202 protein-coding genes, 4 tRNA genes and 3 riboswitches (2 of these 209 cut by a window edge) are annotated in these 230,686 nt (G+C 57.8%); of the genes, 131 read left to right on the forward strand and 75 right to left on the reverse strand.

Annotated elements, in window-relative coordinates:
- Positions 1 to 43, reverse strand: the beginning of a protein-coding gene (locus tag IEV00_RS06470) for an aldo/keto reductase (RefSeq protein WP_188359543.1). The gene continues 788 nt to the left of window position 1, outside the view; 43 of the gene's 831 nt are visible here — the first part of the coding sequence; the start codon lies at positions 41 to 43; the stop codon falls past the left edge of the window.
- Between the two features lie 224 nt (positions 44 to 267).
- Between IEV00_RS06470 and IEV00_RS06475 the strand changes: the two genes are divergently transcribed.
- From IEV00_RS06475 to IEV00_RS06495, 5 genes are all read left to right on the forward strand, one after another.
- The gene (locus IEV00_RS06475; RefSeq protein ID WP_188359544.1) at positions 268 to 1,218 is read left to right on the forward strand and encodes a DUF808 domain-containing protein; all 951 of its coding nucleotides are present in this window, start codon (positions 268 to 270) and stop codon (positions 1,216 to 1,218) included.
- A 166-nt stretch (positions 1,219 to 1,384) separates the two neighbouring features.
- A complete protein-coding gene (locus tag IEV00_RS06480; protein ID WP_188359545.1) occupies positions 1,385 to 2,749 on the forward strand; it encodes an FAD-dependent oxidoreductase in 1,365 nt (454 codons plus the stop codon).
- A 171-nt stretch (positions 2,750 to 2,920) separates the two neighbouring features.
- Positions 2,921 to 3,022: riboswitch (TPP riboswitch) on the forward strand.
- Entirely contained in the window at positions 3,011 to 3,814 is an 804-nt protein-coding gene (gene thiM, locus IEV00_RS06485; protein WP_188359546.1) for a hydroxyethylthiazole kinase, read from the forward strand. Its footprint overlaps the riboswitch before it by 12 nt.
- Positions 3,815 to 3,861: 47 nt before the next feature.
- The gene (gene thiE, locus IEV00_RS06490) at positions 3,862 to 4,557 is read left to right on the forward strand and encodes a thiamine phosphate synthase (protein WP_188359547.1); all 696 of its coding nucleotides are present in this window, start codon (positions 3,862 to 3,864) and stop codon (positions 4,555 to 4,557) included.
- Positions 4,554 to 6,134, forward strand: coding sequence for a bifunctional hydroxymethylpyrimidine kinase/phosphomethylpyrimidine kinase (locus tag IEV00_RS06495; RefSeq protein ID WP_188359548.1), 1,581 nt, complete (start codon positions 4,554 to 4,556; stop codon positions 6,132 to 6,134). The genes thiE and IEV00_RS06495 overlap by 4 nt, the downstream gene beginning before the upstream one ends.
- A gap of 214 nt (positions 6,135 to 6,348) precedes the next feature.
- Here IEV00_RS06495 and IEV00_RS06500 read toward each other — a convergent pair whose 3' ends face one another.
- Positions 6,349 to 10,071 (reverse strand): DEAD/DEAH box helicase, encoded by a 3,723-nt coding sequence (locus IEV00_RS06500; protein WP_188359549.1) that lies wholly within the window; start codon positions 10,069 to 10,071, stop codon positions 6,349 to 6,351.
- Between the two features lie 53 nt (positions 10,072 to 10,124).
- Positions 10,125 to 10,943 (reverse strand): hypothetical protein, encoded by an 819-nt coding sequence (locus IEV00_RS06505; protein ID WP_188359550.1) that lies wholly within the window; start codon positions 10,941 to 10,943, stop codon positions 10,125 to 10,127.
- Between the two features lie 193 nt (positions 10,944 to 11,136).
- Positions 11,137 to 11,279, forward strand: a riboswitch (SAM riboswitch).
- A 31-nt stretch (positions 11,280 to 11,310) separates the two neighbouring features.
- On the opposite strand from IEV00_RS06505, the gene IEV00_RS06510 reads away from it, so the two are divergent.
- Complete coding sequence (locus tag IEV00_RS06510) at positions 11,311 to 11,514, forward strand: nuclease PIN (protein WP_188359551.1); 204 nt, start codon at positions 11,311 to 11,313, stop codon at positions 11,512 to 11,514.
- A complete protein-coding gene (locus tag IEV00_RS06515) occupies positions 11,511 to 11,948 on the forward strand; it encodes a PIN domain-containing protein (protein ID WP_188359552.1) in 438 nt (145 codons plus the stop codon). Before IEV00_RS06510 ends, IEV00_RS06515 begins: the two co-directional genes overlap by 4 nt.
- An 88-nt stretch (positions 11,949 to 12,036) precedes the next feature.
- On the opposite strand, the gene IEV00_RS06520 is transcribed toward IEV00_RS06515, so the two are convergent.
- Together IEV00_RS06520 and IEV00_RS06525 are read right to left on the reverse strand one after the other, a co-directional pair.
- On the reverse strand, positions 12,037 to 12,936 hold the full coding sequence (locus tag IEV00_RS06520) for a capsular polysaccharide synthesis protein (RefSeq protein WP_188359553.1): 900 nt from the start codon (positions 12,934 to 12,936) through the stop codon (positions 12,037 to 12,039).
- Between the two features lie 72 nt (positions 12,937 to 13,008).
- Positions 13,009 to 13,797, reverse strand: coding sequence for an SDR family NAD(P)-dependent oxidoreductase (locus tag IEV00_RS06525; RefSeq protein ID WP_188359554.1), 789 nt, complete (start codon positions 13,795 to 13,797; stop codon positions 13,009 to 13,011).
- A gap of 115 nt (positions 13,798 to 13,912) precedes the next feature.
- Between IEV00_RS06525 and IEV00_RS06530 the strand changes: the two genes are divergently transcribed.
- Positions 13,913 to 15,658 (forward strand): cell division protein PerM, encoded by a 1,746-nt coding sequence (locus IEV00_RS06530; RefSeq protein ID WP_188359555.1) that lies wholly within the window; start codon positions 13,913 to 13,915, stop codon positions 15,656 to 15,658.
- Positions 15,659 to 15,720: 62 nt separating this feature from the next.
- Here the strand turns inward: IEV00_RS06530 and IEV00_RS06535 are convergent, their stop codons facing one another.
- Positions 15,721 to 16,143, reverse strand: coding sequence for a hypothetical protein (locus tag IEV00_RS06535; RefSeq protein WP_188359556.1), 423 nt, complete (start codon positions 16,141 to 16,143; stop codon positions 15,721 to 15,723).
- Positions 16,144 to 16,242: 99 nt separating this feature from the next.
- Here IEV00_RS06535 and purN point away from each other — a divergent pair, with 99 nt between their 5' ends.
- Together purN and purH are read left to right on the forward strand one after the other, a co-directional pair.
- The gene (gene purN / locus IEV00_RS06540; protein WP_188359557.1) at positions 16,243 to 16,809 is read left to right on the forward strand and encodes a phosphoribosylglycinamide formyltransferase; all 567 of its coding nucleotides are present in this window, start codon (positions 16,243 to 16,245) and stop codon (positions 16,807 to 16,809) included.
- Positions 16,810 to 16,921: 112 nt separating this feature from the next.
- Positions 16,922 to 18,526: a bifunctional phosphoribosylaminoimidazolecarboxamide formyltransferase/IMP cyclohydrolase gene (gene purH / locus IEV00_RS06545; protein ID WP_188359558.1), complete on the forward strand. Its 1,605-nt coding sequence runs from the start codon at positions 16,922 to 16,924 to the stop codon at positions 18,524 to 18,526.
- 313 nt (positions 18,527 to 18,839) lie between these two features.
- On the opposite strand, the gene IEV00_RS06550 is transcribed toward purH, so the two are convergent.
- Together IEV00_RS06550 and glyA are read right to left on the reverse strand one after the other, a co-directional pair.
- Positions 18,840 to 19,718 carry a bifunctional methylenetetrahydrofolate dehydrogenase/methenyltetrahydrofolate cyclohydrolase gene (locus IEV00_RS06550; protein ID WP_188359559.1) on the reverse strand — a complete coding sequence of 293 codons (879 nt, stop codon included), beginning with the start codon at positions 19,716 to 19,718 and terminating at the stop codon, positions 18,840 to 18,842.
- Positions 19,719 to 19,720: 2 nt separating this feature from the next.
- Positions 19,721 to 21,001, reverse strand: coding sequence for a serine hydroxymethyltransferase (gene glyA, locus IEV00_RS06555; protein WP_188359560.1), 1,281 nt, complete (start codon positions 20,999 to 21,001; stop codon positions 19,721 to 19,723).
- A gap of 270 nt (positions 21,002 to 21,271) precedes the next feature.
- Here glyA and IEV00_RS06560 point away from each other — a divergent pair, with 270 nt between their 5' ends.
- Complete coding sequence (locus IEV00_RS06560) at positions 21,272 to 22,954, forward strand: VWA domain-containing protein (protein ID WP_188359561.1); 1,683 nt, start codon at positions 21,272 to 21,274, stop codon at positions 22,952 to 22,954.
- Between the two features lie 16 nt (positions 22,955 to 22,970).
- Here IEV00_RS06560 and IEV00_RS06565 read toward each other — a convergent pair whose 3' ends face one another.
- A complete protein-coding gene (locus IEV00_RS06565; protein WP_188359562.1) occupies positions 22,971 to 23,693 on the reverse strand; it encodes a GntR family transcriptional regulator in 723 nt (240 codons plus the stop codon).
- 110 nt (positions 23,694 to 23,803) lie between these two features.
- On the opposite strand from IEV00_RS06565, the gene IEV00_RS06570 reads away from it, so the two are divergent.
- Genes IEV00_RS06570 through IEV00_RS06580 form a run of 3 tightly spaced genes read left to right on the forward strand, consistent with a single transcriptional unit; the run spans position 23,804 to position 25,874 of the window.
- Complete coding sequence (locus IEV00_RS06570) at positions 23,804 to 24,256, forward strand: hypothetical protein (RefSeq protein ID WP_188359563.1); 453 nt, start codon at positions 23,804 to 23,806, stop codon at positions 24,254 to 24,256.
- Between the two features lie 10 nt (positions 24,257 to 24,266).
- Entirely contained in the window at positions 24,267 to 25,325 is a 1,059-nt protein-coding gene (gene trpS / locus IEV00_RS06575; RefSeq protein WP_373868233.1) for a tryptophan--tRNA ligase, read from the forward strand.
- A 9-nt stretch (positions 25,326 to 25,334) separates the two neighbouring features.
- Complete coding sequence (locus tag IEV00_RS06580) at positions 25,335 to 25,874, forward strand: 2'-5' RNA ligase family protein (RefSeq protein WP_188359565.1); 540 nt, start codon at positions 25,335 to 25,337, stop codon at positions 25,872 to 25,874.
- Here IEV00_RS06580 and IEV00_RS06585 read toward each other — a convergent pair.
- A complete protein-coding gene (locus IEV00_RS06585; RefSeq protein WP_188359566.1) occupies positions 25,871 to 27,205 on the reverse strand; it encodes a hypothetical protein in 1,335 nt (444 codons plus the stop codon). The two genes, IEV00_RS06580 and IEV00_RS06585, sit on opposite strands and share 4 nt — an antisense overlap.
- 441 nt (positions 27,206 to 27,646) lie before the next feature.
- Complete coding sequence (locus tag IEV00_RS06590) at positions 27,647 to 28,756, reverse strand: mannose-1-phosphate guanylyltransferase (protein ID WP_188359567.1); 1,110 nt, start codon at positions 28,754 to 28,756, stop codon at positions 27,647 to 27,649.
- A gap of 315 nt (positions 28,757 to 29,071) precedes the next feature.
- Here IEV00_RS06590 and sdhC point away from each other — a divergent pair, with 315 nt between their 5' ends.
- From sdhC to IEV00_RS06705, 23 genes are all read left to right on the forward strand, one after another.
- Positions 29,072 to 29,449: a succinate dehydrogenase, cytochrome b556 subunit gene (gene sdhC, locus IEV00_RS06595; RefSeq protein ID WP_188359568.1), complete on the forward strand. Its 378-nt coding sequence runs from the start codon at positions 29,072 to 29,074 to the stop codon at positions 29,447 to 29,449.
- Positions 29,450 to 29,455: 6 nt separating this feature from the next.
- Entirely contained in the window at positions 29,456 to 29,941 is a 486-nt protein-coding gene (locus IEV00_RS06600; protein WP_188359569.1) for a succinate dehydrogenase hydrophobic membrane anchor subunit, read from the forward strand.
- 38 nt (positions 29,942 to 29,979) lie between these two features.
- Entirely contained in the window at positions 29,980 to 31,743 is a 1,764-nt protein-coding gene (gene sdhA, locus IEV00_RS06605; protein ID WP_188359570.1) for a succinate dehydrogenase flavoprotein subunit, read from the forward strand.
- Position 31,744: 1 nt separating this feature from the next.
- Positions 31,745 to 32,530, forward strand: coding sequence for a succinate dehydrogenase iron-sulfur subunit (locus IEV00_RS06610; protein WP_188359571.1), 786 nt, complete (start codon positions 31,745 to 31,747; stop codon positions 32,528 to 32,530).
- Positions 32,531 to 32,721: 191 nt separating this feature from the next.
- Positions 32,722 to 33,930: an amidohydrolase gene (locus tag IEV00_RS06615; protein ID WP_373868236.1), complete on the forward strand. Its 1,209-nt coding sequence runs from the start codon at positions 32,722 to 32,724 to the stop codon at positions 33,928 to 33,930.
- Between the two features lie 151 nt (positions 33,931 to 34,081).
- A complete protein-coding gene (locus IEV00_RS06620; protein WP_188359573.1) occupies positions 34,082 to 35,176 on the forward strand; it encodes a BMP family lipoprotein in 1,095 nt (364 codons plus the stop codon).
- 116 nt (positions 35,177 to 35,292) lie between these two features.
- Entirely contained in the window at positions 35,293 to 36,894 is a 1,602-nt protein-coding gene (locus IEV00_RS06625) for an ABC transporter ATP-binding protein (protein ID WP_188359574.1), read from the forward strand.
- A complete protein-coding gene (locus IEV00_RS06630; protein WP_373868234.1) occupies positions 36,891 to 38,210 on the forward strand; it encodes an ABC transporter permease in 1,320 nt (439 codons plus the stop codon). The genes IEV00_RS06625 and IEV00_RS06630 overlap by 4 nt, the downstream gene beginning before the upstream one ends.
- A gap of 2 nt (positions 38,211 to 38,212) precedes the next feature.
- On the forward strand, positions 38,213 to 39,496 hold the full coding sequence (locus tag IEV00_RS06635) for an ABC transporter permease (protein WP_188359575.1): 1,284 nt from the start codon (positions 38,213 to 38,215) through the stop codon (positions 39,494 to 39,496).
- A 3-nt stretch (positions 39,497 to 39,499) separates the two neighbouring features.
- Positions 39,500 to 39,910: a cytidine deaminase gene (locus IEV00_RS06640; RefSeq protein ID WP_229723119.1), complete on the forward strand. Its 411-nt coding sequence runs from the start codon at positions 39,500 to 39,502 to the stop codon at positions 39,908 to 39,910.
- Between the two features lie 63 nt (positions 39,911 to 39,973).
- Positions 39,974 to 41,275, forward strand: coding sequence for a thymidine phosphorylase (locus IEV00_RS06645; protein WP_188359576.1), 1,302 nt, complete (start codon positions 39,974 to 39,976; stop codon positions 41,273 to 41,275).
- A 59-nt stretch (positions 41,276 to 41,334) separates the two neighbouring features.
- Entirely contained in the window at positions 41,335 to 42,879 is a 1,545-nt protein-coding gene (locus IEV00_RS06650) for a hypothetical protein (protein ID WP_188359577.1), read from the forward strand.
- 71 nt (positions 42,880 to 42,950) lie between these two features.
- Positions 42,951 to 44,162 (forward strand): adenosine deaminase, encoded by a 1,212-nt coding sequence (locus tag IEV00_RS06655; protein ID WP_188359578.1) that lies wholly within the window; start codon positions 42,951 to 42,953, stop codon positions 44,160 to 44,162.
- A complete protein-coding gene (mazG, locus tag IEV00_RS06660; protein ID WP_188359579.1) occupies positions 44,159 to 44,821 on the forward strand; it encodes a nucleoside triphosphate pyrophosphohydrolase in 663 nt (220 codons plus the stop codon). The genes IEV00_RS06655 and mazG overlap by 4 nt, the downstream gene beginning before the upstream one ends.
- Before the next feature lie 154 nt (positions 44,822 to 44,975).
- Positions 44,976 to 46,256: a phosphopyruvate hydratase gene (gene eno, locus IEV00_RS06665; protein WP_188359580.1), complete on the forward strand. Its 1,281-nt coding sequence runs from the start codon at positions 44,976 to 44,978 to the stop codon at positions 46,254 to 46,256.
- A gap of 495 nt (positions 46,257 to 46,751) precedes the next feature.
- On the forward strand, positions 46,752 to 47,267 hold the full coding sequence (locus IEV00_RS06670) for an FtsB family cell division protein (protein WP_188359581.1): 516 nt from the start codon (positions 46,752 to 46,754) through the stop codon (positions 47,265 to 47,267).
- A gap of 6 nt (positions 47,268 to 47,273) precedes the next feature.
- Positions 47,274 to 47,864 (forward strand): DUF501 domain-containing protein, encoded by a 591-nt coding sequence (locus IEV00_RS06675; RefSeq protein WP_188359582.1) that lies wholly within the window; start codon positions 47,274 to 47,276, stop codon positions 47,862 to 47,864.
- Between the two features lie 9 nt (positions 47,865 to 47,873).
- Positions 47,874 to 48,818, forward strand: a complete 945-nt coding sequence (locus IEV00_RS06680; RefSeq protein WP_188359583.1) for a Ppx/GppA phosphatase family protein — start codon at positions 47,874 to 47,876, stop codon at positions 48,816 to 48,818.
- A gap of 19 nt (positions 48,819 to 48,837) precedes the next feature.
- Positions 48,838 to 50,181, forward strand: a complete 1,344-nt coding sequence (locus IEV00_RS06685) for a S8 family peptidase (RefSeq protein WP_188359584.1) — start codon at positions 48,838 to 48,840, stop codon at positions 50,179 to 50,181.
- Between the two features lie 238 nt (positions 50,182 to 50,419).
- Positions 50,420 to 51,805: an NAD(P)/FAD-dependent oxidoreductase gene (locus IEV00_RS06690; RefSeq protein WP_188359585.1), complete on the forward strand. Its 1,386-nt coding sequence runs from the start codon at positions 50,420 to 50,422 to the stop codon at positions 51,803 to 51,805.
- Positions 51,806 to 51,913: 108 nt separating this feature from the next.
- Positions 51,914 to 51,987, forward strand: a tRNA-Leu gene (locus tag IEV00_RS06695).
- A 305-nt stretch (positions 51,988 to 52,292) separates the two neighbouring features.
- Positions 52,293 to 53,717: an acetamidase/formamidase family protein gene (locus tag IEV00_RS06700; protein ID WP_188359586.1), complete on the forward strand. Its 1,425-nt coding sequence runs from the start codon at positions 52,293 to 52,295 to the stop codon at positions 53,715 to 53,717.
- 64 nt (positions 53,718 to 53,781) lie between these two features.
- The gene (locus tag IEV00_RS06705; protein ID WP_188359587.1) at positions 53,782 to 54,048 is read left to right on the forward strand and encodes a hypothetical protein; all 267 of its coding nucleotides are present in this window, start codon (positions 53,782 to 53,784) and stop codon (positions 54,046 to 54,048) included.
- A gap of 286 nt (positions 54,049 to 54,334) precedes the next feature.
- On the opposite strand, the gene IEV00_RS06710 is transcribed toward IEV00_RS06705, so the two are convergent.
- Complete coding sequence (locus tag IEV00_RS06710; protein ID WP_188359588.1) at positions 54,335 to 55,471, reverse strand: ROK family transcriptional regulator; 1,137 nt, start codon at positions 55,469 to 55,471, stop codon at positions 54,335 to 54,337.
- A gap of 146 nt (positions 55,472 to 55,617) precedes the next feature.
- On the opposite strand from IEV00_RS06710, the gene IEV00_RS06715 reads away from it, so the two are divergent.
- The 4 genes from IEV00_RS06715 to ilvA all read left to right on the forward strand — a co-directional run bounded on the left by IEV00_RS06715 (position 55,618) and on the right by ilvA (position 60,176).
- The gene (locus IEV00_RS06715; RefSeq protein WP_188359589.1) at positions 55,618 to 56,496 is read left to right on the forward strand and encodes a Cof-type HAD-IIB family hydrolase; all 879 of its coding nucleotides are present in this window, start codon (positions 55,618 to 55,620) and stop codon (positions 56,494 to 56,496) included.
- A gap of 74 nt (positions 56,497 to 56,570) precedes the next feature.
- Positions 56,571 to 57,482 carry a Bax inhibitor-1/YccA family protein gene (locus IEV00_RS06720; RefSeq protein WP_188359590.1) on the forward strand — a complete coding sequence of 304 codons (912 nt, stop codon included), beginning with the start codon at positions 56,571 to 56,573 and terminating at the stop codon, positions 57,480 to 57,482.
- Positions 57,483 to 57,624: 142 nt separating this feature from the next.
- Positions 57,625 to 58,899, forward strand: a complete 1,275-nt coding sequence (locus IEV00_RS06725) for an AI-2E family transporter (protein WP_188359591.1) — start codon at positions 57,625 to 57,627, stop codon at positions 58,897 to 58,899.
- Positions 58,900 to 58,922: 23 nt separating this feature from the next.
- Positions 58,923 to 60,176 (forward strand): threonine ammonia-lyase, encoded by a 1,254-nt coding sequence (ilvA, locus tag IEV00_RS06730; protein WP_188359592.1) that lies wholly within the window; start codon positions 58,923 to 58,925, stop codon positions 60,174 to 60,176.
- 62 nt (positions 60,177 to 60,238) lie between these two features.
- Here the strand turns inward: ilvA and greA are convergent, their stop codons facing one another.
- Both greA and IEV00_RS06740 read right to left on the reverse strand, forming a co-directional pair.
- Positions 60,239 to 60,739 carry a transcription elongation factor GreA gene (gene greA, locus IEV00_RS06735; RefSeq protein ID WP_188359593.1) on the reverse strand — a complete coding sequence of 167 codons (501 nt, stop codon included), beginning with the start codon at positions 60,737 to 60,739 and terminating at the stop codon, positions 60,239 to 60,241.
- 142 nt (positions 60,740 to 60,881) lie between these two features.
- Positions 60,882 to 61,289: a DUF4307 domain-containing protein gene (locus IEV00_RS06740; RefSeq protein ID WP_188359594.1), complete on the reverse strand. Its 408-nt coding sequence runs from the start codon at positions 61,287 to 61,289 to the stop codon at positions 60,882 to 60,884.
- Positions 61,290 to 61,477: 188 nt separating this feature from the next.
- On the opposite strand from IEV00_RS06740, the gene mca reads away from it, so the two are divergent.
- From mca to IEV00_RS06765, 5 genes are all read left to right on the forward strand, one after another.
- Positions 61,478 to 62,392, forward strand: a complete 915-nt coding sequence (gene mca / locus IEV00_RS06745) for a mycothiol conjugate amidase Mca (RefSeq protein WP_188359817.1) — start codon at positions 61,478 to 61,480, stop codon at positions 62,390 to 62,392.
- Positions 62,393 to 62,565: 173 nt separating this feature from the next.
- The gene (locus IEV00_RS06750; protein WP_188359595.1) at positions 62,566 to 62,898 is read left to right on the forward strand and encodes a hypothetical protein; all 333 of its coding nucleotides are present in this window, start codon (positions 62,566 to 62,568) and stop codon (positions 62,896 to 62,898) included.
- 37 nt (positions 62,899 to 62,935) lie between these two features.
- Entirely contained in the window at positions 62,936 to 63,697 is a 762-nt protein-coding gene (locus IEV00_RS06755; protein WP_308936400.1) for an isoprenyl transferase, read from the forward strand.
- A 24-nt stretch (positions 63,698 to 63,721) separates the two neighbouring features.
- On the forward strand, positions 63,722 to 64,249 hold the full coding sequence (locus IEV00_RS06760) for a prepilin peptidase (RefSeq protein ID WP_188359597.1): 528 nt from the start codon (positions 63,722 to 63,724) through the stop codon (positions 64,247 to 64,249).
- Between the two features lie 9 nt (positions 64,250 to 64,258).
- The gene (locus tag IEV00_RS06765; RefSeq protein ID WP_188359598.1) at positions 64,259 to 64,747 is read left to right on the forward strand and encodes an NUDIX hydrolase; all 489 of its coding nucleotides are present in this window, start codon (positions 64,259 to 64,261) and stop codon (positions 64,745 to 64,747) included.
- Here IEV00_RS06765 and IEV00_RS06770 read toward each other — a convergent pair.
- The 4 genes from IEV00_RS06770 to IEV00_RS06785 form a co-directional block, all read right to left on the reverse strand.
- A complete protein-coding gene (locus IEV00_RS06770; protein WP_188359599.1) occupies positions 64,744 to 66,495 on the reverse strand; it encodes a pyruvate dehydrogenase in 1,752 nt (583 codons plus the stop codon). The two genes, IEV00_RS06765 and IEV00_RS06770, sit on opposite strands and share 4 nt — an antisense overlap.
- A 227-nt stretch (positions 66,496 to 66,722) precedes the next feature.
- The gene (locus IEV00_RS06775; RefSeq protein WP_188359600.1) at positions 66,723 to 68,132 is read right to left on the reverse strand and encodes a class II fumarate hydratase; all 1,410 of its coding nucleotides are present in this window, start codon (positions 68,130 to 68,132) and stop codon (positions 66,723 to 66,725) included.
- 67 nt (positions 68,133 to 68,199) lie between these two features.
- A complete protein-coding gene (locus IEV00_RS06780; protein WP_229723120.1) occupies positions 68,200 to 68,856 on the reverse strand; it encodes a carbonic anhydrase in 657 nt (218 codons plus the stop codon).
- A gap of 20 nt (positions 68,857 to 68,876) precedes the next feature.
- Positions 68,877 to 69,530, reverse strand: a complete 654-nt coding sequence (locus tag IEV00_RS06785; protein WP_188359601.1) for a DUF4245 domain-containing protein — start codon at positions 69,528 to 69,530, stop codon at positions 68,877 to 68,879.
- A gap of 225 nt (positions 69,531 to 69,755) precedes the next feature.
- On the opposite strand from IEV00_RS06785, the gene glpX reads away from it, so the two are divergent.
- The gene (gene glpX, locus IEV00_RS06790; RefSeq protein WP_188359602.1) at positions 69,756 to 70,781 is read left to right on the forward strand and encodes a class II fructose-bisphosphatase; all 1,026 of its coding nucleotides are present in this window, start codon (positions 69,756 to 69,758) and stop codon (positions 70,779 to 70,781) included.
- A 160-nt stretch (positions 70,782 to 70,941) separates the two neighbouring features.
- The gene (locus tag IEV00_RS06795) at positions 70,942 to 72,351 is read left to right on the forward strand and encodes a hypothetical protein (protein ID WP_188359603.1); all 1,410 of its coding nucleotides are present in this window, start codon (positions 70,942 to 70,944) and stop codon (positions 72,349 to 72,351) included.
- A gap of 218 nt (positions 72,352 to 72,569) precedes the next feature.
- Here IEV00_RS06795 and IEV00_RS06800 read toward each other — a convergent pair whose 3' ends face one another.
- The 4 genes from IEV00_RS06800 to IEV00_RS06815 all read right to left on the reverse strand — a co-directional run bounded on the left by IEV00_RS06800 (position 72,570) and on the right by IEV00_RS06815 (position 77,208).
- Complete coding sequence (locus IEV00_RS06800; protein ID WP_188359604.1) at positions 72,570 to 73,595, reverse strand: lipid II:glycine glycyltransferase FemX; 1,026 nt, start codon at positions 73,593 to 73,595, stop codon at positions 72,570 to 72,572.
- 40 nt (positions 73,596 to 73,635) lie between these two features.
- Entirely contained in the window at positions 73,636 to 75,186 is a 1,551-nt protein-coding gene (locus IEV00_RS06805) for an LCP family protein (protein ID WP_188359605.1), read from the reverse strand.
- Between the two features lie 117 nt (positions 75,187 to 75,303).
- Complete coding sequence (purE, locus tag IEV00_RS06810; RefSeq protein WP_188359819.1) at positions 75,304 to 75,909, reverse strand: 5-(carboxyamino)imidazole ribonucleotide mutase; 606 nt, start codon at positions 75,907 to 75,909, stop codon at positions 75,304 to 75,306.
- 108 nt (positions 75,910 to 76,017) lie between these two features.
- Positions 76,018 to 77,208, reverse strand: coding sequence for a 5-(carboxyamino)imidazole ribonucleotide synthase (locus IEV00_RS06815; RefSeq protein WP_188359606.1), 1,191 nt, complete (start codon positions 77,206 to 77,208; stop codon positions 76,018 to 76,020).
- A 124-nt stretch (positions 77,209 to 77,332) separates the two neighbouring features.
- On the opposite strand from IEV00_RS06815, the gene IEV00_RS06820 reads away from it, so the two are divergent.
- The 14 genes from IEV00_RS06820 (at position 77,333) to IEV00_RS06885 (ending at position 89,860) form a co-directional block, all read left to right on the forward strand.
- Positions 77,333 to 77,908: a GtrA family protein gene (locus tag IEV00_RS06820; RefSeq protein ID WP_188359607.1), complete on the forward strand. Its 576-nt coding sequence runs from the start codon at positions 77,333 to 77,335 to the stop codon at positions 77,906 to 77,908.
- A gap of 18 nt (positions 77,909 to 77,926) precedes the next feature.
- Positions 77,927 to 78,691 (forward strand): TIGR03089 family protein, encoded by a 765-nt coding sequence (locus IEV00_RS06825; protein ID WP_188359608.1) that lies wholly within the window; start codon positions 77,927 to 77,929, stop codon positions 78,689 to 78,691.
- 190 nt (positions 78,692 to 78,881) lie between these two features.
- Positions 78,882 to 79,343, forward strand: a complete 462-nt coding sequence (locus tag IEV00_RS11225; protein WP_308936401.1) for a WhiB family transcriptional regulator — start codon at positions 78,882 to 78,884, stop codon at positions 79,341 to 79,343.
- Positions 79,344 to 79,361: 18 nt separating this feature from the next.
- Positions 79,362 to 79,640, forward strand: coding sequence for a DUF3499 family protein (locus tag IEV00_RS06835; RefSeq protein ID WP_188359609.1), 279 nt, complete (start codon positions 79,362 to 79,364; stop codon positions 79,638 to 79,640).
- A 77-nt stretch (positions 79,641 to 79,717) separates the two neighbouring features.
- Positions 79,718 to 80,995: a L,D-transpeptidase gene (locus IEV00_RS06840; RefSeq protein WP_188359610.1), complete on the forward strand. Its 1,278-nt coding sequence runs from the start codon at positions 79,718 to 79,720 to the stop codon at positions 80,993 to 80,995.
- Positions 80,996 to 82,030, forward strand: a complete 1,035-nt coding sequence (locus IEV00_RS06845; RefSeq protein ID WP_188359611.1) for a TIGR01906 family membrane protein — start codon at positions 80,996 to 80,998, stop codon at positions 82,028 to 82,030.
- 7 nt (positions 82,031 to 82,037) lie between these two features.
- A complete protein-coding gene (locus IEV00_RS06850; RefSeq protein WP_188359612.1) occupies positions 82,038 to 83,651 on the forward strand; it encodes a dolichyl-phosphate-mannose--protein mannosyltransferase in 1,614 nt (537 codons plus the stop codon).
- A gap of 84 nt (positions 83,652 to 83,735) precedes the next feature.
- Positions 83,736 to 84,683: a DUF368 domain-containing protein gene (locus tag IEV00_RS06855; protein WP_188359613.1), complete on the forward strand. Its 948-nt coding sequence runs from the start codon at positions 83,736 to 83,738 to the stop codon at positions 84,681 to 84,683.
- 84 nt (positions 84,684 to 84,767) lie between these two features.
- On the forward strand, positions 84,768 to 85,673 hold the full coding sequence (gene rsmI, locus IEV00_RS06860) for a 16S rRNA (cytidine(1402)-2'-O)-methyltransferase (RefSeq protein WP_188359614.1): 906 nt from the start codon (positions 84,768 to 84,770) through the stop codon (positions 85,671 to 85,673).
- Positions 85,674 to 85,712: 39 nt separating this feature from the next.
- On the forward strand, positions 85,713 to 86,759 hold the full coding sequence (locus IEV00_RS06865; RefSeq protein ID WP_229723121.1) for a TatD family hydrolase: 1,047 nt from the start codon (positions 85,713 to 85,715) through the stop codon (positions 86,757 to 86,759).
- Between the two features lie 44 nt (positions 86,760 to 86,803).
- A complete protein-coding gene (rsmA, locus tag IEV00_RS06870) occupies positions 86,804 to 87,676 on the forward strand; it encodes a 16S rRNA (adenine(1518)-N(6)/adenine(1519)-N(6))-dimethyltransferase RsmA (protein ID WP_188359616.1) in 873 nt (290 codons plus the stop codon).
- On the forward strand, positions 87,669 to 88,580 hold the full coding sequence (locus IEV00_RS06875; RefSeq protein ID WP_188359617.1) for a GHMP family kinase ATP-binding protein: 912 nt from the start codon (positions 87,669 to 87,671) through the stop codon (positions 88,578 to 88,580). Before rsmA ends, IEV00_RS06875 begins: the two co-directional genes overlap by 8 nt.
- An 8-nt stretch (positions 88,581 to 88,588) precedes the next feature.
- Positions 88,589 to 88,981 carry a glycosyltransferase family 25 protein gene (locus IEV00_RS06880; protein WP_188359618.1) on the forward strand — a complete coding sequence of 131 codons (393 nt, stop codon included), beginning with the start codon at positions 88,589 to 88,591 and terminating at the stop codon, positions 88,979 to 88,981.
- 102 nt (positions 88,982 to 89,083) lie between these two features.
- Entirely contained in the window at positions 89,084 to 89,860 is a 777-nt protein-coding gene (locus IEV00_RS06885) for a transposase family protein (RefSeq protein WP_188359619.1), read from the forward strand.
- Between the two features lie 538 nt (positions 89,861 to 90,398).
- Here IEV00_RS06885 and IEV00_RS06890 read toward each other — a convergent pair.
- Positions 90,399 to 90,893 (reverse strand): acyltransferase, encoded by a 495-nt coding sequence (locus tag IEV00_RS06890; protein ID WP_188359620.1) that lies wholly within the window; start codon positions 90,891 to 90,893, stop codon positions 90,399 to 90,401.
- A gap of 115 nt (positions 90,894 to 91,008) precedes the next feature.
- On the opposite strand from IEV00_RS06890, the gene IEV00_RS06895 reads away from it, so the two are divergent.
- Together IEV00_RS06895 and IEV00_RS06900 are read left to right on the forward strand one after the other, a co-directional pair.
- The gene (locus tag IEV00_RS06895) at positions 91,009 to 91,890 is read left to right on the forward strand and encodes a polysaccharide pyruvyl transferase family protein (protein WP_188359621.1); all 882 of its coding nucleotides are present in this window, start codon (positions 91,009 to 91,011) and stop codon (positions 91,888 to 91,890) included.
- Entirely contained in the window at positions 91,880 to 92,845 is a 966-nt protein-coding gene (locus IEV00_RS06900) for a glycosyltransferase family protein (RefSeq protein ID WP_188359622.1), read from the forward strand. Before IEV00_RS06895 ends, IEV00_RS06900 begins: the two co-directional genes overlap by 11 nt.
- A 79-nt stretch (positions 92,846 to 92,924) precedes the next feature.
- Here IEV00_RS06900 and IEV00_RS06905 read toward each other — a convergent pair whose 3' ends face one another.
- Both IEV00_RS06905 and IEV00_RS06910 read right to left on the reverse strand, forming a co-directional pair.
- Positions 92,925 to 94,772: an ABC-F family ATP-binding cassette domain-containing protein gene (locus tag IEV00_RS06905; protein ID WP_188359623.1), complete on the reverse strand. Its 1,848-nt coding sequence runs from the start codon at positions 94,770 to 94,772 to the stop codon at positions 92,925 to 92,927.
- 10 nt (positions 94,773 to 94,782) lie between these two features.
- A complete protein-coding gene (locus IEV00_RS06910) occupies positions 94,783 to 95,829 on the reverse strand; it encodes a glycosyltransferase family 1 protein (protein ID WP_188359624.1) in 1,047 nt (348 codons plus the stop codon).
- A 240-nt stretch (positions 95,830 to 96,069) separates the two neighbouring features.
- Between IEV00_RS06910 and IEV00_RS06915 the strand changes: the two genes are divergently transcribed.
- From IEV00_RS06915 to IEV00_RS06990, 16 genes are all read left to right on the forward strand, one after another.
- Positions 96,070 to 96,660, forward strand: a complete 591-nt coding sequence (locus IEV00_RS06915) for an arsenate reductase/protein-tyrosine-phosphatase family protein (protein ID WP_188359625.1) — start codon at positions 96,070 to 96,072, stop codon at positions 96,658 to 96,660.
- Between the two features lie 112 nt (positions 96,661 to 96,772).
- Positions 96,773 to 96,843 (forward strand) — tRNA-Gln (locus IEV00_RS06920).
- Between the two features lie 62 nt (positions 96,844 to 96,905).
- Complete coding sequence (glmU, locus tag IEV00_RS06925) at positions 96,906 to 98,381, forward strand: bifunctional UDP-N-acetylglucosamine diphosphorylase/glucosamine-1-phosphate N-acetyltransferase GlmU (RefSeq protein WP_188359626.1); 1,476 nt, start codon at positions 96,906 to 96,908, stop codon at positions 98,379 to 98,381.
- A gap of 3 nt (positions 98,382 to 98,384) precedes the next feature.
- Positions 98,385 to 99,371 carry a ribose-phosphate diphosphokinase gene (locus IEV00_RS06930; protein WP_188359627.1) on the forward strand — a complete coding sequence of 329 codons (987 nt, stop codon included), beginning with the start codon at positions 98,385 to 98,387 and terminating at the stop codon, positions 99,369 to 99,371.
- A 122-nt stretch (positions 99,372 to 99,493) separates the two neighbouring features.
- Positions 99,494 to 101,299: an ABC transporter ATP-binding protein gene (locus IEV00_RS06935; protein WP_188359628.1), complete on the forward strand. Its 1,806-nt coding sequence runs from the start codon at positions 99,494 to 99,496 to the stop codon at positions 101,297 to 101,299.
- A 46-nt stretch (positions 101,300 to 101,345) separates the two neighbouring features.
- The gene (locus IEV00_RS06940) at positions 101,346 to 102,176 is read left to right on the forward strand and encodes a glycosyltransferase family 25 protein (RefSeq protein ID WP_188359629.1); all 831 of its coding nucleotides are present in this window, start codon (positions 101,346 to 101,348) and stop codon (positions 102,174 to 102,176) included.
- 13 nt (positions 102,177 to 102,189) lie between these two features.
- Positions 102,190 to 103,122, forward strand: a complete 933-nt coding sequence (locus tag IEV00_RS06945) for a glycosyltransferase family 2 protein (protein WP_188359630.1) — start codon at positions 102,190 to 102,192, stop codon at positions 103,120 to 103,122.
- Entirely contained in the window at positions 103,123 to 104,130 is a 1,008-nt protein-coding gene (locus IEV00_RS06950; protein WP_188359631.1) for a CgeB family protein, read from the forward strand. It abuts the gene before it with no gap.
- Complete coding sequence (locus IEV00_RS06955) at positions 104,121 to 105,206, forward strand: RNA-binding protein (protein WP_188359632.1); 1,086 nt, start codon at positions 104,121 to 104,123, stop codon at positions 105,204 to 105,206. The genes IEV00_RS06950 and IEV00_RS06955 overlap by 10 nt, the downstream gene beginning before the upstream one ends.
- Positions 105,207 to 105,210: 4 nt before the next feature.
- Positions 105,211 to 105,933: an acylneuraminate cytidylyltransferase family protein gene (locus tag IEV00_RS06960; protein ID WP_188359633.1), complete on the forward strand. Its 723-nt coding sequence runs from the start codon at positions 105,211 to 105,213 to the stop codon at positions 105,931 to 105,933.
- A gap of 4 nt (positions 105,934 to 105,937) precedes the next feature.
- Entirely contained in the window at positions 105,938 to 108,181 is a 2,244-nt protein-coding gene (locus IEV00_RS06965; protein WP_188359634.1) for an N-acetylneuraminate synthase family protein, read from the forward strand.
- Complete coding sequence (locus tag IEV00_RS06970) at positions 108,172 to 109,296, forward strand: glycosyltransferase (RefSeq protein ID WP_188359635.1); 1,125 nt, start codon at positions 108,172 to 108,174, stop codon at positions 109,294 to 109,296. Before IEV00_RS06965 ends, IEV00_RS06970 begins: the two co-directional genes overlap by 10 nt.
- Position 109,297: 1 nt before the next feature.
- Positions 109,298 to 110,545: an O-antigen ligase family protein gene (locus tag IEV00_RS06975; RefSeq protein ID WP_188359636.1), complete on the forward strand. Its 1,248-nt coding sequence runs from the start codon at positions 109,298 to 109,300 to the stop codon at positions 110,543 to 110,545.
- A 2-nt stretch (positions 110,546 to 110,547) separates the two neighbouring features.
- The gene (locus tag IEV00_RS06980) at positions 110,548 to 111,597 is read left to right on the forward strand and encodes a glycosyltransferase family 4 protein (protein WP_188359637.1); all 1,050 of its coding nucleotides are present in this window, start codon (positions 110,548 to 110,550) and stop codon (positions 111,595 to 111,597) included.
- Positions 111,587 to 112,546: a glycosyltransferase family 2 protein gene (locus tag IEV00_RS06985; RefSeq protein WP_188359638.1), complete on the forward strand. Its 960-nt coding sequence runs from the start codon at positions 111,587 to 111,589 to the stop codon at positions 112,544 to 112,546. The genes IEV00_RS06980 and IEV00_RS06985 overlap by 11 nt, the downstream gene beginning before the upstream one ends.
- A 6-nt stretch (positions 112,547 to 112,552) precedes the next feature.
- Positions 112,553 to 113,698: a glycosyltransferase gene (locus IEV00_RS06990; RefSeq protein WP_188359639.1), complete on the forward strand. Its 1,146-nt coding sequence runs from the start codon at positions 112,553 to 112,555 to the stop codon at positions 113,696 to 113,698.
- 3 nt (positions 113,699 to 113,701) lie between these two features.
- Here the strand turns inward: IEV00_RS06990 and IEV00_RS06995 are convergent, their stop codons facing one another.
- The 4 genes from IEV00_RS06995 to rfbA form a co-directional block, all read right to left on the reverse strand.
- Positions 113,702 to 114,031, reverse strand: a complete 330-nt coding sequence (locus tag IEV00_RS06995; protein WP_188359640.1) for a PqqD family protein — start codon at positions 114,029 to 114,031, stop codon at positions 113,702 to 113,704.
- 4 nt (positions 114,032 to 114,035) lie between these two features.
- Entirely contained in the window at positions 114,036 to 114,899 is an 864-nt protein-coding gene (locus IEV00_RS07000) for a nucleotidyltransferase family protein (protein WP_188359641.1), read from the reverse strand.
- An 87-nt stretch (positions 114,900 to 114,986) separates the two neighbouring features.
- Entirely contained in the window at positions 114,987 to 116,408 is a 1,422-nt protein-coding gene (locus IEV00_RS07005; RefSeq protein WP_188359642.1) for a tyrosine-protein kinase domain-containing protein, read from the reverse strand.
- A gap of 156 nt (positions 116,409 to 116,564) precedes the next feature.
- Positions 116,565 to 117,425, reverse strand: coding sequence for a glucose-1-phosphate thymidylyltransferase RfbA (rfbA, locus tag IEV00_RS07010; protein ID WP_188359643.1), 861 nt, complete (start codon positions 117,423 to 117,425; stop codon positions 116,565 to 116,567).
- An 83-nt stretch (positions 117,426 to 117,508) separates the two neighbouring features.
- Here rfbA and rfbB point away from each other — a divergent pair, with 83 nt between their 5' ends.
- The 4 genes from rfbB to pth all read left to right on the forward strand — a co-directional run bounded on the left by rfbB (position 117,509) and on the right by pth (position 121,574).
- Entirely contained in the window at positions 117,509 to 118,507 is a 999-nt protein-coding gene (gene rfbB, locus IEV00_RS07015; protein WP_188359644.1) for a dTDP-glucose 4,6-dehydratase, read from the forward strand.
- Complete coding sequence (rfbD, locus tag IEV00_RS07020) at positions 118,508 to 119,926, forward strand: dTDP-4-dehydrorhamnose reductase (protein ID WP_188359645.1); 1,419 nt, start codon at positions 118,508 to 118,510, stop codon at positions 119,924 to 119,926.
- A 217-nt stretch (positions 119,927 to 120,143) separates the two neighbouring features.
- Positions 120,144 to 120,854 (forward strand): 50S ribosomal protein L25/general stress protein Ctc, encoded by a 711-nt coding sequence (locus IEV00_RS07025; protein WP_188359646.1) that lies wholly within the window; start codon positions 120,144 to 120,146, stop codon positions 120,852 to 120,854.
- 141 nt (positions 120,855 to 120,995) lie between these two features.
- Complete coding sequence (gene pth / locus IEV00_RS07030; RefSeq protein ID WP_188359647.1) at positions 120,996 to 121,574, forward strand: aminoacyl-tRNA hydrolase; 579 nt, start codon at positions 120,996 to 120,998, stop codon at positions 121,572 to 121,574.
- 72 nt (positions 121,575 to 121,646) lie between these two features.
- Here pth and IEV00_RS07035 read toward each other — a convergent pair whose 3' ends face one another.
- The 14 genes from IEV00_RS07035 to IEV00_RS07100 all read right to left on the reverse strand — a co-directional run bounded on the left by IEV00_RS07035 (position 121,647) and on the right by IEV00_RS07100 (position 137,282).
- Positions 121,647 to 122,072 carry an FAD synthase family protein gene (locus IEV00_RS07035; protein ID WP_188359648.1) on the reverse strand — a complete coding sequence of 142 codons (426 nt, stop codon included), beginning with the start codon at positions 122,070 to 122,072 and terminating at the stop codon, positions 121,647 to 121,649.
- Between the two features lie 154 nt (positions 122,073 to 122,226).
- On the reverse strand, positions 122,227 to 122,682 hold the full coding sequence (gene sufU, locus IEV00_RS07040) for a Fe-S cluster assembly sulfur transfer protein SufU (protein ID WP_188359821.1): 456 nt from the start codon (positions 122,680 to 122,682) through the stop codon (positions 122,227 to 122,229).
- Positions 122,683 to 122,712: 30 nt separating this feature from the next.
- Positions 122,713 to 124,017 carry a cysteine desulfurase gene (locus IEV00_RS07045; protein ID WP_229723122.1) on the reverse strand — a complete coding sequence of 435 codons (1,305 nt, stop codon included), beginning with the start codon at positions 124,015 to 124,017 and terminating at the stop codon, positions 122,713 to 122,715.
- 290 nt (positions 124,018 to 124,307) lie between these two features.
- The gene (locus IEV00_RS07050) at positions 124,308 to 125,219 is read right to left on the reverse strand and encodes a hypothetical protein (RefSeq protein ID WP_188359649.1); all 912 of its coding nucleotides are present in this window, start codon (positions 125,217 to 125,219) and stop codon (positions 124,308 to 124,310) included.
- A gap of 528 nt (positions 125,220 to 125,747) precedes the next feature.
- The gene (locus tag IEV00_RS07055; RefSeq protein ID WP_188359650.1) at positions 125,748 to 126,245 is read right to left on the reverse strand and encodes a DUF2505 domain-containing protein; all 498 of its coding nucleotides are present in this window, start codon (positions 126,243 to 126,245) and stop codon (positions 125,748 to 125,750) included.
- Positions 126,246 to 126,388: 143 nt separating this feature from the next.
- Positions 126,389 to 127,021: a glycosyl transferase gene (locus IEV00_RS07060; RefSeq protein WP_188359651.1), complete on the reverse strand. Its 633-nt coding sequence runs from the start codon at positions 127,019 to 127,021 to the stop codon at positions 126,389 to 126,391.
- Positions 127,022 to 127,078: 57 nt separating this feature from the next.
- On the reverse strand, positions 127,079 to 127,528 hold the full coding sequence (pssD, locus tag IEV00_RS07065; RefSeq protein WP_188359652.1) for a PssD/Cps14F family polysaccharide biosynthesis glycosyltransferase: 450 nt from the start codon (positions 127,526 to 127,528) through the stop codon (positions 127,079 to 127,081).
- 31 nt (positions 127,529 to 127,559) lie between these two features.
- Positions 127,560 to 128,711, reverse strand: a complete 1,152-nt coding sequence (locus tag IEV00_RS07070) for a Wzz/FepE/Etk N-terminal domain-containing protein (RefSeq protein WP_188359653.1) — start codon at positions 128,709 to 128,711, stop codon at positions 127,560 to 127,562.
- A gap of 41 nt (positions 128,712 to 128,752) precedes the next feature.
- Positions 128,753 to 130,231 carry a lipopolysaccharide biosynthesis protein gene (locus tag IEV00_RS07075; protein ID WP_188359654.1) on the reverse strand — a complete coding sequence of 493 codons (1,479 nt, stop codon included), beginning with the start codon at positions 130,229 to 130,231 and terminating at the stop codon, positions 128,753 to 128,755.
- A complete protein-coding gene (locus IEV00_RS07080; protein WP_229723123.1) occupies positions 130,232 to 131,530 on the reverse strand; it encodes an O-antigen ligase family protein in 1,299 nt (432 codons plus the stop codon).
- Positions 131,531 to 131,543: 13 nt separating this feature from the next.
- Positions 131,544 to 132,467 (reverse strand): glycosyltransferase family 2 protein, encoded by a 924-nt coding sequence (locus IEV00_RS07085; RefSeq protein WP_188359655.1) that lies wholly within the window; start codon positions 132,465 to 132,467, stop codon positions 131,544 to 131,546.
- On the reverse strand, positions 132,468 to 133,160 hold the full coding sequence (locus tag IEV00_RS07090) for a CDP-alcohol phosphatidyltransferase family protein (protein WP_229723124.1): 693 nt from the start codon (positions 133,158 to 133,160) through the stop codon (positions 132,468 to 132,470).
- Between the two features lie 348 nt (positions 133,161 to 133,508).
- Positions 133,509 to 136,505, reverse strand: a complete 2,997-nt coding sequence (locus tag IEV00_RS07095; RefSeq protein WP_188359657.1) for a fibrinogen-like YCDxxxxGGGW domain-containing protein — start codon at positions 136,503 to 136,505, stop codon at positions 133,509 to 133,511.
- A gap of 6 nt (positions 136,506 to 136,511) precedes the next feature.
- Positions 136,512 to 137,282 (reverse strand): hypothetical protein, encoded by a 771-nt coding sequence (locus tag IEV00_RS07100; protein WP_188359658.1) that lies wholly within the window; start codon positions 137,280 to 137,282, stop codon positions 136,512 to 136,514.
- A 404-nt stretch (positions 137,283 to 137,686) separates the two neighbouring features.
- Here IEV00_RS07100 and mfd point away from each other — a divergent pair, with 404 nt between their 5' ends.
- The gene (gene mfd / locus IEV00_RS07105) at positions 137,687 to 141,298 is read left to right on the forward strand and encodes a transcription-repair coupling factor (protein ID WP_188359659.1); all 3,612 of its coding nucleotides are present in this window, start codon (positions 137,687 to 137,689) and stop codon (positions 141,296 to 141,298) included.
- A 66-nt stretch (positions 141,299 to 141,364) separates the two neighbouring features.
- Here the strand turns inward: mfd and IEV00_RS07110 are convergent, their stop codons facing one another.
- The 4 genes from IEV00_RS07110 to IEV00_RS07125 form a co-directional block, all read right to left on the reverse strand.
- Positions 141,365 to 141,790 (reverse strand): hypothetical protein, encoded by a 426-nt coding sequence (locus IEV00_RS07110; RefSeq protein ID WP_188359660.1) that lies wholly within the window; start codon positions 141,788 to 141,790, stop codon positions 141,365 to 141,367.
- A 137-nt stretch (positions 141,791 to 141,927) separates the two neighbouring features.
- On the reverse strand, positions 141,928 to 142,617 hold the full coding sequence (gene deoC, locus IEV00_RS07115) for a deoxyribose-phosphate aldolase (protein WP_188359661.1): 690 nt from the start codon (positions 142,615 to 142,617) through the stop codon (positions 141,928 to 141,930).
- A gap of 186 nt (positions 142,618 to 142,803) precedes the next feature.
- Positions 142,804 to 144,534, reverse strand: coding sequence for a phospho-sugar mutase (locus tag IEV00_RS07120; protein ID WP_188359662.1), 1,731 nt, complete (start codon positions 144,532 to 144,534; stop codon positions 142,804 to 142,806).
- Positions 144,535 to 144,543: 9 nt separating this feature from the next.
- A complete protein-coding gene (locus IEV00_RS07125) occupies positions 144,544 to 145,389 on the reverse strand; it encodes a purine-nucleoside phosphorylase (RefSeq protein ID WP_188359663.1) in 846 nt (281 codons plus the stop codon).
- 125 nt (positions 145,390 to 145,514) lie between these two features.
- Here IEV00_RS07125 and IEV00_RS07130 point away from each other — a divergent pair, with 125 nt between their 5' ends.
- Positions 145,515 to 146,933: an NAD(P)H-quinone dehydrogenase gene (locus tag IEV00_RS07130; RefSeq protein ID WP_188359664.1), complete on the forward strand. Its 1,419-nt coding sequence runs from the start codon at positions 145,515 to 145,517 to the stop codon at positions 146,931 to 146,933.
- Between the two features lie 78 nt (positions 146,934 to 147,011).
- Here the strand turns inward: IEV00_RS07130 and IEV00_RS07135 are convergent, their stop codons facing one another.
- From IEV00_RS07135 to IEV00_RS07150, 4 genes are all read right to left on the reverse strand, one after another.
- Positions 147,012 to 148,403, reverse strand: a complete 1,392-nt coding sequence (locus IEV00_RS07135; RefSeq protein ID WP_188359665.1) for an MFS transporter — start codon at positions 148,401 to 148,403, stop codon at positions 147,012 to 147,014.
- A 132-nt stretch (positions 148,404 to 148,535) separates the two neighbouring features.
- Entirely contained in the window at positions 148,536 to 149,936 is a 1,401-nt protein-coding gene (locus IEV00_RS07140; protein ID WP_188359666.1) for an MFS transporter, read from the reverse strand.
- 112 nt (positions 149,937 to 150,048) lie between these two features.
- Positions 150,049 to 151,836: an acetyl/propionyl/methylcrotonyl-CoA carboxylase subunit alpha gene (locus IEV00_RS07145; protein ID WP_373868237.1), complete on the reverse strand. Its 1,788-nt coding sequence runs from the start codon at positions 151,834 to 151,836 to the stop codon at positions 150,049 to 150,051.
- A 110-nt stretch (positions 151,837 to 151,946) separates the two neighbouring features.
- A complete protein-coding gene (locus tag IEV00_RS07150; RefSeq protein WP_229723125.1) occupies positions 151,947 to 152,573 on the reverse strand; it encodes a Maf family protein in 627 nt (208 codons plus the stop codon).
- Positions 152,574 to 152,697: 124 nt separating this feature from the next.
- Between IEV00_RS07150 and IEV00_RS07155 the strand changes: the two genes are divergently transcribed.
- Entirely contained in the window at positions 152,698 to 155,049 is a 2,352-nt protein-coding gene (locus IEV00_RS07155) for an NAD-glutamate dehydrogenase domain-containing protein (protein WP_188359669.1), read from the forward strand.
- Between the two features lie 195 nt (positions 155,050 to 155,244).
- Positions 155,245 to 156,633 (forward strand): dicarboxylate/amino acid:cation symporter, encoded by a 1,389-nt coding sequence (locus IEV00_RS07160; RefSeq protein ID WP_188359670.1) that lies wholly within the window; start codon positions 155,245 to 155,247, stop codon positions 156,631 to 156,633.
- 168 nt (positions 156,634 to 156,801) lie between these two features.
- Here the strand turns inward: IEV00_RS07160 and exaC are convergent, their stop codons facing one another.
- The 5 genes from exaC to IEV00_RS07185 form a co-directional block, all read right to left on the reverse strand.
- On the reverse strand, positions 156,802 to 158,328 hold the full coding sequence (gene exaC / locus IEV00_RS07165) for an acetaldehyde dehydrogenase ExaC (RefSeq protein WP_229723126.1): 1,527 nt from the start codon (positions 158,326 to 158,328) through the stop codon (positions 156,802 to 156,804).
- Between the two features lie 110 nt (positions 158,329 to 158,438).
- Complete coding sequence (locus tag IEV00_RS07170) at positions 158,439 to 159,470, reverse strand: Gfo/Idh/MocA family protein (protein WP_188359672.1); 1,032 nt, start codon at positions 159,468 to 159,470, stop codon at positions 158,439 to 158,441.
- A 74-nt stretch (positions 159,471 to 159,544) separates the two neighbouring features.
- Entirely contained in the window at positions 159,545 to 159,835 is a 291-nt protein-coding gene (locus IEV00_RS07175; RefSeq protein WP_188359673.1) for an acyl-CoA carboxylase subunit epsilon, read from the reverse strand.
- A 14-nt stretch (positions 159,836 to 159,849) separates the two neighbouring features.
- Complete coding sequence (locus IEV00_RS07180) at positions 159,850 to 161,460, reverse strand: acyl-CoA carboxylase subunit beta (protein WP_188359674.1); 1,611 nt, start codon at positions 161,458 to 161,460, stop codon at positions 159,850 to 159,852.
- Between the two features lie 143 nt (positions 161,461 to 161,603).
- Positions 161,604 to 161,888: a YciI family protein gene (locus tag IEV00_RS07185; RefSeq protein ID WP_188359675.1), complete on the reverse strand. Its 285-nt coding sequence runs from the start codon at positions 161,886 to 161,888 to the stop codon at positions 161,604 to 161,606.
- A gap of 145 nt (positions 161,889 to 162,033) precedes the next feature.
- Between IEV00_RS07185 and IEV00_RS07190 the strand changes: the two genes are divergently transcribed.
- The 9 genes from IEV00_RS07190 to gatB all read left to right on the forward strand — a co-directional run bounded on the left by IEV00_RS07190 (position 162,034) and on the right by gatB (position 172,906).
- Entirely contained in the window at positions 162,034 to 162,870 is an 837-nt protein-coding gene (locus IEV00_RS07190) for a biotin--[acetyl-CoA-carboxylase] ligase (RefSeq protein WP_188359676.1), read from the forward strand.
- A 53-nt stretch (positions 162,871 to 162,923) separates the two neighbouring features.
- A complete protein-coding gene (locus IEV00_RS07195; RefSeq protein WP_188359677.1) occupies positions 162,924 to 163,433 on the forward strand; it encodes a PH domain-containing protein in 510 nt (169 codons plus the stop codon).
- A 108-nt stretch (positions 163,434 to 163,541) separates the two neighbouring features.
- A complete protein-coding gene (locus IEV00_RS07200; RefSeq protein ID WP_188359678.1) occupies positions 163,542 to 164,693 on the forward strand; it encodes an adenylate/guanylate cyclase domain-containing protein in 1,152 nt (383 codons plus the stop codon).
- Positions 164,690 to 165,778, forward strand: coding sequence for a PP2C family protein-serine/threonine phosphatase (locus IEV00_RS07205; RefSeq protein WP_188359679.1), 1,089 nt, complete (start codon positions 164,690 to 164,692; stop codon positions 165,776 to 165,778). Before IEV00_RS07200 ends, IEV00_RS07205 begins: the two co-directional genes overlap by 4 nt.
- Before the next feature lie 77 nt (positions 165,779 to 165,855).
- Complete coding sequence (gene ligA, locus IEV00_RS07210; protein ID WP_229723127.1) at positions 165,856 to 168,030, forward strand: NAD-dependent DNA ligase LigA; 2,175 nt, start codon at positions 165,856 to 165,858, stop codon at positions 168,028 to 168,030.
- Between the two features lie 589 nt (positions 168,031 to 168,619).
- The gene (locus IEV00_RS07215; protein WP_188359680.1) at positions 168,620 to 169,360 is read left to right on the forward strand and encodes a LysM peptidoglycan-binding domain-containing protein; all 741 of its coding nucleotides are present in this window, start codon (positions 168,620 to 168,622) and stop codon (positions 169,358 to 169,360) included.
- Between the two features lie 147 nt (positions 169,361 to 169,507).
- Entirely contained in the window at positions 169,508 to 169,804 is a 297-nt protein-coding gene (gatC, locus tag IEV00_RS07220) for an Asp-tRNA(Asn)/Glu-tRNA(Gln) amidotransferase subunit GatC (protein ID WP_188359681.1), read from the forward strand.
- Positions 169,805 to 169,808: 4 nt separating this feature from the next.
- Entirely contained in the window at positions 169,809 to 171,401 is a 1,593-nt protein-coding gene (gene gatA, locus IEV00_RS07225) for an Asp-tRNA(Asn)/Glu-tRNA(Gln) amidotransferase subunit GatA (RefSeq protein ID WP_188359682.1), read from the forward strand.
- A complete protein-coding gene (gatB, locus tag IEV00_RS07230) occupies positions 171,401 to 172,906 on the forward strand; it encodes an Asp-tRNA(Asn)/Glu-tRNA(Gln) amidotransferase subunit GatB (RefSeq protein ID WP_188359683.1) in 1,506 nt (501 codons plus the stop codon). The genes gatA and gatB overlap by 1 nt, the downstream gene beginning before the upstream one ends.
- Positions 172,907 to 173,238: 332 nt before the next feature.
- Here gatB and IEV00_RS07235 read toward each other — a convergent pair whose 3' ends face one another.
- The 3 genes from IEV00_RS07235 to IEV00_RS07245 are packed head-to-tail and all read right to left on the reverse strand — an operon-like array spanning position 173,239 to position 177,349.
- Positions 173,239 to 174,129 (reverse strand): hypothetical protein, encoded by an 891-nt coding sequence (locus IEV00_RS07235; protein WP_188359684.1) that lies wholly within the window; start codon positions 174,127 to 174,129, stop codon positions 173,239 to 173,241.
- Positions 174,130 to 174,166: 37 nt separating this feature from the next.
- Positions 174,167 to 175,168, reverse strand: coding sequence for a hypothetical protein (locus IEV00_RS07240; RefSeq protein ID WP_188359685.1), 1,002 nt, complete (start codon positions 175,166 to 175,168; stop codon positions 174,167 to 174,169).
- Positions 175,169 to 175,177: 9 nt separating this feature from the next.
- Complete coding sequence (locus IEV00_RS07245; protein WP_229723128.1) at positions 175,178 to 177,349, reverse strand: S9 family peptidase; 2,172 nt, start codon at positions 177,347 to 177,349, stop codon at positions 175,178 to 175,180.
- Between the two features lie 143 nt (positions 177,350 to 177,492).
- Positions 177,493 to 177,606: riboswitch (SAM riboswitch) on the forward strand.
- A 110-nt stretch (positions 177,607 to 177,716) separates the two neighbouring features.
- On the opposite strand from IEV00_RS07245, the gene IEV00_RS07250 reads away from it, so the two are divergent.
- The 3 genes from IEV00_RS07250 (at position 177,717) to IEV00_RS07260 (ending at position 181,092) form a co-directional block, all read left to right on the forward strand.
- Positions 177,717 to 179,063, forward strand: coding sequence for an O-acetylhomoserine aminocarboxypropyltransferase/cysteine synthase family protein (locus IEV00_RS07250; protein ID WP_188359687.1), 1,347 nt, complete (start codon positions 177,717 to 177,719; stop codon positions 179,061 to 179,063).
- A 100-nt stretch (positions 179,064 to 179,163) separates the two neighbouring features.
- Positions 179,164 to 180,369 (forward strand): homoserine O-acetyltransferase MetX, encoded by a 1,206-nt coding sequence (gene metX, locus IEV00_RS07255; protein WP_188359688.1) that lies wholly within the window; start codon positions 179,164 to 179,166, stop codon positions 180,367 to 180,369.
- A gap of 21 nt (positions 180,370 to 180,390) precedes the next feature.
- Entirely contained in the window at positions 180,391 to 181,092 is a 702-nt protein-coding gene (locus IEV00_RS07260; RefSeq protein ID WP_188359689.1) for an alpha/beta hydrolase, read from the forward strand.
- Here IEV00_RS07260 and IEV00_RS07265 read toward each other — a convergent pair.
- On the reverse strand, positions 181,089 to 181,316 hold the full coding sequence (locus tag IEV00_RS07265) for an RNA-binding S4 domain-containing protein (protein ID WP_188359690.1): 228 nt from the start codon (positions 181,314 to 181,316) through the stop codon (positions 181,089 to 181,091). The two genes, IEV00_RS07260 and IEV00_RS07265, sit on opposite strands and share 4 nt — an antisense overlap.
- 131 nt (positions 181,317 to 181,447) lie before the next feature.
- On the opposite strand from IEV00_RS07265, the gene IEV00_RS07270 reads away from it, so the two are divergent.
- Positions 181,448 to 182,830, forward strand: a complete 1,383-nt coding sequence (locus tag IEV00_RS07270; RefSeq protein WP_188359691.1) for a glycine--tRNA ligase — start codon at positions 181,448 to 181,450, stop codon at positions 182,828 to 182,830.
- Positions 182,831 to 182,914: 84 nt separating this feature from the next.
- On the opposite strand, the gene IEV00_RS07275 is transcribed toward IEV00_RS07270, so the two are convergent.
- Positions 182,915 to 183,538 carry a GNAT family N-acetyltransferase gene (locus IEV00_RS07275; protein ID WP_188359692.1) on the reverse strand — a complete coding sequence of 208 codons (624 nt, stop codon included), beginning with the start codon at positions 183,536 to 183,538 and terminating at the stop codon, positions 182,915 to 182,917.
- Positions 183,539 to 183,798: 260 nt separating this feature from the next.
- Here IEV00_RS07275 and IEV00_RS07280 point away from each other — a divergent pair, with 260 nt between their 5' ends.
- From IEV00_RS07280 to IEV00_RS07290, 3 genes are all read left to right on the forward strand, one after another.
- Complete coding sequence (locus IEV00_RS07280) at positions 183,799 to 184,764, forward strand: GNAT family N-acetyltransferase (protein ID WP_229723129.1); 966 nt, start codon at positions 183,799 to 183,801, stop codon at positions 184,762 to 184,764.
- 236 nt (positions 184,765 to 185,000) lie between these two features.
- Entirely contained in the window at positions 185,001 to 185,876 is an 876-nt protein-coding gene (locus tag IEV00_RS07285; RefSeq protein ID WP_188359693.1) for a PRC and DUF2382 domain-containing protein, read from the forward strand.
- Between the two features lie 138 nt (positions 185,877 to 186,014).
- Complete coding sequence (locus tag IEV00_RS07290) at positions 186,015 to 186,899, forward strand: SDR family oxidoreductase (RefSeq protein ID WP_188359694.1); 885 nt, start codon at positions 186,015 to 186,017, stop codon at positions 186,897 to 186,899.
- 155 nt (positions 186,900 to 187,054) lie between these two features.
- Here the strand turns inward: IEV00_RS07290 and IEV00_RS07295 are convergent, their stop codons facing one another.
- Genes IEV00_RS07295 through IEV00_RS07305 form a run of 3 tightly spaced genes read right to left on the reverse strand, consistent with a single transcriptional unit; the run spans position 187,055 to position 188,278 of the window.
- Positions 187,055 to 187,387 carry an MGMT family protein gene (locus IEV00_RS07295; protein ID WP_188359695.1) on the reverse strand — a complete coding sequence of 111 codons (333 nt, stop codon included), beginning with the start codon at positions 187,385 to 187,387 and terminating at the stop codon, positions 187,055 to 187,057.
- Positions 187,387 to 187,761, reverse strand: coding sequence for a hypothetical protein (locus IEV00_RS07300; protein WP_188359696.1), 375 nt, complete (start codon positions 187,759 to 187,761; stop codon positions 187,387 to 187,389). Before IEV00_RS07300 ends, IEV00_RS07295 begins: the two co-directional genes overlap by 1 nt.
- Positions 187,736 to 188,278 carry a hypothetical protein gene (locus IEV00_RS07305; protein ID WP_188359697.1) on the reverse strand — a complete coding sequence of 181 codons (543 nt, stop codon included), beginning with the start codon at positions 188,276 to 188,278 and terminating at the stop codon, positions 187,736 to 187,738. Before IEV00_RS07305 ends, IEV00_RS07300 begins: the two co-directional genes overlap by 26 nt.
- A 156-nt stretch (positions 188,279 to 188,434) precedes the next feature.
- Between IEV00_RS07305 and dusB the strand changes: the two genes are divergently transcribed.
- The gene (gene dusB, locus IEV00_RS07310; protein WP_188359698.1) at positions 188,435 to 189,613 is read left to right on the forward strand and encodes a tRNA dihydrouridine synthase DusB; all 1,179 of its coding nucleotides are present in this window, start codon (positions 188,435 to 188,437) and stop codon (positions 189,611 to 189,613) included.
- An 11-nt stretch (positions 189,614 to 189,624) separates the two neighbouring features.
- On the opposite strand, the gene IEV00_RS07315 is transcribed toward dusB, so the two are convergent.
- Positions 189,625 to 190,983, reverse strand: coding sequence for a YjiH family protein (locus IEV00_RS07315; RefSeq protein ID WP_188359699.1), 1,359 nt, complete (start codon positions 190,981 to 190,983; stop codon positions 189,625 to 189,627).
- 130 nt (positions 190,984 to 191,113) lie between these two features.
- Between IEV00_RS07315 and IEV00_RS07320 the strand changes: the two genes are divergently transcribed.
- Positions 191,114 to 192,439 (forward strand): deoxyguanosinetriphosphate triphosphohydrolase, encoded by a 1,326-nt coding sequence (locus IEV00_RS07320; RefSeq protein WP_188359826.1) that lies wholly within the window; start codon positions 191,114 to 191,116, stop codon positions 192,437 to 192,439.
- Positions 192,440 to 192,514: 75 nt separating this feature from the next.
- On the opposite strand, the gene IEV00_RS07325 is transcribed toward IEV00_RS07320, so the two are convergent.
- The 4 genes from IEV00_RS07325 to IEV00_RS07340 all read right to left on the reverse strand — a co-directional run bounded on the left by IEV00_RS07325 (position 192,515) and on the right by IEV00_RS07340 (position 196,022).
- Positions 192,515 to 193,171 (reverse strand): maleylpyruvate isomerase family mycothiol-dependent enzyme, encoded by a 657-nt coding sequence (locus tag IEV00_RS07325; RefSeq protein ID WP_308936402.1) that lies wholly within the window; start codon positions 193,169 to 193,171, stop codon positions 192,515 to 192,517.
- 65 nt (positions 193,172 to 193,236) lie between these two features.
- Complete coding sequence (locus IEV00_RS07330) at positions 193,237 to 194,064, reverse strand: fumarylacetoacetate hydrolase family protein (RefSeq protein WP_188359701.1); 828 nt, start codon at positions 194,062 to 194,064, stop codon at positions 193,237 to 193,239.
- A 2-nt stretch (positions 194,065 to 194,066) separates the two neighbouring features.
- Complete coding sequence (locus tag IEV00_RS07335; protein ID WP_229723130.1) at positions 194,067 to 195,164, reverse strand: cupin domain-containing protein; 1,098 nt, start codon at positions 195,162 to 195,164, stop codon at positions 194,067 to 194,069.
- Between the two features lie 108 nt (positions 195,165 to 195,272).
- Positions 195,273 to 196,022 carry an IclR family transcriptional regulator gene (locus IEV00_RS07340; RefSeq protein WP_188359703.1) on the reverse strand — a complete coding sequence of 250 codons (750 nt, stop codon included), beginning with the start codon at positions 196,020 to 196,022 and terminating at the stop codon, positions 195,273 to 195,275.
- 84 nt (positions 196,023 to 196,106) lie between these two features.
- Between IEV00_RS07340 and IEV00_RS07345 the strand changes: the two genes are divergently transcribed.
- From IEV00_RS07345 to IEV00_RS07380, 8 genes are all read left to right on the forward strand, one after another.
- Positions 196,107 to 197,453, forward strand: coding sequence for an MFS transporter (locus IEV00_RS07345; protein ID WP_188359704.1), 1,347 nt, complete (start codon positions 196,107 to 196,109; stop codon positions 197,451 to 197,453).
- 32 nt (positions 197,454 to 197,485) lie between these two features.
- On the forward strand, positions 197,486 to 198,790 hold the full coding sequence (locus IEV00_RS07350) for an FAD-dependent monooxygenase (RefSeq protein WP_188359705.1): 1,305 nt from the start codon (positions 197,486 to 197,488) through the stop codon (positions 198,788 to 198,790).
- 108 nt (positions 198,791 to 198,898) lie between these two features.
- The gene (dnaG, locus tag IEV00_RS07355; RefSeq protein ID WP_188359706.1) at positions 198,899 to 200,806 is read left to right on the forward strand and encodes a DNA primase; all 1,908 of its coding nucleotides are present in this window, start codon (positions 198,899 to 198,901) and stop codon (positions 200,804 to 200,806) included.
- A gap of 114 nt (positions 200,807 to 200,920) precedes the next feature.
- Positions 200,921 to 200,993 (forward strand) — tRNA-Asn (locus IEV00_RS07360).
- An 831-nt stretch (positions 200,994 to 201,824) separates the two neighbouring features.
- Entirely contained in the window at positions 201,825 to 203,006 is a 1,182-nt protein-coding gene (locus IEV00_RS07365; RefSeq protein WP_188359707.1) for a phage holin family protein, read from the forward strand.
- Between the two features lie 137 nt (positions 203,007 to 203,143).
- Positions 203,144 to 204,352, forward strand: a complete 1,209-nt coding sequence (locus IEV00_RS07370) for a glycosyltransferase (RefSeq protein WP_188359708.1) — start codon at positions 203,144 to 203,146, stop codon at positions 204,350 to 204,352.
- A gap of 100 nt (positions 204,353 to 204,452) precedes the next feature.
- Positions 204,453 to 204,526: transfer RNA gene (locus tag IEV00_RS07375), tRNA-Ile, on the forward strand.
- Between the two features lie 205 nt (positions 204,527 to 204,731).
- Positions 204,732 to 206,534: a glycoside hydrolase family protein gene (locus IEV00_RS07380; RefSeq protein WP_229723131.1), complete on the forward strand. Its 1,803-nt coding sequence runs from the start codon at positions 204,732 to 204,734 to the stop codon at positions 206,532 to 206,534.
- On the opposite strand, the gene IEV00_RS07385 is transcribed toward IEV00_RS07380, so the two are convergent.
- A complete protein-coding gene (locus IEV00_RS07385; protein WP_188359709.1) occupies positions 206,526 to 207,110 on the reverse strand; it encodes a M23 family metallopeptidase in 585 nt (194 codons plus the stop codon). The genes IEV00_RS07380 and IEV00_RS07385 overlap by 9 nt on opposite strands.
- A gap of 572 nt (positions 207,111 to 207,682) precedes the next feature.
- On the opposite strand from IEV00_RS07385, the gene rpsB reads away from it, so the two are divergent.
- The 12 genes from rpsB to dxr all read left to right on the forward strand — a co-directional run bounded on the left by rpsB (position 207,683) and on the right by dxr (position 219,772).
- On the forward strand, positions 207,683 to 208,483 hold the full coding sequence (gene rpsB, locus IEV00_RS07390; RefSeq protein ID WP_188359710.1) for a 30S ribosomal protein S2: 801 nt from the start codon (positions 207,683 to 207,685) through the stop codon (positions 208,481 to 208,483).
- A 123-nt stretch (positions 208,484 to 208,606) separates the two neighbouring features.
- Entirely contained in the window at positions 208,607 to 209,437 is an 831-nt protein-coding gene (tsf, locus tag IEV00_RS07395; protein ID WP_188359711.1) for a translation elongation factor Ts, read from the forward strand.
- 162 nt (positions 209,438 to 209,599) lie between these two features.
- Positions 209,600 to 210,343, forward strand: a complete 744-nt coding sequence (pyrH, locus tag IEV00_RS07400; protein ID WP_188359712.1) for a UMP kinase — start codon at positions 209,600 to 209,602, stop codon at positions 210,341 to 210,343.
- 220 nt (positions 210,344 to 210,563) lie between these two features.
- Complete coding sequence (gene frr, locus IEV00_RS07405) at positions 210,564 to 211,121, forward strand: ribosome recycling factor (RefSeq protein WP_188359713.1); 558 nt, start codon at positions 210,564 to 210,566, stop codon at positions 211,119 to 211,121.
- 4 nt (positions 211,122 to 211,125) lie between these two features.
- Positions 211,126 to 211,980 carry a phosphatidate cytidylyltransferase gene (locus IEV00_RS07410; RefSeq protein WP_188359714.1) on the forward strand — a complete coding sequence of 285 codons (855 nt, stop codon included), beginning with the start codon at positions 211,126 to 211,128 and terminating at the stop codon, positions 211,978 to 211,980.
- Positions 211,981 to 212,068: 88 nt separating this feature from the next.
- Positions 212,069 to 212,662 carry a DivIVA domain-containing protein gene (locus IEV00_RS07415; protein ID WP_188359715.1) on the forward strand — a complete coding sequence of 198 codons (594 nt, stop codon included), beginning with the start codon at positions 212,069 to 212,071 and terminating at the stop codon, positions 212,660 to 212,662.
- Positions 212,663 to 212,798: 136 nt separating this feature from the next.
- Positions 212,799 to 213,173 (forward strand): DUF485 domain-containing protein, encoded by a 375-nt coding sequence (locus tag IEV00_RS07420; RefSeq protein ID WP_188359716.1) that lies wholly within the window; start codon positions 212,799 to 212,801, stop codon positions 213,171 to 213,173.
- 3 nt (positions 213,174 to 213,176) lie between these two features.
- Positions 213,177 to 214,808, forward strand: a complete 1,632-nt coding sequence (locus tag IEV00_RS07425; RefSeq protein WP_188359717.1) for a monocarboxylic acid transporter — start codon at positions 213,177 to 213,179, stop codon at positions 214,806 to 214,808.
- Between the two features lie 229 nt (positions 214,809 to 215,037).
- A complete protein-coding gene (locus tag IEV00_RS07430; protein WP_188359718.1) occupies positions 215,038 to 215,301 on the forward strand; it encodes a GlsB/YeaQ/YmgE family stress response membrane protein in 264 nt (87 codons plus the stop codon).
- Positions 215,302 to 215,464: 163 nt separating this feature from the next.
- Positions 215,465 to 217,279 carry an ABC transporter ATP-binding protein gene (locus tag IEV00_RS07435; RefSeq protein ID WP_188359719.1) on the forward strand — a complete coding sequence of 605 codons (1,815 nt, stop codon included), beginning with the start codon at positions 215,465 to 215,467 and terminating at the stop codon, positions 217,277 to 217,279.
- A gap of 126 nt (positions 217,280 to 217,405) precedes the next feature.
- A complete protein-coding gene (locus IEV00_RS07440) occupies positions 217,406 to 218,422 on the forward strand; it encodes an alpha/beta hydrolase (protein ID WP_188359720.1) in 1,017 nt (338 codons plus the stop codon).
- A gap of 36 nt (positions 218,423 to 218,458) precedes the next feature.
- Entirely contained in the window at positions 218,459 to 219,772 is a 1,314-nt protein-coding gene (gene dxr, locus IEV00_RS07445) for a 1-deoxy-D-xylulose-5-phosphate reductoisomerase (RefSeq protein WP_188359721.1), read from the forward strand.
- 299 nt (positions 219,773 to 220,071) lie between these two features.
- Here dxr and pflA read toward each other — a convergent pair whose 3' ends face one another.
- From pflA to pflB, 3 genes are read right to left on the reverse strand one after another with little or no spacing between them, the layout of a single operon-like run.
- On the reverse strand, positions 220,072 to 220,941 hold the full coding sequence (gene pflA / locus IEV00_RS07450) for a pyruvate formate-lyase-activating protein (protein WP_188359722.1): 870 nt from the start codon (positions 220,939 to 220,941) through the stop codon (positions 220,072 to 220,074).
- 26 nt (positions 220,942 to 220,967) lie between these two features.
- On the reverse strand, positions 220,968 to 221,225 hold the full coding sequence (grcA2, locus tag IEV00_RS11210) for an autonomous glycyl radical cofactor GrcA2 (protein WP_188359723.1): 258 nt from the start codon (positions 221,223 to 221,225) through the stop codon (positions 220,968 to 220,970).
- 31 nt (positions 221,226 to 221,256) lie between these two features.
- Positions 221,257 to 223,377 carry a formate C-acetyltransferase gene (gene pflB, locus IEV00_RS07460; protein ID WP_188359724.1) on the reverse strand — a complete coding sequence of 707 codons (2,121 nt, stop codon included), beginning with the start codon at positions 223,375 to 223,377 and terminating at the stop codon, positions 221,257 to 221,259.
- Positions 223,378 to 223,789: 412 nt separating this feature from the next.
- On the opposite strand from pflB, the gene IEV00_RS07465 reads away from it, so the two are divergent.
- A complete protein-coding gene (locus IEV00_RS07465; protein WP_188359828.1) occupies positions 223,790 to 225,121 on the forward strand; it encodes a M50 family metallopeptidase in 1,332 nt (443 codons plus the stop codon).
- A gap of 134 nt (positions 225,122 to 225,255) precedes the next feature.
- On the opposite strand, the gene IEV00_RS07470 is transcribed toward IEV00_RS07465, so the two are convergent.
- Positions 225,256 to 225,915: an MOSC domain-containing protein gene (locus tag IEV00_RS07470; RefSeq protein WP_188359725.1), complete on the reverse strand. Its 660-nt coding sequence runs from the start codon at positions 225,913 to 225,915 to the stop codon at positions 225,256 to 225,258.
- 245 nt (positions 225,916 to 226,160) lie between these two features.
- Between IEV00_RS07470 and ispG the strand changes: the two genes are divergently transcribed.
- The 3 genes from ispG (at position 226,161) to IEV00_RS07485 (ending at position 230,410) form a co-directional block, all read left to right on the forward strand.
- Positions 226,161 to 227,312, forward strand: coding sequence for a flavodoxin-dependent (E)-4-hydroxy-3-methylbut-2-enyl-diphosphate synthase (gene ispG, locus IEV00_RS07475; protein WP_188359829.1), 1,152 nt, complete (start codon positions 226,161 to 226,163; stop codon positions 227,310 to 227,312).
- A 31-nt stretch (positions 227,313 to 227,343) separates the two neighbouring features.
- Positions 227,344 to 228,498, forward strand: coding sequence for a GNAT family N-acetyltransferase (locus IEV00_RS07480; protein WP_188359726.1), 1,155 nt, complete (start codon positions 227,344 to 227,346; stop codon positions 228,496 to 228,498).
- Between the two features lie 103 nt (positions 228,499 to 228,601).
- Positions 228,602 to 230,410 carry a proline--tRNA ligase gene (locus IEV00_RS07485; protein WP_188359727.1) on the forward strand — a complete coding sequence of 603 codons (1,809 nt, stop codon included), beginning with the start codon at positions 228,602 to 228,604 and terminating at the stop codon, positions 230,408 to 230,410.
- A 37-nt stretch (positions 230,411 to 230,447) separates the two neighbouring features.
- Here IEV00_RS07485 and IEV00_RS11215 read toward each other — a convergent pair whose 3' ends face one another.
- A complete protein-coding gene (locus tag IEV00_RS11215; RefSeq protein ID WP_268234170.1) occupies positions 230,448 to 230,579 on the reverse strand; it encodes a hypothetical protein in 132 nt (43 codons plus the stop codon).
- Between the two features lie 24 nt (positions 230,580 to 230,603).
- On the opposite strand from IEV00_RS11215, the gene IEV00_RS07490 reads away from it, so the two are divergent.
- A protein-coding gene (locus IEV00_RS07490; RefSeq protein WP_188359728.1) for a TSUP family transporter crosses the window boundary here: on the forward strand, positions 230,604 to 230,686 show its 5' portion. 697 nt of this gene lie beyond the right edge of the window; 83 of the gene's 780 nt are visible here — the first part of the coding sequence; it begins with the start codon at positions 230,604 to 230,606; its stop codon lies off the right edge, out of view.

Raw genomic sequence — 230,686 nt, forward strand, 5'->3', positions numbered from 1 at the left:
GAATCGCGCGGCCGTCATTGAGTTTTACTGAGGGGTAAGTCATGAGTTTCCTTTCTTTGACGTTCGGTAGCTAGAGCGTTTGAATCTAACTAAATATTCCATGTGTAGTCTACCTCACCTGCATTAACACCTCTGGAATAAGCCTGTGCATCACCGCCATCACGTTTCCGAGCAGGCTGGCGGAGCCAGATATCGCGTATGCTTAGTACTTAAAAGAAAGTGTTTCTGCGGCGACTCTGGGCCGCGATCTAGACCAAGGAGAATCCCATGGCAGGTGGCCTCGCCGCCCTACTCGATGACGTAGCTGCGCTCGTCAAACTCACCGCAGCCAGCACCGACGACGTCGCTGCAGCCGCCGGCCGCGCGTCCGCAAAAGCAGCGGGTGTGGTGGTGGACGACGCCGCAGTGGTACCCCAGTATGTGCGCGGTATTGAACCCAAGCGTGAGTTTCCCATCGTTTGGAAAATCGCCAAGGGCTCGCTGCTCAACAAGCTCATTATCCTGGTGATCATTCTGATTCTGGACTGGCTTCTGCCAGCATCGCTGACCCCGCTGCTCATGCTCGGTGGCCTCTACCTTTCCTTTGAGGGAGCCGAGAAAGTGCTGGAGATGTTCGGCCTGGGCCACCACGCCGAAGAAGACGATAAGCCGGCTGTTGTGCAGGGCGAGGAGGCTGAGAAGAAGGTTGTTTCCGGTGCCGTGCGTACCGACTTTATTCTCTCTGCCGAGATCATGGTGATCTCCATGAATTCCATTGCAGCCGATGCTGGCTTTGGTTTGAAGGCAATTACCCTGGTGGTGGTTGCGGTACTGATTACCTTGCTGGTTTACGGAGCCGTGGCGCTGCTGGTCAAGGCAGACGATTTTGGCCTGCGTCTGATGGAAAAAGACTCCGCAGGTGCCCAGAAGTTCGGCCGGGGTCTGGTGGATGCCATGCCCAAGGTCATGAAGGTCATCTCCGTGGTGGGTACCTTTGCCATGCTCTGGGTGGGCGGGCACATTCTGCTGGCTGGCTTTGACACCCTGGGCTGGCACTGGCCCTACGGTCTGGTGCACAGCATTGAGCACTGGTTCGAGCATTTTGTTTCCGGCTGGTTTGGCTCGGTGGTGCTCTGGCTGGTTGAGACTATCTGCTCTATGATTTTTGGCTTCATCTTCGGTACGGTCATCGCCCTGGTGGTCATGAACCTGCCCAAGAAAAAGAAGGCGGCCCACTAGTCTTTAGGGATCCTGCCTAGTCACCGGTGCAGAAAAGCGGTTTTCGGTTTGAAATGTGCAACCGAAAACCGCTTTTCTGCACCGGTCAGATTTAGGCTGGGAATAGCCTAGCCTGTTCCCGCTGTTAAGAAGAAGAAATCCTTTCCTCAAGAGAAAGCAAGGTAGCGTGGAGACCCTCCATTTTGATTTGGTTGTGATTGGATTCGGCAAGGCAGGAAAGACCCTGGCTTGGACCTTGGCTGCTCAGGGAAAGAATGTTGCCCTGATTGAGCAGTCCAACCAGATGTACGGTGGCACCTGCATCAATATCGGCTGTGTTCCCACCAAGGCGCTGGTTCACCGGGCCGAGCAGGTAGCTGATTCTAACGGTGCCGAGCTTTTTGAAGAGGCGGTTGCTTTCCGCGGTAAGCTCACCGAGGCTATGCGCGCTAAGAATAAGCAGCTCTTGGTCACCCACGAAACCGCTAAGCTCATTGACGGGCACGCCCGTTTTGTCTCTGACCGCGAGGTGGAGGTAACTGCCGGTGACGACCGGCTTCGAGTAACCGCTGACTATTTTGTGATTAACACCGGTGCGTCTCCGGTGATCCCCGAGGCTGAAGGAATCAATGAATCGCGGCGGGTCTTTACCTCTACAGAATTACAGACCCACACGCCTCGTCCTCAGCGCTTAGCAGTGGTGGGAGGTGGCCCCATCGGCATTGAGTTTGCCTCGATGTTCGCTCATTTCGGTTCGGAGGTCACCGTTTTCAACCGCGGCGAGCGCCTGTTTGGTAGTAGTGACCCCGATGTTGCCGAGGTCGCCAGCCAGATTCTTTCCGACGCCGGGGTGAAGATTCTCAACGGAGTTTCGGTGACCTCGGTGGAAGATGGTGAAGACGCTACCTCGGTGGGCTACCGTGATTCCGCAGGCGAGGTGCAGCGGTTAGAGGTTGATGCGGTTTTGGTTGCTGCAGGACGGCGCCCCGCCACCGAGGACCTGGGCCTTGAGAATACCTCGGTGAAAGTCGATGATCGCGGTGCCATTGAGGTTGATCAAACCCTGCATACGTCGGTACCCCATATTTTTGCGGTGGGCGATGTTAACGGGGGCCCGCAGTTTACCTACATTTCTCTCGATGATTTCCGCATTGTGTTGGACCAGCTGGTGGGGGAGGGAAAGCGCTCTGCCCAAGACCGCTTTGCGGTGGCAACCACCACCTTTATGACCCCGCCGCTGTCTCAGGTGGGCATGACCGAGCAGGAAGCTCAGCAGGCAGGTAAGAACTTTAGGGTTGCTTCGAAGCCGGTAGACCAGATTGCCGCTATGCCCAAGGCAAAGATTCTCGAGACCCCTCAGGGCGTTATGAAGTTCGTGATTGATACCGATACCGATCAGATTCTGGGCGCCCAGCTGCTGGTGGTGGAATCTGTTGAGGTCATCAACCTGGTGGCGATGGCAATGCGGGCGGGCATCACTGCCACCCAGTTGCGCAACTCAATCTATACCCACCCCTCGGTGACCGAGGGATTGAACGAGGTTCTTGCCTAATCTGCTTGGCTGACCTGCTCGGTCACTGGTGCAGAAAAGCGGTTTCCGGTTGTTAGTTTGCAGCCGGAAACCGCTTTTCTGCACCGGTCGCCGCCGTGAAACAAACCCTTAATATGGACGGCAGACAGGGGCGCCCCTGGAAAGTCCCGGGGGAGGAACCTAAGATGGTGAGCGTTACCCACGGGGTGCTGGTTTGGTATAAACCGGCTGAGAACACACCCGTATATACCTGATCTCGATAATGCGAGCGGAGGAATGGATATGACGCTCTCTCTGTCTACCCAAGTCATTGAACCCTGGCACAACCTGCAAGAAAATACACCTCTGGTGCAGTGCATCACCAACACCGTGGTGCAGTCTTTTACAGCCAACATTTTGTTAGCGGCGGGGGCCTCGCCCGCCATGGTAGATATTCCGGGGGAGTCCGCTGATTTTGCCCGGGTTGCATCGGGGCTACTCATCAACTTGGGCACCATCAACGTGAGCCACCAGCTCTCTATTCCCGAGGCAGCCCACGCAGCTTTCGAGGCCGGTACCCCCTGGGTTCTTGACCCGGTGGCTATCGGTGCCCTGAAAACCCGCACCCGTATCGCCCACGAGCTGCTACAGTACCGACCCACCGCCATTCGCGGTAATGCCTCAGAGATTATTGCCCTGGCAGGTGGCGAAGGAGGCAGGGGCACAGATGCCACGGCCTCCGTCGAAGCAGCTGCGGAAAGTGCTACGCAGCTTGCCCGCGAATACGGTTCGGTAGTGGCTGTCTCGGGCCCCGTCGATTTGATTACCGACGGTGAGACCAGCATCGAGTGCGCCAACGGCCACGAGATTTTGACCAGGGTCACGGGCGCGGGTTGCTCCCTGGGTGCCTGCGTAGCCGCCTACCTTTCAACCCATGAGAACCCGCTGATTGCCACCGCCGCAGCCCACGCTACTTTTGAAGTCGCGGCAGAGAAGGCCCAGGCTAAATCTCAGGGCCCGGGTACCTTCGCGGTGAACCTGCTCGATGAGCTCTCCCTGCTCACCGCCGATTCCCTGCAAGAATCGGTCAAGATCAGCCAGCGCTAGGGGTAAGCATGTATTCGAGAAGAGTCCCCCTCAGAGGCATCTATTTTGTGACCGACCCCGCCATGACCCTTGCCTCGCGGGAGAAAAAGGCCCAGTCTATCTCAACCGACCGTCTGTGGCACACCCAGGCCATCGATACCACGGTTGAGACCATCGAGCAGGCGCTTAGGGCCGGAGTCACCACGGTTCAGTTGCGCTGGAAGCAGGTTGATTCGGGTTACTTTCTTGATCTGGCCAAAGCTGCCAGCGAGGTCACCCAGGGAAGAGCCCAGCTGATTATCAATGACCGGGTTGATGTTTTTCTTGCCGCCCGGGAAAGCGGTTGCGCGGTGGACGGCGTGCATATCGGCCAGACCGATATTCACCCCACCCTGGTGCGCGCTCTTATTGGGGACGACGCGCAGCTGGGCTGGTCTGTCTCCCTGCCCAGGGACGTCGATGAAGCCCTTGAACTAACCGAGGTCATCGACTCGGCCGGGGTGGGCGCCCTGCGCGAGACGAGCACGAAAACCGACGCGCCGCCGTCCTTAGGTCTTGAAGGTATCGCGCGCATAGCGCAGCGGCTGCCCCTGCCGGTCACCGCGATTGGCGGAATCGGGGTGGACGACGTCGCCCCGCTCGCCTCCCGCGTGCACAACGTGGCGGTGGTGTCGGCAATTGCTGCTGCCCAAGACCCTTTCCGAGCGGCAGCTCAGCTGGTCGAGGCCTTTAAAACCGGGCAGAAAACGGAGGAGCAGGCATGATTCCCCGGGTACTTTCTATCGCTGGAACCGATCCCACGGGTGGAGCCGGTATCCACGCAGATCTCAAATCAATTTCAGCCGCCGGCGGTTACGCCATGGGTGCGGTGACCGCGGTGGTAGCGCAGAACACGCACGGGGTCACCGATATCCACTATCCGCCGGTTGAGGCCCTGACCGCGCAGCTGGAGGCTGTCTCGTCGGATGTTCAGATTGACGCAGTGAAAATCGGCATGCTGGGCCGGGTTGATTACATTGACGCGGTGAGAGCCTGGCTAGAGAAAACCGCGCCCAAGGTGCTGGTGCTTGACCCGGTGATGGTGGCGACCTCGGGCGACCGGCTCATTGACGAGCAGGCGGAGGAACACCTGCGCCAGCTCTTCGACTTTGCCACGGTGATTACTCCCAACACCCCCGAGCTAGAGATTTTGGTGGGGGCTCAGCGGGGAGAGATTCGTGGTGTGGATGATGCCGTGGACGCCGCCCGGCGGCTGGCCGCCGAGACCGGCAGCTGGGTAGCGGTGAAGGGAGGCCACCTAGAAGGCAGCGAAATTTCTAATTACCTGGTTTCTGCGGAGGGAAGCCTGGCAGAGACCCGCTCTGCCCGTATCGAAACCAGCTCAACCCACGGTACCGGTTGCTCGCAGTCCTCAGCTCTGGCTACCCGTTTGGCGGCGGGGGATTCTGGCCAGGAGGCCCTCGATTGGGTGAGCAGCTGGCTCACCGAGTCAATTGCCCGTGCTGACCAGCTACAGGTGGGTTCGGGCAATGGGCCGATTGACCACTTCTTTAGGATGCGGAAGTTCTCTCATCCTGAGGAATTGGTGGGGCCGAGCTTGGCACACACTGCGGTGCTGGGTGAGCTGGCGGAACCTGTCGCCGTGCCTGAATCTCAGACTGAGAAACCCCTGCAAACGATTGAACCCGCCGGCCCCTGGACAGCCATGCTTGCGGGACTCTCTGAAAATATCCTCCAGCAAACAATCGGCGATGGTTTTCTGACGGCGCTTCAGCGCGGCAATCTTTCAACCCGGGAATTTGTTGCCTATCAGGTTCAAGATGCGCTGTATCTTGACCGCTACGCTAGGGCTCTGAGCCTTCTGGCTGCAAAGTCTCCTCTTCAGGAAGAAACAGCCTTTTGGGCGGGCTCTGCCAGTAACACCTATGAGGTGGAGCAGGAACTTCATAGGAGCTGGCTCGCCAGAAGAGAGGTTGCTGATTTCCTCAAGACAGTTCCCTCTGCCCCGAGTAAGGTAACCTCGGGCTACACCGACTTCTTGCTGGCCCGCGCTGCAACCGCTGACTACGTGGTGGGTGCTGCTGCGGTTTTACCCTGTTTCTGGATGTACGCGGATATCAGCCTGTATATGGCAGAGGCCAACCGGCCTGACCACCCCTACCGGAGCTGGCTAGAGACCTACCAGGATCAGGACTTTGTTCTCGCCACGCAAAAAGCAATAGCTATTGTTGAGCGTCTCTTTGAAGAAGCAAGGCCCGACCAGCGGGTGCGGGCCACTCGGGCCTACCTTGAAGCCTGCCTGTGGGAGCGAGAATTCTTCCAGCAGGCAAGCTACCTGTAGGTTGCAATATGACTGGTGTAGAAAAGCGGTTTTCGGTTTGAAATACGCCGCCGAAAACCGCTTTTCTGCACCACTGGCTATGAGATATTCTCCCAAGGTGATAAAACGACAGTCTGAGGGGACCCGGCCAACTGGCATCGGGGCTGGCGTTTAAGGGAGGTTGGCCGGGTCCCCTCAGACTGGAAGCCTCATCCCTTGAGAACAAGCACCCGGTTTACTCCTCCGAAGAAGTCAGCAGATCCCTCACCTGCTCGGCAGTCAGCGACGAGCTGAAGAACTGCCCTTCATCAACCACCGCGTCGAAGAGGGCGGCCTTGGATTCTTTGAGTTCCATGACCTTCTCTTCAATGGTGCCCGCAGACACCAGGCGGTAGACCATCACGTGCCGGGTCTGGCCAATGCGGTGTACCCGGTCTACCGCCTGTTGTTCGGCGGCGGGGTTCCACCAGGGGTCCATGATGAAGCAGTAGTCTGCCGAGGTCAGATTTAGACCAAAACCGCCCGCCTTGAGCGAGATGAGGAAGAGAGGGGCCTCACCCGCCTCGAAGCGCTCCAAAACGCGCGCGCGGTCACCGGTGGCGCCGTCCAAATACAGGTAGGGAATTCCCAGCGCGTCGAGGCGCTCGGCCACCTTCTTCAGGTAGGAGGTGAACTGCGAGAAAATCAGCGCCCGGTGGCCGTCTTCCACAATCTCGGGCAGGTTTTCTTCCAGGTAGTCCAGCTTCGACGAGGGCACCGAACCGTAAGAATCGGCATCAATCAGCGAAGCGTCCAGGGCCATGCGGCGCAGCATGGTTAGCGACTGGAAGACGGTAAACCGGTTCCTATCCATGTCTTCGAGCAGGCCCAGTACCTTTTTGCGCTCGCGTTGGAGCACCGTGTCATAGGCGCGGCGGTGGGCGGGTTCTAGCGGAACGTCCACCCGCAAATCTGACTTTTCGGGCAGGTCTGCCGCAACCAGGTCTTTGGTGCGGCGTTTCATCAGGGGTCGCACGCGCTGGCGTAGTCGGGGGAGGGCCTGCTTGTCTTCGCCGCCCTCAATGGGGGTGGCATAGAAGTCTTTGAAGGCGCGCGCCGAGGGAAAGAGCCCCGGTGCCACGATGGAGAACATGGCCCACAGCTCCATGAGGTTGTTCTCCATAGGGGTGCCTGTGACCGCCAGTTTGAAGCGGGCGGGCAGATCGCGGGCAAGCCTGTGCGCCTTGGTCTTGGCGTTTTTCACGAACTGGGCTTCATCGAGAATGAGCCCGTTCCACTCCTCGGCCACGCCCAGGTCAAAGTAGGCGGCCTCATCGATGCGGAAGAGCGCATAGGAGGTGATCACCACGTCTGCGCCCTCGACCGCGTCTTTGATGAGGGTCTTGGATTTCTTCTGTGACTCGAAGAGGGTTACTACTTTCAAATGCGGTGCAAAGCGGGCGAATTCGCGCTGCCAGTTGGGCACTACCGAGGTGGGTGCAACCACCAGAAAGGGGGCTTGGGTTAAGGACGGCGCCGGGTCGGTTTCGCTGTCTGCCTCAGGCGGGCGCGGGGCGGGTGGGCTTGCTGATAGCTCGCGGGCACGGGCTATCGTGGCGATGGTTTGCACGGTTTTGCCCAGGCCCATATCATCGGCGAGAATGCCGCCCAAGGAGTGCTCCCAGAGGAAGCTCAGCCACTGGAAGCCTTCTAACTGGTAGGGGCGGAGCTGGGCCCGAAGGGAAGCCGGGGGCTCAGGTAGGGGCCCGTTCTCAATATCAATGAGGGCAGAGACCTGGTTTTTCCAGGCTTCCACAGCGTCAACCGAGGCTGCTAGTTCCTCAAGTTCCTCCCACAGACCGGCCTGGTGCCGCGAGATCAGCAGCTCGCCGTCGTCCCTATCTTTGAGCTGGGCGGCCTCGCGCAGGAGCTCCTGCAGCTTCATAAACTCGGGGCGGTCGAGGGCAAAGTAGGAGCCGTCGCCGAGCAGCAGGTGGGTTTGGCCGGCGTTGAGAGCCTCAAAAATCTTGGCGAAGGGAACGTACCATTCGCCGGCTTTAATGGCGATGCCCAGCCCGAACCAGTCCCGAGAGCGGGTGGAATCCACAGTGACGGTGATTTCGGGCTTTTCTTCAATCTCCCTAAACTCCGGCACCGGCCCCTCAAAATCTACCCGCACACCGGCAATCTCGCGGTAACGGGGGAGGGTTTCTTCGAGCAGGGTGCGGGTCTGCCAGCCCTGATACTTGTGCTTGGCAAAGGGAACCGCCGGGCGAATTGCCTTGACCTCTTTGAGCACCCGGTACTCGTATTTAGTATCACGAATGTCCTCACGGTCTTCACCGGGATAGCCCAGGGCAGGCAGCACGGTGATGGGGCTGTCTTCTGCCAGGGGATCTTGCGGGTACTCCCATACCCAAGCAGTGCGGGCGGTGTGCGGCTGGTCAGTCTCAAAGGTGACGGTCAGTACCAGCTCGGGCTCCCGGACTTGCGGTAGCTCAAGCTCGGCACTGGCGGCCTTCAGTGGCAGGGCACGGGCAAGCTGAGGGTAGAAATCGCGGTAGAAACTCTCCACATCTGAGGAGGGAATATCTATGCTCTCAGACACCGCCAGAGACTCCGCCATGGGGGTGAGGGGCTCGGCAAGAGGTATCAGCACCAGGTCGGTTTCCGGGGTGAGCCAGTCGGGCTTGACCACCCGCCCGGCCTCGGTTTGCCCCGCCGCGGCGTCGTCCTGCTCCTGCGGCAGCTCAACACCGGCGGTTTCTAGGGCGGACGCGCGGGTGGCGGCCCAACGGTTAGCTTCGGCCTGGTGCTCGTAGTGGTCTTGGGCGCTGGCGCCCAGGGCAAAGAAGCCGGTGCGGGGGTTGCCTATCTTGTGGCAGTTGACGGTGGGAAGGTAAGTATTTCCCCAGGTGAGAACCGGGGTGAGGGAGAGCCCGTGGCAGTCGGTGCGCCCAGCCTCAGCCAGGTCTTCGACCCGCAGCTGTACCGAGGAGGGGTCTGCGATAAAGACCCGGGCATCGCTGCCGTTAATCAGCAGGGGCAGGTCAATTTCTTGGGCTTTCTTGAGCACCTGCCAGAAGAGGGAAGAACTGACGTCGGAGATCGAAACCCAGTCGCGGTGGGAGCCGTAGGCCGACTGCCAGGGGCGCACGATGGAGTAGAACTCGGCAAACCACTTCTCGTGTTCGGGATAGATCTGAAAGCCGAAGTTGCCGCCCCGGGAGAGATCCCGCTGGAAGGTCTCCCAGCTGAGACCGCCCTTAATCCACTTGCCGCGGGCACCGAGCATCATGGGGCGTGCCTGCAGGGTGGCCTGGGGGAGCCTGCCGGAGCTGTGGCCAATGGCGTACTGCGAGGGCACATAGATTTTGAGGTCCAGGGCCCCGGAGACCCTCTGCGAGGTCAGCGGAGCATTGAGCGGGCGGGCATTGATACTGCGCGAGAGCTCCCGCCGCCAGGCAGGCATTTTGCTCTCGGTCTTCTCCAACGCTGAAGCGGGGGTAACTCCCAACTGCTCGAGTTTTTTCTTGAAGTCCTCGCTCATGCCCTCGGCAGAGCTCAGCTTAGAGGCCATGGCCTCGCCCATGCGGGGTTCTGAGAAGTCGGTGGACGAGCGCCAGGTATCAGACTGGGCGGTGAGAGCTTTACGTGCCTTGTCAGAGCGGTCTATGGCAGTGAGCATCAGCGCCACAGCGTGCTTGCAGTCCACGTAGACCGGGCAGGTGCAGCGGGCAGAAAAAGCCAGCGACCCCGACGTTTTTTCAGCAGGAAAAGTAACCCGGGTGCGGTAGGGACTAGCGGCAGAGCCGGTGACTTCGCCGGAGAGCGTGCGGGTGGATTGGTCAAAGCTGTAACGCACCACCTGGCCAGCTCGCATGTATTTTTGCCCGCGGGAGTAGGCGCCGTGGCCCACCTGGCGGATTATTTCAGCGGCGGTGACCGGAATTGCTGGAAAAGCCGAAGATTCTGCCATGACACTCTCACAGGTTGCGGACTGAGCTCAATCTCTTAAGCCTACCCGAAGAGTTAGCTGAATTTTTGGGCGTTCTCCACAGCGAGGTCTTGAATCACGTCGGTGGTCGGTTCGAGCAGCTCAATTCCTTCGGTATCGATGGCGCGGAACCAGGTGGAAAGCACAAACTGCTTCTGCTGGGTCACCGAGATAATCACGTGATCGCCGTTGTAGAGACCGTGCATGGTTGCGGTGCCGGTATCCCGGTCGATATAGGCGGCGCGGAAATCAAACTGGCCCTGCTTGTCGGGGTAGAGCTGAGCCAGGGCTGTAGCGCAGTTTGACGTGTTATCAATGAAATCCTGCACCAGGTCTTCAGCGGCAGCAGCAGACTCGGTGGTGAGCACACTGTTGTAGCCGGTGATCTGGTTGATTCCGTTCTGCCCCAGGGTAATGCGGCGCTGCTTGCCCTCGATAATAGAGAGGTCAGCATCGGGGGTAGACACCAGCCCCTTGGCAGCCTCCTCATAGGGGGCACAGGCAGAATTGACCTGCCGGCGAACATCAGGGTCATCTACGGCGGTCTCAGCTAGGGTGGCGGGGATTCGCCCAGAAGAGTCGGTAATGTCGCTGACAGTAAATTCTTCAACTGTGGGCATAGCCATGAGGTAGGTGAAGGAGTCTTTCGAGCTAATCTGCCGCTGGGTGGGCAGAACCCGATCAATCTCTTGGTCAACGGCGTAGTCCAGGCTCATGGACTCTGCCTGAGCCTGGGTACGGTCAACGGTAGATGAGCAGGTGGTTAAAAGGGCCAGTCCTGCTATGCCAATGATAGACGAAAAGACAGTGGTTCTTTTGGTATGAAATTTTGGGCGCGGTTCAGCGTGTTTCATGGTTCCGTCAGTTTCCCTAAACTACCGACAAGTGTTGTGCGAGAACTCTATTCTATACACAATTTTAGCCTTTTGTAGCCTAATTGTCCCGCAAAACGAGACGAGCGGGTGCTGACGAGGGGAGGCTTTTTCCTCTAAATTTTTTGAGAAAGGTGTTTGCAAACTTCGGATCATGGGTTATCGTTTTAACCAGCTTCAAGAGTTTCAACTGATAAGCTCCGACTTTGGTTGAACGCCAACCCCATGTTCACGGGTGGCTCGGATGACGAAGCGGTCTGTATTCGCGTTGATAGCGCGTTTGCTACCAACGCAGGCTGGTACAGACAAGAGCACTTCGAAAGGAATGCGCGTACGCGCAGTGTGGATTATGACTACCACCGCTCGCCCCCACGAAAACATCCAGAAGAACTTCAAGGCGGCATCTGTTCCCGCTCGTGGCGGTTTCTCAGCAATTTCTATTCAGGACTACACCCGTATCTCCAATGAGCGCTCAGAGTTCCTGAACTTCCTGCTGGCTCCTAACCCTCACGGTATTCCCGCAACTGAACAGGGTGTTTTCAAGGTCGCATGAGTTCCTCGCAAGGCCTTCTTCTAGATTCTGATGTGCTGGCTGAGATTCGTAAATCTAGCCCTGACCCCCGCGTTGTTTCCTTTTTGCGCCGCCGCTCTTTCCGGGTTCTCTACGTTTCTGTTTTGAGCCTGGGGGAGCTGAAGGGACTCTACCCCTACCCCGAGACCGACCGCTGGCTGTCTGAGCTGATCGAGCGCTTCAAAGAGCACGTTCTTGAGATTGATACCAAGGTCTCTTTGGAGTGGGCGGGTAGGCACGCTGAGCGTGGCTTGCACGCTGTGGGCTCAGAGCGCACAGCGCCCCTGCCCACCGCTGCGGTGGAGGGGCTGATGAGCGCCACCGCCACCGTGCACGACTTAGAGATCGTCTCTTCTAAAGCAGAGGTCTACCGGTCTTGGGGTGTGAAAGCAAGCAACCCCTTTATTGAGGATTAGGCAGAGGGGTATAAGCACCTCGGTGCTGCGGGGCTCCTTGCTCGGCACATGCCCTTTTAACTAGTGCGCTGGCACTTCTGAATAAGTCTTAACGATGGGCACCGAAATTATTTACCATACCAGGAATTGCTTTAATATTTTTATGATATTTAAGGTTGAGGGGAGAGAAAATCTGTCCGTGCAGGGCATTCCAGGCAATCGGGTAATTACTGTTTAGACCCCAAGGCTGCTCGGCGGGATTCTTCTCAAGGAGCTTTTCAAAATAGCTGAGGCGCCGTTCAATTTCGTCCAGATGGGCCTGGGTAAAGGGTGAATTTGGTTTGCAAGCATAGCAGGCTGGGTAAAGAGTTTGCTGAAAATAACGTTCTTGGTCACTTCCCAATTTTCCATTACCTGGCGACTTAGATACATTTTGAAAGGTGGTCTCTGCTGGACCCACTGCGTATAAATTTGAATCTGAATTCAGCTCGCTGATCAGGGGTTCCCAATGTACGGTAAGAGCTTTTATGTCAGTATAAACCCCTCCGTAATGATGCATAAGATAGGTGCGGAGGTAGTCTGATTTGTGTACTGCGCTGAGGTTCTTAAAAGCGGGGTGTAGCGGGTGAGCACTGGTGGTCCAGTCCGCTAAGTTTTCTTCGGTAACAAGAATGAAATCTAGGTTGGGATTTGCTTTCTTAATGGTTTCGAGTCCCTTTTTCCTATTTTCATTCATTTCATTCCCAAACCAAATCGCAAAAATTCTCTGGGGAGCTTTCTCGGCAGGGGGAATTTCTGGTGTTTCGAACAGGAGATTATTAACCAGAAAGGTTGATGAGGATGGTATTGTTACCTCACCAATTTGCATTTGGTACCTGCTTTTATCGTAGTAATAAGGTTTGATTTTCGGCCATTTTGAGTAGAGTTCATTCTTGATATAGGGAACTCCATGTTCCCTCAAAATAAAAGCCTGATGTTTTAGATTTTTTAGAGTTTTAAGTGGTTCCATTGTTCCCTTTTTAATTAAATTAATTTACTGATTGTGCCTGTGCTGCCATATACACTGCTCTTCACAATGAGACTAATAATCCCTGGTGCGCGCTATCGCGGCGCCGATGAGCTTCGGCGGGGCAACCCTTGCCGCAAAGCTGAGGAGCTTGTAGGGCAGGGAGGGAATGACGACGGCGGCACCGGCATTGTTCGCCGCAATAGCATCGCGCACTACCCGCTCGGGGCTCAACCAAAACAATTCGGGTAGCTTCGGCTCGGTCTGGTTCATGTTGCTGTGAAAATCAGAGCGGGTAAGGCCGGGGCAGACGGCGGTTACCAGCAGCCCCTGCCCACCGTACTGGATATTGGCTGACTTACTTATGGAGACCACAAAGCGCTTCACCGCCGAATAGGTGCCGCCGGGGGTAAAGGCGGCCACCGAGGCCACATTGATAATTTTGCCGCGGCCGCGGGGCAGCATAGAAGTAATAGCCGTGTGCATCAGGGCAAGGGGCACCCGGGCCAGAACGTCCACCTGAGCCAGGTGCTTCTCTAGCGGAGCCTCATGGAAAGACTTACCCAGACCAAAACCGGCGTTGTTTACCAGAACCTCCACCGGCCGCTCGGTCTCTTGCAGGCGGGCAATTAGCCGCGCGACGTCGTCCTGATTCAAAAGGTCGGCGGGTAAAACCTCCACGTCGGCACCAAAGTCGCTGCGCAGAGTCTCAGCGAGAGACTCTAGTTGCTGCCGCCTGCGGGCAGAAAGCACCAGCGAGTAGCCCGCCGCCGCATACTGGCGGGCAAACTCCAGGCCGATACCCGACGAAGCACCGGTAATCAGCACATAGGAGGCGCGCAGGGAAGTCTCAGAAGTAGCCATAGAACCCAGTCTAAGCAGGAATTTAGGCAAAATCACCCTGAAAATTCTGGGGATTTTCTACAGGTAGCAGACAAGCGGTTCTGAATAGGGCCCAGTTCGTGACAAGATAAAGACGATGAGTACCAGCACCAAAGCCCCCGCACCCCGCCGGCCCCAGCGTTCTATTCCCATGCCCCTGTGGCTACAGGGAGTTGTTGAGCTAGCCCAGACCGCGCTCTACTCTCTGCTGGCCGTTTTTATTCTGCTATTTGCCGTGTGGGTGGCGGGCGGTTTCGATAACCGCGATGTGCTCAGCGTGGCGGGTCTTTCTGCCCAAATCTGGCAGCTGATTCACGGGGTTCCGCTGAACCTGGATATTCCGGTACACGGTGCTTTTGACGCTATTTCGGGCACGATCAGCCTGATTCCGCTGGGGCTGACCCTCATTCCGCTGGCGCTGTGTTTTAGGTCGGGACGGCGCCTGGCGCAGGCCTCCTATGAGGGCCAGTTTTGGGTGCCCACGGTTGCAGGTGCCCTCGCCTACATGCTGATTTCGGTTCTTTTGAGCCTCTTTGTCTCGGGTGAGTATTCCTCCACCAACCCCCTGCTGGCAGCGCTGGTTCCCTGCTGGGTGGTGCTGTTGGGGGTTATCGGTGGAGGCTGGTACGAGTCACGTTCACTGGCTCGGATGATTGGCGTTAACGCCGCCGAATGGGTCTCGAAATTCAGTCAGTACTCGCGCTGGGCGGGCTCCTACGTGTGGACCGTTGTTAAGTCCTCTTTCGTGGCCCTGCTCGGTTTCATTGCCGCCGGTGCCCTGCTCTTTACCCTGGCTGTTTTTTATAACTGGAACGACATTCTGGCGCTGTATCAGAACCTCCACGCAGGGGCGATCGGCGATACGGCGATTACCCTCTTACAGCTGGGCTTTATACCCAATTTCGTGGTGTGGGCTATGGCCTGGTCTACCGGGGCGGGCTTCTCGTTTGGTACCGATACCGCCGCTAACCTGCAGGTGACTGACCTGGGAGCCCTGCCTGCCCTGCCCATTCTCGGAGCCATGCCGGTGCCGGTTCCGCCCTTTTCTTTCCTGGCGCTTCTGGCGCCGATTCTTGCCGGAGCACTGGCGGGCTGGTGGTTCTTCCGCGCCGGTGAAAACCACTTCGATGAGTGGCTCTCGCTGAAGATCCGCTTCCGCTGGATTACCTGGCCCCTCTCCACCCTGCTGCTGGCGGTTGCCGTGGGGCTCTTGACCGGCGTGTGGACGGCGCTGATCGGCTGGCTCGCCCACGGTTCGCTGGGACTGGGGCGGTTTACCGATATTGGCCCCCATCCGCTGTGGATGGGGCTCATGACCGCCGCCTGGATAGCTCTCGGTGTGGTGCTGGGCTTCGCGCTAGCGCCGCTCCTTGAGAAAGACGCCACCGCTGAGCTGGAGCGGTTTGCAGATACCGACGCCCGGGCAGAGAAAGCCCGCCGCAAGAAGCAGAAGGCTGAAGATCGGGCCGCTCGCAAGAAAGCCCGGGCGGAGGCGAAGAAGCAGAAGAAATCAGAGGGTGCTGTTGAAACATCTCAAGAAACCGAGACTGCTCTAGAAACAGGGGCCTCTGAGGAAAACGAAGCTACCGAGGAATCAGCTTCTGTGCTCGCCATGCGCCGGATTTTCTCTGATGAGGTGTCAGAGACCGTCACCTCGGAGCCGGCCTCTGTGATTGCCCTGCCCTGGAATGACACTGATGGTCAGCCTGAGCAGGTTGCCGATGAGCAGGAAAGTGTTGAGGAGCCGGCTCCTGAATCGGAACCCGAACCGCGTCAGCAGAAGCTCAAGCGGGGCAGGGTGATTAGCCGACCCAAGGCCCGAAAGAACCAGCGGGGTAGCTAGGAAGGTTGGCCCGCACTCTCGGGCTGGCTACCTTCACCTTGTAAATCATCTTCTAGGAGTCACTAGTTGGTGCGCAGCACCCCGCCCAGCATGGAATCTTTGAGCTGAACATTGCACTGCTCCTGGCGGGAGAGCGTGGCGGCGTTGTTGAGGCAGTCGGCGTAGGCGTTAGTCTGGTCTAAGAAGATGAGCTGCACGCTGCCGCTGAAGACCATAAAGAGGCAGCCCAGCATGAGAAAGCCCATCAGCGCATAGTCGAGGGGGTTCGCTTTCAGCCGGTACATGGTCACCAGCGCTAGCAGACCACAGACCAGGGCAACCAGCAGAAATATCAGCGCCGAAACAATGAACCAGCCCGAGTACATCATCTGAACGTAGCCGATAACTGAGGCACCCAGGGCAAGCCTGGTAAAAATTTTCAGGCGGGCACGCAGCTGGCGTTCGTGGGCGGGAAGGTCTTCGAAGGGAGTGGGCTGTGCAGGCATAGACACAAGGTTACCCGGTATTGCGGGTATGCCCCAGTTCAGCCAACACCCGGAATGTTGGCTGACTAGAGCCATGATGCTTGCTGTAAACTGCTTTCTATGCGCATTGTTGTGATGGTTTCTGGCTCCGGTACGAATTTGCAGTCCATTATGGACGCCGTTGCCGAGGGCTCCCTGCCCCAGGTTGAGATTGCCGCGGTGGGTGCTGATAAGCCCTGTACCGGCATTGACCGCGCCGAAAAGGCGGGTATCGAGACCTTCCTGGTGCAGCCGTCGTCCTTTGAAAACCGGCAGGTCTGGAACCGCGCCCTCGAAGAGCAGATCGCCAGCTACCAGCCCGATTTCGTGATTTTTGCCGGCTTTATGCGGATTGTGGACGCCGATCTGGTCAAGCGGTTTGAAAACCGGATCGTTAATACCCACCCCGCCCTGCTGCCCTCCTTCCCCGGAGCCCACGGGGTGCGCGATGCCCTGGCCCACGGCGTCAAAATTACCGGCCTGACCGTGCACTTTGTTGACTCGGGCGTAGACACCGGCCCCATTCTGGCGCAGGCGGCGGTGCCGGTTGAAGACGGCGACACCGAAGAAAGCCTGCACGAACGTATCAAGGTTCAAGAGCGCAAGCTGCTGGTCAAAACCATCGCGGAGCTAGCCAGCGCGGCCTGAGGCCCCATAAATTTAGGATCACACGATCCTAGCCCGGGGCCGGGGCTCAAACCGGCTCACACTCTACAAAACAATCCACCGGCCCCTCGAGGGCGAAAGAATTGGAGTATCTGTGAGTCTCATTGAGCTCGACCGCCTACCGTTCAAGCGCGCGCTTATCTCTGTTTTCGATAAGACCGGCCTAGGAGACCTCGCCAAGGGGCTGCACGAGGCAGGCGTAGACATTGTATCTACCGGCTCTACCGCCTCGACTATTTCTGCTGCTGGCGTGCCCGTGACCGAGGTTTCAGACATCACCGGCTTTCCCGAGTGCTTGGAGGGCCGCGTGAAGACCCTCCACCCGCGCGTCCACGCCGGTATTCTGGCTGACCGCCGCAAGCAGGAGCACATTGATACCCTCAAGGAGCTTGAGATTGAGCCCTTTGACCTGGTGATTGTTAACCTCTACCCCTTTGTAGAGACCGTGGCATCGGGTGCTGACCAGGATGCCATTATCGAGAAGATTGACATCGGCGGCCCCTCCATGGTGCGCGCGGCAGCAAAGAACCACGACGCCGTGGCCGTGGTGGTTGACCCCGCCCGCTATGATGACGTCGTGGCGGCGGCACAGTCCGGTGGCTTTGACCTCAAGCAGCGTCGCGCCCTGGCGGCAGCGGCCTTTGCCCACACCGCAGCCTACGACACCGCGGTGGCCACCTGGACTTCAGCTCAGTTTGAGACAGACGAGGAAAAGGCGTGGGCCCCTTTCGCCGGCCACTCCTACCAGCTGGCAGAGTCTCTGCGCTACGGCGAGAACCCCCACCAGGCAGGTGCCCTCTACACCGATTCCGCGGCTGCCCCCGGCATTGCTCAGGCGAAGCTGCTTGGCGGTAAGGCCATGAGCTACAACAACTACGTGGACGGCGACGCCGCCCTGCGCGCCGCCTACGATTTCGATGAGCCTGCGGTAGCGATTATCAAGCACAACAACCCCTGCGGTATCGCTGTCGCCAGCCCCGGTGCAGAAGACGCCATTGCAGACGCCCACGCCAAGGCCCACGCCTGCGACCCCCTCTCAGCCTACGGCGGCGTGATCGCGGCAAACCGCGAGGTCACCGCGGCAATGGCTCAGACTGTCAAGGGCATCTTCACCGAGGTTATCATCGCCCCCTCCTTTAGCGCAGAAGCACTGGAAATCCTCCAGACCAAGAAGAACCTGCGAATTCTGCAGCTGCCCGAAAACTTTGGCCGCGACGCCCTCGAATACCGCGCTATCTCCGGCGGTGCGCTGATTCAAGAGGCAGACCGCATGCAGGCCTCCGGCGACGACCCCGTCAACTGGCAGCTGGTAGCCGGCGAAGCTGCCGACGAGAAAACCCTGGCAGACCTCGCCTTCGCCTGGCGGGCACTGCGCGCCGCCAAGTCCAACGCGATTCTGCTGGCCAATGACGGCGCCGCCGTGGGCATCGGCATGGGGCAGGTCAACCGCGTAGACTCCTGCAAGCTCTCCGTAGAACGCGCCAACACCCTAGCAGGCGATGAAGAACGCGCCCGCGGCGCCGTGGCGGCATCTGATGCCTTCTTCCCCTTCGCCGACGGTCTGCAGGTGCTGCTGGACGCCGGCGTGCGCGCCGTGGTGCAGCCCGGCGGCTCCATCCGCGATGAAGAGGTTATCGAGGCTGCCAAGGCCGCTGGCGTGACCATGTACACCACGGGAGCGCGCCACTTCTTCCACTAGAACTCAGGGGCGCGGGTACTGGGATAATGCTCGGAGCCTGGGGTCAACCACGGGAAGCCTCTAGCGCCTGATTCCCTCAACGCCGCCGCAAGCCCGAGGGGCTTGGGGCGGTGCTTCAGTCCATACGGCGCGTTGAGGCTCCCCGTGCCTGCTAACCGGTGCCAGCTACCACCGCGCCGTCCCCATATCTCGAGCTCAACACTTCGGTACACAGGGAGAGCCCCAGTACACATCTATATGTGTACTGGGGCTCTCCCTGTGTACCGAACTTTTCCCTCAGGAATAAAGGTGTACTGAACTAACTCCGCATTACCTAGGCAGCGGCACGCTCGGCAGCCTGCACCACGTTGACCAGCAGCATAGCGCGGGTCATCGGGCCCACTCCGCCGGGATTGGGCGAGACCCAGGACGCCTTCTCGGCAGCCTCGGGGCTAATGTCGCCGGTGAGCTTCTTCTTACCGGTCTCGGGGTCTTCGATACGGGAGACTCCCACGTCCAGCAGAATAGCGCCGTCCTTGACCATATCTGCGGTCACAATGTGGGGCTGGCCCACGGCGGCAACAATCACGTCGGCTGCGCGCAGAGCCCCGGCAACATCGGCAGTACCGGTGTGCACCAGGGTGGGGGTGGCGTTGACGTTCTTGCGGGTCAAGAGCAACCCCAGGGGGCGGCCCACGGTTACGCCGCGACCGAAGACAGCCACGGTTTTGCCGTTGAGGTCCAGCCCGTGGCGGGTGATGAGCTCAATGACGCCGTTGGGGGTGCAGGGCAGGGGAGAGTCAATGTCTCCGCCGGCGTTAAGCACCAGGCGACCCAGGTTGGTGGGGTGAAGGCCGTCGGCGTCCTTGTCGGGGTCGATCAGCTCGAGAATACGGTTGGTATCAATGTGCTTGGGCAGGGGAAGCTGCACAATGTAGCCGGTGCAGGCAGGGTCATTGTTAAGCTTCTCAATTTCAGCCTCGAGCTCCTCCTGGGTGGTGGACTCGGGCAGCTCCACCTTGATGGAGGCAATGCCTACCTCGGCACAGTCGCGGTGCTTGCCAGCCACGTAGGAGTGGGAGGCGGGGTCATCGCCCACCAGCACGGTACCCAGACCGGGGGTGATTCCCTTTTCCTTCAGCGCCGCGATACGCTCGGCCAGCTCGCTTTTAATCTGGGCTGCGGTCGCCTTGCCGTCGAGAATCTGCGGCATGCTTACCACTCCTCAATACCGGAGTAGAGGGGGAACTTCTCGCACAGGGCGGTTACGCGCTTGCGCTGGGAGGCGACGTCCACACCGGGCTTGAGGGTCTCGGCAATAATGTCTGCAACCTCGGTGAAAGCCTCGGCGTCAAAACCGCGGGTGGCCAGGGCCGGGGTGCCGATGCGCAGGCCGGAGGTCACCATGGGCGGGCGAGGGTCGTTGGGCACGGCGTTGCGGTTGACGGTAATGCCTGCCTCATGCAGCAGGTCTTCGGCTTCCTTACCGTTGAGCTCAGAATTGACCAAATCAACCAGCACCAGATGTACCTCGGTACCGCCGGAGATAAGCTTCACGCCCGCCTCAGCGACGTCCTTCTGGGTTAGGCGCTCGGCGATAATCTGGGCGCCCTCGAGGGTGCGCTTCTGGCGATCCTTGAACTCTTCGGAGCCGGCAATCTTGAAAGCGGTTGCCTTAGCTGCGATCACGTGCATGAGGGGGCCGCCCTGCTGGCCGGGGAAGACTGCCGAATCAATCTTCTTCTTGAGCTCTTCCTTGCAGAGAATGAAGCCGGAGCGGGGGCCACCGATGGTCTTGTGCACGGTGGATGAAACAACATCAGCGTGGGGCACCGGGTTGGGGTGCAGACCTGCCGCTACCAGACCGGCAAAGTGGGCCATATCAACCCAGAGGTAGGCACCGACCTCGTCGGCTACCTCGCGGAAGGCGGCAAAGTCGAGCTGGCGAGTGTAGGCCGACCAACCGGCGATAATCACCTTGGGCTTGTGCTCCTGCGCCAGCTTGCGCACTTCTTCCATATCTACGCGGCCGGTTTCTTCGTCTACACCGTAGGCAACGATGTTGTAGAGCTTGCCGGAGACATTGAGCTTCATGCCGTGGGTGAGGTGGCCGCCGTGGGCCAGGGAGAGGCCCATGAGGGTGTCGCCGGGCTGGAGAAGGGCCTGCATAACGGCGGTGTTTGCCTGGGCGCCGGAATGCGGCTGAACGTTGGCGTGCTCAGCGCCGAAGACCTGCTTGGCGCGTTCGATAGCGAGGGTCTCAACAATGTCAACGTACTCGCAACCGCCGTAGTAGCGTCGTCCCGGGTAGCCTTCAGCGTATTTGTTGGTCAAAACTGACCCCTGGGACTCAAGAACCGCCCGCGGAACGAAGTTCTCGGAGGCAATCATTTCCAGGGTGTTCTGCTGGCGATGCTGTTCTTTGTTAATCGCTTCAGCAACCTCGGGATCAACCTCGGCAAGAGGCAGGTTGAAAACTGACTGTACGTTGGTCATGCAACGTCCTTTCGGTTGTCAATGTATAGCGCGTGAGAATTTTTCGCGCGAAGATTCTGCTCGGTGGAGACCAGTCCTCTTCTCGATTTTAGGTGAGCTCTACCCATACACCACAGAATTACTCGCAGAGTCCCTGATGTTTTAAAGAAGCTCCTGCTAAGTCTTGCTAGACTGAAGCCGTAAACGTGCGAGGGGAAACGCGGGTTTGCAACTAACACCAGAAAATACTGCGCCTCGGCGCATTCACACTTCAGCGTGAAAGGGCAACTTATGGGGAATGCTCAATCGCGCCGCGAAGCACGCGAAGCCCAGCGAAAGAAGAACAACCGCACCTGGGCAGCTCTTGGCGGTGCCGGAATAGTTTTGCTCAGCGGCGGAATTCTAGCCTACAGTCTTAGCTCGCCTGACTCTCATACCGCGAATCCTCAGGCTATACCGAGTTCTTGTACCACCACCCAACGGGTGACCGTGGCAACCACCGATGCTATGGCGAAGGTGCTGGAGCAGATTCCGGTGGATCCCGATGACTGCATTACCCTAGCGGTCTCGCACAATTCTTCTGCCAATGATGTTGCGACCCAGATTATCAAGGGCAAGTCTGCCCCTAACCTGTGGATTCCCGATTCCACGACTCGGGCGGAGCTGGCGCTGGCTGGTAAGGCCGATATGGTGACTAAGTCTGACTCTTTGGCCAAGTCGCCAGCTGTGATTGTTTCTTCAGAAGAGACTAACTACCCCACCTGGAACAAGGTTTTGGCCGATAACGCCAATGTGGCGATGGGCGACCCTCGGGCAGATTCGGGGGCTTTCGCATCCCTCATGAACGCTTCGGTTGAGGTCAGCGACGGTGAGACTAAACCCAATGAGCTGACCTCTGCCACAGGCCTGCGGGCTCAGACCATCGGGGTAGATTCGCCTGCTCAGACGGCGCAAGAGGGGATGAGGAGCGTTGAAGAGGGAAAGATTGCCTCTACCATCGCCACCGAGGCTGATTTTGTGCGTTATAAGCAGGATAATCCTGACTCTCAGCTCACCGCCCAGGTTCCTGATTCTGGTACTACCGAGCTGAACTATCCCATGTATCAGCCCACCGTGGGCAGCGGTACCAACCACACCATCGGTCAGGCCGCCGATAAGATTTCGTCTTTTGTTGCTAGTCAGGAAGGCAAAGAAGCCCTGGAACAGGTAGGCCTACGCACTTCCGAGGGTAATGAGCTGGCCGACTCGCCCGCGGTGAAGGTCAAGACCCTGAACGAGACCGACCCGTCGGTGGTCTCTAGCACCTGGAGGTCTTACCTGATTCAGTCGGCGCCGCTGAACGCCCTGGTGGCTATCGATTCCTCAAGTTCTATGGGCTGGGAGCTGGGCAATGAGGGGAAGACTCGCATGGATGTCACCCTAGAGTCTGTGCTGGCGGGCGCCCAGCTTTTCCCTGCCCGAGACTCGCTTGGCGTGTGGAGCTTCGCCTACGATATTGGGGAGGAAGACGGCCAGAAGACCGACTATCGAGAGATTGTTCCTATTCGGAATCTTGAAACCGATGTCAACGGAACCACCCAGCGGGATTTGATTCTTGAAAAGGCCCAGGCCATTAAGCCCTACCCTGATTCGCTGACCGGTCTCAATGACACCCTGCTCGCTGCCTTCCGAGAAGTTAAAGAGAACTATGAGGCAGACTCTACCAACACCGTGGTGGTGCTGACTGACGGTGAGAATACCGACCAGTCCGACTATCCCACTGACGAACTCATCGAGGCGATTCAGCGGGAGCAGGATCCTGAGAATCCGGTCTATTTTGTGTTGATTGGAATTTCTCAAGATGCCAATATGCAGGCCCTTGAGGCGTTAGCTCCGCAGATTGGCGGGGAGGCCTACTCGGCCTCGTCGGCGGAGGATATTCAAAAGATTTTCCAGCAGGCGCTGTCAGTTTCGCCTGATGAGGCGAAGTCTTAGGACGCCGCCGCCGCGTCTAGGGGCGGGCGAGGTCAAGTTCGAAGTCGTAGCGGTCAGCGCGATAGAGGGCCCTGGTGGTTTCAATGGCCTGTCCAGCCCGGGTGAAGCCGACCCTCTCCACCACCAGTGCCGCTGCGCCCTGGGGCAGAGCAAGCTGCTCTGCCTCTGCGGCGGTGAGGTTGGTGGCGCTGATACGCTGGGTGGCCCGTTCAATCCGATAGCCGCTACTGGCAAGCTGAGAGTCCAGGGAGGTGGAGAACTCGGGCTCGACCCGGGAGAAGGCTTCGGGAATAAAGTGGGCGGTCTCTAAAGCGATGGGGGCACCGTTGGCCCAGCGGAGCCTGACAATTTTAATAACCTTGGAGTCGGCTTCTAAACCGAGGTCGCGCTGGGCAGCCGTGGGGGCAGGCACCATATGGCAGGAGAGCGTGGTGGTGGCCGGCGTCATTCCGCGGGCTTCAATATCTTCGGTGAAGGAGACCAGTGAGGGGCTTTTGACTGTAGAGTTTTGCGCAGCGATGTAGGTGCCCGACCCCTGAACGTTATAGACCAGCTGTTTCTGGCTCAAGAGGGCTATTGCTCGCCGCACGGTATCGCGGCTCACCCCGTGGGCCTGCTGTAAATCCCGCTCGGTGGGTAGAAGCTCGTGGGGCTGGCCGACCGATATCATCGTGTCGTAGAGGTGCTGGGCTAGCTGCACATACTTGGGGGTTCGTGTGGTTGCGGTCTCATCGGTCATAAAAGAATCATACGCCAGCGGGTTTTTCGGCTCGCCGAGAGGGTCTGTGTGAAGTAACAAGCACAGGCCCAGTGGGGGAGCAGCCGACTACCTTTGGCATAATGGTGCCTATGCAATCTACCGGTTCACAGAAGTCAAAGTCCCAGACCACCACTATGGCCATCACCGGTGCTGCTTTGGGCGGCATCATTCTTTTGGCCCTCTTTATCGTTGCGATTATTTCTGCTCGCTCCGAAGAGTCCGTTTTGGGCTGGATCGTTGCCGGTATCATCCTCGCCTGGCTGGGCGTGGCCGTCTACCTGGCGAGCCTGGTCAACCGCCAGGCTAAGTCGTCTCAACAGCGTTTTGAAGAGCTGGCTCGTAGCCGCCGCGCTGAAGAAGATTCTATGCTGGACGACAAGCTGGCACACAGCTTTCAGATTATTCAGGTACAGACCAAGGTGATTGAAGAGCAGCGCGCTACTCCCGGTGATGACGCCGAGGGCATGATTGACCGCGCTATCGACACCATTAAGACCACCGCCGCCAATGGCATGGGCATGGTCAAAGAAGCAAAGAACTAAAGGATTTATTGTGGCAGAAGAAAAGATTGACCGTAGCCTGATTCCTAACGCCTCCGCCGGTGTGCCCCGGGTTTTCTCTGGGGCCCAGCCCTCGGCTGATTCGTTGCATCTGGGTAACTACATCGGTGCGGTGCGCAACTGGGTGAATATGCAGAACGAAGACTCCGAGTCGATGTTCTTTATTCCCGATATGCATGCGATTACTGTTCCTCAGGATCCCGCTGAGATGCAGAAGCGAACCCGGGTAGCTGCTGCCCAGTACATTGCTGCTGGCATTGACCCCGAGGTTTCGCCCCTCTTCGCCCAGTCCCAGGTTCCCGAGCACGCGCAGCTGGCCTGGGTTCTCAACTGCATTACCGGTTTTGGTGAAGCATCTCGTATGACCCAGTTCAAAGATAAGTCTGCCAAGAACGGCGTGGATTCCGCCTCGGTGGGCCTCTTTACCTACCCCATTCTCATGGCAGCCGACATCCTGATTTATCAGGCAGACCAGGTTCCGGTGGGCGAAGACCAGCGCCAGCACCTGGAGCTGACCCGTAACCTCGCCCAGCGCTTCAACTCGCGCTTTGGCACCACCTTCATTGTGCCCGAGGGCAAGATTATGAAGGACTCCGCCAAGATCTACGACCTGCAGAACCCCACCTCAAAGATGAGTAAGTCGGCCGAGACTGACAAGGGCATTATCTGGTTGCTGGACGAGCCCAAGAAGACCGCCAAGAAGATTAAGTCTGCGGTGACCGACGACGGTTCTGTGATTGCTTTTGACCGCGAGGCCAAGCCCGGCGTCTCTAACCTGCTGACTATCTACTCGGCGCTGAGCGGGGAGAGCATTGACGAGATTGTGGCCCGTTACGAGGGCAAGATGTACGGCCACCTCAAGGTTGATTTGGCTGAGCTAGCCACCGAGCAGCTTGCGCCCATTCGCCAGCGCGCCCTCGAGCTTCTTGAAGACCCCGCCGAACTTGACCGTCTTCTGGCAACCGGTGCCGCCAAAGCCCGCGAGATCGCTTCGGTGACCCTCAAGAACGTCTACGAGGCAGTGGGCTTTCAGCAGCCGGTTGAGCTCTAGAATAGTTCCATGATTGGCAATTCGCCCACTCTTGTGCAGGGGCAGCGCTACGTCAGTGTAGTCGCTGATCTTCCGCCTGCGCTGGGTGGGCGAATTCGTAGCTGGCAGCTGAACCAGGGGGCATACCCCACTGCTACTCACGGCCATGTAACGGTTTTCGTGGGGGCTGAGGCGGGCTGTGATGCTTCGGTGTGGCCGCGCCTTCAGCAGGACGCCGCCGCCCTGGGGCCGGTGCAGATTAGCCTGGGAGCGCCGTCCACCTTCTTACCCGTCAGCCCCGTCTCTTTCCTGACGATTAGACAGGGGGCGAGCCACCTGACACGGCTACACCAGCTGTGCCAGAACTACCTCGGGCCTTCTGCCACCCCCTTTGACTATGTGCCCCACGTGACCCTGGGACATAACCTTTCCTCGGCGGCCCTTGAACAATCTCTGGAAGATTTTAAAGAGCTACCCGCCGAGCTGGCCTCTTTCACCGTGGAACGGTTGAGAGTATCCTGCTTCGACGGGCAGCGGTGGAATTTTCTCAGAATGCTTGAACTGGTTTAGTGGTCGGTGTGGGACTCTTCGGCACCTTCGGGTGCCTTACCCGTAACGCCGTTGATTTCGTTGGGGGTCTCGGGTAGGTCGAGCTCGCCAAAGACTTCTGCTTCATCGGAGGCAATGTTTTTCAGCGATACGCCGATGAGCTTCTTCTGGCTGGGATCGGTCACGTAGGCGACGTCGTCATCAACCCAGATTGCCGGGCGGGGCTCCTGCCAGACCTCTGACTCCTCCCACTGATCCATGAGGTCGATATTGCCCAGTTCTTCGCCGGTGTTCTGGTCGTAGAAGCGCAGCTTACCGTCGGTGGTCAGTAGCAGGGCCTCACCCTCGGGGCCGCGGGCCAGGGAGCGGAAGGTGTAGGAGACACCCTCGGGAAGCTGAACCTTCTGAATGGACTTCTGGGCGGTGTCAATGAGGGAGAACTGCTCGGGGCGCTCTAGCTCGGCATCCTTGTCTGTCTTGTAGTCGGCCAGCACCACCGGAGAATCGGGGTCGCCTGCCTGGTTGCCCAAGCGTGCGTAGTCCTCTTCAGAATCTACCTTGGTGAACTCACCGTTCTGATAGATGAGAGTTCCGTTTTCACAGCCGATGGTAATTGCGCCGTCGGCTGCAATCGCCTCACCGTGAATCCCGGGGCACTGGTCGTTCTCGGTCACGGTTTTACCCTCGGCATCCACCACAGCTGCACCGGAGCGCTCGTCCTCATTGCCCACCGCAACAAGGTACTCGTCATTCTCCAGCGGAATGGCAAAACCGTGGTGGGGCTCGGGCAGGTTGACGGAGCTGGTCTCCAGCTCGGTGGCGGTATGGGAATCCTCGCCGGTCAGCTTGAGAGGGTCAAAGATTTCAAAGCTACCGGTGCCGTCAGCAAACATGGCGGTACGGCCAAAATCGTTGATGACGTGGCCGGTGTGGTCGGCATCGAAAGTCAGCTGAGAGAGGGTGGGTTCGGTGGTGTAAATGTGGTTGTGGTCGCCGTGGGGCTGCTCCCAAACACCCATGTCCATCACGCTGTAGCTGGAACCGTCGGCAATGGTCATGTGTCGGTTATCCCCGGCGGGGTTGAGGCGCAAGAAGCCCTCTTTTTCAACGGTGTTGATGAGTTCCATTTTGCGGGCGTCTACGGTCATGACGCCGCCGTCATAGGTCAGCGCGATGCGGGAGGAGAGGGTGCTTCCCTCTTTGATGGGGGCGGCTTCAGCTGAAGCTGAGGTCGAAGCTGCCGGGGAGCTTTCGTTGCTTGAGCTGTTGTTTGCCGCACTGCACCCGACCAGGGCGAGGGAGGCGGCAGAGAGCAGGGCTGCTGAGGAGAGAAAACGGTGTCTTATATCCATTTTTCCACCATAACCTAAATGAGAATCATTTGCATAATTAAGATAGGTAGGGAATTGGGGTACAAAAACGGGCTATAGGACAAATCTGTGTCCTCCGCAGCCCCACTCTTCAGCAAAGACAAGGCAACTGGCCCCACAAGCTAGCCTCAACGCTTTACCACCCAAAAATCCAGCACCTGCGATATGGGCCATGCCTGGATTTTGAGCTGAAACAAGCTCTCGGTACACCTAGATTCCTGCGGGTAGACCAAAGGCACACGCAAAGCCCGGTTGAGAGACCAAAAGTACACCTGTGTTCCCTGGGTACACATCTAGATGTGTACCCAGGGAACACAGGTGTACTGACACCCGGGTGGGGCGCAGATTTGCCTCATATCCGGATTTTGGGCACACAAAAACCCGCCCCTCCGTAGCTTCGGGGGAGCGGGTTGAAAGCGGGACCTAGAGGAGCTCGGTGAGATCCAGTTCCTTGAGGCTGCTCACGGTATTTTTGACCAGCTGGGCATTCTCGCGGGTGGTCACCAGCAGGGCGTCCTCGGTGTCAACCACCACCACCCCGTCCATGCCAATCACAGAAATCTGCCGGTTGCTGTTCGCCACCACGATTCCCGAGGAATCTTCGAGCATCACGTTGGCCTTTTCACCCAGAATGGTCACTGTCTTGCCCGACTTTTCCTGGTCGAGCCGCGCAACGGCGTCAAAATCTCCCACGTCGTCCCAGGTAAATGAACCGGGCACCATCGCCACATCGCCGGCGGCTGCCGCTGGCTCAGCCACTGCGTAGTCAATGGCGGTTTTAGGCAGGGTGGGCCAGATGGAATGCATGACGTCGTCGCGGTTGGGGGTGTCCCAGGAGTCGGCGATTTTCATAATGCCCTCGTAGAGCTTGGGTTCTTTGGCCTGGAGGTGCTGGAGCATGAGCTCGGCGGGGGCAACGAACATGCCGGCGTTCCAGGTAAAGTCACCACTGGCAACGTAGTCGGCAGCGGTGCGGGCATCGGGCTTTTCCACGAAAGACTCAACCGCCAGGGCGGAGGGAGCCGCCTCAATACCGAGGCTTTCCCCAGCCTTGATGTAGCCAAAGGCGGTGGAGGGCTCGGTGGGGGTGATTCCGATGGTAACGATTTTGCCGGTGGCGGCGGTCTCCACCGCTTCGCGCACCACTTTCTGAAATTCATCTACCGGGTCAATCACATGATCCGCTGCGAAGGAACCGATAATCGCCTCGGGGTCGCGGCGGTGCAAAATAGCGCAGGCTAACCCAATCGCTGCGGCGGAATCCCGCGGAGAGGGCTCAAGTACCAGGTCGGAGCCGCGCAGCTCACTGATCTGCTGGGTTACCGCGTTGGCGTGAGCTTCACCGGTCACAACCATCACGGAACCGCTGGCTAAATCAATCAGGCGGTCATAGGTCTGGCGCAGTAGTGAGGAGCCGTTGTCGGTGAGGTCGAGCAAAAACTTGGGTGCGTTCGCCCGTGAGAGTGGCCAGAGGCGGGAGCCGACTCCGCCCGCCGGAATCAACGGGTAAAACCGTTCTAGTGCTGTTTTCATCTGTAATAGAATACCGATTTTTGCGTCATAAATTGGAAAAGTTTTCTTAAATAATCTCAGACGCTCGTCACGTTCTGAAGCAGGGGTCTTTTAAAGCTCCGCATAATATCGGCAAAGAAGCCGATTTGGGTACAAAAATTTTCCCTAATTAAGCCGGTTTTAGGGGCTTGCGCTTAACTACGCTCTGTCAGTAAAGGTCAGTGTAACCTGGTACTCTTTTTCTTTAGTTGGAAACTTTTTCAAGGCTGAGTTCGGTGCTGTGATGCCCCTGAAAATAAGGTGCTCACCGGGTCAGCTATTCAGGGAGGTCATTCAGTGCCTAGTAACTCAAAGGGCACCCTCTATCGCGGCCGTCACGGCATGTGGTCTTGGGTTGCTCATCGTATTACCGGTATCGCAATTTTCTTCTTCCTGCTGGTGCATGTGCTTGACACCGCAATGGTGCGCGTGTCGCCCGAGGCATACAACGCAGTCATGGAAGTCTACAAGAACCCCATCATGGGCTTGGGCGAGGCCGTGCTGGTAGCGGCAATCGTCTACCACGCTTTCAACGGCATTCGCATTATTCTGGTGGACTTCTGGAAAGACGGCGCAAAGAACCAGATTAAGATGCTCTGGGCTGTTCTGATTCTTTGGGTTGTTGTGATGGTACCGTTCGTTATCCGCCACTTCATGAATGTCTTCGGAGGCTAATAGATCATGGCTACTCCTCTTAAAGCAAAGGTCTCTGTTCCCCGTAGCAAAGACACCACTGTCAACGGTGTGAAGTACAACCGTTCCTCCTCCAAGCGCAACAACTCCGAGATGTACGCCTGGCTCTTCATGCGCTTCTCCGGCGTTCTGCTGGTGGTGCTGATTTTCGGTCACCTTTTTGTGAACCTGATGCAGCCCGGTGGTGTACACGCTATCGACTTCGGCTTCGTGGGTGGAAAGCTGGCCAACCCCTTCTGGCAGGTCTGGGACCTGCTGCTGCTGTGGCTGGCTATGCTGCACGGTACCAACGGTATTCGCACCATCATCATGGACTACGCAGAGAAAGATCGCACCCGCGTTACTCTGAAGACCATTCTTTACCTGGCATCAGCTTTCATCCTGCTGGTGGGCACCCTGGTGATCTTCACCTTCGATCCCTGCCCGCCCAACGCTGATCCCAGCCTGCTGGCATCCTTCTGCCCCGCTCCGTAATTAGCCACTGAACAAAATTTAGAAAAGAGCATTATTCAATGCAGGTACATAAGTACGATGTAGTGATTATCGGCGCTGGTGGCGCCGGCATGCGCGCAGCTATCGAGGCTGGCCAGCGTGCGCGAACCGCTGTTATCTCCAAGCTCTACCCCACCCGTTCCCACACCGGTGCGGCTCAGGGTGGTATGTGCGCGGCACTGGCTAACGTTGAGGAAGATAACTGGGAGTGGCACACCTTTGACACCATTAAGGGTGGCGACTACCTGGTAGACCAGGACGCCGCTGAGGTTATGGCCAAGGAAGCCATTGACGCGGTGCTCGATTTGGAGCGCATGGGTCTGCCCTTCAACCGTACCCCCGAGGGTCGTATCGACCAGCGCCGTTTCGGTGGCCACACCCGTGATCACGGTAAGGCTCCCGTGCGCCGCGCCTGCTATGCAGCAGACCGCACCGGCCACATGATTCTGCAGACCCTCTACCAGAACTGCGTCAAGCACAACGTTGAGTTCTTCAACGAGTACTACGTGCTCGATCTGGTGATGGTCGAAGACGAAAACGGCGTGCGTCGTCCCGCCGGCGTCGTCACCTACGACCTGGCCACCGGCGATGTGCACGTCTTCCAGGCCAAGTCGGTTATCTTCGCCTCCGGCGGTTGTGGCAAGATTTTCAAGACCACCTCCAACGCACATACCCTGACCGGCGACGGCATGGCAATCGCCCTGCGCAACGGTATTCCGCTGGAAGACATGGAGTTCGTTCAGTTCCACCCGACCGGTCTGGCTGGCCTGGGTATTCTGGTTTCCGAGGCTGCCCGCGGTGAGGGCGGTATTCTCCGTAACTCCGAGGGTGAGCGCTTCATGGAGCGTTACGCACCCACCATTAAAGACCTGGCACCGCGCGATATCGTGGCTCGTTCTATGGCCAATGAGGTGCGCGAGGGTCGCGGCTGTGGCCCCAACAAGGACTACGTTCTGCTTGATCTGACCCACCTGGAACCGGCACATATCGACGCCAAGCTGCCCGATATTACCGAGTTCGCCCGCACCTACCTGGGTGTTGAGCCCTACACCGAGCCCGTGCCGGTGTTCCCCACCGCCCACTACGCGATGGGTGGTATTCCCACCAACATCAAGGCTGAGGTCTACGCCAACTCTGAAGAGACCATCCCCGGCCTCTACGCAGCGGGCGAGGTAGCCTGCGTTTCCGTTCACGGTTCAAACCGCCTGGGCACCAACTCTCTGCTGGACATCAACGTCTTCGGTAAGCGCGCGGGCATCTTTGCCTCCGAGTACGCCGCCACTGCGGACTTCCTGCCCATTCCCGACGACGCCGCTGACGCCACCGTTGCCGCTCTGAACAAGCTGCTCGACGGCCAGGGCACCGAGAAGGTGGGCGAGATCCGCAAGGAACTGCAGGAGGTCATGGACGCCGACATGCAGGTCTTCCGCACCGAAGAGACCATCCGCAACGCCATTGCAACCATCGAGAAGCTCGAGGCTCGCTACGAGAACATCTCTGTTCAGGACAAGGGCAAGCGCTTCAATCTCGACTTGCTTGAGGCAATGGAGCTGGGCTTCCTGCTGCAGCTGGCCAAGGTGATGTCTGTTGCCGCCCTGCACCGCCAGGAATCTCGCGGTGGTCACTTCCGCGAGGATTTCCCCAACCGCGATGACGAAAACTTCATGAAGCACTCCATGGTTTACATGGACGCAGAATCAGAATTCGAGGGTATCTCGGGTATGCGTTTTGACACCAAGCCCGTGGTCTTTACCCGCTACGAACCGATGGAGCGTAAGTACTAAAATGGCTGATTTTGAAGCACGCGAACCAGAATCAAAGGTTGAGATTGCCTCTGAGAAGGGCGGCGCTGAAGGTATTAAGACCTTCGATGTGACCGTTCAGATCCGCCGCTACAACCCTGAGCTCTCTGAAGAGGCTCACTGGGATGAGTTCAAGGTGCAGATGTACGGTACCGACCGAGTGCTGGATATTCTGCACAAGGTCAAGTGGGAGATTGACGGCTCGCTGTCTTTCCGCCGTTCCTGCGCCCACGGTGTCTGTGGCTCAGACGCTATGCGCATTAACGGCCGTAACCGCCTGGCCTGCAAGACCCTGCTGAAGGATCTTGACCTCTCCAAGCCCATTACCATTGAGCCCATTAAGGGTCTGCCCTGTGAGAAGGACTTGATTGTGGATATGGAGCCTTTCTTCCAGGCTTACCGCGAAATCATGCCCTTCTTGGTCAACGATGGTCACGAGCCTGAGCGCGAGCGCTACCAGTCGGTTGAAGACCGCGAGCGTTTTGACGACACCACCAAGTGCATTCTCTGCGCAGCATGCACCTCTTCCTGCCCGGTCTTCTGGACCGACGGCCAGTACTTCGGTCCGGCAGCAATCGTCAACGCGCACCGCTTCATCTTCGACTCCCGCGATGACGCCGGCGATATGCGACTGGAGATTCTCAACGACAAGGAAGGTGTTTGGCGCTGCCGCACCACCTTCAACTGCACCGAGGCTTGCCCCCGTGGTATTCAGATCACCAAGGCAATCGCTGAGGTCAAGCAGGCAATTGTTGCTCGCGCTTTCTAAGTAAGAGCACACGGTTACACCGGGCCCGGCTCTCTCGATAGGGGAGCCGGGCCCGTCTATGTCATAAACGGTAACAATGTAGCCGATGCGTAATAGCCACTGATTTTTTACCCGGCCTCTATAATCGCGCTACATTAGAAAGCATGGCTCATCCATCTCTTGCAACCCTGCTCGATTCTAAAGGCCCGGTTATGGGCCCCCGGATCCAAAAGATCCTCCCCGAGCTTATTGATTTCCGCCGGGAAGTTCACCAGAACCCGGAGCTGAGCTTTGTAGAACACCAAACTACTCAGCGTATCTATCACCGTCTGCGCGAGGCGGGTATGAACCCGGTACTCCTTGAAGGCACCGGCTGTTATGTGGATCTGGGTAGGGGGCCCTTTGCGGTTGCTCTGCGGGCCGATATTGATGCCCTGCCGATTCTTGAGCAGACCGGTCTGCCCTACGCCTCCCAGAACCCCGGCGTTATGCACGCCTGCGGCCACGATATTCACCAGACCGTGATGCTCGGAGTTGCCCTGGCCCTGCACGAGATTGATGCCGAGATGCCGCTTTCCCGCACCGTGCGGATTATCTTCCAGCCGGCGGAAGAGCAGCTGCCCGGCGGCGCCGTCCAGGTGATTTCCCAGGGCGTGCTCCATGGGATTCCGCGCGCCTTTGCCCTGCACTGCGAGCCCAAGGTTGAGGTGGGCAAGATCGGTACCCGTATCGGGGCGATTACCTCTGCCTCTGACACCATCAAGATTAAACTGCGCGGCCACGGCGGGCACACCTCCCGCCCGCACCTGACCGAAGACCTCATCTATGCCATGAGCCAGATTGCCATTAACGTTCCCGCGGTGCTGTCTCGTCTGGTGGATGTGCGCTCGGGTATTTTGGTGGCCTGGGGCCAGATTGAGGCGGGGGTTGCCCCCAACGCTATTCCCTCTGAGGGCTTTATGGCGGGAACCATGCGCTGCCTGGACGCCGATGCCTGGTATCGGGCCGGTGAAATTCTTGACCAGGTGATTGAGCAGGTCGCCGCCCCCTACGGTGTGGAGGTAGAGGTGGAGCATATTCGCGGTGTTCCGCCGGTGGTCAATACCGAAGATGAGACAGCTATGGTTGAAAACGCTGCCCGCCAGGAGCTGGGGGAGGATTCAATTGTGCTGGTGGAGCAGTCTATGGGCGGAGAGGACTTTGCCTGGATGCTCCAGGAGGTACCCGGCACCATGATACGGCTGGGCACCCACACCCCGGGAGGGCCCGTCTACGATATCCACCAGGGGGATTATGCCCCGGACGAGCGCGCTATCGGCTTTGGTGTGGCGGTGATGGCCACTGCCGCCCTGCGGGCTGTGCGCTGGGAAACCGCGCGCCTGTCGGCAGAACAGTTTCGCTCTTCCAGCAATTATGGGTAGGGGATATCCGGTTTTTTCGCGTGGGACACAGTAGAATGAGTCGCGTATCTCAAAACACGGTTTCGAAGACAGGTTACCGCTCGGTAACAGCATCAGTCTGCTTATTTAAGGTCGCTCGAAACTTCTGTACACACACGAAGGGATAGCTCCAATGGCTACTCGCTCACGCTTTGCAGCAACCGGTTCACTTCTGGGTATCTCAGCCCTGCTTCTGGCAGGCTGCGGTGCTGCTCCCGAGGAATCAGCATCTGATAACGCTGAGAACTCCGACTACATGTCCTGCATCGTTTCTGACGAGGGCGGCTTCGACGATAAGTCCTTTAACGAGAACTCCTACAACGGCCTGAAGGCCGCTGAAGAGGACTACGGCATTACCATCAAGGATGCTGAATCGAACGGCGCAGACCAGTACAACTCCAACGTCACCTCCATGGTGCAGCAGGGCTGCAATTCCATCATCACCGTTGGCTTCGCCCTGGCTGATACCACCAAGCAAGTAGCGGCTGAGAACCCCGACGTTCACTTTGCCATTGTGGACGACGGCTCAATCGAGGCAGATAACGTTCGCCCCATTGTCTACGACACCGCCCAGGCAGCTTTCCAGGCAGGTTACGTAGCAGCAGCCCAGACCAAGACCGGCAAGGTGGCAACCTACGGTGGCGCACAGATGCCCACCGTGACCATCTTTATGGACGGCTTTGCCCAGGGCGTTGAGTACTACAACGAGCAGAAGAACGCCAACGTTGAGGTTCTGGGCTGGGACACCGAAAAGCAGACCGGTACCTTCACCGGTGACTTCTCCGACCAGACCAAGGGCAAGACCAACACCCAGAACTTCCTGGATCAGGGCGCTGACATCATCATGCCCGTGGCAGGCCCCGTGGGCGCTGGCACCCTGGAGGCTGTCAAGGAGCACAACACTAAGAACTCCGACCAGCCCGCTTCTGTAGTTTGGGTTGACGCTGACGGTTATGAGACCAACCCCGACTACCAGGACATTATTCTGACCTCGGTGCAGAAGAAGATGAAGGAGGCCGTGGAGTCCACTATCAAGGACGATATGGACGGCAACTTCACCTCCGAGAAGTACATCGGCACCCTGGAAAATGACGGCGTGGGCCTGGCCCCCTTCCACAACTTCGAAGACCAGGTTTCAGACGAAACCAAGTCTGAGCTGAACACCATTAAGGAAGACATCATCTCCGGTAAGATTACCGTTGAAACTGAAGGTCAGCCTACTAACTAACGTCTAAGTGTGAGCACCATATCAAGGCGGCTCGAACCTACGGTGAATCACCGGTTCGGGCCGCTTTGGTACGCTCTGATACGAGAATTTTTATTTCGGCAGAAGAAAGCACACCGATGAAACTCGAACTGCGAGGCGTGACCAAGAAATTTGGTGACTTCACCGCGAACGATTCTATTGATCTAGTGGTTGAGCCGGGCACGGTTCACACCCTGCTGGGTGAGAACGGCGCGGGTAAGTCTACGCTGATGAACGTCGTCTACGGTCTCTACGAACCCACCGAGGGTGAGATTCTCATTGACGATCAGCCTGTTACCTTCAACGGCCCCTCCGATGCGATGAATGCCGGTATTGGCATGGTGCACCAGCACTTTATGCTGGTTCCCGTCTTTACCGTGGCGGAAAACGTTGCGCTCGGCTCAGAGGCTACCAAGGGCGTGAGCCTGGATCTGGCAACCACCCGCAAGAAGATTCGCGAAATTTCAGACCAGTACGGGTTTGAGGTAGACCCCGATGCTGTGGTCGAGGATCTTCCGGTGGGCGTGCAGCAGCGCGTAGAGATTATTAAAGCCCTGGTGAGAGACGCTGAGGTCTTGATCCTGGATGAGCCCACCGCCGTGCTGACCCCCAGCGAGACTGACCAGCTTTTGGGAATCATGGATCAGCTGCGCCAGGATGGCAAGTCCCTGCTCTTCATCTCCCACAAGCTGCGTGAGGTGCGGGCAATTTCTAATGATATTACCGTGATTCGCCGCGGTAAGGTGGTGGGCAAGGCAGACCCCACCGTCTCCACCAACGAGCTGGCCACCATGATGGTGGGCAAGAACGTGCAGCTGGTGGTTGACAAGGAAGAAGCCCACACCAACAGCGATACCTTTGAGGTCAAGGACCTCTCCCTGGTAGCGCCCAACGGTGTGCCCCTGCTGAAGAACGTGAACTTTACTGTGCACGGCGGAGAAATTCTTGCGGTGGCGGGCGTGCAGGGCAACGGCCAGACCGAGCTGACCGAGGCGATTATCGGCCTGCAACCCAAGGCAACCGGCTCGCTGAAGCTGGGAGAGACCGAGCTGATGGGCAAGTCCACCAAACAGATTCTGCGCGCCGGTGTGGGCTTTGTGCCCGAAGACCGCTCCACCGACGGCCTGGTGGGCTCCTTCTCTATCTCAGAGAACCTGATTCTTGACCTTTTTGACCGCAAGGAGTTCTCCCGAGCCGCAACCCTGAACCGCTCGGCAATCAGCAAGAACGCCGACCGCGCGATTGAGGAGTTTGACATTCGCGTGGGGCATAAGAATGACGCCGCCGCTACGCTCTCCGGCGGTAACCAGCAGAAGATTGTGGTGGCGCGCGAGCTGACCCGCGACTTGAAACTTTTTGTTGCCTCCCAGCCCACCCGCGGTGTGGACGTCGGTTCGATTGAGTTCATCCACAAGCGGATTGTTGCCGAGCGCGATAAGGGCGTTCCGGTCATCATCGTTTCGACCGAGCTGGACGAGGTCTATGCCCTGGCCGACCGCATTGCTGTCTTCTTCCACGGCGAGCTCATGGGTATTGCCCCGGCAGATACTCCCCGCGGTGTGCTGGGCCAGATGATGGCGGGAGCAACCTATGAGGAAGCGCTGGCCTCAGCCGATTTCGGTTCTGATGTTGGCACCGGTGCGGCAACCGTAGAACAGTCCGAGAACAACCTGCCCTGGGCAGAAGGAGAAAACCGGTGAGTGTAGAAGAGACTCTGCAGGCTCAAGAAGGTCTAGCCGCCTCAGCTACCGCCCTGGGCACTGCTGAGCAGAAGACCAAAGATAACCCCAATCCGCAGATGGGGGAGCAGTACCGGCCTTCACTGGCTACCCGTATTCTCGGCGGTGGTGTGGGCCTTTCCATCGGCGCAATGATCGCCGCCTTTATCGTGGGCGGCCTGCTCATCGCCGTCACCGATTCCAAGACCCAGCAGGCCTCTCAGTATTTCTTTGCCCGTCCCAGCGACACCCTGATTTACGGATGGCGCGCGGCGTCTGAGGCTTACGTTGCCCTCTTCCAGGGTTCCATCTTCAACTTTGAAGCCAATACCTTTGTTCGCCAGATTAACCCGCTCTTTGAAACCCTGACCGTTTCAATTCCGCTGATTCTGGCTGGCCTGGCGGTGGCGATTGCCTTCCGCACCGGCCTCTTTAACATCGGTGCACAGGGCCAGATTATTCTGGGCGCTATCTTTGCCACCTTCGTAGCTATTAACTTCAACTTTCCGCTGGTGGTGACCCTGCTACTGATTATTATCGGTGGCCTGCTCGGTGGCGCAATCTGGGGTGGCCTGGTGGGCCTGCTTAAGGCCAAGACCGGCGCCCACGAGGTGATCCTGTCGATCATGCTCAACTACATCGCCGTCTACCTGTTGCAGTACCTGCTGAAGAACTCGCTCCAGCGCCCCGGTAACACCAACCCGATTTCTCCGATTTTTGAGGACAACGCGATTTTCCCGCGGATCTTCGGCGATGGCACCCCCTTCCGTCTGCACTGGGGCTTCGTGCTGGCGCTGGCCGCCGTCTTCTTTGTCTCCTGGCTACTCAACCGCTCCACTATCGGTTTCCGCCTGCGGGCCGTGGGCGCTAATCCGGGTGCGGCAAAGAACGCCGGTATCTCGGTTTCAGCCGGTTATATTCTGGTGATGTCGATTGCCGGCGCCCTGGCGGGTCTGGCCGGTGCCCTGCAGGTTTCCGGTACCGAGAAGGTTCTCAACACCGGCGTTGCGGCTAGCTTCGGCTTCGACGCAATTACCGTGGCTCTGCTGGGCCGCTCTACACCCTGGGGTACCTTCTTCGCGGCCCTGCTCTACGGTGCCTTCCGCGCGGGCGGTACCAACATGCAGGTATCAACCGGAACCCCCATCGACCTGGTGCTGGTGGTTCAGGCCCTGATCGTTCTCTTCATCGCTGCACCCCCGCTGGTTCGTGCAATCTTCCGGCTGCCTGATCCGGCCAAGCCGCGGAAGAAGTCGGCGAAGAAAAAAGCATCTCAGAAAGCAGTGGAGGCAAAGTAAACGTGAGTACCGCAGTTCTTGATACTCCCCGCGAAGAAAAAACCGAGATCGTAAAGAACTGGAAGAATCCCACGATTCTTTCGGTGATTGCGGTGATCTCCCTCATTCTTCTGGGCTTCCGCGCTCCCGCGAAACAGGTGACTTTCCGCCTGGGCGACGGTATTCGCTGGGCCGATATTCCCAACCTGCAAATACCCGCCGTAGCCTACGGCTGGGTGGCCGCCGTCGTCATGATTGCCCTTGCCCTCTTCTCCCTGGTGTTGATGAACCGGGGTAAGAAGATGCCGCTGATACTCAACGTCGTTTTCTGGTTCTTCTTTATCTCCGGAATTCTGGTGTGGGCCATTGGCTCGGCAAGCTCCTCCAACGTTTCTCTGGTCTCGATTCTCTCCGGCGCCCTTGCACTGTCGATTCCCATGATCTTTGGTTCCATGGGTGGTCTGCTCTGTGAGCGCTCCGGTGTGGTCAACATTGCCATTGAGGGCCAGTTGCTCTTCGGGGCCTTCTCCGCCGTGCTGGTGGGCTCGATGACCGATAGCCCCTGGGCAGGCCTGCTGGCAGCCATGATTGGCGGCGTGCTGGTTTCGCTGATTCTGGCAACCTTCTCCATCAAGTACCTGGTCGATCAGACCATTGTGGGCGTTGTGGTCAACGTGCTGGTTTCCGGTCTGACTGGCTTCTTCTTTACCCGTATCTTGCAGGCCAACCCCGCAGAGCTGAACTCAGCTCCCAAGCTGCCCGGCTTTGAGATTCCGGTTCTCTCGCAGATTCCCGTGGTGGGCCCGGTTCTCTTCAACCAGTCGGTGCTGATCTACCTCATGTACATTGTGGTGGGCCTGATTTGGTTTGCTCTCAACAAGTCCAAGTGGGGCCTGCGTACCCGCGCTGTGGGTGAGCACCCCAAGGCAGCCGATACCCTGGGTGTGAACGTCAACCGCCTGCGTTTCTCCAACGTGCTCATGGCGGGTGCTGTTGCGGGTATGGGTGGTGCTTTCTTCACCCTGGTTTCGGTTTCCACCTTCAACGCCGACATGACCTCGGGCCAGGGCTACATCGCCCTGGCGGCGCTCATCTTCGGCCGCTGGAAGCCCCTGGGTGCGCTCATGGCCTCGCTGCTCTTCGGCTTCTCGCTCCAGATGCAGTTCGTGCTCTCGGGCCTGGGTACCACCATTCCCACCGAGCTACTGGCGATGCTGCCCTACGTCGTCACTATCCTGGCAGTGGCCGGCCTGGTGGGCCGTTCCCGCGGCCCCGCGGCGTCCGGCAAGCCCTACATCAAGGGCTAGCCCATGCAGCAGATGCACCCCAACCGCGCTGATATTGACTGGCAGCAGCTCACCGAGGTAGCGGGGGAGGCGATGGAGAAATCCTATTCGCCCTACTCCCGCTACCCGGTGGGCGCCGCCGCCCTGACCACCGACGGAAGAATCGTGCGCGGAGCCAACATCGAAAATGCCTCGCTGGGCATTACCCTCTGCGCCGAGTGTTCCCTGGTTTCAGATCTGATTATGGGTGGCGGCGGCAAGCTGGTGGCCTTTGCCTGCGTGGATAAAAACAAGAAGGCGCTCATGCCCTGCGGCAGGTGCCGGCAGCTCCTCTTTGAGCACAGCGTGCCCGGTATGCTCCTGCAGTCCACCAGCGGAATTCGAACCATTGAAGAGATGCTGCCCGATGCCTTTGGGCCCGAGCGGCTTGCGTAAGGTCGGTGGAGCGCGACCTTTCATACCTCCAGTTCATGTACCCATCACAAGGAAGTGAAGAATATGGCAACTGAGCCTTTTGCAGCGGTTGATGTTATTCGTACCAAGCGCGACGGCGGCCAGCTGAGCCCCGAGCAAATCGACTGGGTGATTGACGCCTACACCCGCGGCGTGGTGGCAGATGAGCAGATGAGCGCGCTGGCCATGGCGATTTTTCTCAACGGCATGGACCGCGAGGAGATTTCCCGCTGGACCACCGCCATGATTAACTCCGGTGAGCGCCTGGACTTCTCATCCATTGTGGGCCCGGGCAAGAAGCTGGCCACCGCTGATAAGCACTCCACCGGCGGCGTGGGCGATAAGATTACCCTGCCCCTGGCACCCCTGGTTGCCGCCTATAACGTGGCGGTTCCCCAGCTTTCGGGCCGGGGCCTGGGCCATACCGGTGGAACCCTGGATAAGCTCGAGTCCATTCCCGGCTGGCAGGCCAACCTCTCCAACGAGCGCACCCTAGAGCTGCTGGGCTCCACCGGCGCCGTCATCTGCGCGGCCGGTAGCGGGCTGGCACCCGCCGATAAGAAGCTCTACGCCCTGCGCGATGTCACCAGCACGGTGGAGGCGATTCCGCTGATCGCCAGCTCCATCATGTCCAAGAAAATTGCCGAGGGCACCGGCTCGCTGGTGCTGGACGTGAAGGTGGGTTCCGGTGCTTTTATGAAGGACGCCGCCGCCGCGCGCGAGCTTGCCGAGACCATGGTTGCGCTGGGGGAGGACGCCGGCGTAGATACCCGGGCGTTGCTCACCAACATGGAGACTCCTCTGGGGCTGACCGTGGGAAATGCCTGCGAGGTGGAGGAATCGGTGGAGGTTCTGGCGGGTGGCGGCCCCGCCGACGTCGTGGAACTGACCGTGGAACTTGCTCGCGAGATGCTCTTGGCCTCGGGCGTGGACGAAGATCCCTCCGAGGCTCTGAAAGACGGCCGGGCGATGGACGTGTGGAAGCGGATGATTCGCGACCAGGGCGGCGACCCCGACGCCAAGCTACCCCAGCCCAAGGAAACTCACACGGTTCTGGCTGAGAAGACCGGCGTGCTCACCCGCCTCGATGCCTTGGGCGTGGGCGTTGCCTCCTGGCGCTTGGGTGCGGGCCGGGCCCGTAAAGAAGATCAGGTTCAGGCTGCCGCCGGTATTCGCTTACACGCCAAGCCCGGTGATACCGTTACCTCTGGTCAGCCCCTGATGACTCTGATGACCGACACCCCCGAGCGCTTTGATTTTGCTCTGGAATCTCTAGAAAATGCTTACGCGGTAGGCGAGACTTTCCAGCAGCAACCGCTCATTCTAGGTAGGGTTGGTACTAAGTAGTTTTACCATCCGCGCAGGGAAGCCGGATTGAGAGACACCTCGGATAAAGGGAGAGAGCTATGGGAATTTTTAACCGTCATAAGAAAGAAGCCGGTCAGCCTGCACAGCAGCAGAGCTTTGAGGGCAACCAGCAGCAGCCTGCTTCATTCGCTGCTACCGAGCCTGCCGCACCTGCTGTTGAGCCCCTCAACAGCGAGGGCGGCCTGGGCCAGTTGGTAGCGCTGATGCGCGCTAAGGGCCAGGGCGAACTTGCCCTGGAACTGAAGCAGACCGGCAACGACATGAACCTGGGTTTCTTCGAGAACGACGCCGAGAAGGAAACCACCGTGGTGGTGCCCGGTAGCGAGTGGTTTGACGCCGTAGCGGCCTTCTACACCGATGAAGAAAAGTCCCAGCGCGGTGCTTTTAACCGGGCCCTGGTCAAGACCGGTTCCGCCGAGAACTCACCGGTTGAACTCTCCCTGCTGCCCAGCGCCGGCGGTGAATCCCACAACCTGGTCTTCGCCTCTGCCGATGCGGAGAAGAAGGACCCCGTCGAGACTACTCAGGGCGAAAAAGCAGAAACCGCAGAAAACTCTGCTGCCGATTCCTTCAGCCGGATTGATAGCCGACTGAACTCGGAGGAACAGAAGAAAACCGAGACCGAGGAGAGCTTCTCTGAGATCGCCTTTGGCAAGAAGGAAGACAAGGAAGAAGAGAAGCCTCAGTACGTTACCGAGTCTGACCTGCCCACCGCGGAGGAGGCCATTGCTGCCCGCCAGGCCCGCGAAGCTGAGCAGGCGCCGTCCTTGGCCTCACCCCTGACCCAGCCTCACGCCATCCACACCGTACCGGTTGACGACGAGCATATAGAGTTGGCAGATAACATCGAGTCAGCTGACTTTGATGAAGAGTCTGCAGAGGATTCTCACCAGCTGCCCGACCACATCGATGATGACTTCTCCGAAGAGCCGCTGACCCCCTCCGCCGCCTCTGCCGGCGCGGGCCTCGCGGCGCCGTCTTCACCCGCTGAGAAAACCGAGACCCCGCTTTCAGTAGCGGGTTCAGCAGACGTGCCGCAGAACGCTGAAGACTACGACGTCGCTCCCTCCTACAACAAGCCCGCCCAGCCGGTGGCTAAGCCCTCGACCACCGCCAAAGCAGAGGGCAACCTGGTGCTCACCGAGGCCGAGGTTGTCTCCCGCCTGGCAGGTGCTCAGGAAGCGCTCTTTGGCCCCAACGGTACCGCGCGTGACGTTTCCACCGTGCTGATTCGTATTCGCTCGCTGGGCTCCTACTACGATGCCCTGACCCACGTGCGGTCCGGCGGCTTCTGGGACCAGAAGAAGACCTTCGAGTTGGTTCCCGAAGACGTGCTCAACGTGCTACAGCTCAAGGCTGACTCCTACCAGGAGGGCTCCGGCTCACCTTTGGCAATCAGCCTGCGCTTTACCCCCGGCATTCCTCCGGTGGCCCGCTTCGACTACTCCAACGAAGAGGCTTTTGTACAGTACAGCGACCACCTGCCTGCCCAGCAGTATGTTGAGGAACTGCGCATGTTTCCCCGCACCGGTTCAAACATTCCTGACCACATGAACCAGGCACTGACCAGCTGGTCGTTCTAGAAAAATTTGGGAGCCGGGTTGCTGATTCAGTAGCCCGGCTCTTGCGTATCGAGTTTCTACCCAAGGAAAGAATGTCTACTACCCAAGATTTCAGCTGGATTCAGCGACTGCCCAAGGTCAGCCTGCACGATCATCTGGACGGCGGTTTGCAGCCTGCAACCGTGGTGGAGATTGCCGGGGAAATCGGGCATAAACTCCCCGCTGATTCGGCAGAGGAACTCGCGGCCTGGTTTGCTGAGGCAGCGGATTCGCGGTCGCTGGAAAAGTACCTGGAAACTTTTGAGCACACCCTGGCGGTGATGCAACGCGCTGAAGACCTGCGCCGGGTGGCGCGCGAGCACGTGCTGACCCTGGCGGGGGACGGCGTCGTCTACGGTGAGGTGCGCTGGGCGCCGGAGCAGCACACCGCCGCCGGGCTCACTATGGAACAGGCTATTGAGGCGGTAGCAGACGGCCTGCACGACGGTATGGAGTTCATCGCGCACAACGGTGGCCGCGTGCTGGTCAACCAGATTATTTGTGCCATGCGCCAGAACGACCGCTCGCTTGAGGTGGCGCAACTGGCCGTGAAGTACCGCCGCATTGGCGTGGTGGGCTTTGATTTGGCGGGCCCCGAAGACGGTTTCCCCGCTTCCAAGCACCGGGCGGCGCTGGACTATGTGGCAGAGCACTTTCTGCCGGTGACCCTCCATGCTGGCGAAGCGGCCGGGCTAGAGTCTATTCGCTCTGCCCTGCTCGACGGCCGTGCCCTGCGCCTGGGCCACGGTGTGCGCATCACCGAAGACTTCCGCTACACGACCGTGGGCGAGATTGACCCCGAAGGTAAGCTCATGCCCGGAGCAGACCCCGCCCAGCCCATCCTGCAGCTGGGGGAGGCGGCGAGCTGGGTTAAAGATCGCCGTATCACCTTGGAAGTCTGCCCCCACTCCAATCTGCAAACCGATGCCGCCTACGCGGTCTCCGAGGGCAAGCCCTCAACCGAGGAGTGGGCACGAACCTACGAACAGCATCCCGTTGCCGCCCTGCGCGAGGCGGGATTCTCGGTGGCAATCAGCCCCGATAACCGCCTGATGAGTTCCACCTCTATCACCCGGGAGTTCGCAGATCTTGCCAAGAACTTTGGCTACGGCGCGGCAGATTTCTTTGAACTGACCGTCAACGCCGTTGAGGGAGCCTTCGTTTCTATGGAAGAGAAGCAGATGCTGCTGCGCTCTATTCAGGGTCCCTACACCCAGGCCATTGAAGCAGAGGCTCAGGCGGCCCAGGGCGGAGTTTCGGCATGAGCACCCCAGAAGTCACCGAGGTAGGTAAAGAGTTCGAGCGCCTGGTGGCGATTATGGATACCCTGCGTTCGCCGGGCGGTTGCCCCTGGGACGGCCAGCAGACCCACCAATCCCTGGTGCGCTACCTCATCGAGGAATCCTACGAGGTGGTGGAGGCTATCGAAGCACCGGACGGCGTAGACCGGGCTCTGCTGCGCGAAGAGCTGGGGGACGTGCTGCTGCAGGTGGTATTCCACTCGCGGGTTGCCGCCGAAACAGCTGTAGAAGAGGGGGGCTTCACCATCCTCGAGGTTCTGCGCGGCCTCAACGAGAAGCTAGAACGCCGCCACCCGCATGTTTTTGGTGACGAACCTGTCGATATTGAGGACGTCAACGCCCGCTGGGAGGAACTCAAAAAACAGGAAAAGCCCGAACGCACCTCTGCCTTTGACGGAATTCCGCCCCATCTGCCGGCCCTGGCACTGGCAGAAAAGGTGGTCTCCAAGGCCCAGAAGAACGGGGTAGAGCTGCCCGCAGCGCCGTCCTTAGAAAAGCCCCCGCAGACCGAAGCCGAGCTGGGGCAGGCACTTTTCGAGATGGTGCAGCGGGCAAAAGCGGCGGGCTTAGACCCCGAACGCGCCCTGCGCACCCACGCCCGGAACATCATCGAAGCCCATTAACTGTGGGTATCCGTGGGAATAAACGCTGACATCCCGAGTAAATCACAAAAGTTATCAGTGGGAATTATTGAAACCCTGTGTGCTTATGTGGGAATTTTGCTAAACTAAACAAGGAAAACTAAGCCAATCTATCAAGCTTCAAGGAGCGTTTTTCATGGCTGTTATTACCGCTGTTCACTCACGTCAGATTCTTGACTCCCGCGGCAACCCCACCGTTGAGGTAGAGGTTCTTCTCGAAGACGGCGCTTTTGGCCGTGCCGCAGTTCCCTCAGGTGCATCCACCGGTGAATGGGAAGCAGTTGAGCGCCGCGATGGCGACAAGTCCGTTTACCTGGGCAAGGGCGTTCAGGGTGCAGTAGATGCAGTTATCGAGGAAATCTCCGAAGAAATCATCGGCATCGACGCAACCGACCAGCGCGCAGTTGACTCAGCAATGATTAAGCTGGACGGCACCGACAACAAGGGCAAGCTGGGCGCAAACGCAATCCTGGGCGTTTCCATGGCAGTTGCAAAGGCAGCGGCAGAGTCTGCTGACCTGCCCCTCTACAAGTACCTGGGCGGCCCCAACGCTCACGTTCTGCCCGTTCCCATGATGAACATCCTCAACGGTGGTTCCCACGCTGACTCCAACGTTGACATTCAGGAATTCATGATTGCCCCCATCGGCTTCGATTCCTTCTCCCGCGCTCTGCAGGCAGGCGTTGAGGTCTACCACGCCCTGAAGTCCGTGCTGCACGGCCGTGGCCTGGCAACCGGCCTGGGCGATGAGGGTGGCTTTGCCCCTAACCTGGAATCCAACGCTGCTGCACTGGATCTGATTATCGAGGCAATCGAGAAGGCTGGCTACAAGCCCGGTGAAGAAATCGCCCTGGCTCTGGACGTCGCTTCCTCCGAGTTCTTTAACGACGGCGCTTACGACTTCGAGGGTCAGAAGAAGTCCGCAGAAGAAATGTCCAAGTACTACGCAGAGCTCGTTGCTAAGTACCCCCTCGTTTCCATCGAGGATCCCCTGGATGAGAACGACTGGGAGGGCTACAAGACCCTCACCGCTGAAATCGGCGACAAGGTTCAGATCGTGGGCGACGACCTCTTCGTGACCAACCCCGAGCGCCTTGCAAAGGGTATCGAGGGCGATGCAGCTAACGCCCTGCTGGTTAAGGTCAACCAGATTGGCTCCCTGACCGAGACCTTCGATGCAATGAGCCTGGCTCAGCGCAACGAGTACCGCTGCATGGTTTCCCACCGCTCCGGTGAGACCGAGGACGTCACCATCGCTGACCTGGCTGTTGCAACCAACGCTGGCCAGATTAAGACCGGTGCTCCCGCACGTTCCGAGCGTGTAGCTAAGTACAACCAGCTACTGCGCATCGAGGAAGAGCTGGGCGAAGCAGCACAGTACGCTGGCAAGTCAGCTTTCCCCCGCTTCACCAAGTAAGCGTTCGAACTCGGTTCGAGTTTAGGAGGCAGGGCTAACGCTTGACGCCTGCTTCCCTCAAAACCCCTGCAAGCCCCTGAGGGCTTGTAGGGGTTTTTCAGTCCAGACGGCGTTGCCGCGTTAGCCCTGCCTCCGCCCGCACGCGGCGTTGTCGCGTTAGCCCATGTCTCTGCCCTGGTAGGGGCTCTTTGCCGAGCGGCCATTTTTATACCGAAAATCGCGGAAAAACGGTCAAAAAATGGCCGCTCGAGGCAAATCTGGGGAGTTACTGCGGGTCAGGGAGTCTCGACGCGCCGTATGGACTGAAGCTCAGTCTTCGATCGCTCAGCGATCGCGGCTGAGCGAGGGAATCAGGCGCTAGAGACTTCCCGACCCCGACAGGAGGGGGAAAAGTATCCCCGAGCCCGTCGAGAAGGGAAGTAACTCCGAGCCCCCCGCCAGCAGCTAAGAAGCGGTAGAATGGGAATTCAGCCCAGCCCACGCGAAAGGCCCCCTATGTCTCAGAAGCCCCGCACCAGAAACCGTCGTCAGCAGCTGGCGAGTTTCTTCGGCAGCCGGCATCGTACGCCGAAGGAAGGCGCAGCGCAGGGCAGACGGTCTGAAAGTAGCGGCCCCACACCGGTGGCGGCCCATGCCTTTTCGGGCCGGTTTTTGATAGTGGTAGCGGTGCTGGTTTTTATTGCGATTGCTGCCTACGCGCCGCTGTCGAGTTTTTTCAAGCAGCAGGCTGAGATTAACCAGGTGCGGGAGCATATCGCCCAGCTTGAGGGCGAGAACCAGGATTTGAAGACCCAGCTTTCCTGGTGGCAGGATGACAACTTTGTCAAACAGCAGGCTAAATCCCGCCTTTACTATGTGACGGAGGGGGAGACTCCCTATCTGGTCACGGGTACAGATTTCACCTCGGGCCTGGCAGACGATACGTCGGCGGCGGCCCAGACCGCGCCCGAGCAGTCATGGACTAATAATTTGTGGGATTCTTTTCAGGAATCTTCATTGGAGGATAAGTAGGTTTTGATGTCTGAGAATCGAATTCCGGCGGGGTTTGGCGTTACCGCTGAAACTACCGCCCCCACCGCGCTTGATGTGCACGTGCTCTCGCAGCAGCTGGGTCGGAAGGTGCGCGACGTCGCTGAGATTCCGGCGCGGTGCGTGTGCGGTAATCCGCTGGTTGCCGCTACCGCTCCGCGTCTCTCGAACGGTTCGCCCTTTCCCACAGTCTTCTACCTGGCGCACCCGGTGATTACCGCTGCGGTGAGCCGGTTTGAGGCTGAGGGCGTGATGTACGAGATGACCGACCGTCTTGAGGACGACGCCGAGCTTGCGGCTGCCTATCAGGCGGCGCACGAGAATTACCTGGCTGAGCGCGACCGCATTCGTCGGGAGGCCGGTATCGACGAGGTTCCCGAGATTGAGGGGGTTTCCGCCGGTGGTATGCCCACCCGGGTCAAGTGTCTGCACGCGGTGCTGGGCCATACGCTCTCGGTGGGCCGCGGGGTGAATCCTTTTGGTGATGAGACCCTGGATCTCATCCGGGACTACTGGACACCCGAGCAGTGCGCCTGCGACCCCGCCTGGCGAGAGTCTTTTGAAGCCGAGGAAGCCTAGGAGGATAGTATGCGCGTTGGCGCCATCGACTGCGGCACAAACTCGATTCGTCTGCTGATTGCCGAGGTTCAGGAATCAAACGGCAAGCCGGCACTGAAAGATCTTGAGCGGCAGATGCGCATTGTTCGGCTGGGCGAGGGGGTAGATGCCACCGGCCATTTTGCCGAGGCTGCCCTGGAACGCACCTTTGCGGCTGCGCGGGAGTATGCTGAGCTTCTGGCCTCCTACGGCGTTGACCGGCTGCGCTTTGGTGCCACCAGCGCCACCCGCGATGCCGAGAACCGCGACGTCTTTATTACCGGCATTGAGGAAATTCTGGGTGTGAAACCCGAGGTGATCTCGGGAGAAGAAGAGGCTGCCCTCTCCTTCGCCGGCGCTGTTTCGGCGGTAGGTAACGGCCCCGAGAACACTCTGGTGGTGGATTTGGGCGGCGGCTCCACTGAATTTGTGCTGGGTAATGAGGACGGCGTGGCAGCGGCTGTTTCGATGAATATCGGCTGTGTGCGCCTGACCGAGCGGTACGGGGTTTCCGCGCCAGTCACCGAAGAGCAGGAGGCTTCGATTCTTCACGATGTTGATCGTGCCCTGAATGAAGCCGCCCAGACCGTAGATTTCTCTCGGGCAAGCCGCCTGGTGGGGGTGGCGGGTACCGTCACTACCGTAACGGCCCAGGCGCTGGGGTTGGAAACCTATGATGCAGAGCGGATTAACGGTACCGAGCTTTCGGTTCAGCGGGTAGCTCAGGCGGCCCGGGAACTGGCGGGAATGAACCGAGCTGAGAGAGCCAACCTGGGCTTTATGCACGAGGGGCGCATAGACGTTATCGGTACCGGCGCTCTGATTTGGTCTTCCATTGTGCGCAGGGTGAGCGAGGCCAGCGGGGCTGCCGTGGCTTCTGCCGTTGCCAGCGAATTTGATATTCTCGATGGTCTAGCGCTGTCTATTGCCCGCTAACCGTTTCGAGGAAGAATCTATGCGCCGCCCGCTTATCTCACGCTTTGCCACTCTGACTCTTGCGCTGGGGCTTGCTCTGCTACCGGCGGCTGCCGGAGCGGTTGAGCCGGGAGATGAGCCCACCGGCGTGCCCTCGGTACCCGTTTTCTCGGCACCGGAGGGGGATTCTATCCGGGCCCGCGAGTACTGGCTGACAGACTATGGTTTTACCGACCTCTGGCAGAAAACAACCGGTGAGGGCGTGACCGTTGCTGTAATTGATACGGGTGTGGACGCCCAGCACCAGGACCTTAAAAATAATGTGGTTGAGGGCTATGACGCCTCTGACGCAGGCGATTCCCGGGGCTGGGAAGGGCTGGGCCTGGAACCCGAACACGGAACCCTAGCAGCCTCGCTGATTGCCGGCCACGGCCACCGAGACCCTGATGTGAAAGATACCGATGAACCGGGGGACCCTGCCGGAATTATTGGGGTGGCCCCTAACGCCGAAATCATGCCTATTTCCCTGGAAATAGGCACGGTTTCACAGAACCGTAAATCTATCGATGAGCAGCTACCCGATGCGGTGCGGTACGCGGTAGACCACGGCGCCGACGTCATTAATCTTTCGGTGGGCTCCGATAAAACCAGCTGGCCGCAGTCCTGGGACGAGGCCTTTGCCTACGCCGAAGAGCAGGGCGTGATTATTGTGGCGTCGGCGGGTAACCGCGGCTCGGGCCTGACCCAGGTGGGGGCTCCCGCTACCATGCCCGGGGTGCTGACGGTCGGAGGTGTTGACCAGCAGCGCAAGGATTCGTGGTCGTCGTCGTCCCAGGGAATTTCCATTGCGGTGGCTGCCCCCAGCGAGAGCATGATTGGGGCAATCCCCAACAACAAATATGCCACCTGGGCAGGCACCTCTGCCTCGGCCCCGCTGGTGGCGGGTCTGGCGGCCCTGATCAAGGAAGAGTACCCGGAGCTGACCGGCAATCAGATTATCCAGCGCATTATTGAATCTGCGGACGACGCCGGGGAGCCGGGTCGCGATGCCCTCTATGGCTTCGGAATTATCAACCCGGAAAAGGCCCTGGCTGAGGATACTCCCGACGATACCGAGAGCAATCCGCTGGGCTCGATGCGCGAGTGGATGAGCGTGCACCGCAAGGCAGAAGAAACCCCCACCGCAGAGCCCACCGAAGAGATGGAACCGGTGCACGAGGAGGGGGAGCAGCTACAGGATGAAGCGGCTCCCGTGGCCCATCGACCGGTCGAAGATTCGGGAATCCTGCCCTTCATTATTCTCGGCGGCTTTGGTCTCTGGGTACTTATTATTACCGCCGGATCTATTTTCCGACTCAACAAACTGGGGCAGCGGCGTCGATAATCTACCCGGCCAGGGCGAAAAATTACTCTCAGAGAATATTCCCAGCTGAACAGTCCGTAAAATCTCCGGTTTGAAATGGGCAAAACGTTCTAAAAAGTGGCAAGATAGCTTATGAGTACTTGTGCTCGTTCGCTGAGCTGTGCCCGGCCGGAGTTTCCGGCGGCACATGCGCTCAAGAGCGGGCGCGTAAGATCTGCACTGGGTCATACGCGAATAACACAGAGGAAGAAGCAAATTTATGGCATTCACTAAACTGGCACAGGATCGCCCCCGTATTCTCGTTGTGGGCGGTGGCTATGTTGGCTTTACCGTAGCCAACAAGATTCAGAAGGCTATTAAGGAAACCGGCGGCGTTGTTACCGTGGTTGATCCCAACCCCTACATGACCTACCAGCCCTTCCTGCCTGAGGTTGCAGCTGGCTCAATGGAGGGTCGTAACGCTACCGTTTCCCTGCGCCAGCACCTGCGTGACTCAGAAATCGTGGGCGGCCGGGTCACCAAGATTGACCACGCAAACCGCACCGCAACCGTAGAGCCCATCGACAACGGCCAGCCCTTCGAGCTGACCTACGACGAAATCGTCATTGGCGCCGGTGCAGTAACCCGTGCTTTCCCGATTCCTGGCCTCTCCGAGGTTGCTATCGGCATGAAGACCGTTGAAGAAGCTGTTTCCGTGCGCAACTGGGTTCTCGAGCGTATTGAGGTTGCCTCCCTGCTCGAGGACGAAGACGCTCGTCGCCGCGCCCTGACCTTCGTCGTCGTCGGCGGTGGCTTCGCGGGTATCGAGACCATCTCCGAGCTGGAAGACATGGCCCGTGCAGCTGTTAACCGCAACAGCCGCCTGCGCACCTCTGACATCCGCTTCATCATGATTGAAGCAGCACCCCGCATTATGCCCGAGGTTCCCGCAGACCGCGCTGAGAAGGTTGTCGCTGAACTGCGTGCCCGCGGTATCGAGGTACTGCTCAACACCTCTCTGGCAGATGCAACCGACGGTCACCTGCAGCTGATCAACATGGGCGATAAGTCACCCGCCGGTGAAGTCGATACCGACACCCTGATCTGGACTGCCGGCGTTGCAGCATCCCCCATGCTCAAGAACACCGACCTGCCCCTGGACGAGCGTGGCCGCCTGCGCGTTGGCGCTGACCTGCGCGTTACCGGCGACGACGGCGTGATCGAGGGCGCATGGGGTGCAGGCGACAACGCTGCTGTTCCCGACCTCTCCGGTGGCGGAGTGGGTGGCTTCTGCGTACCCAACGCCCAGCACGCATCCCGCCAGGCAGTACAGCTGGCAAAGAACCTGCTGGCTAACCGCCGCGGCGAGGCACTGGGCGACTACTACCACGAGACCATCGGTGTGGTAGCAGGCCTGGGCCTCTGGAAGGGCGTTGCAAACTTCAAGGGCAAGACCATTGGCGGCCCCCTGGCCTGGCTGATGCACCGCGGCTACCACGGTACCGCAATCCCCACCACCGAGCGCACCGTTCGCGTGATGGCTACCTGGGCTCTGAACCAGATCTTCGGTCGTGACACCTCCTCCATCCGCCACCAGCGCTCACCGCGCCTGGCCTTCCAGGAGGCAACCGGCACCGCTCCCGAGAAGACCAAGGCTCACCTCTAAGCCTTCTCGGTTGCGACCGATCGGTCATAATTTTTGCTCCGGAATACTTCTGATATAGAGTACTAGAGCAAGGCTAAAACCCGCCTCGACTGGGGCGGGTTTTAGCAGGCCTCCATAGCCCAATTGGCAGAGGCAGGGGACTTAAAATCCCTGTGTTCTGGGTTCGAGTCCCAGTGGAGGCACCTTAGCTTATTCGAGTAAAAGCGGGGGCCGGTACACGATAAATCGTGTACCGGCCCCCGCTTTTCTATAGCCTCTTTGGTGGGCGACAAAAAACTATAGAAACACCCCCGGTGGGGCAGTGTTCTAGTTGGTGGCGGGTGTGGATCTCCTTATAAATAAGCCTCTTTACACTCCAGAAATATTAGACATGACCAAGAAACATGGTTTTACTACCGAGAAATTCGTTTCATCCATACTCGAAATGAACCGGTGCTTCAATATGGAATGCCAGTAGAGATTCCCTAAAGATACAGAGGAGCCTGCAATGCACACACACCCCCACGATCGACTCCATACTCAGAAGTATCAGGGGAAACTTTTGACAGATGAAGAACTTTTTTCTGCTCGTGCTGCCTACCGACTTCAAGCAGGACTAGGGCGTAGACGATTTCTGCAAGCTGCAGCTGGAGTAGCAGCTCTAAGCGGACTTACTGCCTGTAGCTCATCTGCTAGCAATTCTTCGGCAACTACATCGGCCACGCCGGACGCACTAACTCCAGGGTTCGGCGGAATAATCCTTAATGAAGGGGTAGGTGATATACCGGGAGATCATTATCTCGCCTCCCATACAGAAGAAATTCTCTGGGGGTATGTGCCAACTGTTCATGCAGAACCAGTGCAGCGAATGAAGTCAGGGCAGACTATCACTATAGATGCTCTTTCACATGAGGGAATTCTAGAGGATCAGGGAAAAGATCCCGTAGCCTTCTTTGGACAGCACGGAGTTGAAGAATCCGAGGTTCTGGAGGACGCACAACACGTAGCCCAGAATTACAGCCGTCATGAACGCGATTTCGTTAAAGACGGACCACACGTCGTTACAGGTCCGGTCTTTGTTGAAGGTGCTGAGCCCGGGGACGTACTCAAAATTGAGACTCTCAGTGCACAGCCACGTGTCCCTTATGGGGTGGTATCAGCCCGGCACGGTAAGGGTGCCCTGGCCCTCACACCCGATGGAAAAGCTCCTGCAGGTATCGATCTCACAGAAGTTATGCCACCAATTGAAACAGATGGGCGGTTGAACGAGAATCCCGAGGACTTTGGCAATATTTCAGTTTTTACTGCTATCGAGCAAGACAGCGGCGTCATGAAATCCGGTGATATTCAGGTGAAATTTCCTCTTAATCCCTTTTTCGGGATGATGGGCGTAGCTTATTCTGAGGCTTCTGATCCCATCGACGCCAGCGCAAATTCCATACCGCCCACACTTGGCGGTGGCAACATAGATATCTCTCATTTAGGTGTTGGTTCAACCCTTTACCTACCTGTTTCAGCTGAAGGGGCACTGTTCTATGTAGGCGATCCGCATATGGCCATGGGTGATGGCGAAGTATCGCTCACAGCTATGGAAGGCTCGCTACGAGGTACGTTCCGGTTGACGGTGTGCAAACCTGGCTCGGGGGATGCTCCGACTGTTGCTTTTACATATCCTTTTGCCGAAACTGAGGACTATTGGATTCCGACGGGTCTTTCAGACCCTAATGGTTCCGTAGCAGAACAAAATAATGATTTAAACGTAGCGATGCGCCGGGCAGTGGTCAACGCGTTGGATTTTCTAGAACATGATCAGGGCATGGACCGATCTATTGCTTATGCCTACCTGTCTGCAGCAGCAAATTTTGCCATGAGCCAAGTTGTCGATCGAACGACTGGCGCACACGCTTTGATTAGGAAGGCAGATTTCTCGTAAGTTCCTAGTCAAGAGGTAACTATGAGTGTCACCCGAGGGGTGAGCAAAAAGCGCGTCCACTAACATGTTGAGCGTTGATCGAGAATGGGGCCAATGTACTGAGTCGCCGCTTCGGTTGCATATCGCTGCTTCGACGACATTTCGCCGGTTCGTGACCGGCGAAATGTCGTCGAAGCGGCGACTCAATGAAACAGAGTCAACCGCACGGGCTACCATGATCGCCGAGCGGCCATTTTTAAACCGTTTTTGGCTGATTTTTGGTATAAAAATGGCCTTTCGAGGAAGCTCGGTGGTGTTAAAGTACAAGTTTCTTCTTGTCGGGCTGGCGTAGGTACACCTGTGTTCCCTGGGTACACATCTAGATGTGTACCCAGGGAACACAGGTGTACTTTTGGTCTCTCAACCGGGCTTTGCGTGTGCCTTTGGTCTACCCGCAGGAATCTAGGTGTACCGAGAGCTTGTTTCCGCGAAAAATCCAGGCATGGCCCATATCGCAGGTGCTGGATTTTTGGGTGGTAAAGCATTGAGGCTAGCTTGTGGGGCTGGTTGCTTTGCGTTTGTTAGGGAGTGGGGTGCTGGGGAGGCACTTCCTGTCATATACCCCTGAGCCTGACAACCTACTGTTCTAGGTAGAGGCCCAGCGTTGTTAGGGCCAGCTGGGTGGCACCCAGGGCCGCACCGCGGCGAACCGCCCCGGCGCCGTCCTCACTCAAAAGCACCTCAACGGTATGCCAGGGCAGCAGTTGCTCAATCTTTTCTTTGATCAGCTGCGCAAACTCGGGGTAGGCGGCCATGGGGCCGGTGAGTACGAGGCAGGCGGGGTCAACAATCATGAGGGCATTGGCCACGTGGCGGCTAAAAATCTCAAGGTATTCTTTGGCTTCACCGCGGTCGGGGGCAGCCATAATTTTCTCCACGGTGGCGGGAATATCCAGCAGGCGCAAGCTGCGGGTTGCCAGCGAAGAGCTATCAACCACGCCCAGCTTCTGAATGGTATCGCGCAAGAAGACCCCGTTATCGGTCACGTAGCTCAGCGCACCGGCGAAACCGGATGCGCCCCGGTAGATAACCTTCTCCAGGGCGAAGGTGGCGCCGATAGCTGCTCCAAGGTGCACCGAGAGAACACTCTCGTGCTTTTGAGCCACCCCCTGGTGAATCTCATACTTCAGGCTCCAGGCCATATGGTTATCCACGTGGACAGGGCAACCTAGGGCTTGCTGCGCGGTCGCGAGCAAATCAGCTGATTCTCCCAGGTTCTGGGGGCTGAAGAAACGAATCTGCTGGGTATTCGGGTCAACCGGGGCAAGCACAGAGACCGTTGCCGCTAGAATTTTAGTGTCAACCTGCTGAACCAGATGAAGAAGAAACTCTTTGACCAGTCGCTCCACCTCTGCCGGTTCGCCCCAGGCAATGGCGCGTTCTTCAAGAACAATCTCTTGCCCTCGCAGGTCGTAGATGATTCCCACCATGTGGTTGTCTTCGCAGAGGAGGGTGAGGGTAGCGCCTACGTCGTGGCTAATTTCGTAGAGTTCGGGTACGCGGCCGCGCTTACCGGAGGCGCCGGCCTCCTTGGCGAGGGCGTGGATGAGGCCCCGCTGTACCAGGCGCCCTGCTGCCTCGGACGCCGTGGGGCGGGAGAGGTTGTGGGCGGCGGCAATAGCGGCGCGGGAGCTGGGCCCGTGGGCCAGAAGATGGGCGAAGAAAAGCTTGTCAGACTGCGGAGCCTGTAGCGTCTCAGCCAGGTGCGGTGACACGGTAGAGTCCCTTCATCAAGGTGAACAGTCGTGGGGGAAGATATTAAGTTAAGTTTAGTCCTGCTAACCGAACCCGGCATAATCACTTATTAATAAATCTAAATTAGAGTAAAAAATAGATAAATGAGAGAGAAAAGGGAATAGCCTTGGCGCTTAAACTTATTGCGACTGATATGGACGGCACTCTGCTGACCGATGCTGACAAGAGCTTTGATCGGGAGCTCTTTGATTCTCTTTTAAAGCAGATGGACGAGCAGGGAATTACTTTTGTGGTGGCCAGCGGCAACCAGTATGCCAAATTACGGCAGTACATGGAGGGTTTTCATGGGCGAGGCATCGCTTATATTGCTGAAAATGGTGCCTATATAGCCGATGACAGCGGCGATATTCTGATTTCCGGCTTTAAAAAAGCCACGGTTGAAAAGATTATTAGGGTCTTAGATGAGTTCCCGCAGATTGGCTACATTATCTCAGCCCATTCTGGTGCCTACCTGCCGCAGGAGCGGGCCGAGCCCATTACCAAGCTGATTCGAGAGCACCTTGAGTTTATGGGGGCTGACTTTCCCCACGAGGTCGATTACTTTACCTTTATGAACCGTTTTTACCCCGGCACCAAGGTGATTGAGAGTCTGGATGAAGTGGGGGAGGACGTCGTGGTGAAGTTTGCTCTGCAAACGCGGCGCCGCGATTTGGAAGTGGTTTTGAAGCAGCTGGTGGAAAAGCTGCCTCCCGAGGTGGTTCCGGTGGCATCGGGCTTTGGGGCAATTGACCTGATCTCCCGAGGCGTTAATAAGGGCTCGGCCCTGAAATGGTTTGGCGAGCGCCAGGGCATTGACCCCTCAGAGATGATTGCTTTTGGCGATAATTCTAATGATCTTGAGATGCTGAAGCTGGTGGGTGAGGGTATCGCCATGGAAAATGCCACCGACCTGGTGAAGTCTGCCGCCGATACGGTGATTGGAAGTAATGAGGACGGCGCGGTGCTCACCTATATCCAGCAGAAACTCAGCCACGCTGTGAGCTAAAAGTGCTTTCTTATCAGTGGGCTTTCCGATAGGCTAGTGCGAACATCTATAGACCGACCGAGGAGTTCGTAGCCGTGGCAGGCAACCCACTCATTGAGAACATGACCAAGCAGAACGGTGACAACCGTTTCGGCCAGTTCGGTGCTGGCGGAGCATACTCTGGCCAGCATAACGGTCAGAACGCTCAGCAGTACATTGACTATTCCAACCCCCGTGCCCAGCAGTCCTACTCCCAGGGTGGTTTTGGGCAGAACCCCTACGCTAGCCCCAGCGCCCAGGATCTGAACCAGATGTACCAGGCGCCCAGTGCAGGGCCCGCCCAGACCGGTCAGCTGACCATCAACGACGTCATTGTTAAAACCGGTCTGAACCTGGCGGTTCTGCTGGTGGGTGCAGCTATCAGCTGGTTCATTACCCCGCTGGTTTTTGTCGGCTTTGTTGCAGCCCTGGTGCTGGGCCTGGTGAACTCCTTTAAGAAGAAGGTGTCGCCGGCTCTGGTTGTTGCCTACTCCTTCTCTGAGGGTCTGTTGCTGGGCGGTATCTCCTCGATGTTTGAGGCAATGTACCCGGGTATTGTGGTACAGGCAGTACTGGGTACCCTGATTGTTTTCGCTACTATTCTGGTGCTTTACCGCTCCGGCAAGGTGCGGGCATCGGCTAAGGCAACCAAGATTTTCATGGTGGCAGCTATCTCCTACATGATTTTCTGCCTGATTAACCTGGGCGCCATGCTCTTCATGGATACCAACATGCGTAGCATCGAAATCATGGGTATTCCGCTGGGCCTGATTATCGGCCTGCTGGCTATCGTCATGGCATCCTACTCGCTGGTTCTGGACTTCACCCACATCGGTGAAGCGGTTCGTTTCGGCGCTCCCGAACGCGAGTCCTGGCGTTTGGCCTTCGGCCTGATTGTTACCCTGGTCTGGCTCTACATCGAGATTCTGCGAGTGCTTTCCTACATTCGTAGCATGGCAGATAACTAAATACTTCAGCGGCTACCTTCGAGGGGCTGATTGAGTTTGACGGACGCGCGGTACTTCGGTGCCGCGCGTCCGTTATATAAAGTCAGCAGTATTACTAATTTTTACCTGCCCTTGGCCGGCTAACTATGAAAAGATAAAAGGTATGACTCAGACTTCACATCAAGAATTCGAGCCGGTGTCATCCAGCGGCTCCCGCAGGGCTAAAGACCCGGCGATACCCTTTGCCCTCGATACCGCGGCGAACTGGGCCTGGCGCCTGCTGGTGATTCTTGCTGCGGCCGCCTGCCTGTGGTGGGCCTTCTCAAAGGTCTCGCTGCTGGTGATTTCTATTGCCGTGGCAGCTTTGATTGCCGGTTTGATTTCTCCGGTGGTCTATTTCTTCCGCAAGCGTAAGGTACCGGCAGGTATTGCTGTGGCAATCGCAGAGCTGGGCCTCATCGCCCTGGTCTTGGGCCTGCTTGCTCTGGTGGGCCAGCAGATGGCAGAGGGCTTCTCAGACCTCTCAAACCAGGTGGCGGAGGGCTACCAGCGCGTGCTGGTCAGCCTCAACAACCTGCCTTTCAATATCGGTACTGACCAGGTTGATTCCTATATTTCCAACGCTACCGAGTGGGTCAAGAACAATTCGGGCCAGATTCTCTCTAGCCTTGCCTCGGTGGGCTCCACCGCAGGAAACCTGGGTACCGGCGCCGTCATTACCCTCTTCACTCTGATCTTCTTCCTGCTGGAAGGCGAGAAGATCTGGCTCTTTATCGTGCGCCTCTTCCCCCGCAACGCCCGCACCGCCGTCAACGGCGCTGGCCGCCGCGGCTGGAAGTCGCTGGTGAGCTATGTGCAGGTTCAGGTGCTGGTTGCTTTTATCGACGCTCTGGGTATTGGCCTGGCAGCCTTCTTCTTGGGCGTGCCGCTGGCCTTCCCCCTGGGCGTGCTGGTCTTCCTCGGTTCCTTTATTCCCGTGGTGGGTGCGCTCTTTACCGGTGCTATCGCCGTGCTGCTGGCGCTGGTTGCCAACGGTCCCATCAACGCGCTGCTGATGCTGCTGATGGTACTGCTGGTACAGCAGATTGAATCCAACATTCTTCAGCCGCTGATTATGGGTAAGGCAGTTTCCCTGCACCCGCTGGCAGTGGTTCTGGTGGTTGCCATGGGCTCGATTCTCTTCGGTATTGTGGGTGCCCTGCTGGCCGTTCCGGTCATGGCCGTGATTAACACTGTGGTTCGTTATCTCGCCCATCGAGAATGGGAGTCTGATCCAGAGATTCGAACAGAAACCTTCCTGTATCCTCATGAGATAGAGAAAAAGAACAAGAAGGCTATTGCTGAAAAGGTTAAGGAACGTCTGGAGAATTTGAAAGACAAGAACCAGGCCGAATCAGCCAAGAAGGTTGCTGAAGAAGACTCAGCACCTCGCCAGTAGTCCAGAGGTAAGTGAGGAAAATCGTGTCTGAGGTTTCAGCGGAACTACCCGTTCATCTGAGCGATATCGAAGAAGCAGCTACTCTTCTGAAGCCGGTGATTGAACGAACCCAGGTGGAGCACTCCCGCGCTCTTTCCTCCCAGCTGAACTCAGAGGTTTTCTTCAAGTGTGAAAACCTACAGCGATCGGGCTCCTTCAAGGTGCGCGGCGCCTACGTGCGTATGGCGAAGCTAACCGATGATGAGAAGGCCCGGGGCGTGGTTGCAGCTTCTGCGGGCAACCACGCCCAGGGCGTTGCCCTGGCGGCTGCGGCTTTGGGCATTAGTGCCCGCATCTACATGCCCCTGGGCGCTGCCCTGCCCAAGGTCACCGCCACCCGCTCCCGCGGTGCTGAGGTGGTGCTGCACGGAGCTACCGTAGACGAAGCGCTCGCCGAGGCTAAGCGCTATGCCGAAGAGACCGGGGCCGTTTTTGTACACCCCTTTGACAATCCTGATATCATTGCGGGCCAGGGCACCATCGGGTTGGAAATCCTTGAGCAGGTGCCCGATGTAGACACCATCATTGTGGGCGTTGGCGGCGGAGGCCTGCTGGCGGGTATCGCTGTGGCCGTGCGCGAGATGGAAGCAAAGCTTGGCCGTAAAATCCGGATTATCGGCGTACAGGCCGAGCACGCAGCCGCCTACCCGCCGTCCCTGGCAGCTGACGCCCTGGTGCCCCTCAAGAAGGTTTCGACCATCGCAGACGGCATTGCGGTGGGGCGGCCCGGCCAGCTTCCCTTCGACATCATTAAGGAGCTGGTGGACGACGTCCACACGGTTTCTGAGGACGACATCGCCCGCGCGCTGATCTTCCTCATGGAGCGGAACAAGCTGGTGGTGGAGCCTGCCGGTTCGGTACCGTTGGCAGCGGTGATGAACCAGGCGCTGAAAGAAAAGTACGGGGATTTGGGAACGACCGTCTGTGTGCTCTCCGGCGGCAATATCGACCCCATGCTAATGCTGAAGGTGATTCAGCGCGGTCTCTCTGCTGCCGGTCGCTACATGACCATTCGTCTGATGCTGACCGACCGCCCCGGCGAGTTGACCACCATCTCAAAGATTATCTCCGATAATGATGCCAATGTGACCGGGGTGAACTACACCGGTGCCTCGGGTGCCCTGTCGATGGGCGAGGTCTTTATTACCATCGACATGGAAACCAAGGGCCACGAGCACTGCAAGCAGGTGCAGGCGGCCCTCTCTGAGGCGGGTTACGAACCGGTGGTTGTTTACTAAAACTTTTGAGGCAAAAAGAAAGGGCGCTGCAAAATCTTTGCAGCGCCCCTTCTTGTGAGTATTTAGCCCGCGAAAGGCTCAGCAGCTTTAATCTTGACGGTAATGGACTTGCCGTTGGGAGCCTCGTAGGAGACTTCGTCGCCTACCTTGTGGCCCTCGATAGCAGCACCCATGGGGGAGTGGGCCGAGAAAACCTGAAGGTCGGAGTCGCCCACCAGAGACTCGGCAACCTCGCGGGAGCCCAGCAGGAACTTCATGGGCTTGCCGGCGATTTCAGCCTCAACCACCATACCGGGGCCCACCACGCCGTCGTCCTTGACGTCTTCGCCGACCTCGGCGTTCTCCAGCAGAGCCTTCAGCTGGGCGATACGGCCCTCGTTCTTGCCCTGCTCCTCGCGGGCAGCGTGGTAGCCGCCGTTCTCCTTGAGGTCGCCCTCGTCGCGGGCGGCAGAGATACGGTCAACAATCTCCTGGCGGTAGGGGCCAGAGAGGTATTCGAGCTCTTCGGTGAGACGGTCGTAGGCTTCCTGAGTCAGCCAAGCGCCGGTGTTTTCTGTAGTCATGATTTCTCCTTGTACACAGACGACGCCCCCGTGAGGACATCGAAAAAGTCGGCAAAAATAAGGGCGCGAGGAGAAGCTCCTCGCGTGATTAGCACCAATTCTACGTGTGCTGAGGATATTTGCCTAATAGGGGTAAGAATCGTTACTCGGTGCTCCAGCAGGAATCCACTGTAACCGCCGTTGCGGGGCCGAGCACCTTAATGTTCTCGGTCAGCTGAGTCACCCGTGAGTCTGAAGAATCGCTACTTTCGAGGGTAACTTCTTTCCAACCTACCGGGGCGCGGTTACTGTCCAAGGCTTTGACCGCGCAGACCGCCGTCACCTCGGGGTCTTTGACTACCTGGAAGGTCAGCGAAACTTCATCGTCGCTGATAATCTCGTGGCCAATATCCTTAAACTCGGGAGTTGCCGCGCTCTCGCTAGAGGTTGCCCACCAGACAAAGGCGATAGCCAGCACAGCGGCAAGGGCAGCGACTGCAACCCAGAAACGCGTGCTCAGCGGCTTACGCTGTTTCTGCCTGCCATAGCGCGAATCCAGGGCTGTGCTCACGTTTACTCACTTCATACTGGTTAACCGGGTGGAATAAAGTTGGCGGGAACTTCGCTAAAATAGCAGGAGCACACTGATGCGCCAACTCTTATTTAACTGTATCGAAAAAAGCACGGAGTACCCACGTGAGTGAAGAAACAAATACCGCTGATAGTCAGGCCCGCGAGCCTCAGCCTCACGAGGTTGAGCTGACTCCGCTGGCTGATGACTATTCGGGGTTGAGGATTCTGGCCGTGCACGCCCACCCCGATGATGAGTCGTCGAAGGGCGCAGCCACCATGGTTGCCTACGCGCAGCGCGGTGCCCGCGTGATGGTCGCTTCGATGACCGGCGGCCAGCGCGGCGATATTCTCAACCAGGCCGTGGCGGCTGACCCTGCGGCTCAGCGAGATTTACCCGGCGTGCGCCGTAAAGAAATGGCGCGAGCCCAGGAAGCGATGGGCATTGAGCACCGCTGGATTGGCTTTGTCGATTCGGGTCTGCCCGAGGGCGACCCGCTGCCCCCTCTGCCCTGGGGTTGCTTTGCGACCGTTCCCCTGCAGCAGGCGGCAGCGCCCCTGGTGCGCCTGGTACGGGACTTCAAGCCCCACGTGATTCTTGCCTACGATGAAATGGGCGGCTACCCCCACCCCGACCACATCATGAGCCACAAGGTGGCTATCGAGGCCTACGAAAAGGCGGGCGATCCCGAGGCCTACCCCAACGAGGGTGAGTCCTGGACCGTCTCAAAAATCTACTACGACCGTGCTTTTAACCCCGACCGCATGAAGGTCTTTCACGACTATCTGGTGTCGGTGGGGATCGAGAGCCCCTTTGCTCGCTGGGTAGCTATAGCCCAGGAGTCGGAGGAGGGCAAACAGCCCCCGGTTTCCCGCCACAAGACCACCACCCGAATTCCCAGCGCCGATTACTTTCCCATTCGTGACCGAGCCCTGCTGGCCCACGCTTCGCAGGTTGACCCCAACGGCCACTTCTTCGCTCTCTCGCCCGAGCAGCAGAAGAAGGTCTGGCCCTGGGAAGACTACGTGCTGGCTTACTCCCGTGTTGAAACCCAGCTGCCCGAATGCGACTTCGCTCAGGGAATTAACTTCAAAGACGAGTAGGCTAAAGACACTGAGGCTTATTCATAGGTGGGGTATCTAGCCCGAGAGCGCTGGTCAACCTCCCTTAAACGCCAGCCCCGATGCCAGTTGACCAGGCGCTCTCGAGCTGTCTTTTGTACCCTTTGAATAGGCCCTCCCCGGCGAAGTATTACCCACCGACCCCTAAACGAGGCATGATGATTTCAACCGTGCTGGCAGAGACCATGATTGTCGCTGCAGACGCAACGCCCACAGAATTTGCTGAAGATGGAACCCCTATCGGCTCACCCGGCTTTCTGGGCTTTGTGGTGACCTTTATTTTGGGTATTTTTATTATTCTGCTCATGCTAGATATGAGCCGCCGCGCCCGCCGTATGCGCTACCGTAATGAGTATGCGATGGCGCGGGAGGCACAGGAGCGTGCTGAGGCACAGCGAGTTGCTGAGGCGTCTCCGACAGGGGACGACGTTCCCCGCCCGGATACCGCCGAGCAGGGGGTTGCCGAGCACATTCGCCGGGCCCACTAAGACCGCCGAGAAGAAGTGATGAGGAGCCGTGGAAACAGTGAAGCTTTCACAGCCGCTGTATAGCGTGTACGAAAAGACGTTAGTGGGCTCCATTCCTGCCGATAAGCTGCCCCGGCATGTGGGCGTGCTGATGGACGGCAACCGGCGCTGGGCCGCCGCCGCCGGGCAGAGCACCAAGCACGGCCACCAGGCCGGTGCTGAGCGGGTGATTGAGTTCCTGTCCTGGTGCAAGGAGCTGGAGATTCCCCTGGTGACCCTCTACATGCTCTCCACCGAGAACCTCAAGCGTAAGCCGGAGGAGCTGGCTGATCTTCTCGAGGTGATTGAGGGGCTGATCTGTTCTCTGGCGGAGAGCCAGGTGGCCAAGGTACACCCGGTGGGCCAGCTCTCTCAGCTACCCGAATCCCTGGCTGCTTCTTTTGACCGGGCAGTTACGGCCACCGAGGGTATTAGCGACCTTCAGGTGAATATTGCGGTGGGCTATGGCGGTCGCCAGGAGATTGTGGACGCCGTGCGGGAGATGATTCTCGAAGCGGTTGAGACCGGCGCTGATATGCGCTCTCTGGCGGAGAACCTACAGATTACCGATATAGACCGCTACCTCTACACCCGCGGCATGCCGGATCCCGACCTGCTCATCCGTACCTCAGGCGAACAGCGCCTCTCGGGTTTTATGACCTGGCAGTCTGCCTACTCTGAGTTCTACTTCTGCGAGGCCCTCTGGCCGGATTTCCGCAGGGTGGACTTTTTGCGGGCCTTACGTGATTATGCCCACCGTCAGCGCCGGTTCGGCTCCTAGTGCTGTGCGGGGCGGGGTGCCACCGTGCTGAGCGAGATTTTATTCTATCTGGACGCCGCTGGGGCGGGTTCTGCCCGTGCGGGCTGGCAGGCGGCGCTGCTGACTTTTAGCCTCATCTACTTTGTACTCACCGCGATAGTTCTCTGGCGGATTGACCTCAGGGAGCATCGGCTACCCGATAAGATTGTGCTTCCCGCCTACCTCGGCGTGGGGATTCCCCTCTGGTTGGTCTGCTGGCTCAACCAGGATATTGTGACCATGCGGCATATGGCCTACGGAGCTGTTTTTGCCGGGGGAGTCTACTTCCTGCTCCGCAAGCTCTCCCGCAACGCCCTGGGTCTGGGCGACGTCAAGCTGGCGGGTGTTATTGGTCTGATGACCGGCTATTTTTCCCCGCTCAACCTGCTCTGGGCCAACCTGCTGGCCTTCTTGCTCGGCGGATTAGCCGCCCTAGCGCTAGTAGTTACCCGCCGCGCGTCCGCAAAAACCCACATCGCCTTTGGCCCCTTTATGCTTCTGGGCGCGCTGGTTGCGGTCTTTTTTCCCGTGTAGGCTGAAAGCATGCCCACACCAGAATTCATCACCAATCTCCGCGAAAAAATTGGCCACGACATGCTCTGGCTCTCTGGCGCTACCGCCGTCATTCAGCGAGAAAGCGACAGAAAAATCCTGCTGGTGCGCCGCTCAGATAACGGCCGCTGGACCCCTGTTACCGGAATTGTTGACCCGGGGGAGAACCCCGCGCTCACGGTGCTGCGCGAGGCAGAGGAAGAAGCCGGGGTCAAAATCGAGGTGGTGGCCTTTGCCCAGCTGAAGGTAGACCCGCCGCAGACTTTTGCCAACGGAGACCGCTGCCAGTTTCTTGACCACACTTTCTATTGCCGCTGGGTTTCGGGTGAGGCGCGGGTCAACGACGAGGAGTCGACCGAGGTGTGCTGGGCGAGCCGGGCAGAAATCGAAGAGCTCTGCATCGACAGAATGAAGGACCGGATCGATGCCGCTTTGGACTATCGATCCGGCCCTCGTTTTGGTTTCGAAGAGGTGCGCTAGAACTGGCGCCAGGCGCTCGCGTTACGCCAGTTGGACTTCGCCATTGCCACGGCCTCGCCCGCGCCGCGGTTGAGCGCAATCTTTGACAGGGAGGTTGCGAAGCCAACAATCTGGGATGACTCTACCTCGGGAGGCATAGACAGCGCGTTGGGGTCGGTGATGACCTCAACCAGGGAGGGGCCCTGGTGGCTCAGTGCCTTCTTGTAGGCCTTCTCCAGGTCCTTAGCCTTGGTGACTCGCTCTGCCTGGAAGCCCATGGCGGTGGCAATGTCGGCGTAGTTGACTGCCGGTACGTCCACGCCGTAGTCCTCGAAGCCCTGTACCAGCTGCTCGAGCTTAACCATGCCCAGGGTGGAGTTGTTGAAGACCACCACGGTCAGGGGCAGGTCGTACATCTTGGCGGTGAGCAGATCGCCCAGCAGCATGGAGAGGCCGCCGTCGCCGGAGACGGAGATAACCTGGCGGCCGGGCTGGGAGACAGAGGCGCCCAGTGCCTGGGGCAGGGCGTTGGCCATGGAGCCGTGCAGGAAGGAGCCCAGCAGGCGGCGCTTGCCGTTGGGGGTGATGTAGCGGGCGGTCCACACGTTGCACATGCCGGTGTCGGCGGTGAAGATGGCGTCTTCAGCGGCGACGTCGTCGAGAATCGAGGCGGCGTATTCGGGGTGGATGGGGCCGAGCTTGGAGGGCTTCTTGGTGTAGGCGCCCACCACCTTGGTCATGATGGTTTCGTTCTTCTTCAGCAGAGACTTCAGCCACTTGCGGTTTTTCTTCTTCTCCACCAGGGGCAGCAGGGCGCGCAGGGTCGGTGCCATGTCGCCCTCCACCAGCAGACCAACGTTGGTGCGGCGGCCCATGACCTGGGCGGCACGGTCAATCTGGATGGTTTCGGTGTCGGGCAGGAACTGGTCGTAGGGGAAGTCGGTGCCGAGCAGCAGCATCAAATCGGCGTCCTTCATTCCCTCTGCCGCCTGGCCGTAGCCCAGCAGACCGGTCATGCCCACATCGAAGGGGTTGTCGTACTGGATGAACTCCTTACCACGCATGGAGTGACCCACGGGGGCGGCAGCGGCGTCGGCGAGGGCAATAACCTCATCGTGGGCACCGGCAACACCGGCACCTGCGAAGATTGCTACCTTATCTGCCTTGTTAATGCGGTCTGCGATTTCCTGGATGGTTGCCTGGTCAGGAACCAGCTCGGCGCGGCGCATGGTGCCCCACTCGGGTACCGAATCCACGGCGTCCTCAGAAGCGATATCACCGGGCAGGGTCACAACGGCGACGCCGCGCAGGGACTCAGCGTGGCGCATAGCAGAATTGAAGATGCGCAGGGTCTGCTTGGGGGAAACCGCCATTTCGTTGTAGACCGAGCAGTCTTCGAAGATGCGCTCGGGGTGGGTTTCCTGGAAGTAGCTGGTGCCGATCTGCTCGGAGGGAATGTGGGAGGCAATGGCGAGGACGGGCGCGTGGGAGCGGTTGGCGTCGTAGAGGCCGTTGATGAGGTGGGTGTTGCCGGGGCCACAGGAGCCCGCACAGACAGCCAGCTCACCGGTAATCTGGGCTTCAGCGCCGGCGGCGAAGGCGGCTACTTCCTCGTGGCGTACGTGAACCCAGTCGATACCGCCGTTGGCGGAACCGCCCGAGGCGCGCACGGCGTCCACAATGGGGTTCAGAGAGTCGCCGACCACGCCGTAGATGCGCTTGACGCCGGCGTCAATAAGCTGCTGGATGATTTGTTCTGCAAGTTTCACGAAGAGTCCTTACTTTGAGAATCAAGTTTTAGTGGTTCTTAAAGTTGAACATACTTTTTCTTGAAAATCGTCCGATAATCAGCATGCTGTGAGTAAGGCTTCACCCCTGTATTTTCCGAATCACAGCCTCAGCGGCCTTAAACAGAGCGAAACGCCGCCCGGCTCACATCCACCAGCAGCTGCTGAGGGGAGAGCCGGACGGCGCTGTGCGTGAAGCAGGATTGTGCTTAGGAGTAGTTACCCAGCATCTTGGTGACGTCCAGAGCTTCGTCGAGCTGCTCTTCGGTGACTTCACCGCGTTCTACGTAACCCAGGGCTACTACCGCTTCGCGAACGGTGGTCTTGTTCGCTACGGAGTACTTGGCAATCTTGGCGGCTGCCTCGTAGCCGATCAGCTTGTTCATGGGGGTTACGGTGGAGGGCGAAGCCTCTGCCAGGAATCGGGCGCGCTCTTCGTTGGCTTCGAGACCGTCGATCATCTTGTCTGCCATTACGCGGGTTGCGTTGGTGAGCAGGCGGATGGACTGGAGCAGGTTGGCTGCCATGACCGGAATACCCACGTTGAGCTCGAAGGCACCGTTGGTGGAGGAGAGCGCAATGGTGGTGTCATTGCCGATAACCTGGGCTGCCACCTGAATGACTGCCTCGCAGATCACGGGGTTGACCTTGCCGGGCATAATCGAGGAGCCGGGCTGAAGGTCGGGAATGTGCAACTCGCCCAGGCCGGTGTTGGGGCCGGAACCCATCCAGCGGATGTCGTTGTTGATCTTCATCAGCGAGTAGGCAATGTTGCGCAGCTGGCCCGATGCCTCAATCAGACCGTCGCGGTTTGCCTGGGCCTCGAAGTGGTTGCGGGCCTCGGTCAGGGGCAAGCCGGTTTCTGCTGCCAGCAACTCAATCACGCGGGCGGAGAAGCCCTCGGGGGTGTTGATGCCGGTACCCACGGCGGTGCCGCCCAGGGGAACCTCTGCAACGCGGGGCAGGGTGGCGTCAATGCGCTCGATGCCGTAGCGAACCTGCGCTGCGTAGCCGCCGAACTCCTGGCCCAGGGTCACCGGGGTGGCGTCCATGAGGTGGGTGCGGCCCGACTTGACCACGTTCTTGAATTCCTTGGCCTTCTTCTCCAGGGAGGTGGCCAGGTGGTCCAGGGCAGGCTTAAGGTCGTTAATCAGTGCCTCGGTAGCAGCAACGTGCACGGAGGTGGGGAAGACGTCGTTGGAGGACTGGGAGGCGTTCACGTGGTCATTGGGGTGAACGTCCACGCCCTTGCTCTCCAGGGCCCGGCTTGCCAGGGTTGCCAGAACCTCGTTGGTGTTCATGTTGGATGAGGTACCGGAACCGGTCTGGAAAACGTCAATGGGGAAGTCATTGTTGTGGTTGCCAGCTGCTACGGAATCTGCGGCGTCGCGGATGGCCTGGGCACGCTCAGCGTCGAGCACACCCAGTTCTTCGTTAGCGGTAGCGGCAGCCTTCTTCACCAGGGCCAGCGCACGAATGTGGGCGGGCTCCAAAGTCTGACCAGAGATGGGGAAGTTCTCTACGGCGCGCTGGGTCTGCGCACGGTAGAGGGCGTTGACCGGAACGCGGACTTCACCCATGGTGTCATGTTCAATGCGGTATTCAGTGTTTTCAGCCATAGTCCCCAGCTTAGTCCCTGAGCGTGAGCACAGTCGCATTGAGGGGAAAGTTTACCCTTCGTTACCCCTAGCGGGTGGCGGAGAAACCGGTTGCGATGTTGTCGGTGGCGTGCACCAGTTCCACGGTTCCCTCTGCCAGGTGGTAGAAGAGCCCGACGACGGCGGTGCGGTTCTGCGACACCGCGCTGGAAATAATGGGGGACTGCTCGAGAATACGCTCCACGGTCATGCGGGTGTGTTCCCGCACCATGTCATTGACGGTGGCTTCCGCCCCAAGAGAGGGGGAGAGGGTAGCGGGCAGGATGTGCTCGACAAAGTTGCGCTGGAAGCCGCTGGGCATAGCCCCGGTATCGTTGAAAGCCTTGGTGGCCTTGACGGCGCCGCAGGAGTCGTGACCCAGTACCACCACCAGCGGGGTGTGCAGACCGTCCACACCGAATTCCAGCGAACCCAAGACCGCGGCGTCCAGGGCATGGCCGGCGGTGCGCACCACAAACATATCGCCCAAACCCTGGTCGAAAATTACTTCAGCGGCCAGGCGGGAGTCACCGCAACCAAACATGGTGGCAAAAGGTGCCTGACCCTGGGCGAGGGTGGCCCTGCGCTCGGCGTCCTGATTGGGGTGCTCCGGGGCCCCCGAGGTGAAGCGCTGGTTGCCCTCCATCAGAGAACTATAGGCCTCTTCGGGGGTCATGACTACCGGAATCCGTGAAGTTTCAAACATAGCAACGATTCTGCCCCGACTTATTGAATTCCGCTAGTATTGCTGGGCGTGGGTTCCGCTGTGTGAGACGGACTCTTGCTGTAGTCCACTACCTGCTGGGCCCACTGCTCAATGGGTTCTGCCCCCGATTCGCTGGAGAGAATCACCGTGGTGGAGCCAACCTCACCCACGTAGTAGGTCACGGTTTTCTCGCGTTTGGTGTTTTCGTCTTTCTCGGTGCCCTCGCGGGTCTCCCAGGTGATACCGGCTACCTCGGCCTCGCCGGTGATCGCCGAGTTGTTGGTCTTTTGCGCAACCCAACTGGGGTTGGTGTCGCCTGCCTGAGTGAGCTCTACATACTGCTGGTCGGGGGAGACAACACCGCTGTTCCAAAAGTCGATTTTATCGGGCTGGTTAGAGTTCCAGCGGGCAAAATTGTAGGTCCAGTTATCGGGGGTGGGAGCGGCAACGGGGTAGCCAGCCTCCTGGGTGGACTGGTAGGCAATCGCGGGAACATCCACCTGCGGGTTATACATGTTCTGGTTGCTGGTGAGCCGAGGAACGAGCAGAAGAATAGGAATCAGAATAGCAATCATCACCAGCATAGAAATCACCATATTGCGGGCGGGAGCGTTAATGCGCCGGGCCTGTTTTTCGGTGATGACGGGCTTGGGTGTCTCTGAAGAATTCTGCACATTACTCACCCGCTATATCTTTCCAGAGACTGCCGCAAAAAACTAAACGAAAACCGTTGACCGGCCAAAATTCGGCGGTAATTTACAGAAATAAGCCCCGCCAGTCGGGCAGGAGTTTCACCAGCCTGCCCGCGCCAACTAAGGTAGAGAAGTGAGCGCGCAAAGAAGCGGGCTCAAAATAGATTGGCAACTGCGCTGAACGCGCATGCTCGAAGGTGAGAACGGATGTCAGAGAAGACTGAGAAGAAGAACGTTCACGGCGACCGCAACCTGGCGCTGGAACTGGTGCGTGCCACCGAGGCGGCTGCTATTGCCTCTGGCCCCTGGGTAGGCGCCGGAGACAAGAATTCGGCAGACGGTGCCGCCGTCGATGCCATGCGCTACCGCCTCTCCACCGTGCGTTTCAACGGCACCGTGGTGATTGGCGAAGGCGAAAAAGACGAAGCCCCCATGCTTTTCAACGGAGAAAAGGTGGGCGATGGCTCCGGCCCCGCACTCGACGTTGCGGTTGACCCTATCGACGGCACCCGCCTGACCGCCCTGGGTATGGATAACGCCCTGTCAGTGCTGGCCGTTGCCGAGGGCGGCTCGATGTTTGACCCCTCCGCCGTCTTTTACATGGAGAAGCTGGTGGTGGGCCCCGAGGCTGCTGACCTGGTAGACCTGCGCCTGCCCGTCAAGCAGAACCTGCACCTGACCGCCAAGGCCCTGGGCAAGCCCATCAACCAGCTCACCGTCTGCGTGCTGGACCGCCCCCGCCACGCCCAGCTGATTGAGGAGATTCGCGCCACCGGCGCTCGCACCCGCATGATTTTGGACGGCGACGTGGCAGGTGCTATCGCGGCTGTTCGCCAGGGTACCGGCGTAGACATCATGATGGGAACCGGCGGTACTCCCGAGGGCATTGTGGCCGCCTGCGCTATTAAGGCAACCGGCGGTCTGATTCAGGGCCGACTTGCCCCCATTGACGACGCCGAGCGGCAGAAGGCGCTGGACGCCGGCCACGATCTTGAGAAGGTTCTGACCACCGACGATCTAGTGACCTCCGACGACTGCTTCTTTGCAGCCACCGGTATTACCGACGGCAAGCTGCTGCGCGGTGTGCGCTACGGCCGCAACAACAACACCGTGAGCACCCAGTCGCTGGTCATGCGCTCCAAGTCTGGCACCGTGCGCACCATCGAGGCAGAACACAAGCTCGATCGCTGGGAATCCATCCTCTCCCGCAAGTCCGCCGCACGCATGAGCTAGCCCAGCGCCGTCCCCACATATGTCTCAGCCGCCACTCAATACTCCCTGAGTGGCGGCTTTCACATTAGTGTGGAAAAGGGCAGGGTATTTTCTTGCTCACATCAACCACACTCACTTGGCCGAACCCGCTTCGGCACTCGTACACACTGGGGAGAAACCTTTGGCTAACCACACACGAAAAATTGGCGCTACCCTACTCACCGCAACAATGCTTTTGGCAAGCGTACCGACCCTCGCCCAGGCGGATTCACTCAACGCTACGCCGGATTCGCTGGGAAACCCGAAGCCCACCGAAATTGGCCTTTACCACCAGCAGCATGCCCAGATGCTCGGAGATGCACTGGGCCCCGAGCAAATTTACTCTAACGGTATTCACGCCCAGGAATTTACCGGCGGCCTGGTGACCTGGAGCCCGCGCACCGGAGTGCAGGCGCTCACCGGTGGCCCGGAAGTTGAGGCTTTCAAAACAGCTGGCGGGGCCGAGAAACTCGGTGCCCTGGAAAGCGGAGCCTGGTTTAGCGACTACTGTGGCTGGTCAGTAACCAGCTTTAACTACTCCACCCGCTGGATGGTGGTGGTAGACCCGCAGACCCAGGCGGCGTCGTCCCTCGACCTTAACAGCGCTGAGGCCCAGCAGTGGATGCGCGACCGCACCAGCACCGCCTCCTGCTTCCCCGATAACGCCCCGGGCGATGAAGCCGAGACACCCACAGGTCCCAAGACCGAATTTACCGTGGACGAGGCACTCCAGCTTGAGCGCGATGCCATGTGGGGCAGCTCAGACGGCTACCAGGCATGGCCCACCGGCCACCTGAGCCCGCTGGGAGACCGCTTTTTGGTAGAGACCGGTATCGGCCAGCAGTCCTTTGTCTATGACCTGCAAACCGGCAAGTCAGCCTGGATGGACAACCGGGTCTACAACGAGTTCGTCAAGGATACCGACCGCTTCGGCGAGATTGCCTACTCCCTCGGCATTGGCGGTGGTCGAGGTGGGCTGATGCATAACTACGTGGGCACCTTCTTCACCGACCAGTACGGCGGGGAGGCTGAGGCTTACGGACTGCTGAGCGCCTCGGTGCGGTACTACCCCTCCAACGGCGGGGAAATCGTCATCGACAACGAGCCGGTAACCGAACCCACCGACCCGGCAACCGTTGACTGGTCGCAGGCGGAATACCTGAAATACCCCGGCGCCCTCTACTACCAGGACGGCGAATCAGCCCTGATTATCGCGGCTAACCCCGACGGCACTCCGGTGGAGGGCGCTACCGCCTACCGCTCTGACTGGATTGGCTATCAGATGACCAGGGTGGCCTTCTACTCGTCCAACAGCGCCTACAGCTGGGCCTACGGCTCAATTATGGGCGGCGGCCCCACCGAAGAAACCGCGCTGGGCCTGCCCGTTGCTGACTCCCAGCTGGTGGAAGAAGACGGCGTTGAATACTACGTTCAGGACTTCCAGGGCGGCACCATCAAGATTGAAAAGCAGAATCGCCTTGCTGAACGAGACGAAACCTTCGGCGAAATCACCTACAACGACTGGGGCAGGGCATGGCTGGGAAACCAGTAGGCCTGCTCTAGGTCGCTGACATGGTGAGGGCGCCGTTACCTGATGGGTAGCGGCGCCCTCATGGTGAGACTAGCTCGAGTGCTGCGCAGGCAGCCCGGGAGCGTCTGGTCAACTGGCATCGGGATGGAGCGATACGAGTGCGAGCTTGCGAGCACTCAGGAGTGAGCGGAATCGCGAAGCGTGCGTTTAAGGGAGGTTGGCCAGCGCTCCCGGGCTGACTAGCCTACTTTCGAGCGAAGATTCGAAGCGATGTTCTTAACCGCGGGCACAGCCTTGGCCCGAACCTCGGTGAGCTTCCGCTTGAGCACCGGCAGCTTGGACTTAGCCGCGTAGATGCCGGTGTAGGCGGTGTAGAGGCGCGAATCCACGGGCAGGTCCCAGGTGCCGGGGTAGGCTACCGAGCGTCCACCAAAGGACTTCTTAAACTTGGTGAAGCCCGCCCACTCGTGGTTGGGGTCGTCATTGGGAGCGATACCAAAAAGGTCCACGTACTTGAGGCCCTTGGCCTTAGCATCGAGAATCAGGTTGGTCACCAGCGGAATACCCGCGGAGAGCTTGCGGTGCTCGAAAGACGCCGCCGCGTGGGCGTAGGTGCGGGTGTCATCGGAATCGTAGATAAAGGCCGCGCCAATCGACTCGTCCTCAACCTTGGCGATGTAGAGGCTGGCGGCATCTGCGGGCATGAGCACCGAGGCCACCTTTTTCAGGTAGGAGTCACCCTGGCGGTTGAAGCCGGTTCGGCCCGCGGTCTCATCGAGGAACTTCAGCAGAATATCCAGGTCGGCTGGGTTCTGCGAGACGGTGAAGGTCACGCCCTTCTTGTGGATATTGCGGTGCAGGTTGCGGTTGGTGGACTTCATGTCCTTGAGGATTTCTTCCTCTGACTTTTCCAAATCAATGATCTGGGTGTGACCGGGCTGCACCTGGCGGGGAGAGGGCTTAAAGCCGCGGGCACGTAAGAACGCCTCGCCGGAAAGCTCGCCCCAGATGCCGGGGTTGGTGGGCTCAACGCGCAGGAACCAGCACTTGTTCTCTGCGGCAACCCGCTTCATGTCTGCAATCGCCGCCTCAAAAGCCTCCGCGGACTCAGCGACGGGTCCGTAGGGGGAGTAGAGGTAGCGGCCGGTCTTGCCGCCCTCGAGGGTGGCAAGATAGCTCCAGCCCTCACCCGAACCCCGAAAGACCTTGTGCCCGTTGGACTCTTGAAACTGTGCCCAGATTTCTGATTGCAGAATGTTAGTCATGCACCCTAGCTTACCGAAAGTTGGTGAATCGGTGCAGGGTTTAGGGAACCGAGCAGGTTCCGTTGGGCGATAGCTCCGCTACGGTTTGAATCTGAAGGGTTGATTCGAAAGGAGCCCCGGTTGCCCGGGTCGAGCCGCCGACGAAACCGGCTGCCTGAGCCTCAGCTGAGGGAGCAATACCCGACTTAGAATCTTCCAGTACCTTGGCAACATCGGCGTGGAGCTGGTCAAAATCGGGATAGGTAGGAAAGAGGTCGTCGTAGTAGGGCGGGCCGGCCGCGTAGCCGATGAGCTCGTAGTTCTTTGCCTTGAGACCAATATCTGCCAGGGAGCTTAGAGCGTCCTGAGGAATGTTGGTCTCGACCACCTGCTCACCGGCGGCGGTAATGTCGCCGAACTTGGTGAGCACGTTGTATGGGTCAAGCTGCTTGAGCATGGCGGCCTGCACACAGCGCTGGCGGGCCTGGCGGTCGTAGTCAGAGGCGCCCTCGCGGGAGCGGGCATACCAGAGGGCATGGAAGCCATCGAGTTTCTGAACCCCGGGCTCAATGTAGCCGTCAATGGGGTTTTTCTCGCCGGTAATCAGGTCTGTACCGCCACCGATGGGAACCTCGCCGCCCACGTCAATGGTGATACCGCCCAGGGCATCCACCAGCTGCTCAAAGCCAGACATGTCAATGAGCACGTAGTTGTTGACCTCAAGGCCGAGCACCCCAGAAACGGCATCCATGGTTGCCTCAGCACCGGGGTCTTCGGAATCGGGGTAGAGGTCCTGGTGGTTTTCGGTGACGTCGGTGTAGATGGAGTTGATAATGCACTCATCGCCGCAGTTATACCCTTCGGGGTAAATCTGCCACATGGGAGAATCTTCCGAGAAGATAGCGTTCTGCGTGTTGCGGGGAACCGAGATGGTCACGGTCTGGCCGGTCTCGGCGTCAATGGAAATCACGGTCATGGAGTCAGGACGACGCCCCACGCGGTCGGCGCCGGCGTCCCCGCCCATGAGCAAAATGTTGTAGCGGCCGTTTTCTTCTTTCAGCTGGGTGCCTCCGGCAAAAACGTTGCCGAGAGCCCCGCGGCCGGTGTTGGCGATATAGGCGCTATAGCCCAGACCGCCCCCGGCAAGAAGCATGAGGACCGCCGCGCCCAACACCAGGGGAGTGCGCGCCTGCGGAGGCATATGTTTGAGCCGAATTACCCGCAGGGTGTCGGCAAAGAGGTAGAGCCAGCCAATAGCCAGGGCAACCAGCAGAATCACCAGCAGCACCAGCACAAAGTTGCTGGTGAAGAGCGAGAGCACAAGGGTGCGGCGGATGTTCCAGAGAATCACCAGCAGAAGAATGAGGCCCCAGAGAGTCAGCGTGACGGTGACCGCCCGTTTGCCCAGGGTTTTGCGGTCAGAAATCAGCTGAACCGAGCCCGGCAGAAAAAAGGTCAGCAGAAGGAAAATCCAGGCACGCTTGATTTGGTTGCGGTCATTGACGTACTCCGGGTGGTTGATGGGATCAGTGATCCGTGAAGATCCCAGCTTCTCACCGGCGGTGCGGGTAGCGCTGATGCTGGTTGGGGAATCAAAATCTTCGTGATGCACTGGTTCCTCCTGGAACGGGTGAGCATTAACGGTAAGTGGCCGAACAGCCGGAACTATTCGACCACTTTACTTATATTGTCTGAGAAAAAGCTCAGCGGATCACCGCTACTAGCTAGGCTAGGGGGCGTAGGGGCGCACCTCGTCGGCACCACCCAGCAGGTCTTCTGAGGTTACGGCAGAGCGGGAATCCTGGGATCGCACCGAGTCGGTGCCGGTTTCCTCGGCGAAATCTTCGCGGTGCTCGCTGACCTTGGTGCGTAGCGAGGCGCCCTTGTCCATGGCGGTCTGGCGCAGATCGGCGGCAAATTCTGCCAGGTCAGAGCGAACCTGCTCGGCAAAGGAATCGTTACCTGCACCCAGCATGCGCAGGGCCAGCAGACCGGCATTGCGCGCGCCGTTAATGGCAACGGTTGCCACTGGAATACCGGCGGGCATCTGCACGATAGAGAGCAGCGAATCCATGCCCTCGAGGTTCTTCAGGCGCACCGGAACGCCAATCACCGGCAGGGTGGTGACCGATGCCAGCATACCGGGCAGGTGGGCGGCACCGCCGGCACCGGCAATAATCACCCGAATACCCCGGTCGGCGGCATTCTTGCCGTAGGCAATCATGTCCTCGGGCATGCGGTGGGCAGAGACCACATCAGCCTCGTAGGGAATGCCAAACTCGTCGAGCACGGTGGCAGCGGCCTCCATGGTCGGCCAGTCTGAGTCTGACCCCATCACAATGCCAACCAGGGGAGTGTTTGATTCATAGGGTGAGCTCACGATGCTCTCCTTCTCTTGATGGTCAGTGGCTAGTGAGGCACCTCAGCAGCCACGCACGAAAACCTACTCAGTGCCGTCCGCAATCAGTGAGGCGGCTCGGGTTGCTGAAGCCCGTAGCTCCTCAAGCCGGTCTGCCTCTCCGGTGATATTGATATGGCCAATTTTACGGCCGGCGCGCACGCCCTTGCCGTAGAAATGCACCTTAGCTGCCGGTTCTTTCTCCATTGCCTGCGGAATCATGCCAAAGATGTCTTGGTTGCTACCGCCCAGGAAGTTCTTCATGATGGCAACCCCGCCCTTGACCTCGGTGGCACCCAGCGGCCAGTTCAGTACCGCCCGCAGGTGCTGCTCGAACTGGCTGGTCACCGAACCGTCCTGGGTCCAGTGGCCGGAGTTATGAGGGCGCATGGCAAGCTCATTGACCAAGAACCCGCTGTCGGTGCCGGGCACCTCAAAGAGTTCTGCCGCCATTACACCGGTTACGCCCAGCTTAGAGGCGATAGTGACGGCGGCCGCGGCGGCTGCTTCTGCAACCTCGGCTGAGATACCGGGGGCGGGGGCAATCACCTCGTCACAGACCGAGTTCACCTGAATAGACTCGGCGACCGGCCAGGCCTTTACCTCGCCCGAATCCCGGCGGGCCACCAGGGCTGAAAGCTCGCGGGTGAAGGGCACCTTCTCCTCCGCCAGCAGGGAGGAGAAATCCTCGCGGTCTGCCAGCCCTGCGAACCACTCCTTAACGGTCTGCGACTGCGCCTCAGCGGCGTCGTCCAGAACCAGCACCCCTTTGCCGTCATAGCCGCCGCGCGGAGTCTTCAACACCACAGGCCAACCAATTTCTTCACCGAAGTCTAAAAGCTCATCGAGGTTAGCCACCTCTGCCCAGCGGGGGTTGGGCAGGCCCAACCGCTCCACAGCCTTGCGCATTTCGAGCTTGTCTTGGGCGTAGACCAGGGCATCGGGCCTGGGCTGAACGTTAACTCCCTCGGCAATGAGCCGCTGCAAAAAATCGGTGGGGACATGCTCGTGGTCGAAGGTCAGTACATCGACCTCAGCGGCAAAGGCCCGCAGCGCCTCAAAATCTTTATAGTCGCCCACGGGAGCCTGGGGCACCACCTGCACGGCACAGACCTCGGGGGATTCGGCAAGAACGCGCAAATCCACCCCCAGCTCGTGGGCCGCGGGAGCCATCATGCGGGCAAGCTGCCCGCCACCAACAACGCCAATTTTTGGTCCGGTTATAGGATAAGTCACTCTCTTAGGCTACCGCTTTATGAGCTGATAAGGAAAAAGTTTCACCGCCGCATCAGGGCCTAAAGCTCCCATGAATATAGACTTGACCTGAAAAAGTGTGTGTAAAGGATTGAGGAACATCCCTGTGGCTTCGATAAAAGAGCGGTTTAACTACGTCTGGCATCTCTTCGTCAAGGAGATTTTGCAGTTTGCCACCGTGGGCGGGCTCGCCTTTATCGTCAACGCCTCGGTGACCTGGTTTCTCATGCACTCGATCTTTGCCGACTCCCACGGCAAGGCAAAGATCGTGGCCGGTGTGGTGGCAACCCTCTTCTCCTGGATCATGAACCGTCTCTGGACCTTCCGCTCCAAGCGCACCGACAACAAATGGCGTGAAGCGGTGGAATTCGCCCTGGTCAACGCCATTGGCATTGCCGTGGAGTTCGGCTGCGTGGTCTTTAGCTACTATGTGCTGGGCCTGACCTCACCCACCGCCTCCTTCATCTCGGGCACCATCGTGGGCACGGTGCTGGGCACCATTCTGCGCTACTTCATGTACCGCTTCTGGGTCTTCGGCAAGAACAAGGGCGCCCAAGACCTCACCCGCGAAGAAGAAATCGCGGGCTTCCTCGAACAGGCCACCGACGTGATGACAGGCCGCCTCCCCGTCATCCGCAAAGACCAGATGAAGTCCACCACCGAAATCCGCGACGAGGACTAGCCCTGCTAGCCTGGTCTTATGGCTCTTAACTCTCTCGAACAGTTTTTCTCCGCCCTGCGATCCCGCCAAACGCCCGCCCTGCTCTGGTATTCGCAGCCGGGGGAGCGCATTGAACTTTCGGGCCGCGTGCTTGAGAACTGGGTGGCTAAAACCGCCAATTTTCTGGTGGACGAGTGCGAGGTGGAATCCGGCGACACCGTCACACTGGCCATGCCCACCCACTGGCGCTCGCTGGTGATTGCCCTGGCTGCCCTGCGCACCGGCGCGCAACTACAGTTGCTAGAGCAGGGGCAGGACGCCGCTGGGGCGGCTCAGTCGGGAGAGGTCTGCTTTGCCTTTGACCCCGAGGTACTTGACGGTCTTGAGATTGACTATCCGGTCTTGGTTGACCGGGGCCCGCTCTCACCGCGGTATATGGGGGAGCTTCCTGCCGGGGCGGTGGACTACTGCGCCGAGGTTCGAGCCCACGGCGACGTCTATTCCCAGTTTGAAACCCCGCAAGCAAACCAGCCCGCTTTCGCCGGGCTCTCGCTGACCTATGAGAACCTGCTGGCCGAGCTCGCCAGCTCAGCACAGCAGCTGGCGGAGCAGAGCGAAGCGCCCTCCGTGCAAATGAGCGAACCCGACTTTGTGACAGCCGACTACCTGAAGAATTTTCTCGAGCTACTGGCAGCCGGCCGCGGCGTCGTCGTCCTCGACCCCGCCCTTGAGTGGGAACCAACACGGGTGCAGAAGGTGCTTGCCGACGAAAAGGCCGAAGTTCTCCCAGGTCAGAGCTCATAAATTAAAGGCTGTGGGCGGAAAGCGCTAAAGAAAAGACAGCGAAACCGCAAGCCTTTGGGGCTAATACCACAAAACCTTGCCCGACACGTGCCGAATGAGGTCGTGAAACCATAAATTTTTTCTCTCAGCTTGACTAATAGGGGCTTACACACGTGTAATTAGGAGCAGGGTTTTTACCGTGTTAGGGAATATGGAAGGAATTGACATGGGTTTTGGCGCTGACCATCGTGGCGGCCAGGCCCGGTTTTTCACTATGCAATCCAGTCAATATCTAGAAGAGCAGGCAAACGCATTTTTGGCAGCGGCAGACTCCAGGGATAAGGCAGCCGCACCGGCTCAGAAGAAGAACGTTGATTTGTTCTCTTCAGACCCTGAGGCCCTATCGCTGTGGGAAGCCGCGGCTGGTCTGTATAGCACCGACGGCGACGACGGGGAGTTGGCCTGGCAGGCCGATGCCCTGTGCGCGCAGACCGATCCTGAGGCTTTTTTCCCTGAAAAGGGTGGTTCTACTCGTGACGCCAAGCGCGTGTGCAGCGAGTGCCCGGTTCGTGAAGCCTGCCTAGAGTACGCTATGGATAATGACGAACGCTTCGGTATTTGGGGCGGTTTGTCTGAGCGTGAGCGCCGCCGTTTGCGCAAGCAGGCAGTTTAGTAGAGAAGGAACCGGAATATGGCTAAAGCTCGTTTGTGTTCGAGGCAGACGTGTACCCGCGAAGCTGTTTACACTCTGACCTATGCCTACAGCGAGTCTACTGCTGTGGTGGGGCCGCTCTCGAATGTTCGGGAACCACACGCCTATGATTTGTGCGAGTTCCACGCTTCTCGCCTGACCGCTCCTCAGGGATGGGATGTGGTGCGAGTCGGCGGAGCTCCGAAAGCCGAAGCGGGCGAGGAACATCAGTCGCAGATGAGCCAGCCTGCTTATCCGCGCCTTCGCAGTGTTGACTAGCCCCCGGTCGTTCACTTTATTTTCTGATGCTGGCTAGCATCTCATCACTCGATTTTTGAAGGTGGTCTTAGCTTTTTATGACTAAGCCGGAGTTTTCTGATTCACAACCGCGCACTTTCTCCCGCAGGCCTTTTTTGGCAGCGGGGGCCTCTCTGTTTGGTTTGGCCGCGCTGAGCGCCTGCTCATCTGAGAATTCATCGAGCGGGCAGAGCAGTTCTAGCCCCGCTACGCCGTCATCAACTCCCTCTGCCTCACCCACCGAGCAGAAGAAGTTTTCCGGTGAGGTTACCATGACTCCCGAGACCGGCACCGTGGAGCTGAACCCGGTAGAGACGGTGACGGTTGCGGCTCAGGGAGCCAAACTGACTTCTGTGGAGATGACCACCGTTGACGACCAGGGCGCACCGGTGACTGCCGCCGGCGAGCTTTCCGCTGATGCTAGGCAATGGTCTACCACCGAGACGCTTCTCTTTCACTCCGACTACACCGTTTCCTGGCGAGCCGAAGATACCGAGGGCGTAGAGGGAACCGGCGAGTTCACCGTCTCTACCGTCTCAGCGGCTAATGAGGCCGATGTTGCCCTGAATATCAGCGAGGGCGCCACCTACGGTGTGGGCATGATGATTGAGCTCAACTTCTCTGAGCCGGTGCTCAACAAAAAAGAGGTTGAGAACGCGATTGTAGTGACCGGCGGCGGCGACCAAAAGGGTGCTGTGCGCTGGTACTCCGACTACATGGCCCGCTACCGCCCCGCCGAACACTGGGCTCCCAATTCAGCGGTAAATATCAAGGTCAACCTGCTGGGACTGGACATCGGCAACGGCATGATTGGCAATGCCAACGTTGAGCGAAACTTCATGACCGGCGATCGCCGCTACGCACTGGCCGATAACAATACCAAGACTATCAAGCTCTGGGTCAACGGCAACCTGGTACGGGAGAACCCGATTACCCTGGGCAATGAAGACTGGCCCTCGGTAGTGGGCCAGCTGGTGGTGCTGGAACAGGCGGAGAAATACTACTTCAACCCCGGTTCGCTCAACTTAGAAGAGGGCGACCCCCACTACTATGAGCCTTTCTGGGCCACCAACGTTTCGCGTCTGACCCCTTCGGGTGTTTTTGTGCACCAGGCTCTGCCCAGCGCCTACTCCTCGGTGGGCGTAGCCAATGTGTCCCACGGCTGCATTGGTATGCTTCCGGCAGATGCCAAGTTCTTCTTTGATACCTTTGCCGTGGGAGATATTGTAGAAACCATCAATACCGGCTACCCCCAGGCTGACCCCGACGACGGTTTCGGTGACTGGAATATCCCCTTTGACAAGTACAACGACTCCAGCTGGAAGGGCAACTGGTAAGTGGCAGAAGGCAACGAGTGGGAGAAGCTCTCTCCGGCGATTTCGCAGCGGACAACCACAGCTGATGACCTGCTCTCTGCCCGCAGACAGGAGCGCTCCGGTTCTGTGCCTGCCCACGATAGAGATGTGTTGCAGGACGTCGTGGGGGCGGGGGAGTCCGCCCAGCCGGTAGCGGCGTCGTCCTCAGCTCCCTGGACCAGCGCCGAAAACCAGCCCGGCACCTCCACCGCTGCCGAGCAGCCAGTGGCGACCCTGGCCGAGGTCGAAGAAGAGTCCCTTTCCCGTGCTGAGGCCCGGCAGGTTGCGGTGGCTGACCGGCCCCGCTGGCTGGGGTTCCGCGCCTTTCTGATTGGTTTGGCGGTACCCATTCTGACTCTGGCAGTCTCGGTACGCGCGGTGGCCACGCCGCTGGTGCTCTGGGGAATCTACCACCGCCCGGGCTTTCCCGCAGATTCCTATGGATTTTCCACCGAGGAGCGAATGACTTTCGGCTCCTACGGGCTGGACTACATTCTCAACTTTGCTCCTGCCGACTATCTGTCTGGTCTGAAGACCGAACGCGGTACCAACCTCTTTCTCACCAGCGAAGTGCAGCACATGACCGAGGTCAAGCACGTGCTGCTTGGTTCCATGATTTTTGCCCTGGCTGTGCTGCTGATTGCCCTGCTGGCTTCGATTTCTCTGAGAAAGCGGGCTCCCGGTGTGCTCCGCAAATCCCTCTTTGGGGGAGCGGTTTCGACCCTGGTGATTATCGCGGTGCTGGCGGTTTTGGCGGTGCTGGGTTGGGAGAGCTTCTTTACCCGTTTCCACGAGCTGTTTTTCCCGCAGGGTAACTGGCAGTTCCGCATGTCTGACACCCTGATTCGGCTCTACCCGCCCCAGTTCTGGACTGACGCCGCCATGCTGGTGGCACTCTTTACCCTTCTGATTACCGTGCTGCTGCTGGTGCTGACCTGGCCCACCAAGTACCGCCGGGAACTTGCACGCCGTCGGGCTGAAGAACGCGCAGAGTTGCGTGAAAAACTGAGCAAATAGGGTAGTCATGAAGCAGTCTACTAGTCACAGAGCCGTGATGACCCTGCCCCAGGCCTTTACCGCTGAGGCGTTACGAGAGCGCCTGGCGGTTGCCTGGGTGCAGGCTCCGCGTTTTGGTTGGGTAGCACCCCTGCTGGTGACCCTGCTGGCCGGGCTCATGCGCTGGTGGAATTTAGCTGACCCGCACGCGGTGGTCTTTGACGAGACCTACTACGCCAAAGACGCCTACTCCATGCTGCACTTTGGCTATGAAATGAACTGGAGCGATTCAGCCAACGACTCCTTTCTAGCGGGCAATCCCGCAGAGGGGCTAGAGGATTCCGCAGAATACGTGGTGCACCCGCCGGTGGGCAAGTGGATGATTGCTGTGGGCATGATGCTCTTTGGCGATAACAACCCGCTGGGCTGGCGAGCTGCCGCAGCCTTTACCGGCACGGTCTCCATTGCGCTTCTTGCCTACGCCGCCTGGCTTCTCTTCCGCTCGGTTACTGTTGCCACCCTGGCAGCCCTGCTGATGAGCGTAGACGGCCTGCACTTTGTGCAGTCCCGCTTTGCCCTGCTCGACATCTTCCTGATGTTCTGGCTACTGGCCACCTTCGTCTGCCTGCTCCTCGACCGCAGGAGCGCCCGGCGCCGGTTAGCGGCGCGCATAGCCGACCACGCGGCGTCCGCAGGCGGTATGCCCACCGATACTTTCATGAAGTTCGGGCCGCGTCTGGGCTTTCGTTACTGGCGTCTGTTAGCGGGAATCTGCGCGGGCCTGGCGGTGGGCGTGAAGTGGAACGCCCTTTTCTTTATCGCGATTTTCGGCCTGCTCACGGTTTTCTGGGACCTCAACGCTCGCAGGATAGCCGGCGTCAAACGCTGGTTCCTCGCCGGAGTTTTCCGTGACGGCCTGCCCGCCTTCTTCTACTTGATTATCGTGGGTCTGGGCGTTTACCTGCTCACCTGGGCGGGCTGGTTTAGCTCCCAGCACGCCTATGATCGGCAGTGGGCGGCCAACCACCCCTCCGAGGGCGTGCAGTGGCTGCCTCCGGCCCTGCGCTCGCTCTGGGAATACCACCGCTCCGCCTACGAGTTCCACGCCGGGCTGGACTCGCCCCACACCTACCAGTCACCTGCCTGGCAGTGGCTGATTCTGGGTAAACCAACCTCCTACTACTACGAATCCGTTGATGGGGGCTCTGTTGGCTGCGGTGTGGAGAAGTGCTCGCAGGCGGTGCTCAACATCGGCAACCCGCTGATCTGGTGGAGCTTTATTGTGGCGGCGGTCTTCGCCCTGCTGATCTTCATGATTCGCAGGGACTGGCGCTTCGGTGCCCTCTTCGTGGTCTTCGCCGTGGGATATTTTCCCTGGTTCGCCTACCCCCACCGCACCATGTTCTACTTCTACGCCCTTTCCTTCGAGCCCTACCTAATACTCATACTCGCAGGTCTACTGGGGCTGGCTCTGGGACGAGCGGGTGATACGGTGGCGCGCCAAAGGCTTGGCTTCGGGCTTGTAGGTATTTTTGTGGTCGTCGTGCTGCTGGTTTCAATTTTCTTCTGGCCCATCTGGACCGGACAGACCATTCCCTACGAGCACTGGCGCTGGCGTATGTGGTTTGATGTGTGGATATAGTGGTCTGGGTCCTTTTCAGTCCTCGGTTGACATGAGACTATGAAGTTTCCTTATTAATTGAACTGAAAGACCTAGGATTCTTAAGTGACTCAGAACCCTGATCTCAAACCCGGCTCCCTTGTACTCAACGTGGTGCGGGGCGCCCTCATCGGTACCGTAGAAACCGTACCCGGTGTCTCCGGCGGTACCGTAGCTCTCGTTGTTGGCGTCTACGAGCGTTTGATTGGTGCGGCGGGCTCCGCCGTCACCGGCATTAAAGAAATTGCGGCTGGCACCTTCACAAAAGATAAGCAGCTGCGCTCCACCGGCTTAGCCCGCTTCAAGTCCCTGCCCTGGGCTCTACTGATTGCAATTTTCGTGGGCATGTTCGCCGCCCTGATTGCCATGTCGCACATTATGAGCGCCCTGGTTGAGTCACAGCCGATTCTCACCTCGGCAACCTTCTTCGGTATGGTGCTCGCCTCCCTCTACGTCCCCTACAAAATGACCGGCAAGTGGCGGGGTACCGACTACCTCTGGGCCCTCATTGCGGCCGTGGTGATTTACTTTATTGTCTCTCTGCCCGCCGCTTCTGCCGACATGAGTAACCCCAGCCCGCTGATTATCATCGCGGCTGCTGCGGTGGCGGTCTCGGCTCTGCTGTTGCCCGGCCTCTCCGGATCTTTCCTGCTTCTGACCTTCGGCCTCTACGAGACCACCCTGGGCGCGGTCAAGGACGCCAACCTTGGCTACCTGGCTTTCTTCGCCCTGGGCGCCCTGATTGGCCTTGCAACCATCGTCAAGGGCCTGGAATGGTTGCTGGAACACAAGCACCACATCACCCTGGTTGTGCTGACCGGCGTGATGGTGGGCGCCCTGCGCGCCCTGTGGCCCTGGACCACCGAGAACAATGACCTTCTGCCTATGGGGGAACAGGCAGGCATGGCCGTGATCATGTGCATCATTGGCTTTGCCCTGGTCGCCGCCGTCATCATCGCCGAGCGGGTTTTCGCCGGAAAGAAGACCCGCGAGGTTGGATCAGAGGCTCTCTAGCGCTTGCGATGTTCAGCGTGCAGGCGGTCGCCAGCTAGCGACCGCCTGACCACTGGGCTGAGGGGAGAGGATAGACTGGTAAGTATGTCTGATTCCCCGCAACCCGAAGAGGTCGGCCCGGTCGAGGCCCAAGAGCGTTTTGAGACCCACCAGGGCGGTGTTCTGGTGCTGGGCGGCACCCCGATTGGCAATCTTTCAGATGCCACCGACCGCCTCAAACATTACCTAGCTACCGCCGACGTCATTGCGGTGGAAGACACCCGCACCCTGCGCAAATTGGCTTCGGGCCTGGGAATTAAGACCCGCGGCAGGGTGATAACCAATCATGACCACAATGAGTCTGCCAAGTCAGCGCAGATTGTTCAGGCAGTCGAGGCGGGTCAGGTGGTTCTGCTCATGTCTGATGCCGGTATGCCCACCGTGTCTGATCCCGGTTATGCCGCCGCGCAGGCTGTAGCCGAGGCTAACCTGCCGGTGACGGCGGCACCCGGCCCCAGCGCCGTCCTCACCGCTCTTGCCGTGAGCGGCCTGCCGACCGGGCGCTTTACCTTTGAGGGCTTTCTGGCGCGCAAGGGTAGCGACCGTACCAAGCGGCTGAAGTCGCTGGCGGCCGAGGAGCGTACCATGGTCTTTTATGAGTCGCCCCATCGCACGGCGGCAACCCTGGCTGATTTTGAGCAGACCTTTGGTGAAGACCGGCGGGCTGTGGTCTGCCGGGAGCTGACCAAGCTGCATGAAGAAGTGGTGCGCGGTACCCTGGCGGAACTCCGTGCCTGGGCTGAGTCGGTGCAGGTGCGGGGTGAAATTGCAATCGTGGTGGCTGGTGCTGAAGCCGCCGAGCCCGAGTCTGCGGAGAACCTGGTGGAGAAAGTGCAGGCGCTAGTGGACGGCGGTATGCGGCTCAAGCAGGCAGCAGCGGCAATTGCCGAAGAAACCGGAGCCTCGAAGCGGGAGCTTTACGAGGCAACCCTGGCGGCACGTAAGCAGTAGTTTTTGAGGAGAAAATACATGTGCGGTGAGCACTCCTGCATGAGTGAAGACGAGATGAAGCAGCTGGCGGAACAGATAGGGTATGCCCTACCGTCTGCCGCCGAGCTGAACTCAACCATTTTTGATACGAACGAGCCCGTTGAAACCGGCGAGGTTCCCCCTGCCTACCGGGCAGAGCGCTACAGCGTGGCCGGCGAGGAGTCGGGGGAGGGCACGCGGCGTCGTTCGACCAAGGGCGAGGACGGCCGCTCCCGCAACCTGGTCTTTCCCCCCGCACCGGAGCCCCTGCCCTATCCGGTGGTGGATAACCACACCCACATGGATCTTTTGGACGGGGACGTCGCCGTTTCGGCTCGCGACGCGCTGGATACCGGCGAGGCGGTGGGTATCGGCCGTATCGTGCAGGTGGGCTGCGATGTACCATCGTCTCTGTACGCGGTTGCCGCTGCTGCCGCCGATTCGCGGGTACTGGCGGCTGTTGCCCTGCACCCCAATGAGGCTCCGAAGCTGGCTGCTGCCGGTGAGCTAGAGTCGGCGCTGGGCGTGATTGATTCTCTGGCGGCTGAGCCCCGCGTGCGGGCGCTGGGGGAGACCGGCCTGGACTATTTCCGCACCGGTGAGGAAGGCAAGGAAGCTCAGCAGCAGAGTTTCCGCGAGCACATTCGTATGGCGAAAAAGCACGGTAAAGCCCTGCAAATTCACGACCGCGATGCCCACGATGATGTAGTGGCAATTCTGCTGGAAGAGGGCGCGCCCGAAAGAACTGTTTTTCACTGCTATTCCGGTGATGCTTCCCTGGCTGAAATCTGTAATGAAAACGGCTGGTACATGAGCTTTGCGGGCACGGTGACCTTCAAGAACTCGCACGGCGTGCAGGAATCCTTGCGCATGGCGCGGGGTGAGCTGATTCTGGCAGAAACCGATGCTCCCTTTTTGACGCCGCACCCTTACCGGGGCCGGCCCAATGCCTCCTACATGACCAACTACACGGTGCGCTTTATGGCTGAGCACCGCGGTATGGATCTGGAGGAGCTCTGCCGCATGATTGCTGCCAACTCTGAGGCGGTCTACGGTAGCTGGGATTAGACCGAAAGCTCGCGCCAGTCGGCGAAGCAGGTAAACTTGAACCCGTGACTGAACAGCAGCTTCTAGGCCCCCAAGAAATCCGTGACCTCGCCGAGCAACTCGGTATCCGCCCCACCAAGACCCTGGGGCAGAACTTTGTGATTGACCCTAATACCATTCGGCGTATTGTGGCAGCGGCTGAGATTAGCCCCGAGGAAACCGTGCTCGAGGTAGGCCCCGGCTTGGGTTCGCTGACCCTGGGGATTTTGGACGCGGCACACGATATGGTTGCCGTGGAGATTGACCCACCCCTGGCGCAGCAGCTTCCCCACACCATCGCGAAGTTTCGGCCCGGGGCTGAGAGTCGCATTAGCGTCGTCCTCAAAGACGCCCTGCAGGTGACTGAGCTCCCCAAGACCCCCACCGCCCTGGTTGCGAACCTGCCCTACAACGTGGCGGTGCCGGTTCTGCTGCACCTTTTTGCGCAGTTTGAATCTATCGAGCACGCGCTGGTGATGGTTCAGGATGAGGTTGCCGACCGTCTTTCGGCCAAGCCCGGTTCCAAGATTTACGGGGTGCCCAGCGTGAAAGCCAACTGGTACTGCGAGGTCTCTAAGGCCGGCGTGATTGGTACTAACGTTTTCTGGCCGGCCCCGAAGATTAAGTCTGGCCTGGTGGCTTTTAAGCGCCGCAAAGAGCCGATTTCCGATGTTAACCGCGAGACCGTCTTTGAGATTATCGACGCGGCTTTTGCCCAGCGCCGCAAGACTCTGCGGGCCGCGCTGGCCAGCTGGGCAGGCTCGGGCGCCCGCGCCGGGGAAATTCTTTCTACCGCCGGTATCGATTCGAGTCTGCGCGGCGAGAAGCTAGACATTTTTGATTTTGTAAAAATCGCTGAGGCTTACGAGGTAGAGTTCGCAGGAGTAGCGAATGACTAGGTCTGTTTCGAGGACGGCGCCGGGCAAGGTCAATCTGTATTTTGCGGTGGGGCCGCTACGCGCAGACGGCTACCACGAGGTGGCTTCTCTGTATGCTGCTACCGATATTCTTGAACGTGTCACGGTTTCAGCCGGTGAGCAACCCGGTATTACCCAGTCTATGAGCGTGGCACCGGGCTCGCCGGTTGACCAGCAGGTGGTTGCTGGTGCCTTTGACCCGGCGCTGGTGCCTCTGGACGAGTCGAACCTGGCCTACCGGGGCGCTGCCGCCGTGCTGGGCGAGAAGGACTTAAGCACTACCGATATAGCGGTGAACCTGCATATCGAGAAGGCTGTGCCGGTCGCCGGCGGTATGGGGGGCGGCTCGGCCGATGCTGCCGCTGCTATGAAAGCCATGAACGCTTATCTGGTGGAGGCAGGCTTGGCTACTTCTGAGCTTCCTCTGGAACGTCTATTGGAGCTGGCGGCACCGCTGGGGGCAGACGTTCCTTTTGCCCTGCTGGGAGGTCTGGCCGTGGGAGCCGGGGTGGGGGAGAAGCTCACTCCGATGGAGATACCTGAGGGAGTGGAGCCCCTGCGGTTTGGGTTTGTGCCTTCGACTTCGGGTTTGTCAACCCCCGCGGTTTTTAGGGAGTTGGACGACGGCCGTGCGGCGGGCCGCTACCCGGCGCCGGATGCTGCGCTAGAGGTTCCTCGGGACCTAATCGAGGCTCTTACTACCGAAGCCCCGCTGGCGAATCGTTTGCCGAAAATTGCTGCCCTGCTGCGTAATGATTTGGCTGCGCCCGCGGTGACCCTGCTCCCCGAGCTGGAGCTAACTCTGGGCTCTGAAGCTGCGAAACCGCAAGTGGCAGCTAGTTTTGTGTCGGGCTCGGGGCCGACTGTTATAAAAATTTTATTTTGAGGCATATCATGTACCGTTTAAAAAATGGCGAAAGCATTGATTGTAAGGTTATCTCACTCAAAAAAGATTACTACAGGAGGAAGAAGTTCTTTTATCAGAAAAATTCAGAATTTTTTGAAATTTTTGATGCAGCCACACCCGAGCTTAATAGAAATTTAAACCTCTTTGATGAAATAGCTTTCGAAAAATTTTATTTACGGAAGCCTCTTCCTGGTGAGATTGGGTGCACTTTAAGCCATTATCTTGTATTGCGCGAATATGTAGAGTCTGAGAGTTCTACTCCTTTTATACTTGTCGCTGAAGACGATGCCATCTTCCAAGACAATTTGTTTGATGTTATCGAAGAGTGCGCTGATTACCTACCTAGTAAGGGTGTGGCAATGAGGCTTATTCAAAAGTAAGGAACCACCCCACACCCACCAACTAGACAACGGCCCCACCCGCGGCAAAAATATGAGCGTTAAATCTCTACAAATAACCTCAAGCCATACCGGACAAGACCGTTGCTACACCAGCGTACAACCGGCCTCACAGCCACTCAATTCGCCACGCTACACACAGCCCTCACCCATCACCTCACCTGGTCAAAACCAGGCGGAAGACCACCAGCACTAACCCTCAACCAAGCCCTCAAAATCCCCCTGCTTTACCACCGCCATAACCTCACCGAAGAACTCCTCGCAGAACTTTTTGCTGTCTCTCAATCGACAGTCTCACGAGCTATCAACACCATCGAAAAGGCCCTGGAGAAGATTCTCACTCCGCTGATTCAGCCTTTGAAAGAAAGCCTCAAAGCACCAGGATCTTTGGTCATCGATGGGACCCTGATACCCACGTGGAATTGGCGTTCACTTGGTAAAACAAATTTCTCTGGAAAGCACAAACGAGCCGGATTCAACCACCAAGTCATCTGCACCCTAGATGGCAGACTCTTAGCCATCACTGACCCACTACCCGGAGCCAGGCATGATGCTCATGCCTTTAGATATCATGGGTTAGATCAGCTACTGGATTCCTCGACTTTGGCTGATAAGGGTTATGTGGGTCTGGGGTTGGCTACCCCGGCCAGGCGTAAGCCGGGCCAACGGCTGAGCCGGGAGCAGAAGCTGAATAATCGGGTGCTGAATCGGCTACGGTCGGTGGTGGAGCGGGTTATCGCTCAAATCAAGACTTGGCGGATTCTTCATACGGGGTTTAGGCGGCCGTTGGGGGTGTATGGGCGGGTGTTTTCGGTGGTGCGGGGGTTGGTGTTTTTGGCTGCGGGCGGGACTTTTGAATAAGCCTCAATACTTGGTCGGCCTCACTCTGTAGACGGAGCTTATAACTTCTTTGGCTGGGATGAACACGCTGTTCAAATCAGTATGTTCAGCCGAATTGTGGGTGATGCCCCTCGTGGAAAGTACCGTCTCGGGGTGTACCGGGGTGAGGTCTGGGGTTCTGGTTTATATTTGATGACCCGTGAAGCTGCTAGAGGATATGTAAACTATGTTCAGAGAATTGAGAAAATCCACTGGGTGGCAGACCATTGGGATTACTATAAGGCTCCATCGTTTATCAACGTGATGGTTCTTCAGCCTTCTCTGTGTGGTTTTTTGAACGACTCAACTATTCGAGAAGTCGCACCCTCTTCAATTGGTGCTAATAAACGTGGAAAGTCGCGAGGAATTCGAGGTGACTATAATTCTGCGTTCAGAGAATTACAAACGTATCTGGCTCTAAGGACTCGAGTTAAAAGGCTCCGATGGGGAGCAGCTGCCACTTTGCTTGACCTTGGGGCAAGGCTGGGCCGAAGATAGAAGTTCAGTTTTATGAACCCCTCTAGGAGAGGTCTCTGATTCTCTGCGCAGGAACGCCGGCATAAAGGCCATCAGGGTCGGTATCTTTTGTCACTACAGCACCAGCGGCAATAACACAACCTTCTGCAATAGTAGTTCCAGGCAATATCATTGCTCCGGCACCAATCCAGCAGCCATCACCAATGGTGACAGGTTTGGTTTTTGAGGTTCCTCCACGCCCTCTTCTGCCACCAATATCGTGGGTGCTGGTAATAATGCTGGCTCGTGGGCCGATTTGAACATTCTGACCGATTCTTACCGGAGCAGAAGCATCAATAAAGACCTGGCGGTTCAGGTAAACATTAGACATAGTAATGTCATAGCCAATAAATAGGCAGCCGTCTCTGATATAGGACTTTCCAATGTTTGTCCACCCCAGTTTATTGAGAACCTTCCAGCGGTTGGCCATATGAACGGCAGGTGAAAACGCTAACCGACGTACTGTATCGTAGGCGGCTGTCTTTAGTCCGAGCCCCATGCTTACCTTCCTTGCCAAACCCGATCTACAGAATCATCGGGAACCATCAACCTGTATTTTATAGGTGATAGTAGACTTCTTGTGGAACACTCAACCGAAGAGACTGCAAGAACCCATGAATCGTAAAGAACATACAAGTCAGGTAGCAGGAATAAGCCTATTTCGCTGGGCACCCCGCGCTCCTCTTCCTCTGCGCCCCCACCGATACTTCAGATGGACAAAACAACTTCCCTTCGCACCTGTAGTCCAAAACTTTGGTGACTTGCTGTCAGAAGATATCGTCAAATATGTTGTAGCCAAAAAAGGCCTCAGCAAGCCCCGCCTGCAGGATAGCGCCAGCACCCAGAGGCTATTAGCGATTGGTTCCATCATCCAGTTTCTAGAACCAGGAGATATAGTCTGGGGCAGCGGAGTCAACGGTAAACACATCACAGATTTAAGAAAAATTGAAAACATTACTTATCATGCTGTGCGCGGCCCTCTAAGCCGAGAATTACTCCAACAAACTGGTTTTGAGGTTCCTGCTGTGTATGGCGACCCAGGGCTGCTATCGCCCCTGGCTTTTCCTAAGGAGCACCTGCTCCGAGAGGATCTCATAGCCGCTCCTGTTACTCTGATACCTAACCTCAATGATCTACCTCGTTGGCAGAGTGATGCTGCCCGTTTGGGTTCAGACTTTGAACTAGTTTCACCCATGGGAACCTCCGCACAAATTATCCAAAAGATTGTAAATTCACAGGCGGTAGTTACCTCTTCACTGCATGGATTTGTTCTGGCAGAAGTCTACGGTGTGCCACGTGCACTGGTGGTATCAGGTGAAGAACCCCTCTTCAAATATAAGGACTATTTTGCAGGTACGGGGCGCGATAACCTGCAGGTTTTCCCCACAATTGAAAATGCTGTAAAACATCTTTCAGATGATGAACTAAAGTTTGATGTTCAGCCTCTTCTAGAGGCCTTTCCTGATTACCTTTGGGAGAACACCGATGAAAATTAATCTACTCTATGCGATTCCCCCTCAGTCAGATATTTACGGGGCCTATCATGATGGTTTTACCGCTGCTATGGAAATAGTAGCCCAACGCCATGAGGTCACCTGGCTTAATGTTCACCCTTATGAGCCGGGGTACGCCGAGAACATTAAAAGGATAAAGGATGCCGATCTGGTTCTCGTGAAAAGTGACTGGGGGTGGCTGCCCGCACAGGCTGCTGACCGAGCCTTACTGGGTAGCTCACTCCCCGTTGCCCTATTAATTGCAGGCAGCAACAAACCTCAACCATCAGCTCTGGCCAGGCGCTATGATGCGATTGTGTATGAGACCCCTTGGTATGAGAATTACCTGAAAGACTGCCATCACCCCTTCGCCCTCCAAGCCTTTGGCGTTGATACACGTTATATGAATACAAAGGATAGAGCAGAGAACCCCAATATAGACTATGTGATGGTTGGTCGCCCAGCTGCCTTTAAGCGTCCCGAGAGACTACTCGAGAAAGAGGGGCGACGCCTTTTAGCCGGTGATATTTCTGCTGCATCACCCGAACTTATGCAAAAGTTTGCAGATGCAGGTATAGAAGTGGTCAAGCATGTTCATTATGAAGAGTTAGCAAAAATCTACAAAAGAGCAGCGACCGTATTCACACCTACGACCCTGCAGGGCGGTGGTGAACGGGCAGTGATGGAAGGTATGGCCTGTGGATGCCAAGTTGAAATCTCCCCTGATAACCCAAAGCTACAGTCTCTCATTGATATGGGCGTGCAGAGTCATGAGGACTATGCTAAGGCACTGCTCTCTATGATTCAGGAACTAGAAGGGGGCAGGCTGGTCTCGAATCGCGATAAATGCATGGGACAAGTTTTGAATCAGGTCATGATTCTCAAGGCTAAGGGAAAACGCTTGCCGAATACTCTCAAAATCCGAGGTAAGAATATCCTCGCCAAGTTTGGCAGGTAGTTTATTGAGCGGAACCGCGCTGGCTGATGACAGAATCATCGACCAGCGCGGTTTTTATTTCCCTGCACAGACACATGCTTTAGGCAACAATGTCGCTGAGTTCCATCCAACGCAACTCAAGCTCATCCACCTCATCTTGCAGGCTCTGAACCTCAGCAGAGAGGGCTGCCAAACCCTCATAATCTGCTGGGTCATGGGCAGCCATCTTTTCCTCCAGCTTGGCCTTCTGATCAGCCAGCTTGCCCAGTTTACGGTCAATCTGGTTCATCTCTTTTTGCGCCGCCCGCACTTCCGCGCCACCGGCTTTAGGTGCAGAAGCCTCCGCGGCGGCGTCCTGGGAATCAGCAGCAGCGCGCTTATCCAGGGGCGAACCCGCTACCGCACCGGCAGAAGAACCGCCCGCACCGGCGGCAGAAAGCTGAAGATACTGGTCTACACCACCGGGTAGATGGCGGAAGGTACCGTCGATAATTGCATACTGCTGGTCGGTGACTCGCTCCATCAGGTAGCGGTCGTGGGAGACCACCAGCAGGGTGCCGGGCCAGGTATCCAGCAGATCTTCCATCGCCGCCAGCATGTCGGTGTCAAGATCATTGGAGGGCTCATCGAGAATCAGCACATTGGGCTCGTCAAGAAGAATCAGTAGCAGCTGCAAACGGCGCTTCTGGCCACCCGAAAGGTCCCGTACGGGAGTTGAGAGCTGGGCAGAGGTAAAGCCCAGGCGCTCAAGCAGCTGGCCCGGAGTCATCTCCTTGCCCCCGGCTACGTAGGTGGTCTTCTTTCTACCGATGACGTCGGAGACCCTGTCGTTCTCCACCTCCCACAGCTCATCCAGCTGCTGGGTCAGCGTAGCAACCACCACGGTCTTACCGCGCTTGACCCTGCCCGCCGAGGGGGTAGTGGCACCGGTAACGAGGCCCAGTAGGGTAGACTTACCCGCACCGTTGACCCCCAAAATGCCGGTACGTTCGCCGGGGCCGATATGCCAGGTAACTTTTTTTAGCACATCGCGCTTGCCACCGGGCTGGGTGGGGTCATCAAAGGAGACATCAACATTGTCGATATCCACCACGTCCTTACCCAGACGGGAGACCGCCATCTGGGAGAGCTCCACCTTGTTGCGCACCGGCGGAACATCGGCAATCAGTGCGTTGGCGGTGTCAATACGGAACTTGGGCTTAGACGTACGTGCCGGAGCACCGCGGCGCAGCCAGGCGAGTTCTTTGCGCATGAGGTTCTGACGCTTCGCCTCTGCGGCAGCTGCCTGACGGTCACGTTCAACCCGCTGCAAAATGTAGGCAGCATATCCGCCCTCGAAGGGCTCCACCACGCCGTCATGAACCTCCCAGGTGTCGGTGCAGACCTCATCGAGGAACCAGCGGTCGTGGGTGACGGTCAGCAGGCCACCGGAGTTCTTGTTCCAGCGGGTCTTGAGGTGGTTGGCAAGCCAGGTAATGGCCTCAACATCTAGGTGGTTGGTGGGCTCATCGAGCATGAGCACCTCCCACTCGCCGGCGAGTAGGGCGGCAAGGGCCACACGACGGCGCTGGCCGCCGGAAAGCGCTGAAACCGGTGCCTCCCAGTCGAGGTCGGAGACTAAACCGGCTATCACATCGCGAATCTGCGGGTTGGAAGCCCATTCGTACTCGGGGGCATCACCCACGATGGACTGGCCGACTGTTAGAGTATCGTCCAGCCGATCAGCTTGGTCCAGGTAGCCGATTCGGGTGCCACCGCGCAGGGTTACCTTGCCGGAGTCGGGGGTCAGCCTACCGCCCAGCATCTTGAGCAGGGTCGATTTACCGTCGCCGTTTCGGCCAACAATGCCGATACGCTGACCCTCGTTAATACCGACGGTCACGCCCTCAAATACGGTACGGGTAGGGAACTCGATGTGCAGATCTTCGCCGCCAATTAAATGTGCCATAAAGATTTCGTTACTCTTTCTCAGAAGCAGAACCGTGGGTAACTAGAGCGTTTTCGATGTCCCTCAGATCTTCGTTAAGTGAAGGTGAAATGATATTCATCTGCCGTAGAAGGACGCCAAATCGGTGCCGCCAATCTAGGCGCTGAAGAGCCATGAGAACGTGCTCACGCGCTTGCTCAGGGGCATATTCCTTTGCAACATCTGCTATGGTTTGCATGCCGATTTCACGGTTGTTCGGGGAAATCTCAATCGTTGCCCCCTCCCAGAGAAGTTCACGGGTGGCGGCCGAGCTAGGTTTTTGCCCGACTACCGTGGAACCCCATGCCAGAGCATCGAGCCACCGGGCGGTGATGTAATCCTTCTGCGGGTGCGTATATGAAGTCGGACTTGATCTGACAGAAAAGGCAAGAGTGAACTTTGTTCGACTCAAAGCATCTGCAAGAAACCGAGCTGAATCATGTGGAGTGCTACCGAATTGGGGGCGCCCCTCAAACGTAAGACCAAACTTTCGGGCAGTTGAAGCCGTCAGGTCGTCGTCATTCCAAACGTCAGGTTGTCGCCCTACTCTGAGTAAATCGGTGGTTTTGGTGAGGCTGGCTTGAATTCTCTGGTGGAAAGAAGACCAAACATCTGTACCCCAGGGCAGTACTCCCAGATTCTTGACTCCGGCAGCTTCCCAGTCTTTGAGGTCACCTGAATCGGTGAGAAAGATTTTGGTATAAGGCGACCTACCGCGCACCAGGCGTGGAATACGCTCGGACCAGAAACTATCAATCACCCAACCGTAAATAGCAGAGTAGGGTTTGAAGGCTAAGCGAAGCTGAGCGATAGCGTTGAGTTGGCCGGGATCATAAGCAATAACTAAAGCTATTCTTTGGCCTACTGATGTACGAGGCAGGGCACTCAATAACTTGGTGCTTCGACTCAGGGAGCGGTGTACATCAACCAGTACAGGCTCGACTCCCAGATAGTTGGCAAGGAGGGTGGTCATTGAGTTCACTGGAGCCCAGCCAGCCTCTTGAGGTACAGCCACGAAAAGATCAATCTGAGGTTTCACCGGAGTCCTTGGTGCTTAGAAACGAAGATGAGGGAAATGTACGGGCAGTTCCTTAGAATTAGGTTACTTGTGGAAAGTTGGCCTGTCAGCTCACAGCCTTTTGCAATTCTAAAGTTAGACGAAAAACATACCAAACGTAAACTTTTAAGATAGTAAGCAGAAGTAGAATCCTAACAAGCACTTTAGTCTAAAGCGTCAAGCCCTGCCCTATTGGGCAGGCAGGGGGGAACACCATCGAGCATGTCGCACTTTAATGTAAAATCACTTCTTAAGCTCCGGTCGCTTAAATCTCAGTCTGCTTCTGTAGAGGCAACCGACAGCCACAAGATTCTCTTTGTCTGCACCGGTAACATTGCTCGGTCAGCCTCAGCTGAGTATCTGGCCAAGCAGATGATCCCCCAGGAATCATCGTGGACTTTCGACAGCGCGGGAATCGGTGCCGTGGTGGGTGCACCTGTCGCGCCTTTTGTCGATGAGGAGCTGTCTTCCCGGGGAGTTGATTTTTCAGGCCATCGGGCTAAGCAGCTAACCAAGCACATGGTTGCTGAGTCTGCGCTGGTTCTGGTGATGGAAAAAGAACAGCTCGACTGGATTGTTCGGGAATGGCCCCAGTACCGCAACCGCGTGCACCTGCTCAAGCAGATGGCGCGTCTGCGCCAAGGCGCAGGACGTCGCGTGGACCCGGTCTCGTACATGGGTCAGCAGGACGACGCCCCCCTGGACGAGGATACTATTGCAGACCCCTACCGCCAAGGTGCTGATGCGGCTCGGCAGGCAGTTTCAGAGATTGAGTCTGCACTGAAAGTTGTGATTCCTTGGTTGGGTAGCTAGAGGAATCCCAGACCTTAACCTGCCGTATTTTCTACAGGTTATTTTCAGCTTAGCCCTCTTCTTTGGTATTGTTTTAGTCTGTTAGACCAAACCCTGTCGGCTTGGTTGACTTTCCGCCATGGTGTAATGGCAACACAGCGGCCTTTGAAGCCGTTATTCCAGGTTCGAGTCCTGGTGGCGGAGCTACGCTAGCATCAAAAAATCATTCGTCTAGGCTAGTTTCCAACTCTATAAGGAGTTCCCCTGTGACTGACACAGTTCATAATGCCCCGTCTGCTGTGATTGTTCTGGCCGCAGGTGCTGGAACTCGCATGAAATCACAAACCCCCAAGGTGATGCACGGTATCGGTGGCCGCTCCATGGTGGAGCACGCTATTGCCGCGGCCCGTGAACTGGGGCCTCAGCGTTTGGCCGCTGTGGTGCGCCACCAGCGCGACAAGGTGGCAGAACACATTCTGAGCTTTGATTCTGAAGTCTCAATCGTCGACCAGGATGAGATTCCCGGTACCGGCCGAGCCGTTGAGGTGGGCCTGCTGGGGTTGGATGAATCCGGAGAAGTAGAGGGAACCGTTGTCGTCACCTACGGCGATGTTCCCCTGCTCCGTTCTGAAACTCTGCGCGAACTCATTGCTTTCCACGAGGAGGGACAGAACGCGGTAACGGTTCTGACCACCAACATTGCAGAACCCGGTTCCTACGGTCGCATCGTGCGCAACCAGGCTGGCGAGGTCACCGCCATTGTGGAGGCCAAGGATGCCACCGCCGAGCAGCTGGCAATCACCGAGATTAACTCCGGTATCTACGCTTTCGACGCACAGGTTTTGCGCGAGTCACTGACCAAGGTCACCACCGATAACGCCCAGGGGGAAAAGTACATTACCGATGTGCTTCAGATTGCCCGCGAGGCCGGCCACCGTACCGCAGCGCTGGCTATCGAAGACCGCTGGGAAGTTGAGGGCGCTAACGACCGCGTTCAGCTGGCCCAGCTGGGGCGCAAGCTCAACGACCGCCTGGTTGAATTCCACATGCGCAACGGCGTGACCATTGTTGATCCTCAAACCACCTGGATTGACTCGACCGTCACCATCGAAAACGATGTCACCATTCTGCCCGGCACCCAGCTACAGGGTAAGACCACTATTGGTCGCGGTTCGGTGGTAGGCCCCGACTCCACCCTCAAAGACATTGAGATTGGTGAGAACGTCACCATTTCTCGCACCCACGGTTCAGAGGCAAAAATCGAATCGGGAGCAACCGTTGGCCCCTTTGCCTACCTGCGCCCCGGCACCCTTCTGCACGAGAGCGGCAAGATTGGCACCTTTGTTGAGACCAAGAACGCGGAAATCGGTAGGGGCTCCAAGCTTCCCCACCTCTCCTACGCCGGCGACGTCACCATCGGTGAGAACTCCAACATCGGAGCCGCTTCAGTCTTTGTGAACTATGACGGCGTGAACAAGCACCGTTCGACCGTGGGCAACAATGTACGCATGGGCTCGGACAACATGTACGTGGCTCCTGTGTCAATTGGCGACGGAGCCTACTCCGGTGCTGGTACCGTTATTCGTAAGGACGTTCCTGCGGGAGCCCTTGCTATCAATGAAGCTCCCCAGCGCAATATTGAGGGCTGGGTTATAAAGAATCGCGCGGGCACTGATGCAGCACATGCTGCCCAGGCTGCGGGTGCTGAATCGAATAACTCATCTGAGGAAAGCGACAAGTAAATCATGACGGAGATTACCAATCCCGGCGAAAAGAAGATGGTGCTGGTCTCTGGCCGAGCTCACCCTGAACTGGCTGAGCAGATCGCTACCGAGCTCGGTAACGAGGTTCTGCCGACTTCTGCTTACACCTTTGCGAACGGTGAAACCTACGTTCGTTTTGAGCACTCCGTTCGTGGTGCGGATGCCTTTGTGATTCAGTCTCATCCGGCACCCATCAACGAGTGGCTGATGGAACAGTTGATCATGATTGACTCCCTCAAGCGTGCATCTGCTCGGTCTATCACCGTGGTTTCGCCCTTCTACCCCTACGCTCGTCAGGATAAGAAGCACAAGGGCCGCGAACCTATCTCCGCTCGACTCATCTCAGATCTTTACAAGACCGCCGGTGCAGATCGCCTGATGAGCGTCGATTTGCACACCGCTCAGATTCAGGGTTTCTTCGATGGTCCGGTTGACCACCTGATGGCTATTCCTCTGCTGGCCCAGCACGTGAAGGAATCGGTGGAAGACGTCTCTAACGTCACCGTGGTGTCTCCCGATACCGGCCGTGTTCGCGTTGCCGAGCAGTGGGCTGACCTTCTCGGTGGCGCACCGCTTGCTTTCGTGCACAAGACTCGCGATATCAACGTTCCCAACAAGGCTGTTTCTAAGACCGTGGTGGGCGATATCAAGGGTCGCACCTGCGTGCTGATTGACGACATGATCGATACCGGTGGAACCATCTCCGGTGCGGTTCAGGTGCTCAAAGACCACGGTGCTAAAGACGTTATTATCGCTGCAACACATCCGGTATTCTCCGGCCCGGCTGTAGAGCGCCTGTCGAACTCTGGAGCCCGCGAGGTGATTGTAACCAACACTCTGCCCGTTCCCGAAGAGCACCAGTTTGAGAACCTGACCGTTCTTTCGATTGCCCCGCTGATTGCCCGCGCAATCAAGGAGGTCTTCGACGAGGGCTCGGTAACCAGCCTCTTCAACGGCCGCTCTAACTAACATCAACGACATTACTTGAAGGTAACCCCGTGTCTTCGGCACGGGGTTACTTTTCGCTGTTACCGTAGAGTGATAGGGAAACATTTAACCACCGCGTAGCTTTAGGGGAGCTCCACGACACCATGATTGCTAGACTCAAGCGCCTTTTTCCGGGGAAGAACTTTTACCTTCTGATACTGAATGTTCTGCTTCTCTTCGCTGTTTCCCTCTTCGACCTACTCGGTGTAGCCGCAATTCTGCCTGTTATTCAGGTGGGTATGGGGGAAGATATTTCATCAGGCTACCTGAGCTACCTTCATCGGTTCTTGGGGGAACCAGAGCGAGAAACCTTTATGCTCATTATGAGCCTGGTACTTGTATTCTCTTTCATCTTTAAGGGAGTATTTTCACTTGCTATTAAGTGGTGGAGTTCAGGTTTCCTAGCTCGCCAGCAGACTGCTAGCTCCGTCACCATGCTTGGAGCCTACCTGCAAGAACCCTATACAGAACATCGTAAGCGGACTACCGCAGAGATTCTGCAGATTACAGGTAGTGCAACTTTCCAAGTCTATTCCGGCTATGTTGGAAGCATCCTGTCGATTATTGGTGAGGGCCTGTCCATTATCCTTCTCATGATTCTGCTGGCAGCTGTTATGCCGCTTGAAACTGCCATAGCTTTTGTCTACTTTGGCCTTGCTTCCTTTGGTATTCAGCATTTCTTGAAGAAACGGAATGCTAACGTGGGTTACATTGTCTGGTCGAAAGAGCTAGAAGCGTCGGCAGCTACCCTTACAGCGGTTGATGGTTTTCGTGAAAATATTATTCACGGTGTCACTGAACGCAGTCTCTTTGGCTATCAGAGAGCCCGTCTAGATGCGGTTGATGCAAACCGTCGCAAGGGTTTCTATTTTGAGATGCCTAAATACCTGCTTGAAATTATATTTGTTGGCGGAATCGCTCTCATTATGGGAGTTATAGTTTCAACCGGAGGGCTAAGCCAGGCAGCCTACATGGTCGTCTTTGCTGGGGCCTGTGTTCGTATTCTGCCCAACTTTGTGCGAGTGATTTCAACTTTAGGTACCTTCAGAACTGCGGTCCCCTATCTTCACACCTATGAGCGCGTCGCTCAAGAGCTCAAGGCAGGTACTTTCCGTTTTCTTGAAAAAGAACCCCGTATTGGTGATTTTGCTCTGGTGAGGCGTGAAGTCAGTCGTCTAGATGTTTCTGTTGAAAACTTGAGTTTTCGGTATCCAGATGGCGACCAGGACGTGCTGAAGAAGCTGAACTTTAAGGTCCCGAGCGGTAGTTCTGTAGCTTTTGTTGGGGGGTCTGGTTCAGGTAAAACTACACTTATTGATCTTATTTTGGGTTTGCTGCACCCTACCGAGGGGCGGGTCCTGGTCAACGACCGTGATATTCAGCAGGATCTCGATGCCTGGCACGAGAAAATTGGGTATGTTCCCCAGGATGTTTTTATCTCGGGTAAGACTGTTAGAGAAGAAATTGCTTATGGACTGAAGCCCGAGGAAGTAGATAATGACCGGGTTTGGGAGTGTGTGCGACTTGCTGAGCTTGAAGATGTTGTTAACTCTTTAGAGGATGGTCTGAATACCAAAATTGGGGAGAATGGTACTCGTCTGTCGGGTGGGCAGCGGCAACGTATTGGTTTAGCACGGGCTTTTTACCGCAATCCGAGCGTACTAATTCTTGATGAGGCGACCTCGGCTCTTGATAATGAGACAGAGTATAAGATTACGCAGGCTATTAATAGGCTGACTGAGGGGAGAACCGTTTTTATTGTTGCCCACCGTCTGTCAACCGTGCGGAACGTTGAGCAACTTCTCTTCATGTCCCAGGGCGAGATTGTTTCCCAGGGAACCTTCTCTGAGGTCAGAGCAGAAAATGCTGAATTTAACCGACTAGTCGAGTTGGGCCAGCTTCCAGAGTAACAGATTATTTTGCGTGTAAAGTAAGATGAATCTCAATAAGGGATAGATGAAAGTTATGCGTGTGGTTAAGTATGTTATAGCCTTGAAGAGTTCTAGTCGGCTGAAAAAGTTTCAGCAGCAAGAATTCTCAAATGGTTTTAGCATCTGGGATGCCTTTAATGGGGTGGAAGAGCCGGTTCCAGATTTTGTGGACTTGAAATCCTTTGAACAAGGTTTGGGGCGCCCTCCTCTGCCAGGGGAGTTTGGCTACTCAGTTAGCCATTATTTATTATGCAAAAATTTTGTAGAAACAGGTAAAATAGATGAATTAATGTTGGTTGCTGAGGATGATGCAAGGTTCTCAAACAAAGCTGAATCTGTTATATCTCGAGTAGTAAGATGGACTGACTGGAGTAAGGTTGGGATTGTTGTCCTGGCTAGTCCAGGGTTAGCCGCTGGTGAGCGTCGTTTTCGCTCGATACCTCAAAAGGCGGCAGTGATGTCGATATTATCAAGGCCTGTTGGATGGAATGGTATTTACCCTTTTATTCTTGGTTCTTTTGATGGTATGGCAATTGGGACGGGGTGCTATTTAATTAGCTTTCAGGCTGCTCAGAAATATGTAGATTTAGTTGAATATGGGGATAAAATAGCCTGGGTCGCAGACCATTATAATATCTGGGCTAAAAAGGCTGGGGTGGAAGTCCAGCTTCTGCGCCCTGGCATCTGTTCCTGGGAAGGGGAGTCAACTATTGGAGGCCTCGATCATGACTGGACGGGTTACTCCGAAAATATTGATTCACAGAGAAAGAGCCTAATTCGAAAAATTCAAGAGAACCTCTTTGTTCGCGAGCGGCTATGGCGGCTAAAACGCTCTCTTCAATGTGTGCTGAAATAGTTATGAGGGTTCAATGGTAGATAAAATTTACTCTCTGTCAGTTGTCATTCCCTTTTATGGAGACCCTGCTGACACGTTTGTCCTGATTGAGCAGCTTAAAACCCAGCATTTCGAGGGCTCTCTAGAAATCATCGTCTCCGACGACGCCTCACCCACTCCCTTCCCCCAGATCGAGGGGGTCACCGTCGTCCGGCGCGATACCAACGGAGGTTTCGGCTCCAACGTCAACACCGGCGTCGCAGCAGCAACCGGTGAGTGGGTTCTCATCCTCAACAGCGACCTCACCCTACCACCGAACTTCCTCACCAACATACTCGCCGCAGCCCGCGAAGAAAAAAACGTAGCCGGCGGCCGCGGCGTCCTCATCTCGCCCCAGGTGACCGGCCATAGAGGAGAATCCCAGTGGGTTGGCCGCAACTTTCCCAAGACCCGCCACCACGCCTGGGAATGGTTTACTCCCGCAGCCCGCCTTCGCCCCACTAAACTCTGGCACGCGATGGTAGGCCACGACCTCACCTGTACCACCGGCAAAAGATCCGAACCCGACTGGCTCATGGGCGCCTGCATGATGCTCCTCCGTGAAGATTACACGGCAGTGGGCGGTATGGACGAGCGCTTCTTCATGAACAGCGAAGAAATCGATCTGCAACGCCGTCTGGCAGATCGCGGCGTCACTCGTGTTTTCCGCGGTGAGATTGTTGTTGAACATGTTGGCGGCGGTTCCTCAGGCGCCACAGCCCAACGCCGCCAATGGGTACTTGACTCCCGCTTCATCTATAACGCTAAATGGAATGAAGGTAGGCACCTGGCCACCGCCCTGCGGGCAGTCAGTTACGCCAACTTTGCCTTCAACTCCCTGCGGGCACTGCGTAACAAGGACGTGGCGCCCCGCCCGATTCTGCGTGAAGAACTGGCTTATATCAAGAAAGCAGAGCACAAAAAATAAATGGCCGAAAGACTCCTCATCATCAGCCCTGCCTTTCACGGCTACTGTTTTTCCATAGCCGACGGCTTTACCCAGCTCGGCTACGAAGTCACCGTGCACCGCTACGACGCTTTCGACACTATCAAAGACAAATTGCGGAATAAGGCCCTCTACGAGCTGCCCTCAAAAGTTGGTTTCGACGGTCAAAAGGCAGCCGAGAAAGCTGCTACGGCCAAGGCCCTGCAGGTGCTGAACCAGGTCAAGCCCGATAAGCTCATTGTGATTAAGGGCGACACCCTGAACGAGAACTTTTGGCAGGCGGTGCGAGAGAGAAAGATCCCCTACATTCTCTGGCTCTATGACGACCTTAAACGCCACCGCTACACCAGAGACTTTCTTCGAGAGCTCCCCACCGTAGTGAGCTATGCCCGCTCTGAAGCTGAAGAGTTTGCGGCAGAAGGCATCAACGCCCACTTCGTGGCCAACGGCTATGACCCCAAGCTGGCTGAATTCCCCGCCACCCGCGTGCCCGAAATCGTCTTTGTGGGTTCTCGCTACGAGAACCGCGAGAAGATGATGCTGGCCCTCAAAGAGGCCGGTGTGCCGGTGAGGGTTTTTGGGCGTGGCTGGTCGCATCATCCCTTCGACCGTCTGCGCACCTGGGAGCTAAGGCGACCCGATTTGCCAGCCGAACGAGATATTCCCCTCGCTGAGGCCTACCGGGTACAGGCCGCTGCCGCCGGTGCCCTGAACGTTCACGGACTGCAGGCAGGTCTTGCCATGCGTACCTTTGAGGTTCCCGGTATGAACGGCTTGCAACTGATTGACCGGCCCGATGTGGAGGAGTTCTACGAGATCGGTACTGAGGTTCTGCTCTACCGGAGCACCGAAGAACTTATTGAGCTCTGCCAGCGCATTGTCGCTGACCCCTCGTGGAGCGACTCCATTCGAGCCGCCGGTCTATCCCGCAGCCAGGCAGAACATACCTTTTTCCACCGCGCACAGAAAATGGATACCCTATGGGTCTAAGATTCCCCGAAGATCTTGAAGCCTGGCAGAAGTGGCAGTTAACCAGTAAACCCGAGCGCAGGGTCAAAGAGGCCCTGAAAGGCCTGCCCAATCTGGTGCCAGCTGCCCGGGGCGGTCACAAAGGAAACACGACTTCTGCCCAGCCTCTGACCGGCATTCTTCACACCCGCGGGCAGAACCCGACCCTGCTGGTAGCCCTTGACTCGACCTCACCGACCTCGCTGAAGTCTTTGGTGCGCCCCCTGAAATTTATGGAAGACACCTCGGTAGCTGTGTGGGCTCCTGACGATGTCAGCGAGCTGCTTCCCGGTACCGGCTGGACTATTCAGGCTCACGACGAAGATGGGCTGGCTGCTGAACTTCCCCACCTTAAAGCTGTCATGGCGCTGGGCCACTACATGGCCTGGGGCGCTTCAGCTTTTACGCTCTCCCAGCGCACCGGTGCCGCTTTTATCACCGTTCAGCACGGGTTGCATACCCCCTACGCGCCACCGCTTGCTCCCGGTACCCACCTGCTGGCCTTTAGCCGGGCTGATGCCGATTTCTGGATTTCAGGTCGCACCGATGTAACCTTCGATGTGGTCGGCTCTCAGCTCTTCTGGGAGGCAGCACAAAATCCCCGCCTTGAGGAAGGCGCAGCAGAGTACCCTCCCATTTTCCTCGGCCAAATGCACGGAGCCGAGCTACCCCGGGCGTCCTTTGCTAGAACCAGCATAAAGTTCACCCTCGACAACAAGGCCATTTACCGCCCCCACCCCAGCGAAATAGATAGACTTTCCCGCTTAACCCATACTCTTATGGGTAAACTGGGCGTTGAGATTGATCGTTCGCAGCACCCCCTCAATCAGGTTAATCACCCGGTGGTGTCGATTTTCTCAACTGGCGTGTTAGAAGCTGCCCTGCGCGGAGTCCCCGCCTGGGTCTATCACACTAACCCTCCCGCCTGGCTCACCGAGTTTTGGGAACGCTACGGTATGAACCAGTGGGGGAGCGAGCCTACCCCTGCCCCGCAGGTACCCGAGAAGGAGCCTGCCCGACAGATAGCTGAATATCTCACTCGACTATTGGAGAACTAAGACGATGCGCATTCTTTGCGTGATACCCGTTCGCGGCGGGTCTAAGGGAATACCCCGTAAAAATCTCAAACCCATTGCAGGTAAACCCCTGGTGGCCTGGACCATCGAGCAGGCTCTAGCTGCCAAGGCTGCACTGGCCGGAGAACATCGGGTAGACGTGCTGGTCTCCACCGACGACGCTGAGCTGGCAGAGATCGCGCGGGAGTTTGGGGCTGAAGTTCCCTTTATGCGCCCTGCCCATCTAGCTGAAGATACGACAGCCACCGAGCCGGTGGTTGAACACGCCATCGACTTTTACACTCAGGCAGGTCAGCGCCCCGACGCCGTCATGCTCCTGCAGGCCACCAGCCCCGTGCGCCTACCCGGAACCCTGGAACGGGCTATCCGCCAGTTCGCCGCGTCTGATGCGGACTCTATGGTGGGGGTTGTTCCTATCGGCCCCTTCATCTGGGCCGCCACCGAGCCGCCGACCGCCCAGTACGAGGTCATGGCCAGGCCCCGCCGTCAGGAGCTAACCCGCGAGACCTTCCGCTACCGCGAGAACGGCTCCCTCTACATCACCACCACCGAGCTCTACGAAACCCTGCACAACCGTCTCGGCGGGAAAATTGAGCTCTTCATGCTCGATGAGGTTGAAGGCGTAGACATTGACGCCCTGATTGATTTTGCCGTGGCTGAACACCAGCTTCAGGCAACACTGGCAAATTTAGAGAAGGCAGAAAGCTAGAAGCATGATTATCGAACGGAATATCACTCCCTACATTGTTTTCTCTGAAGACCCGGTTCTCACCGCCCTGCAGAAAATTTCGGCTAACGGCCAGCGCATTATCTTCTTGGTTAACGAATCAGGTATTTTGCAGGGGTCGCTCTCTGACGGCGACTTCCGACGCTGGTTGATTGCCAACCCGGCGGCCTCTCTGGAAACTAGTGCGCAGGACGTCGCTAACCGGGCTGTGAGAACAGCCCCCTTTGGGGCGGAGCCGGCTGAGCTGCAAAACCACTTTGCCAAGGGCATCAACCACTTGCCTCTCATCGATGAGCGCGGCCACCTGATGGCCATTGCTATGGATGAGCAGAACGTGCTACGGATTGGCCGCACCGAGATTACCGAGGACTCACCGGCCTTTATCATCGCTGAAATCGGTAACAACCACCAGGGCGATGTTGACCTTGCCAAGCGTCTGGTTGACCTGGCTGTTGAGACCGGGGCCGATGCCGTGAAATTCCAGTTGCGCGATATGGATGCCCTCTACCGGCAGAAGGGCTCGACCTCAGCCGGTGAGGATTTGGGCGTGCAGTACACTCTGGATTTGCTCTCCCGTTTCTCTCTCACTGTTGACCAGATGTACGAGGTCTTCGACCACGTCAAACAGCACGATATGGACATCTTGTGCACCCCCTGGGATGGCCCCTCGGTACAGGCCCTGGTGGACTACGGCGTGCAGGGGCTTAAGGTGGCTTCGGCTGACCTGACCAACCACGAGTTGCTGCGTGATATGGCCTCTCGGAGCCTGCCCATGCTGGTTTCCACCGGTATGTCCCGTGAAGAAGAAATCCGGGAGTCGGTGAACCTGCTGCGTTCCGCTGGTGCCTCCTATGCCCTGCTCCAGTGCCAGTCCACCTACCCGGCCCCCTTCAAAGACGTTAACCTGGCCTACATGGACCGCCTGGCTGAGATTGGCCAGTGCCTGGTGGGTTACTCGGGCCACGAGCGCGGTTATCACGTGCCTATTGCAGCGGTTGCCCGCGGGGCCAAAATTATTGAAAAGCACTTCACCGTTGATAAGACCCTGGAGGGTAACGACCACACCGTCTCCCTGCTACCCGAGGAATTCAAGGCCATGGTGGCCCAGATTCGTGAGGTAGAAGAGGCCATCGGCACCGCGGCACCTCGTGAGGTTTCGACCGGTGAGCTCATGAACCGCGTGAATCTGGCTAAGTCCCTGGTGGCTACCCGCACCATCGCCAAGGGCGAGGTGGTGACCGAGGACGACGTTGAGGTAAAGTCTCCGGGGCGCGGTCTGCAACCTAACTATCTGCCCCAACTCCTGGGCCGCACTATGGCCCGCGAGGTTCAAGCAGGAACCTTCTTCTTCGAGGGTGACCTCAAAGACGATCTGGTGACCCGTCGCGACTTTAAGTTTGACCGCCCCTGGGGCCTGCCCGTTCGCTACCACGACTACAAGCCCCTCATCGAAGAGGCTAAGCCCGACTTTCTGGAATTCCACTTCTCCTACAAGGATCTTGAAGTTAACATCGACGAGGTCTTTGACCGCAAGCTGGACATGTCCTTTACCACCCATCTGCCCGACCTCTTCGCCGGTGACTTCCTGGTAGACCTAGCCTCTCGGAACCAAGAGGTTTGGGAGCGCTCCATTGCCGAAGTGCAGCGCACCATCGACATTACCCGCGATTTGACCCGCTACTTCACCGTGGATGACGACCCGGTGATGGTGGTGACCATGGGCGGTTTTACCAAGGACGGTCACATTGCACCTGCCGCTCGCGCCGACAAATACGAGCGCATCGGCGAGGCCCTGGAAAAACTGGATACCTCAGGCGTGCGCATTGCGGCCCAGACTCTGCCGCCCTACCCCTGGCTCATGGGCGGGCAACAGTACCACAACCTCTTCCTTGACCCCAAGGACACCGCTGAATTTTCAGATACCTACAATACCGCCCTCTGTCTGGATATCTCCCACACCGTGCTGGCGGCTAACTTCCTCAAGATTCCGCTCTCTGAGGCCGTTGAGCTACTGGCCCCCCGCTCGATTCACCTGCATCTGGTCGATGGTATCGGTGTGGACGGCGAAGGCGTGCAGGTCGGTGAAGGCGACGTCGATTGGGCGGCCTTGGGCAAGCAACTACGGGAGCTGACCCCGCACTCCTCCTTCATTCCCGAAATCTGGCAGGGCCACGTCAACAACGGCGAAGGCTTCTTCACCGCTCTCGATCGGCTCGAAAAGTGGTTGTAGACCAGAACCAACCGGTAGCTCTGCACTGCGTACCCGTTCCAGACTTCGGCGGCGTAGCCCGACACATCAGTGATCTCGCTGAGGTCGGGATTCCCGGCTACCGTCTGGTTGTGCTCTGCCCGCCCGGAGCCCTCTCTGCTTGCTTGAAAGAGCTGGGAGCAGAGGTGCTTGAGGCGAACTTCGGCACCCAAGCCGGCTTCGCGGCATCCTGCAAGACTCTCAACCGGGCTATCGACGAGCTACAACCCGCCATCGTCCACACTCACCTGGCCTACGCAGACGTGGTGGGAGCCGCCGTCCTCACCCTGCGCAAAGGGCGCAGACTCACCCGGCGCACTACCCCTCTTCCCCGCCTCTTCACCAGCGAACACGGTATCGCGGGGAATGACGCCGTCTACCATGGCTCCACCTGGCGTTCGCGCCTGATGGAGACCGTGCACCGGGTGCGATTGTGGGCCACCGACGGCAAAATTGCCGTCTCTCGTTCTACCGCGGAACAGATGCGGCGTAAGTGGGGCGCTCGCGGGGTAGCGGTGGTCTATAACGGGCTGGACGTCGCCGCGACGGCTTCTGCTGTTGAGGCTGCTCGGGTGCCTGCGGCTCCGGACAGTCTGCGGATTCTTTCGCTCTCCCGTCTGGCGCCCGAGAAAGGGCTAGACGTGCTCATCGATGCGTTTGCGCTGGTGCGCCAGCAAGCACCCGGTGCGACTCTTGAAATTGCTGGCTCCGGGGAGCTGAAAGAGGACTTAGCAGACCAGGCGACCAGTCTGGGGCTGGGGGAGTCGGTGACTTTCCCCGGTTTTGTTGACCCGATTGAAGCTATGGGCCGGGCAGATGTGCTGGTGCAGCTCTCGGTCTGGGAAAACTGCTCTTACACCCTGCTCGATGCCAAGGCAGCCGGCCTGGCAGTGGTTGCTACCGCTGTGGGCGGCAACCCCGAAATCCTCTCGGAGGAGGAATTGGTACCGTCTCTGGCGCAACTGGACCGGCAGGCTGCGGTAGATGCTGTGGCCGAGAGAATTTTGCGGGTTCAGAATGCACCTGCCCCCTTTAGCTGGGCCGGTAAAAAACAGATGGGGCAGCAACTGGTAGACCTCTATAAGAAGGTGGGCTGATATGGCTGTTCTTGGTGTGTCTGATCAAGGCAAGCTGACACTGGGCAAGCGAACTCTGGGAGATCTGGCGAAGGATGCCGGAAGCCAGGCTAAGGTGCAGGTCTCGCAGATTCGTCTGCTCGACTTCCTCATGTTTGCCTCGCTTATCTACGGTGAGCCTGTGCCCGGAGTCGGACTACCCTTCAACCAGCTCATGCTCTTTGTGATTGTGGCCTATGCCCTGACGAAAAAGGCAACCTTTTCCCTGGGCAAGTGGTCGTATCTCTTTATGCTCCTGTGGGGAGCCCTGGTCTATGTTGGTGTAATTTCGGTTTTTGCCGATCCCAGCGAATACGCAGGAGACTGGACCCGCCGACTGATACGACTTGTTGCGACAACCCTTCTGATCTATGTGATAGCGGTTGGTCAGATACACCTGCGTTCTGCGATTTTGGGCTTTGCAACCGCTCTGGTTGTCAACGCCGGGCTCTTCTTTGCGGGGCTCGCCCCCGATACCTACGGTGGCTACCTCACCGGTTATCTCGGTGATAAGAACTACGCGGGCCTGGTACACGCGCTGTTTGCTCTGCTGGTGATGACCGCCTTCACCAAACGCTGGCAGCAGGTTCTTGTTTTTCTTGTATCGTGCGGTTTGCTGTGGACGACGGGTTCGCGAACTTCTCTTGCGGCTTTGGCTTTCGCCTACCTGTGGATTCTGGTTGCCCCCCGGCTGGTTCCGGTTGCCAAGGTCGCCCTGTTGGGCGTGTTCTGGTGGCTTCTGAACTTTATTACCGAGGATTATTCTCAGGCAGAGGTTTTTGGCGACCGCGAGGGAACTGACCTGCTCCGCCAGCGTATTGATGATATGTCGTGGGCTAAGGTGCAGCAGACCGGCTTCTTTGGTCAGGGACTGGGCGAGGCCTATGTCTATGATGCTGATGCCAACCGAACCTGGTTCTTCCATAATTCCTACTGGTCAGCTTTTGTTGAGGGTGGTTGGCTCTGGGCGATTGTTCTTGCTGCTGTTACTTTGCTGGTGGCGGTTCGTCCTCTTGCCAAGAATAGGGGCTGGAGCAAGTACCAGGTCATCGCTCAGGGAATCGGCATTGCTCTTCTGATTTGTGCTCTGCGCCTGGGCGAGGTTTTCTACACCCTGCCCTGGGGTATCTGCATGGGCTTCGTGTTGCGTTCCTGGGTCGTGCGCTTACGCGAGAATGAGTCGGTTGAGACCTTTGAGTATGACAGCTTACTGAAAGAAAAAAGGTTTTAATCATGGATATTGCTATTGCAGCCAATAACGGCGAAATGGGCGGGGGAGAGGTCATGCTCCTTAACATTGCCCGTGCAGTACGTTCTCTGGGCCACAGGGTGACAATTGTCGGTCCCGAGGCTCCCTCTGAGGTAGTTGAAGCTGCCCAAGATGAAGGTTTTGACACGGTCACGCTTCCGGCAACCAATCGTAAGGCCTACATGGCTCAGCTGAGGGTTTGGGATAAAAGTCGGCGCCGGGGAATTCTCTGGTGCAATGGTCTGATTCCCTCTCTTGCCACCGCCGGGCACAAGAACCGGATCGTTCATCTGCACCAGATCCCTGAAGGGGCACAGAAACTTGCGGCCACGTTAGCTCGCAGAGGCGCGCTCAAGACTCTTGTACCGAGCGATTTTATGGCAGACCAGATGTCGGATGCCGAGGTGTTTAATAATTGGGTTCCTGAGTATTCAAATTTGAAGGGAAGAGGCTCCACTGGTTCTGATACTTTTGTAGTTGGTTTTCTAGGGCGTATCTCTGAAATTAAAGGAACCGATTTACTTGCTGAGGCAATCTTCCAGCTGAACCAAACTCAAAGTAATCTGCGGTTTAAGCTGATGGTTGGTGGCGAAGCGCGATTCGTGAGCGGGGACATCCAGAGTCGGGTCAACGCGGCACTTAATCTTTTGGGAGATTCGCTTGAAGTTCTTGGATGGGTTGATCCTCAGGAATTCTTTAACCGGGTTGACTGCGTTGTTATGCCTTCGCAGTGGGATGAACCCTTTGGCCTTGTGGCAGTCGAAGCCATGAGTGCCCGTAAACCTCTGGTGGTGACTCGCTCCGGTGCCCTGCCCTCAATCGTGGGCGATAGCTATCCCTGGATAGCTGAGAAGGGCAACGCGGAGAGCATTGCACAAGTTCTTCTGGCTCTTGCTCAAGAGACTAAAAAAACAGGAAACGATCTTGATGAAGTGTTATCAAGAAATTATTGGCGATGGTACGAAAACTTCTCACCCGAAGCTGGTAAAGCAAGACTAAGAGAGCTCTTGGAAGAAATTGATAATGAAGGCTGAATCTAACTCGCCCTATCAGGCAGCGGTGATTATTCCTACCCGGGGAGGGGCAGCGAAACTGCACTATCCTCTGGACGCCCTTGAGCAGCAGACCGAAAAAGATTTTCAGGTGATTGTGGTCTGCGATGGCGACATCGACGGTAGCGAAGAGGTGGTAGACAGCTACCGGAAACGCGGCATTCTCAACATTGAGGCAATTGTCTTCCCTGAAAATAGGGGAAGGGTGGCAGCATTGAATGCGGGGCACCGAGCCGCCCACGCGCACGTCCTCATTCGCTGCGACGACGACCTTGAACCCGCTGCTGACTTTGTCGAACAGCACGTCAGGCTCCACCGCGGGCCGGAGGAAGTAGGCGTGGTGGGGCTGGTTCGTAATATTTTCCCGGAAAACGCTTATTCCCGCGCCTACGGTTACTTCAGGGACAGCAAATTTCGTGAAGAAGCCTATGCATCTCGGGAAGAGAAACGCTGGCACTTTTGGAACGCCAATGTCTCGCTGACTCGTAGCATGTACGAGAAAATCGGTGGTTACGACGAGCGTTATCGTCTCTACGGCTGGGAAGACGTTGATATGGGTTATATGCTGTACCGGGCCGGGGTCAGCATTATTCTGGCTCCTGAGCTTGAGACCGATCACCACATTGCCGCAACCACCTCTGCAAGCAGGGCAACCCGGGCACTCTACTCCGGTGCTGCCCGGGCGACCTTCGTGGAAAAGCACGGTTCCCATGTGCTGGCAGAGACGAAGCCGAACGGTATCTGGGGATTTTTAGTGCGAAGTAACTCCCGGGTAACTAATGAAAAAACTATTCACTTAGCAGGTAAACTAATAGACAGTGTCGCAGACCGACTACCTAAAAATATCGCAGAAAAACTTATAGCGCTCTTAGTAGAGTCTGCCGGATACGCCGGAATTAAATACCCCCACAGGGCTCAGAAAGTATTTTAGAATTCTATGCCACAGCTGTTTACCCACCTCAGGCAGCTTTTCCCCCGTCCAGCTGCCCGGGAAGAAATCGCCATAGCCCACGACTACCTCACCCAAAAAGGTGGGGCAGAACGTGTTGTACTGGCCATGCACCGGGCATTTCCCGAGGCCAAGATTTACACCACCCTCTACGAACCTGAGGCGACCTTTCCCGAATTTGCCGATGCTGAGATTGTGGTATCGCCCCTGAACCGTATTGGGTTCTTCCGTAGAAATCACCGATATGCCCTGCCGGTGTTACCCCTGGTTTCGTCTGCTCTGAAGGTGCCCGCGCGTAAAACCCTGGTTTCTTCGACAGGCTGGGCCCACGGATTCAACTTCGCCGGTAAATCTTTTATTTACTGCCATTCTCCCGCCCGCTGGGTTTATCTGGCAGACCAGTACCTGGGAAAAAATGAGTCTTCGGCGATGGGCTATGCGCTGAAGATCTTACTGCCCCTGCTGAAACTCTGGGATCAAAAGGTGGCGCGGCGAGCCGGTACCTACGTCGCTAATTCCACCACCATTCAGCAACGCATTAAAGATGTCTACGGTAGGGATGTTGATATTATCTTCCCGCCCTTCTCTTTGCAGGTGGACGCCGCCGAAGCGCCGGTGGAGGGGCTAGAGGATTTTTTGGACGACGGCGACTACTTTCTGTTGGTGTCCCGTTTGATGCCCTATAAGAACATCGACCGGGTAGTTGAAGCCTTTAACCTCATGGGCAAAAAGCTTCTTGTCATTGGGGCTGGCCCCATGGAAGAGGAACTGAAGAACATGGCCGGGCCCAGCGTAGAGTTTGTTGCCAACATTGCCGATGAGCAACTTCGCTTCGCCTATGCCCACTGCAAGGCCCTGTTAGCGGTCTCCTATGAAGATTTCGGGTTGACGCCGCTGGAGGCGGGAGCCTATGGTAAGCCCACCATTGCGCTGAAGGCTGGTGGCTACCTCGATACGATCCGCGAAAGTATTAACGGTGTCTTTATCGAAAAGCCCACTGTTGAAAACATTTGCTCTGCTGTTGAGCGGTTCGACCCGGAGGCTTTTGATGCAGGTAAAATCCAGGACTACGTGCAGAGCTTTTCCGAAGAGCGGTTTATTCAAAAATTAAGAGAAAGAATCAGCTCACTCTGAGTTTTACCGACCGATAATAAGTTTTTGGTGGAGAAGGCTGGCGATAAAATCCAGCACCCCCTGACGCACGGTGTCTTCAGATTCTTGAAAAACTGAGGCAACCTCGGCAACTACCTGCTCTGCCGTGGCAGGTTGGGCTAGAATCTCCCAGATCAGTCCGCCGGCGGCGTCCAGCCTGAGAATCTCTGAGGTTTCCAGCAGGCACACGAAGATAGTGGAGGAGTCTGCATTGGCACCCACCATCTCAGACTCGTAGACGTAGGCGGTTGAAGGGGCGTGGCTGTATCGGGTAGCGTCTGCCGTAGCGGCATCGTCCTTAAAGGTACTTTCCATCGCTCTAGCCCTTCCTCCTACTCTTTCTCTGGGCACGCAGGAGCGCAAAGCGACCGAAGAAGAGCTCCCGTCGCTCGTCAGCGCTGGGCTCGTGGCCCAGCTTCATGGCCAAGTGATCTTCATTGACCGAGATAATCTGATGCAGTATTCGTAGTTTCTCAGATAACTTTTCCTCCAGCGACAGCCGGGCTTTCCACTGCACGTAAGAGGGCATTCGGGTAGAGACTGATTTCCAGAGTAGGTAGTGGGGGTGGTTCGCATGGTGCTCTATGTTGCCCAGGGCGGTATCGAAGGCGACCATACAGTCTAGCTCTTCTGCTCTCTGCCGCATCTGCTGCCAGTCTGCGGGCTTGAGCGAGCGCTGAAGGTGCTCAACATCGGGGTGTTTCGGGGCGAAAGACCGGGCGCCATGCACCACCACAATCACCCGGGCGTCCACCACGGAGGGAACGTCGCAGGGAAAATGGGCGATATCTTTGGTGCGCCGGGTGCTCCAGAGCTTATCGAAGGCAAGAGCCCTATCAAAGTATCCGATTCCCGGAAAATATCGGTGCACATCAGCTAGTCCCCAGGAGGGGTGGTAGAGGGTGGCTGCGTGCTCAAAGATAGATCCGGTTTCAAAATGGGTGAGAATCCGCCAGCCGTCTGCTTGCAGCAGGTACATGAGTCGGGCAACGTGGGCGGGGCGAACCAGAATATCTACGTCGGAGCTTTTTCGTTTTTCTCTGTAGGTGTCTGTTCCAAAGGCGTAGCCCTTGATATGCAGAAGATCGATTGAATTTTTGTTGGCTAGGTTCTGGAAGTAGGCATGGGAGAGCCTGATGCGGGCTTCCAGCGGAGTATCGGGCTGGCCTAGGGCGTTGGTCATGGTTTCCCCTCTTACCAAAACTCTTTTCATACAAGAATAGTGCGGAGCTTTTTGCAGCTCCGCACTATTGGCCTAAAACTTAAAAGGTTACTTTTTCAAAGAGCGTTTGCTGCCCTTTTTCTTTTTACCGTGTTTGGTTTTATCTGCTCCGTAGTAACTTGCGTAGTAGCCGCCGTAGGAGCCGGCGTAGCCGAATCCGTAGTAGCCGCTACCCAGTCCCTTGAGCGGGGTTCGGTTGATTACGGTACCGATTTGGTGGGCGCCGACCTTCTTCAGCATGTTGGCTGCTTCTGCCAGGTGCTCCTTGCGGGTCTTGCCCACCGAGGTCACCAGCACCACGCCGTCTACCGCGGTAGAGAGCAGGGCCGCATCGGTGACCGGCAACAGCGGCGGAACGTCCAAAATTACCATGAACTCTTCGGAGAGTTCCTTGATGAGCTGACGCATTTTATCTGAGCCGAGCAACTCTGAGGGGTTAGGAGGAATCCGGCCAGCGGGCAGGATGAAGAGCTGGGTATCCTCGTATTGGCGTACGGCTTCTGAGAGTTCTACCTGCCCGGCGAGAACCTGGGTGAGGCCGATCTTGGAGTCGATACCGAACTTTTTGGCGATGGTAGGACGACGCAGGTCGGCATCGATCACGATAGTGTGGGTTCCTGCCTCTGCCAGTGCGCGGGCGATGGCGGTGGAGACGGTGGACTTACCTTCACCGGGTTCGGAGGAGGTAACGATAATCGACTTGGGCGGGTTATCGACGTTGACGAAACGCAGGTTGGTGCGAATCTGACGAATTGCCTCCTGCGAAACGTGGTCGTCTGAGCTGGTCAGAAGGTTCACTTCATCGAGCTTTTCTGACTCGGGCAGGGTGCCCAAGATTCCGGCGGAGGTGGCATTCGTGACGTCGTCGCGGGTACGCACCTTCACGTCGAGCTGGCGGCGCAGGAAGATGATCGCGAAGATGACGATCAAACCCGCCAGTGCGCCCAGGAGAGTGTTCTTCTTATAGTTGGGGCTGGAGGGGCTACCGGGCAGACCGGCGTCATCGAGCGGAACCACCCGAACGGTTGAGGAACCTTCGAGGTCATTGACCACCTTGGCGGTGGCCTCCAGAGACGAATTGGCTAGCGCCTGGGCTTTTTCAGGGGTGTTAGCCGAAGCATTGACCCGGATGAGGGCGGAGTTATCTTCCAGGGAGGCGGTGAGGCTACCCTGCACCTCACCGCGGGACATACCCAAATCGGGGTTGGTAGCAATAATCTCGTCTGCAACGGGGCCGGAACCTACCAGAGCCAGGTAGTTGGCGGCCTTGTCTTTAGCGGCAGAGCTACCGGAAATGACGTCGCCAATACCGGTTGAATCGCCAACGGTCACGTAACCGGTGGCTGAGGAAGTATAAATTTTCGGTTGCAGGAGGGAATAGCCAAAACCCAACAATGCACCGATAATGACACCAATTACGAGTAATTTAGCATTTACTCGGATTAGGCGTACAAAATCAAGGATTGTCATAAATCAATAGCCTCAGGTGTAGCAAATGTATAAATAATTGCGAACTAAATTTTTCAAAATTTTATCATCGGTAGCGGGCCGCCCAGCGGGGGACACCGCTTTCTTGGCGAAAAGCTCAGAGAGACAGCCTGAGAGCGCTGGCTGCCCCCTTGCCCTCTACTTCAGTAGGCCAAGCAGGTACTTCCCGTAGCCGCTCTTTTCGAGGGACTGGGCCAGCGTGGCCAGCTGTTCATCGCTGATATAGCCCATCCGCCAGGCAATTTCTTCGGGGCAGCCGATGGAGAGACCTTGCCGTGCCTGAACCGTGCGAATAAAACTGGTGGCATCTGCCAGTGAGTCGAAGGTTCCGGTATCGAGCCAGGCGGTACCCCGGGGTAGCACCTCAACCCGAAGCTTGCCCTGATCCAGATACATTCTGTTGACGTCGGTAATTTCGAGCTCACCCCGCGGTGAGGGTTTAATTGCCTTGGCATACTCCACCACCTGATTGTCGTAGAAGTAGAGGCCGGGAATAGCAAAGTCGCTCTTGGGCTCTGTGGGCTTCTCTTCGATGGAGAGGGCGGTGAAATTTTCGTCAAACTCCACTACACCGTAGGCGCGCGGATCAGCCACCCGGTACCCAAACACCGCGGCGCCGTCCACATCGTTGTACTTGCGCAACTGCGTGCCCAAACCGGGGCCGTAGAAAATGTTATCGCCCAGAATTAGGGCAACCGAGTCACTACCAATATGGTCTTCCCCCAGAAGAAAAGCCTGGGCCAGGCCATCGGGGGAGGGCTGAACCTTATAAGAGAAGCTAACACCAAAGCGCGAACCGTCACCGAGTAGTCTTTGAAACTGCTCCTGATCTTCCGGGGTAGTAATCACCAAAATATCTCGGATACCCGCCAGCATGAGCGTGGAGAGCGGATAATAAATCATGGGCTTGTCGTAGACAGGGGTGAGCTGTTTAGAAATACCTAGGGTGATAGGGTGCAAGCGAGAACCGGTTCCACCGGCAAGAATAATTCCCTTCATAAAGATAATTGTGTCACGTAAATCGCCCGGCTCATTTGAACTAACCGTCAGAAAAGCCGTATTACTCCCGTAGTATGGGGCACATGGGAAAAATTTTAGTCACCGGTGGCGCTGGCTTTATCGGTTCAAACTTTGTGCATTACCTGCTGGAAACAACCAATCATTCAGTGGTTGTTCTTGACAAAATGACCTACGCCGCCAACGAGATGTCGCTGGCGGGGCTTGACTCCAACCGGTTTGCCCTGGTCAAAGGCGACATTGCTGACCGTGACCTGGTAGATTCGCTGGTGGCAGATGTGGATGCTGTGGTGCACTACGCCGCCGAATCCCACAACGATAATTCACTGGCCGACCCCAGCCCCTTTGTGCAGACCAACCTGGTGGGTACCTTCACCCTGCTTGAGGCGGTGCGAGCCCACCGCGTACGCTTTCACCATATTTCCACCGATGAGGTTTTTGGCGATCTAGCCCTTGACGATCCAGCCAAGTTCACCGAAACCACCCCCTACAACCCCTCATCGCCTTACTCGTCAACCAAGGCGGGCTCTGACCTTCTGGTGCGGGCCTGGGTGCGCTCTTTTGGCATCGAAGCCACCATCTCTAACTGCTCTAATAATTACGGTCCCTATCAGCACATCGAGAAGTTCATTCCCCGTCAGATTACCAACGTGCTTTCTGGTATTAGGCCTAAGCTCTACGGCCGGGGCCTCAACGTACGTGACTGGATTCACGCGCAGGACCACTCCGCCGCCGTCCTGAAAATCCTTGAAGCGGGGAAAATCGGCGAAACCTACCTCATTGGGGCCAACGGCGAGGTCAATAACATCACCGTGCTACGCACGATTCTGCGCCTGATGGGCCAGTCTGAAGATTCCTTTGAGCACGTGGCAGACCGGCCCGGGCATGACCTGCGCTATGCTATCGACGGCAGCCGCCTGCGCCAAGAGCTTGGTTGGGAGCCAGTCTTTACCGACTTTGAGGCCGGCCTGGCAGACACCATCAGCTGGTACGAGACACACCGCTCCTGGTGGGAACCCCTCAAAGCCGAGGTCGAAGCTAAATACGCGAAGGCAGGCCAGTAAGTGGCAAAAGAACTCACCGTCCGCACCACCGATATTCCCGGCCTGCTGATTATTGACCTGCCGGTGCACGGCGATAACCGCGGCTGGTTCAAGGAGAACTGGCAGCGCGAGAAGATGGTTGCCGCAGGTCTGCCCGATTTTGGGCCGGTGCAAAACAATATTTCTTTCAACGCCACCACAGGTACCACCCGCGGAATCCACGCTGAACCCTGGGATAAGTTTGTCTCGGTAGCTACCGGCAGGATTTTTGGGGCCTGGGTAGACCTGCGGGCCGGCGAATCTTTCGGTAAGACCGTGACCGTAGAACTAGACCCCTCCTCGGCGGTGTTCGTACCCCGGGGCGTGGGAAACTCCTTCCAGACCCTCGAAGACAACACCGCCTACACCTACCTGGTCAACGACCACTGGTCGGCAGAAGCCCAAGGCTCCTATTCCTTCCTCAACCTGGTAGACGAAACCGTGGCTATCGACTGGCCTATTCCCCTGGACCAAGCTGAGCTCTCTGAAAAAGACAAAAACCACCCCCGACTGGCAGAGGTAACCCCGGTCAAGCAAGCACCCCTGCTAGTGGTCGGCGCTGGAGGCCAGCTGGGTCGCGAACTGGCGCGGCAACTGACCGAGTCAGAAACGCCCTTTGAGGCCGTTACCCGCGCAGAGCTTGACCTGTCTCGCCCGGATACCTGGCAAAATCGCTTCCGCTGGCGCTCTTACTCCGCCATCATCAACGCCGCTGCCTATACCGCGGTGGATCAGGCAGAGACCCCTGCCGGGCGCACAGACGCCTGGGCCGCTAACGCCACAGGCGTAGCGGCGCTGGCGCGGGTTGCAGACGAAGCCTGCATTCCGCTGGTACAGGTCTCCACCGACTACGTTTTCGACGGCTGCAAGCCCGTGGGCCAGTTCTACACCGAGGACGACGCCCTTGCCCCGCTGGGTGCCTACGGCCAGTCCAAGGCCGCCGGTGAGATGGCTGCCCGCTCGGTAGCCCGCCACTATATTGTGCGAACCTCTTGGGTGATCGGTGACGGCAAAAATTTTGTCGAGACCATGCGCTCGCTGGCCGCTCGCGGTGTTGACCCCTCTGTGGTGGCTGACCAGCACGGGCGCCCGACCTTTACCGAAGATTTGGCGGCGGGTATTCTGCACCTGCTTTTGAACGGGGCGGAATTTGGCACCTATCACCTCACCAACACCGGCGAGGTGATTACCTGGGCAGATCTGGCCAAGGCTGTTTTTGAGGTTGAAGGCCATTCGGCTAGCAGTGTCACTGAAACCACCACCGATAACTACTTTGCCTCAGTTGAGACTTTTGCACCCCGCCCCACTAACTCGGCCCTGGATCTTTCCAAACTTCTTGAGACAGGGTTTACTCCGCGGGACCACCGACGGGCCCTCAAAGACTATCTCTCCGGGCAGTAGAAGCCGCAGCGTCGTCGTCCTCACACCACTTGCACAAGCAAAGCAACCTCGTGCATACTTAAGAAGTTGTCTACCGGCAACAAGCCAAGGCGGTGGAATACGCCCGAGTCATCGGGGGTAGGTCCGTAACCGACGGTGGCCCACTGGAAAACTATTTTCTGGCGTCACTTTTAAACTTGGCGCAATAGCAATCCAGAGAAGAAAAAGGAGTATCTCCATGTCAGATACCATCAAGATCTCCGCAACCCGCCGCGAAGGCTTCGGCAAGGGTTACGCACGCCGCATCCGCATGGCAGGCGACATCCCCGCAGTTATCTACGGTCACGGCACCGAGCCCCAGCACGTAGTTCTGCCCGGCCACGCAACCACCCTGGCAGCCCGCGTTCCCAACGCTATTCTCGACCTGGACATCGAGGGCGAGTCCGTACTCGTTATGATCAAGGACATCCAGCGCCACTCCATCCGCCCCGAACTGCAGCACATGGACCTGCTGATCGTTAAGCGTGGCGAGCGCGTTGAGATCGAAATCCCCGTTGTGGTTGAGGGCGAAGTTGCTCAGGGCGCAGTTGCTAACCAGGAAGAGACCGTTCTTCTGGTTGAGGCAGACGCTCTGAAGTCCCCCGACTCCATCACCGTAAACATCGAAGGCCGCGGTGTAGGCGAGCACATTACCGCTGGCGACATCGAGCTGCCCTCCGGCGTAACCCTGGTTGCAGACGAAGAGCTGCTGGTTGTCAACATCTCCGAGCCCGAGGAACTCGACGTTCCCGAGCCCGGTGAAGAAGGCGAAACCGACGCTGAGGGTAACCCCGTTGAGCTGGATGAAGACGGCAACCCCGTTCAGCCCGCTGACGGCGACATCGTTGAGGCTTCCGAAGAGTCTGACCAGGCTGGCGAAGCTCACGACTCAGACAACGACAAGAACTAATTTAGTTCTTTGACCGGTGGCCCGCACAACGCTCCAAGGAGCTGTTGGCGGGCCACCGCTGTTTAGGGTCACTGTATATTGGTGGGCATGGCAAACATTCTTCAGCGTCTCTTCGGCGCGCGATCACAAAAGGAAACTGACATGAGCGATGCGTGGCTCATTGTGGGGCTGGGCAATCCCGGCTCCCAGTACGAGAAAACCCGCCACAACATTGGCCAGATGGTGGTGGATGAGCTGGCACAAACTGTGGGTGGTAACTTCAAGCGTCATAAGGCCCGCGCTATGGTGCTGGAGGGGCGACTAGGAGCCGGTGGACCTAAGGTAGTTCTGGCCAAGCCGCTTTCCTATATGAACACCTCAGGTGGCCCTGTCGCCGGCCTGGCGCAGTTCTACGGTATTGCCCCTGAGAAAATTGTGGCGGTACACGATGAGCTCGACATTCCCTTTGATTCCGTTCGCCTGAAAATCGGCGGGGGAGAGGGTGGCCATAACGGTCTGCGCGATATGACCAAGGCCCTGGGCACCAAGAACTACTATCGGGTGCGCACGGGAATTGGCCGCCCGCCGGGGCAGATGCAGGTCTCTGATTTTGTGCTCAAGCCCTTCTCCTCCACCGAGACGAAGACCCTGCCTTTCTTGATTTCGAATGCGGCCGATGCTGTTGAGATGCTTATCAAGGACGGTCTCACCGCCGCCCAGCAGAAGTTCCACTCGGCGTAGGCTATCTACGCAAAAGGACGGCGCCGCCCCGACTGAATCAGTCGGGGCGGCGCCGTCTTATACTAAAAAACTTTAGGCCGCCTTGGGGGTTAGAGCTGCCAGGGCTGCACGGAGTTTGGTCGAGGAGGTGTGGGCGGTGTAGGGGAAGTAGACAACCTTGACCCCAACCTCGGCAAAGCGGTTTTCCAAATCGATACCGCGGGGAGTGCCTTTCCAGTCATCCCCCTTGAAGAAGGTGTTAAAGCGAACCTGCTCCCAGATTTCCAGCTTATCGACCACGGTTTCAGCCCGAACCTCGTCTACAAAATCAATGTGGGAAACAATCTCCATGCGTTCCGCCAGCGGAACGATGGGCTGCCGCCCCTTAGTGAGCTCCAGCATTTCGTCGGAGACCACACCGGCAATCAGGTAGTCGCAGTTCTTCTTGGCCTGACGAAGGATGTTCAGGTGGCCCACGTGAAACAGGTCGAAGGCGCCAGCGGCGTAGCCAATATTCATAAATTTCCCCCTAGAAGTGATTACTTATCAACCCTACGCGGTGAACGCTCAGAGCGTAAGCGAAAAACTGCGCATAGTTTGGGGGACTATGTGCACTTTAGGGGACAAGCCTGTGAGCTGGCTTTCTTAAGAGGCTGCGGGTAAGCACCTGAACCTATTCGGAGACTGTCGCCTCTTTGGCTGCCTGCTCGGCGGCAACCCAAGAGAGCATGGCGCACTTCACGCGCGCTACGAACTTAGACACACCCGCAAACGCAGCGGCGTCACCAAATACCTCTTCATTGGGCTCAATCTTGCCACGGGAGTGGAGCATCTCGCGGAACTGATCCACCAGCTCCTGAAACTCCTTCAAATCCATACCCGGGGCAGTCTCGGAGAGCACCGATGCGGCCGCCATAGAAATAGAACAGCCATCGCCCTCCCAGGAAATTTTCTCAATCTTTTCCCGGGCATCATCGAGCTCCACGCGCAGGTTAATTTCGTCACCGCAGGTGGGATTGTACTGGTGGTTATCGGCGTGGGGGTGGGAAGCCTCAACGAGACCTTCGCCCAGGCGGCGCTTTGAATGATCCAAAATAATCTCTTGGTACAGCGATTCGAGTCCGCTCATCATCACTTCTTTCTCTTGATAAGCCTGAATTTATACACCGAAGTAGCCGCGCACCTTGGCGAGCTCTTCGATGAACCGATCGACGTCGTCGGTGGTGTTGTAGATATATGCTGAGGCGCGGGTGGAGGCGGTAATGCCCAGTGCACGGTGCAGGGGCTGGGCGCAGTGATGGCCCACGCGCACCGCAATACCCTGGGTATCCAGCAGCTGGCCGACGTCGTGGGGGTGCACGCCGTCCACGTGAATCGAAGCCAGACCCGCGCGCTCCTGGCCCGCCGCGGGGCCCAGCAGACGCACTCCGTCCAGCGATTCAATGCCCTCGGCCAGGCGCTGACCCAGCTGGGCCTCCCAGGCGTGAACGTTCTCCATGCCGATGTTTTGCAGGTAGCGCACCGCAGCGGCCAGGCCAATTGCCTGGGACACCTTCTGGGTACCCGCCTCGAACTTGGTGGGGGGCGCCATGAACTCGGCCTCGGTCATGGTGACCTTAGTAATCATGGAACCGCCGGTCAGAAAGACCGGGAGATCAGCCAGCAGATCAGCCTTACCATAGAGGGCACCAATGCCGGTGGGGGCCAGCATCTTGTGGCCGGAGAAGGCCGCGAAATCAACGTCGAGAGCGTGGAAGTCCACCGGCAGATGCGGCACCGACTGGCAGGCATCGAGGACGACGAAAGCGCCGACTTTGCGCGCCAGCTTCACCAGGGTTGCGACGTCGGTAATCGAGCCCGCTACGTTTGAAACATGGGTGAAAGCTACGACCTTGGCTTTCTCGGTGATAACCTTCTCGGCCTCTTCGTAGTTGAGGGTGCCGTTAGATTCCAGGGGAATCCAGCGCAGGGTAGCACCGGTTTTCTGGGCTAGTATCTGCCAGGGAATCAGGTTGGCGTGGTGCTCCTGTTCGGTCACCACAATTTCATCGCCCTCGGCCAGGGCAAACTTCTTGGCCTGTTCGCCGCCGATACCTGCGCTGGCGTTGCCCAGGGCGTAGGTCACCAGGTTCAGGGCCTCGGTGGCGTTGGCGGTCCACACCAGCTCGTTTTCCTGGGCGCCGACGAAGTTGGCCACGGTAGCCCGGGCGTCCTCGAAGAGGTCGGTAGATTCCACTGCTAGGGTGTGGGCGCCGCGGTGCACCGCCGAGTTGTACTTGGTGTAAAAATCATATTCGGCGTTGATGACCTGCAGGGGGTTCTGGCTGGTTGCGCCGGAATCCAGGTAGGTCAGGGGGTGCCCGTTGACCTCGGTATTGAGAATGGGGAAGTCCTCTTTGAGCTTTGTGACGCTCTCATTGGTGAGGGGGGTATTGGGCTCAAGCGCATAGCTCACGGTGCTCACTTCTGCTTACTTCCTTTACAAACAAAGAGGTCAGTTCTGCTCTGAGCTGCCGGGCATAAACGGCAGATCAACGGCTTCCAATGCCATAACGGCACATTTTTATAGCTTATTCCCGTGCGGGCAAAAATGATAGTTAGGGGGAGCTGACTAGAGGGCAAAACATGGGCGCTTTCCGGGAGATTGCAGATGGGAGTTGCGCTGGGACAAGTGTGTACTAGGTGGAAAACCAAAGGTACAAGTGGGGTCCCTTTGGGAGGGGCTGGGGAACTTGTGTGTACTTTAGTAGTGTCTTAGGCCGCTGACCTTTCATATTCCTTCAGCAGATGAAGAAGCTTGCCCCTAAAAATATCAGGGTATTCCCAGACCTGTTCCCAACGCGTGCGAAGAACCCTGTGACCTGCAGCGGAGACGTCGTCCTCGCGCCACTTTTCCTGAACAATCTGCTCCGCTACATTTCCGTTCATGGAGTACTTAGAAGCACCGTCAAACTCGATAATGATTCCATAATCGGGTAGAAAGAAATCCACCCGGTAGGCAAACCCCGGTACCCAGTATTGTTCAAAGTAATGGATACCTAGATCGTCCAAGATAAGACGAGTCAGGGTCTCGCCTGCTGATTCAGATTTGTTACTCACAGCTTGAGCTACACGATGGACCTTAGTCTTGTTCTTGCGTTTGAACCCCATCATTGAGAGTTCCAAATCTTGGAGAGAAATCAAACCTTTTCGAAGAGCTGAGTCTGCAACTACCACTGCCTCTTGAAAGGGTAGAGACGTAGCCAAATCAATCAGCGTTAACGGCACATTGGTGCAGGTGGCGCCGATGGAAGTGCTCATTACCGGAGTATCTGAGGTAAGCCTGGGGTGGCAGACCACCTGCTTGCGGCTGCCCCGAGAAGTAGGGGCTCTGTATATGTGAATCTTTTCGGGCTGTTTGATGAGGTCAAGCCCTAGGAGCAGAGCTGCAGATTGATGGGAGAAAACTAACCCAGGGCTTCTGAGAAAGAGAGCGCAAACATCAAGTGCTGATTTCTCCCAGGGTTTTAACTCAGATAAAAATTTTGATGAGACGAAAATACCTCTGCGTAGTTTTACGATGGAACAGCGATCAACCATGCTGCAGATTTGGTTCTTGTTCCAGCCTTCGTCAATTAGATTTTGATGCGATTTGACGCGTTTGAATATATCTTCAATTGTTTTCATGGAAATATTGTGAACTGAAATCAAAGGCGAGAACAGAGCGTTTTAAAATCTGTGGATAAAGTAGGTGAAAATCGACGTTTTTTCTTTAATCCACAGGGGCTGGGTGTACAAGTCTGAAGTTTTCCACAAGCAAGTTAAGGATGAGCACTCGAGAATAAGCCCTAAGGTACAAGCGAGTATCGGGCGGAAAAGAGAAGGTACAAGTGGGGTCCCCAGGTACAAGACTAGTCTTGTACCTGGGGACCCCACTTGTACCTTTCAGAGCACCACCAGGATTCATTTGTACCTAGGGGAACATGCTTGTACTCTCGGGCCACGCTTGAACCAGAGGAGAAAACGACAAGCACTCGTCATGTGTAATACCCGGGATTGTCTGTACCCATCAACGCCCGGGCCAGGGATATAAACCGAAAACCCTATAGACAGCACAGAAAACCCCTCAGCCCGTACACGGTACCGAGGGGTTAGCCTTGCGGAAGCGGGAACCCTGGGCGCTAAGACCTCAGGCCCTATCCGACAGGAAAGAAACTAGTTCTTCGCAGCCCATTCTTCGACGTAGCCGCCGAGCTTAGTCAGAACCTTGCCCACGTAGGGTTCGGCTGCCGCAGCAATCTTCTTGCCCACCAGGGGAATACCGCAGGTGACCTCACCGGTTACGTTGATTACGGTCTTCTCGCCCTGGGGCGCCAGGGTCTGGGTTGCGGTGGCGGTAACGGGCATACCGCTGACCTTAATATCGGAGTTGATGGTGCGGCCGGCATCAGTAGCGGGAGCTGAAACGCGGTCGGTCTGCTCCATCTGTAGGCCCTTCGACACAAACTTCTTGGCAATATCGGGAACCTTATCGGCGCCAACAGAGCGGGTAGTGGTGGCGGAGAACTCGCCAGAGGTCGGGCCAGCTACGGTGAAAGAACCAAACCCGATACCGAGCTTGGAGCACACAAAACGGGCGAAATCTTCTGAAGCGTATGCTTCAACAACCTTGTCAATCGGTGCGTTGACGGTGGTGGTTTCCTGTACAGCCATGGGTTTCTCAACTCTCTCTTTGACTTAGAAGTTCTCTGAATCCGCCGGGGCGCTCCAGAAGCCTTAGGTCTAAGGTATCGGATTCAGCCCGTAAAAAGTAATCAAACCGGTAAGGTTTCGCGTAGAACCGATAGCGTTCCAGGTTACTTAGCGGCTAGTTTTTCAGCGACGATGCCCTCAATAACCTGCTTCCAGCGGCGCACGAAACGCCGGGGCTGAATGGTCTTTTTTCCCATCATCGCTTCAATTGCTGCCTTGAGGTTATCGCTGGCCTGGTCTGCACCGGACACCCGGTAGTCTGCCGCCATGAGGCTGGGATCTGCCAGGGCGGCGTCCAGCTTCTGCTCCAAGTCGGCGAAGTCGTGAATGAGCACAGCCTCGCCGCGGGAGTCCATGACCTCGGTGAACTTGACCTGGTGTTCGTCTACGTGTTCGCCCAGCCAAGGACGACGCGGCATGGTGAAGGGGATCTTGCCGGTGGCGCGCACGTCCAGGATACAACCGGGGCCGCCGTGGACGACCGCCGCCCCGGCTACCTCGTAGAGCTTCAGCATCTCTGCCCGCGGCAGAATGTTGGCGGTTTCGGTGGCGTTGGGCGGGGGAGTTGTAAAGCCGTGCTGGAAGAAGCAGGTGATGTCGGGGTGCTTCTCAAGATAGGCCCCAATCCACTGGGCCGCGCGGTCGTAGATATGGTGGTCGGTTCCCAGAGAGATTACTAGGTCGTAGCGGGGGGTAGTCTCATCGGCGTAGACAAGTTTTTGAGCCTGTGTTTCCAAAGGTAGAGCCTTTCTCTTTGGAGGAGTGAGTGAAGAAATATATGGGGTGGGTAGCCGCTACATAATGGGGCCGATATTGACCGATTCGGGGAAGGCCTTCTGCTGTTCCTCCCACTGCACCACAAACAGGTCCGTCATGGGGTAGCAGAGGCGGCCGCTCATGGTGGGCATGGTAATGCGGTCGTAGCACTCAATGAAGACGGTCTTGATACCCAGTGCCTTGGCTACGGCAAAGAAGGGTACGGCCACACCGGCGCCGGAGGAAATAATGACATCGGGCTTTTCGCGGCGAAGCACCTTGATAGCCAGCTTGAAATTGCGGATTGCATTGGGAATGTTGCGGGTGGTGGGAAAGTACACCCAGTCCACGTCTTCATCGGCTAAAGCTGCCTGAACCTCGGGAAGTTTAAAGGTTGCCCAGGTGCGTTCTTGGTTTTTCCAGAGTTTTCCCAGGGCGAGAAGATGGGCAAGATGGCCACCGGCGCTGGCAATGTAGAGAGCTTTCATCTATGTGAGTCCTTAGAACTAGTCGGAAAAGTTACTTCTGTAGATAGACGTATTCCACGTCAATTTCAGCTGCCTGAGCTGCCTGTGCAAACTCCTTCAAATCTGCTACTGAGGTTTCGGGAGTGACTGCCACCAGGCACAGGCCAGCGTGGCGGGACTGAGCCAGCACGGTGGAAATTTCGCTGTTTCCGAGCGCAACCGCCTGGCCGCTGGCGGTGCCAGCCTGCTCAAGCAGTTCGGTGAAATACCGGTCTGCGCCCTCGGTGGGAGAGTAGACCAGCAGGTTCTTACCTGCCTCGGCATCTGTACCCAGTGCCAAAAGCAGACGGCGGGCGTCCTCGACGTTCTTCTCGCCGCGAATACGGTGCACGGGCTGCTCAACGACGTCGGCGGCTCGGTCAAAGTACTTCAGGCGGCGGTTGCGGGAGTCGACTACCGCGGCAACCACGGCACCCACCAGCAGACCGGCTACTGCTCCGACCAGCAGGTACTTCCAGAGGTCAAGATTCTCAGAGTCTGAGGGGGCCTTAGCCTCGGTAATCACCCGGCCCGAGGTGGTGGAGGTGACCTCAACCGAGCCCAGTCGCTCCTGCAACACCTGGCGGGTAGCGGTGTCGTCACGGCTTGTAGAAGAGATACGCTCTCGGATGTTTTCGGCGGTCTCATCTACGGTTGCCTGTAGCGATTCCTCGCGCACCTGCAGGTAGGCATCGGCAACCGAGTTGGCGTAGTTTGCTGCCTCTTCTGCCGAATCTGCGGTGGCTACAAAGTCAAGAATTGCGGTGCCGGAGTGGGGCGTGATTGAGACGTCGCTGTTAAGCCTTGGAGCCAGCTGGCTGTCAGAGGAATCAAGGTTTGCCGCAGCAACCCGGGCAACCTCTTGCGAGCCGGCAACGGATGCCTCGGTGTCGATATCTACCACAATCTGGTTAGAGGCCTGAGCATTGGGGTCAACGGTCAGCGGGTAGACCACCACGGTGGAGGTGGCCTGGTAGGAGGGAGTCTGGAACATCGAGGCCAGGGCACCCAACACGGCACCTATCACCAGGCCTGCCACAATAATCAGGGGGTGGCGGAAAATCTTGCCAAGCTGCTCACCGAGGGAGAGCGGAGCTGTACCCGCTGAGTTGCGGCCGTTGCGCTGCCCAGGTGCTGTTCGTCGGCTTGATGTGAAGCTAGCCATTGGTCATGCTCACTTTCTTGAAAGTGTTGGTCTGAAAAGTTTTAGGAGGTCTTCTTGCGACCTTTAAAGAGGGTTTCGATTCCGATAGCGGTGCGGAACCTGTACATGAGAAAGCCGTAGATGGGCAGGACGATCGCCGCGTAGGTAAAGAGCGCGCCCCAAGTCAGGCCCACCAGGGTGGTGATACCCAGCGCCCCGCCGAGGGGCACCAGGGCTGAGATGGCCATGACCGGCAACATCTCTGCCGGGCGGGCGCTGATACCCACCAGCTTCATCACCTGGAAGGCCGCCAGGAAGGTGTCTACCAGAACTGAAGCTGCCCAGGCGGTGACAGCACCGTAGAGGCCCCAGAGAGGCACCAGCCACAGGTTCAGCACCACCGCCACAATCAGAGCCGAGAGCTTGTTGTAGAGCTGCCAGCGAGACTTGCCGCTCATGAGTAGCACTGACTGCACGCCACCGGCTGACATAGCAATCATCATGGCCGGGCAAATGACCCAGAGCACACCGGCTGCCTGGGAGAAACCGCGGCCGAAGACCTCCATGAGGGTGGGGCCGAAGAAAGCCAGCGTGATATAGAAGGGCCAGCCCACGGCGATCAGCGCGCGGGTATTGCCCAGGAAGATGCGGCGGGCATCGTGGAGTTTTCCGGTGGCGATGGCGGCAGAAATCGATGGGCCTGTCACAACCCGGCCAATGTGATCTACCATCACGCCCATGCGCACCATGCGGTTAACCGCGCCGTACATACCCGAGGCTGCGGTACCCACAAAAAACGCCACGCAGATCACGTCTACCCATTCGAGAATTGCCTCGATCACGGCAGAGAAACCGCGGGCGGAACTGAAGCCCCAGAAGGTACGGGCGGTCTCGGCCGGGGCGGCATTCTCTGCCACGGTATCAGGGCCGGAAGGCATGTGCTTTTTGACCATCAGCACCGTGACCACGGTGACGACGATTACCGGAACCGACCAGGCCATAGCCAGCGAAACAATATCCCCGGCAAAGGCGATGACCAGCAGGATAGCCAGAATCCGCAGGGTAGGTAGAAGCACGTTCTGCATGGCGGTAAAGGTGACCACGCGGTTGAGACCGCGGAGCACACCGAAGCTGACAGTCATCACCGCCGCAGCAATCAGAAAGGGCGCTGCGGCCTTGACGGCGGTGCGGTACTGGTCGGAGAGGTCCGGCGATAGTGCGGGCAGGGCATAGATCAGGGCCACCAAGGTGAGAGCTACTGAAAAACACAGCGCCGGAATCAGCGCAAATCGAATCAGCTGCTTGATGGCAGAGTAGCGACCGAGAGCGCGCTGGGCCGAGATGGTGCGCACTAGGCCGGTGTCTGCTCCAAAGACCGAGAGCGAGGTGCCGATGGCAAAAAGAGCCATCACTTGAAAGAACTCACCGGAAGTCTCTTTGCCCATCGCGTTGGTGACCAGCAGGGTTGCCAAAAAAGCAGCGGCTGCGCCGTAGATGACAAAGACCGATGAAATGGCTCCGCTTTTAGCCAGAGATGGCATTTAGAGACCCTCCCTATAGGTTGTTGAGCGCATCAGCAATGCCAAACACAGCATCATTGAAGCCATTTGCATGCTGTCAAAACTGTAGATAACGAAGATGCAGGCTGCCGCTACCGGTACAGAGTGAATCCAGTAACCCGCATCTGAGTTCAGCGAGGCGATGGTGAAAATTGAAGACCACATAAAGGCGATAAACAGGCCCAGCCCCACCAGGCCAAAGCAGAACATCAAAGCCCAGAGGTAGCCCTGGGTACCCATGGAGATACCCGCTTCAGGGTCGGGCCGGGCGGTGCCGTAGCCAACCAGCGGTGACTTGAGCACAGCTTCCCAGGTATGTTCGTAGAGCATAGACCGGGTTCCGGTGGAATCTGAGTATTCCTGCCGCCCCAGAATCTGGGCCACCGCTCCGGTAGCTACCAGGGTGATTCCCACCAGAAGCATGGAGAGAAGGGCATAGAAAGCCAACTTGAGGTTACCGTTGAGCACCTGCCGGAAAATCACGTAGACCACGCTGATAGTGAGGCCAATAAACATACCGCGGTTAGAGGTTGCAATAGCGGGCACAGCACCGGCCAGAATGGAAAGCGCCAAAATAACTTTGGTGCGCTTCCGATCTGAGGCAGAAATCATGGCCAGAACAATCGGGGTCAGAAGCGCAAAGGCCAGACCCCAGGAATTAGCGTAGGGGAAGGGCGCTGCCGGGCGAATGTAGGGCTCGGGTGCTCCCCAGGGCTCCTGTACCTCAGCCAGCGGCGGAAGAACATAGTCTTTGACCAGAGGGTTCTGTAGCATACCGCCGGGAATCAGAAAACTCATGGGTGTGGTCACCCTGAAATCCGGGAAGAAAATGGCAAACCAGCCCAAAATGACCACGGTGTACCAGAGAGCCACTAGTCCACCCAGCAGTGCCTGCGGAGTAATGCGCTCGCGGGCATTGAAGTAGTAAACGCTGTAGACACAGGCGTTAAAAATAACCAAAAACCTGATACCCCAGGCGAGAATATCGCTGCCGCCGCGCAGAGAAACGGTGCACACCACGCACCAGATGATTAGCGCAATCCAAATCCAATGGGTTTTGAATATCAGAATGTTTTTGCGAACACCCATGTAGAAGAGCATGACGATAGACAGCAGCGTGGGCGCAAACTGACCCATCCCCAGCACCCAAATCAGAGGGTAGCCATAGAAAAGGGTAAAGAGGGGCCAGGCGGGCAAGACACGCTGTTGACGCGCCAGGTCTTCATCGGATCCCTCTGCATACCGATGAACCTGGCGCGGCTCGAAAAGTGAGAGTGCCATGCGGTCGATTCCCCTAAAGACCGCGGCCGGTTTTGTTGACGAGTTCCAGAAGGGTCTGAGGCTTAATAAGTCCCGTAGAGACCACTAGGGCAGCCCAGGCACGCAGCTGCTTGGGGTCGCGGGTCAAAGCCGAACGGGCGTAGGCAAAGGCATCTTTTCTATTGCCAAGGGCCGCATGGGCAAAGGCAATCTGACCGGCAATGCGAGCCAGGCCCTTGGGCTGGCGCTCGAACTCGGGGAACTTCTGCAGAATGTAGGTGAGGCCACCTGCCATTGACTCCCAGTGCCCCGAGAAGAAGGAGGGGCGGTCCCAGAGAATCAGCGCACCGGGCTCGGTCACCGAGAAGATATCGCCCAGTCGCGCTGCGCGCAGGGCGAGGTCGTAGTCTTCGCCATAGGCGGCAGGGAGATCCTCGTCTACCGGGCCAATGCGGTTGGTATCCACCAGATCCGCTCGCTTAAAGAGGGTGGTGCTGGGGTGAATCTGGAACTGGCGGGAGACCAGCAGATCTTCAAAAGTTACCCGTTCGGGGCCGCTTCGCACCACGTCTTTACCGTCGGTGCGCACTTTAATCCAGGAGGAGATAGCAATGGCTTCGGGGTGCTTTTCCCACAGGGCCAGCTGGGCCGAAAGACGTTGGGGATACCAAAAATCGTCGTCATCACAGAAGCCGATGAGCTCGCCGCTAGCCAAATCTAGACCGGTGTTGCGGCCGCCTGCCAGACCCTTCGAGTGGTGGTTGACGGCGGTGACCAGCGAGCGGTTCTGGGGTACGGTGAGGTCGCTGAGATCATCAATCTCTACGTAGTCAAAGACCACCACAACTTCCAGGTGGCCGGGGTAGTCCTGGTCAAACATAGCCTGCACGGTTTTGCGCAGCATTTCGGGGCGTTTACCGGCGGTTGCGATCAGAGCAGAAATCTTAGGAATAGACATTTAGGCCTCCAGGGGAGTGTTGAGTGAAACGTACTTGCGGCGCATAGACATAGCGGTGGTGAGGAAGAAGCCCAGGAAGAGGATTGCGTAGGCAACCAAGAAGCCCCAACCCCAGCCCCAGAGAATGAAGAGCCAGCAGAAAGTACCGGAATCCATGTGGAGGTTGATAAAAGACCGCAGGGTACCGCCGGCGGGCGGAGCAGCGGTTTTACGGTTATTGCGTAGCTGCTCGGCAAGAATCTGGCTCATAAAGTAGCCCACGGTCAGCACAGAGAAAGCCAACGGCAGCCACCAGATGACCCAGCCGTTGAGCGGCCAGTGATCTTCAAAACGCACAAAGCCGATAAAAATAGCCAGGTGCTGGGCCGGGGTGCGAATAGCATCGACCACGTGGTCAAGCCATTCACCGGCGGGAGATGAGGCGCCTGTCACGCGAGCCACTTGGCCGTCTGCGGAGTCCATGGCGTAGCCGAGGGCGTAGAGGACGGCGACGCCCAGGGCGGTGCCGAAAGTCGGCGGTGCTGTGACCAGCAGAATCATGCCTGCAAGGGAGAGGGCGGCGCTGATAGCGGTCACGCCGTTGGGCGTGATGCCGAATTTCACCGCCGCCGCAGCGAAGTAGCGTGCCAGGCGGCGGTTAACCCAACGGGTATAGGCAGGAACGCCGTGACCGGGTTTCTGGGCAGCCCCCAAAGCTGCCAGCGTATCGCGAAAACCGGTTGGACGATTCGAAGTGTGTTGCGAGATCAAAATCTAAAAGACCTTATAAATTTTGCAACGGCGTTTGTAAAACCCCATAAGCCATTGCGCGCGAATAATTGTCTAGACCAGTAAATATTTGGTTATTAGTTGGTTGAGCTAAAAGTTTACCGAGGGAAGAAAGAATTATTGAGCAGAAACAGCACAAACTGCTGTTTTGTGGGGCGATATGTGGCCACTATTCCCGCATATCAGGGGAAGATGACCGACACACCAAAGAGGAAAGAAGGCTGAATACCGGCAAGGGGCTCGCCGGTATTCAGCCTTCTCTAGAGGCAGCTCTTATTTCTGCAGGTCAGCGGAGAGGTCGAAGCTGGCAGAGGCGCCAATACCCCAACGGTCTTGAGCGTGTACTGACAGAGCAATGGTGTTCTTACCGGCCTGAAGGTCCGATGCGGGAACCTCTACGGTAATCCAGTTGTTCTGGGCGTCTTCATCGCTCTTGATCGACATGGCCAGCGAAGCGGCATAGATGGGTCGCGGTGCTGCAACCATGTTGTCTCGGTTGACTTCCTTGCCATTGACGTAGAGCACTGAACCATCGTCTGAACGAACCTTAATCACCAGCTTGGAGTAGTTCTCGGGCTTGTCAATGGTGACAGACTTGCGCACGTAGATGGAGGCAGGCTGCGTAGTGCCCTCGCCTGGGATTACAGTTTCCACGGGGGCGGTACCCCAACCCAGCGGAGCCTTACCCTGCTGCCAACCGGTTACAGTGGTGTCGGTGTTCTTCCAGTCAGCGGGAGTGGTAAAGGCGTTGACCAGGTAGTCCCACTGGGAACCGGCGGCGATAATCTCGCCCGACTGATCTTTCTCTTCCTCAGCAACCGGTGCCGGGGTGGGTTCCTCGGCAGGTTGAGTGGCCTCCTCCGCAGGCTGAGTGGCTTCCTCGGTGGGCTCCTGGGTCGGCTCATCGACAGGAGCGGGGGTTTCTTCAGGCGCAGCCGGTGCCGTCGCAACCGGCGTGGTTTCTGAGTAGTTACCCGCGTTATCTACCGAACGAACGAAGTAGCGGGCACCGTCCTGGTGATCCACCTCGTAGGTGGTCTTACCGCCGGTCACGGTGGCGATCACGCGGTCATTACGCAGCACCTGGTAGTCGGTGGCGCCCTTGGTGCCGGAGGTCCAGCTCAGCTGATCCTTTCCGTCTGCGGTAGCTACCTGAAGGTTGGACGGCGCGGCGGACGGAGTAATATCGCGGGGAGCGTAGCGAGCAAAGCCCACGGTATCTTGCGTACCGCTGGTGCCCAGGGTCTTGGATATGTCGCCACCAACCCAGAGAACGCCCTCAGAGTCAACAAAAGATTCCCAGATGCCGTTACCGCGCTGGCCGGTGAGCATGGGGTTGAAATCTTGCAGGAACTTACCGGTGGTCTCGTCCCAGGCACCTACCATGCGGATTCGGTTAATCTCGTAGGTGGTTGCTTCGGGATTATCGTGGGTGTCTGCGCCCTCGTAGGCCCAGTTCTCACAGTGGCAGGAACCGTAAATAATACCGTTCTTCTTATCCCGGAAGAGATCCTGGAAATCGCCACCGTTCTTGGTGATTGCCGAGTAGGAACGAGAGAGGTCGGATTTGTTGTACTGGGCAATCAGGTGCTCAGCACCGCCTGCCCACACGGTCGAGCCTGCGTCCTGAACATCAAACTGGAAACCGGCCCGGTCACCCTGAGCCGCGCTGTAGTAGGAGAGCTTCCAGTCCCAGGGCATCTTGTTGTAGCCGGTGGTGGTGTTCATGTTGGCAAGTTTCCAGGCGCGTTCGCCGCGGTTGGTAGAGAAGTAACCAGCCGCATAGACGTTCTCGTTGTCGTCACCGGCGGAGATGCCGTTGACGGTGCCGTTGAACTCGGGGTTCCAGTTCCAGTCAACGCTACCGTTGCTCATATTGAAGCGGGCGGCGTTGCGGGAGTATTCAAAAGCGCTTGAGGTGTTTCCCTTGACGTGGGTGAAAGCACCACCGATGTAGAGGTAGCCGTTGGCTTCTTGGATAGTGCGAACACGGGCAACGTCAGAGGCCAGGCGGTTCTCAACCTTCCAGTCAAAGGTGCGATCAATCTCGCCGGTGACGGGATCAAGCACCACAAAACCGGTCACATCTTCACCGTTGACCTGGGTGAACTCACCGCCAACGGCCAGCTTGCCGTTGGAGAGTCCCTCAAGAGCCTTGATCTGGCCGTTGAATTTGGGCATGAAAGACCGCACCAGCTGGCCGTCTTTGACATTGAAACCGGCCAGGAAACGCTGGTCTACAGTTTCACCGCTGCGGCTCACCAGGTTCTTGAAGTCACCGCCGGTGAATACGGTATCGCCCACCTGGGTAATTGCCTGCACCTGGGTGTTCATTTCACCCACGTTGCCGGTACCGGTTTCTAGAGAAGTGCGCCATTCCATGCGGGAGGAAAAGCTGCTGGGTAGCGCTCGCTGCTGTTCTGCCCCCAGACCGGTATCTGCGATGGTTTCAAAACCGGCGTTGTCCTGGGTCAGCTTGGGGCGGGCGTAGAGCTGGGTAAAGGCCATCGCGGTGTTGCCGGTCTTCGACCACAGGTGGGTGGTGGGGGTATTGGAGCCCCGCACGTAGTAGCCGAAGGTGAAGCCGTTGAGCCAGTTGGTGTCGCGGTTGGCCTTGAAGACCAGAGCGTTATAGCGGTTATCCCAGTTACCAACAGAGCCTTTACTGGTGGCGTAGTTGGTGTCCAAGCCTAGACCGGGAGGATTATCGAAGCGAATGTCACTCCACTGGGCGAACGCTGCCAGTGCCCAGGTCCAGTTCTGCTGGTTCATGCGCTTGGCATAGGCGTTCTGCCACTGGGTGCCCTCGGCATTGGTGGCGCGCTTGAACAGCAGACCGTCCTCCAGATCGCTGGGGGACTGACCGCCCATCAGGGCGTCAACAGTCTTTGAGTCCAGCTGAACAGGTGAGAAGGCATCGGTGCCGTCTGGGTTGTTAGCCAGGTCAGCGGGGTTACCTTTGCCCTGATAGTCCTCGGTCCAGCCTTCGCGGCCGCGGCCGAGCATAACCCAGCCACCGCCGTCGGTCTCTTGGTCGCAGTAGAACCGCGCGGGTGCTTCCATTTCGGGGGTGAAGAGCCAGTAGGCTCCTGACTTTGATTCGGGGTCGTTCTGCTTAATTTCATAGCAGGACGCCGCTGCCTTATCTGAGCTGGAACCGTCGGGAGTGTTCTCCGCGGCCTGGGCAAAGGTGGTCGGCAAAAGTGTGACACCGAGGGTCAGGGACGCCGCTGCTGCAATGAGGGGGCGTGTTAGTTTTTTGATCTTCATGACTTCTTAGCAATCGGGGTTATTGGGCATCTCGCGGTAGGCGATCTTCCACGAACCGTTGTCTTCTGTGAGTGTGAAAATGTTCAGGGAACGTTTGGGAGTGCTGTCTGAGGTGAGCACGTTGCCGGCGGAATCCTTGATTTTGACGTCGGATGCATCTACGCATACCTCAAGGAGTTTGGCGGGTTTTCCCTGGAATTCTGTATCGGCTAGCTTGGGTTCGCCCACGAACTTGGCGGAGCCTTCTTGGCTCCAGCCGCTGTTGGCAAACTCAAGGGCTGAGGCGGTGAATTCATCTGCTGCCGAGCCAGTTGAAACCTTGTCGATTTCTTCAGCTGACTTATCTGCCAGGGCGATGTTTTCACCGGTAGCAGTGTTCTCTTGAAGCTGCTCAGCTTCTTCAGCAGAGGGCGCATCGACGGTCTTGGTCTCTACATTCTGTAGAACGTTTTCGAACTGGCCGTAGAGATTCTCAGTGGTCTTGACGTTTTCTTGGTCAAGGGCCACCTGGCTGGCTTTGACTTCTTCGCCCTGAGACTCAATCTTGCCGGGGTCAGCCTCTGCAGACTGAGAAGAATCATCCTGCGCCTTCTTTGAAGGGTCGGATGACTGAGCTGACTGCTGATCTTTGGCAGAGGGAGAGGAGTCGGCGGAGGCCTGTGGCTGCCCTTGCTGTTCTGCTGATGCAGAAGCAGAAGCGGTATCTGATGATTGGTTCTGCGCATCGGTAGAACTATCAGAAGAGCAACCGCTTAAAACGAGCGCGACTGCGAGCATTCCCGTGGCGGTTATCCCTGTTAAACGCGCGCGAGAAGTAGAGATGAAAGTCATCTATCCCCTATATGAATTATGCGTTGATTACTGTTTTTGTTTTAGTACACCGGTGCGGAATCGGTGGTTTTAAAGAAGTTCCCAGGCTTCCTCAGCTCTTATCTTAGAGCTACACAATCACCCTCGTATGTCCCCCAAAGAGGCGGAAAACGGACTTGTGGGCTATTCGGTGGTATATGAAGCCTGTGAATAGAGGGGTTATTTCATTTGTCCCCTCTTTTTCTGGGCTTAGAAAGCAACGTATTAACAAAATCTGTTGCGCAAGCCAGGCTCAGTGCCTGCTGTCTGACCCTGTGCGATAATTGTTCAGCACCTTTTTGACCCAGTTTTGTGGAAAGTAGCCGGTTTTTATGAGCCTTCGCGGTCTAACTAAACTTCTGTCCCAGGAACCAAGCTTTAGCCGCATCTCGGCGGCGGCTGCCGCTCCGCCGGCGCAGCGGTCTGCTGAACTGGTGATGGCTGCTGTGGACGGCGCTCGGCCGGTTCTGCTGGCAGAGATTGCAGCGGGGATGCAGAGTCAGGATGAGGGAGCCTGTCTGCTGGCTATTACCGCCACCGAGCGGGAGGCAGAAGACACCGTATCGGCCCTTGCCTCCTTTATGGATCCACAGAAAATTGCCCTCTTTCCGGCCTGGGAGACCCTTCCCCACGAGCGCCTCTCGCCGCGGTCTGACACCGTGGGTCAGCGCCTGACCGTTCTGCGGCGTCTTGCGGGTTCAGACCGTCCCGCCGTGGTGGTGGCGCCGGTGCGCGCCGTCATTCAGCCCTTTGTTTCCGGTCTTGAAGCGATGGAGCCGGTACGCCTGGCGGCTGGCGAAGAACGAGATTTCGATGAAACCGTTAAGGCTCTCACCCAGGCCGCCTACTCCCGTGTTGACCTGGTGTCTAAGCGCGGTGAATTTGCCGTGCGCGGCGGTATTCTCGATGTTTTCTCCCCGGTGGCTGACCACCCGGTACGTATCGAATTTTTCGGTGATGAAATTGAGAACATGCGCTGGTTCTCGGTGGCAGACCAGAGAACCCTCAGCGGGGGAGAGCACCCCAGCGAGATTATCGCTCCTCCCTGCCGTGAGCTGCTGATTACCCCCTCGGTGATGTCCAAGGCAGCGCGCCTGCAGGGGGATTTTCCCGGGGCAGCCGCCATGCTCGAGAAGATTGCGGGTGGAATCTACGTTGAGGGTATGGAATCGCTGACCCCGCTGCTGGTGGAAGAGATGACCACCCTGCTCGATGTGCTGCCCGAACACTCTCTGCCGGTGGTGCTGGAGCCCGAGAAAGTACGCTCGCGCGCCGCCGATCTGGTAGCCACCAACGAGGAATTTTTGCTGGCTGCCTGGGAGTCTGCCACCGACAATTCCAATGCCCCCATTGACCTGGGCCAGAACAGCGCGGGTTTTGGTGCCGGAGCCTTCCGCACCGTGGCCGACCTGCGCGAGAGAGCCCTGGACCGCCGGCTGGGCTGGTGGGCCATGACCGCCCTGGGGGTGGACGACGCTATCGAGGACGGCGTTGATACCCTCACCTTCGAGGCCCGGGCGCCCCATTCCTACGCAGGAAACGTGAACGAGCTGCTCACCGAGGTTGGGAAGAAAGTCAGGGACGGCTGGCACATTATTGCCGTGACCGACGGCCCAGGCCCGCTCCAGCGCCTGCTCTCTGTCTTCCAGGAGGCAGAGATTCCAGCAGCCCGCACCGAAGACCTGGTGGAAGCTCCTGACGCGGGCATGATTGAAATGACCACCGCCGCTGCCGGTAAGGGTTTTATGATGGACGCCGCCCGCATCGGCTTTCTCACCGAAGCTGACATTCTGGGCCGCGCTTCCAGCTACGGCACCCGCGATCTGCGCGCCGCCAAGCTGCCCGTGCGCCGTCGTAAAAATGCTGTGGACCCCATGGCACTCAAGGCCGGCGACTACGTGGTACACGAGCAGCACGGCATCGGCCAGTTTATCGAGCTGGTGCAGCGCCCGATAGCCGGTGCCATGATTAAGCCCGGCCAGCCCAAACCCATGAAGGAATACCTGGTGCTGGAATACGCGGCGTCCAAACGCGGCGGTGCTAAAGACCGCCTCTTCGTACCCACCGACCAGCTGGATCAGGTTTCGAACTACGTGGGCGGCGATGCCCCGGCCCTATCAAAGATGGGCGGCTCGGACTGGGCCAAGACCAAGTCCCGGGCCCGCAAGGCGGTCAAGGAGATTGCCGCAGACCTCATCAAGCTTTATTCAGCCCGCCAGGCAAGCCGAGGCCATGCCTTCGGCCCCGATACCCCCTGGCAGGCCGAGCTTGAAGAGGCCTTCCCCTACCAGGAGACCCCCGACCAGCTCTCGGCTATCAACGAGGTCAAGGCCGACATGGAGAAAGAGGTTCCCATGGACCGCCTGATCTCCGGCGACGTGGGCTACGGTAAAACCGAGATTGCCGTGCGGGCCGCTTTCAAGGCGGTGCAAGACGGCAAGCAGGTGGCGGTGCTGGTGCCCACCACCCTGCTGGCCCAGCAGCACCTTGAGACCTTTACCGAGCGGTTCTCGGGCTTTCCCGTGCGGGTTGCCGCCCTCTCGCGTTTCCAGACTAAGAAAGAAGCGCTCGAAACACTTGAGGGGCTGAAGAACGGTTCTATTGACGTGGTGGTGGGCACCCACCGGATTCTCTCCGAGTCCACCCAGTTCAAAGACCTCGGCCTGGTGATTATCGACGAGGAACAGCGCTTTGGCGTGGAGCACAAAGAAAAGCTCAAGACTATGCGCACCAATGTTGACGTTCTTGCCATGTCTGCGACTCCGATTCCCCGCACCCTGGAGATGTCGCTGACCGGTATTCGTGAGACCTCCACCCTGGCCACTCCGCCCGAGGAACGCCACCCCGTGCTGACTTTCGTGGGCGCCCGTACCGACAAGCAGATTACCGCCGCTATTCGCCGCGAGCTCATGCGCGAGGGCCAGGTTTTCTTTGTGCACAGCCGAGTCTCTTCGATTGAGCGGGTTGCCTCCGAGATCCAGCAGCTGGTACCCGAGGCCCGCATCGCTGTGGCCCACGGAAAGATGAGCGAATCGCGCCTGGAACAGATTATTGTGGACTTCTGGGAGCGGAGGTTCGATGTGCTGGTCTGCACCACCATCGTGGAAACCGGCCTGGATATTTCCAACGCCAATACCCTGATTGTCGATCAGGCCCAGAACTACGGTCTCTCACAGCTGCACCAGCTGCGTGGCCGCGTGGGCCGTGGTCGCGAGCGCGCCTACGCCTACTTCCTCTATCCCACCGACAAGATGCTGGGGGAGGTCGCGCTAGAGCGCCTGAAGGCCGTTGCCACCCACAACGAGCTGGGTGCCGGTATGCAGCTGGCCATGAAGGATCTTGAAATTCGCGGTGCCGGTAACCTGCTGGGCGGCGAGCAGTCGGGCCACATTGCCGGTGTGGGCTTCGACCTCTACCTGCGACTGGTGGGCGAGGCCGTTGCTAACTTTAGGGGAGATGAGGACGACGCCGCTCCGGCCGAGGTAAAGGTGGACCTTCCGGTCAACGCCCACCTACCGCACGACTATGTTTCCTCAGAACGTCTGCGACTAGCCGCCTACCGCCAGATTGCCCAGGCTGTCTCCGAAGAAGAACTGGCAGAAGCCCACGAGGAGCTGGTAGATCGCTACGGTGAGGTTCCCGAGGCCACCGAAAACCTCTTCCGTATCGCTTCGCTGCGCCTGCGCGCCCGGGCCGTGGGACTGTCTGAGATTGTTGCCATGGGCCCCAAGGTTCGTTTCTTTCCGGTTGACCTGCCCGAATCTAAAATCATGCGGCTCAACCGCATGTATCCGGGTTCCCTGCACAAGCAGATTCCTGGAACCGAGCAGTGGCAGATTCTGGTACCCCGGCCCAAGACAGCCCGGGTAGGCGGAAAAGACCTGGTGGATGAGGCCATGGTTCAGTGGACCAACGACTTCATCAGAGCGATTTTCGAGGCATAAGAAAAAGCGGGCAACTCCCTTCAGGGAGCTGCCCGCTTTTAGGTTTCTCAGACTGAGAGCTACGGCCTAGCGCATGGTCAGGTCTACACCGTTTTCGCGGTTCTCAGTGTTGGTCTTAGAAGACATCAGGTGGTAGACAATGCCCCAGGGCACAATCAGCAGAACCAGGGCGATCAGCCAGGGAACAACGCCGTGGCTACCCACAATGCCCTCGGGGTAGAAGCCCAGCATATAGAGACCCAGCAGGAAGACCACGAAGAGAATCACGAAGATCACCAGGCTAGAGCCAATCTGGCCCTGGCCGGAATAGGTGGGGCCGTGAGCTTCTTCAAAGCCGCGACCCTCTTTCTGCAGACCCAGGGTCTCAACGTTGCTGCGCTTCTCGGATTCAGAGTGCAGCTGGTCAGAACCGTGGTGGTGGGTGTGATGGCCAGCGGTACCCGCTGAAGTGTGGGCTGATGCTCGCTCGCTGGAGACCTTCTCAGAAGACATAGAGAACTACTTTCCGTATCGGGGCACTCACCTGTGAGGCTGCCCGAATGTGCATGTGCTTTCTCACCCCAGTATAAGGGGTGAGAAAAACTTATGCACAGTGTGTCAATGAATGTTAGGGCTTTTTGAAGCGCAGTTTAGTAGGAACCCTCGCCCGCTTCACCGGCTTCGATGATTGCGATGCCCTTGGAAGCACCGATTCGGTTAGCTCCCGCTTCAATCATGGCCAGGGCCTGCTCGCGGGTGCGCACGCCACCGGATGCCTTGACGCCGATGTTGGGGCCAACGGTCTTGCGCATTAGGGCAATGTCTTCAACGGTGGCACCGGCAGAGGAATAACCGGTGGAGGTCTTCACAAAGTCGGCACCGGCTTCTACCGCAGCCTCGCAGGCAAGCACCTTCTGATCATCGGTGAGCTCGGAGGTCTCGATGATGACCTTGACCTTAGCGTTACCGGCATGGGCAGCATCTACCACAGCCTTAATATCGTCGACCAGAGCCTGACGCTTTTCGGCGCGGGCATCGGCAATGTTGATCACCATATCGACCTCGGCGGCACCGGCGGCCACAGCGGTGGTGGTCTCAAAGGCCTTGACCTCGGTGGCAGAAGCACCGAAAGGGAAGCCGATCACCACGCAGGGAACCGCCGAAGCGCCGTCCAGCTCCTGCGCCAGCACCGGAGCCCACACGGGGTTGGCGCAGACGGAGGCGAAGCCGTGCTCGCGGGCCTCTGCACAAAGACGGCGCACGTCGGCCTCGGAGGCGGTGGGGGCGAGAATGGTGTGGTCAATCATTGCTGCCAGTTCGGCATTGGAAATGTCAGTCATGTTTCTCCTTTGAATACTTAGGTTTATGAAGGCATACGGGGCCGAAAACGAATAGTTCAGTTGGGTAAGCGTTTGCGGGGTCTGCGCCCCGACACCCTAACGCCAGCCCCGAGCCAGTCGGGGCGCAGATCCCACAAACGCTTTGACGCTGCGCACCTTGCTCTGGGCTGAGAAGCCCGGAAAGAATCAGAGCCCCAGCGCCGCCCGGATTTCATCGGCAACCTGCTTCAGCGCCGTAGTTGCCTGGGTCCGTGCCTGCGCCAGAGCCTCCTGCGGCTGCGAGTCGGCGGGCTTTGCCTCTACCTCGCGGATGACCTCCAGGTAGCACTTGAGCTTGGGCTCGGTACCCGAGGGGCGCACGATCACGCGGGTGCCGTCTGCCGCCAGGTACATCATGCCGTTGGTGGGCGGCAGGGTCTCGGTTCCCTGGGACATATCGATCACCTCGGTCACCGGCGAACCCGCCAGAGAGGCCGGCGGGGTCGCCCGCAGGGTCGCCATCATGGTGGTAATCTGGCTGAGGTCGTCCACCCGGATTGAGACCTGGTCCGTTGCATAGACCCCGTGCTCGGCTGCCAGCTCATCGAGCACGGTCAGCAGGGTCTTGCCCTCCCGCTTGAGCTGCTGGGCGTAGATAGCAACCGCCAGAGCCGCCGAGACGCCGTCCTTATCCTTCACCGAGGCGGGATCAACGCTGTAGCCGATGGCCTCCTCGTAGCCGTAGGCCAGGTTCTCGATGCGGGCAATCCACTTGAAACCGGTCAGGGTCTCGCGGTGCTCCAGTCCGGCAGCTCGGGCGATAGCGCCCAGCTGGCGGGAAGATACCACCGAGTTGGCGAAGATGGGCTTGGGGTTCTGCTGCGACGTATCTCCCAGGCGCTGCAGGGTTGCCACGCCCAGCAGGGAGCCAATTTCGTCTCCGCGCAGGGCCCGCCAGGTCTTGACCGCCGGGTCAAAGACGGCAAAAGCGGCGCGGTCGGCATCGGGATCATTGGCGATAATCAAATCTGCCTGCTCGCGCTCAGCCACCTTGAAGGCCAAATCCAGCGCGCCCGGCTCTTCGGGGTTGGGGAAGGAGACGGTGGGAAAGAGCGGGTCGGGGTCGAACTGCTCAGCCACCGGAGTAACCGACTCGAAACCGGCGTTTTTCAATACCTTGAGCACAGTCTCTCCGCCCACGCCGTGCATGGCGGTGTAGACAATCTTCAGGTCGCGCTCGGCGGGCTGAGCCAGCGCACCCACCGCTGCCACGTAGTCATCGGCTACCGAGCCGGGCAACACCTGCCAGCCCTCGGCCGCCAGCTCAATCGCGGCGTCGTCCACACCGGCAATCGCCGCTGCGATATCGGAGTCGAAGGGCGGCACAATCTGGGCGCCGCGGGCGTGCTCTTCGACAGCCTGACCACCCAGGTAGACCTTGTAGCCGTTATCCTGGGGCGGGTTGTGGGAGGCGGTGACCATCACGCCCACCTCGGCGCCGTATTCCCGGGTAGCCCAGGCAAGCACGGGGGTGGGCAGGGGAGCGGGCATCAGCTTGGTCTTGATACCCGCCGCCTCAAAAATCGCTGCGGTTTCCTGCGCGAAAATATCGGAGTTGAAGCGGGCATCAAAGCCGACGACGGCGCTGGGTGACTCCCAGCCCTCAGCGGTGGCGCGGCCAGAAATGTAAGCAGCCAGGCCAACTGCCGCCCGACGCACCACCACGCGGTTCATACGCATGGGGCCAGCGCCCAGGGCAGCGCGCAAACCGGCGGTGCCGAACTGAAGGGTGCCCGAGAAACGGTCCTGAAGGTCAGCGATAGCCTCAGAATCTTGAGCCTCTGCCCGGCTAATAATCTCGGTGAGCTCTGCGCGGGTAGCTTCGTCGGGGTCAATGCTCAGCCAATACCTGGCCTGGTCGATGAGATGTTCTGTCATGGTTCGTCCTTAGATTTTCTCAATAATGTCAGCCAGCAGACGGGAGATACGGGGGCCGGCGTCCTTGCCAGCCTGAATTACCTCTTCGTGGTTGAGAGCTGTTTCCTGAATACCGGCCGCCATGTTGGTGACCAGCGAAATACCAAAAACTTCCATACCCACAGAGCGGGCTGCAATGGCCTCTAGCGCGGTAGACATGCCCACCAGGTCAGCACCCAGAGTCGCCATCATCTTGATTTCAGCGGGGGTTTCATAGTGGGGGCCGGGGGCCTGATAGTAAACGCCCTCCAGCAGAGAATCATCAATGGAGCGGGCAATCTCCCGAATACGGGGTGAGTAGAGATCGGTGAGGTCCACGAAATGGACACCCTGCAGGGGAGAGGTGGCGGTTGCGTTGATATGGTCGGAAATCAGAACCGGCATACCCGCCGAGTAGGAGGGATTCAGGCCGCCGCAACCGTTGGTCAGAATCATGGTCTCAGCACCGGCAGCTGCCGCGGTGCGCACACCGTGCACCACAGCATCAACACCCTTGTTTTCATAGAAGTGGGTGCGGGCGCCAATCACCAGGGCCCGCTTTCCAGAGGAGGTAAGAATAGAGGAAATAGTACCGGGGTGGCCCGCCACAGCAGAGGCGTGGAAGCCCGGAATCTCCTGGGCATCCATTACGTGGGTGGTCTCACCGATTAGGCTGGCAGCCTCGCCCCAGCCGGAGCCCAAGGTCAGAGCAATATCGTGCTTCTGCACATCGGTTGCCTCTGCGATAAACTTCGCGGCCTTGCGAGCGGCAACAGCGGCAGGATGGTCTTCATGGGAAGTGGGCAGGGCCCACACATCAATAGAATTTTCGTTCATCACAAGCCTAAATTACCAGTTTTCCGCCTCTGCCTGTGGGGCTGAAACCGCTCGGGCGCCGGAAAATTAAGGTAAACATCGACTTAGAGTTTGAATGAAACTATCAAAGAGAACACAATAGTAATGTGACTCTCAAAACTGATTACGCATCACACAAAATCATCATTCTTGGCGGTGGCCCCGGCGGTTATGAGGCGGCCCTGGTGGCGTCGTCCTTGGGCGCAGACGTAACCCTCATTGAGGCCAAGGGGCTGGGTGGCTCGGCGGTTCTCACCGACGTCGTCCCCTCAAAAACCCTCATTGCCTCCGCAGATCTCATGACCCGCATCTCCGAAGCCGCAGATCTGGGTATTACCGTGGGCGACCCGCAGGCAGACCGCACCGTTCACGTTGACCTCGGCACCGTCAATGAGCGCTTGGTCAACCTGGCCCACCAGCAGTCCAACGATATTAAGCGCACCGTCGAGCGCTCCGGTATCAAGGTGATTAGCGGTAAGGGCAAGCTCAAAGACCACCACACCGTTGAGGTAACCGATAGCGACGGTCTGGTCTACGACCTTCAGGCGGAGTTTATTCTTCTGTCGGTGGGCACCCACCCCCGTGAGCTCGAGACCGCGAAGCCAGACGGCAAGCGAATTCTCAACTGGACCCAGCTCTACAACCTCGAAGAAATGCCCGAAGAGCTGATTGTGGTTGGTTCCGGTGTGACCGGTGCGGAGTTCGCCTCTGCCTACAACGGCCTGGGCAGCAAGGTCACCCTGATTTCTTCGCGCGACCGCGTGCTGCCGGGCGAGGACGAGGACGCCGCTACTGTGCTGGAAAACGTATTCGAGCGCCGCGGTGTTCGGGTGATGCCGCGCTCCCGCGCCCAGGCTGCTGAGTATACCGAGGACGGCGAGGGCGTGATCGTCACCCTCTCTGACGGCCGCAAGGTCTCTGGTTCCCACGTGCTCATCGCCGTGGGTTCCATTCCTAACACCGAAGATTTGGGACTGGAAAACGCCGGGGTTGAGGTCTCGGAGTCGGGTCACATTAATGTAGACCGCGTCTCCCGTACCAATATCTCTAACATCTATGCAGCCGGTGACTGCACCGGTGTTTATCCGCTGGCCTCTGTGGCTGCCATGCAGGGCCGCATCGCAATTGCCCACCTGATGGGTGACCACGTGCGCCCGCTCAAGACCCACCAGGTAGCGGCCAATATCTTCACCTCACCCGAGATTGCTACCGTGGGCGTTTCTGAGAAGGAAATTCAGTCCGGTAAGTATCAGGCAGACACCGTGATGCTCTCGCTGAACACCAACCCCCGCGCCAAAATGATGGCGGTCAAAGACGGCTTTATCAAGATTTTCTCGCGTAAGCACTCCGGTACCGTGATCGGTGGCGTGGTGGTGGGTCCCCGAGCCTCAGAGCTAATCTTCCCCATCTCTCTGGCGGTGGATCAGAAGCTGCACGTTGACGATTTGGCAGAGACCTACACCGTTTATCCGTCTCTGACCGGCTCGATTTCAGAGGCTGCGCGAAAGCTCCATAAGCGGCTCTAGGATTTTCTAACCCTCTGCGCGAGTGGTGGATTTTAGGCTTAAATTCCTTATGTTTAAGCCTGAAATCCACCACTCATTTTATATTTTCTCCAAATCCACGTCGCGGGTCTCATGGGTGATGGCCATAAAGACAATGGAGAGCACCGCCGCCCCTGCCAGATAGAGGCCAACAGCGCCCACCCCACCGCGAGAATTAAGCCAGACCGCCACATAGGGGGTCAGCGCAGCGCCCAAGATGGAAGAGACATTGTAGGAAATACCCGAGGCTGTGTAGCGCACGTTGGTGGGGAAGAGCTCCGGTAGGTAGGCAGACATAGCACCCGAGGTCACGCCCATCAGAGCCATACCGATTGACATGAAGATAACGATGCGCACGAGATTGGCATCTGCTCCGGTTCCCACGGCTTCGGGGCTCATAAAGAAACCAAAGGACAATCCAAAAAGTGCAACGATGCTGGTAAGAACTAATTGGGAGCGCCGCCGGCCGTAGCGGTCTGCCAGCCAGCCGGAAACCGGCACCATGGCAGCGAAGAAGAGGATGGTAATGAGCTGGATAATCAGGAAGGTGCGGTAGGGGATTGCTAGGCCACCCGCCTCCACTGAGGCAATGCCATAGGAAAGAATCCAGGCAGTCATCAGATAAAAAATCACAAAGGTGGTCATCATAATAAAGGTGCCCTGAATCATGGGCCACCAGGCAACCCTAAAGGCCTCAGCCAAGGGTGACTTAACTTTCTTATCTTCTTGAACAGCCGCCCTAAAGACCGGGGTTTCTTCGAGTTTGAAGCGGACGTAGAGGCCTACGGCCACCATCGCCAGAGAGGCCAGGAAGGGAAGGCGCCAGCCCCAGACCAAGAAGTTATGGTTGAGCTCGCCGGCGTGCTGAGTGGAGTCAAAGCCCATGAAAATGGTCAGCAGGAGCATGAAGCCGTTGGCGAGAATAAAGCCGAAGGGAGCGCCGAGCTGGGGCCACATGGCAGTACGAGCACGCCTATCTTGCTCGGCATATTCGGAGGCGATGAGCACAGCGCCTGACCATTCGCCACCTAAACCTAAGCCCTGGCAGAATCGCAGGATGGTGAGCATGGCCGGTGCCCACAGACCGATTTGATGATAGGTGGGCAGCAAACCGATGAGGAAGGTTGCCAGACCCATAGTGAGCAGGGCACCGACCAGGGTCGCCTTGCGACCAATGCTGTCGCCGAAGTGGCCAAAGATGACTGACCCGATCGGCCTTGCAATAAACGCGGCGCTGAAGGTTGCCATAGAAGCTAGCAGCTTGGCGGTGTCATCGTTGCCGGTAAAGAAGAGGGCAGGGAAAACCGCTATCGCTGCGGTGGCGTAGATGTAAAAGTCATAGAACTCGATGGTGGTGCCCACCAGGGAGGCCAGAATGACTCTCGACTTGGGCACCGCGGTGGGGTGAATCTGAGATGGGTCCTTGGTGTTTTCTTGTGCGAGGCTACTCAAAAGATAGTTCCTTAGCTGGAGAAAGAAAAATAGTTCACTCTGGCTGGTTGTGTGCAAACTTGTCTGCACAGAACCAGCCACAGTGAACTATCAAGAAGTTTCATTCGGCGTGGGGCTCAAGCGGAGCTTCCTCTACTTGCGGGCCATGGTGTTCAAATCCACGTCGCGGGTCTCATGGGTGATGGCCATGAAGACGATGGTCAGCACAGCGGCTCCTGCCAGGTAGAAGCCCACGGCTCCCACACCGCCGTGGGCATTGAGCCAGACTGCAGCATAGGGGGTCAGCGCAGCGCCCAAGATGGAAGAGACATTGTAGGAAATACCCGAGGCTGTATAGCGGACGTTGGTGGGGAAGAGCTCGGGCAGGTAAGCCGACATGGAACCGAAGGTCAAGCCCATGAGGGTCATGCCGATGGCCATAAAGATTACAATGCGTACAATGTTAGCTTCTGAACCGGTACCTACCGCGTCTGGAGCCATGAAGAAGCCGAAGGAAAGGCCAAAGAGCACAATGAAACCGGTAATCACCAGCTGGGAGGAACGGCGTCCGTAGCGGTCTGCCAGCCAGCCAGAAACAGGAACCATGGCGGCGAAGAAGAGGATGGTAATGAGCTGGATAATCAGGAAGGTTCGGTAGGGAATAGCCAGACCCCCTGCTTCTACCTTGGCGATGCCGAAGGAAAGAATCCAGGCTGTCATCAGGTAGAAGAGCACGTAGGTTGCCAGCATGATGAAGGTGCCCTGAATCATGGGCCACCAGGCGACCTTAAAGGCTTCTGCCAGAGGAGTTTTAACCTTTTTGTCTTCTTTGACGGCCAGCTTAAAGACCGGGGTTTCTTCCAGTTTGAAGCGGACGTAGAGGCCTACCAGCACCATCACCAGGGAGGCCAGGAAGGGAAGGCGCCAGCCCCAGACCAAGAAGGCGTGGTCGAATTCTCCGGCATGTTCAGCCGAGTTGAAGCCCATGAAAATGGTCAGCAGGAGCATGAAGCCGTTGGCGAGAATAAAGCCGAAGGGAGCGCCGAGCTGGGGCCACATGGCGGCGCGGGCCCGCTTGCCGTGGTCGGCGTACTCGGTAGCTAGTAGCGCTGCACCTGACCATTCACCGCCCAGGCCGAGGCCCTGGCAGAATCGCAGGATGGTGAGCATAGCGGGTGCCCAGAGGCCAATCTGGTGGTAGGTGGGCAGCAAGCCAATCAGGAAGGTCGCCAGGCCCATAGTAAGCAGGGCACCGACCAGGGTTGCCTTACGGCCAATGCGGTCGCCGAAGTGACCAAAAATCACCGATCCGATGGGGCGGGCCACGAAAGCCGCACCGAAGGTCGCCATAGAAGCCAGTAGCTTGGCGGTGTCATCGTTACCGGTGAAAAAGAGGGCGGGGAAAACAGCTACTGCCGCGGTGGCGTAGATGTAGAAGTCGTAGAACTCAATGGTGGTGCCGATGAGCGATGCCAGAATGACTCTCGACTTAGGCACTGTGGTGTGAGGTTTCCGAGGTGTGGCCTCGGTATTTTCTGCAGCAACGCTACTCAAGAGAAAACTCCTTGTGCTGAGTGGAAATCTTTTGTGTGTTTGAGCAAAAGATTAGTGCCCCACTAGCGCAAGGAGTATTCTTGTATCAAATTTTGAGATTGTTGCTGAAAGCCTACTTAATGGTGGCGATCACGGCGCCGGCGGTCACTGTCTCGCCGGGCTTGAGCTTCAGGCCGGTGACCTTGCCCGCCTTGTGGGCGGTGATGGGCTGTTCCATCTTCATGGCTTCCAGCACCACAATCAAGTCGCCCTCAGCCACCTTCGCGCCGTCCTTAACCTCGACCTTCACGATGGTTCCCTGCATGGGGGAGGTGAGGTCGTTGGAATTGGTGGACGCCGCGCCGCGGGCCGAGCGGTCTTTGCGGGCCTTCTTGGCTGTGGGTTTAGCCGAGGACGACGCGCCGGAGCCGAGGGAGGCGGGAAGAACAACCTCAAGGCGCTTGCCGCCGACTTCCACGACGACCTTCTGACGGTCGTCGTCGTCCTCAGTCTCACCAAAGCTACCGTTGTAGGGGGCAATGGTGTTGTTGAATTCGGTCTCAATCCAGCGGGTGTGAACGCCAAAGGTACCCTCGGAATCGGGGGCAAAGGCTGGCTCGTCGAGAACGGCGCGGTGGAAGTTAGCCACGGTGGGCATACCTTCAATGACCAGCTCTGACAGGGCCCGGCGGGAACGCTCAATAGCTTCTTCGCGGCTGGAGCCGGTCACAATCAACTTGGCGAGCATGGAGTCAAAGGAACCGCCAATAACGTCGCCCTCAACCACACCTGAATCCCAGCGTACGCCGGGGCCAGACGGTACCCGCAGCTTTTCCACGGTACCGGGGGAGGGCATGAAGGAGCGGCCGGCGTCTTCACCGTTGATACGGAACTCAAAGGAGTGGCCACGCAATTCGGGGTCGGTGTAGCCCAGCTCTTCGCCGCGGGCCAGACGGAACTGCTCGCGCACCAGGTCGATACCCGATACCTCTTCGGAGACGGGATGCTCCACCTGCAGGCGGGTGTTGACCTCGAGGAAGGAAATGGTGCCGTCGGTACCCACCAGGAACTCGCAAGTGCCAGCGCCGGTGTAGCCAGCTTCTTTAAGAATTGCCTTAGAAGATTCGTAGAGGCGTTCGGTCTGCTCGTCGGTGAGGAAAGGAGCGGGAGCTTCTTCTACCAGTTTCTGGTTGCGGCGCTGCAGGGAGCAGTCGCGAGTGGAGACCACGACGACGTTGCCGTGGGCGTCTGCCAGGCACTGGGTTTCCACGTGGCGGGGGGAGTCGAGGAAGCGCTCGATAAAGCACTCGCCGCGACCAAAAGCGGCGGTGGCTTCGCGCACCGCGGAGTCGTAGAGCTCGGCAATCTTCTCGCGCTCGCGCACCACCTTAATGCCGCGGCCACCGCCACCGAAGGCTGCCTTAATAGCAATGGGCAGGCCGTGCTCGTCGGCAAAAGCCTCTACCTCGGCGGCTGAAGAGACGGGATCTTTGGTGCCGGGCACCTGGGGTGCGCCCACTTTCTCAGCGATGTGGCGGGCGGCCACCTTATCTCCCAGGGTCGAAATTGACTCGGGGGAGGGGCCAATCCAGGTAAGGCCGGCGTCAATGACCTTCTGCGCGAACTCGGCGTTTTCGGAGAGGAAACCGTAGCCGGGATGAACCGAGTCTGCACCGGAGCGTTGCGCGACGTCGAGGAGCTTATCCATCACCAGGTAGGAATCTGAGGCGGTGGCGCCGCCCAGCGAAAAGGCTTCGTCGGCAAGGCGCACGTGCAGGGCATCGCGGTCTGGTTCAGCGTAGACAGCCACGGTGGAGATACCTTCATCTTGGGCTGCTCGAATCACGCGAACCGCGATTTCACCGCGGTTGGCAATGAGAATCTTGGAGACGGGGCCGGTATGGCGCCCCTCAACGGGGATAAATTCGCGACTTAATCGCTCAGTATTTTTGGTCAATGAAAAGCTCCTTTATATCCTTCACGAGTTTACCGATAGTTTGAGGCAGATGTGTTTGAAATTTAGTGAGGTTTTCACCAAAAGTTGGTAATTGACTGCCCCAGCTGGTGCATCATGCTGCGCAGAGCGTTGAGGGAAAGCCCCACCACGGTGTGGAACTCTCCTTCGATTCCCTTAATAAAGGGCGCCCCAAAACCGTCAATGGTAAAGGAACCCGCCACCCACAGGGGCTCTTCGGTGGCAAGGTAGGCTTCGATTTCCTCGTCGGAAAGCCGGTCAAAATGTACGATGGCGGTGCGTAGTTCAGAGGCCTCTTTGCCGGTGGCAGTATCAATGAGCCAGTGGCCGGTGTGTAGCTGCCCCGACTGCCCACTCATGGCGGTAATACGCTGCCGGGCTTTCTCCACGGTGTGGGGTTTTCCATAGGCCCCACCGTCAAATTCAAAGACCGAATCGCACCCGAGAACCAGCGCATCGGCGGCCTCAACCCGGGCAGCGACGTCCTGCGCCTTCGCCTGGGCCAGCAGCTGGGCGGTCTGCGCCGGGGTGATTTCGCCCAGCCCCGCCGCAAAGGCCTTCTCCTGGGCCTGGGCCAGCACCGCGTCTTCGTCGACATCTGACACCAGAACCTGAAAGTCCACCCCCGAATCGGTGAGCAGTTTTTGCCGGGCGGGCGAAGACGAGGCGAGGATAAGTTTCATCAGAGCCGGGGCACCTTTCATCGGTGGGAGCCTAGTTAATATTTGAGACAGAACTTCACTGTGCCACATTTTCTCCCTACAGTTTAAATCTCATGAATGACTTACAGCACAGTTAAGAGGCGTTATGACTGACCACCACAATCTTATCTCTGAGACCGATGAATTTTCCCGGCTGGTTTCTGACCTACAGATTGCCCCTGAACTGAGCGTGGTTTTCAGGGCCTACTCCCGTTACCTGCTCCAGCTGGGAGTTCCCGCCGAAGCCGCTACGGTCAGCCGGTATTTGCGGGATTTTCCGGAGATTACCGGCGATTTCGTGGAGTTCTTTGAACTGGGCTTTGACCCCGCGCGGCAGCTGGGTCAGTCGGAGCGGGTATCTGCCCGCGATACCCTGCAGGCAGGGCTGAGCCGCCGTATTGAGAAGGTGCAGGACGACGCCGCTGCCGCTTTCTTCTCGGCGCTACTTGAGGTGCAGGCGGCTACGGTACGCACGAATTTTTACCAGAAGAAGCCCACCCTGGCGCTGAAGATGAGCACCCAGAAGATTACTCGGGCTCCCCAGCCCCGCCCCCTGTGGGAGATTTGGGTTTACTCGCCCAAGGTTGAGGGAACCCACCTGCGCTTTGGAATGGTCTCCCGGGGCGGCCTGCGTTGGTCTGATAGGCCGGAGGATTTCCGCACCGAGATTCTGGGCCTGGTCAAGGCCCAGCGGGTTAAGAACGCGGTAATCATTCCCAACGGTTCGAAGGGTGGTTTTGTGCCCAAGGGTCTGCCCGACCGTGATCGGGAGAAGGAACTGTATTCTCAGATGGGCGTTGAAGCCTACAAGCTCTTTATTGGTTCCCTACTCGATGTCACCGATAATCTGCAGAACTCGGGCGGTGAGCGGAAGATTAAGAGCCCCGAAAACGTGGTGGCCCTGGACGGGCCCGACCACTACCTGGTGGTTGCCGCCGATAAGGGAACAGCTACCTTCTCGGATACAGCCAATACCCTCTCGACCTCCCGCGGTTTCTGGCTGGGAGATGCCTTTGCTTCTGGCGGCTCTGTGGGCTTTGACCACAAGGACATGGGCATTACCGCCCGCGGTGCCTGGGAGTCGGTCAAGCGCCACTTTGCCTCGCTACAGCACGATAGTCAGAGCGAAGATTTCACCATGGTGGGCGTGGGTGGTATGGCCGGTGACGTCTTTGGTAACGGTGCCCTGCTCTCCGAGCATATCCGCCTGATTGCCGCCTTTGATTCGCGGCATATCTTCATCGACCCGCAGCCCGATGCTGCTAGCTCCTATCGCGAGAGGCAGCGCCTCTTTAATCTGCTCCGGGCCTACTGGACCGACTATAACCCCGAGCTCATTTCAGCCGGTGGCGGGGTCTTTAGCCGCTCTGCTGATTCGATTCCGGTCGCCGAGCCCGTGCGTGAAGCCCTGGGGCTTGCCCCCGAGGTTGAAGAGCTGACTCCCAGCGAGCTCATTCGCGCTATTGTTGCCGCACCGGTGGATCTTTTCTACACCGGTGGCACCGGCACCTATGTGCGCGCCAGTGATGAAACCGATGAGCAGGTGGGCGATAGCGATAACGATTCCATGCGCATCACCGCCAGCCAGCTGCGGGCAAAGGTGGTTGCCGAGGGCGGTAACCTGGGACTAACCCAGCGCGCCCGCATTGAGGCCGCCCGCCGCGGCGTTCTGATCAACACCGACGCCCTCGATAATTCTGCCGGTGTTGAGACCTCTGATCACGAGGTCAACCTCAAGATTCTCATTGACCAGCTTATTGCCGCCGGTGAACTCGATGAAAGCCAGCGGGCACCCCTGATTGAAAGCCTGGTGGATGAAGTGGGGCGGCAGGTGCTCGAATCCAATATCAACCAGAACGTGCTGCTCCAGGCCGAGCGCCTGGGCGCGGGGCGGGCCCAGAGCAGCGCCGTCGAGCTACTCGACTTCCTCGAAGAGCGGGCGGGGCTGGACCGGCAGGTGGAGTTCCTGCCCACCACTGATGAGCTGGACGAGCGCCGCGAAGCAGGGGAGGGGGTGACCAGCCCCGAGCTGGCCGTGGTGCTGGCCTATACCAAGATCTGGCTCACCGGTGAGCTCCTTGACGCCAAGCTGGGCCGGAATCGCGACTTTTCCTTCGCCCTGGATCAGTACTTCCCCGCAGAAATCACCGAGCGCTACGGCCGGTACTTCTGGCAGCACCCCCTGCGCGAGCAGATTATTGCAACGCGGGTAGCCAACGAAGTAATCGATACAGCGGGTATCGCCTTTGTACTGGAAGCCATGAAGAAGCACGGCGTCTCGGCGGTAGAGGTTGTTCGAGCCTTCTACCGTGCCCGGGCAGAAGAGGGGCTGGCGCAGAAAGCCCAGCAGCTACGATCGCTGGCTCCGACCACCGCTTTAGAGCAGTGGATCAAGCAGGCCCGGGAACTCTTCCGCCTGACCGAAGAGTCCACCGACCGAATTCTGGCAAGTCGCTAGGGCAGCTCTCAGAAGCAGGTGCAGGCGGGGATTCATACCCCGCCTGCACCTCACCTGTATCCCCTCCAAAGTAGCGAGACGCTCGTCATAGGGGAGCTCAAAAGCCCTGATTTTCAGCGGCTGCCAATTTTTGCGTGCGTAACATTAGTAAATACTCTCTCGCTGTGCTAAAGAAATAGGCGTACTCTCGATTGCATGTCTACTACACGCACATCTCGTCTACCGGGTTGGATGACAAAATTCGGTAACCAAATTATCTTTGCCCTGATAGCCGGTGTTCTCTTGGGCCTGCTCGCTACTCAGATGGGTGGCGACCCCGAGGAGAGCCCCAACTGGCTCATGACCACTCTCGATACCATCGGTTCCAGCTACGTGACCCTGCTCAAGGCAGCGGTGGTGCCGCTGGTATTCACCGCGGTGGTGAGCTCCATTTCTAACCTCTCCCAGGTCTCTAATGCCGCCCGCCTGGCAACCAAGACCCTGATCTGGTTCGGTATCACCGCCTTCTTCTCGGTGATTGTGGGTATCGTGCTGGGTCTGGTGGTTCAGCCCGGCGCCAACACCAATCTGGCAACCCCCGAGACTTACTCGGGTACCGAGGGTAGCTGGCTGGCCTTCCTGCAGGGCCTGATTCCCGTCAACTTCTTGGGTCTGGGCGTTTCTGCCAAGATGGCTGAGGACGGCGGTGTGTCGGCTTCGGCCTCCTTCAATGTGCTCCAGGTGCTGGTGGTCTCCGGTGCCATTGGCATTGCTGCGCTCAAGGTGGGCGAGGCCGCTAAGCCCTTCATCGCCGTGGTCAATTCCGCCCTGGCTATTATTCAGAAGGTTCTTTGGTGGATTATCCGCCTGGCCCCCCTGGGTACCGTGGGCCTGATTGGTCGCGCCGTTTACTCCTACGGCTGGACTTCCATGGGAGCCCTGCTCAAGTTTGTGATTACCCTCTACGTGGGTCTGTTCATCGTTATGTTCGTGATCTACCCGATTGTTGCAAAGACCTCGGGCCTGTCGGTCAAGCAGTTCTTCAACGGGGTCTGGCCTGCCACTCAGCTGGGCTTTGTCTCCCGCTCATCCATGGGTACCATGCCCGTGACCCAGGCGGTCGCCGAGCGTAACTTTGGTGTTCCCCGCTCCTACGCCTCCTTTGCGGTTCCGCTGGGAGCAACCACCAAGATGGACGGCTGCGCCGCAGTTTACCCCGCCCTGGCGGCCCTCTTCGTGGCCCAGTTCTACGGCGTGGACCTGAACTTCACCCACTACCTGCTCATCATCATGGTGTCGGTGCTGGGTTCGGCGGCAACCGCCGGAACTACCGGGGCCACCGTGATGCTGACCCTGACCCTCTCCACTCTGGGACTGCCCCTGGACGGCGTGGGCCTGCTACTGGCCATTGACCCCATCATCGATATGGGCCGCACCGCCCTGAATGTTTCGGGCCAGGCCCTGGTGGCGGCTATCGTGGCTAAGCGCGAGGGCATTCTTGATGAAACTGCCTACAACGCAGCCCGCACCGACAATGGCTTTGTGCCTGAAACCCGCAGTGCTGAAAACCACTCCAGCCTGAGGGCGCCGGTCAACCTCCCTTAAACGCCAGCCCCGATGCCAGTTGACTGGCGCCCTCAGGCTGGTGCGCGTGTCGCTTCATCCCGGTGCTAGTTGACTGGCGCCCTCGGGCTGGATGTCTTCTAGGGTGCACCTCAACCTCTCTAGACAGAGATATGGCACCTTGGCACATCGCCAAGGTGCCATATTTTTCTAGAAGAGGCCGGTGGGCTGGTCTGAGTAGCTGACCAGCAGGTTCTTGGTCTGCTGGTAGTGGTCCAGCATCATCAGGTGGTTTTCCCTACCAAAGCCTGACTTCTTGTAGCCACCAAAGGCGGCGTGGGCGGGGTAGTTGTGGTAGTTGTTGACCCAGACGCGGCCTGCCTGAATGGTGCGCCCTGCCCGGTAGGCGAGGAATTGGTCCCTGGTCCACACGCCCGCACCGAGGCCGTAGTCGGTGTCGTTGGAGATGTGCATGGCGTCGTCAAAGTCCTTGAAAGAGGTTGCCGCCAGCACCGGGCCGAAGATTTCCTCCCGAAAAATCCGCATGTTGTTTTTTCCGGCAAAAACGGTGGGCTGGATGTAGAACCCATCGGCTAGGTCGCCCGAGAGGTCGCAGGCTGACCCACCCACGAGAACCTCAGCGCCGTCGTCCTTCTGAGCAATGGAGAGGTATTTCGAAATCTTGTCGTACTGCTCTTTAGAGGCCTGGGCTCCCACCATGGTTTCGGTATCCAGCGGGTTGCCCTGCTTCATGAGCTTGACCCGCTCAATACCGGCGTTGATGAAATCGTCGTAGATAGATTCCTGAATCAGTGCGCGGGAGGGGCAGGTGCAGACCTCGCCCTGGTTGAGGCCGAACATGGCAAAGCCCTCAATTGCCTTGGCACGGAAGGAATCATCTTCGCGCCAGACGTCCTCGAAGAATACGTTGGGGGACTTGCCTCCCAGTTCCAGGGTGACGGGAATGATGTTCTTGGCGGCGGCCTCCATAATGATGGAGCCGGTGGTGGTTTCGCCGGTAAAGGCAACCTTGCGAATTCTGGCGTGGCCGGAAAGCGCGGCACCGGCTTCGGCGCCGAAACCGTTGACCACGTTGAGCACGCCCGCCGGGAGCACATCTGCCAGTAGGTCAATCACGTAGAGAATGGAGACCGGGGTCTGCTCTGCCGGCTTGAGCACAATGGTGTTACCCGCTGCGAGGGCAGGAGCGATCTTCCAGGCCGCCATGAGCAGGGGGAAGTTCCAGGGAATAATCTGACCGACTACACCCAGGGGCTCGTGAAAGTGGTAGGCAACGGTGTCTTCATCCAGCTGGGAGAGGCTGCCTTCCTGGGTGCGGATTGCCGATGCGAAGTAGCGGAAGTGGTCAATGGCTAGCGGAATGTCTGCGGCGAGGGTTTCCCTCACCGGTTTCCCATTTTCCCAGGTCTCGGCCACCGCAATTTTCTCTAGGTTGGCCTCAAGGGTATCGGCAATCTTGAGAAGGAGTGCAGCCCGCTCGGTGGGGGAGGTCTTACCGTAGGTCTCGAAAGCCGCCCAGGCGGCGTCCACCGCTTTATCGATATCTTCGGCGTTGCCGCGAGCCACCTCGGCGAAGGGCTTGCCATTGACCGGCGAGATGTCTTCGAAGTATTCGCCGGAGGATGGCGCCACCCACTCTCCGCCGATAAAGTTTTCGTAGCGGGAGCGGAAGGTCACGAGGGAATCTTTGCTGTTGGGGGAGGAATAGACGGTCACGAGGGTCTCCTTTGACATCGCAAAATAACAAACACTCTAAGATATGTGAGCTGCCTCATAATCTTAGAGTGAATGTTACCTATATTCGCCGATGTGTGCAAAGACGCAAGTTAGAACTCGGTGGTCTCGCCCTCAAAAAAGATGCCGGCACCGTTGCGGGCCTGGGTACAGATTTCGTTGACCGAGCGCGAGAGCAGGGTCAGCCTGCGGTAGGTGGCAATCTGCTCATCGGTTTGGGTGCCCTGCTGAAAAGCGCTGAGCATCTCGGTGAAGAAAGCCGCCTCATCGCGCATGAGCTCGCTCAGGGGGCGGGAGCCGATCTCCGCACCGGAGTCAAAGAGCACTTCCTCTGAATCCTTTGAATAGCGGGTCACCCGGTCAATGCCGGCGCAGGAAGAGAAACGGATGGTCTCTTTCCCCAGCAAAATCTCGCTGGGAGCGGTGGAGTGGGCGTTTTTCGCAATGGTGATTATGACGTTGAAATCCTCGTAGGTGAGAATGAGGGTGCCCGCCGAATCCACCCCGGTGGGGGTCACTGCGGGGTAGTAGTTGATGCCGTCGGGCTCACCGAACCAGGAGACGGCGTTGTAGACGGGGTAGATTCCCAAATCAACCAGGGCACCGCCACCGAATTTCAGGGAGAAGATATTGGGTTCTTCTCCCGCCAGCACGGCATCCCACCGCGATGAGTACTGAGAGAAGTTCATGCGCACGGTAGCGGGAGTTTGAGAAGCTAGTGCTTCTCGAATTATCTCGTGGGCGGGTTCGTAGATATGGCGGGCGGCTTCAAAGACCAGCACTTTTGCCTGCTGGGCTGCTGCAAAAACCTGATCCCACTGGGCGGGGTTCCAGACCGCCGGCTTCTCTACCACCACGTGTTTTCCCGCGCTAATGGCGGTCAGTGCATGGGAGGCGTGCAGGGAATTGGGGGAGGCGATATAGACCGCATCTACCTGCTCAGAGCCACACAGCTCTTCTACCGAGGTAAAAGCGAGGGCGCTCAGCTGATGGTCTTCGATGAAAGCCTGAGCATTTTCAAGGCTGCGACTCTGTACTGCGGTGATCTCGGCCTCCGGGGTCTGCTGGAGGGCGCGGGTAAATTCACCGCTAATCATTCCGGTTGAGATAATTCCAAAACGCATAAGACTATCTAACCGCTTCAACCGCCCCAGCGCCAAATAGGTGCTGGGGCGGGTTTGCTTGGTTGCGGGGCTGTTTACATAGGACGAGCGCGCCGCCAGGAGCCGGGGCCCGGCCGCAGGCGTTCGCCCAGGCGGTGTCCCCGGTAGAGACGCCGCTGCCAGGCTGCCATGGCGGAGTTATCTTGCTTGGAGGCGGGAGCCTGCAGAGAAAGCAGCACTGCGGTGAGCGTCGCTAGCTCTTCTTCGGTGGGCTGGCCAGAGACCACCGAGAAGAGGGGAGACTGCTCGGTCTCCGTATCGTTATTTGAGGTCTGTTCTTCGCTACCTTTGGCACCGAAGTTCAGGAAGGAACGGTGAGTAGCCACGGGGCCCTTTCGGTTTAGAGGGGAATATTGCCGTGCTTCTTGGCGGGGCTAGAGGCTCGCTTATCGCGCAGGGCCCGCAGGGACTTAATAATCCGCACGCGGGTCTCTGAGGGGGCGATGACCTCGTCAATGTAGCCCAGCTCTGCCGCCTGATAGGGGTTGAGCAGCTCTTCCTCATATTTCTGAATCAGCTCTGCCCGCTTGGCCTCGACGTCGCCGCCGTCCTTCTCCACCTCAGCCAGTTCGCGGCGGTAGAGAATATTAACCGCACCTTGGGCTCCCATCACGCCAATCTGGGCGGTGGGCCAGGCCAGGTTAATGTCGGCACCCAGCTTCTTAGAGCCCATCACAATGTAGGCTCCGCCGTAGGCCTTGCGGGTAATCACGGTGACCATGGGAACGGTCGCCTCGGCATAGGCGTAGAGCAGCTTGGCGCCGCGGCGAATAATGCCGTTGAACTCCTGGTCGGTACCGGGCAGGAAACCGGGAACGTCCACAAAGGTCAAAATCGGGATGTTAAAGGCATCGCAGTTGCGCACAAAGCGGGCTGCCTTCTCCGAAGCATTAATGTCTAGGGTGCCAGCAAACTGCATGGGCTGGTTGGCAACAATACCCACGGTGCGGCCCTCAACCCGGGCATAGCCAATCATCACGTTGGGGGCGTAGAGGGCCTGCATTTCAAGGAAATGACCGTCGTCTACCACTGACTCAATCACAGCGCGCATGTCATAGGGCTGGTTGGCCGAGTCGGGAATCAGGGTGTCGAGATCGAGATCATCCACGGTCATCTCGGAATCCTGGTCGTGCTCCAGCGGCAGGTTCTCCATCAGGTTGTTGGAGGGGAGGAACTCAATGAGCTCCCGTACGAAGTCGAAGGCGTCTTCTTCATCTTCGGCCAGGTAGGTGGAGGTGCCGGTGACGGCGTTGTGGGAGTGGGCGCCGCCCAGGGTCTCCATATCCACCTCTTCACCGGTAACGGTCTTAATGACGTCGGGGCCGGTGATGAACATGTGGGAGGTCTTATCAACCATCACAATGTAGTCGGTCAGAGCGGGGGAGTAGGCGGCACCGCCGGCGCAGGGGCCCATAATCACAGAAATCTGTGGAACCACACCAGATGCCCGCACGTTCATGCGGAAAATATCGGCGAACATCGCAAGAGAGGCCACACCCTCCTGAATACGTGCCCCACCGCCGTCATTAATACCAATAATCGGACAGCCGTTCTTCAGAGCGAACTTCTGGACCTTCACGATTTTCTCGCCGTTGACCTGCGAGAGCGAACCACCGTAGACCGTGAAGTCCTGGGCGTAAACAGCCACCAGCGCGCCGTCCACGGTACCGTAGCCAGACACCAGACCGTCGCCCACCGGCCGTTTCTTCTCCATACCAAAAGCAGTGGAACGGTGCTTGGCCAGCGCATCGAACTCAACGAAAGAACCCTCGTCCAGGAACATCTCAATGCGCTCGCGGGCGGTGTTCTTACCGCGGGCGTGCTGGCGCTCAATCGGGGCTTCGCCGGTGGGAGCTAGGGTTGTCTCGCGGCGGGCGTAAAAGTCAGCAATTTTGCCGGCGGTGGTGGTCAGGTCAAACTCTGACTCGGCGGTGTTGTTGGTCTCAGACACATCAATTCCTTGAAGATCGGCGCCAGGTGGGTTCTCTAGGCTGAGGGCTGCTGCTCAACAGTCTAACTCCCCAACTATAGTGGCTAAAGCGTGGTTTTTCTGGGTTTGGACGGCGCCACGTGGGTAAATGGGCGCGAATCTGCCTACTTGCCCAGGCTGCCCAGCACCGGATTCCACTCGCGGATTTCGCTGGAGAGTACCGCTCCACCGATGTTCATGGGGTCGTTCTTGAGAATCTCAGCTACCTCAGACTCCGACTCAGCGGAGAAAATCAGCAGGGCTCCGGGCCGTTCTTCTGACACATAGGGGCCCGAGGCTAGCAGCTTTCCTGCTTCGAGCTGGCTGGTGAGGTAGGCGCGGTGGTCAGGGCGGTACTTTGCCTGCTCTTCTGCGGGGCCGTAAACGTAGGTTACTGCGAAGATGCTCATGAGGGTCTCCTATATAAAGAGGTGTAATCTTTTCTTGCCTACTAATCTAACGCGGGAAAGCGGGTGAGAGCTAAATCTCCTCCATTTATTTCCGCGGCGGTTTCAGGGCAGTAAGAAAAACAGCGGGTAGTTCAAGGAGCGCACGGTGATTGACGAGTCCAAGGTTCAGATTGAAAGCCTCGATGAGGTAGTGATTTTGGAGTCGGTGGACTCTACCAACTCCTACGCCAGGCAGCAGCTGGGAGATCTCTTTCCTCCAAACCGTAAGCGGTGGGGCGAGCTGTCTCTTATTTCAACCGATGACCAGCGCTCGGGCAGGGGGCGGCTAGACCGCGTGTGGTCTGCCCCGGCGGGAACCTGCCTGTGCTCGTCTTTCATCATCCGCCCGCACGCCAACCCCAAAAACCAGCTACCCCAGGAAAGTTTTCACTGGTTTACCCTGCTGGTTTCGCTGGCTGCCGTTCAGGTCTGGAAGTCTTGGGGAACCGACGCCGCCATTAAATGGCCCAACGATGTGATGGTGGGCGGCAAAAAGGTCTGCGGTGTACTGGCCCAGCTGGTGGTTGAGCCCAACGGTCGTTTCTCGGCGGTGGTGGGAATCGGCATGAACCTCAACCTCACGGCCAGTGACCTACCGGTAGACACCGCAACCTCAGCCCTGGTGGAGACCGGCCGGGAATTCGACATGGAACAGGCACTGACCGAGCTGGGCGATACGGTGGCCCGCTACTACAGGGCCTTCAGCGCGGTGGGAGGCGATGCCTCTGCTCCCATGCTCGGTGGGCTCAGCCTGCTGGATATGGTGCGCAATAATATGGCCACCCTCGGCCAGCAGGTCACGGTTCACCTGCCCGGCGATGAAAAGGTGGTGGGGCTGGCTGTTAATATTGATGACGACGGCGCTGTGGTGGTGCGCGAGAGCGACGGCACGGAGCGCGCCTGGGCGGTCGGCGACGTCGTGCACATGCGCCCTATTGTGTAGCTCCGGCGGCTTTGGGAAAACTCTCAGGTTTAGCCCCTACAATAGTCTCTGCTATGAGACTGAACGGTACCCTTTACCCCCAGGAAGAGGTTCTGGTGGCCACCCGCAGCCACGAGGTTTTTCTTCTGCCTGCCCTGCTGTTCGGTTTCGCCGCGGTGGTGGCATGGAGCTTTGCCTCGGCGGTCTACCCGGCAAGTGCTGTCTTCGGAATTCTCGGCTACGCGCTGGCCATCTGGTGTACCTTTCTGAGTCTCAAGCGACTTTGGCGCTGGAGCACTACCGGGTTCTTTGTCACCTCGCAGCGGCTGGTGATTCAGCGGGCTGTTGGTAGCAGAACGGTGAGCATCCCCCTACAAAGTGTTGAGGGCATCGATGCCCGGCATACGGCCTGGAGGGCTGGCGGAGCCGCCACCCTAAGCGTGCACGCCCAGGGTGGAATTCACGTGCTACGGCAGATTCCGCGCGGAGCCCAGTTCTCGCTGGAGGTTCAGCAAGCCCAGCAGCGTCTGCTGCGACCCAGCTCAGATAGCTGGTGGCGCAGGCTCAACCCCTTTTCGTCCTAAACCCGACACTCAGCGTTGGCATTGTAGCGAGCCGATGGAGTAGTGTGTATCACAGAGGAGAAATCTCGGCTCTTTCGGCCGCATTGACAAGATCAGAAAGGATCAGGCATGGAACCAACGGCACCGAGAGAGCAGCCTTCATCTACCTCTTCTGATGCCCCTGTCTCTGATCAGGCCCAGCCTCCAAAACCGGCTTACTGGGTTGCCCCCAACCCTGTGCAAGATAACCTCTACCGCTCTGAGGAAGACCTTGAGGCGGTGCGGCACCTTGAGCAGGTTCTGTTAGGTGAAGAACGCTCTCTGAAACGGCGGGAAGCCGCAGAGGCGGCCGAGGTTTCCCTACTTTCAGCCCGCAAGATTTGGCGGGCCCTGGGCATGCCCAACCTCACCGACCAAGACACCTATTTCACCCCGGCTGACTCTCAGGCACTGAAGGATATTACTGCCCTGGTGCGCGACTATGGGATTACCGAAGAGGGCACCATGTCTCTGACCCGCTCGGTGGGGCAGATGACCGACCGCATGGTGGCCTGGCAGGTTGAGGCACTGGTGGAAGATATGGTGACCCATCGGGGAATCAGTGACTCACAGGCCCGCCACGACCTTCTGAAACTTTTGCCCGAGCTGATTGAGCAGCTAGAGCAGATTGTGCTCTACGGCTACCGGCGCCAGCTCAACGCCGCCGTGTTGCGGCTTGCTCTGCGCGGGGAGAAACAGGGGGGCGTTGATCCGGCGGCTCTTCCGCTGGCCCGCGGTATTGGTTTCGCTGACCTGGTCTCTTATACCTCCCTCTCCCGCCAGATGAACGAAAAAACCCTGGCTGGCCTGGTGCAAAGTTTTGAGCAGCGTTGCGCCGAAGTGGTGGCTGTCGGTGGCGGACGAATTATTAAAACCGTGGGCGATGAAGTTTTGTTTCTAGCTGAAACGCCAGAGGCCGCCGCCCGCATTTCTCTCACGCTATCTAAACTGATTAAAGAAGACCCAAACCTACCTGAAGCCCGAGTCGCCTTTGTCTGGGGCAGGATTCTGCCTAAACTGGGAGACGTTTACGGCCCCACCGTAAACCTGGCCTCACGGCTTGTCGCATTAGCCGAACCCGGCGTCGTGCTGACTGACGATGCCACCGCGGAGATTCTCGACGACAACGAAGAGTTCGTGCTCAACCGCTTAGAAACGCGGAATGTGCGCGGATTCGGTGATGTTTGCCCCGTCGCGATTACCCCGGGGGTCGGCAATGAACTGGAGATTGATTTCGTATGAGCACACACCTGACCACACTTGCCGGTAGCGCCACCGATGTTGGGGCCTACCGGGACAACAATGAAGATTCCTATTCCGTTGCCGGCACCCTCAGCGTGGTGGCAGACGGCATGGGCGGGCACGAAGCAGGTGAAGTGGCTTCGCGCCTGTGTGCTCGCACTCTGGCCTACTCTCAGATGTTCTCTCGCCCCGGCGGCATGACCGAAGAAGAAGAGGCCGCCTACCAGCGCGAAGTCGCTGCTGAGGGCGAGGCATCCAATGATTCGGCAGAGGCCCGAGGCTTGCTGCGCCGTCGTCGTAAGAACACCTCGGCACTGAACCGCCAGATTATGCGCACCCTGGAAAAGCTGCGCGACGTCATTGGCGAAGCAGACGAAAAGATTAAAGACATGCTGGGCCAGCGCGCCGGTACCACCGTGACCGGTGCCTGGTTGACCAATATTGGCGACCAGTACATGTGGTTCATCTTTAACGTCGGGGATTCCCGTACCTACCGGCTGGTGCGAGAAGAAGACGTTGAGACAGACTCCACCGATATTTCTCTCTCTGCCGGGGCGATTGAGGGTCTGCACCTGGAACAGGTGACCGTTGACCACTCCGAGGTGCAGTACCTGGTCGACACCGGTCAGATTACCGCCCTAGAAGCTCTAACCCACCCCCGCCGCAACGTGATTACCCGCGCCCTGGGCACCGGTAACTACTGGGAACCCGATTTCTGGGTGATTCCCGCCCACGAGGGGGACCGGCTGATGATGTGCTCAGACGGCCTCTCCGGCGAACTGTCCCACAACTATATGGCAAGGGTGCTCGCTACCGTGGAGCACCCCCAGGATGCCGCAGATGTACTCCAGATGGCGGCTTTGCGCGCCGGTGGCCGCGACAATATCACCGTGGTGGTGGTCGATGCCATTACCGAGGAAACCGCCCAGCGCAATGCGGAGCAGCTGCGGGCCCTGACCGAAACTCAGCAGCAGAATATTGTCTCCCGCGCTGAGGACTTCGAGACTAAACACACCGCCACCGTGGAGCAGGAGTCTTATAACGACGAGCGCCGCCTCAAGCGCGGCAGCATTGAGGCACAGTAGTCTCAGCCCGCTCTTACCCGCGGTGACTTGCTGCCGGTGAGCTGTTTCAACCTCTGCAAACATGGCAAAATGTTGGTGTGACTAAAGAGCAAGAGATTCCCGAAGCAGCCCCCGGCGGGGTCACCGATAGCCTGAAAGAAAAGTATGCGCAGCTGATTGAGCAGGTACGATCTGCCCGCCAGCGCTACTATGTTCAGGATTCGCCCACGATTTCCGATGCCGCCTACGATGCCCTCTTCCGAGAACTGGAAGAGCTAGAGGCCCTGCACCCGGAGATTGTTGCCAATGACTCTCCCACCCAGGAGGTTGGCGGAGAGGTCTCTACCGCTTTTGCCCCGGTGGATCACATTTCCCGCATGTACTCGCTGGAAGATGTCTTCTCGCTGGACGAGCTCAAGGCATGGTTTGCTAAGACCGACGAAAACGCCCGTGCCGTTGCCGGGCATAAGCCGGGCTGGCTGACCGAGCTTAAAATCGACGGTCTGGCCATTAACCTGCTCTACCGCCAGGGGAAGCTGGTGCGGGCGGCAACCCGCGGAGACGGTTACACCGGCGAAGACGTTACCCACAACGTGCTCACTATTAAGAGCATCCCCACCCAGCTGGCAGGGGAAAACTGGCCCGACGAGGTGGAAGTTCGCGGAGAGATCTTTATTTCCTCCGAGGATTTCCGGGCCCTGAACGAGCGCATGGTGGAGCAGGGCAAAGCCCCCTTCGCTAACCCGCGCAATGCGGCGGCGGGTTCGCTGAGGCAGAAGGACGCCGCCGTCACCGCCGACCGCCCGCTTTCGATGTTCGTGCACGGTATCGGTGCCCGCAGCGGCTTTGAAGTCTCTTCCCAGTACGAGACCTACCAGCAGCTCAAAGAGTGGGGACTACCCACCAGCCCCTACACCCGCCTGCTCGATAGCTTGGACGAAATCCTCGATTTTATCGCCGACTACGGGGAGCAGCGCCACTCGCTGGTGCACGAGATCGACGGCATCGTCGTCAAAATTAACGACTTCCGCACCCAGGAACAGCTGGGCTACACCTCCCGTGTGCCGCGCTGGGCGGTTGCCTATAAGTACCCTCCCGAAGAGGTCAATACCAAGCTGCTGGATATCCGCGTGGGCGTGGGCCGTACCGGCCGCGTTACCCCCTTTGGCGTGATGGAGCCGGTGAAGGTGGCCGGGTCTACGGTCGAGATGGCAACCCTGCACAACCAGGATGTGGTCAAGGCCAAGGGTGTGCTCATTGGCGATACGGTGGTCTTGCGCAAGGCGGGGGATGTGATTCCTGAAATCGTTGGCCCCGTGGTTGCCCTGCGCGACGGTAGCGAGCGGGAGTTTGTTATGCCCACCGAGTGCCCCTCCTGCGGAGCACCTCTGGCGCCGGAGAAAGAGGGGGACGTCGATATTCGCTGCACCAACCCCCGTTCCTGCCCCGCCCAGCTGACCGAGCGGATTTTCCACGCGGCCTCCCGCGGTGGGTTTGATATTGAGGCGCTGGGCTATGAAGCGGCAAAGGCCCTGACCTCTCCGGCTGAGCCTGAAGATCCCCCGCTGACCTCCGAGGCCTTTCTCTTTGACCTGACCGTAGACCAGCTGGAATCTGTCAAGATTAGTCGGGAGAAGAAGTATAAGGGGGAGCCCACTGGTAAGTTCGAGAACGTTCCCTATTTCTGGACCAAGGGCACCGCTAAGAATCCCTCTAAACCCACCAAGAACACCGAGTCTTTGATGGAGCAGCTAGAGAAGGCCAAGTCTCAGCCGCTGTGGCGGGTGCTGGTGGCGCTATCGATTCGCCATGTGGGCCCCACCGCTGCCCGTGCCCTGGCCGCCGAGTTTGGATCGATGGACGAGATTCGGGCTGCGAGTGAGGAACGGTTGGCGAACGTGGACGGCGTGGGGTCGATTATTGCCCGCTCTGTTAAGGAATGGTTCGCTGTGGACTGGCACTTGGAAGTGGTCGAGCGCTGGGCTGCTGCCGGGGTGCGGATGGCGGACGAACGAGACGAGTCCATTGAACGGAATCTCGAGGGGCTGACCATTGTGGTAACAGGAACCCTACAGGACTTCACCAGGGATTCAGCCAAGGAAGCAATTCTGGTGCGCGGTGGTAAGGCCTCGGGTTCCGTGTCGAAGAAGACCGACTATCTGGTGGCGGGCGCCTCTGCGGGGTCTAAGCTCGATAAGGCAGAGCAGCTGGGGGTTAAGGTTCTGGACGAAGACGGGTTCAAAGCTCTGCTGGAGAATGGTTCGAACCAATAAAGTGGGCTGTTATCTAGGGAAAACCGACAGCGAGGTGGCGTTTGTCGCTCATATTGTGTGACCTGAGTAACTAGATTTGCGCCCTGTGGTCAATTTTTGACCCGGGGCGCAAAATTTTTTAAAAATTTTTTTTCGGCACCCGAGGCCTTAAAGATTGCGTTTCGATAACGAAAGTAACGGTTTGGTAAACAGACTACTGACTTTTTTAAAGCCCGAGAAATCAAGGAAGTCGGCGGTGTTAAGGCTGAGACAGCAAAATTTTGCTCAGCCTGTCAGAAAAAAGTCAGCAGGCTGTTGAATCGTGCTGGTCAATGTGTGATGTCTCAAAAAGTGGTTGGCGGAACCCAAATCGTTACAGTATCGTTATCAACGAACGAAATGCCCGAGAGAAAATCTCGAGGGAAAAACACAAGTTCAAGGTTCTTGGTTCACCTCATAGAACCTTGAATAATATGCCGGGTTTTGCCGCACACCTGAGTCCGTCTACAGGGCAAAACCTCAAACAGATACCCAATAAGCATCTAGGGTAGACGGCGACGCAAAGAAACCGGGGGACCGGCGGAGCGTTAGGTGGCCTTCATGGAGCATTGTGAAGAAGACTTCAATTCGCCGTAACGTAACCCGCACCGCAGCAGCAGTTGTTCTCGGTGGTTCCGCAGCAGCAGCTTTCGCTGTTCCTGCAAACGCAGCATCCGTAGAGACCTGGGATGCACTGGCACAGTGCGAGTCCGGTGGTAACTGGTCCATCAACACCGGTAACGGCTTCTCCGGCGGTCTACAGTTCACTCCCTCAACCTGGGCTGCTTTCGGTGGCACCGGTTCACCCACCAACGCTTCCAAGGCTGAGCAGATTCGCGTTGCTGAAAACGTACTGGCTGGCCAGGGCTGGGGCGCATGGCCTGCTTGCTCCGCAAAGCTGGGTCTCACCGCTTCTGATGCATCGGGCACCCCCAACGTAGCTCCCGCTCCCAAGCCTGCAACCGTAGCACCTCAGGCTAACCAGGTTGAAGAGGTCAAGGCTCCTTCAGCTCCCGTAGTTCAGGAAGTTCCCGCAGCACCTGCTCAGGAAGCACCTGTAGCTGAGGCTCCTGCTCCCGCAGTCGTTGAGGCTCCCGCTGCTCCCGTAGCTGAAGCACCTGCAGCACCCGCTGTTCAGGCTCCCGCAGCTAAGGGCACCCAGTACACCGTTGTTGCAGGCGACACTCTCTCCGAGATCGCTCTGGCACACGGTATCTCTGACTGGACCGTTCTGGCAGCTGCAAACGCTGACGTTGTACCCAACCCCAACGTGATTGAGGTTGGTCAGGTTCTGACTATCCCCGCTGTCTAAGTTCAAGATAGCTGGCTAAAGACTTAGCGTGAAAAGCCCACCGGCACTAGCCGGTGGGCTTTTTCATTTCTCTTCTAAACTCAGCACCAAACCTAAAAGACGGCTAAACTAGAGGGCGGAAAACTTTTCGCCGAATACGGAGAATCCATGTCTGACATTAACCGTGAGACTGTTGCGCACCTTGCGCAGTTGGCTCATATCGAAATGACGGATACCGAGCTTGATGCCCTGGCATCTGAACTCGGTATTATCGTCGAGTCCGTTGCATCAGTATCTGAGGCTGTATCCGATGATATTCCGGCTACATCCCACCCCATTCCGCTGAAGAACGTCTTCCGTGAAGACGTGGTGGGTGAGACTCTGACCGCTGAGGAAGCTCTTTCTGGTGCTCCCGATGAGGCAGATGGCAAGTTCAAGGTACCGGCTATTCTGGTGGAGGACTAAGACTGTGAGCGAACTGATTAAACTCTCCGCTGCCGAGCTGGCAGAGAAGCTGAAGTCGGGCGAGGTCTCATCTGTAGAGGTTACCCAGGCCCACCTAGACCGTATTGAAGCAACCGACGGTGCTGCTCTTGACGAGTCTAACCGCGCCGCTGGCAAGGCGGGCCTCAACGCCTTCTTGCACATCAACGCTGAGGAAGCTCTTGAGGTGGCAGCGGCTGTTGATAAAGACCGGGCTGCCGGTGAAACCCTGCCCGAGCTGGCGGGTGTGCCGATTGCCCTCAAAGACCTTATTGTGACCAAGGGCCAGCCCACCACCGCGGCGTCCAAGATTCTTGAGGGATGGATGAGCCCCTACGACGGCACCGTCACCCAGAAGGTGCGTGCTGCCCGCATGCCTATTCTGGGTAAGACCAACCTTGATGAGTTCGCTATGGGCTCCTCCACCGAGCACTCCGCTTTCGGCGTCACCCGCAACCCCTGGGCCCTAGACCGTATCCCCGGTGGCTCCGGCGGCGGCTCCGCTGTAGCTGTTGCAGCTTTCCAGGCCCCCCTGGCCCTGGGCACCGACACCGGCGGCTCCATCCGCCAGCCGGCAGCCGTGACCGGCTCGGTGGGCGTAAAGCCGACCTACGGCGGAATCTCTCGCTACGGCGTCATCGCTATGGCGTCTTCCCTTGACCAGGTGGGCCCCTGTACCCGCACCGTACTCGATGCGGCCCTGCTGCACGAGGTCGTCGGTGGCCACGACCCCAAGGACTCCACCTCCCTCAACGAACCCGTTGGCCCCCTGGTAGAGCAGGCTCGGGCCGGAGCTGCCGAGGGCGGGCTGAAGGGCCTGCGCATCGGCGTCATCAAGGAACTCTCCGGCGAGGGCTTCCAAGCGGGCGTGCTCTCTCGCTTCCAGGAATCCCTAGACCTGCTGGAGCAGGCAGGTGCGGAAATCGTTGAGGTTTCCCTGCCCTCCGTTAAAGAAGCAATCGGCGCCTACTACCTGATTATGTCGTCTGAGGTTTCCTCCAACCTGGCCAAATATGACGGCGTTCGGTTCGGTCTGCGCGAGCTGCCCAAGGAAGGCCCCATGACCATCGAGCGCGTCATGGCTGCCTCCCGCGCCGCAGGTTTCGGTACCGAAGCCAAGCGCCGTATTATTCTCGGTACCTACGCCCTGTCTGCCGGCTACTACGATGCCTACTACGGCTCGGCCCAGAAGGTGCGCACCCTGATTCAGCGCGACTACGCCAAGGCTTTTGAGACCTGCGATGTGCTGGTGTCTCCCACCGCTCCCACCACCGCCTTCAAGCTGGGGGAGAAGAACGAGTCTGCTGACCCCATGGCTATGTACCTGGGCGATATTGCCACCGTGCCCACCAACCTGGCGGGCGTTCCCTCTATCTCTCTGCCTGCCGGTCTCGCAGATGAGGATGGCCTGCCCGTGGGTATTCAGTTCACCGCCCCGGCCCACGAAGATGCCCGCCTCTACCGGGTGGGTGCCGGCCTGGAAGCTGCCCTGAACACCAAGTGGGGTGCACCGCTGTGGGCACAGATGCCCGAGACTGAATCTTTGATTCGCGATTTCGATTTTGGGGGAGCTAAGTAATGTCAGATGAAATTTTGAGCTTTGAAGAGGCCATGGAAAAGTACGATCCCGTACTTGGCTTCGAGGTACACGTTGAGCTGAATACCGCTACCAAGATGTTTGACTCAGCGCCCAACGAGTTTGGCGATACTCCCAACACCAACATCACCCCGGTGTCGCTGGGCCTGCCCGGTGTGCTGCCGGTGGTCAACGGTAAGGCGGTGGAGTCTTCCATCAAGCTGGGTCTGGCCCTGGGCTGTGAGATCGCCCCGGTCTCCCACTTCGCGCGGAAGAACTACTTCTACCCCGATACTCCCAAGAACTTCCAGACCTCTCAGTACGATGAGCCCATCGCAGCCAATGGCTCCATTGATATTGAACTGGAAGACGGTACCGTATTCACCATCGATATTGAACGGGCCCATATGGAAGAAGATGCCGGTAAGCTGACCCACATGGGCGGTTCTGCCGGTCGTATTCAGGGTGCAGAGTTCTCCCTGGTGGACTACAACCGCGCCGGTGTGCCTCTGGTCGAGATCGTGACCCGCCCGATTGTGGGCGCTGGTGACCGTGCCCCCGAGCTGGCGCGCGCCTATGTGGCGGCTATCCGTGACATCGTCAAGGCTCTGGGTATCTCCGATGCCCGCATGGAGCGCGGTAACGTGCGCTGTGATGCCAACGTGTCTCTGATGCCCAAGGGCTCCACCGAGTTCGGTACCCGTACCGAGACCAAGAACGTCAACTCCCTGCGCTCGGTAGAGCGGGCTGTGCGCTATGAGATTCAGCGCCATGCCGCTGTGCTTGAGGCGGGGGAGAAGATTGTTCAGGAAACCCGCATGTGGCACGAGGACACTCGTGAGACCACCGCTGGCCGCCCCAAGTCAGATGCTGACGACTACCGCTACTTCCCCGAGCCCGACCTGGTTCCGGTGGTAACTGACAGCGAGTGGATTGAGCGCCTGCGCGGTGAGCTGCCCGAGATGCCCGCCGAGCGTAACAAGCGTCTGAAGACCGAGTGGGGCTTTTCAGACGAGGAGTTCCGCGATGTCATTAATGCCGGAGCTCTTGAGCCCATTGAGGCCACCGTTGCCGCTGGTGCTCCTGCCTCCGTGGCCCGTAAGTGGTGGATGGGCGAGATTGCCCGTATCGCTAAGGAACGCGAGGTTGAACTCACCGAGACCGGTGCAACTGCCGAAACCGTGGTGGAGCTCAACAAGCTGGTTGAGGCCAAGAAAATCAACGACAAGATTGCCCGCCAGGTGCTGGGCTTTGTGGTTGACGGTGAGGGCAAGCCCGCCGACATCGTGGAGAAGCGCGGCCTGGCTGTGGTCTCTGATGACGGCGCTTTGAGCAGCGCTGTGGACGAGGCTCTTGCTGCTATGCCGGACGTCGCCGATAAGATTCGTGCCGGTAAGGTGCAGGCAGCCGGCGCCGTGGTGGGTCAGGTTATGAAGGCAACCCGCGGCCAGGCTGATGCTGCCCGTGTGCGCGAGCTGATTCTTGAAAAGCTGGGGGTCGAAGGCTAAGACTTTGGCTTTCAGCGCCTGACGCTCAAGAATAAAGGGCCGGAACACTGTGAAGAGTGTTCCGGCCCTTTGCGCGGTGAGAAGGGGAAGTCTCACCTCGGTGTTGATTGATACTAGGCCACCAGAAAAGCTCACAGTATCGTTTACCGACCATCTTGTGCTCAGGGGGCGGGAGCCTGCCATCGACAATCAAAATGGTTGCTCAACCTACCTCTGATTCCGTTCCTAGCCTGAGAACGTTACAAGATGATGTATCCATTCTATGTGGGTCGGTGTCGCGCTTACGGCGCAGACACCCCTAATTTTACACGACAAGTGTCGATTATCTAATTTTAAGGGGCTATTTCGAAGATAATTTGCTCATTTCGTACCAGGGGAAGGTGAAAACTGGCTCGCCCGTGGTGCACATCGAGCAAAAAAGTCTGTTCCCTGCATTCCCCGGTGTCTTCTGCTACGGGTCGGCGGATAACTTTCAGCTGGTCAGGGGCTGATTCTTCGCACTCAAAATGGAGCCTAAAGAAGCAGTTTTCACGTTCAAGATAGCAGCGCAAAGAGGCCAGACCTACCTGCTCGGCGCTCTGGTCTACGGTAATCGCATAGACCAGCTCGGTGGATTCCATCTCGGCCAGGGGGTAGTCAAAGAGAAAATGCCACATATTGCGGGTGGCATCGAAAGTATCTGAGCCTCCCTGCAAGAGCTCGATATCGCTAATATCGGGGCTCTGCGGTGCCCACACGCCGTCCAACTCCGGCTGGAGAGAACGCAGAACTAAGCTGCAAATAAGCTTGCGGGGCTTGAGGTTTCTATCGATATAGATGTCGTAGAAAGAGGTGGTGATGGAATAGCGCAGGTTGGTGGTGGTGCTTGAGTATACCGGGGTCTCGGTACCCGAGGTCAGTAGCTCGGCCATGGTGCGAACCGTTGAGCTATCCATGCCAAAGCAGTCGGCAAAAAGATGCAGGGTCTCCACGGTAATGCTCTGGCCCAGCAGTGCCCGGCGCACCCTGTCTTTGTAGCGGTTGGGCTGAGACGACGTGCCGTAGCGGGCATGTTCGGTATGGGCCAGGGCACGAGCAACTGCCCGGTAGCTGATCACCGAGGTATCATCGGGGATGTTAGCTGGTAGGTACTGAGCCCAGATTTTACGGCATTTTTCAGTCTTGAGTTCGGCGGCAAGAAGAGTTGCTATCTGCTGGGCGGCCTGTTGCGTGGTCTCGTTCACCGGTTGCTCCTCTCTGTTTCTACTGGGCTCGGTAGAGTCATGCTTCCTGGTCCTGCTCAAAATCTTCGGGAGGAACGATAGTCCAGCTAAAGCCGCAAAAAGCCTTGTGAATCATGGAATAGTGCATGGAGTAGTGGGTTCTGCCCTGGGGCAGGGCCTCATCGATAATCGGCAGCTCGTAGGCGTTGTCATCCCAGATACAGTGGTGAATATCCTGGGGAGGCTCATCGAAACGGACGATGGTGGTCACGTTGAACTTGGGCTTATCGGAGGCTCCCACGCCCACGTGGTTGGTCAGTCGGCCGTCTTCGGTCAGGGTGTTTTTCACGTAGACCCAGGTGCGGATTCTATGAATTTCACCCTTGTTGAGAGGAGTCTCGGGCACAATGATGGGGCTGAGTAGCTTATTATGGGCGTCTTCCACCGCGCGGTCGTGGATGGTTTCAATCCTGCGGATGCTACCGCCATCCAGTAGGTCCACCTTGACGTCATAGCCTTCAAAAATTGGTTTGATCGCCTCTAAACCATCAATCTCAGAAACGATAGTCTCAGAGACATCAAAATATTTACCAAAACCGTACCGGTCGCCATAGAAGGTCAGTGTTTGGTCAAGGGTGGTGTATTCGCGATTGCGGTCAAATTCCTTGCGCTCTTCGCTGGCACTGGTGACCACCGAATTACTGAGATAGCGGTGGTAGACCACCGATTTCCAGAGCCTTTCGGTTTCTGCCTCAGAGAAGCCAAAGGCCGAGATAAACCTGTTGATGATGCGGTCTGTCATCACCTCACCCGAAAGCGCCCGCCGCACCGAATCTTTAAGCTGGTTGGGGCTGATTTCTCGCCCCGCGGCGTCCGAGAGCTCATAGGCCATAAAAGTGGCTACGGCCCGTATGCTGATTCCCGGACTTCGGCGCCGCTGAACAAACTGCATCCACATTTCCTGGTAGGGAGATTGGCTGAGCAGGGCAGAGAGTTCTTCGTGCGGGGGATTGGGCGCAAGCGAGTGCACCACACGGTAGTGGGGGCTATCAGGGCTCATGGTACCTCGTCACTTCGGTGCGTCTGGCAGAAGGTGGGTGAGAGCGAAAGCGTAGGACCAGGCAGTTTCCTTCCAGCGGGTGTACCTGCCCGAGCCGCCGCCGTGGCCGCCGTCCATCTCAATTTTAAGCAGGGGAACGGGAGTATCTGCCGTAACGGTTTCCCGTAATTTCGCTATCCACTTGGCGGGTTCCACGTAGAGCACCCGGGTGTCATTGAAGCTGGTAATAGCAACAATGGCGGGGTAGGTGACCGGGCGAATGTTCTCGTAGGGAGAGTAGGACTTCATGTACTGATAGACCTGCTGATCTTCAATCGGGTTGCCCCATTCCTCCCATTCCAGGGCAGACAGCGGCAGATCGGGATCAAGAATCGTGGTCAGGGCGTCGACAAAGGGAACCTCGGCGATAACCGCCCTGTATTTTTCGGGTGCCATGTTGGCGACCGCGCCCATGAGCAGACCGCCGGCTGAGCCACCCTCTATCACGATGCGGTTGGCATCAACCCAGCGGCGTTGGCTCAGAAAGTCGGTGGAATCGATGAAGTCGGTGAAGGTGTTAATCTTCTTGAGCTTTTTGCCCTGCTGATACCAGTCCCGCCCCAGCTCTCCGCCGCCGCGAATGTGGGCTACGGCGTAGATGACGCCGCGGTCGAGGAGCGAGAGGCGGGCTACCGAGAAGTAAGGATCCATGGAAACCTCATATGAGCCGTAACCATGCTGGAACAGGGGGTGCTCGGTCTCGAGGTCGAGGTCAGCTCGGTGGATGATAGAGAGCGGAATCATCTCACCGTCACGGGCGGGGGCCCACATACGGTAGGCGGTGTAGTCGCCCGGATTGTAGCCGCCCAACACCGGAGTTTCCCGGCGTAGGTTCAGAGATTCGCTGCGGGGAAAGTAGTCGAATATCTGGGTGGGCGTGACCCAGGAGGTGTAGAGGATACGCACCACCGGCGAATCAATGCTGGTAGACATGACCGAGGTGGTGTAGATTTCCTCGAAAAACCCGGCGGGTTCGCTAAAGTCCAAGCCCGCAGCCGACTCGGAGGCGAGTAGGCTGCTCAGCTGGTTCAGTTCGGTCAGGAAGACCTTCACGGTGGTGTCTTGGCGGGCGGTGACCACCAGGTGGTCGGCGGTGAGGGCGAAGCCTTCAATGCGGACGTCGCTGCGGTGGGGCATCACGGGCAGCCAGCGGGTACGGTAGTCCTCGAAAGACTCCCCGGCAGGGTAGGGGGCGAGAACAAGTTCTGAGTTCAGCGCTTCATGGTCGTGCTGAATCAGCAGGTAGGACTCCCCGCCGATGGTGATGGGCTCAACGCCGTACTGAATTCTCTGCTTTTTATCAATCACTAGACGCGCGGGCTCCTCGAGGGCATCCAGGGCTAGCAGGCGTACCTCTGTGTACTCGGAGGAATAGGAAGTCAGCACCAGGTGGGAGCGGTCTTCAGAGAGTGAAGATTCTAGCCACAGTGCCGGATCTTTCTCGGTGAAGAGCACCCGGTCTGCCTCGGTAGACCCTATGGTGTGCAGACGAACCTCATAGGGCCGCCAGGAGTCATCCACCAGCGAGTAAACCAGCCCGGCGGCGTCCGGCGTCAGATAGGCCCCGGAAAAAATATTGTCCAGATGGTCATCGAGCAGCTCACCTGTGGTGAGGTCTTTGAAATACTGCCGATAGCGCTCGCTACCGGAGTCATCAACACCAAAGGTCAAAAGCTCACCCGAGAGGGAGGGCTGGAAAGAGCCCAGAGAGAAGAAGTCCAGGTCGCGGGCAAAGTCGTTGCAGTCAAGCAGAACCTCCTCACCGGAGAGAGTCTGCTCCGGCTCAACCTGCGGGGGAGTGAACCGCTCTTCAACGCTGCCTTCGGTCAGGGCAGCCACCCGGCAGTAGACCGGGTACTGTTCCCCCTCAATGGTGCGGGTGAAATACCACCAGTCTCCAACGCGGGTGGGAACAGACAGGTCAGTTTCAAGCACCCGCGATTTAATTTCCTGGAAGATAGTCTCTCGCAACGGTTCCTGGTCTGCGGTGACCCGAGCCGTGTAGTCGTTTTCGGCACGGAGGTAGGAGAGAACCTCCTCAGATTCCCTATCCCGTAGCCACTCGTAAGAATCCACAAAAACGTCACCGTGAAAAATACGTTCAGACTCAACCTTGGCTGTCTGCGGAAGATTCTTATCCATGATTCGCCTTTCGAGCTGGGGAATGATTCCCACCATTTTATCGAAAGCCTGCGTGAAGAAATGTGACCGCGCTTTAACGCCAGCGTGAAATAAAAAGTTATCCCTTGACCGGTTCGGGCACGACCCGACTAGACTGTTTCACAGGTCATGAGAGCCAGTGATAAGCCCCAGCTTACTGGCCGGCAACCCTCCACTCGCGGTGGGGTGCCCTGGGTGAAGACCGGGCACAGTTCATCCGTTCTGTGCAAGCGCGGGGACGATGCTCCAGAATCTTCTGAGGAACATCGTGAACCCTTCCGAGTAGATAACGAGCACCGGAAGATTCAGGCATGCGGCCCCAACACCGAACAAGATATTGGAGCAAAGCATGAGTGCAAACCAGACCGTACCCACCCCCGAAAACCCCGACGGCTGGGGTTTTGAAACCAAGCAGATTCACGCGGGCCAGAGCCCTGACCCTGCAACCGGCGCACGAGCTCTACCCATCTACCAGACCACCTCCTTCGTCTTCAAGGATTCAGAGCAGGCAGCCAACCGCTTTGCTCTGTCTGAGCTGGGCCCGATTTATACCCGCCTCAATAACCCCACCCAGGAAGTCGTCGAAAACCGTATTGCCGCTCTCGAGGGTGGTGTGGGAGCCCTTCTTCTGGCATCGGGCCAGGCAGCCACCACCTACTCAATTCTCAATATCGCCGGTGCAGGCGACCACATTGTGGCATCGCCCTCCCTCTACGGCGGTTCCTATAACCTGCTGAAGTACACCCTGGCCAACCTGGGCATTGAGACCACCTTCGTGGAGAACCCCCTGGACATTGAGCAGTGGAAGGCCGTGGTTTGCCCCAACACCAAGGCCTTCTTCGGTGAGACCCTGCCCAACCCCCAGGGCGATGTGCTCGATATTGAAAACGTGGCGGCCGCAGCCCACGAGGCAGGCGTGCCCCTAATCGTCGATAACACCATCCCCACCCCCTACCTGCTCAACCCCATCAAGTTTGGCGCAGACGTGGTGGTTCACTCCGCCACCAAGTACCTGGGCGGCCACGGCACCTCAGTCGGCGGTGTGATTGTAGACTCCGGTAACTTCGACTACGGCGCAGACCCCGAAAAGTACCCCCTCTTCAACACCCCTGACGAGGGCTACCACGGCCTGGTCTACGCCCGCGATTTGGGTGCCGACGGCGCGTTTGGAGTCAACCTCTCCTACATCCTCAAGGCCCGGGTTTCCCTGCTCCGTGATTTGGGTTCCTCCATCTCACCCACCAACGCCTTCAACATCGCAATCGGCCTGGAAACCCTCTCTCTGCGCATTGAACGTCACATCGAAAATGCCCGCAAGGTCGCAGAATTCCTCGAAAACCACGAGGACGTGGAGTCCGTTACCTGGGCAGGCCTCGAGTCCTCCCCCTACTACGAGCTCGCCCAAAAGTACATTCCCAACGGCCCCGGCGCCGTCCTCGGCTTCACCCTTAAAAACGCCGACGCCGCCACCGCCAAGAAGTTCGTGGATTCACTTTCCCTGCACTCGCTGCTGGTCAATATCGGCGACGTGCGCTCGCTGGCGGTGCACCCGGCCTCCACCACGCATTCGCAGTCATCGGTGGAAGAGCTCGAAGCGATCGGTATTAACCCCGCCTTTATCCGTCTCTCAGTGGGAATTGAGAGCATCGAGGATATTCTGGCTGACCTCAAACTCGGCTTCGACGCTATCCGCTAACCCCGTTTTGGGCGCCCCGACCTGCCTTGGGCAGATCGGGGCGTAGTGGCGTTTTGAGACTCTCCCCGTTCACCCCCTTTTAGTCGTACAGGAGCTTCAGATGACAGCCCAGCCCCTTCCGCTAGAGCAGCCCGGCCCGCGCGCAGACGGCGTGCTCAAATACGCCCGTATAGGAGAGCTCACCCTGGAGAACGGGCAGGTGCTACCTGATGTGACCCTTGCCTACGAGACCTGGGGGCAGCTGAACGAGACTGCCGACAACGTGATTCTGGTGCTGCACGCGTTGACCGGCGATACCCACGTCTCGCGCGGGGTGGTGACTGAAGAGATGGACGACGCCGCCCGCGTAGCTGCCAGCCACGAGGGCTGGTGGGCGGGGATTGTTGGCCCCGGCTGCGTGATTGATACCAACCGTTACTTTGTGCTGGCACCCAATATGCTGGGTGGCTGCTACGGTTCCACCGGGCCCTCATCGCCTGCCCCAGACGGCAAGCCCTACGGCTCCCGTTTTCCGCAGATTACCATTCGTGATTCTGTGGCGGCCGAGCGGATTCTTCTCGACCAGCTGGGCATTCGCTCCCTGCGTTACGTGATTGGAGCCTCCCTGGGCGGGGCGCGCTCTATCGAGTGGGCTGCCACCTACCCCGAGCTGGTGGAGGGCTGCGCGGTGGTGGCTTCGGGGCACTCTGCCACGGGCGACCAGCTGGCCTGGGCCCAGACCCAGAATCTCGCCATTCGCTCAGACCCGGCCTGGGCCGGGGGAGACTACTACGGTAGCGAGGGGCCGGTTGCTGGCCTGGGGATAGCCCGGCGTATCGCCCACACCACCTATCGGTCAGCCCCCGAGCTCAACTACCGCTTTGGCCGCCAGCCCCAGGGGGAGGAAAAACCTCTGGCAGATTTCAACGCCAGCCGGGGCCGCTACGAGGTGGAGTCTTACCTCGACCACCAGGCCGAGAAATTTGTGCACCGTTTTGACGCCAACTCCTACCTGGCGATTAACGAGGCGCTGATGACCCACGACGTGACCCGCGGGCGGGGAACCCTCAAACAAACCCTGGGGCGAACCCACTGCAACTGGCTGATTGCCTACGTCGATACCGACCGCCTCTTTTTCCCCAGCGAGTCCATGATCATAGCCGCCGAGGCTCCCGGCAACGTTGAGGCCCACGCGATTCGGTCCCCCTGCGGCCACGACGGCTTTCTCATTGAGACAGACCAGGTTGAGGCGCTGCTGCGGCGAGCCTTTGCCGAGCAGGACGAGCGCCTGGCACGGTCGGTGGGCTACCTGATGGCGGGCGCCTAGAAGATAGGCGAGAATGAAACCATGACCTATACGATCGAATACTCCAACCGCCCCGAAGAACGCCCCGAATCCCACGCCGTGCTGCTGCTTCACGGCTACGGCTCCCACGAACGCGATTTGCTGGGCCTGGTACAGTACCTGCCCCGGCGCGGCGTCACCTATATCTCTATGAGGGCACCCCAGCCCGTGGGCGCCCTCCGCGACTCCGATAGCGCAACCAGTGCCGTGATCCCCGGTTCAGCCATGGGCTATCAGTGGTGGCCCCTGACCGGCGGAAGGGTTCCCGCCGAAACAGACACCCTGGGCGTGGAACTTGCCACCGACTACGTGGTGGACTACCTCAAAGAAATCAAAGACACCTACGCCAGTATTTCCCTGCTGGGCTTCTCTCAGGGTATGGCAATTGCCTCTTCGGTAGCCCGCCGCCGCCCCGATCTCATTCACGCGGTAATTGGGCTTTCCGGCTTTGTGGTGGAGTCAGACAGCGACTTCTATAGGAATACCGAACTGACCGAGAAGAAGCTGCCCTTCTTCTACGGCCGCGGCGATTCAGACCCGGTAATCCACACCGAGCTAGTGGCCTTCACCGACAGCTGGCTACCGGGTACTGTCGATCTGGATTTCCACCTCTACCCGGGCTTGGCGCACTCGGTCTCCGGCGAGGAACTAAACCACGTCAGTGACTTTATCGAGCGGCGAATCCTCGCCCCCGCGGCGTCCTAAAACTCCTCCTGTACCACGCGCACGGTGATACCGTTCAGCGACACCGTATCACCGGGGCGCAGTTGCTTGCCGCGGGCCTCCTCAATATCGCCGTTGACCTTAACCAGGCCGTCTTGAATCAGCTCGCGGGCGTGCACCCCGTTCTCCACCAGGTTGGCCAGCTTGAGAAACTGGCCCAGGCGAATGGACTCATCTCGAATAAAAACTTCTTCAATATCACTCATAGGTGCAAGTCTATAGGCTGTTGGAAAAAGCCGAATGCGGTACGCTTGATAGCGCGCTGAAGAAGACCTGGCGCACAGACAGAAATCAACCCCTGCACGCCGTATCCAGCGGCGGGGCTTAAGGAGTAATAATGGCAGAGAAGTCCACCCTTGATAACGTCATCACCCTGGCCAAGCGCCGCGGTTTTGTCTTTCAGGCGGGTGAAATTTACGGCGGTACCCGCTCGGCTTGGGACTACGGCCCGCTGGGTGCTGAGCTGAAAGAAAACATTCGTCAGCAGTGGTGGCAGACCTTCGTGCGCGGCCGTGAAGACATGGTGGGTCTGGACTCTTCCATTATTCTTCCCAAGGCTGTCTGGGAGGCCTCGGGCCACGTGGCAACCTTCACCGACCCGCTGGTAGAGTGCCTTTCCTGCCACACCCGCCTGCGCCAGGACCACCTAATTGAGGCCTACGAAGACAAGCACGGCAAGCAGCCCGAGAACGGCATGGCAGACATCAACTGCCCCAAGTGTGGCAACAAGGGTCAGTGGACCGAGCCCCAGAACTTCTCGGGCCTGATGAAGACCTTCCTGGGCCCGGTAGACAACGAAGAGGGCCTGCACTTCTTGCGCCCCGAAACCGCCCAGGGTATTTTCGTCAACTTCAACAACGTGGTTACTGCCGCCCGCCAGAAGCCCCCCTTCGGCATCGGTCAGATCGGTAAGGCTTTCCGCAACGAAATTACCCCCGGTAACTTCATCTTCCGTACCCGCGAGTTCGAGCAGATGGAAATCGAATACTTTGTGCACCCCAGCGAGGCTGATGAGCACTTCAAGAAGTGGGTCGATGACTGCTGGAACTGGTTTGTTGACCTGGGTATTAACCCCGATAACATGCGCAAGTTTGACGTTCCCGCCGAAGACCGCGCCCACTACTCAGCCGGTACTATCGACCTCGAGTACAACTTCGGTTTCCAGGGCAACCCCTGGGGCGAGCTCATGGGTGTTGCTAACCGCACTGACTACGACCTGGGTGTACACAACAAGCACTCCAACGCCAAGCTGGAATACTTCGACCAGGCCTCCGGTGAGCGCTATGTGCCCTACGTGATTGAGCCCTCCTTCGGCCTGACCCGCTCTATGATGGCCTTCCTGGTAGACGCCTACGTTGAGGACGAAGCTCCCAACACCAAGGGCGGCGTAGACAAGCGCACCGTGCTCAAGCTCGACCCCCGCCTGGCTCCGGTCAAGGCCGCGGTTCTGCCCCTGTCTAAGAAGGAAGAGCTGGTTCCCACCGCCCAGAAGCTCCAGTCTGAACTGACTAAGAACTGGAACGTTGACTACGATACTTCCGGTGCGATTGGCCGCCGCTACCGCCGCCAGGACGAGATCGGCACCCCCTTCTGCATCACCGTTGACTTCGATACCCTCGAGGATCAGGCTGTGACTATCCGCGAGCGAGACACCATGACCCAGGAGCGAGTCTCCCTGGATCAGGTGAAGTCTTACCTGGCAGATAAGCTGCTGGGCTAGTCTCTTCTGACTTTTATTTCAGGACGACGCCGCCCTCCCCGTTCGCGGGGAGGGCGGCTTTGTGCGTGGCGGCTGGGCTTTTTCCTAGAGGGCTACTGCCAGCTTGAAATCGGTGCTGAGGGCATCTGTGTGTCTTGATGCCTCCCAGTCGCTTCGGATAATCGACTTAATCAGGGAGTCGTGGAAGTTACCGTTGAAGAAGAGCGCCTGGCGGCGTCGTCCTTCGGTCACGAAACCACAGGAGGAGTAGACGTAGCGGGCGCGGGTGTTGAACTCGAAAACTTCCAGCTCAATCCGGTTCAGCCCCAGGTGCTCGAAACCGTAGTCCACAATCAGCTGGGTGGTCTCGGTGCCCAGGCCACGGCCCTGGCCGCTGGCGCCGATAGCAATGCGGTAGTTGGCCGAGCGGTTGTGGGGGTCATAGTGGTTGAGTACGGTCTCGCCCACGTAGTTCTGGTGGGCAAGGTCAAAAATCGCCAAATCGAGGCGGTCGGTCTGGGCATTTCTCGAACAGTACCAGGAGCGCAGGCGCTGTTCATTGAAGCGGTGGGTGGTGCTTTCTTCGTCTGAGGAGACCGAGCCGGTCTTAGCCATGACCTCGGGCTCGGCCAGAATTTCTATCATGGCGTCGGTTGCTGCTAAGTCAAAGGGGCGGAGCTCTACCAGTTGTCCGGTGAGGGTGGGCTTGTGCGCAAACGGTGAAGTCATATTCCTGAGCCTAGGGGTGCTTTATGAACTCGGTCTTTGCCTCTTTTGTCTAGCGGGCAAAGAAAAAGTGGCTAGAACTCAAATTTAAATATTTTTCCTTGTCAGAGCTTTTCTACCTGGAAAGCTAATGCTACTCATCTGTTGTAAACCTGGGAAGAATCGGGAATAAACTTTGCGATTGTCTGTGTTTAGAAGGGGCTAAAACTAGCCCCCGTATAATGGCAGAAAGAAGAAGCCCCGTCTCTTTTTAAGGAGAATTTTTGAGCGATTTTAGTTTCCGTCCCTGGCAAGAGGGTGATGACCTAGCCCTGCTCCAGGTGTGGTCAGACGTTGAAAACGGTCCGCAGCAGTCGTTTCGTACCATGCTGGCGGTAGATTCAGACGAGGCCCCCTGGCGCCGCACCCTGGTGGCAGAACACCAGGGCATTCCCGTGGCTGCTGCTACCGTCTACGAGACTTCCCTGCACAACCGCCACCTGTGGGCCTACGTTGAGGTGGCTCCTGACCATCGGCGGAACGGATTGGGAACCGAGCTCTTGCAGCGGTTACGCGCCGAAGCCGCCTCAGCGCCGTCCGGAGTTACCTCCCTGCGCGCAAAAGTTGCGGTGGGTTCATCGGGAGCTGCCTTCGCCGCAGCCTCAGGGTTGCGCGAAATCCAGCGCTCACGCACCGTGCGGGTGGAGGCAGGCTCGGTGCCCCCGGTGCCGCTACGCATTAATGACGACGACCAACCGACCCAGGCCATTGAAGATATTGCAACCGGCTCGGTTGAGCTGACTAAAAAATTCTGGGACTTCTACCGTCGCTCGCATCAGTGGGATCCTCCGGCTGAAATTTCAATTGGCAGGGTGAACAGGCTCTTCCTCTCAGATGAGGCAGAGGCGCTCGGTGCCGTGGTGCTACGGGATCAAATTATTGAGGCTCGTCGCGAGGGCAAGAAGGGCGATATTAAAGCCTTTGCGGTGAGCTACCGCCCCTTCGAGCAGGATTCCCCTGATTTTCAGATTCCCGACGATGCCGCGACGGAGGTTCTGATCGGTTACGACTTTGACTACCCCGGAGCCCGGGAGGCCATTATGCAGGTGCTTTCCCTGCTGGTTGCCCAGTACCCGGTCACTCTTGAGGTGGACGACTCTATGGAAGATCTGGCAACCATGATCGAGCCTCTGCTGAAGATGGGGGCTGCCAGCGTGGAGGAAGACACGCTGGTGGTTGCAGAAAAATAAAAATCTTTTTGTGAGCTGTTGATGCCCGCCACAACCCTGTGTTTGCAGGGGGTGGCGGGTATTTTAGTAAGCTGAATCACTGATAAGCAGGGTGGCTAATTTATTCAGTAGGCTTGTTTTTAGATATTGAGCCTGCTTATGATTGTGGTGGTCGATGCGTCAAGGATCGAAGCAAAAAGGCTCCGATCCGCGTGTCAGTAAAAGAAGTAATCACAGAAAATAGAGGTTATTCCACGATGGCTAACAACAACATTGTCGAGCAGCTCCGTAACTCCACTGTTTACGGTCAGGACGGCGAGAAGATCGGTAAGGTTGGCGTTGTATACGTTGACGCTGATACCTCAGAGCCCACTTTCGTTACCGTAAACACCGGCCTGTTCGGTACCAACGAGTCTTTCGTTCCCGTCAACCAGGCGAAGTTCAATGGCGACGATGTAACTGTTCCCTTCACCAAGGAATACGTTAAGGACGCTCCGAACATCGCTGAAGATGGCGAACTCTCACCCGCAGAAGAGCAGCGTCTCTACGAGTACTACTCACTCTCCAACAACGGTGCTAACTACAACAACGGTGAGTACACCGAGCGCAACGCTGGCACTGCCGCAGGTACCGCTGGCGTAGCGGGCACCGCAGGTGTTGCAGGTCGCGATACCGACCGCCGCGATGCTGACCTTGACCGCGACCGCGTAGCAGCTGACCGCAACCGTGCAGACGCTGACCTGAACCGTGATGGCGACGTCGTGGCTCACGAGGAGCGCCTGAACGTTTCCACCAACACCTCCGCTCGCGAAACCGGCAAGGTTCGTCTGCGCAAGGTTGTTCACAGCGACACCGAGACCGTTGAGGTTCCCGTTCGTCGCGAAGAGATTCACGTTGAGCGCACCGACATCAAGGACGGCAAGGTTGTAGACGGCTACGACTTCGACTCCAAGGAAGCACAGGCTGACGTTACCGTGACCGCTCACGAGGAGCGCCCCGTTGTTTCCACCGAGACCGTTGCTACCGAGCGCGTGTCTGTGGGCAAGGAAGTCCACAACGACACCGAGCGCGTATCCGGTGAAGTTCGCAAGGAAGAAATCGTAGTTGAGGGCGACGAGAAGAACCGCCGCTAATTCAACTCGGTTAGCTTTGCTAGCTTGATAAAACTCCCCGTATTCTTCATCAGAGTGCGGGGAGTTTTTTATACCGGCCAAGAACCAAACTATTGAGAAGCGTGGGCGAAACTCCAACTCGCCCGTAAGGAGCACAGAATGAGTGCAATGCAGGATCCTCGCACCAAGTACGATGCGATTGAGCCCCCGGAGCAGACCCAGCCCGAGCCGGGTCTGGATATTAAAATGACTCCGCTTGCCGATTTGGGTATTGAGAGCTATGTGGGCCACGGGCGTCTCGAGGGGCGCAAGGCCCTGATTACCGGCGGTGATTCCGGTCTGGGCGCAGCGGTAGCTATCGCCTATGCTCGCGAGGGAGCGGATGTTGCGATTTCCTACCTGCCCGCTGAAGAGCCCGATGCTGAGCGTATTATCGAGCAGATTGAAAAGGCTGGCCGCAAGGCGCTTGCCCTGCCCGGCGATCTCACTGAGCTGGCCCAGTGCCAGAAGATTGTTGAAGACACCGTAGAAGCCTTTGGCGGCCTGGATATTCTGGTCAATAACGCATCGCGCCAGGTGTGGCACGAGAACTTTGAAGACCTCTCCGATGAAGATTTTGATTTGACCATGAAGTCAAATATTTATTCTTCCTACAGGGTTTCCAAGGCGGCGGTACCGCACATGAAGCCCGGCTCTTCCATTATCTTCACCTCCTCTATTCAGGGTTATGACCCCTCGGAGACCCTGCTGGACTACGCACTGACCAAGGCAGCTCAGAATAACTTCAGCAAGGGTTTGGCTCAGGCTCTGGGTCCCTGCGGTATTCGCGTGAATGCTGTGGCTCCCGGCCCCTTCTGGACTCCTCTGCAACCCAGCCACGGCCAGCCCCAGGAGAAGCTGACCCAGTTTGGCCTGGATACCCCGTTGGGGCGCGCAGGCCAGCCCGCCGAGATTGCCGGAGCCTATGTGTTCCTGGCGTCTGAAGAAGCATCCTATGTCTCCGGTGAGACCCTGGGCATCACCGGTGGTCGCCCGACTCCTTAGGGTTTTAGGCTGCCCAGGTGACTGGTGCAGAAAAGCGGTTTCCGATTGCGAGTTTGCAACCGGAAACCGCTTTTCTGCACCACTAGCGGGGTGCCCCGGCCTTGCGGGTGTCGGTCTTTATCTAAGGACGGCGCTGTCGAACTGGCTGCCGCGTGTTAGGTGAGGTCCGCGGTGGCTTTCTTCCAGTGCACCTCGAGTTCTTCTAGCTCAATCCGGTGGGATTTAAGCTGCGCACCTGTGCCTGCCGGGTTGAGCGAAATATTCTCTTCCCTCCAGTGGGGGAGTGCCTCGTTGAAGTGGCCGGGAATCTCGCCTTTGGCATTGCATACCCGCCACCAGGCAACATTAGACCCCCAGCGGGCCAGCAGGTTACCCACCACCCGCGGAGATTCGCCGGTGATTGCCCCAATATCGCCGTAGGTGGCAAGTTTGCCTCTGGGGATACACTCCACTGCTCGAAGAACTTTCTCTACCCGAAGATCATCCATTAGACGCCCAGATCTTTGGCGGTGCGGGACTTCTTAGAGTCTTTGGGATCCATTGAGAGGCGAGAAGCAAAAAGGGCAATCATGAAAGTGAAGACAACCTGGGCCGGTGATTCTGGAAAGATAATCCACGAGAATAGATGGCTGGCAATCACCGCGAGAAAGGTTCTTAGTGGCGACCATCGCACTAGACTGAAGCCTTTGCGTAAATCTAGAAATAGGCCCACATTGAAAATAGCAACTGCCAGAGTCCAGATGGATGACTTGAAAAGGTCGTCACTTCGCAGAAACATAAGAATCCCGAAGATAATCCAGCTAGCAATGGTTAGTACCACGGCGGTCTTGGAGGTATTACCAGGGGAGTTCTGTTGAGTCATCAAGGTAGATCACCAGTCCTGTAATTTTCTTAGCTTTGTTGAAGGCGATTTGGCCAACCGGTTCCCCGTGGTCATGGCGGAGCCGAAAGGTGAGAACATACTGGGAGCCGGTCCATTCAATCACCGAGCGCTGAACCTCAATAAAGGGTCCCACGGAGTCAATTACGGAGTGCCAGACTTTAGAAATCTTTCGTTTGGAGAGCAACCGCGCTGCCGCGTAGGTCATTAAAGCGTGCACCCGCTCTATGTCTGAGTGGGCCAGCGCAGCAAAAACCTCATCGGCTATTTGCTGTAGTTCTTTCTGGATTTGATCAAGGGAAGAAGCGTTATAGACCCTTGTCTCATGGAAACGCTGTGATGCGGCCTGCTTGGTCACGCCGAGTATCGTTCCGATCTGCTGCCAGGTTGCCCCGGCGAGTCGGGCTTCCCCCACGGCGTCCTCAAGACTGCGGCTGGCGGCGGTGACGGCTGTCTGCGCCTCGCGTACCCGTTCGAGCAGGGGGTCGGAGTTTTCCATGATTCACCTCCTGACATGTGGTTCTGTCAAAAAATCTTTACATTACACACTTTCCTCGATACTTGCTTGTCTGTCAAGAAAAACTTTCCTTACCCTCAAAAATTCTGTGAGCAATCCCAATCGCCCGGGTACTAGGGAGTGTGCGAAAATTGCTAGGTGACTGAAACTATCGCCCCCCGTTCAAAGCAGCTGAAACTACCTCCCCTGAACCTGGGCAAGCACACCATCGATGTACCGGTGGTGCTGGCGCCTATGGCAGGTGTAACCAACAAGGCTTTCCGCCGTCTCTGCCGTGAATACGGTGGTGGCCTCTACGTGACCGAGATGGTCACCGCACGGTCCCTGGTGGAGCGTCGTCCTGAGTCTCTGCGCATCATCGAGCACGACAGCGACGAGGCGATTCGCTCCATCCAGATTTACGGTGTGGACGCCGTCAACGTGGGTAAGGCCGTGCGGATGGTGGTCGAGGAAGACCGCGCAGACCACATCGACCTCAACTTTGGCTGCCCGGTGCCCAAAGTAACCAAGCTGGGCGGTGGCTCGGCTCTGCCCTGGAAGACCGACCTTTTTACCGCGATTGTAGAGACCGCCGTGAAGGAGGCCTCTCGCAACGATATTCCGCTGACCATCAAAATGCGCAAGGGCATTGACGAAGACCACCTGACCTTCATTGAATCGGCAAAGATTGCTCGGGACGCCGGGGTTGCGGGTATTGCTCTGCACGGGCGCACCCTCGAACAGCGCTACTCGGGCCATGCCGACTGGAACGCTATTGCCGATCTGCGCGAGGCGATTCCCGATGTTCCGATTCTGGGCAATGGCGATATTTTCTCCGCAGAAGATGCAATTTCTATGGTGGAACAAACCGGCGTAGACGGCATTGTGGTGGGCCGGGGTTGCCAGGGCCGCCCCTGGCTCTTTGGCGATTTGCAGAACGCTTTTGAGGGCTCCGAAGAGCGCTTCCGCCCCGGCGTTTCTGAGGTGGCGGATATGATTTACCGCCACGCTGAACTGCTGGTGGAGACCTTCGGCGATGAAGCCAAGGGTCTGCGCGAGATCCGCAAGCACGTAGCCTGGTACTTCCACGGCTACCCCGTGGGCGGACAGCTGCGCTCGAAGATGGCGACCGTTCCCGATCTGGCATCTTTCCGCGAGTATCTGGCTGAGCTGGACCACTCGATTGGCTACCCCGGTGCGCCGGTGGAGGGCCCCCGTGGCCGCGCGGGCTCACCCAAGAAGCCCCACCTGCCGCAGGGCTGGTTGGATTCGCGAGTGCTGGGGGACGCCGAGCGGTTGGGTCTTGCCGGTGCAGAACTGGACGTCTCGGGCGGCTAGACCCTGTCTCTTTAAACCTGGCCGAGGATGAGATGGGCCAGGGGAGCGGTGAGCACCAGACTCAGAATGACTCGTTCGAACCAGATGACAATCAGCTTCCAGAAAGAAATGGGAATTTCTGTGGCCAGGATTGAAGGCACCATGGCCGAGAGAAAGATAACCGCTGACACAGAGACTACCGCAATGATGAAAGCGTCAACGGTGGGTGCTTCCGCGCCCATCTGGCCTGCGGGCAGGAACATTTCAACCAGGCCCAGGCTCAGCGCTTTACCGGTGTTGGTAGGGTCGCTGAACCCCAGAAGGGAGTTGATGGGGTAGAAAATCCAGCCCATCCAGTCAAAAAGCGGGGTGTATTTTGAGAGCAAAAGGCCAATCAGCCCCACAGACATAATGGAGGGCAGAATGGCCGATGCCATGAGAATCCCGTCTTTAAAGTTCAGCCACATGGTTTTGAAAACACCGGGAGAGCTCTGCAAAGTGCCGCGTGCCTGAGCCCAGGCATGCAGGAACTTACCCTTTTTAATCTCGACTTCGGGGCTGGGTGTGGAGCCCGGATAGTAGTCGTTAGGAATGGTGGAAAGGGGAGGAATACGCACCGAAATAGCGGTGACCAGATAGGTCACTATCAGGGAAACGAAGAAGTAGAGCAGCCAGTGGTCCATGATATTCAGTGCCTTAGCAACAACCACCATGAAAGTAACCGAAACGGTGGAGAAGCCGGTGGCGATGATCGCTGCCTCCTTGGCGGTATAGCCACCGGTTTTATACATGCGGTTGGTCAGGAGCAGGCCCAGGGAATAGGAGCCAACAAAACTGGCGACGGCGTCCACAGCAGAACGGCCGGGAGTTTTCCAGACGGGGCGCATAATGGGGCGAACAAAGACCCCCACAAACTCCATAAGACCAAAGCCGATGAGGAACCCCAGAAAAATAGCGCCGATGGGCACAATTAGTCCTACTGACTGAACCAGTGTGACCCAGAGGAAGGGACCGATTGACTCATCAGCCAGCCAGGCTGGGGGAGCGGTAAGCATCAGGACGGCGGCTACTAGACCAGGGATGTTGAGGAAAGCGAAAATCGCTTTGGTTGCTGATTGTTTCCAGGTGCCCGTGATGAAGGGGCGAATCGTTCCCAGGCAGATGAGCGCCAGCATGAGCCAGGGAGCTACGGGGCCTAGCAGGTTCTTGACGATGGTCACCGCGTGGTCAAGCGGAATGGAGGATTTGCCCTGGAACTCAACGGGTACAAAGAAGACGAAGATACCAAACAGCGAAAGCAAGACTAATTTAATGGCATCTTTGGCGGTGCCAGGGCCACGGACGGTTGCCAGCGCTGCCGTTTTCTCTTCGGCAATGTAGTGCTCGGTCATTATTCACCCCTTAAATGTATATACAAAAGAGTGTAATGCTTATCACTGGTTCTGAAAAGGGGTATTCGTGAGCTGAAGTGAGCCCCGCTAAACTGACAGCATGAGCAAAATCATTGAACCCGAAGACGGAATGGTTCCCGGTTCAGAGCTTGCCCCCACGGCAGGCTATACCGAGGTCGATGCTGAACGTTGGGTGCCTGAACTGCATCGAAACGTCTACCGGTCTGCTTTTGAACGCGACCGGGCGCGGGTTCTGCACTCCTCAGCCCTACGCAGACTGGGCGCCAAAACCCAGGTCATGGATCCAGATACTGACGACTTTGTGCGCACCCGCCTTACCCATTCCCTTGAGGTGGCACAGATTGGCCGTGAAGTGGGACGGATGCTCGGCTGCGACCCCGATGTGGTCGATACCGCCTGCCTCTCCCACGACCTGGGGCACCCACCCTTTGGCCACAACGGCGAGACAGCCCTGAACAAACTTGCCTCAGACGCCGGAGGCTTCGAGGGCAACGCCCAAACCCTGCGCCTGCTAACCCGCCTGGAGCCCAAGGTCATTCGTCATGACGGGGGCTCAGCCGGTCTCAACCTCACCCGAGCCACCCTCGATGCAACCTGCAAGTACCCCTGGACCCTCGATGAGGCACCCGCCCGCCCCGACGGCCGTCCTAACAAAAAATTCGGCGTCTACCCCGACGACCGGCGGGTCTACGACTGGTTCCGCGCAGAAGCCGCAGCAGCCGGCGCGAACCCCAAGCAGAAGTGCATGGAGGCAATGGTCATGGACCTAGCCGACGACATTTCCTATTCGGTGCACGATGTTGAAGACGCGGTGTTCGGCGGCCACGTGCAGTTAGAGGAGCTGCGCAACGTAAAGAACCGCGAGAAAGTTTTTGAGAAAACCCGCCAGTGGTACCTGCCGCGGGCAAGCGACGATGAGCTCGACGCCGCGTTGACCCGGCTGGAATCGCTGGATTGCTGGGTGCCCTATATGAGCGGCACCAGGGCATCGATGGCGGCTTTCAAGGCACTGACTTCTAAGGTGATCGGGCGATTCGCCGCCACCTCGATGGAGACAACCCGCGAGAAATTCGGCTACGACCGACCGCTGACCCGCTACTCGGCGCAGCTGATAGTTCCCGAGAAAACCGAGCACGAAATCGCCGTGATGAAGGGCATCGCCACCACTTTTGTGATGACCGTTCGCGACGCCCAGCCCCACTATGAAAACCAGCAGGAGATTCTGACTCTGCTGGTTGAGGCGCTTCTGGATAACCCCGACTACCTCGATCCGGTTTTTGCCGCCGATCTGCGGGAGCTGGGGCCCAATGACGACGTCGCCCGACTGCGACTGGTGATTGACCAGGTGGCCTCGCTGACCGACCGGTCTGCGGTGAACCTCTATAAACGAATTACAGGCAATCACTGGGGCCTGGGAGATAAGCCGCTCTGGTAGCCGAACGGTGGATTTTAGGCTTAATTTTCGCAAAATTAAGCCTAAAATCCACCGCTCGCGCCAAGGGGAAAGAGCCTAGAGCCAGCGCGGTGGCTCAAGGTCGGTATCAACACCGGCAGAACCGCGGCCCGAAGCCCAGCGGGCCAGCCCGGCGAGACTTCCCCGAATCTCGGTGGAACCGGTTCCGTAACGCTCCCCAGAATCGGTGTCGATCAGGGTGAAATCAGCCTGATCGCCCCACTTGGCAAGAATCTCGGGAATTAGAGTCTGAAGAATAATTGTGGGAATCTGCTCAAAGGTGGCCCCCTTATTCAGGTCGAAAGCGTGAATCCAGACTTCCCGCGAGCGCATCCAGAGCATCTCTTCAGCCGGGACTGTGCGGCCCTGAGCTGTGCGCACCTGGTGGCCCCAGGCGGCGTCGTCCATCGAATTCCAAGCCGCAGTTAGCCGCGCAACCGTGTGATCGTGCAGGTTAAAGAGCGCAGCCGGTGGCAGGGTGGTGCCGTACTCGATTTCCTCGTTGCGGGCGGTGGGGGAGGAATACATGGGAGTCTCCACCCCCGTGGTTGCCCACTCCACCAGGTTGCACAGCGCCGCGGCGTTATAGCTGACGTGGGAAATGATGTGGGCCCGTGTCCATCCCTCGAGATTGGTTTCTTCGCCCAGTTCATCCTCGGTGATATGCGATACTTGCTGCGTGTAGTGGGCGGTACCGCGTAGCGCCAAAGTCATGCGTTCTTCTCGGGGGAGATCATGAAAACTTGCCACCGGTCGGCTCCTTTGCTGGTGAAAACGGTTTATTCGAAGACGGTCTTGTTAGCGATTGAGCCTAGGCCTTCAATGCTGACCTCTACGACGTCTCCATTACCAATGTAGCGCTTGGGGTCGCGGGCGTGGCCGACTCCGCCGGGGGTGCCGGTGATAATGACGTCGCCGGGGTTGAGCGGGTAGATGTGAGAGATGTATTCGATGAGGTCGGCGGGTTTGAAGACCAGGTCATCGGTGGGGGTGGTCTGCATCTTCTCACCGTTGAGGAAGGTTGCCAGCTCGCCACCGAATTCGAAGGAGTCGGTGGTTGTCATCCAGGGGCCGAAGCCGGCTGACTTCTCGAAGCTTTTGCCCTGGTGCCACTGAACGGAGCGGTACTGATAGTCGCGCATGGTGTAGTCGTTCATCACGGCGTAGCCGGCAATGTAACCTTCAGCGTCGGCGGCTTTCACGCGGCGGGCGTACTTGCCAACGATCACTGCCAGTTCTCCCTCCCAGTCCAGCTGGGAGTTGGCGTAGTCGGGCACCTGCACGTCATCGTAGGGGCCGATGAGAGCTTCGGGGTACTTGGTGAAGAGGGTGGGGTAGGTGGGGAGCTCCCGCCCCATTTCCTTGATGTGGTTAGCGTAGTTGAGACCAACGCACACGATCTTGGAGGGGGCGGGCACAACGGCGTCAAGGTCCTTCTCCTCAAAGGTGACCTTCTCGCCGTTGGCGGTCTCGGCTACCTTATACCAGTCGTCCTGCTTCAGCAGGTCGCCCACGCTGGCGTAGCCGTCTACCAGCACGCCTGAGTGATCAGATTCAACCCTGACGGTTGCGGTGGAGCCCTTGTGGCGGATTGTTGCTAGACGCATTCTTAGATTCCTTCCGGGGAGTATGAACGGAACAGGTTGAGCTTTTCAAAGATGGGGAAGTCGCTGAAGCAGAAGAGGTCTGCGCCCTCGCTGCCTGCCTCGAGGTGCCACTTCTTCCAGGAGGGCACCACGACGACGTCGCCGTGGTTGATCTCGAAGGGCTTCTCGTCGATAACGATGGTTGCGCTACCCTCGAAAACTTGGAAGACGCGGTTGCCTACTTCGTGGATGGGCAGGGTTGAGGCGCCTGCGCGCAAGCGGTGGAATTCGGCGCGGATGGTTTGCATGACGTCGCCGCCGGTGGAGGGGTTGGAGAAGCGAATGGCAGCGTGGCCGGGGGAGACAACTCCGGCAAAACCTGCATCTTCAAGGGCTAGCTGGTCGCGCAAAGCGGCGTCGGTGTGTTCCCAGGCGTAGCGGCCAATGGGAGATGACGGTTTAGCGCCGGGGAAGGCCAGGGGTCGCAGACCCGGATGAGCCCAGAGCCGCTCGGAGCGGGAGGTTTCCGGGGTTGCCTCATCGGTGAGGTGTTCGGTGCCGAATTCGAAGAAACCGGTATCCATTTTGTACTGGAAAGGAATATCCAGACCGTCCAGCCATGCCATAGGTTCGCTGGCGATGTTGTGGTGGCCGTGGAAGTTCCAGCCGGGGGTCAGCAGAAAGTCACCTCGGCGCATGGGGGTGGCATCGCCGTTGACCACGGTCCATACCCCTTCGCCCTCGATCACAAAACGGAAAGCGTTTTGTGAGTGGCGGTGCTCGGGGGCGTTCTCCCCGGGAGCTAGATACTGAATTGCAGCCCAGAGGGTGGGAGCAACATGGGTTTCGCCGTGAAGGCCGGGATTGGCCAGACCGATGGCGCGGCGTTCACCACCGCGGCCCACCGGAACGAGCTCGCCCGAGCGCTCGGCCAGCTTGTGCAGGGTAGACCAGTCCCACTTGTAAGGAACTGCTTCTGGGGTGGGGTGCTCGGGCATGAGGTTGCCGATCTGGTTCCAGAGCGGCTTCATGTGCATCTGGTCCATCTGAGCGTACATGTCGTTGAGTTCTGCCTGCTCTTCGGGAGTGGGCAGCGGAACGTTCATAGAATCTTGGTGCATATCGAATTCCTTTTCCACAATCTCCATTGACGTATGGAAATGCCGAGTACGGAGTCCAAGATAGTTAGGAGCTATGTAGCTCACAATTACTTTCCGCTCAGCGGAATACTAAAGGTAATCTTTACTAATACTTGCCAGGGTGTTGTTGGCTTCTCTGCTGAGCCGGATGAGGGAGCTGGCGTAGGCGGGGTAGTTTTTCTTGAACCTGTTTCTGGGGATAGAGATAGCGATACCTCCCAATATGTCGCCCACCTCGTTGGTGAGGGCGCAACCTACCGCTGAGAGTTCTTCTTCAGTGTCTCCGTCATTAATTCCAAATCCCTGCGAGCGTGCCTTTTGAATGATTTTGCGCAGGTTGCTAAATTCGCTTTCGTTCAGCTGGGGGTGCAGGCTCCGAAGTTCGGAGGTGGAGAGGTGGGTGAGCATGTGCTGGCCCGCAGCGCTTTTGGAAGCGGGTAGCGTGATTCCCACCCGCTTGCCCACCCGAATCAGGTGGGTACCTTCAACGCTGTGAACAAAAGTCACCTGGGCGCGTTCTCGAATCACCAGATGGCAGGTTTCCCCGGTTTCCTTAGCTAGCTTTTGCAGGAAGGGATGAACAATACCGCGAAGGCGATCTCCCTCTACTTTCCGCTTGTGCCCCAGAGAAAGGGAAGGGCCCACGATGTACCTTTTATCTTCGGTTTCTACCGCAAATTCGTGAAACACCAGCATCTGCAGGGTGCGGTGGGCGGTGGAGACACCTATCTCCAGTTCTTTAGCTGCCTGGGAGACGGTGAGCTGCTGTTTTTCTTGGAGGAGGAGGATTAATCGCAGGGTGTTGTCTGCTGATTGAAGGAACTCTTTGGGGCGATCCACGGCATAAACTTTCTTCTGAAAATATCTTTCCAGTCTGCGGAATATTATTGCACGTGTTTTGGGTCACCCTAAAAAATGTGACGCATGGCTAATCACGTAACAACTCAGGATGAGGTCTCGAATCCTCACCCCGCGGCGTCCTCGGACTCAGCAAAGACGCTGACCGAACCCCGCCGCTCAGAATTTTCAATTTTCGGTCTCAGCGGTCGCCCGCTGGTAGCAGCCCTGGTGGGCTGGTTCTTCGTGGTCTTTGACGGCTACGACCTCATTGTCTACGGAACCGTTCAGTCCCACATTATGGAGGAGTGGAGCCTCACTCCGGCACAGGCGGGAACTCTAGGCTCAACCGCCTTTTTGGGCATGATGATTGGCGCGGTAGCCCTGGGGCGAATCTCCGACGCTATGGGCCGAAAATTCGCCATCATTTTCTCGGTGGTGGTGCTCTCGGTCTTTACCATTCTCTGCGCCTTCAGCCACAATCCGGTTCTCTTTGGTCTCTTCCGCCTCTTCGCCGGCTTCGGCCTGGGCGGTTTGGTGCCCTCGGTCAACGCTATGGTTTCTGACCTGGCTCCGGTGCGATACCGGGCCCTCTGGGCAACCTGGACTATGTCCGGTGTTCCTATCGGTGGCTCAATTGCAGCGGTGGTAGCAATTTTCGTGGTGCCCACCCACGATGAATGGGGCTGGCGCTTTATGTTCCTCTTCGCCGCTATTCCGCTCATCATCGGTCTTCCCCTGGCACTGAAAACTTTCCCGCAGCAGGAGAAAGCAGCCGCTGAGGCAGAGAAGGCAGCTAAGAAGGCTCGCCCGGGCTTTGGCTCCCTCTTCAGCCTTGAGTACCGTTTCGCTACCGTAATGTTCGTTCTGGCAACCGTATTTACTCTGCTGGCCTGGTACGGTCTGGGTACCTGGTTGCCCAAGCTGATGCAGCAGTCGGGCTATAACTTTGGCGCAGCCCTGGTCTTTACGCTGGTACTGAACCTCGGCGCCGTCATTGGATCATTTATCACCGGCTGGATCGGCGACACCTTCGGCCCCCTGCGCTCCGCTATTATCTCGGCTTCGGTGGCCGCGGTAGCTCTCTTCTGCCTGCTGCTGCACCCGCCGGTTGGCCTGGTCTACATTATTCTGGTGCTGGCGGGCGTGGGCACCCACGGTACCCAGGTTCTGATTATCGCCGCAATTGCTACCTACTATCCCCAGGATCTGCGCGGCACCGGCCTTGGCTTTGCCCTCGGTTTTGGACGAATCGGCGCGGTAGCAGCTCCCCAGCTTGCGGGCCTTCTGCTGGGCCTGCAGTGGGCTAACGAAAGCGCCGGCGTTGCCTCTAACTACGTTCTCTTCGCCGGTTCCGCCGCGGTTTCGGCTGTGCTGCTGACCTTGCTTTCCCTAGGACGGCGCCGCTCGGCTCACGTGCGCGAGGCTGCTTAGTGGGGAGCTGGTTTTAAGGAAAGGAGTTAACCATGAATCAGAAAAGCCTACACGGCCAAAAAATAGCAATTTCAGGAGGAGGAATCGGTGGTGCTGCTGCGGCACTGGCTCTGGCACTCCGGGGCGCGGAGGTAACGCTCTTTGAACGCGCCAAGGTATTCAAGGAGGTCGGTGCTGGACTTCAAATCGGGCCCCACGGCTGGAAAATGCTGGATAAATGGGGTGTCAGCCAGAGGATTACTGATTTGGGGTTTCAGCCTAAAGATATGATTTTCCGCGATGCCGTGGACGGTTCTGACTTGGTAACTCTCACCTTCGACGAAGAATTTGAGAACCGCTATGGAGGAAAATACATAGTTATTCATCGTTCTGACTTGCTGACTACCCTAATTGAGGCAGCCCGAGAAAATGGAGCAACCCTTCACAACGGAATCAAAGTCGAAGATACCTTCAACGAAGAAAGCGGCACAGGCGTTGAGCTTTCTCTTTCCACCGGAGATATTTTTAAGGCTGATGTTTTTCTTGCTTTTGACGGAGTGCACTCAGTCCAAAGGGCTAAGATGCACGGCGATAAACCGGTGCCCTCGTCCTATGTTGCTTATCGAGGAACTTCTTCGCTAGTAGAGGATGAAGAGATGAAAGGGCTTAAATCAGTTATTGGATACATAGGCCCTCACTGCCACTTCATTCAGTACCCTCTGCGGGGAGGAAATCTTCTTAACCAGGTGGCGGTTTTTGAGTCCAAGCGGTACCTGGACGGTCTGAAGATTGGAAACGTACCTGAAGACTGGGGTAATAACGAGGAACTCGACTCAGCCTACGACCACTGCACCGATTTTATTCAATCGCGTTTGCCCTTGATGTGGCGCGATAAATGGTGGCAGATGGCTGATCTTGAAGCTGTGGACACATGGGTAAACGGTCGCATTATTTTGTTAGGGGATGCGGCCCACGCGCCCCTTCAATACCTAGCTTCTGGTGCTGTGATGGCAATGGAAGACGCTGAATGCGTTGCCCAGTATGCAGAGGATTTCGTCAGGGCTCACGGCGCGGTGGATTGGGATAGGGTTCTCCTTGAGGTGGAAACAGAGCGCGTTAACAGGTGCCGTCGAGTGCAGAACCTTGGGCGATTCTGGGGCGAAATTTGGCATGTGGACGGCGCTGCCCGCTTACTTCGCAATGAGCTGTTTCGTAATGCCGAAAACAACTGGTATCGATACGTTGACTGGCTCTGGGGGTACGACGTCACCGATCGAACCTATGTCCAAGATCCTTCGAAGGGAGATTTGCCTGAGGGACTGGAAGACTACAGATACGCTCTAGCTGGAACAGGCTAGTAGAGCCGAACGGTGGATTTTAGGCTTAATTTTGCGAAAAAAGAGCCTAAAATCCACCGTTCGCGCGGGTGAAAGTGCCCATTTGACCGCTTCGCTACACTTATATGCGTGGCAGGTTTGATTCGACGTGAAGACATAGACGAGGTACGCTCCCGCACCGATATTCGCGAAATTGTTGAGGGCTACGTGACCCTCAAGAGCGCGGGTATCGGCTCCTTTAAGGGGCTGTGCCCTTTTCATGACGAGCGCACCCCCTCTTTCCACGTGCGTCCGCAGATGGGCACCTATCACTGCTTTGGCTGCGGCGAGTCAGGCGACGTTATCTCTTTCGTCATGGCTATGGACCATACCTCTTTCGCTGAGACCGTCGAAAAGCTAGCCGCCCGGATTAACTACGAGCTCCACTATGAGCAGGGCTCGGGCATGAGCCGCGAAGAGGTGGGCCGCCGTCAGCGCCTGCTGGATGCCCATAAAATTGCCGCGGAGTTTTATCAGCGTAACCTCTATACCCCGGCGGCTCGCGAAGCGCAGAAGTTCCTGGGCGCTCGCGGCTTTGACCCACAGGCCACCCGGACCTTTGGCGTGGGTTTTGCACCGCGCGGCTGGGACCATCTGCTCAAGTACCTGCGCAACAAAGGGTTTACCGATGAAGAGCTAGAGGCAACCGGCATGTTTTCCCGTGGAAACCGCGGCCTCTACGACCGTTTTCGCGGCAGAATTATGTGGCCGATTCGCGGTATTGCCGGGGAAGTGATTGGCTTTGGCGCCCGCAAGCTCTATGACGACGATCAGGGGCCCAAGTACCTCAATACCCCCGAAACCCAGCTCTATAAGAAGTCCCAGGTGCTCTACGGCCTAGACCTTGCCAAGCGTAATATCGCCAAGAAGAAGCAGATTGTGGTGGTTGAGGGCTACACTGATGTAATGGCCGCCCACCTCGCCGGCATAGATACCGCCGTGGCAACCTGCGGCACCGCCTTTGGTGCCGGCCATATTAAGGTGGTGCGTCGTTTAATATCCGACGACGGCAGCGGGGGAGAGGTCATCTTCACCTTCGACGGCGACGCCGCCGGGCAGAAAGCCGCCCTGCATGCCTTTGAAGAAGACCAAAAGTTCGTGGCCCAGACCTACGTGGCTGTTGCCAAAGACGGCATGGACCCCTGCGATCTTCGCCTGGCCCGAGGCGACGCCGCCGTGCGCTCGCTGGTGGCCAACCGGCGTCCTCTCTTTGAATTCGCTCTCCAGGCGACCATCGGCAATTACGACTTGCAGACCCTCGAGGGGCGGGTGCGCGCCATGCGCGCCGCAGCTCCCATTCTGGCGGGTATTAAAGACCGCGCGCTCCGGCCCGCCTATATTCGGGAGGTCGCAGGCTGGCTGGGCATCGACACCGACGAGGTTCAGCGGGCGGTTACCTACGCAGTGAATCACCCGCAGGTGAGCGCGCGGGAGCGGGCACAGGCAGAGCAGGACGCGCGGCAGGCGGCAGAGCGCGAAGAGCAGGCGGCCGCCGTCCGAGAAGAAAATCCTTTTGAGATTCCCGATCTAGCTGACCCGGTTGCTCGAATGGAACGGGAGGCGCTGGAAGTCGTGATTCAGCTGCCCCACTACCTGTCGGTGAGCCAGTGGCAGGAGCTTGCCCAGGTGCAGTTCCGCTACCGGATGCACGGCGGCCTTGCTGAAGGAATTATTGGCGCTGCCTCTGAGATAGTGCCCCAGCCCGGTAGTACCTGGGTCAACTCTGTGCGTTCCCACGCGCCTGAGCAGGTGCATGCCCTGCTGGCAGAGCTGACCGTCTCACCCATCCCCGCCCGCACCGAGGAGCAGCTCGCGCGCTACGTGCACGATATTCTGAACCGGCTTTTTGAGCAGCAAATTAACAGACAAAAGTCTGACCTTCTCATGGAGCTACAGCGCCTCAACCCTTCAACCGATTCCGGGGAATTCAGCCGGATTCAAAGGGAACTGCTCGACCTTGAGCTGCGCCGCCGCACCATCATGGAAGGGCAGGATTAGCCTGTGATTGAGGTTACCCAGAAAATTCCACTTTCGATTTGCGCGGGCAAAAAAACCTGTGTAGAGTAATTACTCGTTGCGGCGATGAGAGATCAAAGCCGGAACGGCAAACATTCCCCCGTAGCTCAATTGGCAGAGCATTCGACTGTTAATCGAAGGGTTACTGGTTCGAGTCCAGTCGGGGGAGCAAAACACATGGTCGGTTCTTCGGAGCCGGCCATTTTTGTATGCCCAGTAACCCGCTACGCGGATTCACCGGGCTCTGATGTGCTCGCGCGCTCGCACCCGCCCGGCTCATCTGGTTCGAGTCCAGTCGGGGGAGCAAAACAGATGGTCGGTTCTTCGGAGCCGACCATTTTTGTATGCCCAGTAACCCGCTACGCGGACTCAGGGTATAAGCAGAGATGTGTGCCCCACCCCGGGCGTGTCACCCGAGAAAGCGGCAGAAAAGCGCCTCATCTAACATGCTGGGTATCTGCCAGGAATAGGCAAGCGCGCCGAGTCGCCGCTTCCGTTGCATATCGCCGAGTGGCCATTTTTAGACCGTTTTCCTCCAATTTTCGGTATAAAAATGGCCTCTCGGGAAAGCATGGTAGTGGTAAGGTGCAAGTTTCTTCTTGTCGGACTATCTAGGGTACAAGCGTGGTCCCTGAGTACAAGTATTGTCTTGTACTCAGGGACCACGCTTGTACCCTAAGGACTGTGCTTGTACCTGTGGCTCTTCAGCGGGAATCTACGTGTACCGAGAGCTTGTTTCAGCGTAAAATCCAGGAATGCCCTATATCGCAGGTGCTTGAGTTTTGGGTGGGAGAGGGCCAAGGTCAGCTTCTGAGCCTAACCTTCAGAGCCGGCCATTTTTGTATGCCTGGGAACTAGCGCGGGACTTTTTCTCTGCTGGCACCGTCTGAGAAGAGAGTCATAAATATTTTTCCTTTATGGTTGATGTGTAAAACTCCCTGTGAGCGGGGAGCTGATAAGCTAGTACCAAAAGCACACTTACTTTTAGAGAGGTATGGGTATGGCCACAAACGGTAAGCCCGAGGGTGTTGCGGCAGATGCTGTTAACCCTGAGCATGTTGATGTTGACGACGTGCGCGAGACCAACACCGCTGTTGACGAAAAGACTCAGCGACTGAACACTAACACCGCTGGCGCCGGTGCTACCGGTGCGCCTACCCAGGCTCCCGTGGCAAGCGAGCGCGTTGAGAAGGCACAGGGCACTCAGAACCCTGTTGATCCTTTTGCGGCGGAGAAGGCTCAGGATTTGCGCGGTCAGAACGTGCCGGTAGCTGGCATGGCCGGCAACCAGGCTCGTCACGAGTCGGTGCAGACTGAAAGCGTTCGGGCTGAGCGCAGGTCACCTCTGGTTGGCGGTCTGAAGTCCAAGTTCAACGGGCTGAAGGCAAGCGTTGCAAGCACTGCCGACGCCGCTAAGGTGATGGGTCGTCTGACCCCCAAGCAGCTTAAAGACGAAGTTCAGATTGCCAAGCTTGAGATGATTACCAAGGGCAAGGCCCTGGGTAAGGGCGCAGCCGTCGCCGGTGTGGGTCTTTTCTTCGGCTTGATTGCTCTGATTGCTCTGGTGTCAGCTGCAATTCACGGTCTGGGGCAGGTTATGCCTACCTGGCTGGCAGCCCTTCTGCTGGCTCTGGTGTGCCTGATTCTGATGGCAATTCTTGCTTTCGCCGGTTACAAGATGATTATGAAGCAGATGCCGCTCAAGCCCGAGTCAGCTCTCTTCAACGTTCTCTACGACCTGGGTGTGCTCAAGCACGGTTCTGACATGACTTCTTCCCGCGTTAAGCGTGAGCAGGCTGAAAAGGCTCGCGAGAAGGAAGAGAAGAAGGCCGCTAAGGCTGAGGCTGAGAAGCAGAAGGAAGGCCACGAGTCAACTGCTTCAACCGCTAACCAGGAGCAGCTGGAACTGCGCACCAAGCAGCGCCGCGAGCACCTGAAGTCTCTACGCGATGATGTTGATACCTACGGTAACAACGTTAAGGCAGATGCCAAGGGTCTGGTAGACGGTGCCAAGACCAGCGCAGCGAACATTCCTCACACTGCTGCTGACGGTTCCCGTCGTCTGGTGCAGAACGCATCTGATACCGAGACTCTGAAGGCACGTTGGGGTTCATTCGCAACTTTGGCAGCTTCAATTAGCGCTTTCTTCGTATTCTTGGGCAAGCTGATTCGTCGCAAGTAATACGGGATTCTTAATCGGGCTCTTCCTCACAGGAAGGGCCCGATTTTTCATACCTAAGGACGATGTTGCGGGTGACTTCCTCCGCTTGCGGTAGGTCTGTTTGAACGCGCCTGGCTCTACCGGTAGGCTCATGTTCTATGACTGATAAGCCCCTGAAAATTATGATTGGCGCAGATACTTACCCGCCTGATATTAACGGTGCTGCCCAGTTTGGGCAGCGTTTAGCTCATGCGATGCGAGATCGGGGGCACGAGGTTCACGTGGTGGCGGCTAATCCCCGCGAGGCCAAGAACGAGACTTTGGAGGTGGACGGCGTCACCGAGCACCGCCTGGTCTCCCACCATCCGCCCACCCACCCCTATATCCGTATCTGCACGCCCTGGGGTATTTGGAAGAGGGTTGGACAGATTCTTGACCGGGTTAAGCCCGATGTAGTGCATGTGCAGTGCCACTATATTGTGGGGCGGGTTTTGGTCTTGCAGGCACAAAAGCGGGGTATACGCATTGTGGCGACCAACCACTTTATGCCTGAAAACCTTGACCCCTTCCTGCCCTTTCCCCGCTGGTTCAATGACGCTTTTGCCAAGTTCAGCTGGGGCGATATGCGCAGGATTCTTGAGCGGGCACAAGTTGTCACCACCCCCACCCCCATTGCGGCTCAGGCAATGAAAGATTCGGGGCATTTCCGCAGGCCTGTGATACCGGTATCTAACGGTATTGAGGCTTCAGACTATGAGCTGCACGAGGCAGAGGTTATCGAAAAGGATACCTCTCTGATGCGGATTTTCTTTGCCGGTCGCCTGGCGGTTGAGAAGAACATCGATGTTCTCATTGAAGCTCAGTCTAAGCTACCCGCTCGCCTGGACAACGTGATTCTAGAGGTTGCCGGTACCGGAGAAATCCTTGAGAGCCTTCAGCAGAAAGCTCGAGACTGCGGGGTGGAAGACCGGGTAAAGTTCCTGGGCTATGTCTCTGATGAAGAGTTGCGAGCCGGCTATCTACGTTCCAATGTTTTCTGTCAGCCCGGTACTGCCGAGCTTCAGTCTCTGGTAACGCTTGAGGCTATGAGTGCTTCTAAGCCGGTGGTTTTAGCGAACGCTCTGGCCCTGCCCCACCTGGTGAGGGAAGGGGAGAACGGCTACCTGTTCGAGCCTGGAAACTCCGATGACCTGGCTGAAAAGCTGACCCGAATTTTGGATCTTCCCAAGCCTGAACGAAAGGCAATGGGGGCTAAGAGTCATGAGATGGTTTTGGCGCACTCAGCGCAGAAGACCTGGGATACTTTTGAGTCTCTCTACCGGGATAACAGCCTCTACTACGAGTTTGTGGTGGGGCAGTCCACCTAGTTCCATCGGACACACGGAAAGTGCTCTCTGAGGGAATTTAGAGAAATAGCTCGGCTTCCGGTACCCTAGAAGAGTTGTTTGCACGCAGGGCGAGGAACACGGGGGGTTAGCTCAGCTGGTTAGAGCAGGGGACTCATAATCCCTTGGTCACGGGTTCAAGTCCCGTACCCCCTACACAAAACACCCCGTTTGACTAGGTGAACTGTCAGGCGGGGTTCTTTGCTATTAGGCTACAAGGCCGAAAATCTTGTACCTGCTCATCGGCTGCCTTCGCCGTCTCTCATGGACTCATTTCTCTGTTTGCACTTGTCAAAAGTGCTTTCATCTCTAGTATGTGACTAATCACACAGTAAATGTCCCCGTGATGATGGGAAGTACAATGAAGACACATGGCACCCTCCGGTGCAGAATTCTTACGCTGTCAATGGCGGCGGTTTTAGTCGTGGGAGGGTGCTCGTCCTCCGGCTCGGGGAACGCCCAGGAATCATCTCCCGCACCCCAAGCAACTACAGCCCAAGGAGCTCCCATTAGCCTGACTTCTGATGAACATGCCCAGCGTTCGCACCTGAGCACCGCCCACGGCTGGTCAAACGATGTTCAGACCATCGTGAAAAACCAAGATGCCGAGGGTAATACCTACTATGACGTGTATTTTCTGCACTCGGCTGACGGTGCTACCAACCCCTTTGGCGAGGCTGGGCAAGACTGGGTTCACACCACCACCAGCGATTTTGTGCATTATTCAGAGCAGAATTCTGCCATTGCCGCCCAGGGCGGCCATAAGACCGAGGGCTGGAAATCTGCCTGGACTGGTTCTGTGATTACCAGTGACGGTTCGATTGCCGGCACTGAACCCGGTCAGAAGGTCGCCTTCTTCACGGGGCTCAAGAAAACTGACGAGAGCCAAAATACCTATGCCGCAGCCTCCACGGACAACGGTAAAACCTTTACCCAGGTGCTTAACGAGGGCAGGCCCGTTATTGAAGCGGATCAGTCGGAAAACGGCGAAGACTTCAGAGACCCCAATGTTTTCTACTTCGAGGGCAAGTTGCTCATGTACGTGGCTGAGGGGTCTGTTCTAGGCGTCTATCAGTCATCCGATGGAGTGAACTGGTCTAAGGCAGATGAGACCGCCGAGTCAAAGGTGATGCCCCAATCCTTTTACTCGGGTAGAGACTGGAACGAGTCTAACCAACCAGTGGAGTGCCCCGTGGTAGAGACCCTGCGAACGGCGGACGGACGCGAGAAGCAGGTACTTTTCTTTGGCGCTAAGGACGACGCTGAGGGAGAGACCACGGGCACCTACTACACCGTGGGTCACCTGGACGAGAACGGCCTCTTTGTTCAAGAGACCGAAGTACAGAGGCTTGACCAGGGCTCGGACTACTACGGTTCTAACACCACGGGAACCGACGACATCTCGGAGTCCAACGATTCAATTATTGGTCTGGGCTGGGTAGGAAACTGGAACTACTTCACCCAGGGAGTGCATAGCGACCAGGAGGCTCAGTCTGACTATGCTCAGCGGCTGGGCTCCTACTCTTCTGCCCGAACCCTCACCCTGAACAATGATTTATCCGTGAGCTCTGAACTGGTGAATAACTTTGGTTTGGAGAACCAGCGGTCTTACTCCGCTACCGCTGACGCTCCGGCGACCCTCAGCGCTGAAAAACAGAGCGCAGGTAGCGATACCAACGGCGATATCTACCTCCTCTATGACTTGCCGCACCAGGTAGACCACCAGTACGCTAAGATTAATTTCTCCAAAGAGGGTGGTGACTACGACAAGCGTATTTATATCGACATTTGGCAGGGGTCTGACTACGTGCGCCTCAACCTGGATCCCACCAATGGCTGGTACAACGTCAAAAGCTACAGCGCAGAGCTGAAGAACGGTAAAGAGGGGGATAAAGCGTCGTCCTACTATTACGACGGCAAACTCGGTGAGGGTCGGGGCTACTCTGCCCAGACCGGAATGGAGAAGACCGATGAGTTCACCATTGAAGTGGTCACCGACCGTAGCTCTGTGGAGTTTTTCTTGCCCAACGGTCAGGTTTACACGGTCTCCCGCTTCAACACCTCGGGTCAACAGGACCTCAAGGTGCTGACCGAAGACGGCTCGAATATCTCCGCTGAGATTGAAATTTCCGATACCGCTGTCACCGGTACAAATCTAGGCTGAGAAGTCAGCACCAATCGGTAGGAGTACACTGGGATTCTCTAGACCGAGAAAGATCAGGGGATTGAGGTAGTCATCGGACTCGTCGCGTACGCCCCAGTGAATGCAGCTCTGCGGGCAGTGTTCTATAGCAGGGTCGAGATGGGCAATAACCTGACCCGCCTCGACCCTGCTTCCGACTGGCAGGGGATTGACCACCGGTTCAAAGCTGGATTTGCGCCCGTCTGTGTGCTCAAGGGTAATTACCGTTCGATCTACCACCTTGCCCGAGAAGCTCACCACACCGTCTGCGGGAGCTCTAATCTCATCTGTGGTCATGGAAAGATCGACGCCGCGGTGGCCGGCCTGCCACTTATGGGCGGGTTTGTCGAACTTGCGCAAAACCTCTACCTGTCCACCGGCGGGATTATCCCAGCGGGGTAGGGGAGCTGCTTGAGCTAGATCAGGTAGGGCCGTGGCGAGCCCGACCACAAGCAGAGTCAGCCACAGGGCAGGCAAAAAGTAGAGTGGACGCCGCGGCTTCAGCTTCTGCGGGAGCAGAGGCCAAAAGTTTCTCAAAGTACACGCTGTAATCTTCACCTCTTAACCTGCCTTTCATCTGGGTGAGATGAAGTAGTTCTATGGCAAAGCGAAGCAGAAAACAGCCGCGGGTGGGGCCTCTCGGTCAAATCTGTGGATAAAACCCCGAAAAAAATGGGTTATCCACAAAAAATTTGTATCTACTCTCTCACAGTCGGCGTCAAAGTGAGTCGCTGTGGAAAACTCGAGGGGCAAAGACCCCGCCACCAGCCCTGCCCAAACCAGTAGCTATGCGGTATAGTTGATGATTGCAGTTTGCCCTGCGCGGGATACTCCTGTGCCCGGGCAAGATTTTTCGACTACATACGAAAAATCTCGGCACCGCTCTAAGCGGGCTGATCTGACAACGCGTAATGCAAAGCCTCCACGAAAAGATGGGGGGCGAAGGGACTTTCGGTCCGGCAACAGCCGGTGAAGGCCCGAGACCAACCGCCAGCGCGGGGCCATCTGAGCATTACCAGGGGAGTAGTACCGCCCGGTACAAAAACTCCACATGTAAACCGATAACTACTATGCGCGTGTACGGCTAGCCTGGAATCAGGGGTCGGCACGGCAACCAAAAAGGAGACGACATGCCCGTCGTAACTATGCGTCAGCTTCTTGATTCCGGTGTTCACTTCGGTCACCAGACCCGCCGCTGGAACCCCAAGATGAAGCGCTTCATTTTCACCGAGCGCAACGGCATCTACATCATCGACCTGCAGCAGTCCCTGGCCTTCATCGACCAGGCATACGAGGCTGTAAAGTCAACCGTTGCTCACGGCGGCACCATCCTGTTCGTAGGCACCAAGAAGCAGGCTCAGGAAGCAATTGCTGAGCAGGCAACCCGCGTGAACATGCCCTACGTTAACCACCGCTGGCTCGGTGGTATGCTCACCAACTTCGAGACCGTTTCCAAGCGTATTGAGCGCATGAAGGAACTCGAGCAGATCGACTTTGACGACGTTGCAGGTTCACAGTTTACCAAGAAGGAACTGCTGCTTCTGCGTCGCGAGCACGAGAAGCTGGAGAAGACCCTGGGCGGTATCCGCAACCTGACCAAGGCTCCCTCCCTGATCTGGATTGTTGACACCAAGAAGGAGCACCTGGCTGTTGACGAGGCACAGAAGCTCAACATCCCCGTTGTAGCAATCCTCGACACCAACTGCGATCCCGATGAGGTTTCCTTCCCCATCCCCGGCAACGACGACGCTATCCGCTCCGTCAACCTGCTGACCCGCGTTATCGCAGACGCAGCTGCTGAGGGCCTGCTCGAGCGCAACAACAAGAAGTCAGGCAAGGGCAACTCCACCGAAGAGCCCATGGCTGAGTGGGAGCGCGAGCTCCTCGAGCAGCACGAAGCTGCACAGGCTGAAGAAGCAAAGGCTGAGTAAGACCTTTGAATAAGCCGGACGGCGCTCGCCCGCTTGCGTGGGCGCCGTCCGCTTTTCGTAGCCGCGGCTCAGGCAGCCGCGAGCACCCCAATCTTTGACCAAAAATCAATCAAGGAGTTCACTATGGCGAACTACACCGCAGCAGACATCAAGGCCCTGCGCGAGAAGACCGGCGCAGGTATGCTCGACGTCAAGAAGGCTCTTGACGAGGCAAACGGCGACCAGCAGAAGGCACAGGAAATCATTCGCGTGAAGGGCCTCAAGGGCATCACCAAGCGCGAAGGCCGTGCAACCGCTGAGGGCCTGGTAGCAGCAACCGTTGAGAACGGTGTTGGCTACATGGTTGAGGTTAACTCCGAGACCGACTTCGTTGCTAAGTCAGACCCCTTCATCGAATTCGGTAACAACGTTCTGGCAGCAGCAGTTGCTTCTAACGCTACGACCGTTGAAGAACTGAACGCAGCATCCTACAACGGCAAGACCGTCGAGGAAATGACCACCGACGCCGGTGCTCTGCTGGGCGAAAAGATCGTTGTTCGCCGCATTGCTCGCGTTGAGGGCGAGAACGTTGCTAAGTACATGCACAAGACCTCCAAGGATCTGCCCGCTCAGGTTGGCGTTCTGCTGGCTGTCAAGGGTGCTAACACCGATGAGGTTGCTCACGACGTAGCGGTTCACATTGCTGCTATGAGCCCCAAGTACCTGAACTCTGACTCAATCCCCGCTGAGGACGTTGAGGCTGAGAAGCGCGTTGCAGAAGAAACCGCAGCTTCCGAGGGCAAGCCCGAGCAGATCATCCCCAAGATCGTTGAGGGTAAGCTCAAGGCTTTCTACAAGGAGAACACCCTGCTGGACCAGGACTTCGCAAAGGATTCCTCTAAGTCCGTTGCTAAGGTTCTCGAGGAAAACGGCGCTGAAGCAACCGCTTTCGTACGTTTCCGCGTAGGCAACTAAGTTCTTTCCCGGTTCGGTGTGGGCTCATGTGATGCAACACCGAATCGATAAAGAGTAAGGGGAGTGCCCAACAGGGTGCTCCCCTTTGTCGTATGCTGTTAGACGAGGTACATTCGTGTGCCAAAAATTTTTATCTAAAACTCTTTGGGGAGGTCTTCCGAAATGGCAGATGTAGCATCAAACCCGATCCACCACGATGACACCGGACGCCGCCGCGTTCTGTTGAAGCTCTCGGGTGAGGTTTTCGGCGGAGGCCGTGTTGGTATTGATACCGAGGTAATCCGCGGCATCGCAGAACAGATTGCTGCCACCGTTGGTCAGGTTGAGACCTCTATTGTGATTGGCGGAGGTAACTTCTTCCGCGGAGCAGAACTGTCGCAGGCAGGCATGGACCGCTCTCGCGCTGACTACATGGGTATGCTCGGCACCGTGATGAATTCCCTGGCCCTGCAGGATTTCCTGGAACAGGCAGGAATTGATACCCGCGTACAGTCAGCCATCACCATGCCCCAGGTAGCTGAAACCTACATTCCCCGTCGGGCAATCCGCCATATGCAAAAAGACCGCGTGGTCATCTTCGGCGCCGGTGCCGGCCTGCCCTACTTCTCCACCGACACCGTAGCTGCCCAGCGTGCCCTAGAAATCCACGCCGACGAAGTGCTGGTAGCCAAGAACGGTGTTGATGGAATCTACACTTCAGACCCCAACAAAGACCCTAACGCCGAACGCCTCTACAACCTCACCTACGACGAAGCGATGAAGCGCAACATCCGCGTGATGGACCAAACCGCTTTCTCCCTCTGCCGCGACAACAACGTTGCCATGCGAGTCTTCGGTATGCAGGGGGAGGGGAACGTGACCAAGGCGCTTCTCGGCGAAGAAATGGGTACTCTGGTTACCAAGTAAGAGCCTCGGAGCATTCCGCAGAATTGTTCTTTCCTCGCGCGCTCGGAAAATTCTGCTCCATCCCGGCGAAGAAATGGGCACCCTGGTTACCAAGTAATTCAATCATGTCTAATGTCCGTGCAGTGCGCCTGTGCGGGCATTAGTCATATAAATCTACTAGACTGGTTAAAGCTGTAAACCCGGCACCAGCGTGCCGAACCAAACCAAAGGAGATCCCACGGTGATCGAAGAAACTCTTGCTGATGCAGGCGAAAAGATGGAAAAGTCCATTGTGGCGCTGCAGAACGACTTTGCTAACGTGCGCACCGGCCGCGCCAACCCCTCCCTCTTCTCTTCGATCAACGTCGAGTACTACGGAACTCCCACCCCGCTGCAGCAGCTGGCTTCTTTCCAGACTCCTGAGGCTCGCACCATTCTGATTACCCCCTACGACAAGTCAGCTCTCAAAGACATCGAAGATGCCCTGCGCAACTCCGATCTCGGCGCTAACCCCGCCAACGACGGCAACGTCATCCGCGTGGTCATGCCCGAAATGACCGAGGAACGTCGCAAGGAATACATCAAGATGGTCAGCCACAAGGCAGAGGACGCCCGCGTGGCCGTGCGCAACGTCCGCCGTCACGCGAAGACCGCCATCGACAAGTTCGTCAAGGACGGCGAAATCGGCGAGGACGAGGGCGCTCGCGGCGAAAAGGACCTCGACGCTCTGACCAAGAAGCATGTAGAGCGGGTGGACGACCTGCTCAAGCGCAAGGAAAACGAGCTGCTCGAGGTCTAAACCTATGAGCTCTGAACCTTCACAGGCATCTGCGCCTGCACAGAAACAGTCGAAGGCAGGGCGAAATTTACCGGCAGCTATTGGCGTTGGGGTGGTTCTCGGCGCGGTGGTAGTGATTGGACTTTTCTTTCAGCCCTGGGTTCTGGTAGTCACCGCGGCTTTCGCGGCGGCACTGGGCAACTGGGAGGTTGTGAGCAGTCTCAACCAGAAGAGGGGCATGGGAATTCCCATTTACCCCGCTGTGGCAACCGCCTTCGCTATGCCTTTCTTTGCCTATATCGGTGGGGGGCAGTGGCTGATCTTTGCTGTGGTAGCCTCGATTTTGGTGCTGATTGGCTGGCGCCTTTTCGGGACTAAAGACGGCATGATCATGTCGGTGATGGGCTCGGTCTTTGCCATGGGCTGGGTGCCCTTCATGCTGGCGCTGGCCATGTTGCTCTTCCGTAGCGAGAACGGCACGGCGGCAATTTTCCTCTGTATTATCATGGCCATCGGTAACGACACCTGGGGCTATGTTGCCGGGGTGCTCTGGGGTAAACACCCGATGGCGCCCAGAATTTCTCCCAAGAAAACCTGGGAGGGCTTCGCAGGCTCTATGGTGGGCTCCATTATTGTTGCGGTGGTTTCCTGCATTCTGCTGGGCATGCCCTGGTGGTTTGGTGTGATTTTGGCGGTTACTCTGGTGGTTACGGCAACCACCGGTGATCTGGCCGAGTCAATGGTGAAGCGGGAGATCGGTATCAAAGATATGTCCCACATTCTGCCGGGCCACGGCGGCGTGATGGATCGCTTGGATTCGATTGTTTTCTGCCTGGCTATAGGCTCCGTGATCTTCACGATTTTTGCTCCGGTGCTCTAGGAGTCCCAGCATTTTTTGATACGGTTTTGTCACAATGGGGGTGCGGTGGTTTTCACCGTGCCCCCTGTGTAGTTAGAGGATTGAGACGATGAAGCATCGCGGTGCGCGCACGATGAGCGAATTCAATACCGTAGGCGAGAAGCAACTGGGCTATAGCTGTGCCGAGGTCGATGATTTTTTTGCCGCTTTGGCCGATGATTTTGAGCTTCTGCGCAGCGGAGGAAGCCGTCAGGACGTCGCTACCTCGACTTTGATTCGCCAGCGCAGCTTTTCAGGCCAGGCAGGCGGTTACGTTCCGCAGGAGGTTGACGCCGCCCTCGACCGGGTTGAGGATCGTTTTGTGGTCTTTGAGAAAGAACGGGTGATTGCCCGTGAGGAGATCTCTGCCTGGAATGCTCGGCTGGAATCTGATGCGGAGCTGATTATGGGGCGGCTGAACAGGCCGGAGAGGCAGCGCTTCCGCCGTCCGTCAGAAAAACTGACCCGGGGTTATTTTGTGGGAGACGTCGATGCCCTGTGCGAGAGTTTGAAGGCTCATTTTCTCAGCGATGAAGAACTTTCACCGGCAATGATCCGGGAGGCAGTATTTTCTTCGGCAACCGGAGAGATCAGCTATGAGGAAACCCAGGTTGATGCTTTTCTTGACCGCTGTGTTTCTCTGATCTTGGCAATCAAGGCCTAGGCTAACAAACAGGAGGCACCCGCTGAGACGGGTGCCTCTTCTTTTTAAGCAGACACAGCAAATGTGAGCCAGAATATATTTGTATGTGTTACATCTCATAGTGTACTTTAGACTTCAACTCAACAAGGAGGTTGTGATGAGTGAAGCATCTGTACGCTCTGATGATCCGGTGAACCCCACCGATAACATCGACTTCACCCGTGCCCAGGTCAGCCCAGCTTTTGCTGACTTGCGAAAGAAGCACCGGAGCTTCGTTTTCCCCCTGGCTGCGGCTTTTCTCATTTGGTATTTGCTCTATGTGGTTTTGGCTATTTATGCCCCGGGCTTTATGGCAACACCGGTGGTAGGAAACGTCAATATCGGCATAATTCTCGGTCTTTTGCAGTTTGCCACCACCTTTGCTATTACCGGCTGGTATGTGGCTTTTGCCAATAAAACTCTTGACCCCCGCGCCGCTGCCCTGCGCGACGAGATGGAATCTGGCGTCTACGCCGCAGAACGGAAAGGATAGGCTATGTACCTCGCTGATACTTCCTCGGTAGTTCTGGCGGCAGAATCCACCGGCGAGACCGTGGGAACGCCCTGGATTAACATGACGATTTTTGGTGCCTTTGTGCTGGTGACCATGATTGTTGTGCTCCGCGCCAGTAAAAATAACAAGACCGCGGCAGACTACTATGCAGGTGGCCGTTCCTTCAGTGGAACCCAGAACGGCCTGGCGATCGCCGGTGACTACCTCTCGGCGGCGTCATTCCTGGGTATTGTGGGCGCTATCGCTGTTCAGGGCTACGACGGATTCCTCTACTCCATCGGATTCCTGGTGGCCTGGCTAGTGGCCCTGCTTCTGGTGGCAGAGCCGCTGCGCAACACGGGTAAGTTCACCATGGCGGATGTGCTTTCCTTCCGTCTGAGGCAGCGCCCGGTGCGTATTGCCGCCTGTATTTCTACCCTGGCTGTGACCCTCTTCTACCTGCTGGCCCAGATGGCGGGTGCGGGTGCTCTGGTGTCTTTGCTCATGGGTATTTCGTCGAAGGCTGGTCAGTCGCTGGTGATTATCGTGGTGGGCGTGCTGATGATTCTCTACGTGTTGGTAGGTGGTATGAAGGGCACCACCTGGGTACAGATTATTAAAGCCTGCTTGCTGATTGCTGGTGTGGCTGTGATGACGGTCTGGATTTTGGGTCTTTACGGCTTCAACCTCTCATCCCTGCTGGGTAGCGCTGTTGAATCCACCGGTAACTCAAAAATTCTTGAGCCCGGCCTCAAGTACGGCGCCTCGGAAATCACTAAGATTGACTTCATCTCGCTGGGCCTGGCCCTGGTCTTCGGTGCGGCGGGCCTGCCCCACGTGCTGATGCGCTTCTATACCGTGCCCACCGCTAAAGAGGCCCGTAAATCGGTGGTCTGGGCGATTGTTCTGATCGGTCTCTTCTACCTCTTTACCCTGGTGCTTGGCTACGGTGCCGCTGCCCTGGTGGGGGTTGAGGCTATTGGCAATGCGCCCGGCGGTGTCAATTCGGCAGCGCCCCTGCTTGCCTTTGAGCTGGGCGGCTCTGTGTTGATGGGTATTATCGCAGCGGTAGCTTTTGCAACTATTCTTGCGGTGGTGGCTGGTCTTGCAATTACCGCCTCAGCCTCTTTCGCCCATGATATTTACACCAATGTGATCTGCAAGGGTAAGGCTGACCCCCGCAAGGAGATTCGGGTGGCTAAGACTACCGTGGTGGTTATTGGTCTGCTGGCTATCGCCGGTGGTATTGGTGCCCAGGGCCAGAACGTTGCCTTCCTGGTGGCTCTTGCTTTCGCGGTGGCTGCCTCTGCTAACCTGCCCACCATCATCTACTCGCTCTTCTGGAAGGGCTTCAAAACCCGCGGTGCTGTGTGGTCGATGTATGGCGGTATGGGAATCTCAATTCTTCTCATTATCTTCTCACCGGTGATGTCGGGTTCCGAGACCTCGATGATTCCCGGTGCTGATTTCGCTCTCTTCCCCCTAAGCAACCCCGGTATTATCTCCATTCCGGCGGCCTTCCTGCTGGGTTGGCTCGGCTCCTTGGGCGGCCAGCGTGAAGATGAAATCAAGCAGGCCGAGATGGAGGTCCGCTCGCTGACCGGTATTGGTGCTGAGGGGGCGATTGACCACTAGCGACATGCCCGCAAGGGAAACTTTTTGAAGAAAGTTTTAAAAAATTGAAAATCCCCGAAAACCCGTGTTTCCGGGGATTTTCTCTGCTTTTTCGGAGCAACTGCCCACCAAAATGGGGTATGTGAGTCAAACCATGAAGCATACTGATTAAAAAGTATGTAGACTGATTAATGGTTGAAGCGGAAGATATAGGCGAGCGAATCGCCTCTAACCCGAAAAGGAAAAAATAATGGGAATTATTGGTTGGATCGTACTCGGCCTTATCGCGGGCGCACTGGCAAAGCTCATCATGCCCGGTAAGCAGGGCGGTGGCATCATCGTCACCATGCTTCTGGGTGTTGTAGGCGCATTCATCGGTGGTTGGCTGGGCGGCCTGCTCGGCATCACCGGCGGTACCGATGCATTTAGCTTCAACATCGGTACCCTGGTTACCGCAGTTGTTGGCGCACTGATTGTTCTGTTCGTCTACGGACTGGTGACCAAGCGCCGCTAAGCGATGAGCTGGCCTGCTCCATGAGATAAATCATGGGCAAAGATCTCCCCACCACTGAAGAAGTGGTGGGGAGATTTTTTGTGCCGGAGTAGACTGAAAATAACGTGTCTAGACCGGCTTCCCCTGGTGATCTCCAGGGGTGCCCCCTATCCCAAAGGGGAATATGAAAAGCGTTCTGCGAATCCTCCAAGCCACCCGAGAGCTCAACCGCTACTACCTCGGAATCATTGTGTGTGCGGTGCTCACCTCAGCTACCGCCCTGCTGTCTCCCTTTATTATTAAAGGCGCTACCGACACGGTCGTAGCCTATCTGGGTGGCGACCAAAGCCGCGGCGTCGACGTCATTATCTGGTTTGCCGTGGCCTACCTGGCGGCGCAGCTTTTCAACACCCTCTTCAGTAACATCGGCGGCTACCTGGGCGACGTCATGAGCCAGAAGATGCGCACCATGCTCTCGGTTCGCTATTTCGAGAAGCTGCTCGTCCTGCCGCTTTCATACTTTGACGAAGAACTGACCGGCACCATCATTTCCCGCTTGAACCGAACCATTATGGAAATTACCCGGTTCATTCAGATGTTCTCCAACACCTTTGCTTCGCTGCTGATTACCACGGTTTCGGTGCTGGTGATTTCGGGTATCTACTACTGGCCGCTGGCGGTTCTGCTGATTATCATCTTCCCCGTGTATTTCTGGCTGACCAGCCGCACCAGCGTCAAGTGGCAGGTCTGGGAGGGTGAGAAAAACAAGGATATTGACGTCGCTTCGGGCCGCTTCAACGAGGTGATCGGCCAGATTCGCGTGGTGAAGTCCTTTGGCCAGGAGCGTCGGGAGCTGGGACTCTTCCGCAAGCTCTTCTTCCGCACGGTGGGCACCACCGCCCAGCAGTCGCGCTACTGGCACAAGATGGACATCTACCGTCTGGCCTTTCTCAACATCGTTTTCTTTATTCTCTACCTCATCATTTTTGTGCGCACCATGAACGGTGACTTCAGCATCGGCGATATGGTGCTGCTGATTCAGCTGATGGGCATGGCGGTTCAGCCCATTACCTCTTTGAGCTGGGTGGTCGATGCATCTCAGCGTGCTATCGCCGGTTCTAAAGACTACTTTGAGGTTATGGAACGACCGGTGGACGCCCGCGCCCTTGAGCTGACCCGCGGTGAAGAATCTGCGCAGAAGCCCAGGGAGATTAGGGCGGAAGTGGGTGAAGAACTCATCCGCTTCAACAACGTCACCTTCGGCTATGAGGGGGAGGACGACGTGCTCCACGGCATTGACCTCTCCATCAAACGCGGCGAAAAAATTGCTTTCGTGGGCGAATCTGGCGGCGGAAAATCAACCCTGATGGCCCTGCTGGAGGGACTCTACGACCCGCGCAGCGGCTCGGTCACCGTAGACGGTATGGATATTGTGGACGGCGATTTGGAGCAGCTGCGCTCGCAGATTGGCATGGTCTTCCAGGATGCTTCGCTGTTCTCCGGCACCATCGCTGAAAATATCTCCTACGCCCGACCCAACGCCAGCGAGAAAGAGATCCGGGAGGCGGCAATCAAAGCGAACGCCGATAAGTTTATTCGGGGCTTCAAAGACGGCTATCAGTCGATTATCGGCGAGCGCGGTCTGAAACTCTCCGGCGGCCAGAAGCAGCGGGTTTCGGTGGCCCGGGCAATCCTCAAGGATGCTCCCATTCTTATTCTGGACGAAGCGACCTCTGCCCTGGACACCAAGGCTGAGCGGGCAGTACAGAAGGGACTGGACGAGCTAATGGAGGGGCGGACCTCGCTGATTATCGCCCACCGGCTCTCCACGATTTCTGCGGTAGACCGCATTGTGACTCTCAGGGACGGTCGGATTGATGAGGTGGGTACTCCCGCCGAGTTGGCTGTCTCGGGTGGTATCTATGCGGAGCTGCTGGGCCTGCAGTCGGGGTCCAAGGCCGATAAGAAGCGCCTGAAGAATTTTGACATCGTGGGCTAGCCGCCAGCGCTGGGGGAGCCGGTAGTTATCTACCGGCTCCCTTTTTCGTTTTTTCAAGCGTCCTATCAGGAATCATAGATAAGATATTTTTATTGCAGAAACTGCACTAATTTATGAGAGGAAATTATGAAGAAATTATTGGGCACCGTTGCACTTGCTAGCTCAGTAGCCTATGTCCTGAAACGCCACACTTACGTCACCAACCACGTAGCCTACGATCTGCGAAACATTTATTCCTATCTTCCCCTAGCAATTCCCAGCCCTAGGATTATGGGGATGATTCCTGCTTCTCAGGCTACTGTTATACCCGAGCGACAGTTGGTGACCGGAACGACTAAACGTAGCATTGTCGGTAATTCCCCCGACGCTGACAAACAGCCCTTTGAAGCAATTCTTATTGAGCCTGAGCACCGCAGCGACCTTGACGGCGCTGTACTCTGGATTCACGGTGGAGGCCACGTTGTTGGAACTGCCGGGATAGATGTGGATAGGGCAAGTTATCTGGCTTTTCAACTGGGAATACCTGTGCTGTCTGTTGACTATCATCAGTCCAACGCAGGCGGTCAGTTTCCGGGTGACCATAATGAATGCTACGCGGCTCTACGCTGGTTACAGTCTCGTGCAGATGAGATGAACTTCAATCCCCAGAAGATTGCGGTGAGCGGTAGCAGTGCTGGTAGAGGCCTAGCCGCCGGGATTGTTCAGCGCGCCGCCGATGAAGGCAACGATGTTGCTTTCCAGGCCCTTGTATACCCCATGCTGGATCACGAGACGACCTACCGCAGCCGCGAAAATGATAAGGGCCGCGGTAAAATCACCTGGACCCACAATGCCAATGTTGGAGCTTGGGAAACTTACTTGCGAGATGTCGACCGAGATAATTTACCTGCCTACGCTTCTCCTGCCCAGTATGAACCGGTAGAAAAACTACCGGCAACCTGGATTGGGGTGGGAGATATTGACCTGTTCTTTGAAGAAGATAAGGCTTACGCTGAACGTCTTAGTGCAGCCGGTGTAGAGACTGAATTCTACATCGCAGACGGTATGTACCACGGTGCCGATGCTTTGGCCCCCGAGTCTCCCACAGCACAGAAGATGGTTGATTCGCTGATTGCCGCAATTCGGAGAGGTTTGAGTTCCTAGATGGGAACGGGCATCGCTCGCCGGTAGACTGGAAGCATGAAATTTGGTGCTTCAATTTTCCGAGATTCCTCCCGTGACCGTCTGACTGCCGAGCTCACAGAGTTCCTGAAAGGCTCCCGTACCGTTACACTGCTGGGCTCCACCGGCTCTATCGGAACCCAGGGTTTGCAGGTGATTGAGCACCTCAACTCTTTGGCGGGGGTGCCCTCCCACTCAGAGAGCGCCCCTCTGCGCGTGCTGGCTCTGTCTGCCGGCGCCCGCTCCCTGCAGCTGTTGGCAGAGCAGACGGTGAAGTTTCGGCCCGAGCTGGTAGCGACATCGGGCAGCAAGGACGACGCCGCCCGGCTAGCCGAGCTCATTGCGGATTCCGCTCGCTCTGCCGGGCTGACCGGCTACTCACCGCGAATTACCCACGGCGAGACTGCCTCGACCGAAGCGGCGCAGGCCGGCGCCGACGTCGTCCTTAACGGCATTACCGGTTCTATTGGCCTGCAGCCGACCCTGGCGGCGCTTCAGACGGGCTCCCAGGTGGCGTTGGCCAACAAGGAATCGCTCATTGCAGGCGGTGCGCTGGTGAGGGCTGCTGTAGACGCTTCACCGCTGGAGCAGCCCATGGTTCCCGTGGACTCTGAGCATTCAGCGCTGGCGCAGGCTCTGGCCTCAGGCCACGACTCCGAGGTAGATCGGCTGATTCTCACCGCCTCGGGTGGACCCTTCCGCGGCATGACCCGCGAGCAGCTGCACGAGGTGACTCCCGCTCAGGCGCTGGCCCACCCCACCTGGGATATGGGGCTGGTGGTAACCACCAATTCGGCGTCCATGGTGAACAAGGCGCTTGAGGTGTTAGAAGCCCACCACCTTTTTGGTGTAGACCTTGACCGTATCGATGTGACCGTGCACCGTCAGTCAATCGTTCACTCGATGGTGCAGTTCGTCGATGGCTCGACTATTGCGCAGGCATCACCGCCGACCATGTTGCTGCCGATTGCGCTGGGACTGACCTGGCCCCACCGAATTTCGGGAGTGGCGGCTCCCTGCGACTGGACTACCGCCAGCGAATGGACCTTCGAACCGCTGGACTCTGAGGCCTTTCCCGCCGTAGAAATGATTAAGGTAGCTGGCAAGCGGGGTGGGACCTTTCCGGCAGTCTTCAACGCAGCCAACGAAGAGACGGTGGCGGCCTTTCACGCGGGAAAAATCCGCTTCACCGAGATTATTGACGCGGTTGAGAGAACCCTGCAGGAACACGAAAACTCGAGCGCCAAAACTGAAGAGAAGGATCTAACACTAGAGGCTGTGCTTGAGGCAGAGCGCTGGGCGAGGGTGCGGACGAATGAGCTGCTGAAATAAGTTGGAATGGGTTTGGGCGGGGTGGTTCTGCCCGGCGACGCCCTTAAACGCACGCTTCGCGATTCCGCTCACTTTTGAGTGCTCGCAAGCTCGCACCCGTATCGCTTCATCCCGATGCCAGTTGGCTGGGTCTGGCTTTGTTCCGCCTGTGCAAGGGTAAGCGACCTCGCGGACCAGACCGTGAGGGTGCCTCTGCCCCGGCGACTGGCTCGGGGCTGGCGTTAAGGGTGTCGCCGGGGCAGAGGCACCCGCACACACCACCGCTCGTGGCATTTTATGCTGGGCTCCGCAGGAGGTATTTAGTAAACAGTGAGGCCGCGGGCTCGGAACTGGTCGCGGATCCGCTCGACCTCTTGCTTGCTGGGCGGGTGTACGTCCTTGAGCTTGTAGTCCAGACCCAGGGTTTCCCACTTGTCGGTTCCCATCTGGTGGAAGGGGAGCACCTCCACGCGGGTCACCGAGTTGGGCCAGCGGCAGACAATATCCGCCACGTTCTCCACGTTTTCGTAGGAGTCTGTGTAGCCGGGAACCGCCACAAAGCGAATCCAGACCTCTTTGCCAAGCTCGTTGAGCCGGTCGCCAAAGTCAATGGTGGGCTGTAGCGCGCGGCCGGTGAGATTATGGTAGGTTTCTTCGTCGCCGGATTTTACGTCGAGCAGAACCAGGTCAACGGATTCCAGAAAATCATCGCTGGCGTGAGCGCCCAGGAAGCCCGAGGTGTCAATGCAGGTGTGGATTCCCATGGACTTTGCGCTCATCAGAATGTTCCAGGCGAAGGCGCGCTGCATGAGCACCTCTCCGCCGGAGATAGTGATGCCGCCGCCAGTGGACTTGAAGACCTTGCGGTAGCGCTTGATACGTTTGATAAGATCTTCAGCCTCGATGGGCTGGCCGTCTTTCATGTTGAACGTATCGGGGTTGTGGCAGTAGAGGCAGCGGAGAGGGCAGCCGTTCATGAAAATGGTCATGCGGGTGCCGGGACCGTCTACCGCAGTAACGAGCTCCCAGGAGTGGACAGAACCGAGTTTACCCTCGCGCATACGGGTGAGCTGCTCACTGCGTTCCAGGTCGGTCATTTCGCCCAGGCCCCAGGTGCCCGCACCGATATGGCGAGACGCCGGGGGAGCAAAATCCTGCTCCCCAGGCGTTTCTACCAGATGTGTAGTCATTTGATTTATTCTACGGGTTTGTGTTCTTATGCGCCGTGATGGAAGGTACGGGAGAGAACATCCAGCTGCTGCTCGCGGGTCAGGCGAACGAAGTTCACTGCGTAGCCTGAAACACGAACGGTCAGGTTGGGGTAGTTCTCGGGGTGCTCCATTGCGTCTTCCAGAGTTTCCCGGTTGAGAACGTTAATGTTTGCGTGGTAGAGGCCGGAACCGGCCATGACCGGGTTGTTCGCGCGGTTTGCCTTCATATCTGCCAGGCGCTCATCAAAAGTCTTGACTGCCATGGTTATTACTCCTTTGTTTCTTATGGGGTGGTTAGTCTTCTTCGGGCACAAAGCCGGCGTCAAGAATACCAACCAGGTTCTTGATCTGATCTTCCTTGGTGCGGCCCAGTGCGGTGGGGGTAATGGTGTTGGTCAGGGAGATGCCGTCGAGGGCGTCCTGGTAATCCAGCTTGCCCACCGAGAGCATAGAGGCAACCATACCGTGGGTATCGTAACCGTTCTCGGGGTTTGCACCGGGGGAGAAGGGGGTACCTGCGCGGTGGCCGGAGGGGAAGCTACCGGTTGCCTTACCGTAGACCACGTTCGAGGTAATGGTCAGCACCGACTGGGTGGGAATAGCATCGCGGTACATCGGGATTGCCTTGATCTTAGACATCACGGTGTGAACGATGGTTGCTGCGATGTCGTCTGCGGCGTCGTCGTCATTACCGTAGGTGGGGAAGTCACCCTCGGTGATGTAGTCAACGATCAGGCCGGTCTCATCGCGAACCGGGGTCACCTTGGCGTACTTGATAGCTGACAGCGAGTCGGCAACAATCGACAGGCCGGCGATGCCGCAGCCCATTGCGCGGATGATGTCGGAGTCGTGCAGGGCCATCTCGATGGACTCGTAGGCGTACTTGTCGTGGCTGTAGTGAATGATGTTCAGAGCCTCAACGTAGGTGCCAATCACCCAGTCGAGCATGTGCTCGTACTTATCCCAGACCTCGTCGAAGTCCAGCGGGCCGTCGCCGGAAATGGGCTCGTAACCCTCAACAACCTGCTTGCCGGTCATCTCATCGCGGCCACCGTTCATGGCGTAGAGCAGGGCCTTAGCGGCGTTCACGCGAGCACCGAAGAACTGCATCTGCTTGCCGACCTTCATGGGGGAGACACAGCAGGCAATAGCGGCGTCATCGCCCCACTGGTTACGAATCTGCGGGTCAGACTCGTACTGGATGGAGGAGGTCTCAATGGAAATAGCAGAGCAGAATTCCTTGTAGCCTGCGGGCAGGTTCTCGTCCCAGAAGATGGTGATATTCGGCTCGGGGGCGGGGCCCAGGTTACGCAGGGTCTGGAGCAGGCGGAAGGAGGTCTTGGTAACCAGGGTGCGACCGTCGTCAGCGAAGCCACCGTCAGACCAGGTTGCCCAGTAGGGGTCGCCGGAGAAAATCTGATCGTAATCAATGGTGCGCAGGAAGCGGGTGATGCGCAGCTTAATCACCAGAGCATCAATCATTTCCTGGGCGTCTGACTCGGTAATCAGACCAGCCTTGAGGTCACGCTCAAAGTAGGCGTCGAGGAATCCGGAGAGGCGGCCGATGGACATAGCGGCGCCGTCCTGGGACTTCACCGAAGCCAGGTAACCGAAGTAGGTCCACTGAACAGCTTCCTGGGCGGTCTGGGCGGGGCGGGAAATATCGAAACCGTACTTAGCCGCCATGTTCTTCAGACGACCCAGAGCCTTAATCTGCTCAGCGTGCTCCTCGCGGTAGCGGGCCCAGTGCTCGGAGAAGCCCTGGTCGGCTACGCGATCCTTGTCCTTCTGCTTCTCAGAAATCAGGAAGTCAACACCGTAGAGGGCGACGCGGCGGTAGTCGCCGATAATGCGGCCGCGACCGTAGGCATCGGGCAGACCGGTGATGATGTGGGAGGAACGAGCCGCACGAATACGAGGAGTGTAAATATCGAACACTGCATCGTTGTGGGTCTTGCGGTACTGGGTGAAAATCTTCTTAATCTCGGGGTTGGGTTCCTTGCCCGCTTCCTTAATAGCGGTCTCCACCATGCGCCAACCGCCGTTGGGCATCATAGCGCGCTTGAGCGGAACATCGGTCTGTAGACCCACGATGACGTCGTCGTCAGCGGAGATGTAGCCCGCATCAAAAGCGTCAATCTCAGCGGGGGTCTCGGTGTCTACATCGTAGACGCGCTGCTTACGCTCAACGGAGAGGTAGTCCTTCTCCAGGGTGTCCCACACGCGCAGAGTCTTCTCGGTGGGGCCTGCCAGGAAGGACGCGTCGCCCTCGTAGGGGGTGTAGTTGCGCATGATGAAATCACGAACATCAACGTGATTCTGCCACTCTCCGCCGACGAAACCCTTCCATGCCTCAGCCTTGGGGTCATTAGAGTCGAATTCGGATGCCTGAGCACGATCCGCGGTTACGGTCATTGTCTGCACTCCTCAATGAGTTTTCGATGGAAACTTGTTTTTCAAGTTCGGGCTTGTTTTAAATCCTAGTCAAAATCAGATACTAAGGTGAAGTGATGAGTGTCTTAGGGAGGGAATGACCTATACAAAATCCCCGGAATCATACGGATTCAGGCCCCTTCTATGCACCTAAATTATTTAAAAAGCAAGGGAAAATTAATCGGAATTTTTACTATTACGTTTATGTATTTTGCACCTAAAGAATGAGGTGGTTGTGACCTTTAGTAATTCATTCACTTGCGGGTGAGTCTTATTCAAAAGGTCACACACGACAGCGCTCTCGGGCTGGAGACCCCACCTTTGAATAACCCAGGTACCCCATCGCAGGTAGTCTTTCAGGACTTCCCTAGCTAAACGTGGTTGTATGGTCTGCATGGGAATTGTGCTCTTCATTGTTGGCGTGCTGCTGATGGCGGTGGCTATTGCTCTATCCATCGCCCTGCATGAGATTGGCCACCTGGTGCCCGCCAAGCTCTTTGGCGTGCGGGTGCCGCAGTACATGATTGGTTTCGGCAAGACCGTGTTCTCCCGGAAGATAGGGGAGACCGAGTACGGGGTCAAGGCTGTTCCTCTGGGCGGCTATATTTCGATGATTGGCATGTACCCGCCGGAGAAGGGTGCCGCCAAGCCCGGTCGGCTGGCTGACCTTTACCGCCAGGCGCGAGAGGCAGATGCTGAGCGGATTACCAAAGCTGATCAGGGCCGCCTGTTTTATCAGCTGCCGGTCGTCAAGCGCATCATCATTATGCTGGGCGGGCCCACCATGAACCTGCTGATAGGTATTGTTGCCATGGCGGTGCTGATCATGGGCTTTGGCCAGCAGCAGCCCACCACCGCGATTGCCACTATTTCTCAGTGCGTGCAGTCGGTGAGCTCTACCAATGTTGATCAGGAAGCCGGAACCGAGTGTGACGCCGCTGATCCGGCTTCTCCCGCCAGCGCAGCGGGTCTGAAGCCCGGCGATGAGATTGTTGGTTTTGCCGGCGAGTCCGTGACCTCCTGGGACCAGCTCTCTGAAGAAATCAAAACCCACGCCAATCAAGAAACCCCGGTCACCGTGGTCAGAGATGGTCGGCAGGTAGAGCTGACGATCACCCCCATGCTGACCACCCGCCCCATTCTCAACGACCTCTCTGGCCAGTTCGAGAAGAACGCAGACTGCACCTATCAGACCGAGGACGTCGGTTTTATCGGCATTAGCCCCACTACCGAGCTAAAGCCCGGCTCAGTGTCTGAGGTGCTCCCCGCCGTCGGACAGTCGATGCAGCAGATGGGCTCTGCCCTGGTGAAGCTGCCGGTCAAGGTCTACGGCGTTGCTGAAACCCTGGTCACCAACGGGCAGCGGGCTGAGGACTCCCCGGTCTCAGTGGTGGGTGTGGGCCGGGTTGCCGGCGAAATCGCCGCCACCGACCAGATTGATCTGCACTCTAAGGCGGCCTCACTGGTTTCGCTGGTTGCCACCATGAACCTGATGCTCTTCCTCTTTAACCTGGTTCCGCTTTTGCCGCTGGACGGCGGCCACGTGCTGGGTGCCCTCTGGGAGGGCGCTCGCAAGCTCTTCGCCAAAATCTTCCGCAGGCCGCAGCCCGGCCCCTTTGACCCGGTGAAACTTCTGCCGCTGACCTGGGTGGTAGCGGGGGCCTTCCTGGGTATGTCGGTGATTCTGATTGCCGCCGACCTCTTCAAGCCGATTACAGTCTTTTAGGCTTCGCTCATTTTGTCTGTTGCCGTGAGAACGGTCGCCAGCTGACCCTCTCGCGGGCTCGCTAGCGCTCGTACCGCGATTCACGCCAGCCCCAGCCAGCTGGCGACCTGTTCTCACGGCTCCCGACCGGGGATTTAGCGAAGCAGCCTGGCCAGCTGGTCGTGGTGGTGCTTGGGCAGGCAAGCGGCCTCATAGACCTTGCGTGCCAGCTCCTTATCTCCCATCTTGGCGGCAAAAGCCTCGCCCATCGTGATTCCGTGGGCCGGCGGCGTCCTAAAAATCAGTTCGTCGCCGGGGCGGATTTCGCCCGGTTCCACCACGCGCAGGTAGGCGCCGCAGTCGCCGTGGGCGGTGAAGGTCTTGACCCAGCCTTTTTGCCCCAGCCATTCGGCGAAGGTGCGGCAGGGCTGGCGGGGCACGCTGACCTCTAGCAGGGCGGTGCCTATTTCTACCCGCTGATTAATGACAACCTCGCTCCAAGAGATTCCTTTGGTGGTGAGGTTTTCGCCGAAGGTGCCGTTGGTATAGGGGGAGCCGTTCAGCTTGCCCCAGTAGTCCAGCTCCTCGCGGGCAAAGGCGTAGACCGCCTTGTCTGCCCCGCCGTGGTGCTTGGTGTCGCCCACAACGTCGCCGCGCACACCGGGTCCGTCGCCGTAGTTCGGACCGGGAATGAAGACTTCGAGGACGGCGCGGGGCTGCTTGCAGATGCCGGTGAGGCGGTCTTCGCCGGTGGGGCAGGGGAAAGGGGCAGCGATATTGGTGGAGAGCACGCGGGGCTGGGAAGAAGCTGTCATGGTTTTTAATGTAATCGGTGCCACCTGCCAAAGCGAGAAGCTTTCGCTATTCGATCAGCCCAACTCCCGCTAGCTGAGACAAAATTTCCGCCACAGACCCGTGTGATATGCCAGGCACGAGAAGCCTGGCTCTTGGGACTTACCTGCCCTGTAGTGCACAATAGAAAGCGATATCAATCGACTTTCACAGGGTCGGTTGAACGAAAAGTCTTTGGAGGAATATCTTGGCTCCGGTCAATCTAGGAATGCCCAAACCCGCACCGCAGACCCTGGCTCCGCGCCGTAAAACCCGCCAGTTTAAGGTGGGCAAGGTGGGCGTTGGCTCAGACTCACCCATCTCGGTGCAGTCTATGACCACCACCAAAACCCACGACATTGGCTCCACCCTGCAACAGATTGCAGAGCTCACCGCAGCCGGTGCAGACATGGTGCGCGTGGCCTGCCCCACCGATAAGGACGCCGAAGCGCTACCCATTATCGCCCAGCAGTCTCAGATTCCGGTGATTGCCGATATTCACTTCCAGCCCAAGTACGTTTACCAGGCAATCCAGGCAGGGTGCGGCGCTGTGCGCGTGAACCCCGGTAACATCCGTAAGTTTGACGACCAGGTGAAGGAAATCGCCCAGATGGCAAGCGACCACGGCGTTTCGCTACGCATCGGCGTCAATGGCGGTTCACTGGATAAGCGCCTGCTGGAAAAGTACGGTAAGGCAACTCCCGAGGCCCTGGTTGAGTCGGCTGTGTGGGAGGCCTCCCTCTTTGAAGAACACGGTTTCCGCGACTTCAAGATTTCTGTGAAGCACAATGACCCGGTGGTGATGGTTGAGGCCTACAAGCAGCTGGCAGAAAAGGGCGACTGGCCCCTGCACCTGGGCGTGACCGAGGCCGGCCCCGCCTGGCAGGGCACCATCAAGTCAGCAACCGCCTTCGGCGCCCTGCTTTCCCAGGGTATTGGCGATACCATTCGCGTTTCGCTGTCTGCGCCCCCGGTGGAAGAAATCAAGGTGGGCCTGAAGATTCTTGAATCCCTTAACCTGCGCCAGCGCCAGCTAGATATTGTCTCCTGCCCCTCCTGCGGCCGTGCCCAGGTGGACGTGTGGGAGCTGGCCGAGAGTGTCACCAAGGGTCTTGAAGGCATGAAGGCCCCCCTGCGTGTTGCTGTGATGGGCTGCGTGGTGAACGGCCCCGGTGAAGCTCGCGAGGCAGATTTGGGCGTGGCATCGGGCAACGGCAAGGGCCAGATTTTTGTCAAGGGCGAGGTTATTAAGACTGTGCCCGAGGCAGAGATTGTCGAAACCCTCATCACCGAAGCCCACCGTATTGCCGATGAAATGATCGCCAACGGTGAGTGGCCCCCCGACGGCACCGAACAGTCGGTGGATGTAACCGTTCACTAGCCGCAACCAACCGAGAAAGCTACCGATTCCTGTGTTTTCACTCTTTCAGCGTTCCATCTCAGACACGCTGATTCGCCCGCTGACCACCGACGATTGGGGCCAGCTGGATGCCATGATTGCCCAGGACCCGGTAGCTTTTCTCTATGCCGCCGAGCACCTTGACCACTTTGGCCTCCCCGCCCCCTCAGCCCTGGCCAGCCGAAGCGGCCACGGTTTCATGGGGATTTTTGTTCCCGCCGAAAAAAGCCGACCCGTGGCAAATCCCGGTCTTGAGCCCTCTCCTGCTCCGGCGCGGAACCTTGACCTCGGGTACACCCTGGGGGCGGCGTCGTCCAGCATTGCAGAGCGGCTACCCGCCACCGCGCGCAGGGCCGCCCAGAAGTTTCTCTCACCCCTCTCACAGATTAACGAGGGTGACCAGTCGCATGCCCCAGCGACCGAGCCCGCTCCGCCCGGGGGCCAGCTCAAACTGGTGGGTGCCTTCTGGCTGGGATCAAACCTGGTGCCCCTGGTGGTGCCCGAGCAGTTCCGGGCGGCGGTGGCTACCGCCATCACGCGCTCACACCGTAGCCTGGCCTCGATTTTTGGCTACGCCGACGACGTTCTACCCCTGTGGGAGCTCATCGCCGGAAAACTGCCCCTGCCCCTGTCGGTGCGCGAGAACCAGCCGCTGATGGTGCTGCCCGACTCCGCGAACCTTGCGGCCGTAGGGCGGGCGAGTCTGTACCGCGAGGGGCTGCAGGCGCCGCAGCTGTCTGAGGACGGCGCTCGCTGGGCAAGAACCTCAGACCGCCGCTCCCTGCTGAAGGCCTCGGTGGCCATGTTTACCGAGGAAGTAGGTTATGACCCGCTCTCCCGGGACCCCGCCGGTTACACCCGCCGGGTGGATGAGTTTGTTCGCACCGGCCGCACCGTCGTGGCAACCAACACCGAGGGCGTGGTGGTCTTTAAAGCAGATTTGGGCCTGGCCTTTGGCGAGCGCTGCCAGATACAGGGTGTCTGGTTGCACCCCGCCTACCGGGGGCGGGGCCTGTCAACGCCCCTGCTGGCGCAGGCATTTGAGCTGATCAAACCGCGCTTTCCGCAGATTAGCCTCTACGTTAACGACTTCAACACCCGCGCCCGAAAACTCTACGAATCCATTGGCATGGAACAGATTGGCACCTTTGCAACCGTTGTCTTCTAGGAGCTGCTTTTAGCAGATTAGCTTTTAGCGGTACACTGAAAAAGACTGTGCCCGCGCCGGCCAAAAATGCCGAAGATAGCGGGGGAGACCCAAGAAGAAACGGATGACTCAGGTGACTATTTCTCGCCTCTCACAACTATTCGTGCGCACCCTGCGCGACAACCCGGCAGACGCCGAAGTCGCAAGCCACAAGCTGCTGGTTCGTGCCGGTTACATTCGCCGCACTGCCCCCGGTATTTACACCTGGTTGCCGCTGGGCCTGAAGGTTCTGGGCAAGGTAGAGAACGTCGTGCGGGAAGAAATGAACGCTATCGGTGCCCAGGAAGTTCACTTTCCGGCCCTGCTTCCCCGCGAACCCTACGAGGCAACCAACCGTTGGGACGAGTACGGCGATAACCTCTTCCGCCTGAAAGACCGCCGCGGTGCAGATATGCTACTGGCACCCACCCACGAAGAAATGTTCACCCTGCTGGTCAAGGATCTCTACAGCTCCTACAAAGACCTGCCGGTCTACCTTTACCAGATTCAGACCAAGTACCGCGATGAGGCCCGCCCCCGCGCAGGCCTGCTGCGCGGCCGAGAATTCGTCATGAAGGATTCCTACTCCTTCACCATGGACGACGAGGGCCTGGAAGAGGCTTACTTCGCCCACCGCAAGGCCTACCAGAAGATTTTTGAACGCCTGGGCCTGGAAATTGTGATTGTCAAGGCCCAGTCCGGCGCTATGGGCGGTTCCCGCTCCGAGGAATTCCTGCATCCAACCCCCATCGGTGAAGACACCTTCGTGCGCACCGAGGGCGGCTACGCGGCCAACGTTGAGGCGGTGACCACCGTGGTCCCAGAGCCCGTGGATGCCTCCAACACCCCCGCCGCAACCTTTGAGGCCACCCCCGATTCACCCACCATCGAAACCCTGGTGAGCCAGTCCAACGCGCTGCACCCCCGCTCAGACCGGGAATGGACCGCCGCAGACACCCTCAAGAACGTGATTCTGGCCGTAATCGCTCCCGACGGCGAGCGCCACCTGGTAGCTATCGGCGTTCCCGGCGACCGCGAGGTTGATCTGGGCCGGGTAGAGGTTAACGTGGGTGCCCTGCTGGGCATTGGCGGTGAAGTCGAGGTCGAGGCCGCGAATGATGAGGACTTCAAGAAGTTCCCCCAGCTGGTCAAGGGCTACATTGGCCCCGGCTCCTCTCTGGACAACAAGATTCTGGGCAAGGAATCTGCCACCGGCATCCCCTTCTTCCTCGACCCCCGCCTGGTAGAGGGCTCGGCCTGGATTACCGGCGCCAACGAGTTCGAAAAGCATGCCTACAACATGGTGGTGGGCCGTGACTTCGAGGGCGACGGCGTTATCGAAGCCTGCGAGGTACGCGAGGGCGACCCCGCCCCCGATGGCTCCGGCCCCCTGATCGCCGCCCGCGGTATTGAGATGGGCCACATCTTCCAGCTGGGTCGCAAGTACGCCGAAGCGCTGGAACTGAAGGTTCTAGACAACAACGGCAAGCTCCAGACCGTCACCATGGGCTCCTACGGCGTGGGTGTAACCCGTGCCCTGGCCGCCATCGCCGAGAAGAACCACGACGAGAAGGGCCTCATCTGGCCCCGCAACATCGCCCCCTACGACGTACACATCGTGGCCACCGGCAAGGGAAATGAAGTGCTGGACGGCGCTGCGGAGCTGGCTGAGAAGCTCTCGGCAGCCGGCCTGGACGTGCTCTTCGACGACCGCCCCAAGGTCTCACCCGGCGTAAAGTTCGGTGACGCCGAACTGCTGGGTGTACCCACCTCCGTAGTGGTCGGCCGAGGCTTTGCAGACGGCAAGATCGAAATCAAAGACCGTGCCAGCGGAGAAGCACGCGAAATTTCTCTGGAAAACGCGGTCGAGGAAATCCTGGCGGAGGTTCGTTAGCTCAATCGCTTCGGAGGGCGCCGCACATCAACCTCCCTTAAACGCCAGCCCCGATGCCAGTTGATGCGCGGCGTCCTCCTACGCGCTTGGACTTCGCCCCGGCAGGCCGTCGAATCGCCGGCTGGCTAGGGCCGGCGACGTTGTCTGCCTGCAGGATACTGAGTCTCAACTTATCGGCTAGGAGAGGAAGCACATGGGCATCGAAAGTCTCGACCCCGCCACCATCGCGCTCGTCCTTGCCGCCGGCCTCTTCGCCGGGTGGGTGGACGCCGTCGT

The organism is Rothia aerolata, assembly GCF_014635585.1.
Classification (GTDB): domain Bacteria; phylum Actinomycetota; class Actinomycetes; order Actinomycetales; family Micrococcaceae; genus Rothia; species Rothia aerolata.

Coding starts and splice junctions, on each gene's coding strand:
- IEV00_RS07110 (WP_188359660.1), bottom strand. CDS start 141,790: ATGTCTTCTGAGAAGGTCTCCAGCGAGCGAGCATCAGCCCACACTTCA.
- IEV00_RS06680 (WP_188359583.1), top strand. CDS start 47,874: ATGCGCGTTGGCGCCATCGACTGCGGCACAAACTCGATTCGTCTGCTG.
- IEV00_RS07470 (WP_188359725.1), bottom strand. CDS start 225,915: ATGACAGCTTCTTCCCAGCCCCGCGTGCTCTCCACCAATATCGCTGCC.
- tsf (WP_188359711.1), top strand. CDS start 208,607: ATGGCGAACTACACCGCAGCAGACATCAAGGCCCTGCGCGAGAAGACC.
- IEV00_RS06750 (WP_188359595.1), top strand. CDS start 62,566: ATGATGATTTCAACCGTGCTGGCAGAGACCATGATTGTCGCTGCAGAC.
- IEV00_RS06865 (WP_229723121.1), top strand. CDS start 85,713: ATGAGTGAAGACGAGATGAAGCAGCTGGCGGAACAGATAGGGTATGCC.
- IEV00_RS06615 (WP_373868236.1), top strand. CDS start 32,722: ATGGGCCCCCGGATCCAAAAGATCCTCCCCGAGCTTATTGATTTCCGC.
- pflA (WP_188359722.1), bottom strand. CDS start 220,941: ATGACTACACATCTGGTAGAAACGCCTGGGGAGCAGGATTTTGCTCCC.
- IEV00_RS07350 (WP_188359705.1), top strand. CDS start 197,486: ATGAATCAGAAAAGCCTACACGGCCAAAAAATAGCAATTTCAGGAGGA.
- IEV00_RS06585 (WP_188359566.1), bottom strand. CDS start 27,205: ATGGATATAAGACACCGTTTTCTCTCCTCAGCAGCCCTGCTCTCTGCC.
- IEV00_RS06835 (WP_188359609.1), top strand. CDS start 79,362: ATGGCTAAAGCTCGTTTGTGTTCGAGGCAGACGTGTACCCGCGAAGCT.
- IEV00_RS07155 (WP_188359669.1), top strand. CDS start 152,698: ATGACTGACCACCACAATCTTATCTCTGAGACCGATGAATTTTCCCGG.
- IEV00_RS06495 (WP_188359548.1), top strand. CDS start 4,554: ATGATTCCCCGGGTACTTTCTATCGCTGGAACCGATCCCACGGGTGGA.
- IEV00_RS06930 (WP_188359627.1), top strand. CDS start 98,385: ATGACGGAGATTACCAATCCCGGCGAAAAGAAGATGGTGCTGGTCTCT.
- IEV00_RS07205 (WP_188359679.1), top strand. CDS start 164,690: ATGAGCACACACCTGACCACACTTGCCGGTAGCGCCACCGATGTTGGG.
- rfbB (WP_188359644.1), top strand. CDS start 117,509: ATGGGAAAAATTTTAGTCACCGGTGGCGCTGGCTTTATCGGTTCAAAC.
- IEV00_RS06940 (WP_188359629.1), top strand. CDS start 101,346: ATGAAAGTTATGCGTGTGGTTAAGTATGTTATAGCCTTGAAGAGTTCT.
- pyrH (WP_188359712.1), top strand. CDS start 209,600: ATGGCAGATGTAGCATCAAACCCGATCCACCACGATGACACCGGACGC.
- pssD (WP_188359652.1), bottom strand. CDS start 127,528: ATGAAAGCTCTCTACATTGCCAGCGCCGGTGGCCATCTTGCCCATCTT.
- sufU (WP_188359821.1), bottom strand. CDS start 122,682: ATGAGCGGACTCGAATCGCTGTACCAAGAGATTATTTTGGATCATTCA.
- IEV00_RS06705 (WP_188359587.1), top strand. CDS start 53,782: ATGTTGAGCGTTGATCGAGAATGGGGCCAATGTACTGAGTCGCCGCTT.
- IEV00_RS07055 (WP_188359650.1), bottom strand. CDS start 126,245: ATGGCTGTACAGGAAACCACCACCGTCAACGCACCGATTGACAAGGTT.
- gatB (WP_188359683.1), top strand. CDS start 171,401: ATGTCAGATGAAATTTTGAGCTTTGAAGAGGCCATGGAAAAGTACGAT.
- IEV00_RS06505 (WP_188359550.1), bottom strand. CDS start 10,943: ATGAAACACGCTGAACCGCGCCCAAAATTTCATACCAAAAGAACCACT.
- IEV00_RS07035 (WP_188359648.1), bottom strand. CDS start 122,072: ATGAATATTGGCTACGCCGCTGGCGCCTTCGACCTGTTTCACGTGGGC.
- IEV00_RS07335 (WP_229723130.1), bottom strand. CDS start 195,164: ATGCACCAAGATTCTATGAACGTTCCGCTGCCCACTCCCGAAGAGCAG.
- deoC (WP_188359661.1), bottom strand. CDS start 142,617: ATGACTGACATTTCCAATGCCGAACTGGCAGCAATGATTGACCACACC.
- dxr (WP_188359721.1), top strand. CDS start 218,459: ATGAAATTTGGTGCTTCAATTTTCCGAGATTCCTCCCGTGACCGTCTG.
- IEV00_RS06515 (WP_188359552.1), top strand. CDS start 11,511: ATGAGTTCCTCGCAAGGCCTTCTTCTAGATTCTGATGTGCTGGCTGAG.
- IEV00_RS06640 (WP_229723119.1), top strand. CDS start 39,500: ATGCAGCAGATGCACCCCAACCGCGCTGATATTGACTGGCAGCAGCTC.
- IEV00_RS07195 (WP_188359677.1), top strand. CDS start 162,924: ATGAGACTGAACGGTACCCTTTACCCCCAGGAAGAGGTTCTGGTGGCC.
- IEV00_RS07170 (WP_188359672.1), bottom strand. CDS start 159,470: ATGCGTTTTGGAATTATCTCAACCGGAATGATTAGCGGTGAATTTACC.
- IEV00_RS07260 (WP_188359689.1), top strand. CDS start 180,391: ATGACCTATACGATCGAATACTCCAACCGCCCCGAAGAACGCCCCGAA.
- IEV00_RS06850 (WP_188359612.1), top strand. CDS start 82,038: ATGAAGCAGTCTACTAGTCACAGAGCCGTGATGACCCTGCCCCAGGCC.
- IEV00_RS06655 (WP_188359578.1), top strand. CDS start 42,951: ATGTCTACTACCCAAGATTTCAGCTGGATTCAGCGACTGCCCAAGGTC.
- IEV00_RS06625 (WP_188359574.1), top strand. CDS start 35,293: ATGAAACTCGAACTGCGAGGCGTGACCAAGAAATTTGGTGACTTCACC.
- IEV00_RS06550 (WP_188359559.1), bottom strand. CDS start 19,718: ATGCCGCAGATTCTCGACGGCAAGGCGACCGCAGCCCAGATTAAAAGC.
- IEV00_RS07070 (WP_188359653.1), bottom strand. CDS start 128,711: ATGGCTAGCTTCACATCAAGCCGACGAACAGCACCTGGGCAGCGCAAC.
- IEV00_RS07250 (WP_188359687.1), top strand. CDS start 177,717: ATGAGTGCAAACCAGACCGTACCCACCCCCGAAAACCCCGACGGCTGG.
- IEV00_RS06600 (WP_188359569.1), top strand. CDS start 29,456: ATGGCTACTCCTCTTAAAGCAAAGGTCTCTGTTCCCCGTAGCAAAGAC.
- IEV00_RS07025 (WP_188359646.1), top strand. CDS start 120,144: ATGTCAGATACCATCAAGATCTCCGCAACCCGCCGCGAAGGCTTCGGC.
- thiM (WP_188359546.1), top strand. CDS start 3,011: ATGACGCTCTCTCTGTCTACCCAAGTCATTGAACCCTGGCACAACCTG.
- IEV00_RS06590 (WP_188359567.1), bottom strand. CDS start 28,756: ATGAAAACAGCACTAGAACGGTTTTACCCGTTGATTCCGGCGGGCGGA.
- IEV00_RS07050 (WP_188359649.1), bottom strand. CDS start 125,219: ATGAAAACAATTGAAGATATATTCAAACGCGTCAAATCGCATCAAAAT.
- IEV00_RS06775 (WP_188359600.1), bottom strand. CDS start 68,132: ATGGCTGAAAACACTGAATACCGCATTGAACATGACACCATGGGTGAA.
- IEV00_RS07380 (WP_229723131.1), top strand. CDS start 204,732: ATGAAGACACATGGCACCCTCCGGTGCAGAATTCTTACGCTGTCAATG.
- IEV00_RS07425 (WP_188359717.1), top strand. CDS start 213,177: ATGTACCTCGCTGATACTTCCTCGGTAGTTCTGGCGGCAGAATCCACC.
- IEV00_RS06965 (WP_188359634.1), top strand. CDS start 105,938: ATGATTATCGAACGGAATATCACTCCCTACATTGTTTTCTCTGAAGAC.
- IEV00_RS06840 (WP_188359610.1), top strand. CDS start 79,718: ATGACTAAGCCGGAGTTTTCTGATTCACAACCGCGCACTTTCTCCCGC.
- IEV00_RS06935 (WP_188359628.1), top strand. CDS start 99,494: ATGATTGCTAGACTCAAGCGCCTTTTTCCGGGGAAGAACTTTTACCTT.
- purE (WP_188359819.1), bottom strand. CDS start 75,909: ATGGGGTCAGACTCAGACTGGCCGACCATGGAGGCCGCTGCCACCGTG.
- IEV00_RS07305 (WP_188359697.1), bottom strand. CDS start 188,278: ATGGAAAACTCCGACCCCCTGCTCGAACGGGTACGCGAGGCGCAGACA.
- IEV00_RS07150 (WP_229723125.1), bottom strand. CDS start 152,573: ATGAAACTTATCCTCGCCTCGTCTTCGCCCGCCCGGCAAAAACTGCTC.
- IEV00_RS06825 (WP_188359608.1), top strand. CDS start 77,927: ATGGCTCTTAACTCTCTCGAACAGTTTTTCTCCGCCCTGCGATCCCGC.
- greA (WP_188359593.1), bottom strand. CDS start 60,739: ATGACTACAGAAAACACCGGCGCTTGGCTGACTCAGGAAGCCTACGAC.
- sdhA (WP_188359570.1), top strand. CDS start 29,980: ATGCAGGTACATAAGTACGATGTAGTGATTATCGGCGCTGGTGGCGCC.
- IEV00_RS06960 (WP_188359633.1), top strand. CDS start 105,211: ATGCGCATTCTTTGCGTGATACCCGTTCGCGGCGGGTCTAAGGGAATA.
- IEV00_RS06995 (WP_188359640.1), bottom strand. CDS start 114,031: ATGGAAAGTACCTTTAAGGACGATGCCGCTACGGCAGACGCTACCCGA.
- IEV00_RS07365 (WP_188359707.1), top strand. CDS start 201,825: ATGGCCACAAACGGTAAGCCCGAGGGTGTTGCGGCAGATGCTGTTAAC.
- IEV00_RS06990 (WP_188359639.1), top strand. CDS start 112,553: ATGCCACAGCTGTTTACCCACCTCAGGCAGCTTTTCCCCCGTCCAGCT.
- IEV00_RS07300 (WP_188359696.1), bottom strand. CDS start 187,761: ATGACTCAACAGAACTCCCCTGGTAATACCTCCAAGACCGCCGTGGTA.
- pth (WP_188359647.1), top strand. CDS start 120,996: ATGAGCGATGCGTGGCTCATTGTGGGGCTGGGCAATCCCGGCTCCCAG.
- IEV00_RS07370 (WP_188359708.1), top strand. CDS start 203,144: ATGACTGATAAGCCCCTGAAAATTATGATTGGCGCAGATACTTACCCG.
- purN (WP_188359557.1), top strand. CDS start 16,243: ATGCGCATTGTTGTGATGGTTTCTGGCTCCGGTACGAATTTGCAGTCC.
- IEV00_RS06535 (WP_188359556.1), bottom strand. CDS start 16,143: ATGCCTGCACAGCCCACTCCCTTCGAAGACCTTCCCGCCCACGAACGC.
- IEV00_RS06570 (WP_188359563.1), top strand. CDS start 23,804: ATGCAATCTACCGGTTCACAGAAGTCAAAGTCCCAGACCACCACTATG.
- IEV00_RS06905 (WP_188359623.1), bottom strand. CDS start 94,772: ATGGCACATTTAATTGGCGGCGAAGATCTGCACATCGAGTTCCCTACC.
- metX (WP_188359688.1), top strand. CDS start 179,164: ATGACAGCCCAGCCCCTTCCGCTAGAGCAGCCCGGCCCGCGCGCAGAC.
- IEV00_RS07080 (WP_229723123.1), bottom strand. CDS start 131,530: ATGGCACTCTCACTTTTCGAGCCGCGCCAGGTTCATCGGTATGCAGAG.
- IEV00_RS06525 (WP_188359554.1), bottom strand. CDS start 13,797: ATGGCTACTTCTGAGACTTCCCTGCGCGCCTCCTATGTGCTGATTACC.
- IEV00_RS07085 (WP_188359655.1), bottom strand. CDS start 132,467: ATGTCTATTCCTAAGATTTCTGCTCTGATCGCAACCGCCGGTAAACGC.
- IEV00_RS07185 (WP_188359675.1), bottom strand. CDS start 161,888: ATGAGCATCTTCGCAGTAACCTACGTTTACGGCCCCGCAGAAGAGCAG.
- IEV00_RS07295 (WP_188359695.1), bottom strand. CDS start 187,387: ATGGATGATCTTCGGGTAGAGAAAGTTCTTCGAGCAGTGGAGTGTATC.
- IEV00_RS06765 (WP_188359598.1), top strand. CDS start 64,259: ATGCCCACACCAGAATTCATCACCAATCTCCGCGAAAAAATTGGCCAC.
- IEV00_RS06560 (WP_188359561.1), top strand. CDS start 21,272: ATGGGGAATGCTCAATCGCGCCGCGAAGCACGCGAAGCCCAGCGAAAG.
- IEV00_RS07270 (WP_188359691.1), top strand. CDS start 181,448: ATGGCAGAGAAGTCCACCCTTGATAACGTCATCACCCTGGCCAAGCGC.
- IEV00_RS07330 (WP_188359701.1), bottom strand. CDS start 194,064: ATGCGTCTAGCAACAATCCGCCACAAGGGCTCCACCGCAACCGTCAGG.
- IEV00_RS06645 (WP_188359576.1), top strand. CDS start 39,974: ATGGCAACTGAGCCTTTTGCAGCGGTTGATGTTATTCGTACCAAGCGC.
- IEV00_RS07075 (WP_188359654.1), bottom strand. CDS start 130,231: ATGCCATCTCTGGCTAAAAGCGGAGCCATTTCATCGGTCTTTGTCATC.
- ispG (WP_188359829.1), top strand. CDS start 226,161: ATGCCCAAACCCGCACCGCAGACCCTGGCTCCGCGCCGTAAAACCCGC.
- IEV00_RS06725 (WP_188359591.1), top strand. CDS start 57,625: ATGACTCAGACTTCACATCAAGAATTCGAGCCGGTGTCATCCAGCGGC.
- pflB (WP_188359724.1), bottom strand. CDS start 223,377: ATGACCGTAACCGCGGATCGTGCTCAGGCATCCGAATTCGACTCTAAT.
- IEV00_RS06915 (WP_188359625.1), top strand. CDS start 96,070: ATGTCGCACTTTAATGTAAAATCACTTCTTAAGCTCCGGTCGCTTAAA.
- IEV00_RS07435 (WP_188359719.1), top strand. CDS start 215,465: ATGAAAAGCGTTCTGCGAATCCTCCAAGCCACCCGAGAGCTCAACCGC.
- IEV00_RS07000 (WP_188359641.1), bottom strand. CDS start 114,899: ATGACCAACGCCCTAGGCCAGCCCGATACTCCGCTGGAAGCCCGCATC.
- glpX (WP_188359602.1), top strand. CDS start 69,756: ATGTCAGAGAAGACTGAGAAGAAGAACGTTCACGGCGACCGCAACCTG.
- IEV00_RS06675 (WP_188359582.1), top strand. CDS start 47,274: ATGTCTGAGAATCGAATTCCGGCGGGGTTTGGCGTTACCGCTGAAACT.
- IEV00_RS06950 (WP_188359631.1), top strand. CDS start 103,123: ATGGCCGAAAGACTCCTCATCATCAGCCCTGCCTTTCACGGCTACTGT.
- rfbA (WP_188359643.1), bottom strand. CDS start 117,425: ATGAAGGGAATTATTCTTGCCGGTGGAACCGGTTCTCGCTTGCACCCT.
- IEV00_RS06580 (WP_188359565.1), top strand. CDS start 25,335: ATGATTGGCAATTCGCCCACTCTTGTGCAGGGGCAGCGCTACGTCAGT.
- IEV00_RS07245 (WP_229723128.1), bottom strand. CDS start 177,349: ATGGATAAGAATCTTCCGCAGACAGCCAAGGTTGAGTCTGAACGTATT.
- IEV00_RS07120 (WP_188359662.1), bottom strand. CDS start 144,534: ATGACAGAACATCTCATCGACCAGGCCAGGTATTGGCTGAGCATTGAC.
- IEV00_RS07315 (WP_188359699.1), bottom strand. CDS start 190,983: ATGACCGAGCACTACATTGCCGAAGAGAAAACGGCAGCGCTGGCAACC.
- rsmI (WP_188359614.1), top strand. CDS start 84,768: ATGTCTGATTCCCCGCAACCCGAAGAGGTCGGCCCGGTCGAGGCCCAA.
- IEV00_RS06685 (WP_188359584.1), top strand. CDS start 48,838: ATGCGCCGCCCGCTTATCTCACGCTTTGCCACTCTGACTCTTGCGCTG.
- IEV00_RS06890 (WP_188359620.1), bottom strand. CDS start 90,893: ATGGGGCTCGGACTAAAGACAGCCGCCTACGATACAGTACGTCGGTTA.
- IEV00_RS06880 (WP_188359618.1), top strand. CDS start 88,589: ATGTACCGTTTAAAAAATGGCGAAAGCATTGATTGTAAGGTTATCTCA.
- IEV00_RS11225 (WP_308936401.1), top strand. CDS start 78,882: ATGGAAGGAATTGACATGGGTTTTGGCGCTGACCATCGTGGCGGCCAG.
- IEV00_RS07240 (WP_188359685.1), bottom strand. CDS start 175,168: ATGAGCCCTGATAGCCCCCACTACCGTGTGGTGCACTCGCTTGCGCCC.
- IEV00_RS06780 (WP_229723120.1), bottom strand. CDS start 68,856: ATGTTTGAAACTTCACGGATTCCGGTAGTCATGACCCCCGAAGAGGCC.
- IEV00_RS07345 (WP_188359704.1), top strand. CDS start 196,107: ATGGCTAATCACGTAACAACTCAGGATGAGGTCTCGAATCCTCACCCC.
- IEV00_RS06610 (WP_188359571.1), top strand. CDS start 31,745: ATGGCTGATTTTGAAGCACGCGAACCAGAATCAAAGGTTGAGATTGCC.
- IEV00_RS07420 (WP_188359716.1), top strand. CDS start 212,799: ATGAGTGAAGCATCTGTACGCTCTGATGATCCGGTGAACCCCACCGAT.
- IEV00_RS07285 (WP_188359693.1), top strand. CDS start 185,001: ATGGCTAACAACAACATTGTCGAGCAGCTCCGTAACTCCACTGTTTAC.
- IEV00_RS06800 (WP_188359604.1), bottom strand. CDS start 73,595: ATGACTAACATTCTGCAATCAGAAATCTGGGCACAGTTTCAAGAGTCC.
- grcA2 (WP_188359723.1), bottom strand. CDS start 221,225: ATGGCAGTCAAGACTTTTGATGAGCGCCTGGCAGATATGAAGGCAAAC.
- mazG (WP_188359579.1), top strand. CDS start 44,159: ATGAGCACCCCAGAAGTCACCGAGGTAGGTAAAGAGTTCGAGCGCCTG.
- IEV00_RS07200 (WP_188359678.1), top strand. CDS start 163,542: ATGGAACCAACGGCACCGAGAGAGCAGCCTTCATCTACCTCTTCTGAT.
- IEV00_RS06875 (WP_188359617.1), top strand. CDS start 87,669: ATGACTAGGTCTGTTTCGAGGACGGCGCCGGGCAAGGTCAATCTGTAT.
- IEV00_RS06670 (WP_188359581.1), top strand. CDS start 46,752: ATGTCTCAGAAGCCCCGCACCAGAAACCGTCGTCAGCAGCTGGCGAGT.
- IEV00_RS06510 (WP_188359551.1), top strand. CDS start 11,311: ATGACTACCACCGCTCGCCCCCACGAAAACATCCAGAAGAACTTCAAG.
- IEV00_RS06895 (WP_188359621.1), top strand. CDS start 91,009: ATGAATCGTAAAGAACATACAAGTCAGGTAGCAGGAATAAGCCTATTT.
- IEV00_RS07275 (WP_188359692.1), bottom strand. CDS start 183,538: ATGACTTCACCGTTTGCGCACAAGCCCACCCTCACCGGACAACTGGTA.
- IEV00_RS07325 (WP_308936402.1), bottom strand. CDS start 193,171: ATGACTTTGGCGCTACGCGGTACCGCCCACTACACGCAGCAAGTATCG.
- IEV00_RS07440 (WP_188359720.1), top strand. CDS start 217,406: ATGAAGAAATTATTGGGCACCGTTGCACTTGCTAGCTCAGTAGCCTAT.
- IEV00_RS07005 (WP_188359642.1), bottom strand. CDS start 116,408: ATGACAATCCTTGATTTTGTACGCCTAATCCGAGTAAATGCTAAATTA.
- mfd (WP_188359659.1), top strand. CDS start 137,687: ATGAGCCTTCGCGGTCTAACTAAACTTCTGTCCCAGGAACCAAGCTTT.
- eno (WP_188359580.1), top strand. CDS start 44,976: ATGGCTGTTATTACCGCTGTTCACTCACGTCAGATTCTTGACTCCCGC.
- gatC (WP_188359681.1), top strand. CDS start 169,508: ATGTCTGACATTAACCGTGAGACTGTTGCGCACCTTGCGCAGTTGGCT.
- IEV00_RS06975 (WP_188359636.1), top strand. CDS start 109,298: ATGGCTGTTCTTGGTGTGTCTGATCAAGGCAAGCTGACACTGGGCAAG.
- IEV00_RS06520 (WP_188359553.1), bottom strand. CDS start 12,936: ATGGAACCACTTAAAACTCTAAAAAATCTAAAACATCAGGCTTTTATT.
- IEV00_RS06565 (WP_188359562.1), bottom strand. CDS start 23,693: ATGACCGATGAGACCGCAACCACACGAACCCCCAAGTATGTGCAGCTA.
- IEV00_RS06650 (WP_188359577.1), top strand. CDS start 41,335: ATGGGAATTTTTAACCGTCATAAGAAAGAAGCCGGTCAGCCTGCACAG.
- IEV00_RS06980 (WP_188359637.1), top strand. CDS start 110,548: ATGGATATTGCTATTGCAGCCAATAACGGCGAAATGGGCGGGGGAGAG.
- IEV00_RS07265 (WP_188359690.1), bottom strand. CDS start 181,316: ATGAGTGATATTGAAGAAGTTTTTATTCGAGATGAGTCCATTCGCCTG.
- IEV00_RS07095 (WP_188359657.1), bottom strand. CDS start 136,505: ATGAAGATCAAAAAACTAACACGCCCCCTCATTGCAGCAGCGGCGTCC.
- IEV00_RS06475 (WP_188359544.1), top strand. CDS start 268: ATGGCAGGTGGCCTCGCCGCCCTACTCGATGACGTAGCTGCGCTCGTC.
- IEV00_RS06945 (WP_188359630.1), top strand. CDS start 102,190: ATGGTAGATAAAATTTACTCTCTGTCAGTTGTCATTCCCTTTTATGGA.
- IEV00_RS07125 (WP_188359663.1), bottom strand. CDS start 145,389: ATGAACGAAAATTCTATTGATGTGTGGGCCCTGCCCACTTCCCATGAA.
- IEV00_RS07100 (WP_188359658.1), bottom strand. CDS start 137,282: ATGCTCGCAGTCGCGCTCGTTTTAAGCGGTTGCTCTTCTGATAGTTCT.
- IEV00_RS06955 (WP_188359632.1), top strand. CDS start 104,121: ATGGGTCTAAGATTCCCCGAAGATCTTGAAGCCTGGCAGAAGTGGCAG.
- IEV00_RS07320 (WP_188359826.1), top strand. CDS start 191,114: ATGGTTCCCGGTTCAGAGCTTGCCCCCACGGCAGGCTATACCGAGGTC.
- IEV00_RS07290 (WP_188359694.1), top strand. CDS start 186,015: ATGAGTGCAATGCAGGATCCTCGCACCAAGTACGATGCGATTGAGCCC.
- IEV00_RS06985 (WP_188359638.1), top strand. CDS start 111,587: ATGAAGGCTGAATCTAACTCGCCCTATCAGGCAGCGGTGATTATTCCT.
- IEV00_RS07485 (WP_188359727.1), top strand. CDS start 228,602: ATGACTCAGGTGACTATTTCTCGCCTCTCACAACTATTCGTGCGCACC.
- IEV00_RS07410 (WP_188359714.1), top strand. CDS start 211,126: ATGAGCTCTGAACCTTCACAGGCATCTGCGCCTGCACAGAAACAGTCG.
- IEV00_RS06900 (WP_188359622.1), top strand. CDS start 91,880: ATGAAAATTAATCTACTCTATGCGATTCCCCCTCAGTCAGATATTTAC.
- IEV00_RS06690 (WP_188359585.1), top strand. CDS start 50,420: ATGGCATTCACTAAACTGGCACAGGATCGCCCCCGTATTCTCGTTGTG.
- IEV00_RS07415 (WP_188359715.1), top strand. CDS start 212,069: ATGAAGCATCGCGGTGCGCGCACGATGAGCGAATTCAATACCGTAGGC.
- IEV00_RS06530 (WP_188359555.1), top strand. CDS start 13,913: ATGAGTACCAGCACCAAAGCCCCCGCACCCCGCCGGCCCCAGCGTTCT.
- glyA (WP_188359560.1), bottom strand. CDS start 21,001: ATGACCAACGTACAGTCAGTTTTCAACCTGCCTCTTGCCGAGGTTGAT.
- IEV00_RS07465 (WP_188359828.1), top strand. CDS start 223,790: ATGGGAATTGTGCTCTTCATTGTTGGCGTGCTGCTGATGGCGGTGGCT.
- IEV00_RS06620 (WP_188359573.1), top strand. CDS start 34,082: ATGGCTACTCGCTCACGCTTTGCAGCAACCGGTTCACTTCTGGGTATC.
- IEV00_RS06500 (WP_188359549.1), bottom strand. CDS start 10,071: ATGGCAGAATCTTCGGCTTTTCCAGCAATTCCGGTCACCGCCGCTGAA.
- IEV00_RS06700 (WP_188359586.1), top strand. CDS start 52,293: ATGCACACACACCCCCACGATCGACTCCATACTCAGAAGTATCAGGGG.
- IEV00_RS07160 (WP_188359670.1), top strand. CDS start 155,245: ATGTCTACTACACGCACATCTCGTCTACCGGGTTGGATGACAAAATTC.
- rpsB (WP_188359710.1), top strand. CDS start 207,683: ATGCCCGTCGTAACTATGCGTCAGCTTCTTGATTCCGGTGTTCACTTC.
- IEV00_RS07430 (WP_188359718.1), top strand. CDS start 215,038: ATGGGAATTATTGGTTGGATCGTACTCGGCCTTATCGCGGGCGCACTG.